General features: G+C 41.3%; 210 protein-coding genes and 1 pseudogene (2 of these 211 only partly in view). 97 read left to right on the top strand and 114 right to left on the bottom strand.

The window, feature by feature from the left end; all coding sequences use genetic code 11:
• From LPTSP_RS18495 to LPTSP_RS18480, 4 genes are all read left to right on the top strand, one after another.
• A protein-coding gene (locus LPTSP_RS18495) for a CPBP family intramembrane glutamic endopeptidase (protein WP_108930213.1) crosses the window boundary here: on the top strand, positions 1-805 show its 3' portion. 11 nt of this gene lie to the left of the window's left edge; the window shows 805 of its 816 coding nt (coding positions 12-816); its start codon lies off the left edge, out of view; the stop codon is at positions 803-805.
• A 196-nt stretch (positions 806-1,001) separates the two neighbouring features.
• Complete coding sequence (locus LPTSP_RS18490) at positions 1,002-1,562, top strand: dihydrofolate reductase family protein (protein WP_108930212.1); 561 nt, start codon at positions 1,002-1,004, stop codon at positions 1,560-1,562.
• Positions 1,563-1,951: 389 nt separating this feature from the next.
• Positions 1,952-2,257 carry an RNA recognition motif domain-containing protein gene (locus tag LPTSP_RS18485; protein ID WP_108930211.1) on the top strand — a complete coding sequence of 102 codons (306 nt, stop codon included), beginning with the start codon at positions 1,952-1,954 and terminating at the stop codon, positions 2,255-2,257.
• A gap of 160 nt (positions 2,258-2,417) precedes the next feature.
• Complete coding sequence (locus LPTSP_RS18480; RefSeq protein WP_108930210.1) at positions 2,418-2,609, top strand: hypothetical protein; 192 nt, start codon at positions 2,418-2,420, stop codon at positions 2,607-2,609.
• 110 nt (positions 2,610-2,719) lie between these two features.
• On the opposite strand, the gene LPTSP_RS18475 is transcribed toward LPTSP_RS18480, so the two are convergent.
• Positions 2,720-3,322, bottom strand: coding sequence for a dihydrofolate reductase family protein (locus LPTSP_RS18475; protein ID WP_108930209.1), 603 nt, complete (start codon positions 3,320-3,322; stop codon positions 2,720-2,722).
• A gap of 183 nt (positions 3,323-3,505) precedes the next feature.
• Between LPTSP_RS18475 and LPTSP_RS18470 the strand changes: the two genes are divergently transcribed.
• The gene (locus LPTSP_RS18470) at positions 3,506-3,886 is read left to right on the top strand and encodes a VOC family protein (protein WP_108930208.1); all 381 of its coding nucleotides are present in this window, start codon (positions 3,506-3,508) and stop codon (positions 3,884-3,886) included.
• 48 nt (positions 3,887-3,934) lie between these two features.
• Here LPTSP_RS18470 and LPTSP_RS18465 read toward each other — a convergent pair whose 3' ends face one another.
• A complete protein-coding gene (locus tag LPTSP_RS18465) occupies positions 3,935-4,351 on the bottom strand; it encodes an SRPBCC family protein (protein WP_108930246.1) in 417 nt (138 codons plus the stop codon).
• Between the two features lie 47 nt (positions 4,352-4,398).
• Here LPTSP_RS18465 and LPTSP_RS18460 point away from each other — a divergent pair, with 47 nt between their 5' ends.
• The 7 genes from LPTSP_RS18460 to LPTSP_RS18430 all read left to right on the top strand — a co-directional run bounded on the left by LPTSP_RS18460 (position 4,399) and on the right by LPTSP_RS18430 (position 7,849).
• Positions 4,399-4,761 (top strand): MmcQ/YjbR family DNA-binding protein, encoded by a 363-nt coding sequence (locus LPTSP_RS18460; RefSeq protein WP_108930207.1) that lies wholly within the window; start codon positions 4,399-4,401, stop codon positions 4,759-4,761.
• Positions 4,762-4,781: 20 nt separating this feature from the next.
• Entirely contained in the window at positions 4,782-5,231 is a 450-nt protein-coding gene (locus tag LPTSP_RS18455; RefSeq protein ID WP_108930206.1) for a GNAT family N-acetyltransferase, read from the top strand.
• On the top strand, positions 5,228-5,617 hold the full coding sequence (locus LPTSP_RS18450) for a DUF1801 domain-containing protein (RefSeq protein WP_108930205.1): 390 nt from the start codon (positions 5,228-5,230) through the stop codon (positions 5,615-5,617). Before LPTSP_RS18455 ends, LPTSP_RS18450 begins: the two co-directional genes overlap by 4 nt.
• Before the next feature lie 70 nt (positions 5,618-5,687).
• Positions 5,688-6,101, top strand: coding sequence for a hypothetical protein (locus tag LPTSP_RS18445; RefSeq protein WP_108930204.1), 414 nt, complete (start codon positions 5,688-5,690; stop codon positions 6,099-6,101).
• A 56-nt stretch (positions 6,102-6,157) separates the two neighbouring features.
• A complete protein-coding gene (locus tag LPTSP_RS18440) occupies positions 6,158-6,544 on the top strand; it encodes an iron chaperone (RefSeq protein ID WP_108930203.1) in 387 nt (128 codons plus the stop codon).
• Between the two features lie 145 nt (positions 6,545-6,689).
• Positions 6,690-7,094 (top strand): DoxX family protein, encoded by a 405-nt coding sequence (locus tag LPTSP_RS18435; protein ID WP_108930202.1) that lies wholly within the window; start codon positions 6,690-6,692, stop codon positions 7,092-7,094.
• A 137-nt stretch (positions 7,095-7,231) separates the two neighbouring features.
• Positions 7,232-7,849 (top strand): hypothetical protein, encoded by a 618-nt coding sequence (locus LPTSP_RS18430; RefSeq protein WP_245915636.1) that lies wholly within the window; start codon positions 7,232-7,234, stop codon positions 7,847-7,849.
• Between the two features lie 4 nt (positions 7,850-7,853).
• Here the strand turns inward: LPTSP_RS18430 and LPTSP_RS18425 are convergent, their stop codons facing one another.
• Positions 7,854-8,084 (bottom strand): helix-turn-helix transcriptional regulator, encoded by a 231-nt coding sequence (locus LPTSP_RS18425; protein WP_108930201.1) that lies wholly within the window; start codon positions 8,082-8,084, stop codon positions 7,854-7,856.
• Positions 8,085-8,281: 197 nt separating this feature from the next.
• On the opposite strand from LPTSP_RS18425, the gene LPTSP_RS18420 reads away from it, so the two are divergent.
• Positions 8,282-9,835: an NAD(P)/FAD-dependent oxidoreductase gene (locus LPTSP_RS18420; RefSeq protein WP_108930200.1), complete on the top strand. Its 1,554-nt coding sequence runs from the start codon at positions 8,282-8,284 to the stop codon at positions 9,833-9,835.
• 6 nt (positions 9,836-9,841) lie between these two features.
• Positions 9,842-10,285 carry a DUF1801 domain-containing protein gene (locus LPTSP_RS18415; RefSeq protein ID WP_108930199.1) on the top strand — a complete coding sequence of 148 codons (444 nt, stop codon included), beginning with the start codon at positions 9,842-9,844 and terminating at the stop codon, positions 10,283-10,285.
• Here the strand turns inward: LPTSP_RS18415 and LPTSP_RS18410 are convergent.
• The 9 genes from LPTSP_RS18410 to LPTSP_RS18370 form a co-directional block, all read right to left on the bottom strand.
• Positions 10,282-10,710, bottom strand: a complete 429-nt coding sequence (locus tag LPTSP_RS18410; RefSeq protein WP_108930198.1) for a thioesterase family protein — start codon at positions 10,708-10,710, stop codon at positions 10,282-10,284. The two genes, LPTSP_RS18415 and LPTSP_RS18410, sit on opposite strands and share 4 nt — an antisense overlap.
• Positions 10,711-10,733: 23 nt before the next feature.
• On the bottom strand, positions 10,734-11,453 hold the full coding sequence (locus LPTSP_RS18405; protein WP_108930197.1) for a hypothetical protein: 720 nt from the start codon (positions 11,451-11,453) through the stop codon (positions 10,734-10,736).
• Between the two features lie 53 nt (positions 11,454-11,506).
• A complete protein-coding gene (locus tag LPTSP_RS18400) occupies positions 11,507-13,075 on the bottom strand; it encodes an FMN-binding glutamate synthase family protein (RefSeq protein WP_108930196.1) in 1,569 nt (522 codons plus the stop codon).
• 94 nt (positions 13,076-13,169) lie between these two features.
• Positions 13,170-13,967, bottom strand: coding sequence for a UDP-2,3-diacylglucosamine diphosphatase (locus LPTSP_RS18395; protein WP_108930195.1), 798 nt, complete (start codon positions 13,965-13,967; stop codon positions 13,170-13,172).
• Between the two features lie 114 nt (positions 13,968-14,081).
• Entirely contained in the window at positions 14,082-14,474 is a 393-nt protein-coding gene (locus LPTSP_RS18390; RefSeq protein ID WP_174704499.1) for a DoxX family protein, read from the bottom strand.
• Positions 14,475-14,532: 58 nt separating this feature from the next.
• A complete protein-coding gene (locus LPTSP_RS18385; RefSeq protein WP_108930193.1) occupies positions 14,533-16,467 on the bottom strand; it encodes an AMP-dependent synthetase/ligase in 1,935 nt (644 codons plus the stop codon).
• Positions 16,468-16,568: 101 nt separating this feature from the next.
• Positions 16,569-18,365 (bottom strand): sensor domain-containing diguanylate cyclase, encoded by a 1,797-nt coding sequence (locus tag LPTSP_RS18380; RefSeq protein WP_108930192.1) that lies wholly within the window; start codon positions 18,363-18,365, stop codon positions 16,569-16,571.
• A gap of 130 nt (positions 18,366-18,495) precedes the next feature.
• Positions 18,496-19,920, bottom strand: coding sequence for a polysaccharide deacetylase family protein (locus LPTSP_RS18375; protein WP_108930245.1), 1,425 nt, complete (start codon positions 19,918-19,920; stop codon positions 18,496-18,498).
• A gap of 181 nt (positions 19,921-20,101) precedes the next feature.
• Positions 20,102-20,614 carry an LB099 family protein gene (locus LPTSP_RS18370; RefSeq protein ID WP_108930191.1) on the bottom strand — a complete coding sequence of 171 codons (513 nt, stop codon included), beginning with the start codon at positions 20,612-20,614 and terminating at the stop codon, positions 20,102-20,104.
• A 533-nt stretch (positions 20,615-21,147) separates the two neighbouring features.
• Between LPTSP_RS18370 and LPTSP_RS18365 the strand changes: the two genes are divergently transcribed.
• The 4 genes from LPTSP_RS18365 to recD all read left to right on the top strand — a co-directional run bounded on the left by LPTSP_RS18365 (position 21,148) and on the right by recD (position 30,739).
• Positions 21,148-21,492: a hypothetical protein gene (locus LPTSP_RS18365; protein WP_245915634.1), complete on the top strand. Its 345-nt coding sequence runs from the start codon at positions 21,148-21,150 to the stop codon at positions 21,490-21,492.
• A gap of 439 nt (positions 21,493-21,931) precedes the next feature.
• Positions 21,932-25,324: an exodeoxyribonuclease V subunit gamma gene (locus LPTSP_RS18360; RefSeq protein ID WP_108930190.1), complete on the top strand. Its 3,393-nt coding sequence runs from the start codon at positions 21,932-21,934 to the stop codon at positions 25,322-25,324.
• On the top strand, positions 25,311-28,967 hold the full coding sequence (locus LPTSP_RS18355) for a UvrD-helicase domain-containing protein (protein ID WP_108930189.1): 3,657 nt from the start codon (positions 25,311-25,313) through the stop codon (positions 28,965-28,967). The genes LPTSP_RS18360 and LPTSP_RS18355 overlap by 14 nt, the downstream gene beginning before the upstream one ends.
• Positions 28,964-30,739, top strand: coding sequence for an exodeoxyribonuclease V subunit alpha (gene recD / locus LPTSP_RS18350; RefSeq protein ID WP_108930188.1), 1,776 nt, complete (start codon positions 28,964-28,966; stop codon positions 30,737-30,739). Before LPTSP_RS18355 ends, recD begins: the two co-directional genes overlap by 4 nt.
• 2 nt (positions 30,740-30,741) lie before the next feature.
• Here recD and LPTSP_RS18345 read toward each other — a convergent pair whose 3' ends face one another.
• On the bottom strand, positions 30,742-33,582 hold the full coding sequence (locus LPTSP_RS18345) for an adenylate/guanylate cyclase domain-containing protein (protein WP_108930187.1): 2,841 nt from the start codon (positions 33,580-33,582) through the stop codon (positions 30,742-30,744).
• A gap of 72 nt (positions 33,583-33,654) precedes the next feature.
• Entirely contained in the window at positions 33,655-34,131 is a 477-nt protein-coding gene (locus tag LPTSP_RS18340) for an STAS domain-containing protein (protein ID WP_108930186.1), read from the bottom strand.
• A gap of 106 nt (positions 34,132-34,237) precedes the next feature.
• Here LPTSP_RS18340 and LPTSP_RS18335 point away from each other — a divergent pair, with 106 nt between their 5' ends.
• The 8 genes from LPTSP_RS18335 to LPTSP_RS18300 all read left to right on the top strand — a co-directional run bounded on the left by LPTSP_RS18335 (position 34,238) and on the right by LPTSP_RS18300 (position 43,472).
• Positions 34,238-36,124 carry a polysaccharide biosynthesis protein gene (locus LPTSP_RS18335; protein ID WP_108930185.1) on the top strand — a complete coding sequence of 629 codons (1,887 nt, stop codon included), beginning with the start codon at positions 34,238-34,240 and terminating at the stop codon, positions 36,122-36,124.
• Positions 36,117-36,596, top strand: coding sequence for a ClpXP protease specificity-enhancing factor SspB (locus LPTSP_RS18330; protein WP_108930184.1), 480 nt, complete (start codon positions 36,117-36,119; stop codon positions 36,594-36,596). The genes LPTSP_RS18335 and LPTSP_RS18330 overlap by 8 nt, the downstream gene beginning before the upstream one ends.
• Positions 36,593-38,200 (top strand): permease, encoded by a 1,608-nt coding sequence (locus LPTSP_RS18325; protein WP_108930183.1) that lies wholly within the window; start codon positions 36,593-36,595, stop codon positions 38,198-38,200. The genes LPTSP_RS18330 and LPTSP_RS18325 overlap by 4 nt, the downstream gene beginning before the upstream one ends.
• Positions 38,201-38,280: 80 nt before the next feature.
• The gene (htpX, locus tag LPTSP_RS18320; RefSeq protein WP_108930182.1) at positions 38,281-39,192 is read left to right on the top strand and encodes a protease HtpX; all 912 of its coding nucleotides are present in this window, start codon (positions 38,281-38,283) and stop codon (positions 39,190-39,192) included.
• 99 nt (positions 39,193-39,291) lie between these two features.
• On the top strand, positions 39,292-39,825 hold the full coding sequence (locus LPTSP_RS18315) for an adenine phosphoribosyltransferase (RefSeq protein ID WP_108930181.1): 534 nt from the start codon (positions 39,292-39,294) through the stop codon (positions 39,823-39,825).
• Positions 39,826-39,832: 7 nt separating this feature from the next.
• A complete protein-coding gene (locus LPTSP_RS18310) occupies positions 39,833-41,293 on the top strand; it encodes a S1C family serine protease (protein WP_108930180.1) in 1,461 nt (486 codons plus the stop codon).
• Between the two features lie 3 nt (positions 41,294-41,296).
• Positions 41,297-42,823 (top strand): S1C family serine protease, encoded by a 1,527-nt coding sequence (locus LPTSP_RS18305; RefSeq protein ID WP_108930179.1) that lies wholly within the window; start codon positions 41,297-41,299, stop codon positions 42,821-42,823.
• 295 nt (positions 42,824-43,118) lie between these two features.
• A complete protein-coding gene (locus tag LPTSP_RS18300; RefSeq protein WP_036089886.1) occupies positions 43,119-43,472 on the top strand; it encodes an LB_289 family protein in 354 nt (117 codons plus the stop codon).
• Positions 43,473-43,875: 403 nt separating this feature from the next.
• Here LPTSP_RS18300 and LPTSP_RS18290 read toward each other — a convergent pair whose 3' ends face one another.
• The 4 genes from LPTSP_RS18290 to LPTSP_RS18275 all read right to left on the bottom strand — a co-directional run bounded on the left by LPTSP_RS18290 (position 43,876) and on the right by LPTSP_RS18275 (position 47,657).
• A complete protein-coding gene (locus LPTSP_RS18290) occupies positions 43,876-44,133 on the bottom strand; it encodes an RNA recognition motif domain-containing protein (RefSeq protein ID WP_100769071.1) in 258 nt (85 codons plus the stop codon).
• A gap of 302 nt (positions 44,134-44,435) precedes the next feature.
• The gene (locus tag LPTSP_RS18285; RefSeq protein WP_108930177.1) at positions 44,436-45,674 is read right to left on the bottom strand and encodes an AZOBR_p60025 family cell surface glycopolymer formation protein; all 1,239 of its coding nucleotides are present in this window, start codon (positions 45,672-45,674) and stop codon (positions 44,436-44,438) included.
• Between the two features lies 1 nt (position 45,675).
• Positions 45,676-47,262 (bottom strand): hypothetical protein, encoded by a 1,587-nt coding sequence (locus LPTSP_RS18280; RefSeq protein ID WP_108930176.1) that lies wholly within the window; start codon positions 47,260-47,262, stop codon positions 45,676-45,678.
• Complete coding sequence (locus LPTSP_RS18275; protein ID WP_108930175.1) at positions 47,259-47,657, bottom strand: Fur family transcriptional regulator; 399 nt, start codon at positions 47,655-47,657, stop codon at positions 47,259-47,261. Before LPTSP_RS18275 ends, LPTSP_RS18280 begins: the two co-directional genes overlap by 4 nt.
• A gap of 166 nt (positions 47,658-47,823) precedes the next feature.
• Here LPTSP_RS18275 and LPTSP_RS18270 point away from each other — a divergent pair, with 166 nt between their 5' ends.
• Positions 47,824-48,528, top strand: coding sequence for a leucine-rich repeat domain-containing protein (locus LPTSP_RS18270; RefSeq protein ID WP_108930174.1), 705 nt, complete (start codon positions 47,824-47,826; stop codon positions 48,526-48,528).
• Here the strand turns inward: LPTSP_RS18270 and LPTSP_RS18265 are convergent, their stop codons facing one another.
• Positions 48,529-49,314 (bottom strand): hypothetical protein, encoded by a 786-nt coding sequence (locus LPTSP_RS18265; protein ID WP_108930173.1) that lies wholly within the window; start codon positions 49,312-49,314, stop codon positions 48,529-48,531.
• Positions 49,315-49,407: 93 nt separating this feature from the next.
• Here LPTSP_RS18265 and LPTSP_RS18260 point away from each other — a divergent pair, with 93 nt between their 5' ends.
• Positions 49,408-51,027 (top strand): peptidase M30, encoded by a 1,620-nt coding sequence (locus tag LPTSP_RS18260; RefSeq protein WP_108930172.1) that lies wholly within the window; start codon positions 49,408-49,410, stop codon positions 51,025-51,027.
• Here the strand turns inward: LPTSP_RS18260 and LPTSP_RS18255 are convergent, their stop codons facing one another.
• The 4 genes from LPTSP_RS18255 to queA form a co-directional block, all read right to left on the bottom strand.
• A complete protein-coding gene (locus LPTSP_RS18255; protein ID WP_108930171.1) occupies positions 51,028-51,336 on the bottom strand; it encodes a YbaB/EbfC family nucleoid-associated protein in 309 nt (102 codons plus the stop codon).
• Between the two features lie 56 nt (positions 51,337-51,392).
• A complete protein-coding gene (locus tag LPTSP_RS18250; RefSeq protein ID WP_108930170.1) occupies positions 51,393-51,647 on the bottom strand; it encodes a hypothetical protein in 255 nt (84 codons plus the stop codon).
• 86 nt (positions 51,648-51,733) lie between these two features.
• Positions 51,734-53,353: an AAA family ATPase gene (locus LPTSP_RS18245; RefSeq protein WP_108930243.1), complete on the bottom strand. Its 1,620-nt coding sequence runs from the start codon at positions 53,351-53,353 to the stop codon at positions 51,734-51,736.
• Positions 53,354-53,404: 51 nt separating this feature from the next.
• A complete protein-coding gene (queA, locus tag LPTSP_RS18240) occupies positions 53,405-54,460 on the bottom strand; it encodes a tRNA preQ1(34) S-adenosylmethionine ribosyltransferase-isomerase QueA (RefSeq protein ID WP_108930169.1) in 1,056 nt (351 codons plus the stop codon).
• A gap of 84 nt (positions 54,461-54,544) precedes the next feature.
• On the opposite strand from queA, the gene LPTSP_RS18235 reads away from it, so the two are divergent.
• The 9 genes from LPTSP_RS18235 to LPTSP_RS18195 all read left to right on the top strand — a co-directional run bounded on the left by LPTSP_RS18235 (position 54,545) and on the right by LPTSP_RS18195 (position 64,543).
• Complete coding sequence (locus tag LPTSP_RS18235; protein ID WP_108930168.1) at positions 54,545-55,855, top strand: glycosyltransferase family 87 protein; 1,311 nt, start codon at positions 54,545-54,547, stop codon at positions 55,853-55,855.
• A gap of 15 nt (positions 55,856-55,870) precedes the next feature.
• Complete coding sequence (locus tag LPTSP_RS18230) at positions 55,871-56,998, top strand: glycosyltransferase family 4 protein (protein WP_108930167.1); 1,128 nt, start codon at positions 55,871-55,873, stop codon at positions 56,996-56,998.
• 11 nt (positions 56,999-57,009) lie between these two features.
• A complete protein-coding gene (locus tag LPTSP_RS18225) occupies positions 57,010-57,615 on the top strand; it encodes an LIC20162 family protein (RefSeq protein WP_108930242.1) in 606 nt (201 codons plus the stop codon).
• A complete protein-coding gene (locus tag LPTSP_RS18220) occupies positions 57,615-59,000 on the top strand; it encodes a hypothetical protein (RefSeq protein ID WP_108930166.1) in 1,386 nt (461 codons plus the stop codon). Before LPTSP_RS18225 ends, LPTSP_RS18220 begins: the two co-directional genes overlap by 1 nt.
• Positions 59,001-59,063: 63 nt before the next feature.
• Positions 59,064-60,572 carry an MBOAT family O-acyltransferase gene (locus LPTSP_RS18215; RefSeq protein WP_108930165.1) on the top strand — a complete coding sequence of 503 codons (1,509 nt, stop codon included), beginning with the start codon at positions 59,064-59,066 and terminating at the stop codon, positions 60,570-60,572.
• 7 nt (positions 60,573-60,579) lie between these two features.
• On the top strand, positions 60,580-61,740 hold the full coding sequence (locus tag LPTSP_RS18210; RefSeq protein ID WP_108930241.1) for a hypothetical protein: 1,161 nt from the start codon (positions 60,580-60,582) through the stop codon (positions 61,738-61,740).
• 2 nt (positions 61,741-61,742) lie between these two features.
• A complete protein-coding gene (locus tag LPTSP_RS18205) occupies positions 61,743-63,140 on the top strand; it encodes an MBOAT family O-acyltransferase (RefSeq protein ID WP_108930164.1) in 1,398 nt (465 codons plus the stop codon).
• A gap of 3 nt (positions 63,141-63,143) precedes the next feature.
• Complete coding sequence (locus tag LPTSP_RS18200) at positions 63,144-64,214, top strand: DUF1574 family protein (protein WP_108930163.1); 1,071 nt, start codon at positions 63,144-63,146, stop codon at positions 64,212-64,214.
• A complete protein-coding gene (locus LPTSP_RS18195; RefSeq protein WP_008588869.1) occupies positions 64,211-64,543 on the top strand; it encodes a nucleotide pyrophosphohydrolase in 333 nt (110 codons plus the stop codon). Before LPTSP_RS18200 ends, LPTSP_RS18195 begins: the two co-directional genes overlap by 4 nt.
• A 2-nt stretch (positions 64,544-64,545) precedes the next feature.
• Here the strand turns inward: LPTSP_RS18195 and LPTSP_RS18190 are convergent, their stop codons facing one another.
• Positions 64,546-64,944 carry an ExbD/TolR family protein gene (locus LPTSP_RS18190; protein ID WP_108930240.1) on the bottom strand — a complete coding sequence of 133 codons (399 nt, stop codon included), beginning with the start codon at positions 64,942-64,944 and terminating at the stop codon, positions 64,546-64,548.
• A gap of 5 nt (positions 64,945-64,949) precedes the next feature.
• Complete coding sequence (locus LPTSP_RS18185; RefSeq protein ID WP_100707512.1) at positions 64,950-65,426, bottom strand: MotA/TolQ/ExbB proton channel family protein; 477 nt, start codon at positions 65,424-65,426, stop codon at positions 64,950-64,952.
• Between the two features lie 111 nt (positions 65,427-65,537).
• On the opposite strand from LPTSP_RS18185, the gene LPTSP_RS18180 reads away from it, so the two are divergent.
• The 3 genes from LPTSP_RS18180 (at position 65,538) to LPTSP_RS18170 (ending at position 69,786) form a co-directional block, all read left to right on the top strand.
• A complete protein-coding gene (locus LPTSP_RS18180) occupies positions 65,538-66,269 on the top strand; it encodes a ubiquinone/menaquinone biosynthesis methyltransferase (protein ID WP_108930162.1) in 732 nt (243 codons plus the stop codon).
• A gap of 59 nt (positions 66,270-66,328) precedes the next feature.
• Positions 66,329-68,281 (top strand): LruC domain-containing protein, encoded by a 1,953-nt coding sequence (locus LPTSP_RS18175; protein WP_108930161.1) that lies wholly within the window; start codon positions 66,329-66,331, stop codon positions 68,279-68,281.
• A 152-nt stretch (positions 68,282-68,433) separates the two neighbouring features.
• Positions 68,434-69,786 carry a PrsW family glutamic-type intramembrane protease gene (locus LPTSP_RS18170; protein WP_108930160.1) on the top strand — a complete coding sequence of 451 codons (1,353 nt, stop codon included), beginning with the start codon at positions 68,434-68,436 and terminating at the stop codon, positions 69,784-69,786.
• Here LPTSP_RS18170 and LPTSP_RS18165 read toward each other — a convergent pair.
• The 7 genes from LPTSP_RS18165 to LPTSP_RS18135 all read right to left on the bottom strand — a co-directional run bounded on the left by LPTSP_RS18165 (position 69,783) and on the right by LPTSP_RS18135 (position 76,323).
• Positions 69,783-71,750, bottom strand: coding sequence for a hypothetical protein (locus tag LPTSP_RS18165; RefSeq protein WP_108930239.1), 1,968 nt, complete (start codon positions 71,748-71,750; stop codon positions 69,783-69,785). The genes LPTSP_RS18170 and LPTSP_RS18165 overlap by 4 nt on opposite strands.
• 154 nt (positions 71,751-71,904) lie before the next feature.
• Positions 71,905-72,357 (bottom strand): TraR/DksA family transcriptional regulator, encoded by a 453-nt coding sequence (locus tag LPTSP_RS18160; protein ID WP_108930159.1) that lies wholly within the window; start codon positions 72,355-72,357, stop codon positions 71,905-71,907.
• 12 nt (positions 72,358-72,369) lie between these two features.
• On the bottom strand, positions 72,370-72,522 hold the full coding sequence (gene rpmG, locus LPTSP_RS18155; RefSeq protein ID WP_010514486.1) for a 50S ribosomal protein L33: 153 nt from the start codon (positions 72,520-72,522) through the stop codon (positions 72,370-72,372).
• 123 nt (positions 72,523-72,645) lie between these two features.
• Positions 72,646-73,611: a bile acid:sodium symporter family protein gene (locus tag LPTSP_RS18150; protein ID WP_108930158.1), complete on the bottom strand. Its 966-nt coding sequence runs from the start codon at positions 73,609-73,611 to the stop codon at positions 72,646-72,648.
• A gap of 3 nt (positions 73,612-73,614) precedes the next feature.
• Positions 73,615-74,760: an aminotransferase class V-fold PLP-dependent enzyme gene (locus LPTSP_RS18145; protein ID WP_108930157.1), complete on the bottom strand. Its 1,146-nt coding sequence runs from the start codon at positions 74,758-74,760 to the stop codon at positions 73,615-73,617.
• Between the two features lie 122 nt (positions 74,761-74,882).
• Positions 74,883-75,626: a ferritin-like domain-containing protein gene (locus LPTSP_RS18140; RefSeq protein WP_108930156.1), complete on the bottom strand. Its 744-nt coding sequence runs from the start codon at positions 75,624-75,626 to the stop codon at positions 74,883-74,885.
• 67 nt (positions 75,627-75,693) lie between these two features.
• On the bottom strand, positions 75,694-76,323 hold the full coding sequence (locus tag LPTSP_RS18135) for a lysoplasmalogenase (protein WP_108930155.1): 630 nt from the start codon (positions 76,321-76,323) through the stop codon (positions 75,694-75,696).
• A gap of 103 nt (positions 76,324-76,426) precedes the next feature.
• Here LPTSP_RS18135 and LPTSP_RS18130 point away from each other — a divergent pair, with 103 nt between their 5' ends.
• The 15 genes from LPTSP_RS18130 to LPTSP_RS18060 all read left to right on the top strand — a co-directional run bounded on the left by LPTSP_RS18130 (position 76,427) and on the right by LPTSP_RS18060 (position 92,442).
• Positions 76,427-77,416, top strand: a complete 990-nt coding sequence (locus LPTSP_RS18130) for a TerC/Alx family metal homeostasis membrane protein (protein ID WP_108930154.1) — start codon at positions 76,427-76,429, stop codon at positions 77,414-77,416.
• Between the two features lie 11 nt (positions 77,417-77,427).
• Complete coding sequence (locus tag LPTSP_RS18125) at positions 77,428-79,305, top strand: methylmalonyl-CoA mutase family protein (protein WP_108930153.1); 1,878 nt, start codon at positions 77,428-77,430, stop codon at positions 79,303-79,305.
• Positions 79,302-81,479 carry a methylmalonyl-CoA mutase gene (gene scpA, locus LPTSP_RS18120; protein WP_108930152.1) on the top strand — a complete coding sequence of 726 codons (2,178 nt, stop codon included), beginning with the start codon at positions 79,302-79,304 and terminating at the stop codon, positions 81,477-81,479. The genes LPTSP_RS18125 and scpA overlap by 4 nt, the downstream gene beginning before the upstream one ends.
• 7 nt (positions 81,480-81,486) lie before the next feature.
• Positions 81,487-82,530, top strand: a complete 1,044-nt coding sequence (gene meaB / locus LPTSP_RS18115; protein ID WP_108930151.1) for a methylmalonyl Co-A mutase-associated GTPase MeaB — start codon at positions 81,487-81,489, stop codon at positions 82,528-82,530.
• A gap of 233 nt (positions 82,531-82,763) precedes the next feature.
• On the top strand, positions 82,764-83,144 hold the full coding sequence (locus tag LPTSP_RS18110; RefSeq protein WP_108930150.1) for an LIC20211 family lipoprotein: 381 nt from the start codon (positions 82,764-82,766) through the stop codon (positions 83,142-83,144).
• Between the two features lie 96 nt (positions 83,145-83,240).
• Positions 83,241-83,564 (top strand): hypothetical protein, encoded by a 324-nt coding sequence (locus tag LPTSP_RS18105; RefSeq protein WP_439957027.1) that lies wholly within the window; start codon positions 83,241-83,243, stop codon positions 83,562-83,564.
• Positions 83,561-83,902 carry a hypothetical protein gene (locus LPTSP_RS18100; protein ID WP_108930148.1) on the top strand — a complete coding sequence of 114 codons (342 nt, stop codon included), beginning with the start codon at positions 83,561-83,563 and terminating at the stop codon, positions 83,900-83,902. Before LPTSP_RS18105 ends, LPTSP_RS18100 begins: the two co-directional genes overlap by 4 nt.
• Positions 83,899-86,436 (top strand): TonB-dependent receptor plug domain-containing protein, encoded by a 2,538-nt coding sequence (locus LPTSP_RS18095; protein WP_108930147.1) that lies wholly within the window; start codon positions 83,899-83,901, stop codon positions 86,434-86,436. The genes LPTSP_RS18100 and LPTSP_RS18095 overlap by 4 nt, the downstream gene beginning before the upstream one ends.
• A 14-nt stretch (positions 86,437-86,450) precedes the next feature.
• Complete coding sequence (locus LPTSP_RS18090; protein WP_245915633.1) at positions 86,451-86,936, top strand: hypothetical protein; 486 nt, start codon at positions 86,451-86,453, stop codon at positions 86,934-86,936.
• A gap of 78 nt (positions 86,937-87,014) precedes the next feature.
• Entirely contained in the window at positions 87,015-87,632 is a 618-nt protein-coding gene (locus LPTSP_RS18085; RefSeq protein ID WP_100710794.1) for a MotA/TolQ/ExbB proton channel family protein, read from the top strand.
• Between the two features lie 27 nt (positions 87,633-87,659).
• On the top strand, positions 87,660-88,064 hold the full coding sequence (locus LPTSP_RS18080) for an ExbD/TolR family protein (RefSeq protein ID WP_108930145.1): 405 nt from the start codon (positions 87,660-87,662) through the stop codon (positions 88,062-88,064).
• A gap of 9 nt (positions 88,065-88,073) precedes the next feature.
• A complete protein-coding gene (locus LPTSP_RS18075) occupies positions 88,074-88,730 on the top strand; it encodes an energy transducer TonB (RefSeq protein WP_108930144.1) in 657 nt (218 codons plus the stop codon).
• Positions 88,731-88,901: 171 nt separating this feature from the next.
• A complete protein-coding gene (locus LPTSP_RS18070; RefSeq protein WP_245915632.1) occupies positions 88,902-89,453 on the top strand; it encodes an SCO family protein in 552 nt (183 codons plus the stop codon).
• Between the two features lie 128 nt (positions 89,454-89,581).
• Positions 89,582-90,034: an LIC_20196 family exoprotein gene (locus tag LPTSP_RS18065; protein ID WP_108930142.1), complete on the top strand. Its 453-nt coding sequence runs from the start codon at positions 89,582-89,584 to the stop codon at positions 90,032-90,034.
• Positions 90,035-90,045: 11 nt separating this feature from the next.
• Complete coding sequence (locus tag LPTSP_RS18060) at positions 90,046-92,442, top strand: C1 family peptidase (protein WP_108930141.1); 2,397 nt, start codon at positions 90,046-90,048, stop codon at positions 92,440-92,442.
• Between the two features lie 183 nt (positions 92,443-92,625).
• On the opposite strand, the gene LPTSP_RS18055 is transcribed toward LPTSP_RS18060, so the two are convergent.
• From LPTSP_RS18055 to LPTSP_RS18030, 6 genes are read right to left on the bottom strand one after another with little or no spacing between them, the layout of a single operon-like run.
• The gene (locus LPTSP_RS18055) at positions 92,626-93,999 is read right to left on the bottom strand and encodes an EAL domain-containing protein (protein ID WP_439957026.1); all 1,374 of its coding nucleotides are present in this window, start codon (positions 93,997-93,999) and stop codon (positions 92,626-92,628) included.
• A gap of 54 nt (positions 94,000-94,053) precedes the next feature.
• Positions 94,054-95,484 carry a UTP--glucose-1-phosphate uridylyltransferase gene (locus LPTSP_RS18050; protein ID WP_108930140.1) on the bottom strand — a complete coding sequence of 477 codons (1,431 nt, stop codon included), beginning with the start codon at positions 95,482-95,484 and terminating at the stop codon, positions 94,054-94,056.
• Positions 95,472-95,879, bottom strand: coding sequence for a hypothetical protein (locus tag LPTSP_RS18045; RefSeq protein WP_108930139.1), 408 nt, complete (start codon positions 95,877-95,879; stop codon positions 95,472-95,474). Before LPTSP_RS18045 ends, LPTSP_RS18050 begins: the two co-directional genes overlap by 13 nt.
• Positions 95,880-95,883: 4 nt before the next feature.
• Complete coding sequence (locus tag LPTSP_RS18040; protein WP_108930138.1) at positions 95,884-96,429, bottom strand: CsgG/HfaB family protein; 546 nt, start codon at positions 96,427-96,429, stop codon at positions 95,884-95,886.
• 13 nt (positions 96,430-96,442) lie between these two features.
• Positions 96,443-98,584: a 7TM diverse intracellular signaling domain-containing protein gene (locus tag LPTSP_RS18035; protein ID WP_108930137.1), complete on the bottom strand. Its 2,142-nt coding sequence runs from the start codon at positions 98,582-98,584 to the stop codon at positions 96,443-96,445.
• A 23-nt stretch (positions 98,585-98,607) separates the two neighbouring features.
• On the bottom strand, positions 98,608-99,804 hold the full coding sequence (locus LPTSP_RS18030) for a TraB/GumN family protein (protein WP_108930136.1): 1,197 nt from the start codon (positions 99,802-99,804) through the stop codon (positions 98,608-98,610).
• 211 nt (positions 99,805-100,015) lie between these two features.
• On the opposite strand from LPTSP_RS18030, the gene LPTSP_RS18025 reads away from it, so the two are divergent.
• From LPTSP_RS18025 to LPTSP_RS18010, 4 genes are all read left to right on the top strand, one after another.
• Positions 100,016-100,522 (top strand): chemotaxis protein CheD, encoded by a 507-nt coding sequence (locus LPTSP_RS18025; RefSeq protein WP_108930135.1) that lies wholly within the window; start codon positions 100,016-100,018, stop codon positions 100,520-100,522.
• A gap of 4 nt (positions 100,523-100,526) precedes the next feature.
• Positions 100,527-101,378, top strand: a complete 852-nt coding sequence (locus tag LPTSP_RS18020; protein ID WP_108930134.1) for an HDOD domain-containing protein — start codon at positions 100,527-100,529, stop codon at positions 101,376-101,378.
• Positions 101,375-101,914, top strand: coding sequence for a shikimate kinase (locus LPTSP_RS18015; protein WP_108930133.1), 540 nt, complete (start codon positions 101,375-101,377; stop codon positions 101,912-101,914). The genes LPTSP_RS18020 and LPTSP_RS18015 overlap by 4 nt, the downstream gene beginning before the upstream one ends.
• Before the next feature lie 176 nt (positions 101,915-102,090).
• Positions 102,091-102,984, top strand: a complete 894-nt coding sequence (locus LPTSP_RS18010; protein WP_108930132.1) for a tyrosine-type recombinase/integrase — start codon at positions 102,091-102,093, stop codon at positions 102,982-102,984.
• Positions 102,985-102,987: 3 nt separating this feature from the next.
• Here the strand turns inward: LPTSP_RS18010 and LPTSP_RS18005 are convergent, their stop codons facing one another.
• From LPTSP_RS18005 to LPTSP_RS17975, 7 genes are all read right to left on the bottom strand, one after another.
• The gene (locus LPTSP_RS18005; protein WP_108930131.1) at positions 102,988-104,400 is read right to left on the bottom strand and encodes an MFS transporter; all 1,413 of its coding nucleotides are present in this window, start codon (positions 104,398-104,400) and stop codon (positions 102,988-102,990) included.
• Positions 104,401-104,432: 32 nt separating this feature from the next.
• Positions 104,433-105,722, bottom strand: coding sequence for an alanine racemase (locus tag LPTSP_RS18000; protein WP_108930130.1), 1,290 nt, complete (start codon positions 105,720-105,722; stop codon positions 104,433-104,435).
• A gap of 46 nt (positions 105,723-105,768) precedes the next feature.
• Positions 105,769-106,389 (bottom strand): trimeric intracellular cation channel family protein, encoded by a 621-nt coding sequence (locus tag LPTSP_RS17995; RefSeq protein ID WP_108930129.1) that lies wholly within the window; start codon positions 106,387-106,389, stop codon positions 105,769-105,771.
• A 1-nt stretch (position 106,390) separates the two neighbouring features.
• On the bottom strand, positions 106,391-107,197 hold the full coding sequence (locus LPTSP_RS17990; RefSeq protein WP_108930128.1) for an SDR family oxidoreductase: 807 nt from the start codon (positions 107,195-107,197) through the stop codon (positions 106,391-106,393).
• Positions 107,198-107,206: 9 nt separating this feature from the next.
• The gene (locus LPTSP_RS17985; protein WP_108930127.1) at positions 107,207-108,313 is read right to left on the bottom strand and encodes an MBL fold metallo-hydrolase; all 1,107 of its coding nucleotides are present in this window, start codon (positions 108,311-108,313) and stop codon (positions 107,207-107,209) included.
• An 84-nt stretch (positions 108,314-108,397) separates the two neighbouring features.
• Positions 108,398-108,766, bottom strand: a complete 369-nt coding sequence (locus LPTSP_RS17980) for a hypothetical protein (RefSeq protein WP_108930126.1) — start codon at positions 108,764-108,766, stop codon at positions 108,398-108,400.
• A 52-nt stretch (positions 108,767-108,818) separates the two neighbouring features.
• Entirely contained in the window at positions 108,819-111,080 is a 2,262-nt protein-coding gene (locus tag LPTSP_RS17975) for an adenylate/guanylate cyclase domain-containing protein (protein ID WP_108930125.1), read from the bottom strand.
• A 128-nt stretch (positions 111,081-111,208) separates the two neighbouring features.
• Here LPTSP_RS17975 and LPTSP_RS17970 point away from each other — a divergent pair, with 128 nt between their 5' ends.
• Together LPTSP_RS17970 and LPTSP_RS17965 are read left to right on the top strand one after the other, a co-directional pair.
• Entirely contained in the window at positions 111,209-111,688 is a 480-nt protein-coding gene (locus LPTSP_RS17970; protein ID WP_108930124.1) for a peroxiredoxin, read from the top strand.
• Between the two features lie 3 nt (positions 111,689-111,691).
• Complete coding sequence (locus tag LPTSP_RS17965) at positions 111,692-113,458, top strand: M61 family metallopeptidase (RefSeq protein ID WP_108930123.1); 1,767 nt, start codon at positions 111,692-111,694, stop codon at positions 113,456-113,458.
• On the opposite strand, the gene LPTSP_RS17960 is transcribed toward LPTSP_RS17965, so the two are convergent.
• A complete protein-coding gene (locus tag LPTSP_RS17960; protein ID WP_108930122.1) occupies positions 113,445-114,158 on the bottom strand; it encodes an SDR family NAD(P)-dependent oxidoreductase in 714 nt (237 codons plus the stop codon). The genes LPTSP_RS17965 and LPTSP_RS17960 overlap by 14 nt on opposite strands.
• 43 nt (positions 114,159-114,201) lie before the next feature.
• On the opposite strand from LPTSP_RS17960, the gene argB reads away from it, so the two are divergent.
• Together argB and LPTSP_RS17950 are read left to right on the top strand one after the other, a co-directional pair.
• Positions 114,202-115,074, top strand: coding sequence for an acetylglutamate kinase (argB, locus tag LPTSP_RS17955; protein ID WP_108930121.1), 873 nt, complete (start codon positions 114,202-114,204; stop codon positions 115,072-115,074).
• A gap of 98 nt (positions 115,075-115,172) precedes the next feature.
• Positions 115,173-116,921 carry a GAF domain-containing SpoIIE family protein phosphatase gene (locus LPTSP_RS17950; RefSeq protein ID WP_108930120.1) on the top strand — a complete coding sequence of 583 codons (1,749 nt, stop codon included), beginning with the start codon at positions 115,173-115,175 and terminating at the stop codon, positions 116,919-116,921.
• Between the two features lie 34 nt (positions 116,922-116,955).
• Here LPTSP_RS17950 and LPTSP_RS17945 read toward each other — a convergent pair whose 3' ends face one another.
• Positions 116,956-118,251, bottom strand: a complete 1,296-nt coding sequence (locus LPTSP_RS17945; protein WP_108930119.1) for an ATP-dependent 6-phosphofructokinase — start codon at positions 118,249-118,251, stop codon at positions 116,956-116,958.
• 120 nt (positions 118,252-118,371) lie between these two features.
• On the opposite strand from LPTSP_RS17945, the gene LPTSP_RS17940 reads away from it, so the two are divergent.
• Together LPTSP_RS17940 and LPTSP_RS17935 are read left to right on the top strand one after the other, a co-directional pair.
• Entirely contained in the window at positions 118,372-119,403 is a 1,032-nt protein-coding gene (locus LPTSP_RS17940) for an LIC_20087 family outer membrane protein (RefSeq protein ID WP_108930118.1), read from the top strand.
• 70 nt (positions 119,404-119,473) lie between these two features.
• On the top strand, positions 119,474-120,097 hold the full coding sequence (locus LPTSP_RS17935) for a hypothetical protein (protein ID WP_108930117.1): 624 nt from the start codon (positions 119,474-119,476) through the stop codon (positions 120,095-120,097).
• Between the two features lie 111 nt (positions 120,098-120,208).
• Here the strand turns inward: LPTSP_RS17935 and LPTSP_RS17930 are convergent, their stop codons facing one another.
• The 11 genes from LPTSP_RS17930 to LPTSP_RS17880 form a co-directional block, all read right to left on the bottom strand.
• The gene (locus LPTSP_RS17930) at positions 120,209-120,523 is read right to left on the bottom strand and encodes a hypothetical protein (protein ID WP_108930116.1); all 315 of its coding nucleotides are present in this window, start codon (positions 120,521-120,523) and stop codon (positions 120,209-120,211) included.
• Positions 120,524-120,529: 6 nt separating this feature from the next.
• Positions 120,530-124,267: a methionine synthase gene (gene metH / locus LPTSP_RS17925; protein ID WP_108930115.1), complete on the bottom strand. Its 3,738-nt coding sequence runs from the start codon at positions 124,265-124,267 to the stop codon at positions 120,530-120,532.
• Positions 124,264-124,563: a DUF362 domain-containing protein gene (locus LPTSP_RS17920; protein ID WP_108930114.1), complete on the bottom strand. Its 300-nt coding sequence runs from the start codon at positions 124,561-124,563 to the stop codon at positions 124,264-124,266. The genes metH and LPTSP_RS17920 overlap by 4 nt, the downstream gene beginning before the upstream one ends.
• Positions 124,564-124,579: 16 nt before the next feature.
• Positions 124,580-125,893, bottom strand: a complete 1,314-nt coding sequence (gene ahcY, locus LPTSP_RS17915; RefSeq protein WP_100769135.1) for an adenosylhomocysteinase — start codon at positions 125,891-125,893, stop codon at positions 124,580-124,582.
• Positions 125,893-126,933, bottom strand: a complete 1,041-nt coding sequence (locus tag LPTSP_RS17910) for an ArsR/SmtB family transcription factor (RefSeq protein WP_108930113.1) — start codon at positions 126,931-126,933, stop codon at positions 125,893-125,895. Before LPTSP_RS17910 ends, ahcY begins: the two co-directional genes overlap by 1 nt.
• A gap of 110 nt (positions 126,934-127,043) precedes the next feature.
• Positions 127,044-127,574 carry a DUF1564 family protein gene (locus LPTSP_RS17905; RefSeq protein WP_108930112.1) on the bottom strand — a complete coding sequence of 177 codons (531 nt, stop codon included), beginning with the start codon at positions 127,572-127,574 and terminating at the stop codon, positions 127,044-127,046.
• 83 nt (positions 127,575-127,657) lie between these two features.
• Positions 127,658-128,392 carry a FecR family protein gene (locus LPTSP_RS17900; protein ID WP_108930111.1) on the bottom strand — a complete coding sequence of 245 codons (735 nt, stop codon included), beginning with the start codon at positions 128,390-128,392 and terminating at the stop codon, positions 127,658-127,660.
• A gap of 85 nt (positions 128,393-128,477) precedes the next feature.
• The gene (locus tag LPTSP_RS17895; RefSeq protein ID WP_108930110.1) at positions 128,478-129,560 is read right to left on the bottom strand and encodes a DNA-methyltransferase; all 1,083 of its coding nucleotides are present in this window, start codon (positions 129,558-129,560) and stop codon (positions 128,478-128,480) included.
• Positions 129,561-129,662: 102 nt separating this feature from the next.
• A complete protein-coding gene (locus tag LPTSP_RS17890) occupies positions 129,663-130,226 on the bottom strand; it encodes a hypothetical protein (RefSeq protein ID WP_108930109.1) in 564 nt (187 codons plus the stop codon).
• 63 nt (positions 130,227-130,289) lie between these two features.
• On the bottom strand, positions 130,290-131,318 hold the full coding sequence (locus tag LPTSP_RS17885) for a FecR domain-containing protein (RefSeq protein WP_174704498.1): 1,029 nt from the start codon (positions 131,316-131,318) through the stop codon (positions 130,290-130,292).
• A gap of 26 nt (positions 131,319-131,344) precedes the next feature.
• Positions 131,345-131,869 (bottom strand): RNA polymerase sigma factor, encoded by a 525-nt coding sequence (locus LPTSP_RS17880; RefSeq protein WP_108930107.1) that lies wholly within the window; start codon positions 131,867-131,869, stop codon positions 131,345-131,347.
• 430 nt (positions 131,870-132,299) lie between these two features.
• On the opposite strand from LPTSP_RS17880, the gene LPTSP_RS17870 reads away from it, so the two are divergent.
• Positions 132,300-132,605, top strand: coding sequence for a hypothetical protein (locus LPTSP_RS17870; protein ID WP_108930105.1), 306 nt, complete (start codon positions 132,300-132,302; stop codon positions 132,603-132,605).
• 45 nt (positions 132,606-132,650) lie between these two features.
• On the opposite strand, the gene LPTSP_RS17865 is transcribed toward LPTSP_RS17870, so the two are convergent.
• From LPTSP_RS17865 to LPTSP_RS17850, 4 genes are all read right to left on the bottom strand, one after another.
• Positions 132,651-132,929 (bottom strand): TIGR04454 family lipoprotein, encoded by a 279-nt coding sequence (locus tag LPTSP_RS17865; RefSeq protein WP_108930104.1) that lies wholly within the window; start codon positions 132,927-132,929, stop codon positions 132,651-132,653.
• A 151-nt stretch (positions 132,930-133,080) separates the two neighbouring features.
• Positions 133,081-134,982 carry a glycoside hydrolase family 5 protein gene (locus LPTSP_RS17860; protein ID WP_108930103.1) on the bottom strand — a complete coding sequence of 634 codons (1,902 nt, stop codon included), beginning with the start codon at positions 134,980-134,982 and terminating at the stop codon, positions 133,081-133,083.
• 6 nt (positions 134,983-134,988) lie between these two features.
• Positions 134,989-135,873 carry a patatin-like phospholipase family protein gene (locus LPTSP_RS17855; protein ID WP_108930102.1) on the bottom strand — a complete coding sequence of 295 codons (885 nt, stop codon included), beginning with the start codon at positions 135,871-135,873 and terminating at the stop codon, positions 134,989-134,991.
• A 537-nt stretch (positions 135,874-136,410) separates the two neighbouring features.
• Positions 136,411-137,631 carry an MFS transporter gene (locus LPTSP_RS17850; protein WP_108930101.1) on the bottom strand — a complete coding sequence of 407 codons (1,221 nt, stop codon included), beginning with the start codon at positions 137,629-137,631 and terminating at the stop codon, positions 136,411-136,413.
• A 308-nt stretch (positions 137,632-137,939) separates the two neighbouring features.
• On the opposite strand from LPTSP_RS17850, the gene LPTSP_RS17845 reads away from it, so the two are divergent.
• A complete protein-coding gene (locus LPTSP_RS17845) occupies positions 137,940-139,055 on the top strand; it encodes a GGDEF domain-containing protein (RefSeq protein WP_108930100.1) in 1,116 nt (371 codons plus the stop codon).
• Here the strand turns inward: LPTSP_RS17845 and LPTSP_RS17840 are convergent.
• From LPTSP_RS17840 to LPTSP_RS17825, 4 genes are all read right to left on the bottom strand, one after another.
• Positions 139,020-140,444, bottom strand: a complete 1,425-nt coding sequence (locus LPTSP_RS17840; RefSeq protein WP_108930099.1) for a high affinity choline transporter 1 — start codon at positions 140,442-140,444, stop codon at positions 139,020-139,022. The two genes, LPTSP_RS17845 and LPTSP_RS17840, sit on opposite strands and share 36 nt — an antisense overlap.
• An 84-nt stretch (positions 140,445-140,528) precedes the next feature.
• Complete coding sequence (locus LPTSP_RS17835; protein ID WP_174704497.1) at positions 140,529-145,796, bottom strand: trifunctional serine/threonine-protein kinase/ATP-binding protein/SpoIIE family protein phosphatase; 5,268 nt, start codon at positions 145,794-145,796, stop codon at positions 140,529-140,531.
• A gap of 69 nt (positions 145,797-145,865) precedes the next feature.
• Complete coding sequence (locus tag LPTSP_RS17830; RefSeq protein ID WP_108930097.1) at positions 145,866-146,546, bottom strand: transmembrane-type terpene cyclase; 681 nt, start codon at positions 146,544-146,546, stop codon at positions 145,866-145,868.
• A gap of 4 nt (positions 146,547-146,550) precedes the next feature.
• Positions 146,551-147,675 carry an oxygenase MpaB family protein gene (locus LPTSP_RS17825; protein ID WP_108930096.1) on the bottom strand — a complete coding sequence of 375 codons (1,125 nt, stop codon included), beginning with the start codon at positions 147,673-147,675 and terminating at the stop codon, positions 146,551-146,553.
• A gap of 99 nt (positions 147,676-147,774) precedes the next feature.
• Between LPTSP_RS17825 and LPTSP_RS17820 the strand changes: the two genes are divergently transcribed.
• Entirely contained in the window at positions 147,775-149,163 is a 1,389-nt protein-coding gene (locus tag LPTSP_RS17820; protein ID WP_108930095.1) for an OmpP1/FadL family transporter, read from the top strand.
• Here LPTSP_RS17820 and LPTSP_RS17815 read toward each other — a convergent pair.
• Complete coding sequence (locus LPTSP_RS17815) at positions 149,160-149,636, bottom strand: hypothetical protein (protein WP_108930094.1); 477 nt, start codon at positions 149,634-149,636, stop codon at positions 149,160-149,162. The genes LPTSP_RS17820 and LPTSP_RS17815 overlap by 4 nt on opposite strands.
• Positions 149,637-149,756: 120 nt before the next feature.
• On the opposite strand from LPTSP_RS17815, the gene LPTSP_RS17810 reads away from it, so the two are divergent.
• Positions 149,757-150,509 carry an enoyl-CoA hydratase/isomerase family protein gene (locus LPTSP_RS17810; protein ID WP_108930093.1) on the top strand — a complete coding sequence of 251 codons (753 nt, stop codon included), beginning with the start codon at positions 149,757-149,759 and terminating at the stop codon, positions 150,507-150,509.
• Here the strand turns inward: LPTSP_RS17810 and LPTSP_RS17805 are convergent, their stop codons facing one another.
• A complete protein-coding gene (locus tag LPTSP_RS17805; protein WP_108930092.1) occupies positions 150,510-151,409 on the bottom strand; it encodes a haloalkane dehalogenase in 900 nt (299 codons plus the stop codon). It abuts the gene before it with no gap.
• A 161-nt stretch (positions 151,410-151,570) separates the two neighbouring features.
• Here LPTSP_RS17805 and LPTSP_RS17800 point away from each other — a divergent pair, with 161 nt between their 5' ends.
• Positions 151,571-152,698 carry an MBL fold metallo-hydrolase gene (locus LPTSP_RS17800; protein WP_108930091.1) on the top strand — a complete coding sequence of 376 codons (1,128 nt, stop codon included), beginning with the start codon at positions 151,571-151,573 and terminating at the stop codon, positions 152,696-152,698.
• A gap of 1 nt (position 152,699) precedes the next feature.
• Here the strand turns inward: LPTSP_RS17800 and LPTSP_RS17795 are convergent, their stop codons facing one another.
• The gene (locus tag LPTSP_RS17795; RefSeq protein WP_108930090.1) at positions 152,700-153,311 is read right to left on the bottom strand and encodes a LuxR C-terminal-related transcriptional regulator; all 612 of its coding nucleotides are present in this window, start codon (positions 153,309-153,311) and stop codon (positions 152,700-152,702) included.
• 3 nt (positions 153,312-153,314) lie between these two features.
• On the bottom strand, positions 153,315-154,508 hold the full coding sequence (locus LPTSP_RS17790) for a sensor histidine kinase (protein WP_108930089.1): 1,194 nt from the start codon (positions 154,506-154,508) through the stop codon (positions 153,315-153,317).
• Positions 154,509-154,815: 307 nt separating this feature from the next.
• Here LPTSP_RS17790 and LPTSP_RS17780 point away from each other — a divergent pair, with 307 nt between their 5' ends.
• On the top strand, positions 154,816-157,608 hold the full coding sequence (locus tag LPTSP_RS17780; protein ID WP_108930087.1) for an FG-GAP repeat protein: 2,793 nt from the start codon (positions 154,816-154,818) through the stop codon (positions 157,606-157,608).
• 5 nt (positions 157,609-157,613) lie between these two features.
• Here LPTSP_RS17780 and LPTSP_RS17775 read toward each other — a convergent pair whose 3' ends face one another.
• Positions 157,614-158,294, bottom strand: coding sequence for a methyltransferase domain-containing protein (locus LPTSP_RS17775; protein ID WP_108930086.1), 681 nt, complete (start codon positions 158,292-158,294; stop codon positions 157,614-157,616).
• Positions 158,291-159,622: a hypothetical protein gene (locus tag LPTSP_RS17770; protein WP_108930085.1), complete on the bottom strand. Its 1,332-nt coding sequence runs from the start codon at positions 159,620-159,622 to the stop codon at positions 158,291-158,293. Before LPTSP_RS17770 ends, LPTSP_RS17775 begins: the two co-directional genes overlap by 4 nt.
• A 107-nt stretch (positions 159,623-159,729) precedes the next feature.
• On the opposite strand from LPTSP_RS17770, the gene LPTSP_RS17765 reads away from it, so the two are divergent.
• Genes LPTSP_RS17765 through LPTSP_RS17750 form a run of 4 tightly spaced genes read left to right on the top strand, consistent with a single transcriptional unit; the run spans position 159,730 to position 165,613 of the window.
• The gene (locus tag LPTSP_RS17765) at positions 159,730-161,745 is read left to right on the top strand and encodes a protein meaA (protein ID WP_108930084.1); all 2,016 of its coding nucleotides are present in this window, start codon (positions 159,730-159,732) and stop codon (positions 161,743-161,745) included.
• Positions 161,746-161,748: 3 nt separating this feature from the next.
• Positions 161,749-162,702 (top strand): P-loop NTPase family protein, encoded by a 954-nt coding sequence (locus tag LPTSP_RS17760; RefSeq protein ID WP_108930083.1) that lies wholly within the window; start codon positions 161,749-161,751, stop codon positions 162,700-162,702.
• A gap of 49 nt (positions 162,703-162,751) precedes the next feature.
• Positions 162,752-164,338 (top strand): LA_3751/LA_3752 family putative glycosyltransferase, encoded by a 1,587-nt coding sequence (locus LPTSP_RS17755; RefSeq protein ID WP_108930082.1) that lies wholly within the window; start codon positions 162,752-162,754, stop codon positions 164,336-164,338.
• Between the two features lie 45 nt (positions 164,339-164,383).
• A complete protein-coding gene (locus tag LPTSP_RS17750; protein WP_108930237.1) occupies positions 164,384-165,613 on the top strand; it encodes an ankyrin repeat domain-containing protein in 1,230 nt (409 codons plus the stop codon).
• A gap of 10 nt (positions 165,614-165,623) precedes the next feature.
• Here the strand turns inward: LPTSP_RS17750 and LPTSP_RS17745 are convergent, their stop codons facing one another.
• Positions 165,624-165,857, bottom strand: coding sequence for a hypothetical protein (locus LPTSP_RS17745; protein ID WP_108930081.1), 234 nt, complete (start codon positions 165,855-165,857; stop codon positions 165,624-165,626).
• A 287-nt stretch (positions 165,858-166,144) separates the two neighbouring features.
• Between LPTSP_RS17745 and LPTSP_RS17735 the strand changes: the two genes are divergently transcribed.
• Complete coding sequence (locus LPTSP_RS17735; protein WP_108930079.1) at positions 166,145-166,951, top strand: acyl-CoA desaturase; 807 nt, start codon at positions 166,145-166,147, stop codon at positions 166,949-166,951.
• A gap of 54 nt (positions 166,952-167,005) precedes the next feature.
• Here the strand turns inward: LPTSP_RS17735 and LPTSP_RS17730 are convergent, their stop codons facing one another.
• Positions 167,006-167,485 carry a hypothetical protein gene (locus LPTSP_RS17730; protein WP_108930078.1) on the bottom strand — a complete coding sequence of 160 codons (480 nt, stop codon included), beginning with the start codon at positions 167,483-167,485 and terminating at the stop codon, positions 167,006-167,008.
• A 222-nt stretch (positions 167,486-167,707) separates the two neighbouring features.
• On the opposite strand from LPTSP_RS17730, the gene LPTSP_RS17725 reads away from it, so the two are divergent.
• From LPTSP_RS17725 to LPTSP_RS17715, 3 genes are read left to right on the top strand one after another with little or no spacing between them, the layout of a single operon-like run.
• Complete coding sequence (locus LPTSP_RS17725) at positions 167,708-170,089, top strand: SpoIIE family protein phosphatase (protein WP_108930236.1); 2,382 nt, start codon at positions 167,708-167,710, stop codon at positions 170,087-170,089.
• Between the two features lie 47 nt (positions 170,090-170,136).
• Positions 170,137-171,039 (top strand): diacylglycerol kinase catalytic domain-containing protein, encoded by a 903-nt coding sequence (locus tag LPTSP_RS17720; RefSeq protein WP_108930077.1) that lies wholly within the window; start codon positions 170,137-170,139, stop codon positions 171,037-171,039.
• Complete coding sequence (locus LPTSP_RS17715; RefSeq protein WP_108930076.1) at positions 171,032-171,379, top strand: STAS domain-containing protein; 348 nt, start codon at positions 171,032-171,034, stop codon at positions 171,377-171,379. Before LPTSP_RS17720 ends, LPTSP_RS17715 begins: the two co-directional genes overlap by 8 nt.
• Here the strand turns inward: LPTSP_RS17715 and LPTSP_RS17710 are convergent.
• Positions 171,376-173,046 (bottom strand): PhoX family protein, encoded by a 1,671-nt coding sequence (locus LPTSP_RS17710; RefSeq protein ID WP_108930075.1) that lies wholly within the window; start codon positions 173,044-173,046, stop codon positions 171,376-171,378. The two genes, LPTSP_RS17715 and LPTSP_RS17710, sit on opposite strands and share 4 nt — an antisense overlap.
• 109 nt (positions 173,047-173,155) lie before the next feature.
• Here LPTSP_RS17710 and LPTSP_RS17705 point away from each other — a divergent pair, with 109 nt between their 5' ends.
• Entirely contained in the window at positions 173,156-173,650 is a 495-nt protein-coding gene (locus LPTSP_RS17705; RefSeq protein ID WP_108930074.1) for a hypothetical protein, read from the top strand.
• Here LPTSP_RS17705 and LPTSP_RS17700 read toward each other — a convergent pair.
• The 18 genes and pseudogenes from LPTSP_RS17700 to LPTSP_RS17620 all read right to left on the bottom strand — a co-directional run bounded on the left by LPTSP_RS17700 (position 173,631) and on the right by LPTSP_RS17620 (position 190,727).
• On the bottom strand, positions 173,631-174,158 hold the full coding sequence (locus tag LPTSP_RS17700; RefSeq protein ID WP_108930073.1) for a hypothetical protein: 528 nt from the start codon (positions 174,156-174,158) through the stop codon (positions 173,631-173,633). The two genes, LPTSP_RS17705 and LPTSP_RS17700, sit on opposite strands and share 20 nt — an antisense overlap.
• Before the next feature lie 57 nt (positions 174,159-174,215).
• Entirely contained in the window at positions 174,216-176,045 is a 1,830-nt protein-coding gene (gene htpG / locus LPTSP_RS17695) for a molecular chaperone HtpG (protein ID WP_108930072.1), read from the bottom strand.
• Positions 176,042-177,637, bottom strand: coding sequence for a BatD family protein (locus LPTSP_RS17690; RefSeq protein WP_108930071.1), 1,596 nt, complete (start codon positions 177,635-177,637; stop codon positions 176,042-176,044). The genes htpG and LPTSP_RS17690 overlap by 4 nt, the downstream gene beginning before the upstream one ends.
• On the bottom strand, positions 177,634-178,359 hold the full coding sequence (gene batC, locus LPTSP_RS19375) for a TPR repeat-containing protein BatC (protein ID WP_369689669.1): 726 nt from the start codon (positions 178,357-178,359) through the stop codon (positions 177,634-177,636). The genes LPTSP_RS17690 and batC overlap by 4 nt, the downstream gene beginning before the upstream one ends.
• Positions 178,345-179,343, bottom strand: a pseudogene (batB, locus tag LPTSP_RS19370) (VWA domain-containing protein BatB); the annotation flags it as partial. The pseudogene batB and the gene batC, both read right to left, overlap by 15 nt.
• On the bottom strand, positions 179,340-180,284 hold the full coding sequence (batA, locus tag LPTSP_RS17680; protein WP_108930069.1) for a VWA domain-containing protein BatA: 945 nt from the start codon (positions 180,282-180,284) through the stop codon (positions 179,340-179,342). The gene batA and the pseudogene batB, both read right to left, overlap by 4 nt.
• A complete protein-coding gene (locus tag LPTSP_RS17675) occupies positions 180,281-181,183 on the bottom strand; it encodes an LB_053 family protein (protein ID WP_108930068.1) in 903 nt (300 codons plus the stop codon). Before LPTSP_RS17675 ends, batA begins: the two co-directional genes overlap by 4 nt.
• Positions 181,180-182,004, bottom strand: a complete 825-nt coding sequence (locus tag LPTSP_RS17670) for a DUF58 domain-containing protein (protein ID WP_108930067.1) — start codon at positions 182,002-182,004, stop codon at positions 181,180-181,182. The genes LPTSP_RS17675 and LPTSP_RS17670 overlap by 4 nt, the downstream gene beginning before the upstream one ends.
• A 14-nt stretch (positions 182,005-182,018) precedes the next feature.
• Positions 182,019-183,029, bottom strand: a complete 1,011-nt coding sequence (locus tag LPTSP_RS17665) for an AAA family ATPase (RefSeq protein ID WP_108930066.1) — start codon at positions 183,027-183,029, stop codon at positions 182,019-182,021.
• 15 nt (positions 183,030-183,044) lie between these two features.
• Positions 183,045-183,659, bottom strand: a complete 615-nt coding sequence (locus tag LPTSP_RS17660; protein WP_174704496.1) for an LIC20036 family protein — start codon at positions 183,657-183,659, stop codon at positions 183,045-183,047.
• 154 nt (positions 183,660-183,813) lie between these two features.
• Entirely contained in the window at positions 183,814-185,100 is a 1,287-nt protein-coding gene (locus LPTSP_RS17655) for an LIC20035 family adhesin (protein ID WP_108930064.1), read from the bottom strand.
• Positions 185,101-185,202: 102 nt separating this feature from the next.
• Complete coding sequence (locus LPTSP_RS17650; protein WP_108930063.1) at positions 185,203-186,291, bottom strand: DUF1574 domain-containing protein; 1,089 nt, start codon at positions 186,289-186,291, stop codon at positions 185,203-185,205.
• 44 nt (positions 186,292-186,335) lie between these two features.
• Positions 186,336-186,701: a PLU-1-like domain protein gene (locus LPTSP_RS17645; protein ID WP_108930062.1), complete on the bottom strand. Its 366-nt coding sequence runs from the start codon at positions 186,699-186,701 to the stop codon at positions 186,336-186,338.
• A gap of 156 nt (positions 186,702-186,857) precedes the next feature.
• Entirely contained in the window at positions 186,858-187,277 is a 420-nt protein-coding gene (locus LPTSP_RS17640; RefSeq protein ID WP_108930061.1) for an SRPBCC family protein, read from the bottom strand.
• 15 nt (positions 187,278-187,292) lie between these two features.
• Positions 187,293-188,105 carry an SDR family oxidoreductase gene (locus tag LPTSP_RS17635; RefSeq protein ID WP_108930060.1) on the bottom strand — a complete coding sequence of 271 codons (813 nt, stop codon included), beginning with the start codon at positions 188,103-188,105 and terminating at the stop codon, positions 187,293-187,295.
• A 50-nt stretch (positions 188,106-188,155) separates the two neighbouring features.
• The gene (locus tag LPTSP_RS17630; protein ID WP_108930059.1) at positions 188,156-189,442 is read right to left on the bottom strand and encodes an NAD(P)/FAD-dependent oxidoreductase; all 1,287 of its coding nucleotides are present in this window, start codon (positions 189,440-189,442) and stop codon (positions 188,156-188,158) included.
• Positions 189,435-189,950: a low molecular weight protein-tyrosine-phosphatase gene (locus LPTSP_RS17625; RefSeq protein WP_108930058.1), complete on the bottom strand. Its 516-nt coding sequence runs from the start codon at positions 189,948-189,950 to the stop codon at positions 189,435-189,437. The genes LPTSP_RS17630 and LPTSP_RS17625 overlap by 8 nt, the downstream gene beginning before the upstream one ends.
• A gap of 12 nt (positions 189,951-189,962) precedes the next feature.
• Positions 189,963-190,727: an SDR family NAD(P)-dependent oxidoreductase gene (locus tag LPTSP_RS17620; protein ID WP_167396471.1), complete on the bottom strand. Its 765-nt coding sequence runs from the start codon at positions 190,725-190,727 to the stop codon at positions 189,963-189,965.
• Positions 190,728-190,862: 135 nt separating this feature from the next.
• Between LPTSP_RS17620 and LPTSP_RS17615 the strand changes: the two genes are divergently transcribed.
• Positions 190,863-191,885, top strand: a complete 1,023-nt coding sequence (locus LPTSP_RS17615; protein ID WP_108930056.1) for a GGDEF domain-containing protein — start codon at positions 190,863-190,865, stop codon at positions 191,883-191,885.
• On the opposite strand, the gene LPTSP_RS17610 is transcribed toward LPTSP_RS17615, so the two are convergent.
• From LPTSP_RS17610 to LPTSP_RS17595, 4 genes are all read right to left on the bottom strand, one after another.
• Entirely contained in the window at positions 191,886-192,284 is a 399-nt protein-coding gene (locus LPTSP_RS17610; RefSeq protein ID WP_108930055.1) for a cyclic nucleotide-binding domain-containing protein, read from the bottom strand. It lies immediately after the preceding gene.
• 220 nt (positions 192,285-192,504) lie between these two features.
• Positions 192,505-193,110: an NADPH-dependent FMN reductase gene (locus LPTSP_RS17605; RefSeq protein WP_108930054.1), complete on the bottom strand. Its 606-nt coding sequence runs from the start codon at positions 193,108-193,110 to the stop codon at positions 192,505-192,507.
• A 108-nt stretch (positions 193,111-193,218) separates the two neighbouring features.
• Complete coding sequence (locus LPTSP_RS17600) at positions 193,219-193,920, bottom strand: ParB/RepB/Spo0J family partition protein (RefSeq protein ID WP_108930053.1); 702 nt, start codon at positions 193,918-193,920, stop codon at positions 193,219-193,221.
• Positions 193,904-194,830, bottom strand: a complete 927-nt coding sequence (locus tag LPTSP_RS17595) for a ParA family protein (protein WP_108930052.1) — start codon at positions 194,828-194,830, stop codon at positions 193,904-193,906. Before LPTSP_RS17595 ends, LPTSP_RS17600 begins: the two co-directional genes overlap by 17 nt.
• 186 nt (positions 194,831-195,016) lie before the next feature.
• On the opposite strand from LPTSP_RS17595, the gene LPTSP_RS17590 reads away from it, so the two are divergent.
• The 5 genes from LPTSP_RS17590 (at position 195,017) to LPTSP_RS17570 (ending at position 199,410) form a co-directional block, all read left to right on the top strand.
• Positions 195,017-196,111, top strand: coding sequence for a putative porin (locus LPTSP_RS17590; RefSeq protein WP_108930051.1), 1,095 nt, complete (start codon positions 195,017-195,019; stop codon positions 196,109-196,111).
• Positions 196,108-197,211 carry a ferrochelatase gene (hemH, locus tag LPTSP_RS17585; RefSeq protein WP_108930050.1) on the top strand — a complete coding sequence of 368 codons (1,104 nt, stop codon included), beginning with the start codon at positions 196,108-196,110 and terminating at the stop codon, positions 197,209-197,211. Before LPTSP_RS17590 ends, hemH begins: the two co-directional genes overlap by 4 nt.
• A 162-nt stretch (positions 197,212-197,373) precedes the next feature.
• Positions 197,374-197,730 (top strand): YciI family protein, encoded by a 357-nt coding sequence (locus LPTSP_RS17580; RefSeq protein ID WP_108930049.1) that lies wholly within the window; start codon positions 197,374-197,376, stop codon positions 197,728-197,730.
• Between the two features lie 25 nt (positions 197,731-197,755).
• Positions 197,756-198,988, top strand: a complete 1,233-nt coding sequence (locus LPTSP_RS17575) for an RNA polymerase sigma factor (protein WP_108930048.1) — start codon at positions 197,756-197,758, stop codon at positions 198,986-198,988.
• Positions 198,989-198,993: 5 nt separating this feature from the next.
• Positions 198,994-199,410 (top strand): SRPBCC family protein, encoded by a 417-nt coding sequence (locus tag LPTSP_RS17570; RefSeq protein ID WP_108930047.1) that lies wholly within the window; start codon positions 198,994-198,996, stop codon positions 199,408-199,410.
• On the opposite strand, the gene hemG is transcribed toward LPTSP_RS17570, so the two are convergent.
• The 10 genes from hemG to LPTSP_RS17520 all read right to left on the bottom strand — a co-directional run bounded on the left by hemG (position 199,411) and on the right by LPTSP_RS17520 (position 210,555).
• Positions 199,411-200,715, bottom strand: a complete 1,305-nt coding sequence (gene hemG / locus LPTSP_RS17565) for a protoporphyrinogen oxidase (RefSeq protein ID WP_108930046.1) — start codon at positions 200,713-200,715, stop codon at positions 199,411-199,413. It lies immediately after the preceding gene.
• A gap of 81 nt (positions 200,716-200,796) precedes the next feature.
• Positions 200,797-201,762: an LA_0442/LA_0875 N-terminal domain-containing protein gene (locus LPTSP_RS17560; protein ID WP_108930045.1), complete on the bottom strand. Its 966-nt coding sequence runs from the start codon at positions 201,760-201,762 to the stop codon at positions 200,797-200,799.
• A 125-nt stretch (positions 201,763-201,887) separates the two neighbouring features.
• Positions 201,888-203,237 (bottom strand): oxygen-independent coproporphyrinogen III oxidase, encoded by a 1,350-nt coding sequence (gene hemN, locus LPTSP_RS17555; protein WP_108930044.1) that lies wholly within the window; start codon positions 203,235-203,237, stop codon positions 201,888-201,890.
• Positions 203,234-204,256, bottom strand: a complete 1,023-nt coding sequence (locus LPTSP_RS17550; RefSeq protein WP_108930043.1) for a uroporphyrinogen decarboxylase family protein — start codon at positions 204,254-204,256, stop codon at positions 203,234-203,236. The genes hemN and LPTSP_RS17550 overlap by 4 nt, the downstream gene beginning before the upstream one ends.
• Positions 204,249-204,941 (bottom strand): response regulator transcription factor, encoded by a 693-nt coding sequence (locus LPTSP_RS17545; protein ID WP_108930042.1) that lies wholly within the window; start codon positions 204,939-204,941, stop codon positions 204,249-204,251. Before LPTSP_RS17545 ends, LPTSP_RS17550 begins: the two co-directional genes overlap by 8 nt.
• Positions 204,938-205,867 carry a sensor histidine kinase gene (locus tag LPTSP_RS17540; protein ID WP_108930041.1) on the bottom strand — a complete coding sequence of 310 codons (930 nt, stop codon included), beginning with the start codon at positions 205,865-205,867 and terminating at the stop codon, positions 204,938-204,940. The genes LPTSP_RS17545 and LPTSP_RS17540 overlap by 4 nt, the downstream gene beginning before the upstream one ends.
• Positions 205,864-207,159, bottom strand: coding sequence for a glutamate-1-semialdehyde 2,1-aminomutase (gene hemL / locus LPTSP_RS17535; RefSeq protein ID WP_108930040.1), 1,296 nt, complete (start codon positions 207,157-207,159; stop codon positions 205,864-205,866). The genes LPTSP_RS17540 and hemL overlap by 4 nt, the downstream gene beginning before the upstream one ends.
• Positions 207,159-208,124 carry a porphobilinogen synthase gene (gene hemB, locus LPTSP_RS17530; RefSeq protein WP_108930039.1) on the bottom strand — a complete coding sequence of 322 codons (966 nt, stop codon included), beginning with the start codon at positions 208,122-208,124 and terminating at the stop codon, positions 207,159-207,161. Before hemB ends, hemL begins: the two co-directional genes overlap by 1 nt.
• Positions 208,121-209,683, bottom strand: coding sequence for a hydroxymethylbilane synthase (locus tag LPTSP_RS17525; protein WP_108930038.1), 1,563 nt, complete (start codon positions 209,681-209,683; stop codon positions 208,121-208,123). The genes hemB and LPTSP_RS17525 overlap by 4 nt, the downstream gene beginning before the upstream one ends.
• The gene (locus LPTSP_RS17520) at positions 209,668-210,555 is read right to left on the bottom strand and encodes a glutamyl-tRNA reductase (RefSeq protein WP_108930037.1); all 888 of its coding nucleotides are present in this window, start codon (positions 210,553-210,555) and stop codon (positions 209,668-209,670) included. Before LPTSP_RS17520 ends, LPTSP_RS17525 begins: the two co-directional genes overlap by 16 nt.
• Before the next feature lie 100 nt (positions 210,556-210,655).
• Here LPTSP_RS17520 and LPTSP_RS17515 point away from each other — a divergent pair, with 100 nt between their 5' ends.
• Positions 210,656-210,883: a hypothetical protein gene (locus LPTSP_RS17515; RefSeq protein WP_245915631.1), complete on the top strand. Its 228-nt coding sequence runs from the start codon at positions 210,656-210,658 to the stop codon at positions 210,881-210,883.
• On the opposite strand, the gene LPTSP_RS17510 is transcribed toward LPTSP_RS17515, so the two are convergent.
• Positions 210,860-211,687: an HAD-IIB family hydrolase gene (locus LPTSP_RS17510; RefSeq protein WP_174704501.1), complete on the bottom strand. Its 828-nt coding sequence runs from the start codon at positions 211,685-211,687 to the stop codon at positions 210,860-210,862. The two genes, LPTSP_RS17515 and LPTSP_RS17510, sit on opposite strands and share 24 nt — an antisense overlap.
• Positions 211,688-211,853: 166 nt before the next feature.
• On the opposite strand from LPTSP_RS17510, the gene LPTSP_RS17505 reads away from it, so the two are divergent.
• Complete coding sequence (locus tag LPTSP_RS17505; protein ID WP_167396470.1) at positions 211,854-212,681, top strand: 1,4-dihydroxy-6-naphtoate synthase; 828 nt, start codon at positions 211,854-211,856, stop codon at positions 212,679-212,681.
• Here the strand turns inward: LPTSP_RS17505 and metF are convergent.
• From metF to LPTSP_RS17470, 5 genes are all read right to left on the bottom strand, one after another.
• Positions 212,678-213,550 (bottom strand): methylenetetrahydrofolate reductase [NAD(P)H], encoded by an 873-nt coding sequence (gene metF, locus LPTSP_RS17500; protein WP_108930035.1) that lies wholly within the window; start codon positions 213,548-213,550, stop codon positions 212,678-212,680. The genes LPTSP_RS17505 and metF overlap by 4 nt on opposite strands.
• 33 nt (positions 213,551-213,583) lie before the next feature.
• Positions 213,584-216,091, bottom strand: coding sequence for a discoidin domain-containing protein (locus LPTSP_RS17495; RefSeq protein WP_108930034.1), 2,508 nt, complete (start codon positions 216,089-216,091; stop codon positions 213,584-213,586).
• Between the two features lie 21 nt (positions 216,092-216,112).
• Positions 216,113-217,006, bottom strand: coding sequence for a helix-turn-helix domain-containing protein (locus LPTSP_RS17490; protein WP_108930033.1), 894 nt, complete (start codon positions 217,004-217,006; stop codon positions 216,113-216,115).
• A gap of 386 nt (positions 217,007-217,392) precedes the next feature.
• Positions 217,393-218,238, bottom strand: coding sequence for a ParB/RepB/Spo0J family partition protein (locus LPTSP_RS17475; RefSeq protein ID WP_108930032.1), 846 nt, complete (start codon positions 218,236-218,238; stop codon positions 217,393-217,395).
• The gene (locus LPTSP_RS17470) at positions 218,222-218,974 is read right to left on the bottom strand and encodes a ParA family protein (RefSeq protein WP_108930031.1); all 753 of its coding nucleotides are present in this window, start codon (positions 218,972-218,974) and stop codon (positions 218,222-218,224) included. Before LPTSP_RS17470 ends, LPTSP_RS17475 begins: the two co-directional genes overlap by 17 nt.
• A gap of 218 nt (positions 218,975-219,192) precedes the next feature.
• On the opposite strand from LPTSP_RS17470, the gene LPTSP_RS17465 reads away from it, so the two are divergent.
• The 6 genes from LPTSP_RS17465 (at position 219,193) to LPTSP_RS17435 (ending at position 225,653) form a co-directional block, all read left to right on the top strand.
• Positions 219,193-220,602, top strand: a complete 1,410-nt coding sequence (locus LPTSP_RS17465; protein ID WP_245915630.1) for a helix-turn-helix domain-containing protein — start codon at positions 219,193-219,195, stop codon at positions 220,600-220,602.
• Between the two features lie 4 nt (positions 220,603-220,606).
• Complete coding sequence (locus LPTSP_RS17460; RefSeq protein WP_108930030.1) at positions 220,607-221,641, top strand: hypothetical protein; 1,035 nt, start codon at positions 220,607-220,609, stop codon at positions 221,639-221,641.
• Positions 221,642-221,826: 185 nt separating this feature from the next.
• Positions 221,827-222,690 (top strand): hypothetical protein, encoded by an 864-nt coding sequence (locus tag LPTSP_RS17455; RefSeq protein WP_245915629.1) that lies wholly within the window; start codon positions 221,827-221,829, stop codon positions 222,688-222,690.
• Positions 222,691-222,695: 5 nt separating this feature from the next.
• Positions 222,696-223,070, top strand: coding sequence for a phosphatidylinositol phospholipase (locus tag LPTSP_RS17450; protein WP_167396469.1), 375 nt, complete (start codon positions 222,696-222,698; stop codon positions 223,068-223,070).
• Positions 223,071-223,890: 820 nt separating this feature from the next.
• Complete coding sequence (locus tag LPTSP_RS17440; RefSeq protein WP_024864036.1) at positions 223,891-224,106, top strand: hypothetical protein; 216 nt, start codon at positions 223,891-223,893, stop codon at positions 224,104-224,106.
• 101 nt (positions 224,107-224,207) lie between these two features.
• On the top strand, positions 224,208-225,653 hold the full coding sequence (locus tag LPTSP_RS17435; RefSeq protein ID WP_108930027.1) for an MBOAT family O-acyltransferase: 1,446 nt from the start codon (positions 224,208-224,210) through the stop codon (positions 225,651-225,653).
• On the opposite strand, the gene LPTSP_RS17430 is transcribed toward LPTSP_RS17435, so the two are convergent.
• The gene (locus LPTSP_RS17430) at positions 225,638-227,116 is read right to left on the bottom strand and encodes a hypothetical protein (RefSeq protein ID WP_167396468.1); all 1,479 of its coding nucleotides are present in this window, start codon (positions 227,114-227,116) and stop codon (positions 225,638-225,640) included. The two genes, LPTSP_RS17435 and LPTSP_RS17430, sit on opposite strands and share 16 nt — an antisense overlap.
• A gap of 91 nt (positions 227,117-227,207) precedes the next feature.
• Between LPTSP_RS17430 and LPTSP_RS17425 the strand changes: the two genes are divergently transcribed.
• The 3 genes from LPTSP_RS17425 to LPTSP_RS17415 all read left to right on the top strand — a co-directional run.
• On the top strand, positions 227,208-228,752 hold the full coding sequence (locus tag LPTSP_RS17425) for a hypothetical protein (protein ID WP_108930026.1): 1,545 nt from the start codon (positions 227,208-227,210) through the stop codon (positions 228,750-228,752).
• Positions 228,753-228,829: 77 nt separating this feature from the next.
• Positions 228,830-229,876 (top strand): aspartate-semialdehyde dehydrogenase, encoded by a 1,047-nt coding sequence (gene asd / locus LPTSP_RS17420; RefSeq protein WP_108930025.1) that lies wholly within the window; start codon positions 228,830-228,832, stop codon positions 229,874-229,876.
• 16 nt (positions 229,877-229,892) lie between these two features.
• A protein-coding gene (locus LPTSP_RS17415) for a hypothetical protein (protein ID WP_108930024.1) crosses the window boundary here: on the top strand, positions 229,893-230,686 show its beginning. It continues 1,177 nt past the right edge of the window; the window shows 794 of its 1,971 coding nt (coding positions 1-794); it begins with the start codon at positions 229,893-229,895; the stop codon falls past the right edge of the window.

Here is a 230,686-nt window from a genome sequence, read left to right as displayed (position 1 = left end):
TATTAAATCATTACTTTTGTTCTTTTTCTTAAGTTACTTTTTCTCATGGATAATCTGGCTTCCTTTATATTTACCAAAATTTGGGATCAGCGTTTTACCTGTTCTTCCATTTCATCATGCACTCGGCGCAATTGGTCCTGTCTCTGCTGCATTTATCGTTAGCAAAATTGATCAGGGAACTTTAGGTGTAAAAAATTTACTTTCAAGAGTGTTTATGTGGAAAGTAAATTTTATTTGGTACATCATTGCCCTTTTTAGCCCATTCATTCTTCTTGCATTCTCTATTCTTACAAAGTATTTCATTTCATCTGAGCTTAAATTGGCGGGCATTGGTATAAGCAGAGAGTTTCCGAATTTTGGTTTTGTTTCCTTCTTTCTTTATAATATTATATCCTTTGGTTTTGGGGAAGAAATAGGCTGGAGAGGTTTTGCTTTGCCGAAATTGCAAAAACATCTGCATGCATTTACTTCTACTGTAATTTTGACTTTAGGTTGGGCTGCATGGCATATCCCTCTTTTTTTCTATCGACCCGGTTATGTTGAAATGGGTTTTTTCGGTACTATTGGATGGATATTGTCTTTATTTACTGGAGCAATTCTATTGACCTGGCTGTTCAACTCCGCACGAGGAAGTATACTCATTGTCGCTATATTTCATGGAACAATGGACATTGTTTTTACTTCCGATTCCGTTGACACAGACATTATGAATATTACTGGTTTCTTTTTGGTTTTCTTTGCGATTGCTGTCCTTCTATTTAATAACCTGAAAGATCTGTCTCAAGTGGATCGGCAAACATTCTAAGTAGTTTCAAACAAGGCTTCTAGTAACTTTCACCTCTGGCGCTGCACTTGCATATGCAAGCACGCGCCAAATACAAAATATCGGAATGCCTAGGTCGTTATGCGCAATTTCACAAATTTATATATAAAGGGAATTAAATGAAAAAAATTGCTATCGGGTTTATATTTTTCAGCGAATACTATATACAGGCAGGCCTATGAGAAAAATTGTTTTTGCAATCAATATTACGGCCGACGGGAATTGCAGTCACACAGACATGATTGCTGACGATGAGGTGCACCAATATTTCACTGATCTTTTACGTAATGGCGGTCTCATGCTATATGGTCGGATCACGTACCAACTCATGGTGCCTTTTTGGCCTGAAGTTGCCCGGGACCAATCTATGTCAGAAGTATCTAATGAATTCGCTCGCGTGTTTACTTCGCTCGACAAGGTCTTATTCTCCACTTCATTGAAACACGTTGAGGACGCAAATACAAGACTCGTACATGCAAACATTGTAGAGGAAGTGCTTAAATTGAAGCAGCAGTCCGGAGGAGATATTCTCGTGGGTAGTATAAGCATAGCGTCCCAGCTTTCGGAACATCATTTGATTGATGAGTATCGTTTTGTAGTTCATCCGGTTGTAGCGGGGAAGGGACCGCGGTTATTCGATACCATGAAATTGGAAGAGAAACTTAGGCTTGATTTTCTTGGTTCAAGAACTTTTCAATCGGGTGCTATCGCTCTTCATTACAAAAAACATACGAGATAGAATGAAATTTTATAGGAGAAAGTATGACTCACAATAAATGCTTTCTTCATCTCATCTTTGTATTCCTATCGCTCCCGGCAAAAAACCTGGCAGCGACCTTCTGAAATGATTACAGAGAGGATTGGCTCGTCCTTCGTTTTCTATGGGAGCCTTCCAAAGCTCCCCGACACAGTGATTAGCAACCTTTCTTATACTGCCACGATCCTTTTTCATCTACGACTTTTCTTCTATACTTAGAAAATGTTCTTGCAATTTATTCTATTCGGGTTTCTAGTGGTGTTTAAGTTCTTTACTCGTTCTGTTTTAATCGCATAGCCCGTAATGATCCGAAATTAATTATCATACGGATTAATATTTATTCAAATCTGTGTGGAACGAGGATAAAATCCATGTCAGCCAAATTATTTGTAGGCGGCCTTAGCTGGTCAACTACTGATCAAACCTTACGCCAAGTATTTGAAGTTCACGGCGCTATTCAAGAAGCGAACGTTGTAGTCGATCGCGAAACCGGTAAATCTAGAGGTTTCGGTTTTGTTACCTTTTCCGATCAGAATTCTGCTAATACTGCAGTTTCTGAACTTAATGGAAAAGATGTAGACGGACGTAATATTGTAGTTTCCGTTGCAGAAGACAGAGCAAGGTCTGATCGCAATAGAGGTGGAAACAACAAAAAATTCGACCGTAATCGCTGGTAATCCGCTTAACACCGCTTTCACCTTTTTATACCACCAAACCCAAAGTTGAATCTAGGGATTGGTGGTCTCTAATTCATAATAACTATCCTCTTCGTACTTTTTACTTCGAACCATTTTGTATCTAGGGCGGTAATAGGTTTTTAATAAATAGGAATATTATATGGCAAAAAAAGGAAATTTATCGTATGTGAAAAGACAGCGAGAAATTAAGAAGAAAGAAATTAGACAGGAAAAAATAGAGAGGCGAAAAATACGAAGCGAAGAGAAAAAGAACGGCGTTCCAGGGGAAGAATCTACTGAATCTACTGAATCTACTGTAGAAATAGAAAATCAAGAACCTCAACAGTTATAATCATTTCACTTTTATACATCTTCTGACAAATTCTAAGTCTTTCCAAATTTAGCTTCTTCTTATCTTTTTTACCTTCGCTAATTCAAGTCCACTTTCTATCTATAGTTCGTCTAACTATCAAAACTTCCGGTTTGAACCTCGCCTGCGCGCTTGTAATTCACGATAATGATTCCGTTAGGGGAGATTTGGCTCTCCGTCACCTTGAACGCTGCCGGGATTGTTCCATCGACAAACAACCGTTTACCGATTCCCAACGTTAGCGGATATATCTTTAACCAGAACTCATCGACTAAATCATGCTTCATAAGTGTTTGAACGAGATTTGCACTTCCATAAACATGCAGATCCGGCCTTTGTTCTTGTTTGAGTTTGCTGATTTTTTCCACGATGTCTCCGCTTAAAAACACGGAGGGTTGCCATTCGCTAGAAGTCAAGGTATTCGATACGATGTACTTGGTCGCAGACATGACACCCGGCCAAAAGTCAGCATGTTTCGGCCAGTATGGTTCCCAAATTTCAAATGTCTTACGTCCTAATAGCAGATCAAACGGTTGGTTCATCTGCTTCTTCATGACAGCCCCAAGGGTATCGTCAGAATAGGGAACTTGCCACCCGCCGTAATTGAAGCCGCCACTAGTATCTTCCTCTGGTCCGCCTCCGGCTTGTATTACTCCATCAAGTGTGAGGAATTCGAGTACAATAATTTTTCTCATGGCAATATTCCTTAGAAAGTAATCCCTACACAATTTTCGGACCAAAAGTTCATAAGAGTCAATTCCAAACCACCATCCGTTTACCTTGTCGCGAATATCTTACTCATCAGAATACAAATTTTGTTATGCGGATATACATAGTATGTGTAGCATCGGCAAAGCTCGGTAATTTGGAGGTCATCTATGAAACGTGTTACAGGTATTGGTGGAGTATTCTTTAGTGCTAAGGATCCTGCCAAATTAGGTGCCTGGTACAAAACTCATCTTGGCATAGATGTACAGGATTGGGGTGGCGCAGCTTTTCGTTGGGTCGATGCAGTTGGTAATCCTACAAACGGCACAACAGCTTGGGCAGTTGGGGACGGCTCCTATTTCGCTCCGAGCAGTTCAACTTTTATGGTTAATTATCGAGTAGAGGATCTTCACGGACTCTTGAAACTCCTTCGTGAAGAGGGTTGTCAAGTATTGGAGAAGGTAGAGCAATCCGAGTATGGGATATTCGGTTGGGTCATGGATCCGGAAGGAAACAAGGTCGAGTTGTGGCAGCCGCCAGAAGGGCAATAGCTCTTCGGTACGGCGCCTGAGTCCTGATAGTTATAAATAGCAAATCTACTAATTAGCCTCTGTATACTTTTTGAAGTTATCAAGTATCGCTTGCCAACCACCTCTCTGCATCTCAATTGGATTTTCTGATTCAGGATCAAAACTGACGACTACAAGAGTTTTGTTATCTTGATTCTCAAAGCTAACAGTTGCTTTTCTACCATCTCCCATCGTATAAGAAAAATTTTTCTGATCGACGACTGTGTCGTAAATTGCCTCAAACTCGAAACCGAAACTTCCGTCCTTAGCTTCCATTCTCGCGCTGTATTTTCCACCTGGTCTCATATCATTTTTTGCCCAAGGGCATTGCCAATCGTCGGTAGCAAAATTCCATTTGATAATATGTTGCGGATTGGTGTAGTAGTCCCAGACTTTCTTAATGTCTGCTGCAATAGTAGATTGAATAGTGATTTGTTTCGGATCCATTTTAGGGAATCTATCAGATTTTATTCTCCATAGGAAAGCATTTTTATATGATATCCTTAGACAAAGTAAGAAAACTTGCATTAGCTCTTCCTGAGGCAAAAGAAGAGCCTCATTTTGAAAAGATCTCATTCAGAGTGAGTAAGAAAATTTTTGCAACGGTGGATCAGGAGAATAAAAAGATCGTTCTTAAATTTGATCAGAACGACCAAGAATTCTTCTCATCAGCTTCTAAGGGTTCCGTTTATCCTATAGAAAATAAATGGGGACAGCAAGGATGGACCTGTGTCGAAATGAAATCTACCGATTTAGCTTTATTCAAAGATATGTTAGTCGTTTCTTATTGTGGTGTTGCTCCCAAAAGGCTTGTAGAAGCGGTCCAACAAAAGCCAAAATCTCTTAAAAAACTATAAACTCAGCTTCTAAGAATTATATGAGTATAGAAGCCATTTCAAATAGAAATCTGGATGAAGTTCTTCCTTTAATCCGCAAATACCAAGAGTTTTACAAAATAGAATCTATCAACGATGACAAGAATAGAATATTTTTCTCTCAGTTTGGAGAAGATAGCGATTTAGGATGTTTGTTCGGGTATAGAAAAGACGGCAATCTAGTAGGCTTTGCTACCGTATATTTTTCTTATGCGTCTAGTATCATAAGTAAAGTGGCAATTATGAATGATCTTTTCACTTTGGATGAATTTAGAAAACGAGGAATTGGCGAATCACTAATTGATCATTGTGCGAAATATGCAAAATCTCAAGGAGCGGCAAGACTCCAATGGGTGACCGCTCCAAACAATTTGACTGCTCAGGCTTTATATAACAAAGTAGGCGCTAAACAAGGTACTTGGGAATTTTTTACCTACAATCTAATCGCATGAACAAAGAAGTCCAAAAATATAATAATTCACAAACCAAAGTTGAAAAAGAGATTTGTGATATTCTTTCCCAAGAAATTAATCTCCATCTTCCTAAGGCGGAAAATAAAATTTGGCATGCTCATCCGGTTTGGTTCTTGGATGGGAATCCGATCGTAGGATATAGCAAACTTAAAAGTTGTATTCGATTGCTCTTTTGGAGCGGACAGTCCTTTGATGAAGAAGGTTTGGAGCCGGAAGGGACTTTTAAAGCAGCTGAAGTTCGTTATACAAGTCCAGATCAAATCAACAAAAAAGACTTAAAACGTTGGGTAAATAAATCTAAGAAAATCCAATGGGATTACAAGAACATAGTAAAACGAAAAGGTGTTTTAGAAAGATTAAAGTAATTTTCCACTTGCATTGTTCTCATAAGTTACTCTAATCATTTATTTTTTGAATGAATTGGGGCATTAGATTATGAATCCGTATGTTAAAAATACCTTATCAGTGATCGCAGGACTTCTCATCGGAAGTATAGTGAATATGGGAATTATTACGATCAGCGGTAATATCATTCCTCCTCCCGAAGGCGCCGATGTGACTACTATGGAAGGATTGAAAGCATCCATTCATTTATTCCAACCAAAACATTTTATCTTTCCTTTTTTAGCTCATGCACTTGGAACATTTGTAGGAGCGTTGGTTGCGGCATTCATTGCAACAAATCATAAACTTAAATTTGCTTTAGTGATCGGAGCCTTTTTTCTGGCGGGCGGGATTGCAAATATCCTAATGCTTTCTTCTCCTGCTTGGTTTACGATCGTGGATTTGATCGGGGCTTATATTCCGACAAGTTACCTTGCGGGAATATTGGTCATTAAAAAACGGTAAATTAGATCTTTCTGAAAGATTGATCTAATTTGGTTTAAGTTCATTCAGGCATATTTATGGATAAAATAAAAAATACATTCCAATCGATTGACGAGTACATTAAAACTTTTCCGAAGGAGGTCCAAAGCATTCTTCAGGAACTCCGAAAAACGATCCAAGAAACCGCTCCAGAAGCAAGTGAAAAGATCAGCTACCAAATCCCCACTTTTTATTTGAACGGGAATCTAGTACATTTTGCCGCATATAAGAATCATATCGGTTTTTATCCGGGAGCAAGCGGTATCGCCAAATTCAAAAAAGAAATTGATAAATATAAAAACGCAAAAGGATCCGTTCAGTTTCCGATCAATCAACCTTTACCTTTCGATCTGGTCCGTAAGATCGTAAAATTTAGAGTGGGGGAATTCATGAAGAAGGTCCCCAAAAAAACGAAAAAGAAATAATTTCCAAGGATCCGCTACTAGTGAGTAGTCGTCTTAGCTACAAACATTCGAATGTTACAAAATCGAATTCAAAATTCTTGTAATAGTTCTTGAACTTTTCCGTCAAAGATCCCAGAATTGCCCTCTCATTTGGAGGAAATATAGAATGGGATCTGAAAACGTTTCGAAAGGCCAGCTCTGGACCGGACGAGTACTCAGCGGATTGGTTACACTTTTTCTGCTTTTTGATGGAGTATTAAAATTTTTCTTAGATAAAATGCCACCGGAAGCTCAGGCAGAAGGAGCTAAACTAGGTTATCCGCCTGAAGTAATGCCTTACTTGGGAACAATCCTAATCGTTAGCACTCTGTTATACGCATTTCCTAGAACTGCAGTTTTAGGAGCGACTTTACTAACCGGATATTTGGGCGGTGCGGTCGCTACCCACGTTCGTGTTTTAAATCCACTGGGATCTCATATTTTATTTCCCACCTATTTGGGGATCATTCTATGGGCGGGACTTTATCTCAGATTTCCTAAATTGAGAGAACTAACACCCTGGCAAAAATAAGTAGGGATGTCGCGACGTGGATGAACACTTTTAAGGAAAATTTGCGTCGTGACCGTTCTTTCGATTTTTAGGATATATTGATTAGTTCTTTTCTTCTTTCTAAATTGTGAAGGAATGATCCAAAAAATCGGGGAAACTTGAAGTATAAATCCTTAATATACTGTTTTCTAATCTTTTGTGTCGGTTGCGGCACTACGATCCAAGTTGTCCAAGATCCTTTTAGAGATATCACGATCGTTAAGATGGATATGGACCATGAAGCGAAGGTGGATAATCCGAACAAAAGTGTTTATTCTTACGGCGGTCAATATGCAAAGGAGATTAAGAATGGAGTGATTTCCCAGATCACTCTGATCATCCGACTCCAAGGTTCGGAAACTCTTGCCGCATTGGGGCCGGAAGCTTATATCAAAATAGATCGTAAATCCACAAAACTTCTTTTATCGGATTCAAACTATTCTGCCAATCAGGTGACTGTTCGCACTCAGGTCCCTGCAAATATGGGACCCGGAATCGGTTTTGGATACGGCTATAGCACTGTTCCCGCGACTACGACTCGAACTTCTACCTTAACTTCTAATATCCTTTCCGGTAAATTGACTTTTACGAAAGAAATGGAAAACGATATTCTTTCTGCGAAATCCCTTCAGTACAGAATATATAGCGCAAATGATGCGATCGATCTATTCGTTTCCGAATCTCAGTTGGAAATGATCCAAAAGTTTATAAAGAATCGGGGAGAAGTTCAAAAATAGATTTTTATTTTTGAGAGAATGCGGAGAAAAAATATTCCGCAGGTTTATCGTACAGTTGATACAACTTTAAGAATATCTCTACTTCTAAAGATATTTTTCCAGACTCTATTTTAGAAATAAAACTTTGACTCGTCCCGATCTTTTGGGCGACTTCCGATTGGCTCAACTCTGCTTCGATCCTTGCCTGTTTCAGGGACTTTAAGAATTTTTTCTTTTGTCGGTCCGTTACTTTCAAGGATCTGCCTGGTTTACCAACTTAGTGATAATTCTAGGATTTTTGCGATTCTAATTTTGATCCTCCCCCGGAATCTTCGTTTTCGGTATTAATATCCTTTCAATTTATTCCCAGCTCTCCTTAAAATTCCTTGCCTCATTCTTCCTTTCTTTTTTAACTCCATTACATACAAATCCTAAAACTTTTGGTCCTGAACTATGACCCAAGAATTAGAACTTAGGCTTTTGCCTGAGATCGCCGAACAATCGGATCGGCTTACAGAATATATTTCCAAATCCAAAAAGATCTCTTTGCCGGATATAACACATATTGAGATCTTAAATCATTCTATTGATGCTAGACAAAAAACGGTCTTTGTTAATCTCAAGGTCCGGGTTTATATCAACGAAGAATTTATCGAACAGCAGATCCATCTCCCTGACTATCCGGATGTTAAAAATTCTAAAGAAGTGATTGTGATCGGTGCGGGGCCTGCAGGTTTATTCTCTGCTTTGGAATTGATTGGATCCGGTTTGAAACCTATCGTTCTGGAAAGAGGAAAGGACGTTAAGTCAAGACCTAAAGATCTTCAAAATATCAATGCTCATCATATTGTGGATGAGGATTCTAATTATTGTTTTGGAGAAGGCGGAGCGGGCACTTATTCGGACGGCAAACTTTATACTAGATCCAAAAAAAGAGGAAATGTACGTCGTATTCTGGAACTACTTGTTGGTTTTGGAGCAAATCCTAATATTCTAATAGAAGCCCACCCTCATATAGGGACAAACAAACTTCCGAGTATTGTTCGCAAAATGAGGGAAACAATCCAAGAAAGAGGCGGAGAAGTCCATTTCAACCAAAGAGTGACAGACCTGATACTGGAAGGTGATTCTATCAAGGGTGTAGTTACTAAGAATGGAGATCGTTTTCTTTCCGACAAGGTAATCCTGGCTACGGGGCATTCTGCCAGAGATATATTCGAATTACTTCATCATAAAGGAATAGAAATCCATTTAAAACCTCTCGCAATAGGGGTCAGGGTAGAACATAAGCAATCTTTAATAGACTCTATCCAGTACAGTTGCGAGGACAGAGGGCCATTCCTTCCCCCTTCTCCTTATAGTATCGTAAAGCAGATCCAGGGTAGAGGGGTGTATTCTTTTTGTATGTGTCCCGGTGGAGTGATTGCCGCCTGTGCAACAAAACCAGGAGAGATTGTGACCAATGGATGGTCCTCTTCTAGACGAGCAAGGCCGACCGCGAATTCAGGGATAGTGGTGGAACTCCGACAAGAGGATTTCCTAACTTTCCAAAAATACGGTCCCTTGGCTGCCATGGAATTCCAAAAGGAGATAGAACAAAAGGCTTGGATTGCTGGAGGCAAAACCCAAACTGCTCCTGCTACCAGACTTGCGGACTTTGTGGAAGGTAAAATTTCTGCGGATCTTCCTAAAACTTCTTATCCTCCTGGAATTACATCTGCTGATCTTTCTTCCGTACTTCCTAAATTTGTAATGAAAGCTTTGCAAAACGGATTTAAGGAATTTAATAAATCTATGAGAGGATATCTGACCAACGAAGCTGTAGTCCACGCTCCTGAAACTAGGACTTCTTCTCCAGTTAGTATTCCCAGGGATCCGGAAACTTTGGAACATATTCGCGTTAAAGGTTTATATCCTTGCGGAGAAGGAGCCGGATACGCAGGTGGGATTGTATCCGCGGCCATGGACGGGATCAGATGTGCGCAAGCCTGTGCGGTAAGTATTTAAAATATCATGGCTCAGAAAAAGAATCATTTCCAAAAATTCACAAACGAGGATGTAGCCGAAACATTCTCAGAGTATTCTCCTTCTTTGCGGGAGAAATTATTCCATTTAAGAGAACTAATATTCGAAACTGCAAAAGAGATACAAGGAGTAGGCAAAATAGAAGAAGTGCTAAAATGGGGGCAACCCAGTTATATCACTCCTGAATCCAAAAGTGGGACTACGATCCGCATAGACGCATTAAAAGGGGAGCCGAAAAAATATGCGATCTTCTTTCATTGCCAAACGGATCTGATATCCAGATTTAGGAAATTATATCCTAAAATATTTCGTTTTGAAGGGAATAGAAGTATTATCTTTTCAGAAGATACCAAGATCCCGGAAAAAGAATTAAAACAATGTATCTCTTCCGCGCTGACGTATCACTCGGATAAAAAGAAAAAGTCAAATTAGAACCAGGACTTAAAAACTTCCGGAATATTACTAACTGTTCGAGTAGAATAATCCATGAACACGAGTCCTGTTTTTGCGTTACATACGATTTTGCCGTTAATAGGTCCGTCTGTATGGATCATTCTATAATATAGATCACAACCTTTCGCGCTGAAATCTCCCGCTCCAATCTCTACTCGGATCTGGTCTCCGAAAAACGCCTCAGCTTTGTATTCTACCACCAGATCGGTAAGAATGATTCCGTGTCCGTTTACGTCTAATTCGGAAAATCCTTTTTCCTTGAATAATCTTGCTCTGGATTCATGCAAAAGAGAAACCACTCTATCATGAGCTAAATGTCCCGCAAAATTTGTATCATAAATCCTAATATTTAAGCTGGTGGCCCAGGCTAATTTTTCGGGAAGATCTAATTGAACTCTTGCCATTATTTATCCTTTCTTAATGTACTTCAGTCGTTATAGCCCTTTTCTTTACGGGCCTCTTCCAATTTTCGGATTACGTCTTCCGCTTCCTGTATTTTCTCTCTTTCCTCTTCCGGCGTCATCGTTTCCGGCTGGCTAGGTAGAGTGAGATTATCCATTTGTGTATCATCTTTTAAAAAAAAGATCCCATAAGAGATCAGTCCGATGATCAAGCCGGAAATAATACTTATCCTTTGCTCTGCTTCTATCCCATAAAATAGAACTAGAATGACTAAGAAGGAAAAGTATATAAAGAATATCAAATATACAATAGACCCTAAAATCCCGGTAAAACCGAAGAAAATTAGAAGTCCCAAGATCAAAAAAGAATTAGAGAGTTTGGAACTTAATTCTAATCCTTTATTGCTCTCGAATGGGTATGAGAAAGTTTTAGAAATTCCCCAAAGTATCCCTGTTCCAGCACCGAGATATATTGCAGTAAAGAGTAGTGCGTAAAGAGTCCCTAAAAATAAATCCGGTAGGATCACTCTAACGAACATATTCAGAATGGATCCGCCTAAAAACACATACTGCAATCCTAAGGCTCTAAAAGAAAGATGTGCGAAAAAATATCCGATCAAGATCGGGATAGAAGTTTTAATAAATAAGATCGGATATCCGGGGAAGGGGTCTTTTTTTTGAAGTTCTTCCTTAGGAGAACGAATAAAGTTCCAGAAATTTTGGAAAAAGGATGAGATCAGTTTCATTCGGGTCCCGCAAATTTTTACAGGGACCCGACCTATTGCAAGCGAATTAAAAACTAACCGAGTGCGGTAATGTTACTCGTATAATCCATCATAGTGGTGAATTTTACAGGAGCTCTTTCATATTCCAAAACTTCGGTCAGGGTCCTGAATCTGTTTTGACCCGCTCCTATCTCTATATCGTTCCCAGTAAATTGAAGAGGATGTTCATATCCGCAGGCATGAGCCACGGATAATAATTCTTTTCTAAACCCTTTGATATAGTTTGCAGCGCGTTTCGCTTTTAACTCCACATCTAAACCTGCTTGTAACCATTTACTTTGTGTGGCCACTCCCGCAGGGCAATGACCTGTATGACATTTTTGGGCCTGAATACAACCGATAGACATCATGGTCTCTCTTGCTACATGGATCAGATCGCAACCCATAGCGAATGCAACTATAGCCCTATCCGGAAAGCCTAATTTTCCACTCCCGATCCAGACCACTCTGTCTGCGATCTCGTATTTTTGAAAAATCTTATATACTCTAGCAAATCCCACCTTAAAAGGGAGAGAAACGTGATCGGTAAACGTTAACGGCGCCGCTCCTGTTCCTCCTTCTCCTCCGTCGATAGTGATGAAGTCCGGGCCCTGGCCTGTTTCTTTCATCAAACTCGCAAGTTCTTCCCAAAACTTAGATTCCCCCACTGCACTTTTGATCCCGACCGGAAGTCCGGAAACGGATGCTAATTTTTCTATAAAATCGATCAGGCTTTTTGCATCGTCAAATTCGGTATGTGCGTTAGGCGAAATACAATCCTGCCCAGCTTTGATGCCTCTGATCTCGGCGATCTCTTTGGTGACTTTCGCTCCCGGCAGGATACCCCCCTTTCCAGGTTTGGCTCCCTGGGAAAGTTTGATTTCGATCGCTCTCACATTAGGATTATCATCTAAACGTTTTACGAAATGATCTAAGGAGAATTTACCCTTTTCGTCTCTGGCACCGAAATACCCTGTACCCAATTGCCACACAACGTCAGCGCCGAAATTATGATAAGGAGAAAGTCCACCTTCTCCAGTATTATGATAACAACGTGCGATCTTTGCTCCTTTGTTCAGCGATGATACCGCTCTTTCTCCTAAAGATCCATAGGACATTGCGGAGATATTTACGACGGATGCAGGTCTATATAATTTTTTTCTTTTCCTGAATTCTCCCATTACTTTGAGAGAAGGGATCATAGAACTGTCACCTTCTATAAACTTAGCTTTGCTATCGGCAAAAGGGAAGGTAGAATGTTTGATGATAGGATAACCTGCATCATACAATAACTCCGTAGTCCCAAAGCCGAAATTATTGTTTTGCATCTTAGCAGTGGCGTAAACCCAGGATCTTTCCGCCCTATTAAAAGGCATCTCCTCTTTATCGTTTGCCACCCAGTACTGTCTGAGTTCCGGTCCTATTTTTTCGAATAGATATCTGATATGACCTACTATTGGAAAGTTATGCTTGATCGTGTGTTTTTTCTGGAATATATCATGGATAAAAACGCAAAATAAAAAAAGAAAAACGACTCCCGACCAGAAAAGCCAAGCGTGTTCATCTATCAAGTTTAGATATTCTATCAATAGTTCTTCGGACATGCGCCGAAGTATAGCCGACAGGCAAGAAATTGCAAATTAGTTTTTAGGGATCCGAATTATTAGATTTGCGTGATACGGCAATATCGGAAAACAATCAAACATGTAAGACGAATTCTTTCTTGAATTCTTTTCTGGCAGTCATCCGAATTCCGGAAAATTTTTTACCGTCCTGGATTACGAAACTATTACTCTTCACCCAATCCCCTGTATTGATAATATTCATTTTAGGGATACATAAAAAGTCGTGGGTATGACCGGAGATTAAAACCTTCCTATCTTGGTGGGTGAGTTTGGAAAGCTTTTGATAATAGTGTAATGTCTCTTCTACGGTGCTTGGATCTTGTCTGTTTAAATGTTTATGGTAGAAGTTTTCGGAAAATTTGAACATCGCCGGAAACGCAGATGCGAATACATGAAGGATCCTTAGGACAAGAATAGAGCCCATCCAGCTAAATTTATTATATTGGCCTTGGTGGCCATGGATGGCGATCAGAGTTTCATTTTCTGCCTTCTCGCAAATAATCCAACCTCTTTCTATCAGATAATGTTCTACCTTGGGGGTCAGCCTCATCAGATAAGAAGTGGTGTCGTGGTTTCCAACAATATAATATTTTTTGCCATTACCGGAAGAAAGTCTATCTAGGCGGTCAAAAAGTTTATTAAATCTTTTTTTACCTTTAACTCTTTGTAACCTTCTATCCGCACTGAAAAACCAGTTTTCAATAATGTCACCGACCAGGTACAGATTATCAAACCTGACTTCCTTTTTGTTCAAATGATCCAGTAACTGGAATAGCTCTTTGTGTTTGTGGGATTTTATCTTCTTATTCAGAAGATAATGGATGTCCGAAATGAAAAACGCGTCGTAAAGTCTTCCTTTTCGAAATTTCATCTAGTAGAACGATACCTTACTTCCATAAGACGAAATCCTGTAGGATTGTCAACGGATTCGAGGCTCGGATCGACCTTCTAAAAATTTTCTGAGATGAAAAAACGATTACATTTTTCAGGTCGGAGGTCTATGGTCCCACTCTAGATTAAGTATAATGATGCAGGAAATAAGGACGCTGACTGCCATCGCAAATAATAATCCTCCATCATCATCTACTACTATTCCTAAAAATAGAAGATGAGATAAAACCGCTCCGATCATGAGTCCGAAACCAACTAAGGCTCCTACAAATCTGGAAGCGGGGAAGATCAAAAGTGCAGCTACAAAAAATTCGACCGAGCCGGTTCCGATCCTTCCCCAGGGTTCGATCCCAAGGGTTGAAAAGATGTGAACTGATTCATCTTGTCCTGTGAATTTAAAAAATAAGGTCTGCAAAAATACAAGAGCCGAAAAAACGGAAAGTATCGTGGACAATCGATTCTTTACTGTTTGAGTCAAAACCGGCATAAAATCTCCTTTATTTTGGATTCGATCTTTTCTCAGATTCGTTACGCCGAACTCAGATTTATCTGAATAAATCATTGATTTGGTTCTTATATTTATCCGAGACCACGTTCCTTTTTACCTTCATAGTCATGGTCAGCTCATCCCCAGGTTCGAATTTTTTAGGAAGAAGGTAAAAATTAGACACTTTTTCGAAATTTTTAAAACCGTTTTTAGAGGAAACTCGCTCTTTGATTTCCTTTTTGAACAATTCTCTGACGTCCGGATCAGAATTCGGATCTGCAATTTCTTGTAATAATCTGGATTTCCAATCGCGTAATTGTTTGTCCAATACCTCCCAATCCGGAACCAAAAGTGCGCTTAACGTTTTTTGGTCGTGACCTACTATCATCGCCTGCAGGATCAACTCGCTTTGAGTAAGAGCGAACTCGATCGGCTCCGGTTCCAAATTTTCTCCGCCCAAAAGTACGATTGTATCCTTGGCTCTTCCTGCGTATTTTAATTCTCCTTGAGAGGTCCAAAGAAGAAGGTCCCCTGAATTCAACCATCCGTCCTTCATGGTCTCAGCAGTTTTTTCCGGATCCAAATAGTATCCCTGCATAATATGACCGCCTTTATGCCAAGCGATCCCTTTCACTCCAGGTTCGTGGATCTCTTCTCCCTTTTCGTCCAGGATTTTTATCTCCACTCCCGGAATACATTTTCCCAGGGTGCCCACTGTGATCCTGTCCAGTCTTCTTCGGGTAGAAGCTCCGCTGGTTTCGGTCATTCCGTAACCTTCTAAGATCGGAATTCCTATAGAGTTAAAAAATCTGTCTATGTACTCCGGCAGTGCTCCCGCTCCTGAGATTGCAAATTTTAGTTTTCCACCCAGGCTTTTCCGTATTTTAGAAAATAGTAATTGAGCAAATATATTTGGTATGAACCAGAAGAATAAGCCGAATAATCCGCTCATTCTATGGAAAAATTCTCCAAAAAAAGATCTAGGTTTTAAAGCAAACTCCAGACCCAAAAGCCTGCTCTTATATTTATAATAAGAATTTGCTACTGATTGGAAACTTTTGAAAATAAATTTAGCAATAGGAGAGGCGTCTTTCAGTTTATCCTGGACCTTATTATAAAAACTTTCCCAAACCCTAGGCACGGAAAGAAGGAACGTAGGTTTGATATCCTGCAGATCCTGCCCCAAACTGGAGATAGAAGTAAATGCTTCCGAAGCTCCTGCTCGAACGCATGCTGTTTCTATCAGTCTCTCTGCAATGTGCCAAGGGGGAAGATAAGCCATTGTCCTATCTTCAGGAGTGATACGCACGTCGTCCAAGGCCAAAGACATATTTACGTTAAATACAATATTCCTATGAGTGAGCATTACTCCCTTAGGACGACCTGTGGTCCCGGAAGTGTAAACAATAGTAGCAAGATCCGATTCTTGGATGGATTCTCCTCTGGAATGAAATTCTAATTCTCCATTTTCTTGGATCCATCTGTCTCCCAAAGATATTAGATCATCTAAATACAAAAGTTTGAACGGATGTCTTTGTTCGGAATGATGAGAAGATTCGAATAGGATCACAGTTTTTAGATGAGGGAATGATGTAAAAGAAGAACTGAGTTTGCGGACCACCTCTGAATTCCCTGCAAAACAAACTTCTGCCTTTGAATGATTTAAGATGTAGATCAGATCTTCGAGTGTGGAATCGGTTCCTCTAGGCACATCCACACTTCCAATATTCGTAATTCCCATACTCGCCCAAATCCAACGATGTCCGGAATCGGCGATCAAACCTACATTCTCTCCTTTTTTCACCCCAATGGATACCAAACCCAAACCGATCCTGGTAACTATATCACCTAACTCTCTAAAAGTTATGGATTTATAAGTTTTACCGTCCGGCTTAAAGAATTGAGCAGGATGCTCCTTAAAAGTATCCATAGAAGACTTTAAGGTCCAATATAATGTTTGAGAATTTAGAAAGGGGAGTTTGAGAGGTTCCATGCGGGGACCGATTTTAATCCCGACTAGGCCAAGGGTCCAGGAAAAATTAAATTTTCATGATTTTCCCGAATGTCTTTCTCGAACGATTGTTTCAGAAAGGATCAATGACGTATATGATTTCTACCAAATGCCTTAGAATCGTATAAGTTTTTATCTGCTAATCCTAATAATTCTTGGTAAGAATGGATATCACGATCCGTATTACTGGAAACACCTATAGAAACAGTGACTCTAGTGAAAGTACTCTCTGAATGAGGTATCCCCATATCTTCCACGGTCTGTAACATGTTCAAGGCAACCACTATGGCGCCTTCGACAGGAGTATCAGGTAGAATGACTGAAAATTCTTCTCCTCCGTATCTTGCGATCATATCGGAAGAACGGTTTAAACATTCTTTTAATGCTTGTGCCACTCGAAAGAGTACTTGGTCTCCTTTTAAATGACCATAGGTATCATTATACGCCTTGAAGAAGTCCACATCTATCATTAAAAGAGAAAGTGGTCTTTCCGTTCGGACAGAACGGTTCCATTCTCTTTCCAATTCCTGATCGAAAAATCTTCTATTTGCCACCCCAGTCAAAGGATCCATTAGAGAAAGTTCAAATAGTTTATCCGCTCTTTCCTTATATTCCTCTTTTTCCTTCTGGAAAGTGTTGATCCTGTCTACTAGTCCCAGGGAAAGAAGAATAACGTTACTCAAAACTCCGATCTTCAGCATTCCGGAAGCGATCTCTTCCGAATCAAAGAGTCCTAGTCTGTTCAGAGAGAATATAAGAACGCCTACTAAACTAAAGATCCATGCACTTAAGAAGATCCTTGCTTTTCTATCCTTTCTTACACTCTGGACTAGAGAGATTATCATTAGTACCAGGATCTCCAAAATAGGAAGGATCGCAGTAAAAGGCATCAGGTATCTTAAGGCTACAAATACGGGCATAATAGCCAGGACAGACCATATAATCGTAAGTCCTCGGATAAATATATGCAGGATCGGATATGTGTCCCTGGTCTGTAGATATTCTTCTGCAAATAAGCCCAAAAATATCATCGCTATACATGTGGCCATGATAAAGGATGAATTCACAAATTTGGGAGAATTCGGGACCAAGAACCAGAAGCCGTATCCTGAACTCATGACTAAAAAGTAGGTTACTGCAAAAATTAGAATTACATAATATATATAGGTTTTTTCCCGGATGCCCAAGAACAGGAAGAAATTATAGAATACCATTACTCCCAGAGCTCCGAAATAGATACCGTCTATGAGCAAAGAGATCCGAGAAGAATGATCCAGATTGGACTTGGTAACTAGATGAAGAGGAAGAGTAAGAGATCCTTCCGTCTTGACTCGGATGAACACTTCGATCTTGCCCTTATCTTCTAAGGTTAAAGGAAATACAAAATATCTCTCTGCGATCGGCCTTTCCTTAAAGGGGAGCATGTCTCCTGTATGAAATTCACCCTCTCTCCCTTTTGAATCTTTCCAATATACATCCACATAATCTATATGAGGATATTCTAAGGTAAGAAAACGTTCCTCTGAAAGAGATTCCTCGGCTTCTACCGAGAATTTAAGCCAATGAGGAGAAGGATCATAACCGAAGTTAGGCATTCTATCTGTATTCTTTTTGAATTCTATTTCGGAATCAGAAGCGGAGATGTCTTCCCAAGTGAGAGTTCCTTCTGTATCTTTGAAATAGGAGATTTCCTCTCTAAGAGGGATCTTTCCTGCAGAATGAGAATCTAAACGAAGCACTGGACCCTGTTCTGAAACAGGATCTGCAAGTAAAGAATAGGGGAGGGCAAGAACAAGCAATCCCGCCCATAAAACAAGTGGAAGGCGATTCCGGATCTTGGATGTTTCGATTCTTTCGAATGTCTCGGAATCTTTTGGCATACCGAAAATATTCTTACCTACCTAGAGATGTCAAAAAACTTTCATAGAAACGATACGATTTTGACGGTTCTTCTAGATAAAATATAACTTTAGAACTTCAAGAAACCCAAAAATTAGCGGAAATAAACCTTTAGTCGGGGTCTTTTTTAAACTCTTTTCTATTTACGAACAAGAATTGAGTTTCACTTCTCTTTCCGGCTAGGGTTTTGCCAATTACAGTCATCGCTGGATAAGTAGTCTTTTTGAATTCAGGAATTCTAATAATATATTCCGTGTTCGTCTTTCTTTGTATAATTCCTTCTTTCCCACTGATCTTGATCGCCACAGACTTAGGATCTAGACCTTCTACGATTACAGGAAAACTATCTCCAGGTTTGACCCAAGAACCATCCGGGACTCCTAGTTGGATCTTAACAGGAGGAGAAGCACTTAAGATAGAATTGAATCTGGACTGAGACATTCCCCAAGTCACCAAGGATCTGTGGATGGTATAAGCGTAAGTGCCCGGAACATTCTTTCCTGGGTTTACTGTGAATGCCATTCTATAACCTGCAGCCTTAGCTTCTTCTATCACTCGTACGTCGAATAATCCGAATGGATAAGCGAGGTCTTGGATCTTTCTACCCGTTTTAGCTTCAAGAGTCGCTTTGGAATCTTTGAGCTGGCTTCTGATCTCTGCTCTAGACATTGCAGGCAATTTAGGATGATACACAGTATGAGAACCTATATCTAGAACCCCACTGTCCAGAGCCTCTTTTAGCCCCGCCCAGCTGAGATAAAATTTGTATCTAGGATTAGAGATCACAGTTGGATAAATAAAAACAGAAGCTCTCATCCCGTATTTTTTCAATAGGGGAACCAACACATCTCTATGTGTCAAAGATCCATCGTCGAATGTTAAAAGAACAGGACGAGCAGGGAAATCAGAACCGGCTTTTCCTTGTTGGTATTGGTAGAATTGGTCCAGACTGATGGTTTGGTAACCTAAAGATTTGAGATACTTGAATTGTTCTTCTAAAAGGCTGGGATCTAGATTGTATCCGCCCATTGGATCTTGGTTCCCAACCAAGTGATGATAACATAGAACAGGGATCCCTTTTCCATGGCCTAATTCCGCGTTCGCGTTTTGGTTATTCGTATCATATTGCGTTTTAGGAGGAAGTTCTGAAACTCCAGGAAGAGAATTTTCGTACTTTTTGGAAGTAGTCTCTTTTTCTTTCTCTTTGATATCCTGCTTTTCCTTTTTAGAAATCTTCGTTTTCCCTTTTTTCCTGCGTTGTACTCGTTTGGATTTTTGGGAGGAGGCTTCCGCAGAAGCCACAGATTCTTCTTTTTTAACTTTCGCTTCTATTTTAGGAGAAGGCGAAGAAGTTTCCTCCGATCTAGGAATTTCTCTTTTTGAAGGGGAGGGTTTGAGACCTTCTTCTTCCTCTTGGTTCGTTTTGGATTTACCGTCGGAACTTAAAAATTCGCGGACAGGTCCGGCAGAAATTACGGAAGAAGTGAAGATTACCAGAAAGAGTAGAATGGAAAAGCGACTGATTTGTTTATACATGGAGTTGATCAGTTCCAAGATTCTCTCTGGCAGATGACGCGCAACTTTTTACCAGAAATGGAAGTATAGTAAAAGACTATAAAATAGGGAAGATATTCGTCTTGAGGAAGGACTTTTAGGAGAATCTCTCCTGAAATTTATTGACAAGGCCCGTCTTTCGGATGATCGACGGGCTAGGACATTATTTTTTTCCTTTTTCCTTGATCAAACGTTTGAGTACTGACTCTGAATGAGCACTGAGTTTGATAACCGCAGCTTTGTTTGGTTTCTTCTTTTCCAGTTCTAATAGAATGGTAGAAAAACGGAACTTTCTACGAATATGGTTCACAGCAGGAATGGATGTTTTGAAAAGTCTCGCCAACTCATGATCCGCATTTCCTTCCTGATTCAGGTCGTAAAACTTGGAAAGTTTGGCATCGTCCCAAACGATCTTCTCGTCCGTCTTATAATAGTTATGGTATTCTAAGCGCCGGCTGTTCCTTTCGTATGAGCCTTTGTTTCTTTTTTCCCTCCAAAATGGATGCCTATTTCTTGCATATTTTATGTCATCTATTGAATAACCGGATTTATTTAACCATTCTGTGGTAATACTGGACTTCTTAGGTCCTTCTAGTTTTGATTTGATGGAAAATTCAATGTACTGCTCTGGCGTTTTCGCAGAGAGGAGTTTCTTTTTTTCCTTTTCGTAATCCATATCCTTGCCTTGCGATTTCTTATGCACCGTCAGGTGTTATTTTATTTTTAAGTCGGTGGATAGTGTTCCTTACCTGGACCAATACCGAAACTCTTTTTCAAATTGCTGTAGGAAAAAACAAAAAGCTTCTTTATCAGGTCCGGGCGATACAAAAGAGATTCGCAAAACCTCCTTTAAAGTATACTAAACAACTTAGAGACTCAAATGCTCTTCCAAAGTTTGTCCCTCTAAGGACTACAGGAAGCAGTTAACATGACCTCAGAAACATCGCGTGTTAGAAAGTTTGTGAACGACTCACTATTATTAATCGAAGTACGGAACATTTACGTTTTTCTGTCTCAGTTCCGACGAATAATAATGTGTCTTCCTTCTTCTTTCAACATCTATTAGACTTCGGTTTTTCGTTTTAGAAGTAATTCTATCTTTCAGAAAAAAAGAAACCGAAAGAAATGGTTTCTGGTCTTATAGCGAGGTTAGTCATCATGTTATCCATAACTTCAAATAAAGGCAGAATTGGAGTAGTTACGGCGTATTTGTGCCTTTTTTCATCATTCAATATTCACGTTGTCGCTCATGAAGAAGGACCGACTCACTCACATACAGACCAATGCCGTGTAGATAAAGAAAAGTACTGTAAGGAAAGTCCTAAGGGAGATGTTCTCTCATGTTTGAAGAAGAATGAGGAAAATCTTTCCGAAGACTGCAGAGAATTGTTACAAGAAGTCAGGGATAAAGCAAGGTTAAGAATGGAAGCCTGCAAAGAAGATAGGGAGAAATATTGCTCCAATCGAGAAACAGCTGTTATCCGTTGCCTCCAAGAGAACAAAAATCTTTTAGGAGAAAAATGTAAGTCCGCCTTATTCTCCGCTTCCAAATGAGGAGGTCCGAAATTCCGACTCACTTCTGAAGACTGTATACAAAAAAGATCTTAAGTATACGAACTTTTTTGAAAGGAAGAAATTTCTGATCGGAGATTCTGAACTTTCGATGTAGCAGGATCTTTGAGGTTTGGAAATTTTTGTCCGAGGGAATTGTAGGCACTTCGACAACTTGAAACAAGAATCCTTCGGTATACTGCGAAATCTATTGTATACAATGGAAAGTTCGGGTGTGGATCTGCATATAGGAGAAAGGTCCGGCAAGGCCATCTAGCCAACTTTCGAACCAACTACCCCAACTTCCGATAATCGACATTATGTCGCATTAAATAAAATCCTCTGGATTGGCGATTTGTAAGCCTACAAGAGCTCCCCTCTCGGACCAAAACTTTGTTTTACCGGTCCGTAATTTCGGAATTTCTGGTAGAACCGATCGAAGATGAGCATACGAGTCCATAGTTCCGACGATCTTTCGGATTTGTCCGAAGAATTATCCAAATCCTTGAGAGAAGAGATCTCGAGGCAGGATGGATTGTATTCTCCCACAGTGATCATCCCGAACAAGAGTATGGAGACCTGGTTGAACCTGGATCTGGTCCAAAGATTCGGAGTGGTATTCAATATTCGATTTTTGTTCTTGGAGAAATTTTTAGAAGAACTACTTCTTGAAAAATTTTCTCCAGAGATAGATCCGAAATCCAGACCATTCCTCCAGGGAGAATCCAGAAAATTCCAGATTTACGAAACCTTGCTAGGAGATCAGGAATTTCTCCAAAAGTATCCCATCCTCAAAAATTATCTTTTACCTTCCGGAAGAAAAACTCCGGACCCGGTTCGTCTCTTGGATCTGTCCGGACGTTTGGCAAAATATTTCAAGGACTATGAACTACATAGACAAGACTGGATCCGAAATTGGTTGGGAGAAAAATATTCACTTCTAAGATTACCTGGAGAAGATATCTGGGAAGAAGTCGCTACTCAGTCGGAAATTTTTTTCTTTCAGAAAGAACTCTATTCTTATCTTACAAACTCATATCCTTCTAAAGAAACTTTGATTCAATATTCAATGCGAAATCTTGGCTCCGAGTCCAAGGCCAAAAAACATTCCGCAAAGAATGTGTATCTATTCGCATTGTCTCAACTTTCGAGTACATATATTTCTATTTTTCAAAACCTTCTACCTGAAATCCATTTAGAAGTCTTTCAATTCGGAGTGCCTGATGGAGAACCGGTTACCGGAACGGAAAGAAGCCAAATCTGTAGAAACTGGGCAAATTCATTTCGCTCCTTAAAAAAATCCTGGGAAATCTCCGGCGCAGAATTTTCAACTTCTTCCAAAAAAGAAAAAGTTGCGAAAACAGTTCTGTCCGAGTTCAAAGAATATCTTGGACGATCGGAATACAAAACTTCTTCTCGTTTCCTTCCGGATGAAAGTTTACAAATCTTAGAAGCGCCGGGAAAAGTCAGAGAAGTAGAAGCAGTATTCCATCATATTCTATCTCTCTTATCCGAATCTAAGGAAACCAAATTAACTGATTTTGGGATATTCTGTTCAGACCTTTCCGAATATAGAGCGGCCTTAGAGTTCGTGTTTGAAGGCGGGATCCAAGCAAAACTTACAGAGAAGTCCGGTAGTTCTATAAAGACCCTACCTTATAGCATAAGAGATGTTCTCGCGTCGGAAACAAGCGCCTATATAGGCGGGATACTCTCCTTATTTCCGTTACTCTCAAAAGAAAGATCCAGAGCGGATATTTTCAAACTGCTTAGGAACCCATGCTTTCAAGCCAAATGGGAATTAGAACCTTCATTTGTAGAAGAATGGGCAAAATTCTCAGAAGATTTGGAATTATACCAAGACGATTCATTAGCAGAAGAACAACCTCTTGCATTCTCTTTTCGAAAAGGGTTCTTACGTTTAGCTGCTGGAAATATATTATCTGCCGAAGAAGAAGATCTCCCTATCTCCCCTTTCGATTCCGGGTCGGGTTCTTCCGTATCTACATGGATCGGAATTTGGAAACGTGTATCCTTTTTATTGGAAGATTTTTCCTCCCTCGTCTCGGATCCGAAGTCCTCTGGAGAAAAAATTTTAGATTCTCTATCGGATCTGCTGAGAGAATTATTTTCTTCTAATTCATCTAATCCGATCGAAGTAGAGCTGGAGCAAAATATTATAGATTCATTATATGAGTTAAAATCCATAAATTGGGACCCTAAAAGTCCCAAGGATAGACTTAAGTTTCTAGAAGCGTTTTTCAAACAGACAGGAGGAGAGATCCAAGTCCGAAAAGGTCAATATCTAACCGGCGGAATCACAATATCGTCTTTGCAACCAATGCGTCCTATTCCTTTCCGGCATGTATACATTTTAGGATTAGGAGAAGGTTTGTTCCCAGGAACAGATGATACTTCCGCATTCAATCTCAGACATATAGCTCCCAGAGAAGGAGATATAAATGTAAGAGGTCTAAACCAATCTTTATTATACGAAACTGTCCTTTCCGCCAAACAAAGCCTGGTACTGTCCTTCGTTGCAGAAGATATTACAAAAGACGAAAGTATTGCTCCTTCCTCCTCCTTACTTTTACTGGAACAAGCGTTAAAGGAAAATGTATTGGCTCCCGAAACTTCCGTTAGGATTAAGATCCCTTTAAACAAACATAGTAAGGAATACTTTACACAAAGAGAAATCCCATCCGTAAAATTTGCGGAGAAGTTCCGTAAAAGTTTCGATCTTTCTTCTTCTCTTCTCTATGGAAAAGAGGAAGATAAGGAATACTATCGCAAACTAGTGTTAGGGAATTTTCAGCCAGTTCCTTCTGCAAAAAAAGAAAATCCCATTCCGGAGACGATAGATTGGAATGATCTGGTCCGGTTTGCCAAATCTCCACTTTCTTATCACTTACAGAAAAGATTCGGATTGTATTCGGAAGAAATTTCGGAATCCGAAAGTGCGATAGAAGAACCATTTAGGATAGCGGATAACTTTAAATTCATGAAAGAGTTATGGTCTTATTCCATGAAAAAGACCGAAAAGGAGATCCAAAATTCTTTAAACGGTTTATTTTCTATTTGGGAGAAAAGAGGTCATATTCCGAGAGGGGTTTATGGAGACGCGGAATTTGTAACTAAGTCGGAGAAAGTGGCAAAAATTTCGGAGGTTGTTTCCGAAATACTCTCGGATGCGGAAATTCTGTCCGGATTTACCTTTGGAGTATCACCTAAAAAAGGGAATTTACTTTCTTTACCTCCTATTGCATTAGAAATTTCGAATGGATCTAAGATCGAGATCACCGGTTTAAAAGAAGACGTTTTCCTGAAAAAAGAAGGCGATGGCGCCCTTGTTCTTGTTTACCCAAATTCTAAGAAGAAATTTAAAAACCTGATCGAACCGTATTTGATCCAATCTCTTCTGGATCTTATTCCTTCCAAAAACACTCCAAGGTCGGTGATTGTAATATTCGGATACGGAGATAAGCCTACCATCTTGAACATGAATAGAGAAGGTGGAGAAGTAGATCGCAAAAAATTTCTATCCGCTCTATTACAAGAATTTTTGGATCAATCCATCTCTTTGATCTCTCCTGGTATCTGGGAAGATTTTCCGGATAGAACTGAAATTGATCTAAGCGATAAAAAAAGTTTAGATCTACTTTCTAGCGAATATAAAACCTGGGCCCAAGAATCCGTTCAGTATGATCCTGAAATTTATCTGGATGAGATTATCCGACTTCTTCCTTATCCTCAAAATTATGTAAGTGAAAGCGATTTTTACCTCTGCCTAAAACTTTATCATCCACTGGAGAAGGTTTTCTATGCAGAAAAGTAAACTGGAAACAGGGACAAATTCTTTTGCAGATCAGATCGACATTACAAAAAACGGTTTTATCGGAGCCTCTGCGGGTACTGGAAAAACGCATACAATCGTATTTTTGGTCCTGAAAATATTAAAAGATTCTTTTAAAGCATCTCTTCATTCCGATAAAACTCCATTCGGAATAGAATCTATATTAGTACTTACTTATACAGATAAAGCGGCTTCGGAACTAAAAGGAAGGATCCGAGCGGAGCTAAAAAATACGATCCTTAGATTGGAAAAGCTTGAATCTCCTAGTGAGGAGGAGTCTAAGGAGCTTGATTATTTTTTAAACCAGGCATCCCGATTAGACCAAGCTTATATTTCTACCATTCATGGATTCGCACGTAAGATCTTAAAAGAATATTCATTAGAATCAGGTAGTTCCGAAAATTCAGAACTAGTGGAAGAATTTTCTGCGGTATCGAAAGCATTATATAGAAGGATGCGTAGCGAGTTTGGAGGAAAATATCCTAAAGAACTTTTACCTTTTGTACTATCTCAAGCGAATCGTTTTTATAATGACGGATTCCAAGGGACCACATGGGAAAATTTTGTGTCCAGTCTTGCGGCCAAGAAGGTCTCTTCTCCTGATTCTATCCAATTTCTCCCCCGCCCTCAGAAATTTCCGGACATCGATTCTATCAGAAATGTATTTTTGGAAATCCAATCCATACTTCCTAAATTTTTAGAAATCCAAGATTCTTTTAAAAAAAAGATCAATGCGAATAAGTACAAGGCTCTTTCCAGCCGGCAGATTGAATTCAAAGATTCTCTGAAAAAGCTTATCGATTCTTCCGATCCTTTTTTACCTTTTCCTTTCACACTTGCTCTCAAAAAGATCCTAGACCTAAAAAGAGGAGAAAGTTTCGGAATAGAATCGATTCTTCTTTCCGACGAAGAACTAAAAACAGCGACTTCCGAATCTGGATACCTTTCTTATACATTAGAAAGAGAAAAAATCAGAAAACTTTCCTTAAATTTAAACTCGTTAGGATCATCTCTTTCTTCTTTCCTGGTTTCTCTTGCCGAAGATATTGCAGAAGATTCTGTAAAGATCAAGGAAGAGGAAAATTCAATTACATACGGAGATATGATCCTCGGCCTTTCCAATTCCTTGGGAAAAAATCCGGAATTAGTTGCAGAATTGAAAAAGCGGTTTCGCTTCGGGATTATAGATGAATTCCAAGATACCGACCCGGATCAATATAATATTTTCAGAATATTATTCTTAGAAACTTCTAGCGTCGAATCGGAAGGAAAACTTTTCCTAATCGGAGATGCAAAACAATCCATTTACGGTTTCAGGGGTGCGGACTTAGGCACTTACTTGGCAGCAAAAAGAGAATTTGATACTGGAGGAAAGTTTGCAAATTCTTCTATCGTTTATCCGGAGCTGGATACAAATCGTAGATCATTGCCAGAACTCATCTCCTCCTATAATTCACTTTTCGGAAGTGAAAAGGGAGAATGGTTCCCGATTAGCGAAACCGGATTTTTGCCAATAGAATACGTGAATGTAAAATCTCCTGAAACTCCAGGAAAGGCGATTTTATATTCCGACAAAAGTAACCGCGCCGCTTTAAATGCATTTTCTCTTTCTAAGGAAAGTAATGCGGATCGATTAAAGGACCAATATTCCAAATTTCTAGCGGATGAAATACTTCATCTGGTTTCCGAAAAGTCGGAGATCTATATTAAAAAAGAAGGAAGTTCTTCTCCCGATAAACTGAGTTGGTCCGATATTTCAGTTTTGGTCCGAGGGGAAAGTGATTCCGAATTTTTAAAAAGGCAGTTCAAGGCAAGAGGGATCCCGTATACTTATCCAAAACAAACTGGGCTATTCGGATCTTCTGAAGCGATCCGAGTCAGAGAAATATTACAATGTTTAAATGAAGAAGGAAGCAGAGACTCATTTTACAAATTATTAATATCGGATCTATTCTGTGTTCGCCCGGAGGATCTGCAAAATTATGAAGAGTATCCCATAGAATCCGGAGAAAAAAGGCTTTTGGAAACCTGGAGAAAATTCTCTCGTAAAAAAGATTTTCCGGGTCTATTCGGGTCCATTCTAACGGAAAGCAGGTTAGCTTCTCCGCTTCCGGACGAATCTAGACAGGATTGGGAAAGAAAGATCACAAACTTCAAACAGATATTTTTCTTCTTAACTGAAAAAGCGTCGAAGTCGGACCAAACTTTAAGAGAACTCATCACTTACTTAGAATCCAAAATGGTATCCAAAGAGGATGAAAAAGATTATTTAGAAAAGGATTCTGAAGAGGACAGAGTCAAAATTTTCACCATCCATTCCTGCAAAGGTTTGGAATTTCCGATCGTATTTTTATTCGGTGGATTTTCCGGTTGGGGAACACAAAGAAAGAAATTTTCGGAGTATAGAGAAGGTGAAAAACGTATTATAGATTTAGAAAATAATAAAGAAGAAACTTCAGTCTTTAATACGATCAACGAAGACAAAAGGTTGTACTATGTGGCCTTAACTCGGGCAATGTACAAATTTTATTTTCCATTACTTGCAGAACCTGATCCGAAACGTCCTTTGGAATTATTTAGAAAATCTTTTCAGGCGGCAGTATCCGAATTTCCAGAAGATTCTTCTGTAGCCAGATTTTGGGAAAACGAAGAAGGAAAATATGAACAGGAATGGATCAGAGATCACAAAACAATCTCAGGGTTAACTACCAATCCAACAAAAGCGGAAGTTCCTGAAATTTTACGTTCTGTCGAAATTTGGCCGGACAAGGCTGAAAAAAGAAGAATCATCTTAGAAAGTTATTCTTCCCTGGATTCGTTTTTTACTTCAGAGGGTATAGGATTTCATATTTCCGAGACAAAATCATTCAAAACGGATGAAACACCAGAGGAATCCAAAGAAGAAGAACTCCCCTCTTCCAATAAAATGGGGAATTTGCTACATCAACTTCTGGAAACCGAAGATTTCAACCTTTATAAAAACGCAAAGTCCGCAAAACAGATCCCGGAGAATATCTTAAAGTCATATAAGAATATTCTAAAGTCTTACGGATATGGAAATAGTTCGGAACAATTGGACACTTTTGCAAATAGGATTTCCGAATTATTTTGGAATACGCTCAAAACTCCTCTATCTCATTCAGAGAAAAAAATCACACTTTCTGAAATTTCCAGTTTGGAAAGAAAACATGAGGTGGATTTCTTTTTGAAAATCCCCGAACAATCCGGGAATTCAGACTTACTGAAAGGAACCTTGGATCTAATATTTCTTTCGGAAGGAAAATATTGGATCTTAGATTGGAAGTCCAACCTTCTCTCTTCAAATTTCGGAGAAGATCCTTATTCGGAAGCACATTTGAAAGAGAAAATACAAGAATCTTACTCTTTGCAGTTGGCCATCTATTCTGTAGTTTTAGACGACTGGCTGAAATTCAAATATGGAAAAGAATACGATCCTAAACTTTTAGGGGGAATGTATTTTGTATTTCTCCGAGGAACAGATCCAGGCCGGGCCGGACGCGGGATTTTTTATCAGGACCTAGATCCGGAATTCGTAAAAATTTCCAAAGAAAAAATAAAAGAGACCTTGGATCTGAAAAATAGAATTTCGGCGGAAAAAGAATGAAAGAAGAATCCCTCGAAACTTTATTAGATCAGGAATATGCAGGATTTCTGACCAAGGAATTTTCAACTTTCGCAAGAGGAATTCCGTACGAGGTTTTATTCTCTTGGAATCTCTCCCTCATACAAGCGGCTAAAACCGGAAACCTAGCGGTCCCATTCTCTGAAAAAGATCCTTTTTCAGATATACTATATAAAAAACGAGATAATCTATTATATTTTTCTAAAATATTTGGCCAGCTAACTGCGGTGGAAGAAGGTTTTAAGAACTTACTTAAAACAGATGCCGCAACAAAACCTGAAAAAGTCCAGGATGTATTAAAAGAACTTATATCTTCCAATCCCCTCTCGATTAAAAGAGGAAATAAAGAATACATACTTTGCGGAGAAGGAGAACAAAAAGAAGCTCTAGAAAAAGCTCTTCAGTATCCATTTTTTGTTCTTACTGGCGGACCGGGCACCGGAAAAACCACAGTAGTAGCGAATGTGATCCGTGGCCTTTTACGTTTCGGCTACGATCGAAAACAGATCGGACTTGCAGCCCCCACAGGAAGAGCCGCTCAAAGATTAAAAGAATCTTTGGAGAACACGATCTCAAATCTGCGTGCAAAGAACAAATTGGATGATTCCATCTCCGAGATCCCTACTTCTACATTGCATAGGCTTTTAGAATATAATCCTAGAAAAAGAAATTATAAATATGGCAAAAATTTTTCACTCCCATATCGAGTGATCATCTTGGACGAAGTATCCATGGTGGATCTGCATATGATGTACAGATTGATGGAGGCCCTACCCTTCGGTTCCGAAAAATTTAGATTCATACTCTTAGGAGACCCGAACCAATTGCCAAGCGTAGAGGCAGGGGCAGTTTTATCCGACTTAGTTAAATCCTTAAAAAAACTAAATTCTGAAAATCTAATAGAATTGAGAACAAGTCATAGACAAGAAGAAGAATTCTCTTCTATCTCCAAAGCAGCCGAACTTTGTGTAAAAAAGAATATCCTGCTGTCTGAATTCCAAGAGATTCTTCCGAAAGCAACGCATTCAGATCTGCCTTTCTCAAATTCCGCAAACGGATTTTATCAAATACGATTGGATTATAAAAAAGAATGGAAAGAATTTTTAAAAAGAACTGCGGAAGAAAAGATTCTGCCTATATTTTCCAAACTTCCCAATCCGAATTCTCCTCAGGAATTAAAAGAATATTTAAACAAGGACTTAAATCGATTTAAGATACTAACTATTCTTCGAAACGGGATTTTCGGAAGCGAGTACATCAATAAAGAATTAACGGAACTCATTCTCCATCATAAAAAAGGAAATTTGGTCCAGATCGGGACCAAAACTTATTTTTCAGGACTGCCAATACTCATCACAAAAAATGATAGAGTGAGAGGAGTTTATAACGGGGATACCGGTCTTGTTTTGGAACTCCAAACTCCGAATGGAGGAAGCGAACTCAGAGCGTTATTCTTTATAGACGGAGAGATCCGAGATTTTGCTTTGGACACTCTACCTCCTCACGAACCTGCATTTGCGATCACAGTGCATAAATCCCAAGGTTCAGAATATGATTCCGTTTTTATTATTTATCCTCCAGATCCGACTGATATAAACGCGGAAGAAGTTTCTCTAGAATTATTTAAAAAAGAGATCTTATATACTGCGATCACTCGAGCAAAAAGATCTGCATTTTTGGTTTCGGAAGAAAAACTTTTAGAATATTCTCTCCGAAACCGTTTTGAAAGATTAACCGGTTTTAAACTAGATTAAGATTACTTATGATCTCGGGTATACACTCCGTCCCAAGAAGCTGGAGGCGGGGTTTTTTTATACTCATTACATCTTTCTACAAGTATTTGAACTGCTTTGTCCTCGGCACCTTTTGCTTTTTCGGATTCTTTGAACTTCTTAACAGCAGCATCCCATTTGCGATCTAAGTATAATGTTAAACCTTCTTCGTATAAACCGATGACTTCTTTTTTGGCGGAGGCGACACCTTTCAATTCGGAGATCGCTTCGTATAAGATTACCGGTTCGTTCTTCCCTTTCACTCGTACTAAATCCAATTTTCTTGTAAAAATAGAATCCTTAATTTCAGAATAGACAGAGTCAGAAACCAAGATAGATACTCCGTAATCTTTACCTGCTGCTTCCAAACGAGCTGCAAGATTTACTGTGTCTCCCATCATTGTATAAGAAGCTAGAGCATCCGTTCCCATAAATCCAACTTTGGCAAGTCCAGTATTCAAACCGATCCGGATCTGCATATCCCTTGCGTCAGGAATATATTTTTGGGCCTTCTTCCACCCAGATCGTAACTCTTCCAGTTTTTCCAACATTTTAATGGAAGCACGAGTCGCTTTTAAACAATGACCTTCTACATCTACCGGCGCGTTGAAGATACCGACAATCGCATCCCCGATGTACTTATCCAAAACCCCGTCATGGTCCTTCAGGATCAATGTCATTGCGGAAAGATATTCATTCAATAATTCGGATAATTCCACAGAACTTAACTTTTCGCTAATATTAGAAAATCCTGCTACATCGGAGAAGAATGCGGTCACCCTTTTTTCGGTACCTCTTTTGAGAGCGGCAAGATCCTTCATTGCCTCTCCAATCACCACAGGATCGATCATACTTCCTAGAATTCCCTTGATCTTCTCCCTTTCTCGAAGACCGGTCACCATTTGGTTGAGTGCGACGGAAAGATTCCCGAATTCGTCACTGCCACCCTGCTCGAATTCTACGTTTAGGTCTCCCCTACCAACTTGTTCCGCGTTGGAGATCAAACGTTTGATCTTTTGGACCACGAAACCCGAGATAAACACAGCTAAGAAAATGGAAAAACCGCAGATCCCAAGAGCCGAGACAACCGCTCTATTCCGATTGCTGCGAATTGATTGTAAACCTTCTGTACGATCCACTATTGTACGGATGATACCAGCAAAATTGGAAGCGAGCACAACAGTCGGAAGATCGTCCGAATTATCGGATAAAAGCGGACTGGCATCCAATTTCCAAAGGATTTGTTCCGCTTCTGTTCTGCTGTTTCCTATGATCCCGTCCGGAAAGAGAGATTTTAATTTTGCAGTAGGAGTTTCACTTTCTCCAGAATAAATCCAATGGCGCAATGCATCCCATCGTTTATGAAACGCTTCCTTACCTTCTTCCGATTGAGTGGATTTAGTATAATCGGAACCGTCCGGTCTGAATCTTAATAATACCTGGTCTTCCAAAGCGGAATCCCGAATGGAACCGATTGCCTCTATATTAGGTTCATCTTCTTCCGAAGGAGGATTGTTTTTTAGATACGTTAAATATAATAGATTTCGTTTTCGGACCAAAGAGGCGTAATTTGTATATTGAGTTTTGAATTCCTTGTCCTTGAAAGGAGGGATAGGAGGTTTTTTCTCTCTTAATTCTTTGAGTCTTTTTTCCAATACAGGAGGAATTTTAGAAAGTTCTTCTAAGATCGCTCTTTCTTCGGTAAGATATCCGTTCCAAGAACCTAATTTCTTCCGTTTTGCCTCTATCAGTTTTGCTCTTTCGGTAGATGCAGGATTTCTAAAATGAGGAGAATATAAAGCCTGTAATTCCAGCCCATCCTGCTGGAAAGAATTCGGAGTTACTTCTCCTAAAATTCCAACACCTTCTAAAAGAGAAGATAAGGCAGCTTTTAAACTTTCTTCTAAATTTTCTTCGGTAGGGATCTTGTTCAGAGGAGATTCCGGATCGAAAATTTGAGTGTCTACATTCGGTTCGGAACCTTCTCCCGGAATGATCCCAGATATTGGAAATGTCTGGATCCTGAATCTTCCGGTATCCAATCCGATCTCAGTGATCTTTCTTTTTCTGGATTCCGCAACATGGTCCACGATATAACTGTCCAACTCGGATCTAAGTTTTCTGGTAAGAAGAGATTTTTTCCGCAGATCTTCTTCTAATCCTGTAATTTCATTCGGATCTTGTTTTTCCTGATTTTCTTTTAATTCAAAAATCCTCTTTCTAACATTCGAGGCTTCTCTATCCGCAAACACGAATTTTTTTGCAATCGATTGCAGCTTGGAAAATTCTTTTTCATTCAAAGAATCTCCCCCGCCTTCCTGCAGTTGGGACTTGATATTTTTTTCCAGGATCTGTATATCATCTTTGGAAAGATAAGCGGAATAATATGTATCCAAGGTCTTTCGGACCTTATCTTTTCCCAGAGCGCCGAACAAACTGGTCTTGATCCCAAAAAAGGAGACCTTCTTTTCCTGGACCAAGGTCTTGGTTGTTTTATATTTTTTTAATGCTTCCGTTTGTTTACTGACCCGGTCCCTGAATTCTTCGATCCGGATCAAACTTTGGGAAATATTATCCAATTCCAGAACGAGAGAAGAGATGTACTTTCTGGAAATAGCTGCTTCTCTGTCATAACTTTCGGTGAGAATTTCGGTCTGTTGTCTCACATAAATGAAAGAGAGGATTAGAATGGTCAGAACGATCAGACTTCCTGTAAACAAGGCTAGTTTTGCCCTGATCCCGGAATAAAAGAGTTTCGGAAGAACTAGAGTAAGATCTAATATTTTTTGTCCGAAACTGTGCTTGTTAGAAGTCTGTGTACCCATATAATAGTAACAGCGCCAGTCTGATTTTTTTCTGGCAAGCCTATAAAATTTGGAAATTTATTTCCGAATGGATTAGAATAATTTCTCGTAACTAGCCGTTCTATAATCTGCGGTCAGGTAGAAGGTATGGCCACAGGAAGGACAACGGTAATTTCCTTTTCCCTGCACTCTTAGGATCTGGAGGCAAGCTGGACAGGCCGTAGTGCTCTCGTTAGGTTCGAAACTCCGATCCAAATTTTGCCCGGAGACTAGATAATATTTAGCTTCTTCTCTGGTTTTGAAGTACGGGATTTTTTCCCGTAGGCCTAGACGATTCCAATCTCCCATCAGACTTTCGGATAATCCGCAGGCAGCGTATTTGGAACTCAAATGAGAGAGAGAAGAATTTTTGAGAGAAAGTAAACCGTTCTCGTCCCAAACTTGGAGGTCTCTGGCATCCAAGAGAATTTTATGGGGCTCACTTCGAAGTAAAGGATCCGTTTTTTCTCGGAAAGTGTTTCCGAGTAAAGAATCCAGTTTGCCTTGTAAATTGACGATCAATTCTTTCACTAGAATAAAAGCCCTTTAAAGTTTCGAATCAGATCGGGTTTTTAAGCAACTCAAAAAACGTTAAAAAGATTGGACTTTTCCTCACTAGCGACATTTTTTTTACTTAATGGGTCAATGGAATCGTCGAAGCCTTCTTTTCCCTTTGGATTTAAGCTTCATGATCCTCTCCTATTTCCTAGCCCACCTGATCCGTTTTGAATCCACTGTATTTTTGCAGGAGCCGAACGACTTTTTTATTCCACTACTCATTGTAGTCTCTTGTCGTTCTCTAGTATTTCTATTTTCGAATATTTACAGATCGATCTGGGCTTACGCTTCCATCCACGACTTGGTCGAGATCATCAAGACCACCATACTTTCCTCGCTGATCTCGAATACCGCGCTCTTATTCTATAACGGATTCGAACATCTTTCCAGAATGATCCCGGTCATAGACACACTTCTTCTGCTAGGATTTTTGTGTATACGTAGCCTTTCCTGGAGATTAGTGAGAGATCAGTACATTCTACGCAAAAAAGAGGGAGAAGGAATTCCAACACTGATCCTAGGCGCTGGGAAAACGGGGGCTACACTGCTCACCGAGTTAAGAAGGCATAACGATCTGAATCTTCTACCCTTAGGTCTTTTGGACGATGACGAATCCAAGATAGGCGCCCATATCCAAGGTGTTCCCGTACTTGGAAAAATTGACCAGGCAGAATTTCTGATCCGTTCTCTTGAAATTAAAAAAGTGCTGATCGCATTCAGTAATCCAGACGGGAAACAGATCGGTAAACTGATCAAAAGTTTTGAATCAGAGAATGTGGATTTTAAGATCCTACCCTCTTTAGGGTCTCTATTTTTCGATCCACCCAAAGTACAACAATTAAGAGAGATCCGGGTAGAGGACGTATTAGGTCGTCCGGTCGTAGACCTGGAAATAGAATCCATCCGTTCTTATATCGCAGGTAAAACAGTGCTAGTCACAGGTGCCGGCGGTTCTATCGGAAGCGAATTATGCAGACAGGTTGCGGTATTCCATCCTGCAAAAATGATCCTGCTCGATTCCGCAGAAACTCCTCTTTATGAAATCGATTACGAACTCAGAAAAGTGTTTAAAGACAGCGGAATACAGTTCAGAGCGGTGATCGCAGATATTAAAAATCCATTGAGGATAGGATCCGTTTTCGAAACGGACCGTCCACAAGTTGTATTTCATTCTGCAGCTTACAAACATGTGCCTATGATGGAGATCAATCCATCCGAAGCGGTATTAAATAATGTACTCGGAACCAAAAACTTAGCGGATATCTCTAGAATTTATGGGACTGAACGTTTTGTTTTAATTTCCACGGACAAGGCAGTCAATCCAGTAAACATAATGGGCGCTTCCAAAAGAGTTGCAGAGTTATATCTGCAAGCGATCTCCCAAGGAACCAAAACCAAATTTATCACAGTAAGATTCGGTAACGTGTTAGGCTCCAGCGGTTCAGTCATTCCTAGATTTAGAGAACAGATCAGTAATGGCGGCCCTGTAACTGTGACCCATCCAGATATTATCCGCTATTTTATGACAATCCCGGAAGCGACACAATTGGTTTTGCAAGCGGCAGCCATGGGAGAGAAGGAAGAAATTTTTCTCCTAGAAATGGGAGAACCGATCCGCATCCTAAATCTTGCAGAAGATATGATCCGACTTTCAGGATTCAGGCCTTATACGGATATTCCGATCGTGTTCACAGGTTTAAGACCCGGAGAAAAACTCTTCGAAGAACTGCTGTTAGATCTAGAAGGGATCAAAAAAACACATCATCCTAAAATCAGGATTGCAGCCCCCTTAGAGGAAGGAGATCCTAGCAGCTTCCAGGCAAGATTTAACGCATTATTAGAAGCGGCAAAATCGGATCGAGAAGAGGAGATTTTCTCCTCTTTTAAGGCGCTCGTGCCTGAGTATAAAATACACAAAGAATATATTAGCGAGGAAACCTCGCGTAAGTTGAAAAACGATGGATAGTCCGAATTTAGAAGACATACAGGCACTTCGAGAATTCAAAAAACAACTCTTTTCAGTGTACTGGGAAAGGTTCGGCACCTTCTATGTACACGTAATGCCTCATCCCGACCTAAAGATCGGTAAAAGAGGATTAGTGGGAGAAGAACCAGAATCAGGTATCATACTAGTTATAGGACCCCGCGCTGCAAGAGATATCAAAATAGAAGCAGAATGGGTGTATGCAGAACTACAGTTCGGCTACACCTGGGAAGAAGTCTTTCTGCCATGGGACGCGATTTTCAGATATTTCGACAAGTCCCAACAGACTGTCACACAAATGAGAATTTATTTGGGCAAACCGGATATCCCTCCTAAAAAAGAGGAAACATCTCCGGCAGAAACCAAGGAAGAAGTTTCTGATATAGGATCCGGATCTTCAAAACGAAAAGATAATGTAATCCAAGTAGACTTCGGGAGTAAAACAAAGAAATGAGCAAATACAAATGGTTCGTTGCCGGGGACCTGGATGGATTCTTCGGCCTGATGATCGATAACCTGATCCAAATTTTGGTCCTGGTAGCATTGTGTATCGGTTTTTGCGGAATGCCTCAGGATTTCGTATTCAGAGTTGTGATCCCAGGAGCTGCAATCTCTCTACTTATAGGAAATCTTTTCTATGCTTGGCAGGCAAGACAACTTGCACTTTCAGAAAACAGAAGTGATGTCACAGCATTGCCTTACGGGATCAATACCGTTTCTTTGTTCGCATTCGTCTTTTTTGTAATGTTCCCGGTTTACCAAAAAACGAATAGTTATAAAGCTGCTTGGTCAATCGGCCTACTAGCAAGTTTTGTATCCGGGCTCATCGAATTTTTCGGAGCATTTATTGCGGAGAAGATCCGCAAGGCAACTCCTAGAGCCGCACTTCTCTCCGCTCTCGCAGGGATCGCGCTTACATTTATCTCCATGGACTTTTTAGTCCGCACATTCTTAAATCCACTCGTTGCATTCGTTCCGTTCGGAATTATACTTCTGCAATATTTTGGAAGAGTAGTATTTCCTTTTAAGATCCCAGGTGGACTTATCTCAGTAATCGTGGGGACCTTACTTGCATGGTATCTTCCCCATTTCACCGGAAAACAAATGATGGATGGGGCTGCGTTACATTCCTCAATCGATTTTGGCTTTAATTTTCCGGTATGGAGCGGCGGAGACTTATTCGAAGCTTGGAGTCATATCGGGATTAGAGAATATTTATCCGTGATCTTACCTATGGGAATTTTTAACGTAATCGGTTCTTTGCAGAATATAGAATCCGCAGAAGCTGCAGGAGATAAATTCAACACCAGAAATTCTCTCATGATGAACGGAGTTGGAACAATTGTAGGTTCCCTATTCGGATCTCCTTTCCCAACTACAATATATATTGGCCATCCAGGTTGGAAGGCATTAGGAGCTAGATCCGGTTACTCCAGCTTGAACGGTATCTTTATGACTCTAATCGCTTTCTTCGGTTTGGTCAGTTTTGTGTGCGCTCTTATCCCTGTAGAAGCGGGAATGGCAATCGTACTTTGGATCGGTATCGTGATCGGAGCCCAAGCATTCGAAGCGACTCCTACTAGACATGCGCCTGCAGTTGTGATCGGACTTCTTCCTGCTCTTGCAGGATGGGGAGTTTTGATGATCCAAAGTGCATTCAATTATGCAGCTCCCATTCTAGCAAAAGCGGTAGAAGGTACACCGGCTGCCTCTACTACCCCGAATATTTGGTTATCCACTGTGCCTTTAGATCAGCCAATTTTTCCGTATTCTCTCGGCGGGCTTTTGAGTCTGTCCCAAGGATTTTTACTTTCTTCCATGGTTTGGGCTGCGATCGCTACATTCGTGATTGATCGAGATTTTAAGAAGGCGATCATTGCAAGTTTGATCGGTGCATTTCTTGCCGGGACAGGATTTATACATTCTTATTCCTTAGCTGGGAACGCAATTTTGAGCTCTTTTCAGCTAAATCTGGGTCCATTTGTTTGGGCATATTTATTACTTGCAGGACTTTTTCTTCTCGCTTCTTTCTTAAAGAAGGAACCTAGAGCGGTCTAATAATTACCGGAATTTAGAAGACCGGCGGGCACGGAATTACCGAGGCCCAAAAAACTTCTAAAAAGGAGAACTGTTCGCCTATGGCGCTTTTTCGTAGATTTGGATTATTCGCGCTTACCAATATCGCGGTAATTTTCACGATCGGATTGATTTTAAGACTTACCGGGCTGGATGTTTATTTAGCTAAGTCCGGAGTACCTTACGCAACTACCCTTCTGTTTGCTGCAATCTGGGGTATGGGAGGAGCATTCATTTCTTTGCTGCTTTCCAAGTTTATGGTAAAGGCCTCCATGGGAGTCCAAGTCATCGATCCTAGAAACGCATCCGGATGGCAAAGAGATCTTTTAACTAGAGTGCAAAGATTGGCCTCGGCTGCGGGACTTCCTATGCCTGAAGTCGGATATTACGAATCTCCCGAGATCAACGCATTCGCTACAGGACCTAGCAGAAACAGCGCTTTAGTCGCCGTATCCACCGGACTTTTGAACGGAATGGATAGCGAAGAATTGGATGGAGTTCTAGGACATGAACTTTCTCACGTTGCCAATGGAGACATGGTGACCATGACTTTGGTACAGGGAGTGATCAACTCGTTCGTGATCTTCTTCTCTTGGATCGTAAGCAAAGTGATCGTTTCTCAATTGAATCGTAACGATGAGAGAGGATCCAGCGGTGGATTCTTCATGGAGTTCATGATCAGACAACTGCTTATGGTAGTTTTCGGACTTTTAGGTTCCATAGTAGTGGCTTATGTTTCCAGAGCCAGAGAGTTCCGCGCCGACGCAGGTGGAGCAAAATTGGCGGGAAGATCTAGCATGATCTCCGCTTTGGAAAGATTGAAAGTTGCTTTCTCAAGGGATCCAATCGATCAAAGAGGAGAAACCATCGCCGCTTTGAAAATTTCCAATAGAGCCGGAGGACTTGCTTCCTTATTTGCGACTCACCCTCCTCTAGAAGAAAGAATTGCCGCTCTTAGAGCAAAAGCATACTAACCTAAACTCGCGGCCTTCTTTTCCGGAGGCCGCTCATCATCCCCACTGAAAAAAGAATTGTTTGTTCCTTTCCGGAAAATGGAATTGGACTTCGAGCCCATGTCCATAGTTAAAAGCAAAATTCGTACGATCCCGGATTATCCCCGCAAAGGAATCCTATTCAGAGACATTACTTCCCTATTATTAGATCCGGAAGGTTTAGCTCTTACCATAGGTACTTTCGTAGACCGGTATACAGGCAAAGGAATCACTAAAGTAGCCGGAATCGAAGCCAGAGGTTTTATCATAGGCGCACCTCTCGCATTCCAACTAGGTGTAGGATTCATTCCGATCCGTAAAAAAGGAAAACTTCCCTCCGAAACTGTTTCCCAAGAATACGATTTGGAATACGGAAAAGATGTAATCGAAATACATAAAGACTCTATAGTTCCCGGAGATAGAATTCTACTCATGGACGACCTGATTGCAACCGGAGGAACCATGATCGCCGCAGTCCAACTATTGCAAAAATTAGGCGCAGAAGTTCCTGAAGTCGGAGTCATCATTGATCTTCCAGATCTAGGCGGAGCTACAAAATTAAATAACGACTTAGGTGTAAACGTATTCTCTATTTGTGAATTCGAAGGACATTAAGCATCTCATGCAGTTCCTGAAATCTGGTCTTATTGTACTAGTATTCTCCCTTCACTTTCCCCTTTTCTCGGAAGAAAGAAGCGATTTCGATCAGGTACGAAAAGCAGTCGTGCAGATCAAAGTATATTCCCAAGCCTTCAGTGCATTCACTCCCTGGGCCACGGACGGGGTTCGTGCAAGTTCAGGAACAGGGTTTCTGATCGGGAACAAGAGAATATTAACAAATGCTCATGTAATCTCAAATGCGAAGTACGTCCAGGTACAGAGATACAACCAGACGGAATGGTACAGGGTCAAAATTTTACATGTGGCCCACGACTGCGACCTAGCGGTCCTAGAAGCGGAAGATCCCGAATTTTATAAGGATTCGACCGATCTAAGTTTGGGAGAAATTCCGGAATTGAATTCTTCTCTAATTGTAGTAGGATATCCGATCGGTGGAAATAAAGTTTCCGTAACCAGAGGGATCGTTTCCAGAAAGGAACAATCTAAATACGAACATTCTTCCGTAGACAGCCACTTGGTTTTGCAAGTGGATGCTGCCATTAATCCAGGGAACTCGGGAGGACCTGCCATCCAGAACAATAATGTGGTTGGAGTTGCCTTCCAAGTCGCTACCAAAGGGGAAAATATCGGTTATCTTATTCCTACCAAGGTAATCCGTCATTTTCTGAAAGATATAGAAGACGGAAGATACGACGGTTATGTAGAGCTCGGAATTGGAACATTCAATTCTTTTAATACTTCTCTCAGAAAAGTTAAAGGTATCCCGGAAGGGTTAGAAGGAGTATTCGTATCCAGAATACTTCCGAACGGTTCTGCGGACGGATATTTGAAAGAAGGGGATTATCTTACAGAGATAGACGGCCTTGCAATCGGAAGGAACGGGACAATCACATTAGACAAAGATGCCCGTGTAGATTTTACGGAAGCAGTAGATGATAAGTATTCCGGAGAGCCTATCCGATTCAAGGTATTCCGTAACGGCAAACTGATCGATGTGGAATTCAAGGCCAAAAGAATGCCTGATTTCGATTTTATGAAAAACAGGTACGACACTCCTTTCGATTATTCCATGATAGGCGGATTATTATTCCAAGAAATGTCCAGAGATCTTCTGGGAGCTTGGAGCAGAAGCGGAAATACTTCCGGTGGAAGCCAGTTCTTATACAGATACGATTATTTTATAGAAGATGGGATCGGCAGGACTAAAAAGGCGGACGTGGTTTTGTACAGGAAATTAGCTCATCCTGTAAATTCTTCCTCCGATTATTTCCTGAATTTAGTTTTGGAATCGGTAAACGGAGAACCTATCAATAGCCTTGCCGACCTGAAAAGGATTACCGCAGAATCCAAGTCCAAATTCTTAAAATTAAAATTTCTGAATATAGATCTCCCATTGATCTTGGATCGAGAGGAAACCCAAAAGGCGGATTCCCAGATCAGAAGCACCTACGGTTTGGAGTAATACGTGAAATCCAAGATCTTTCTAGTCATTATCAGCGTTTGTATTTTTAGTGCAGGACTATCCGCTAAAAAACCGAAATCTTCCGTTAAGAAAGTTCCGAACGGGATCGCGTCTCAAGCAAAGGCGGAAGAAGAGTATAAAAAGAGTATAGTCCAGGTAAAGATCTCTTTCCAAGAACCAGACTATTTTAACCCTTGGAAAAAGAAAAATCCAAAGGTAAGAAGAGGTGTAGGGATCATCGTACCAGGCGAAAAAATCTTATTACCTGCACATCTACTCGCCCACTCTACATTGATAGAAGTTAAAAAATATTCTTCATATGCGGAGACAAAGGCAACCGTTGCAAGACAAGACTTCGAATCCGATCTGGCATTATTAAAAATAGAAGAAGAGAACTTCTTCAAGGACCTAACCCCTTTCGAATTCCAAAAAGAGATAGATTATCCTAGACAGGTTTCCATTTACCAACTGGACAATTCAGGTTCTATACAATCGGCTTCAGGCGCTCTGATCAGCATGGACCTGGACCAATACCCGCAAGGAATGGTAGAACTTCCCGTTTTGGATGTAAACTCTACCGAAACATTAAACGGAAACGGAGAAGTTCTATTAGAAAAAGGGAAAGTAAGCGGAATACTTTTCGATTTTTCCGGAGACAAAAACTCTGGCAGAGCAATTCCTTCCTTCTTGATCAGCAAATTTCTAGGAAATTTTGGTAAGACAGAGATCCCATTTAAAGGTTTCCGCTATAGGCCGATCATGGACAAGGCAACTAAGGATTTTTATTCTCTCAAAACAAAGGACCAGGGGATCTTAGTAGCAGAAATATTACCTGATAGTTCCGCGGATGGAATATTAAAGATCGGTGATGTAATCCTGGAGTTTGGCGGCAAAAAGATAGATTCCAAAGGATATTTTCAACATCCAAAATATGGCAAACAGGTTCTCTCTTATATCGCACATTTAGGAGACGAATTCGGCTATCAAATCGGTAAACAAGTCCCCGTTAAGATCATCCGATCCGGCAAAGAAGAAGAAGTTCAACTCTCTCTAAAACCATTTCCATATTCTTCTATTCGTATCCCTCATAGAAATCTTGGCTCCAAATCAGAATACTATTTTGATGGTGGTTTTCTATTTGTGGAACTTTCCGAAGGTTACTTGCTGGAATGGGGAAAAGATTGGAGATCTAAAGTAGATCGCAAACTTCTATACACATTCGATTATCATAAATTTTCTACCGGGGATAAAAAAGAAGGTAAATTCGTATTACTTTCCCAAGTGATCCCGGACGAATCCAACCAAGGTTATCACGAAATTTCAGGGAGACTAGTGGACCAAGTGAACGGCAAACCTGTCCAATCGATCCTAGATATTTCCAACGAAGTGAAATCATCCAAGTCAAGATACATTACGATTTCCTTAGATGATGGAACAGATATTGTTTTGGATCAGGAAAGTTTAGCTTCTGCAAACCAAAGGATCCAGAAAGAATATAGAATCCCCAAATCCGCTATGGGTTCTCGTTAAAAGAGCATCCCGTTCTTCTTTTTTTCTAAACGGTTGTCCGAAAAAGACCCAAATCCTGGTTCCTTTTCGGAAAGAATTCCTCATTTGTCCCGGTCTAATTCAATAGGAATGAAAGTTTGGGCTGGTTTTACAGAATTCGCCCGTTTTTGAGAGTAAGTTCTTGCAAATCAAACCTGAACTTCCGCCAGATCGGCAGCTTGTATTAGTTTTCCTAATCGATTTTCAAAGGGTTTTTTCTTTGCCCGTGAGCTGGATTCGAAAACATGGCAGGTATAGCCGATAAGAGAGGGTTCTTATGAAACGGACCGAATTGGAGAGACGAGAAAGAGATCTCCGCAAAGCGCAAAAAAAACAAGAAGCCCTAGATAAACGCGGAGGCGGAAACGGAGTCGGCGATTTTATCGATCAACTTTCCGGGTTATTCCGTTACGATGCCACTGAGATCTTTAATACAAAAGACGATATCAATATCCTGGAAGTTTTGGAAGAGATGCAAGTGATCCTTCCCCAGAAAAAATGGGACGATGTTCTCAAAAAGGCGATTAAGAAAACTGGCGTCGTAGAAAAAGAAAGAGCCTACAAAGAGCTTGTAGAACTTCTAAATGTAGAAGAAGAAAACGAGGATGCTGAGGAAGAAGTAGGCGTTTAATCCCCTACTTTGCTTGAATGACGAACCGATTTTCGGTTTGTACTTCACTTCTAAAAGAGCGTCAAATATTTCAGATCCTTTCCGAATTCTCACCTGAATTCGTAGGTTCCATTCCGATCGGAGTGGAACTTCCCAGTCCGACATCCATATAATTTGCGAGTTAAGATATTCTCTCCCGAAAGTTTTAGAATCCTTTTTCTTCTTAGCCTGATTTTCAAATTTCTGAAAAAGGCGATATCTTTAGGCTGTCTGTATCGGAGAAAAAGAAGGTTGGAAGAAGTACCGAAGAGGTTTGCGGAACTTTTTGGTTTGGAAGGAGATCCATACTCTTCTCTTTTAGAATATGGAGAAAAGCAAAATGGATAGGAAAACTCGGGGAAGTTTCCTCCCCCGAGGATAGATCTTAATGTCTTCTTGGTTTGTTGAAAGTTTGAGGTTTTGCGATATCGATATTCAAAGTTCTACCTTTGAACTCGGTTCCGTTTAGACTGTTCTTCGCGTTTTCAGCTTGCTCCTCGCTAGCCATTTCCACGAATCCAAATCCTTTACCTTCAATTACTTTCGCATAAGCTACTTCTCCGTAGTTGGAGAATAGTTCGCTGATTTCCTGTTGGCGAACTGAGTAATTAAGATTTCCTACAAAAAGTTTGCGATTCTGCATGCTTTCCTCGAACAAAAAATTTAGGCAGCTTCCGACTCGCAAACGGGAGACCAACTCGCCTTCCCATAGACATACTTTAAGAACAGCGGATTGATTTGAATGACGGTAAAATCGCGGATAGCAGGGTTTCTAAGAGAAGCAAAGCTCGGATTTCACCGATCTGATTACAATGACACGTGCGGATTTCTGAACAGCGGACCTACAATAAGACCATTCTAATTCTTTTATAAGAAGAATCAAGTCTAAGAAAATTTTTGTAGATATCCGTTTGCAAAAAAACAAAGATACGGAGCGGGGCCGGATCACCAGACCAAGTGACGTAAAGGTTTGGAAACGAATGCCAATTTTATTAAAAACGAAATTAGAATAATGCCGGTTAGGGCCCAGTATGTTCCGCTCGGAAGGGACTCATCTTCCTTTTCCCATAAAATTAATAATGGAAGGCTGAATGTAAACATTCTGGAAACATTTTCATAGGTGGCCCAATAGAGAATATACCCTCCAGCATACGCAGTTAATAAAAGAATTCCAAAACCTAGCCTAAATCCCAGGCCCTTTTTCCAATCCCCTCTGAATAACAAATAGGTTCCGGACAAAAGAAGAAGTACCAAAGGAAATCTTGAGAATTTTTTGATCAGAAGGATAAGATTCTTATCACCCGAAACTAAAGCTTGTTGGAGTTCCCCGAAATATCCGGAAAGTCCTCCAAATGGGTCAAAGAAATGACCCAAACTACCAGGGGTCCATTCCGGGAATTGGGTCCTTAGATATAAACTCCAGGCGACAGGCAGGATTAAAGAAGAAGCCACCCAGATACTTTTTCTGAATTCCTTTTGGAATAAGGTAGTTAGTCCCAAAGGAAAGAACAAAAAGACTGCCTGTTCTTTTGTGAGGATGGCAAGACCCGCTAGAAAGGAGAAGGTTATAAATCTTTTTCTGATAAAGGCCCAATACGCTAGGACGCTTAGGCCCATCATCACAGTATCTGATACAAGTAAGATATAACTTCCCAATGCAAAGGGAGAAAGTAGATAGAATGCGCTTAAATACTTTTTAGGATCCGGCAATAAGTCTCTGATTGCAAGATAAGAAAGGTAGAAGATCCCCAGATTCAAAAAATACATCCCGAAGATTGTCCCGTACATTCCCAACCAACCGAATGGGGAGACTAAAAGTGGATAACCTATCCTAGGAGCCCTAAAACTTGTCTCGAAACCGTGCGGCCAATCCAAACTAAAACCGGATAACATCCTAGAATAATAGTAAAAGATCTGTCCGTCGTAACCGGCTCCCAGATTCCCCTCCTCTCCTAAGAACACGATCGCACCTGGAGGAGTTTGTTCTTTATTTTGGTCCGCAAATTCTTTTCCAAAATTTATCTGGGAACTCGGGCTCCAAGAGTATTTCTTCCATACACAAAAAGAGGAGAAGGTATATAGAATGAGAAAAATCGCCGTAAATAGTTTAGGATTTCCTAATACACTAACCCATTCAGCTTTAAGTTTCTCATTCGGTAAAAATTTGGATAAGAATCGGAACATCTCATTTTTCCGTTAATGTTTCTAGGATCCAGTCTGCAAATAGATCTGAGGATTTTTCGGAGGCCTGGTAAGTCAAATGGTGAGGATCTAAGAAGGATTTTTTATCTTTGAAATCGGACACTGCATTTTTGAACGTATATTTATCTTTTCCCAAGTTTTCCAAATAAGAAATATATCCTTTGTACCAAGGACTTGTTTCATATACTTCTCTTTCAAAAGGATTTTCGGGAGAGTTCACGAGAACCACTTGGATTCCTTGTGATTCCAGATACTCAACTGCTTTTTTTAAATATTCCAATTCGGACCAAACAAAAAATTTCGGAGAAGATGCTAATTTGATCTTTGCCATTCTGAGAGTGACCAGTCTGGACATTTTAGAACTTTCTCCCTTGTAGCCGTAGATCCTTTCCGTATAATCCTTAGAATAAGTAACATCGTCCATATTAGAAATCCTGGAATCGTCTAAACCTGGAATTCGAATATAAGAGATATGTTTTCGGATCTCATTTCTGCAGAAGTTTTGGGAAAGTCTGATCCCATAAATTTCCTCAGTTCCGAAAATCCTGGAATCCACTTGTAAGGAAGAGATCTTTTTATCGGAAGCAATTCTGAGTTTGGTTTTATCCGATTTTTCCGGAACGTTAAATTTGATCGTATGCCAACCGGACTTTGGAAAAGTTTTATCGAATAGGATCGGCTTACCTTCTCCCCAAATCCTGAGAGTGGTTCCTTTTTCTTGAAAGAATACACTCTCTTCGAAGACTCCGTTCTTCAATTCACAATCAATCGAGAATTCGGGTTTGGCCCATCCTCTTAGATAGATACCTTCCTCAGGAATAATACCAGTATAATAATGGTAAGACCTCCCACTTCTTAGATGGTTTTCAATCCACGCATCCATCGGATCATACAAGAAACTTCTATAGCGAACCACTAAGAACAAGGATCTAGAAAGAATGGATAAAAAGGCGGATTTGCCGGTTTTCAGAATACTTTCATACTTCTCCCTTAGATATTGGGCAGGATAGATCATCCTGTTTTGATGCCTTGTTTTTGCGGAAACATCGTCCAAAACTTTTTCGGAATATTCTAAATTCTGAAAGTCGATGATGGACTTTTCCTGATAAAGCAGATTTTGTTTGTATTGGGCTAATCTGTCTTCACTTTCTTTCTCTGTGATCAGAAAGTCCAATTGCAGATCCGCAGGATTCAAAACAAAAAATACAAGCTTGGGTTGTTTAGAAGCTATATCTTCCTTATAAAAATAGAAATCGGAAGGTGTTAATGCCGGATGCGAATAGAATTCCGTGCGAATGGATGCACCTTTCAGTCTCTCATTCATTCTTTCCGGAAGAGAAGAATAAAGAGCAACACTACTTCCTACGATCAGCGTACCTTTTTCATTTTCCGAGAATTGGATCCTTCTTCTTTTTTCCAAGAAGTTGAACCAAGGAGAAGTATCCCACTCTAGTTCATTCGGGAATCCGAAAAGCAGATTGTCCAATACGACCCGATCTATAAGGGAGAATAATGCGATAAATAGAATGCTTAAATAGATAATTTTAAATTTTAGTTTTTTTTGATTCATTTTGAAGAGGTGTTACATTCGGAACAAACGCCGTATAAGATAATTTCATGAGAATCTAATGTAAATCCCTTAGGAAGATTTTCCATTGGGAAAGGACATATCTCCACATCAAAAACTCGATCGCAAATTTTACAATGGAAATGATGGTGATGATCCAGATGGCTGATCTCGAAACGGGAAGATTCTCCGGGCAATTGGATCTCATGGATCGAACCGGATTCCAGAAGATGGTTCACAGACCGATATACGGTAGCGATCCCTATATTCTGTATGGATTTTTTAGAGATATCGTGGATTTCCTTTACCGAAAGAGGACCTTTTGCATCCCGGATGACTCTCAGGATCTCGCCCTTTTGTTTGGTGTTTCGAGAGGCGGATTTTTTATCTTCTTCCATTCGGACCGGCTTCGAATCTTATCTTGCTCTAAAAAGGAGACTGATGTCAACTCGATTCCCGTTGGAATTCCAACCCGTAAATCAGGGAGGAATAATCGTTTTTAAAATAGCTTGTACGAACTATTTTTGGTTTTCTTCCATATAGAATCTAAATAGATTCGATCTTATGAGGAAAACTTTTCTCATCCTCTATTTCTTATTCGCCTGTTCTCAATCTAGTCATTTGATCTCCGTTCGGAACGGTGAAGGTGAGATCCTAGGCAAGTATCCTAAAGAGATCAGATGGTTAGGATTCGAAGACAACCCTAGTTGGAGCGACCTATCTGCATTCTCCGGATTAGAAGTCCTAGAACTAAATTCTAAAGAAGTAAGATCATTGGAAGGTTTGCCTGATCTTCCAAAACTCAGATATATTCATCTTTCCGGATCGTCCGTAAAGGATCTTTCACCTCTAAATCGTGTTGCAAAACTGGATAGTCTAGTGCTGAACCAAACGGAAATAGGCGATCAAGATCTGAAAAATTATCTGCATTGGAATAGGCTCACAAGAATTGAACTGACCGATTCTAAAATTTCCAATCTAGGATTTTTAGGGCCTGGATGTAGTGTGAAACATTTGCAGTTAAAACACACTAAGATTACTGATCTAAGACCTTTGGAACATTGTACAAGACTAATGGAATTGTATCTGGGTGGGACCCAAGTAAAGGATTTAAGTCCGTTATACGGTCTAACAAACCTGATCCATCTACAACTGGATGGTTCGGATGTTTCCGCAAAAGAAATTTCGGACTTTAGAAAGATCCAACCCTATGTTAAGATCATACCTGGCCTACGTAGGATCTTAAGTTCTGAGAACGGATTGGACTGATTACAGTGCGAGAGGCCTTGCTTCTCCGGGATTTGTGTATAAGATCATATCTCCAGGTTCTGCATGATTTGATTTTTCGGTCTTGATCTCTCCGGTAGTCTCTACCGTTTTCAAAGTATTCAATTCCGTTTTTCTTCCATCCTGTTTTTCTAATATAGCCTTTGCACCTTTTCTGACCCTCGAAAGACGTATTCCCCAAATACTTGTGATATCTGAATCCGCTTTTAAGATGATTGCAGAAATCTGGGAAATATCGGAAGATCTAGATTTTTTGAGAAGGATCCCTTCTTCTTCTCCTTCCGGGCCTGGACTTAAGCGAATATCTTCCGGACCTGATTTCCATATTAGAAATTCGAAATGATCGCATTCATAAGCTCTGGTTAAAGTCCAGCGATCTCCCGGATTTTTACTTGTGAACATCCTACAAAGTTTGGGACGAAATCTGAAAAATTTTCCGGACTCGTCTAAATTTAGTTTCCCCTCAAACCTTGTTTCTTCCCAATTTTTGGATCCGCTCACTGTTAGTTGGCTGATCAACATTTCTTTTTTGTTGGAATGGTTTAGATAAACCTGTCGGATGTAAAACCCGGTTGGGATTTTTTTGATCTCGGAAAAATATTCTCCGCTATTCGGAATAGAATCGAATGCAGGAATCTGTGGACCTTGGATCGGATCTTTTTGTAAGGGAGAAGGACGAAATCCGCAATTGTATCCTAACGAAAAAATTACGATATATTGAAATTTTTTGGAAAAAAATTTCCAAATCTTTGGAACCTTTTTAGCCAATGATCCTTGCTCCCATTCGACCCTGAATAATTATTGACCTTAAGAAAAAGGATCAAGGCGTAAAGCTAGTTTCCTTTTTCGGCGGGAAAGATCATGAAGGTTTCGACCGGAGACGGTTTTTGGAAGTCCCTTTATATGCCAATAGGCAGATCTTTTTATACGTTTGTACTTTCGATTTGTTTGATATTCTTACTTTCAGACTGTGTGGTCAGCAAAGACGCACTCGGCACCCAGGACAAATCAGAACCTAGTATCGACGATCTACTTTCTTTAGCCAAAGTATCTAGTTCCTGTGGTGGCAATAATACATTCTGGATCCGTAATCTTATAAAGAATAGTTCTAGCTGTGCGCAAACGACTAAAGTGGCCTCAGGCGCTCACGTAAATATCTATGCAACGAGCGGCTTAGAATCCGCTTTAGATTACCAATACATCTCTCAAGAATTCGATTCTAAAATTTATCCTAGATTAGGCGAGGCCTTTGGCTTTTCGGATGATCTAGACGGAGATGGAAAAGTTGCTGTCATCGTTTCAGATATACATGACGGAGGCCAACCAGGCTCTTCTTTTGTGGCCGGATTTTTCGATCCGGTAGATTATTTCCCAGATAATTCCGGTTATTCAGTCCGCTCTAATTATGCAAATATAGTGTATATGGATGGGGTCGAACTGGTTACAGTCCGAAACTCAGACCTTGCCCAGGGAAAACCGGATACATTCTTAGCTACTCTCGCCCATGAATACCAACATTTGATCCGATTCCAGTACGAGGCCAGGATCATGAGCCAAGGTGGAGGAAGAGACGAGGCTTGGATCAACGAGGGAACTAGCGAAGTAGCAGCAGATATAGCAGGTTATTCTCCTCAGATCAATCGGATCAATTGTTATAGAGGTAGGAATTCAAACTCCTGTTCTAGAGGTGCAAACGGAAATAGTATATTCGGAAGTTCCAAATTTAATTCCTTAGTAGACTATGCATTCGCTTATTCCTTTATGAAATACTTATATATGATTTCTGGAAGCGATACCGATTCCAGAAATTCATTCTTTAGAACTGGAGTCCAGGGTCCTAAAGGTTATAGAGCATCCGACGCAAACGGATTATTCCATCTGTTCAAAACAAGTGCAGATAGTTATCTAACTTCTCCCCAAGAAATTAAAAACGCAGTCGGAATAGATGGTTCAGAGATCTTTATGAAAATTTATCCTGCGTTCTTATGGCAATCTTTAGGAGATATTTCTCCAGAGTTTGCACAATCAGGAACAGATACTGGCAACACCGCTGAATTTTTACAAGATATCACTAAGACGATCCAATATTTCCCGTTCCCCGCGGCAGGAACAGATGGAGATGTATTGAGAAAATTATACGATCCGCTCAGAATACCTGAAATTACTCCATTAGGACAATTAAATCCCGGACAAATCCAATTCGTAAAAGCGGATCGTTCTAATTCCAGCTCGATCGAAAGATTAGTATTATTAAAAAAGAATATAGATGGAAATTTATATTCTCTGCAGATCAATACTGAAATGAAAAGATCCGGAGATATCTCGGTATCTTTAGGAATTACTGAAAATGACGACGAAGGAGAAGAAGCGATCGTTCTTCCGGAGTCAACTGACACTCGTCCGATCTGCCCTCATGAGTTCTTTAAACTCTCTCGGAACCGGACGAAACAGAAAATTTTTAACGAATATAAAAGCCTTTAATTAAGGCATTCCGGACAGAAGAGATTTGAATTCTCCCATTCTTTCTTCTGCTACTTTCTGAGCGGCTTCCATAGATTGATTCACAGCTTGCTTTATACTTTTTTGAAGTAATTTTTTATCATTCTTAGCAAGTAAAGAATCTTCGATACGGATCTCTTGAACGGTTTGTTTGCCGTCGGTAATACAAATCACCAATTCGTTCTTGGATTTTCCCTCGAAGGACAGCGCCTCCAGTTCCTTCTCCAACTTTTTCATACGAACCCGCATTTGGTTCATCTGTTTTAGATTATCTAAACTTTTGCCGAACATCGAGCACTCCCGGTCTTTCTTGATAGGATTTTCAGACCGGGAAGCGGAGCAAGAAATTAAACCAGGCTAGGTCCGGTTTCTCCTACTCTCTCTGGCAGATCTCGGATTTGTTCCGAGCTTGGTTCCCAAGTAAATTGGTCGGGGATGAGTTCTCTTAAGACCGGTTCATCGGTTAAAAAACCTCCGGTCCTGACTGGGGCGATTCCCAAACTAAATAAGAATCCCATGCTCGCAACCAAGGTTACCAGAAGGGAGGACTCAATATTGATGTTTGCCCCGCGTTTCATGACTCTATACAGAGTATCGGTCATTTTGGGGCAGACTGATTAGAGGAATTCTGAGAAAAAATCAGGCTCGGGCCGTCATTTTATGGGAAAGTTGGGTCGCACCCGCGGGTTTAGGTCTCTTCCCCGTCCCTTTTACGATCTATTCTTTCTTCTATGATCCTGAAGAGAGAACCGTCTGGATATTTGCCCGATTTGGAGATCCTACCGGCTGGGACCCCGAAAATATCCGGGATAAGATCCTCCACATGGGAACAGGAGAATATCTGGAAATTCCCCTTTTTCATACTCTCCCGGATCTCTCTCGGAAGATTCAGATCTCTCATATTGTCTTTCGGGATATAAATTTTGTATTTATCTCTAGAAGAACCCGTTAGTCGGATTACATCGAACCATGCCTGGATCTTGGTATTCACGGAACCCACCGGTAAAATATCTCCGTATTGGGAAAGAGCACCTGTCACTGCAATATTACAAGGGATCTCCAGTCCGGAAAGCGCGGAAAGAAGCGCCAGAAGTTCAGCACAACTTGCAGAATCTCCGTCAATAGGAGAACTATTTTGCTCGAATAAAATAGAAGCATCTAAGCCAAAGGATTGAGTATGAGAAAACATTCCTTTGATATAAGATTGTAGGATAAAAACTCCCTTATCGTGAAGGCTTCCTGAAAGATTTACTTCCCTTTCAATATTGATCAGATTTCCGGAACCCAAGGAAACCCTGGCAGAAACTTGATTCACCTGTCCAAAATCCAAAAGAGAAGACTGCAAAAGGATCACTGAAAGTCCATTGATCCTTCCTGTCTTCTTCCCTTTGAGAGGGACGGAGATAAGGCCTTCTTTGATATTCTCCACATATTTTCTTTTGTGGATTGCAGTCCTTTTTTGGATCAGAGCCGGACCTGCCTCTATCTCTGCCCTGCCGACCGCCTTCTTTCCTTTATTATTAAATGCTAATACTTCTCTCACGAAAGAACGAAGTTCCGAAAGATGTAAAGAAAGTCTAGTCTGGCTATCATTCCATCTGAGCGCAAGTTCCAGTAAAGAGTCCAAGGCGGCTTGGTCCAAAGGAGGATAACCTGGCTTCTCCCAAGACTTGACTAGTCCCGAAAAAACTGGGAGCCAGGATTTTTCCAAACTGATCTCATATGGCATATGAATTTTAAAGTCAAAACTTCCGTAAAAGTCAGCGTCGATCTGAGAGATAGAATCCACTTCCGTTTCTTCTCCCACTAGAATGAGTCTGAACCTGGAATCTATACTTGGATGAAATCGATTGATATTGGTAGAATCGGATCCTTCCGGAAGAGATAAAAAATCTATCTTACCGGTAAGAAGTACACCTTTCAGAAAATAATATAAATCCGGATCTTCTACAAATGGTTTGATAGGAAGAAGTAAAAGTCCTCCGTTCGCTTCTGAAATTTTTCCAGGTCTGTACTTGTTCTCAAATGGAAAACCTGCCAAGGACAATAAGGTAGGATTCGGTTCTGCAACTACAGGTTGGTCTTTTACGATCTCTTCCAGATACTGTCCGAATTGTAAAAGGTTCGCTTCTATTTCGGGACCGGTGATTAAAATATGTCGGAAGAGTCCTGGGTTTCCCAGGGCCTGCCGGAATGTTCTAACTTCTTCCTTATGAAATACTAAAAAATCAGGCAGTCCGTTCCGTTTGGCCGGCTTTGCCGCTTTAAATCTAATTTCAGTTTGAGAAGGAAGAACCTTGCGTAACACCTTTCCCATTTTCCGGTTTGGCGGAGAATTCCTCAATTAAATAAGTTGGGCTCAGACTTTTTCAGGATCCAAAATCAGCATGGAATCTCCGTAGGAAAAGAAACGAAACTTTTGTTCTATGGCGAATTTGTAGGCCTTCAGTATTTTTTCTTTTTCCGCAAATGCACTTACTAGCAGGAGCAAGCTACTCTGGGGAAGGTGAAAATTCGTGATCAAACCTTCGCAACTTAGGATAGAATCTTCCGGCTGCAGGAATAGCCTCGTTTTTCCTTCTCCCGCTCTGAAGGTTTTAGTGTTTGGATCGTAAGCGGATTCCAAGGCCCTAAGTGTAGTAGTGCCTACAGAAATAATCCTTTTGCCGTTCTTCTTGGCAAAATCCAAAACGTTTTTGGTTTCGGAAGGAAGATCGAATTCTTCTTCATGGAGTTTTTTGTTCGCGAAATGATCTTCGTTCAAGGATTGGAATGTGCCGTAACCTACTTTCAATTCTAGTTTTAGAAATTCTATCTTTCGGTTTTTGAGTTCTTCTAAGAGTTCCGGAGTAAAATGTAAACCGGCTGTAGGAGCGGCTACTGAACCCAGATTTTTAGAATACACAGTTTGATAACGAACATCATCTTCTGAAGTACTTTCTCTTTTAAAGTAAGGAGGAATGGGAGTGCGGCCTATGAGCTCAAATGAGTTTTCATCAAGCGGGGTTTCGGATCTAAAGATGGTAAATTCTTCTTCCTTTCCTCCAACTGAAAACTGGAATTTTCCGCTTATCTCGTCAGAGACTATATCTCCTAACTTCAATTTTTTAGAATTCCGAGTAAGCGTTTTCCATACCCCTGGTTCTGTTTCCGAAAGGAACATTGCCTCATGTCTTCTTCCTGTTTTAGTGATAAGGAATACTCTTCGTTTGGAAACACGAGTCGCATTTGCGACAAGCACATCTCCTTCTCGGAGATAGCCTATTATCTTTGAAAATTCGGTTTCTTCTTTTAAGAAATCCTGGGTCCTTCCCAAGACGAGTAGCCTACTCTTATCTCTTTTAGCCGCAGGAAATTTTGCGATCTGGTCTTCGGGAAGTTCGAAATCAAAATCGGACAGATCTTGGAATTCCATTCTTCCAATGAATTCGATCCGAAGAATTCGGGAACCGATTTTTAATTTCTTGGCTTTTTGGGGCGGACAGAAAAGAGTACCTGAATGCGGATCGACCTGAAAAAGTCCGGCCCTGTTTTAGCATTCTTTCTATTCTTAGCTTTTCTTTATGCAAACGGGTTCAGCCGCACGGACCAATCCTCGGATTTTTCGGACTATTACGAAGCCTCCCGCAATTTCAAACAAGGCAAGGACCTTTATAGCCTGGACGCGTTGTCCGAAGTGGTCCAAGAATTCGAAAGCGGCAAATTAAATATAAACCAGATATTCGATCCGGAAGTATTTTTTAGGATCAAAGCAAAAGTGGAAAATGTCGGCTCTTATATTTATCCGCCAACTTTTGCGTTCTTGCTCATCCCGATTTCAGGCCTTCCATTCGAAGTTGCCTCCAAGATCTTTTTTACGATCAATTTTATAGCTTTGATCTTAAGTCTTCTCTTGATAGGAAAACTTTTAGGAAGAGAGAAGTCCTTTTTATTCTTATCTGCGGTTTTACTTTTATCCTTACGATTTGTAGAGAATCACCAAAACAATAACCAAGTTGGATTCTTGTTACTATTACTGATCTTGGTTTCCGTTTCCGTACAAAAGGATTGGCTGTCCGGACTAGTTTTATCTCTTGCAATTGTGATCAAGATCACTCCTGCTGCGTTCTTATTTTATTTCTTATACAAAAAAAGACCGATGGTAATCGTCTATACCGTCATCTTTGCTTTGGGTTGGATCGCGCTACCTGCATTGTATAATCCCGAGTTCACTTGGAAAATGAACCAGACCTGGTATGATTTGGTTTTAGATAAATATCTCAAATCACCTGCCTTAAGAGCTTGGAAGAATAACCAAAGTTTGAATTCTACTCTATCAAAATACTTTCTATCATATTCGGATCTACTAAACCAGGGAAGATTCGGGATGCCGTTTGCTGCTTTAACAATAAATCAGGTAAAGGTCATCTCCGGACTTTTAAGTTTGGGGATCGCAGGTCCTTATTTATATAAAGTATATAAAGGCGCCTCGGAAGGTTTTGTTCTATCCGGACTATTCTTCTTTTCCATAATTTTTAGCGGGATTTCTTGGATCCATGCATTCGTATTCTTATTATTTCCTACTGCTTTTGCTCTCTCCAAACTTTGGCCAGAACAAGGAGAGCAGTTTCTGATCTGGGAAAAATGGAAAGCAAAACTTGTAGAATACAGATCCGCTACGATCTTTATCTCAATTTCCATAATGGTTCTACTCTTAAACAGAAGTTTTATAGGAAATGTTGCAGAAGAAGCTATACTCATGTTTTCCTTTTTATTATACACTTCTTTAATACAGTACGCATGTATTTTCTATTCGGATCCTATCGATTAATCTTTTCATAATACGATGCTAAAAAAGGAAAATTTAAAATACAAACCAAGAGTCGCAGTGGATGCGAGGCCCTTGTCTTACGGGATCACAGGAAATTCCAGATATCTTGCAGAAGTTCTGCAAAGGCTTTTGCGTCCCGATTCTCCTTTAGAATATTATCTTTATTCAAATAAGCCGATCCATCCTATTTTTAATCACCTGATAGGACTTACTCCTACTTTTATTCCAAGTAAACTCCCGGGAGTCTTATGGTTGAACTTTACCATACCCTCCTTAGTGAAAAAGCATAGAATAGATCTGTTTTGGGGAACCTTACAATTACTTCCTGCATTCGGCCTAAAAGTTCCTACATTGGTAAACTATCATGATCTAAATTTCAAATCCGCCCCGGAGACAATGACCACTGCGAATTATTGGCAACATAAGATCTTATCTCCGATCACTTTAAAAAAAGCGGATAAGGTTCTCTGTCTTTCTCAAAATACGAAAAATGATATTCTAAACTTTTTACCCGAATTAGAACCTAAACTAGAAGTTGTTTATCCGGGAGTCCAAGGGTTCGGATCATTATCCGCTCCCGAAAAAACTCTGCCTAAAAATTTCCTTTTTTCTGTGGGAACGTTGGAACCTAGAAAGAATTTAAGCACTCTTGTAGAGGCTTACCTTTCCCTAAAAAAAGAAGAACCGAACTTCCCTTATCCTTTGGTTCTTGCAGGGAGACTAGGCTGGAAGTCTGAGGGACTTACCTCTCTTTTAAAAGAAGGCGGTTTGGAGAAGGACGGGATCTATTTTATAGAAAACCCTGACGATTCTAAGCTCGGTTGGCTTTATAAAAATTGCTCTTACTTTATCTTCCCGTCTTTGCATGAAGGTTTTGGCCTTCCTTTACTTGAGGCAATCCGGGAAAACAAACCTTGTATCGTTTCGGATATTCCAGTGTTTCACGAGGTTTTAGATGAGCTTACCGATTCTTTCGTTTCTCCTAAGAATTTGGAGGCTTGGAAAAACGCACTTTCCTTAGCCGGTAAAAAAGGGATCTATGACAGAAAGCCGAGTAGAAACGATTGGTCTTGGGATTCCACCGCAAAACTAGTCGAAAATTCACTCGTAGAACTTTGGAAATCAAGAAAGAAAAACCCCTAGGCCCTCAAAGTATGAACAAATCCAGCAAATCCAAATCCGTATGGTGGAATTGGGAGAGCTCCGAACCAGAGCTCAGATCTTCTAAGGTCAAAAAAAGTACATTAAGGATCAATTATATACCTCCTTTTTTTGGGATCTTAGTTTACGGAGTATTTTTATTCTATTTATTCCCCGTTAGGACCTTAGTTTCAACCTGGATCTTTAAATTTGTGGAGTTACTCCAGATCACCAAGGTATTAAAACTTTCTCTTTTAACGGATAAAAGATTATACGACTATACCGCACTTTTTGTGATCTCTTATATCGCATTCGCATTCTTCTTAGATTTAGTCCGATTCTTGAGGAAAAACCTATTTCAAGTTTTTGTTACGGAAGAAAATAGGCTCGCAGTTACCAAGTGGGGACTTTTAGGAAAAGAGACCATTCGCTGGAATCCGGACCAAACAGGTTTACAGATCCATCATAAATCAGGTTGGTTCCGTTCTCTCTTAGGTTTGGAAAAATTATCTTTTAGGATCCATCTTTCCGAGACTGAAAATTCAGTATTGGCAGAATCTCCTTATTTCTTCTCCAAAAGTAATCGGGAATTTTTATCTTCCGTTTTCAGATCCGTTTAATGTTCAAACGTTCCCTGGAAAGTCTAGAGTTCCTTAAAAAAGCAGAGAATATATTTCGCTCTCCTTCTATCTGGGCAGGCTTTCTATTCCTGGTTTGTTTTACCGGGATCTTATTCTTATTCGATCTAAGATTTTTATCCAGACATTACGATTGGGACTCCATCGTATACACTCATAATATAGTTACCAACAAATACTGGAAGGTCTTCTTCAATCCTCATCATATCGGATTTGAAAGTACAGGATTATTTTACTTAAAATTTTGGTATTGGCTTCACGGAACGGACTCGGCAATGTTCGGACTCAGGCTAAGAGTTTTAGCAGTCGCCTCCTTCTTCATTTTTATACTTATGCTATCTTACTGGAGATTGTATAAGGACATGGTTGGCGCTGTTCTTTTAGGACTTGCAGTTCATTATTCCCAAGGTTTTTGGTTTTACGCTCAACATAACGATACTCCTCTGATCCATTCCTGTTTTACGGCGGCCTTATTTTTACTCTGCGTTTGGAATTCTAAGAACGGTTGGTCTCCAGGAAAATTGTATATTGCAGGTTTTTTGCAGGTTTGGAATGTTTATTACCACCAATCGGATACAATTTTTCTGACATTCGTACCGGTTTCGGTTCTTCTTGCTGATAAATGGAGAGGAAGAAGTTTCGAATATTCTTATAAACTAAAACTGATCTTTGTATATTTATTCTCCGTAGTACTGATCCTGACACTTTCTTATCTGTATGTCGGATTTATACTTTTAGAAAGGAATTTAACCGCTCCTACCGAAAGTGAAAAGAATTTTGCAAACTGGCTATTCTTATATGCTTCTCAAGAAAGATGGGGAGCCGCACCCGGACCCAAAAATTATATCATAAATTTTTATAGAGGAATTGGAGACGCTTTCCTGAATTTCGAAGGAGTTAGGAACGGTCTTAGGGTCAATGCAAACGATCTTACATCTCTCAAAAGTTTTCCCTATAATTTAAATCTCGGGTTTTGGATTGGGATCTTATTTTTAGCGTTCGTAAATTGGATACGTCTTTGGAAGTCCTTCAAAACAGAACTCATTCTTTTATTCTTTTGGCTGATCCCTTCTTTCGTTTTTTATACTTGGTGGGAAGGTTATTTTTTCGAGTTCTGGGTCTCTTCCGTAATAGGCCTTCTGATCTTTGCCGCTTTGGTATTCCGTTCTTTGGAATTCGAGAACTTCAGATTTGGAATACGATCAATCTCTCATATTATTTTTTTCTCTTACGTGAGCTTACTTTTTCTAGTGAATTTCACTTATTCTACTCTTCCTAGATCCGAAAGATCCAATAAAAGTTTTATAGAAGGGATTGAAGATAAGTATGAGTATATCACTCCGGAACCGGTGTATCGAAACGAGTAAATAAGTGCTTGTGAGTTTCCCTCAGTCCAAAAAACTGCACAGGAGTCGAGGACAAACGAACGAATGCTGTTCAATTCAGCCCATTTTCTCGTATTTTTGCCGATCGTTTTGATCCTAGCAAAGATCCTAAAAGGTACATACCAAAGGGTTTTCCTACTTCTTGCCAGTCTCTACTTCTATAACGCTTGGCACCCTGCTTCCATAGTTTGTGACGATATCAGGACCTCTACCTGGTACGAGAACTGGATCGATCTATCCTTCTGTAATCTTAATATTAACTTATACATCATCATCTTGATCGTCTCCATGATCGTGGACTACGTTGCAGGAAGACTGATGAGTAAAGAAGGAGTCTCTGAAAAATTCAGAAGACTCTGTTTGATCGCATCTCTCATCACAAATCTTGGGATCTTAGCATATTTCAAATACACAAACTTCCTTCTAGAAGTTTTTGCGGACATATTCAATCAGATCTCCTCCGGCGAACCGCTTAAGATAGAACATCTGAAGATCATTCTGCCTGTCGGTATTTCCTTTTATACATTCCAGTCCATGAGTTATACAATAGATGTATTTCGCAGGAACCTGGAAGCTCGTAAGTCCTTCTTGGATTTTGCGTTGTACGTTTCCTTCTTCCCTCAATTGGTGGCGGGACCTATCGTTCGTGCTCACACTTTCTTTAGGGATTTGGACGATACTCCTAAGGTCACCGCAGAGGATGTGCAGATCGCCTTTGCTCAGATCCTGATGGGATTCACTAGAAAGATCGTATTCGCGGATAACCTGGCAAAGGTAGTAGACTTTACATTCACTAATTATAAAATTCTAAACCCCGCGGAGATATGGGTCGGAGCAATGGCTTTCGGCTGGCAGATATATTTCGACTTTGCGGGTTATACAGATATTGCGATCGGAACAGCGAGACTTTTCGGCTACAAATTCGACCCGAACTTTAACTTTCCGATGGTGGCAAGAAATATCGCAGACCATTGGTCTCGTTGGCATATCTCCTTTTCCACTTGGATCAGGGATTATATCTATATCCCTCTCGGCGGTTCTAGAGTAGGAGTTTTAAAAGGATATAGAAACCTTTTTATCACTTGGTTATTCGCCGGTATCTGGCACGGAGCGGCTTACCACTTCGTCGGATGGGGACTCTGGCAAGGGATCATGCTCGGAATTCATAGAGAATATTCCAAAACCAAACTTGCTATCTGGCTGAACGAAAGAGGAGGTTTAAGCTACGATATCGGCGCAAGAATCTTCACAATGTTCTGTCTGTCCTTCGGGTTTATCATGTTCCGTGCAAAAACGATGAAAGCTGCCTGGGCAATGATGAAATCCCTGGTATTTGCAGTACCCGGTGGGATCTACTCTGTTAAAACATTCGTAAATTACGATTACGGAATATTGCTCGTGATCTGTTTCATTCTTTCCTATTATTTCTCCCGAAACACGATAGAAACGATCGTAGAAAATAAGAAAAAGTTCGGGGTATTCGTTACAGCGAATCTATTTATCATTCTGTTCTTCGGAGCAGGAGGCCAAAACTTCCTGTATTTCGATTTCTGAGGTGAAAGTGAATCCGTATATCAGTTTGATCCGTCAGAGAAGTTTTTGGATACCGATTTTAGTATTGGCTCTATTCGATCTATGCCTACAAACAGGGGTTTATAGACCTTATCTTAAAAAAGGGTCCTTCGCAGCGAACGTTATCCGAAACACGGATTACGTTTTAGAGAAGAAAGCGGAATTCGAACCTACGATACTTCTTCTTGGGACTTCGGTTGCTCACCAGGGACTTTCTCTCAAAACTTTAAACGAAACCTTGGAACCTTATGGGGAAAAGATCCAATCCATCGCGATGGAAGGGACCGAGCTTGTAGTACAAGACGCACTTGTACGTAACCTTCTTCCTAAATTCCCTAAAGTACATACTGTCCTGCACATACTCGAGATCTCTACTCCTTGGGTCGACCAAGAAGATCTGCAAATCCATACACTTGCGATGCTCGGAGAGCTGGATAGAAGGCTGGCATTTCCTTTAATTTACGAATTCAATTATAATGTGCGTTATGATGATCTTGGATTTTTGGCGTTCAAGAGTATTGCATACAGAAGAGATATCAGAGACTTTATTTTAGATCCTTCCAAACGTTTGAAAGATATCGGCAGAAGAAAAAAAGAGCCTAAACTCACTCCTTGGCCTCATGAGAATACAAATCTTCCGAGTATCAGCATGTTCCCTGAAGTGAAGGATATTAAATCCTGTCTAAAGATCACAAATCCCGGAAATGGGACACCTGCTCCTGCAGGTTCGGACCAATTTCATAAGAAAGCGATCTGGGACACCTGTGGCTTAGGAGAAAAAACTCCCGTGAAAGTAGAAAGAACCAAACAGGTGAACAATTACTTCCATAGATTAAAAATTTTGCATAATGATATTCGCCAAGTCGGTTTGGAAAACGGACAAAAGATCAAGATCATCGGAGTGATCGCGCCTTATAGTGAGATCATTAAAAATTGGAGAAGCCCGGACAGAAACCGAATCTGGGAAGAAGAGATCGGAAAAATTGATCCGACAACTCCTCTACTCGATTACCAGGCTAGTTTAGATGGCGAGAATAATGGGGATTATTATTACGATCTAATCCATTTGAATAAGACAGGGATGGAAAAATTTTCTGCAATATTCTCCGCTGACCTACCTTCTATCCTAGGGCTTGTCCGGAAAAAATAAAGATGATCTTTACCTCCACTTTATTCTTCGTATTCTTCCTGATCGTTTATGTTCTGTACTGGTCTTGGGAAAGTCGTAAGTACAGAGAATGGATCCTTCTCATAGCCTCTTTGGTATTTTACGCTTCCTGGAATCCTCCCTTTCTTTTGCATCTTATGGGGATCGTATTCGTAAATTATCTTTTTCTAAAGCCGATCGCTAAGACAAAAAGTAAAAAGCTTCTTACAATTATTGTTCTGATAGATCTGATCAATTTAGGGATATTCAAATATTTCTATTTCGTTTCTGACAATCTTTTCTATGTAACAAATTTGTCTCTATTCGATACGAGCACATTTTCGTTCAGGATCATTCTTCCTTTAGCGATCAGCTTTTACACATTTCAGGTAATGGCATTCGTAATAGATGTATATCGCGGAAAAGTAGAAGAACTTCCGAACTTCTTTCATTTCACTTTGTTCTTACTATTCTTTCCTCAATTGGTCGCGGGGCCAATCATGAGGGCAAAAGACTTTTTCCCAAGATTAGAACAATTACGTATTCATAAAACTGCGATCTATACCGGACTATTTTTAATCGGGTTAGGAGCTTGTAAAAAGATCCTAATCGCCGATAACTTAGGAACTTTGATCGATCCGGTGTTTTTAAGACCGAAAGAATACGGAAGTGGGTCCTTACTCTTAGCAACCATCGGATTTACCTGGCAAGTGTATTCGGACTTTTCAGGATATACAGACGTAGCCAGGGGTTGTGCTTTTTTATTCGGGTTTAATATTCCAAGAAACTTTAACGCTCCATTCTTCAGTAAGAATATCCATGAACTTTGGAGGAAATGGCATATCACCTTGGGCACCTGGCTCAAGGATTATATCTATATTCCTTTAGGTGGAAGTAGGATCTCCGAATTCAGGACAAATATTAACCAAACGATCACATTCGCTCTTGGCGGTTTATGGCATGGAGCCAACTGGACTTTCTTAGCCTGGGGACTTTCTCACGGATTATTTTTGTTCGTGGAAAGATACCTGGAAAGAAAAGGTATAAGAATTTTACCTGAAGCAGGAAAATTTTTCCGAGGGGTTCGGATCTTCTGGACCTATCTCTTATTTACTCTTGCAGCAGTATTCTTCCGTTCTTTCAATATAGGAGATTCTTTTTTCTTTTTTGAAAGTTGGTTCTATCATTTCCGTCCAGAACAAGCCAATACTCTTTCTTTCAATTTAGCGATTCCTTATATTATCGGTGGGATCATTTTTCATGCTGCAGAAGCCCCATCCCATTATCCTCTTTGGTTCCAAAGAAATAGGACCAAACTTTTACTTGCCTTTCTTTTGATCGGAGCTTTGATCTTCGGTAACTACGCAGGCAAGGGACAAGACTTCATCTACTTTGCATTTTAAATTATGAAAAGAATTCCTTTGTTATATCGCAAAATTCTTTGGATCCCTCTCGGGATCGCTGCTCTATTGATTGTATGGGATAGGATCCTTTCTTCCGAAAAAGTTAGACCTTATACTGAAACAGGTGCAGAATATTATTTTTATAATATGAAAGATAAGGTTCTTTCCACTATGAAGAAAGAAACCGATTCCAAAAAAGAAGACCAAAAGGTGCTCACATTCTTCGGCACTTCTCATATGGGAGAATTTTCCTTAGTAGAATTTGAAAAAGAAAGTCCTGGTCTGATCGTATACAATCTTTCCGGGCCTTCTGCTCCTTATTCTTTTCATAACTTCACTTTAGAAAAACTTCTGAAAAGAAAGATCCCCTTGGACTATGCAATCCTGGAATATTATCCGGATTCGGGAACTGATTTCGCAAATAGATATCCATTACGTTATTCTTATGATTTTCCTTTTTTCTTGAGATACTGGGATATATTCTCCACAAACGAATGGGATAGCTTTCTAAAAGCGAGAGTATTCCGGACTTCCGTATTTCCTCCTAGATTCAAAGAAGCATTTTCTAGGATCAAAAATCCGGGAGAAGTCCAACAACTTGTATTCATTCGCGATATTCTGATCAACGAATCGGACAAGTTTAAGGGAGGTATCCCGAACGGACTTTTGGCGAATACTCCCGAAGATAAATTGGGCTCTGAATCCGAAAGGATCTTTAACGAGTCTTATAAGAATTTCAGAAGTTCTAAGGTCCAAGAATACTTCCTAAGGAATTTTTTGAAAACCGCGAGAGAGAATCATATTAAAGTAGTTTTATGGACTCCTTTATTATACTCCACATTCTCCGAAAAAGTCAGATCCGCCGCATTCTTCCGAGAATGGATAGATCTAAGAAATAAATTGATCCAAGAATATCCGGAAACTTTGGTATTGGATATGGAAGAATATCGTTCCAGAATGAAATGCCAAAAATTCATAGATCCTCATCATCTCAGTGGCGGATGTTATGCGGAGCCCACTAGATTTCTGGTGGAATTTTTGCAGGAAAAAGGAAATCTTCCTAAAAAGAAATGAACTTCGACGAAGCCCAAAAGACGGTAGATGATTGGATCAAAACCATTGGGGTTAAATATTTTTCGGAACTAACAAACCTAGCCATTCTCATGGAAGAAGTGGGAGAATTCTCCCGACTCGTTGCAAGAAAATACGGGGACCAATCTTTCAAAAAGGGAGAAGATCCGGAAGGCCTGTCTAAAGAGTTAGGGGATATACTTTTTGTTCTAACTTGTCTTGCCAACCAAATGGGAATTTCCATGGAAGAAGCTTTTAAGGCTACCCTGGAAAAGAATACGACCCGAGACAAGGATCGCCACAAGAATAATCCTAAGTTAAAGGATCTTTAATATCACTTCTGGCCTTGGACAGCCAATTCTAGGGAAGAAGCTCCACCCCTACTTAATAAATCCAATAATTTTACGATCTCTTCGTAGTTCGCAGTTTTATCCGCAAAAAATCTGACTTCTTTTTCTCTGACCAGTCCTTGCCTTAGTTTTTCTTCCAAGACTGCTTTCTGGATTTTTTCCTCTCCTATTCTATAAGTACCGTCAGGTAAAAGTGCAAATTCTACTCTTTCTCCTTTCGGATCCTCTCCCTGCCCTACTTTAGGAAGTTCTAATGGAATGGATCGGATCTCCTTTCTGAAGCTGACTGCCAACATCACAAAAACTAGAAGTATAAATACTACGTCTATAAAACTGGTCAGGTCTATTCCTGGATCTTCTTCCTTTAGGATCGACTTTCTCATCAATTTCACCTAGGTGGGATCTTTAGCCAGGACAATGCTTCTCTTTCCAAATCCAATAATCTATGTTTTAAAAATTGGAAACCGAATAAGGAAGGGATTGCGACGAACAAACCCAGGATAGTGGTTACGAGCGCGAGTTTGATCCCGCCGGCAAACGCATCCAAGCTAACTGTTCCCGCTGCCTGCAACGAGGAGAATGCTTCGGAAATCCCGAGTACAGTTCCTAAAAGTCCAAGCATTGTCGAGATCCCTGCCAGGTGTTTCATCCAGGAAAGTTTGGTTTCTATCGGGAATAATACTTCTGAAAGTTTTTCTTCCCAAATGGAAGGATTGTTTTCAGTTAAAAAGTTCTGTTTTAAGGATTCTTTTCTTTTAGGAAGAATGCTCCACACATGGATAAACGTTCCAAGATTCCAAACGGAAAGAAGAATGATTAGGCTTGAAACCCAATCCAATCCTTGCAGAAAGCCTAGGTCTTTCATCGTTTTTCCAAAATACGGACACTTCTACTTTCTGTCATCCGAACAAAAATCCAAATCCCTCTTGCGCCTTATAGATCCGTCAAAATCCTGAGGGAAATGGCCTCTTTTCAAATGCCTTCTTCAGATACGAAGGCCGATTTCGTTCGAGTAAATTTCAATAAGATCGCTTCCAAATACGATCGTTTCAACGATTGTAGTAGCTTCTTCTTGCATAGATCTTGGAAGAATAAACTGGTAGAAGAGATCGAAACTGAAACCAAGGGGTCCATCCGAGTTTTAGATCTCTGTTGCGGGACAGGAGATATTTCCGTCCGCCTGGAAAGATCTCTAAGAGTGGAATCTTTACTAAGTTTGGACTTCTCTGAAAACATGTTAGAAGTCGCAAAAACAAGACTCGAAAAACCGATCAACCAAGGTAGAGTCAAGATAGAATGGGGAGATGCAACCAATCTCTCCCAGGTCAAAAGTGAAAGCCTGGACGCAGTCAGCATCGGTTTTGGTCTAAGGAATGTGAACGACCTAGACAAAGCATTGTCAGAAATTTATAGAGTGCTCAAACCCGGAGGGGTATTCGCCAACCTGGACGTGGGAAAGGTCAAAAATCCTTTTATAAAAGCATTCGCCGATTTTTATTTTTTCAGAATTGTTCCTCTTTTCGGTTATGTACTCTGGGGAGGCAAAAACGAGATGTTCGATTATTTGCCGGTTTCTTCTCTTTATTATCCGGACCAAGAAGGTTTAAAATCCAAATTGGAACAAATAGGTTTCGAGAAGGTCAGATATACCAATTTTGTATTTGGGAATAGCGTACTTCATATAGGAAAAAAACCTTTTCGACCGTAGTACCAATCCTTTTCACCCCGTCTCCTTAAGGTAAAGAGATTAGAGTGGGGAGACCCTTCATGAAAAAGTTCCTAGCCTTGGCAATAATTGCCGGGTTCGTTTACAACTGCGGCCATAAGAAGAATGGCCTTTTATTACCGTTTTTTTTCCTAGGAAGCCAACATACCGCAACCGGAGGGGTTCCGGGAAATAGCGGTAGTCCTGGAGTAGTATTTGTTCCAGGAGATGGTTCCGGAAATCCTGTGACCCCACCTGCGGATAGTACGAATAATAGTGGAGGTTCTACCACTACCCCGTCCAATTCTAATTCAGGAAGTGGCAGTTCTAACAGCGGATCGTCCGGTTCTTCTGACCAAACTTCTTCCAATTCGAATACTTCAGATTCTTCTAATACGTCTGGATCTCCTTCCGACACTGCAAGTAATAATAGCGGATCCTCCAATGGAGGAAGTAGCAGTTCTGGATCTTCTGATTCAAACTCCAGCTCTAACTCGGGCTCTTCTTCTGATTCGGGAAACAATACTGCGTCCAGTGGTAATTCTGGCTCTAACGATTCTTCTTCCAGCGGTTCTTCGAATTCTTCCTCTTCTTCCGGAGATTCCAGTGCATCGAATGGGTCTTCTAATAGCGGAAACTCAGGATCTTCTGATAACTCAAACACGGGTTCTAATTCCGATACAGGAAGCGGTTCCAATAATGGATCAGGATCGGGAGATTCTTCTGGAACACCTACTGTAGCTGTAGTCGTGGTAGAAGATCCAAAAGGAGAACCTAGTTTTAACTACAATACTACGATCAATATTCCTTTAAACCTTACCGTTTTGGATAAGAAGTCTAATGTGGTTTCGGGAGCTACTGTCCTAGTATATGATGAAAACAATAATATACTATTCCAAGGTGTTTCCGATTCTTCCGGAAAAGTAACCGGGACCTTAACTGTTCCGACTTCCGTAGGAAATATTACTATAGATATTTCGATCGGCGGAGAATCCATTTCTCAGTACGTAAGTTTGGACTCAGTTCTTGGGATCAACAGAACTATCAGATATGAAGTCAATCTTCCTGCTACCCAAATTGCGGATACTGACAGCGACGGAGTTCCAGACGATACTGATATTTATCCGAACGATGCGACCCGTTCTACCGAAGTAACTTATCCTGCAGAAGGAGTTTTCACCGTTGCATTTGAAGACTCGTATCCTTCCGCAGGTGATGCAGACTTAAACGATTATGTGATCCAATTTAAGAATAAAGAAGATCTAAACTCTTCTGGAAAGATCGTAAGACTGAAAGGAACTTACCAACACGTAGCTAAAGGCGCAGGTTATAGACACCAATTGTTTATCAAGTTGCCTGTGGATGTAGGAGCTTCTATCACTTATAAACTGACCCAAGCGGACGGAAAAGTTGAAGTTGCAACGAACACTGTAAGTGTTACTGCCGCGAACTTGAAATCAGGTTACCAGATCTTCGATGATTCTAACAAAACGATCAGAGGTCAAAACGTTCACCCTGGGGATGTGTTCAAACCTGGATTTGTCGCAACTGTAGAGATCGTATTCAATGCTCCTGTAGAAAGAGCGAAACTTGGATCCTTCCCTTACGATCTGTATGCCTATGTTCTCAATACAAAACAAGAGATCCATTTCCCTGGATTGTATAAGAACAATAACGGAACGGATAAGTATCTGGATAACACAGGATTCCCTTGGGCAATCTTGGTTCCAGGCGCTTGGAAATATCCGTATGAAAAATACGATATTAGAAAGGATTCCGAATCAGGATATTCAGAGTTCAATCTTTGGGTGTCTTCCGGTGGAAAAGAATACAAAACTTGGTACTATGATGTGACCAACGAGTCCAAAGTATTCCCTGTTCCAAGTGATAGTAGCCTACTCGGTTATCTGTTTCTTTCAGTGAAAAAATTTGCGATCTTCTATGCGATGGGATTAGTCATCGCAGGTGGAATTGCGGTTTATTTCCTGAGAAAAAAACAAAGTTTAGTCGCGTAGAGATAACGAACTCCGCTTACAAAAGTTGCGGATTGAAAGGCGTCGCTTAAAATTGTCGAGCGACGCCTTTTTTATTAGGGCCTTCTAGGCTCTTGAAGCCCGGAACTCGGTATCGACCTGTTACCTAAGTTTTTGGGCCGGACTATAAGCGAATGGAAAACTGGATCTTATTAGGCAAACCGATCTCTGCAATTCTCGCCGCATGGTTTTATTGGGACTTTTACCGTAAGACCTACTACTCCGGGCAAGGAAGCACATTCACAAAACTTGCATTCTTTTATGGGATGATCGCAACTGGTATCGCTCTTGCTTGGGAAGTGGGAGTATTCGACTTATTCCAAAATTATCCCGCTTTCTCCAAGGCAATGCTCATAGGAGCTATTCCGGAAGAAACTTCCAAAGCAATCCTGATCTTTTTATTCTTAAAACAGATGAAAAATTCCTCCAACCTTGCGGACGGATTGTATTTCGGTCTTACTTTAGGTGCTTCCTTCGGTTGTATAGAGAATGTATTCTATTCTTTTAAACTGGATTTTTGGCAGGGACTACTTAGATCAGGGACTTCTTTGCCTTTACATACTTTTTCCGGAGGTATATTAGGATTTTTCATTTTAAAATTCCTGCAATCTAGAAAAGGAAATTTTTCCGGATTAGATCTCATCTCCGCATTTTCTTTTTTGGTAATACTTCATGGATTGTATAACTTTCTGCTAATACAAGGGGGCCTCGGGACCGTATACATCCCTTTAATCCTAGGGCTTTCCTTTTTGACCTTAGAATTACTGGTTGTCCAGGCAGAAGTGACGCTCCCATTCGAATTATTACAGGCAGAAAATCTGTATGTGGATGATTATTCAATGATCCGCAAATTTTCCAGATACGATTCTTGGTTGAGAGCGGCACAATCCAAAGAGAATATAAAAGAAATTCCTTTATTAAGAGATCTTTCTACGATTAGATCATTTATCTCCGTAATCCTATTTGGAGTTCCTATCTTCTGTTTGAACTTCTATCTATTCGTTCCGGAATGGATCCCATATTATCTGGCAAATATCACCTCTTTAGAATTTATCACTTTATTCATGGAATATCCTGCCTGGCTCGGGTTTTTGTTCCTGCTAAGAGGTATGATCAATCCGTCATTCTTCCGAGAAAGGATTTTGAAAATCCCATTATTCCTTTCCGTAAACTTAGGCCCAGAAGGAGATGAAGAACCCAGTCTTGCCTATTCACTTTCTAGAAAAGGTTTTTATTCTCCGGTGATCCGAGAGCCGGAACTAAATATAGAAACGACCGTTTCCTTTTATATAGCTGGAAGAAATTTTGAGAAGATACCTGTAGTTCCAGTTTGGAAAAATTTCAGACCGGAAGATCCAAACCATGAAAGCGGTGCTCTGTACAGATTCCCCCGGATCCCTTGGGGACTTTTGGCATGGAGATGGTTTATACGGATCAAACAGCAGTTTAGAAATACATTAGATGCTTTTTCCGGGATAAAAGCTTAACGGATCCGGTTCAGACCGTCAAAATCATCCGTTCCAATATAGAACTCGGATGGTCCTGCTTGGTACCAGGAAATCCTCATCACCTTTGCAGTTAATGTTTTAGCTCCTGCAGGAACCCCTAAACCTACTTGGTTCACTGTAGCATTCAGAGGAGTGCTTCTGGATTGTAATTCTACACCATTCTGATCCGAGAAGATCCAACGAATATAAACCGGTTTTCCTGCTTTAGGTGCTTCTTCCAAAGCAATACGGATGCTGATATTTCCTTTATCACCCAAGACCCAAGACGTTCCTGAACGAAAAGTGTGATATCTTCCCCCAGCCTTCTCTTGGAATTTTGCCTTTGCGGAAAGCTGGTAAGTCTTTCTTTCTTCGTATCTGAATTCCGGTCCTTGCAATTGAGAAGATTGCCGGATAAACGCTTTTGCTGTAAGTCCCAAACCGAATAGCAGGCAAACCAGATTGAAAGCAGGAACCATCCACCATTTTGGCAAGGTTCGGGTAGAAGGTCCGGAAGCGCTCAAAAACCATAGTAACAGAAAACCTAATATTCCAGCTCCGCTGGTCCAAGGTTCGAAGAATGTAACAGGAAAGAATAGAAGTGGTAAAAACCAATAAGAAGTCCTGGTAAATGACTCCAAACCCACCCAAACAAAGAACAGAAGGAAGAATAAGATCCCACCTTCCGAAAGTAGAAACACCCAAGAAGTTAATGCAAAGTCCTGAGTCCCGTTTGGAGGATATGCACCTCTTGGTCCGGACTCGATCCAATGCAGAGCAAATCCGCCGAATCCTTGTCCGAATATCGGAGCTTCTTTGAACCAATTCCAGGCCGAAAGGGTTTGTACCCAACCGTCCTTCCAGAAGATCTCCAGCATTTTGGAGAAGGTTTTGCCCTTGGTCCATGCGTTAGACGCATCTTCTCGGATCAACTGCCAAGGAGTGAAGGACCAATCCATTCCTCCGATAAAATAGACTCCTACCAAAACGGAGATAGTCCCAAGAACTACGAATGGAATAAAAGAATATTTCCAGATCGGATTTCTGAATCCCCTTTGGTAAGTAAGTCCTACCACCAAAGCAGTTTGGAAAATGATCAGAAGCCAATAACCCGAGCTTTGGTATCTTCCCGCTAGGCCGAGCGAAATAAATACTGCAATACTTAATAGAACTCTAGAAGAGATCCTCCAGTTCCTACTATGGATCTGGTAAAAGAAAAATCCGAATAATATAGGCATTCCAATTCCGAAAGAAGAAGCATCCGGAAAGAATGCTGAGACTCCAAATGTTTCCGCATTCCCTGCCGTAAAAGGAAAATCGGTAGAAGGAGCAAGTCCTTGGATCGCGCCTAAAATTAAATTCGCAGTGAATCCTGCAGTGATCCCGGTTCTCCAATGTTTTCCAGGAGGGTCCGTATCATGAGAACTTGTTTCTTCTGCAAAGAAGTATAAGAATGCCGATAACCAAGAACCTATACTGTCCAAGCTCAATGCAAACGCATACTTAGAAGAGATCCCGGAAGAATACTCAGTATCCTGCAAGATCCAAGAAGTCAGAGGATCTGTTCCGAAATAGGCAAGCAGTCGATCTAAAAGCAAAAATACTGCTAAGATTAAAAACGCAGTTCTAGGATTTTTAGTGAACTCCAAAGAATTCTTATAAGGACGGTTTATATAAAAATATCTTAATACAGGATCGTCGTCGTTCGCGGGATGACCGTAAAAAGTGGAGATATATTGTCTTAGGAATATCCCGAAAATCGCTCCTGCAAATAGAGCAGATAGGTATAAATATCCACCCTCTCCATAAAGCAATAACCCAGGAGAAAGTAGCGCGAATGCAGCAGTGAACATTCTACCGGACTTTCTATGATGGAGATTGGGAAGTAATCCAGCTAGGAACTGGATCCATACAATTCCCAGGTTCCCATCCGGATCTCTTACTACAAGTGTCCAACGCAGCAATAGGTAGGACAAGATCACTGTTAAAATCAGTGTAAGAAAGGTAGGAGTTTTAAGAGGCCTCAATCGGGCGAAAAGATTTGGCACGAATTGGAAATGCTCGCCGAAAACGAGTAGATTTCAATCCAAAAAAATAGGCTGGATCGGGTGCGGAGAATTAATCGTCCAGAGAATCTGGATCGGACGGAATTTTATAGGTCCCAGTCAGGGTAGTGGAAAGTGGACCTTTTTTGCCGGAAGCCTTGTGTTTGGAAACAGCCTCGGCGTATTCTACAGTATAACGAGTCCAAGGGATTGCCTTCAGTCTGGCTAAAGGAATTTTTTTGCCGGTCCCCTCGCAAATGCCATAGGAACCGTCCTCGATCTTCTCGAGAGCCACGTCGATTTCTCGGATGGTCTCGATCTCCGACTCGGTTAAAACGGAACTCAACATCTCTTCGTTGATTTCCGACGCGATATCTGCGATATCTCCCATTTCTTTCAGGCCGGAAGGTTTGCTATTATCTTCCCACTTCGCATACTTCTCCAATAGAGAGTTTTTTCTCTCCATTAGAAGGTCCGATATTTCGCTCAGGACCTTTTTATCGTATGCAGCTTTTTTAGTCACCATCTGGATTTGGAATTATACCTTGGATTCCTTATGTTCGACGTGGGCACGGCAAAATTTACAAAATTTTTTCGTTACCAACTTCTCGGATTTCGCCTTTTTGTTCTTTGTCTGGAAGTAAGAATTTTTCTTACAAACCTGGCAAGAAAGCTTAATGATCTCTCTCATGACGGATGATACTCTTAGCTAAGATTGGCCCAAATAGGAATCCACCGATTAGACCAGAATTTTGGCCGCTCAGTTTACCCTATTCGGACTGATTATGCTATAAAAAAAAAGGATAGCCAAAAATCAAGGAAGATCGGCTGAAATTAGCGATTTTTCCCTTTCTTCCTGGGGAACGGACCTTCTCCAGATCCCTGCGAGAACACTTCCGATCAAAGAATGCACAAAACTGGAAATTGCGGCGGGAATTGCCACCAAAGGGTCCGAAAAATTGTTCCGGGAGAGAACTGCACCCAATCCGCTGTTTTGCATCCCCACTTCTATAGAAACTGTACGAGCTACTACAAAAGATTTGGTCCCAAAGTAAGCTGCCCAATATCCGAAAAAATACCCTGAAATATGAAGCAAAAATACAGAAGAGATCAAATGAAATCCGGAACGGATCACTGCTTCTTTTCCGGAACCTATGATGGAGGCAACGATCAGAGTGATTAGGATCACTGCAATCAAAGGAGAAACGATTTTCACCTTCTCCGCAAATTTAGGAGTATAACGATTTAATAAAATTCCTAAGATCACCGGCAGGATCACTACCTGGACTGTATCGAAAAACAGACCGGAGGCGTTTGCACCTACACTATTCCCTACCAAAAACAAGGTGAGAAGCGGGGTCATGAGAACAGATAAAACTGTGGAGATCGCAGTCATTGTAACTGAAAGTGCAAGGTCCCCTCTTGCTAAAAAGGAAACTACATTAGAAGCAACTCCCCCGGGACAACAGGAAACTACTATAATACCTACCGCCAAAGGAGCGGGAAGTTGGAAGAAGTTCCCCAAAAACCAACCTGTCAAAGGCATGATCGTATATTGGCCGATCACACCGATCAGGATCGGTTTAGGAGCCTTAAATACTCTTGTAAAATCTTCCGTTCTTAGGCTGATCCCCATCCCGAGCATAGTCAGTCCTAAACTGTAAGTGATCCAAGGTCCCTTAAATCCATGAAGGACTGAAGGAAAAAACCAACTGAGTGTCACACCGCAAACCACCCAGAGTGGAAATAATAGGGCCGCCTTTTCGAAAATGGACGCCACAGATTATCTCGAGAGAAGGTCCACTACCCTGTCCAATTGTTCCTTGGCCAGATAAATATGAGGAGAAAAACGTATCCTTCCCAATCGAAGCGCGCACATTACTCCGTTCTTCTTGAGATCGGATACCATGTTTTCCATGGACTCTCCTTCTTTTTCTGCGACTACAATCCCGGTTTTAAAATCGGGAAAATGGTCCGAAGCAAGTTTCCAACCTGCATCTCTGAGTTTGTCGGAAAGATAATCTGCGAGTTCGTAAATTCTTTCCATAGAATTATGAAAACCCACTTTATGAAGCATTTCTAATGTGGACTGGAAATAGACCCAATCTATAAAATTCACCGTAGAAATTTCATAACGATCTGTACCTTTTAACTCTTCTCTATAAGGTAGATACACTTCGTCGTTTACTACGGAACCGGTACCTTTAAATGGGAAATTTAGGCCTTCTAACTTTTCCTTAGCAATGTACAAAACCCCAAGTCCTAAAGGCCCGAGTAACCATTTCCAAGCAGGGAATGCCATATAAGAAATCCCCATTTCTCTAGGACGTACAGGAAGAAGTCCCACTCCTTGGGCCCCATCTAAAACGAACTCTATCCCTTTTTCGGCCAAATAACTTCCGATCTCTTCCAATGGGAAAGGCATTCCAGTGCACCAATGCACTGCAGAAAGGCTCACTACTTTTACATCCGGAGTGATAGAAGATTTTAAGTTTTCTAAAAATCCATCCGGAGTTTCCGACATAGGTACGAAAGAAATGGAGACCCCTTTTTCTTTCCAATGTTCCCAAGGATAAATATTAGAAGGATATTCGTTTTCCAAAAGAAGGATACGATCCCCTGCTTTAAGTTTCAAACCTAGGGAAATAAATCCGATCCCTTCGTTTGTATGATGGATCAGAGAAAGTTCTTCTGCATCCACGCCTAATAATTCAGCAAGAATGGTACGGATCACTTTTTTAACAGTTGGGTATCTGCGTACATCGGTTTGGCCACCTCTTGTAGCATAACCTTGCAGGTATTCGTTTACCGCATGGATCGTGTCCGTGTTTACGGGGGTGGTCCCGCAATTGTTTAACCAGATCATTTCCCGGTTTATCGGGTATAAATGTTGTAGTTTGGTCCAATCCGGACTAGGATTCGTTTTCATCTCGGGGCTAGATTGGATCTGTCCTTAGCAGGGAAAACTTCTTTTTTAAGAACTTCTTCCAAAAGGTTTAAACTCCGAGCCAAAGGCGAAACCGGGAAACAAAGTTCCCGGTTTTCTAGTTCTTACTTTTTCTTTTTGGAAGCGGCCTTTTTCTTGGGAGCAGCTTTTTTAGGGGCAGGCTTTTTCTTAGCCGCGACCTTAGCTTTTTTAGGAGCAGCCTTCTTTACTACTTTTTTAGCCGCAGCTTTTTTGACAGGTTTAGAAGGTTTCAGCCCTTTAGAAACCTTATTGTTAGGCTTAGAATTCCCTACAGCTTTTGCTACCTCTTCCGCTTGTTCGTCCCAGAAGTAAGCTCCGCCTGCGGAACTAGTCTGGTCGAATGTATTCAACTCAGCTTCGAGCAAGGATTGGTAATTATGGCTGTAGTCCATGAGCTTAGAAAACAATAGTCTAATATTCGAATCTTCGAATTTAGTGGTGAGCTTTTCGTAGAATGCTACCGAGTTCTCCGCTTCTCTGATCGCGAGTTCGAGAGCCTCGTGAGCGTCCTTGGATCCGGAACCACTGATAATAGTACGTTCCACCTTATTCATGATCTTTTGGATGGTGGTTTGGTGGAATTTATGAATTGCAGCCAATTGTTTTAAGTTCGGAAGTTCGGCGCCTTCTGCTACCTGATAGATCTCTTGGATGAATTTGATATGTTCATCCACTTCCTCTGCGAGCTTTTCGAATAATTCCCTAGTTCTTCCCGGAGGGAGTTTTTCGTACGTATCCATATAAAATTCGAAGTAGTCCTTCTCATGCTGGATCGCAGCCGCCACGGCTTCTAAAAATGTAGTTTCTTTTAAAGGTTTAATACTCATTCTGCATACTCCGGTCGCGACAATTCTAGGGGATTTTCAAGTCGGTTCAATAATAATTTTTTCTATTTTATTCCTCTTCTTCTTGGGAAAGATAGATCAAAAATTGAGCTATATAGTAAGTCGACATCACCCAAACTCCGTGGAAAGGAAGTTTGTTCGGAGTGAATTGTCCGAGCGCGATGATAGAATCGGAAATAATAAAACTGATCGCTCCCAAAATTCCCAACCATCTGTCTCTCGAAGAAACTTCTCTAGCCGCGGATCTCCAACCCATTACGCAGATTGCTGACACGTAAACCGCAACTGGAATGGTTAACGCAGGTGCAATCCCAGGAAGAAGCCAATAAAAATAAGAAACACCGAAAAGAACATAAGGGATTAATCTTAAGAAATGTACTGGATTTCCCCAAGAAAAGCTAACGGAATATGCTACCTGAGCGATTAAGAAACTGCCCAAACCGAAAACAAAATATTTGTCGGGGAAAGCTAAGATCGTATCTCCTCCGAGTGAAAATACCAAACCGATACCGAGCCAAATCCCTACTCTGGTTTTCCATCTTCCTTCTCCCACACTTAACGCGATTAAATATAGAATAGGAACAATTTTGGAAATCAAACGAAGTAGAAATATGTCTGAACCTAAAAATAGAACTCCTAAATGAACCAGGGCCAAAATTGGGAATATAATATAAATCATTAAGAGCTCCTAATCTCCAAACACCCGGCGATTTGGGATTGTCTTCCAGATCAAACCGAGGAACCTGTCTTTCAAAGGCCCAAATTGGGCCCCGGAAGCAGCGATGATCTCGTTTAGCCAAAAAGATTCTACACTTTTTCTTATTTTTTCTGTCGTGGTAGGCCTTTTGATTTATTTGGACCTATTCGTAATGAATAAAAGAGCCCATAAGCTCTCTCTCAGAGAGTCGGGTTACTGGACTCTGTTCTGGGTCACTCTTGCTTTCAGTTTTTCTCTTTTAGTTTATATCTTCCACGAAGACCCGAGTAACCCCGGACTTGCAAAACAAAAGACCCTGGAATTCTTAGCGGGATATCTTCTGGAATATTCACTTTCTGTGGATAATCTTTTCGTGTTCATCATGATCTTTGCAAAGTTCAGGATACAGTCCCAATACCAACCCATGATCTTAAAATGGGGGATTATAGGCGCATTGATCTTCCGAGCAGCAATGATCTTTTCCGGCGCTGAATTAGTTTCTAGATTTGAATGGATCCTATACCTTTTCGGAATCTTACTTCTCTACTCCGCATGGAAGATGTACTTCCATGACGAAGAAGAAGATTTCGATCCGGAAGAAATGAAACTTCTGAAGTACGCTCGCAAAGTTCTTCCTATCTCCAAAACATTCCATCCGGAAAAGTTTTTGGTAAAAGAACATGGAAAAACTCTTTTTACTTCTACTTTCCTGATATTGATCGTTGTGGAATTCAGCGATATTCTTTTCGCGATCGATTCTATTCCTGCGATCTTCTCCATTACCCAAGATAGTTTTATCATCTATACATCTAACGTATTCGCGATCCTAGGACTCAGATCTTTGTTCTTCCTTTTGGGAGGAGTAATGGAACTGTTCGTGTATCTAAAAAAAGGAGTTTCACTTCTACTTGCGTTTGTGGGAGTAAAACTTCTTCTTCCTGCGTTTTCCGGATATGTTTTCGGAAGAGTGATCCATGTATCTATTGAGATCTCTTTGGTGGTGATCGTAGGAACTCTATTATTTTCCATACTCGCTTCCATACCTCATTATCTTAAAACGAAAAAAGGAGCCTGACGGCAAATAGAATGGCATCAGAAAAACTTTTCTCCGAATTTCCACCGGTTTCTACCGAAGAGTGGACGAACCTAATCCAAAAGGATCTTAAAGGTGCGGATTTCGAAAAAAAACTGGTTTGGGAAACCCAAGAAGGATTTAAGATCCAGCCGTTTTATAGAAAAGAAAATCTAAAAGGAAAGGAATGGCTCCTTTCCAATCTGCCCGGAAAATTTCCTTATCTTAGATCTACTCGTAAACTTACAAACGATTGGAGTATCAGGCAAGATATCGATACTCCAGATCTCAAAACCGCAAAAGAATTAGCAATAGAAGCCGTCTCCAACGGGGTTTCCGCATTGGGCCTTGTGCTTGCAGATGTGGGTTCCGGAAGAAAAGGGATCCAAATTAAGAATGAAAAGGATCTCGCTTTCTTACTCGCTGACCTACCTCTTAACGAGATCACTCTTCATTTCGTAGCGGAAGAAAGATCGCCCGAACTTTATTCCTGGCTTCCTAAAAACAAAACTCTTGTGGGCGGACTAGGTTACGATCCGTATAGAATTCTCGCAAGACAAAGTCATTCAGGCGGACATGGTCCGGAAACTCTGAAACCTATCCTGACAGAACTTGCTGGAAAATGGAAAAATTTCCGCGCATTGACTATCCATTCCTCTACATTTAGGGACAGCGGCTCCACGATTGTTCAAGAGCTTGCTTATACTCTTGCTTTAGGCTCCGAGTATTTGTATCGATTGGGAGAATTAGGAGTCTCTCCGGAAATAGTAAACTCCCAGACTATCTTCCAATTTACAATCGGTCCGGATTATTTCTTAGAGATCGCTAAGTTCAGAGCGGCAAGAACTCTTTGGGCGGAAATTTTTTCTTCTTATTCTTCCGATAAGGGAGAAGCTTCTCTTCCGTTTATCGAGGCAGAAACCGCAAGATACAATTACGGGATCTATGATCTTCATAATAATATTTTAAGAGGTACCACGGAGGCAATCTCTGCTGCCATCGGTGGAGCAGAGATCATCAATGTTCTTCCGTTCGATCATTTATTGCAGCCAGCTGATTCTTTCTCTCTTCGGATCGCAAGAAATGTGCAGTTACTCTTAAAACATGAATCTTATTTGGATAAGGTTGCGGATCCTTCTTCCGGTTCTTATTACATAGAAACAATCACAGACCAGATCACTGAACAAGCTTGGAAACTTTTCACAGAAGTGGAGAAGGACGGCGGATTCTTAGAATCTTTGAAGTCCGGAAAGATCCAAAATTCCATTTTAGAATCCAGAAAGAAGAAAGAAGAAAATTACTCTACTCGTAAAGAGATCTTCCTTGGGACCACCCAATATCCAAATCCTAAGGATAAGATCCAGAACAAAGACTTAAATAAAAATATCAAGTCTGTGGAAATCCCTTCTACTTCTAACGAACTTAAAGTGCTTAAAATCCCTGAGTTTTTTGCAGGAGATGCAATCGAAGAGATCCGGATGAAAACGGAAAGATACGAAGCCCAGAACAAAACTTCTGTAAAAGTACTTCTTCTTCCTTTGGGTGACCTGAAAATGAAGAAGGCAAGAGCGATCTTCTCTCTCAACTTTTTAGGATGTGCAGGATTTAATGTAATCGATCCGGGAAGTTACGAAACCTCCGAAGAAGCGATTGCAGGCATCCAAAAAGAAAACCCACAGATGATAGTATTCTGTAGTTCCGACGAAGAAGTAACTTCTTATGTGAAGGAAGTCCTTCCCAAATTAAATCAAAAGCCTATCTCACTCGTGGCCGGTTATCCAAAAGAAATTCTTTCCGAACTGGAATCTGCAGGTGTAAACGGATTTATCCATGTTCGATCCAATCTACTAGAAACACTTTCCGATCTTCAAAAGAGGCTGGGAATCCAATGAAAAGACCTACATTTTCCCCCAACAGAACTCCAGTAAATAGCGATACTAAATTCGAATCCTGGTCCAAAGAAGCCTTGGACGAATTAGGACTTTCTAAATTAGAAGATACGATTTGGAATACTCCTGAAAAAGTTCCAGTCAAGCCAGTATACGTTCCTAAAGATGTGGAATCCTTGGAACACTTGGACTATGCCGCTGGAATTCCTCCATTCCTAAGAGGACCCTACTCTACTATGTATGTCCAACAACCTTGGACCATTCGTCAGTACGCGGGCTTTTCCACTGCAGAAGAATCCAACGCATTCTATCGTAGAAACTTAGCAGCAGGACAAAAAGGTCTTTCTGTTGCATTCGACTTGGCAACTCACAGAGGATACGACTCCGATCACGAAAGAGTTTTAGGTGATGTAGGAAAAGCGGGAGTGGCGATCGATTCGGTTCTGGATATGAAGATACTCTTCGACCAGATCCCCTTAGATCAAATGTCGGTTTCCATGACAATGAACGGTGCTGTCATACCAACACTCGCTTTTTATATTGTAGCTGCGGAAGAACAAGGAGTAAAACCGGAACAACTTTCAGGTACTATCCAGAACGATATCTTAAAAGAGTTCATGGTAAGAAATACTTATATCTATCCTCCTGAACCTTCTATGAGGATTATTGCGGATATTTTCAAATATACCACTGACTTCATGCCTAAGTTCAATTCGATCTCAATCTCCGGCTATCATATGCAAGAAGCTGGAGCAACTGCAGATATTGAACTCGCTTATACTCTGGCGGATGGGTTGGAATACCTACGCACCGGTATCAAAGCGGGAATGGATGTGGATAGTTTTGCGCCTCGTCTTTCTTTCTTCTGGGCGATCGGTATGAACCATTTTATGGAAATCGCCAAGATGAGAGCAGGAAGACTTCTTTGGGCAAAACTTGTGAAAACTTTTAATCCTAAAAACAACAAGTCTCTTGCACTTAGAACTCATTGCCAAACTTCCGGTTGGAGTTTAACTGAACAAGATCCTTTCAATAACGTAGGAAGAACTTGTATAGAAGCTCTTGCTGCAGCGCTTGGACATACTCAGTCTTTGCATACGAACGCGTTAGACGAAGCGATCGCACTTCCTACCGACTTCTCCGCAAGGATCGCAAGAAACACTCAGATCTATTTACAGGAAGAAACCAATATCCATAGAGTCGTAGATCCTTGGGGCGGTTCCTTTTATGTGGAATCTTTGACTGCGCAACTAGCGGAAAGGGCTTGGGAACTCATCCAAGAAGTGGAACAACTGGGCGGTATCGCGAAAGCGATCGAGACCGGAATTCCTAAGATGAGGATAGAAGAAGCCGCTGCCCGTAAACAGGCAAGGATCGATTCCGGTAAAGATGTGATCGTAGGGATCAACCGTTATCGTCCTTCCAAAGAAAATCCTTTGGAAATCCTGGACATTGATAATACTGCAGTAAGAGAATCTCAGATCCGCAAACTAAATGAACTTAAGAAAAATCGAGATAACGCAGCAGTTACTGCAGCATTAGATGCGATCACTGAATGTGCTAAAACAGGGAACGGAAACCTGCTTGCACTTGCTGTACATGCAGCTAGAAAAAGAGCAACCCTTGGCGAGATCTCTTTCGCTATGGAGAAAATATTCGGTAGATATAAATCCGTCACTCATATGATCAAAGGGGTGTACTCGGAGGAAATCATGGATGATCCGGATTTCAAAAAGGCAAAAGAACTCTCGGCAAAATTCGCAAAATTGGAAGGAAGACAGCCTAGGATCATGGTCGCTAAGATGGGACAGGACGGACATGATAGAGGTGCAAAAGTAATCTCCACAAGCTTTGCGGATATGGGATTCGACGTCGATATAGGCCCTCTATTCCAAACTCCTGGAGAAGCGGCAAAACAAGCCATAGAAAACGACGTGCATGTACTCGGAGTTTCGAGCCTCGCTGCAGGTCATAAAACCCTAGTTCCTCAGGTGATCCAAGAACTCAAAAAACTAGGAAGAGAAGATATCCTTGTAATCGCAGGTGGAGTTATTCCTCAGCAAGATTATGATTTCTTGTATAAAGCAGGAGTGAACGGGATCTTCGGACCTGGAACCAAGATCTCCAAAGCAGGCGCAGAGATCCTAGAACTTCTGATCAAGAGTGTAGAAGGATAATCTACTCATGCCCGAAACCGAGGGAAAAGAAGATACCCATATCCGAGGCTCCGTCAAAAAGAAGAGCCTTCCGGATGCGGAAACTTTTTCCCGAGGAATTCTCTCCGGAGATATCGTTTTATTAAGCAGAGCAATCACACTTGTGGAGAGTACCTTACATTCTCACCAAGAACTTGCAGAAGCTATATTAGAAAAATGTTTACCTCATTCCGGCAAAAGTATCCGAGTGGGCATCACAGGTATTCCAGGAGTCGGCAAAAGCACTTTTATAGAAGCGTTCGGAAATCATCTGATAGATCAAGGTAGAAAGGTCGCCGTACTTACGATAGATCCTACCTCGCAATTATCCAGAGGTTCTATTTTGGGAGATAAGACCAGAATGGAAACTCTCTCCCGTAGAAAGGAAGTATTCATTCGCCCTTCTCCTTCCGGAGATTCCTTAGGTGGAGTCGCACGTAAAACTAGAGAGACCATCTTTCTATGCGAAGCTGCTGGATTCGATACAGTACTTGTGGAAACAGTAGGTGTAGGGCAGTCTGAAACTGCAGTCAACTCTATGGTGGATATCTTCCTTCTTCTTTTAATAGCAGGAGCGGGAGACGAATTACAGGGAATCAAACGTGGGATCATGGAGATGGCGGATATGATCGCTATTACCAAAGCGGATGGAGAAAATCTGGGCAGAGCCAATCGGGCAAAAGCGGAGACAATTTCTGCAGTTCATTTTCTTCCCACTCATGAATCAGGCATAAGAACAGAGGTTAGAACATGCTCAGCGGTTACTGGAGAAGGTATCTCCGAGATCTGGACTGAAATTCTGAACTTCATACAAGCCATCAAAGACAATGGCTATCTTGATAAAAAAAGAAAAGAACAGGCCAAACATTGGTTACACGAATCGGTTCAATCCATGTTGCTGGATGATTTCTTTTCTAAGCTAGGAAATGATTTCCATAAAGCAGAAGAACTTGTAACCCAAGGACTGGCAGGTTCTTATCAAACCGCTCGCAGACTTGTGAAGTATTATAAGAACGAAGATAATCAAATTTAAATATTCGACGAAACCAAACAATCATGGTTTTGTAATATATTCTCCCTCATAAACGATGTTTGTCCCGACCACATCATAGTGATTCTGGTTCCGGGTGGAATTTTTTTTCTTGGAAAATATGTCTTTTGGGAGATTGATGGTGGATACTAAAGATTGAACCTCAATCGCGAAAAGTCTCTGTTCTAACAAGAAATTTAGTTAGACCTGAGTCGGTTCCCAGGAAAGGAAAAAACATGAAACCTCGTATTTACGGGCTAGTCTTATCCATCGTACTTACAGCATTGCTGGCATCTTGTGCTACTTCTAGCGCGGGACTTGCCACTAGCACTGTCCCGGTAGCAGACAAAAAATATAAAGTGGTCTCTCCGGTGGAAGGTACGAAGCACTGGTTCACTTTTGATATAGCTATAATTGGAATTCCTTTAGGAGAACCTCCGATCGACCAACTATTGGAGGAACTAAAAAAGGAAAAGGAAGCGGATGCTTTGATCAATGTCAGATATTGGACAGATAAAACCATCCTACTCTTCTTCACTATCAATCGACTTCATATCTCGGCAGAAGCGATCAAATTCGAAGAAGAACCTACGGACCCGAGAAAGAAAGGCCGTTAATTCGGGCTTCCTATGATTCGGATCCAAATCTATATTTTGCTCTCGTTTATTTTTTTAACGGTCGAAGCATGCTCCGGTACTTTTAGCCGAACCGATGTGGGAGGCAGAGTAACAAGTACCCAACTCATAGATTCCGCTACAATCATTCGTTCCAAAGATTATATGGAATTAGGAGTTTCTAGCGGAGAAAGTTCCGTTTTCTTTTTGTTCGGACTTATCCCGGTCACCAATCCATTAAATATGGATTATGCACTTAGTGAAGCTGTTCAAAAGATCCCGGGAGGGAAAAGTTTGATCAAGGTAAAATACTGGCAGGAGACTCACCTATTTTTTCCGGTCGGCACAATAAGTGTTCTGAAAGTGAAAGGTACAGTGATCGGTTCTCCTTCTGTAAGTCCGAACGAGGCGGGTAAAAAATGAAAACCCGACTATTCGTATTCAGCTTCTTTTGTATTTTATTCATAGATTGTGTTCAGGAAGATACGGTTCCTCAAGGGGACGCAAACAGCCAGATCTATGCTGCGGCAGAATATCTTTCCAAAAAATGTGGGGACCCGATCCCACCAAATTTCCCAGTAGCGATAGGAGATGTACAAAGAAGAAATTTAGATCTTTGCAGTATCGCGATCACTAAGGCAGAATGCCCTTTCAACTCTTATCCTGTGGTTTGTCTTTGGATCTACTATGATAAACCTGCGGGAGAGATCCCTTGGTATTTGAATTTTAAAGATGTGTTTGTGGATCCTAAATTGCCATGAAGTTAAAAAAAGTCCTGATCAAAATCGCTTTTCTCGCGGCAATCGCTCCCTTGGATTTGTTTGCAGAAGTAACCTTTAAAGCTAGGTTATTCTCTAGACAAAAAAATCAAGGAGAAGCTAAGACCCAGGTTTTACTTTTTGAAACCAAAAAGATCTATAGAACAGACGCGGAAGGTTATTTCGACGCTGTTGTACCTTCTCCAGGCATTTATACTTTCCGCATCTTAAAAATTGAAGATATGCAGGATATCAAAGGTAACGTCGAAGCCTCAGGCCAAACAGTTACTCTTTATACGGATGCAGGTTCGGATTCTTCTGTAGGCTCTCCTAAAACAAAGGAGCCTAAGGGTACAATCACAGTTTCCGCAGAAAGAGATAAGCCAATACTTTCCAGAACCACAATCAAATACGAAGAGATCAAAAGGATGCCCGGTACTTTCGGCGAGCCTTTACGTGCATTGGAAACTATTCCGGGCGTGGTGCCTTCTGCCGCATTCGGTGGTGGTGCAAACAATTACGTGATCCGGGGTTCCGATCCGAACTCGAACTTATATTTAGTGGACGACCTTCCTATTCTTTATCCATTTCACTTCGATGGATTGAGTGCGGTGGTAAACGCCAACCTGATTAAATCCATTGACGTTTACACAGGTGTGTTCCCAGCAAATTTCAATAACGCATTGGGTGGGGTCATTCATATAGATACAGTGGATAAGGTAGACAAGTCCCAGAAAAACCTGATCATCTCCGCTTGGTCTAGTAGTATCAGTTATATGAGCCCTACTTTCGGTGGAAAAGGTTATCTGATCGCTTCTGCTCGTGTGGGATACTTGGACAGATTTGTACAAGGTTTGACTTCCGCCCTAGGAGCAGACTTTCCAGAGGGACTCAGACTTCCTAGATTCGTGGACTCTCAGGTAAAGTTTGTTCATAATTTTAACGAACATCATCAGGTCTCTTTCCATTCCTTCTATTCAAAAGATGACTTTGCGGCAAATCTCCCTGCCAAATACCAGAACGACCCGGCGAATGATTCCACAGCCGCATTTGCAGGTGCGAGTATTTCCTCGGGACAAGGATTCAGGACCCAAGCAGTACGTTATACTTGGAAGCCGATCGACACTTTTTCCAATCGTGTCACTTTGATCAGCTACGATCCCTTTACTGATTTTAACGTTGCATTCGGTTCTATCCAAGGAAAGAACAGGGCCAGCGGTGCGTATAACGGTGTACGTCAGGATGCTTTCTGGGATCCAAACAAATATTTCAGTGCTGAGTTTGGAACCGAATACAGAGTGCTGAATTACTATTCTACCGGTTCCAGTATTATCCAATCAGATCCGAATAATTTAAGTCCGAATCCCTATGATACTCAGAGTCCTGACTTCACTACTATCCCGACAGATATCAAAGCAAGAGGATCATATTATAACGGTTATCTAACTACTAAGATTAAACTCGGCGGTTTACAAATTGAACCGGGAATGAGATACGATTATATTCCTTACGTGAATAATAGCGCATTCGGTCCAAGAGCCCAGGCTTCCTATAAGTTCGGACAAGGAACCACCATCTTTGGGGGTGGAGGTAATTTCTTCCGCTTCCCTCTGGACACAAGATTTAATAAGGATAGTGGGAACCCTCATCTAGATTTCGAAAAGGTATTCAAGTATGGTGGTGGTATCGAACAACTTCTGGCAGGAGATTATCAGATCAAAGGAGAGCTCTTCAAACAAGAATACTCCGACCTGATCGTGGATGATCCTTATATCACAGATGCAATCGGAACAAATCCGGACCCATACGGCAGAATCGCTCAACCTTTTATCGTAAACAAAAAGTTAAACTACTCCAATAGTGGAACCGGTTGGTCCAGAGGTTACGAATTAGTGCTTCGTAAAAACTCCCGTCCAGGAACCAGGAACTGGTTCGGTTGGATTACCTACACTTGGTCCCAAACATTCAGAAATAATAATATATTCACCCCTGATCCGGGTTCGGCTCCTTTGAGCTCTCAAGAGACCCAGATTGCAGCAGAGTTTTATAAGAATTCTAAAGAGACATTATACGACTATGACAGGACCCATGTGATCAATATGGTCTTCGGCTGGAGATGGAGCCAAGAATGGCAGTTCGGTGCCAGATGGTCCTACTTGACCAGCAGGCCGTTTACGCCTATCGTAGGGGATGACGGAGGAAGGTTCAGTAACCCTGCAAACGGCCAAACCTACTGGGTGCCTCAATACGCCAATAACCCTGCCCTGGGAGAATATATCAATAGTCGTAGATTAAAGCCTTATCATCGACTTGACATCCGTTTCGATAGATTTTTCAATTATGAATGGGGGTATGTGAATACCTTCCTGGAGATAGTAAACGTATACCTAAGAGAGAACGTGGGCGGAGAAGATTTCGATAATACGAAACCTTATTCCAAAACGAACCCAAGTCCTAGTCCGACATTCGGAACAATTCCTTTGCCGGGTGGTGTGATCATTCCGTTCTTTAATATAGGTATCGAGGTTAAGTTCTAATGCAGGTCCGGAGTTTGGGAAAAGTATCTACACACTGGTTCGGATTATTCTCCGCTCTAGTTATATTCTCATACTGTTCTCAGTATTCTCCGGAAGCGTCTAGCGAAAGCACTTTAGTCTTACAATCTCTCTTAAATTATTCCGCAAATCCATCTTCTGCATGTAAGTCTTCTATGCAAGAAGCGGAAGATTGTTTAAAAACTTCTCAGGATTTAAGCGGAAGCGGAGAACTAGAAATTTCCGGATTATTCTCCGGAGGCTCCGCTAAAAATTATGAATCTTATTGCAGCCAAGTATTGGCCCAAGACCAAATGTCCGGCCTAAATTCTAAAACCCAAGAATGTATTTTTAATTGTAACGAGGCATATTGGTCCAAGGTCGGATCGGAAAACGACTGTAGCGAAGAAGGTTCCGACCTTCTGATTTCTAATTCCGGAGTAGAGACCCTCGGCTGTGTGAGAAATTGCAAAGAACTTTATTCGCCAGAACCAGAACTTTAAGTCCGAAATTTCGGAACAAAAACAGAATGACTGGGATCGTATCAGACAAAAAAACAGAAATTAAGAAGGATCTATAAAATGAGTTTTGAAAATGCTATTGGGTACATGGAAACGGCGATCTTCGTGATCATGGCGATCGCGAGCGTTCTTGCAGTAGCCGTTGTAGTAGAAAGAGCGATCATATTTGTTAAAAACACGAAAGACTCCTCCTTCGTATTACCTGAAATCATCCAAACCGCAAGAAAGGGAGATCTTTCCGGAGCTCCTAAATTTTCAGAAAATTATCCGGAGAATGTTTACGCAAGATTCGCGGACTTCTCCTCCGAACATTCCAAAGGTGGAAAAGAAAGTTTGGGCGAATTGATGGAAGGAAAGATGATCGGAGAAAGAGTCGGCTTCGAGACCAGACTTTCCATTCTGAACACTTTAGGGAACAACGCTCCATTCATCGGGCTCTTAGGAACAGTATTCGGGGTTATTAGCGCATTCTATAAATTAGGAACTTTGGGGAATGCAGCGGGAGAAGTGGTGATGAGAACCATTTCACAAGCTCTACTCGCGACTGCGGTTGGTCTTGCTGTCGCAATTCCGGTTGTAATGGCGAACAACTACTTCACCAGAAAATTGAAAATCATCCAATCCAATCTGGAAATTCTTTCCAAAGAATTTTTAGCAAGCCTGTCTCGGAAAGGTTAAACCGAGGACTTCTAGAAAGGAGAATATATGGCAGGTCAAAGTTCTTCCGGCGACGGAGAAGAAATCGGCAGTATTAATATTACTCCGATGGTAGACGTAATTTTGGTTCTTTTGGTGATCTTTATGGTTACCGCAAACTTCCTAAAAAAAGAATCAATCAATATCAATCTTCCTAAAGCGGATGCGGTGGATGCGAATCTATCCAAAACCGTTCAGGTGGCATTATCTAAAGACGGAAAAATCTTCTTAGAAGGGAATGAAATTGATTTTCCTAGACTAGAGGCCCAATTACTAAGAGAGACTAAGATCCGTCCTAATATGAGGATCACGTTATCCGCTGATTCTTCCCTTCCTTATGGAAAAATAGCAGAGACTATGGGAAAGATCAAAAAGGCCGGCGTGCACCAAATCGCATTATCTGTTAAAAGGTGATCCGGAGAAATGAATCCTACTCTGGAAAAAGTAAAGACTGACGTAATTCAAAAGCTCAAGGAACTTTCTCTTTGGGAGATTTGTGTTTACGGATCCCTTGCTTTTCACCTGTTTCTGTTCTTAACTTACTACTATATCACTCACAAAGAAAAGGAATTCGTAGATTCCGAACAATTGGAGATGAACGTAGAAGTAGATATCCAAGATATTCCTCCCGAACTGCTTGGAGGAGAAACTTCTCCTACTCATAAAGATCCAAACGAATGGGTAGAAGGTTCCAACGAAGAAGGAAAAGATCCCGATCCGAACGAGATTAAAGAGAATGAGATCAGCGGAGAAGGTACTGACAAAGACGGATTCTTATTCGCTTTTTACGGAGATAAGGCCCCTACTCCTATCATCGATTTTTCTTTGAGAGATTATTTCCCTGAGAATGCCCGTGCACAAGGTATCTCCGATGCGATGATCTATCTAGAAGTCCAAGTAGACGAGAAAGGAAATCTGATCAACGCGAAAGTTATCAAGTCCTCCATTCGCGGATACGGTTTCGAAGAAGCGGCAGTCAAAGTGATCCGATTGGCTCGTTGGAGTCCTGGATATGCCAAAGGAAGACCCACTCGTATGAATCATAGGGTCCCAGTCCATTTCGAGCTAGACGATAACTAATTCCGACGTTCTAAACCGCCTAAATATTTCCATATTTTACACACAGGAAATATTTTTCTGAATAAGATTCCTTATATATTCAAAGGTATTTCTTAAGAATAAAGCTGCGGTTTTCTCCCTAGTTTTCGTCCATTGTAATTAGAGATGGAATCCGGGGCTTGGAAATTCTTTTTGACCGGCGTAGCAGCTAGTCTGATTATCGTGTTCTTCTTTTCTCATTCCGATCCAGGAATGATCCAAGCGGAGAAGGATATCCCAGTAGAAACTTTAATTCTCGCAGAAACCCAAGAGAATGTTTCCTTAAAGTCTGTCTTCTCAGGAAAACAAAGCTTTTTATATTTCGGATTTTTGGACTCTTCCAAAAACGATCTAGAGGAATTGGAGAAGTTCCTACACTGGTTCGATAAATCAGCCCCCAACGACTCTCAATTTGTTTTTATTAGTTTAACTCCTGAAAAGGACGCTCACAAAGATCTAAAAGATAGATTCGGTAAACTAAGTGAGAAGATACTCTTACTCAAACCTGCCAACTCAACTGCTGCATTAGAACTTGCAAGGGCATTCGGTATACAAGCGTATGTCCAACCGGAAAGTGGAGAAATAAAATATAAGACTGCACTCATCTGGGTAGACGATTCTCCTAAGATCAGAGGGATCTTTCCAAAAATTCCGGAAAAACCGGATTCAATCGATCTACCTTCCCTACTCGTCCGAGCAAAATAAGTTCCCTAAAACCGTTTAAAATTCCATTTCCTATAAATTATTTTCCAAAGGAAAATCCTTGAAAAAGGTTCCCGATCGCCAGTAGAGTGGAAAGCCGCGTTAACAAATTGTTTCCGGAGTCATTCCAAATGCAAAAACGTTTCGTATCGGTCCTATTCGTACTGATCCTATTATTCATCTCACCTATTTCCGCATTAACACCGCCGCCTAGTCTGGAATCTCAGGTGAATTCTTCCAACTTTATCGCTTTGGCAAAACTTTCCAACGTGAAAGAAAGTAAGATCTCCTCCAATTCCATCTCCGTTACTGCAAATGTGGAAATTTTGAGATCCATAAAAGGCGGGAAAGAACTCCCGCAAAAGTTCGATATCGCTTTTTTGATCTTTCCAGAACTATTCGGAAAATGGCTAAAAGCAGCCCCTCAAGAAGGAGAATATATACTTTTTCTAATTAAGAAAAAGGTAAAAGATAGCAAGGGTGCGGAATCCGAAGTTATCGGACTTTACGAGCCTCATCCTTACGCATTCCGAGAATACAACAAACAACTAGAAGAAAATATTTTATCATTAATTAAGAACTAAAGGAAGAATAGATGAAACCGAATTTACGTTTATTATCCGCTTTATTACTTTTACTCTCCACAACCGGCTTATTCTCCCAGACACCTCCGGCCCTGGGAATGAAACAAGAACCTGCGGAACTTTTAGCTTCTCTTAAAGAAGCGAATCCGAATCGGATCTCTCATAGAGGACTTTCTTCTTCCGTAGATCTGTCCCAGTATATGCCTCCCGTGGGAGATCAGGGTCAGCAAAGTTCCTGCGTGGCTTGGTCTACTGCTTATGCTACCAAGTCTTTCCAAGAATATATGGAAAGAAAGGACAAAGGTTGGAAATTAAGCGACTCTTCTGGAAGTCCGAACTATTCCAATATTTTCTCACCTGCATTCATCTATAACCAGATCAACGGAGGAAGAGATAACGGCTCTTTGATCTCGGATGCAATGCGTATAGTCGTGGAAAAAGGAGCAGCTCCTTGGTCTTCTATGCCATATAACGAAAGAGATTATCTGGCTCGACCTCCTCAAGATGCTCTTAATGCAGCTTCTTCTTATAAAGCAAAAGAATTCCTAAGGATCAGACAAACAGATCCGACCGAACTCAAAAACCAGCTTTCCTTGGGAAGACCTGTGGTGGCCGGAATAATAGTTTACGAAAACTTTATGAATTTAAAAGGAAAAGAAATTTATAAAGAAGGAGTCGGAAAGACTTATGGAGGACACGCGATTGCAATCGTAGGTTACGACGATTCCAAGGGAGCATTCAAGTTTATCAACTCATGGTCTACCCAATGGGGGGACAATGGTTACGGCTACATTGATTACAGATGGTTCACTAAGGTTTGCCAATCTGCTTTTGTTCTTGTGGACGATGTGGCACCTACAACTACCACCAACACAACAACTACACCTGCAACTGACGTAAAACCTGTACCTCCTGAAAAAGTAAAACCTACCGCTCCAAAAGAGATCTCGGCTACTCAAGGTTCTTTTTCGGATAAAGTAATGCTGACCTGGGCATCCATCCCACTTGCGGTCGGATACGAGATCCATAGAAAGGGTCCGGGAGATTCTTCTTTTTCTAAAATTGGACTTTCTCAGACCAATGGATTTACGGACGACGGGGTCCAGAAGGATATCGCTTACTCTTATAAAGTTGCAACCTTGACAGACAATGATTCTTCCGATCTATCCGACGGAGAAGCTATCGGATATGCAAAAACAGAAGAAGCAAAAGCTCCTCCTAAAGTTGTAGGAGTCAAGGCAAGCCAAGGGCAGTATCCGAACAAAATTGATCTCACTTGGGAATCGATCAGCGACGTTTCAGATTATTACGTGTATAAGTGGAACTCCATCCAGAAAAAGTATCTCTCAGTCGGAAGAGCGAAGAATGGGAGCTATACGGACAATGCAGCCGCTAAGAACGGAGTAACTGAATTCTATGTAGTCGCTGCGATCAATAACGGTAAAACCGGAGATACTTCCGATGCGGTTTCCGGATTTACGATGAAGGCAGAAGCAAAACCTCCTAAACCTTTCGGGCTCACCGCTACAAAAGGATTATACAATAGTAAGATAGAAGTACAATGGCAGAAGGTTTCCGGCGCTTCCAAATATCTAGTCTATCGTTATGATGTGAGCGGACTATTCGGAGGAGGAGCATGGTCCAAGGTTGGAGAAGAAGCAAAAGAGGCTTTCATCGACGAAAAACTCAATGGCCAGTATGCATTCTACGCAGTGGCAGCCGTGAATAAGGATGGGCAATCCGGGCCATTCTCCGATTATGCTTATGGATACATAGATCCAAACAAACATAGAGCGGCAAAACTTCCTAGCCCTACAAATCTAAAGGGAGCACTTGATACCAAAACAGGAAAAATTTCCTTGAAATGGGACTCCGTAAAAGGAGCCAACGAATACTATGTGTATCGTAAAAAAAGAGGAGCTTCTTCTTGGGATTTCGTTTCTGGAACCAATGAAAAGACTACAAACTTTAGTGCGGATGTACCTGAAAAAGAAATTTTATATCTCTACTCAGTAACTTCTAAAACCGATTTAGGAGGAGAAAGTGATAAGGCTACTCCGGTCTCTGCTGTCCTTTCCCAAGCAAAACCAGCAAAGGTGATGCGTTCCTTCGGTGGCGATTCTAGTTTAGAAAAATTTAAAGGACCTTGGACTGCTATGTCTTGGGACGGCTCCAAAGGTGTGAACCAAGTTCTTCTGGAGATTGAAAGCCAAGACAATGTGAACTATGTTGTGAAGTTCAATAAGCAGAAAATTTTCGAAGGAAGATATGTGGAGAATAGCCCGATCATCGACAAGGAAGGTAAGTTCCGAATCGAAATCGAAAATGCGGGGGATGCTTTGCAAGTGACTCTGAAAGATAATGGCATCATCAACCAGAAGGCTACGCTAAATTTTTTGAAAGAATAACAGCAGCCGGTACAAAGGGCGTGTATGTAGGAGCTCCTACATGAAAAGTCTATAAAGATCTGCTTGATCTTTTGTGGATTCGTGATACGGGAGTTTTATCGAAAGCCTTTCGAGGTACCACCGACCGGCCCCCACCCAGAACAAGGGTGGGGCAAGCCCACCCCCCGTTGGAGTTCCAACAAATTAAAACAGATCTACTTCTTTAGCTAGAACGAAAATATTGCCGACTTCTTTTAATCTTTGAGTCAGTTCAGGAGAACTTAGGACCTTAGTGACCGCTGTTTCCGGAAGTTTTTGCATTTCTTTAAAACGTTCCTGGTAGTCTTGGATCCAGATCTTTTTACAGAATAGATTGGCTTGGAAATAATACACTTGGTGGGTGATCAGGAAGTTCAAGGAATCAATATCTTCCAAGGCTTCCGCAGTGATGATCGCTTCCCTATTGTCTGAAAGTCTTCTACAATAATCTATGAATGCAAGGTTATCTAAGAACTTGGTCAAGTCCTGGTCCGCTTTAAATTTAAAACTGATCGGATCTAGTTTGAATTCTTTGATCATCTCTCCCAGATCCAAGACCACCTGGTGACTTTGGCTTTTCACTCCGAAGTCGTCCGCTGCAAAGCTGATCCCAAAATTCCAGAACCTTCTACATACAGACTTGAGAGTTGCCTCTCCTTCTTCGTAAGGTTTTTCGATCAATTCCATTCGAACATTTTGAGGATTCAGGTTTTGTTTCAGAAGTAGTTCATGGAAACGAGTAACCTTCTCATCCGTATCGAATGTATCTATAAGAGTCTGAGGAGAAATATTAAATTTCAAAAGTCCGGGAGAACCGTTACAGGACATGATCAACTTCTCTAAGATCAGGAGTTCTATCCTGTTTAGATCCTGGTCATGAGGAATGTCTCGGATCAGATCCGCATAACCTGCGTATGCTTCTCCACCTACGAAAACTTCTCCACCTTTCATGGAGAATGTATGGTCCCTATGATTATAATGAATGATTGGCTGGATGACTGCGTCTGCACGTTCACTAGCGAAATAATCGTTTACACGATTCAGATAAGTCCAGCTCCAACGAACCAAATTATCTTTCAGATTTTTTAAAGAAGAAGATTCGAGCTCTCTGAAAATCTCTTCTACATAAGAAATAAAATTACACTGAGTCCTTCCGATCCCAAAATCAAAATTAAGGGTTCCATTCCGGATTGCATGATCATGGAATCTGCCCATGGCTGCATCAAAATTCGCAAGACTGATCGGCCCGGAATTATCAAGAGGAGCTACACCTATCAGTAAATTCTTTTTATCACCGTAGGCATAATAACGAAATAATTCACGATGAGAAGGTTCTATGTCCGCGATCCTCTGAGGGATCAATTGTATGAATTCTACTAGAGAAACTGTGGAAATATTTTGAAATCTGAGGAGGAAGATTGGCTTTCCTCGATTTTCATTGATGAATACTGTCTTAAACTGTTCCAGATCCCCCATGTCGAAGGATCTTAGTTTTAAGTTATAAGCATCGGTCATTTCGTTTGCGACATTAATCGGCATAGGGTGAGCTTACTACTCGCAAGCCCGTGGACTGGATTTTAAACGACTGTTGTTTTATGTAAAGCGGAAACGTAAACTATCGTTCGAGATTCGGTCCACACCTAATTCGGACAATTTTCTTTGTCCTGGTCCGGGGTTTACTAAAGTAACATCTCCTTCTAGAATTACTTTCTTATCAAACAAAATATCTCCTTCCACTTTCAAGGAGGTGCAGCGCACTAAAGAAGGAATAGCTTGTATTCGATCGGTAAAATCTCTTACTTTCTTATAATAAGTTTCATCTAAGGAGATCACTAACTCTCCAAGACCAGCCTTCTTTCTTTCTTCCGACATAGTCACTGAGAAATCCGGATTTAGAGAATACGCGTCGGAACGTCTGACTAGATAGTCCTCACATTTTTTTACGGGAGCAAAACGATCCCTTGGAATGATGAGACCTTTTGTATTGGAGAAGTTTTGGATGGCAGATCCCATTGCAGTCTCTAACTGTAGGACCTCTTTCCCTTCTACTTTTTTAGGATTCACGATCAACGATAGTTTGAAATGGCCAGCGAGTAATTTTTCTTTTAATACATCCAATCGTATCCATAAATTATTAGTGGAGAATGTTCTAAATTTGCCCAAGCCCTCGAACTCGTGCATATGATCAGAAGGCACTTGAGCGGTTTCCAATAATTGCAAGTTCTTCTTTTCACCGCCGACGATTCTTCTGAAAATCGCTCCACCTTTTTTGTCAGCGAGCGTCTTAGGAGTCATCTCCATGCAGAAGTCCAAGTTTTCTTTCAGAATATATTCTAATATTCCAGGATGAACAGTCGCACCTAAATTGTCTCCGTTAGAAACGAATGCTACTTTATAACCGTTTTTCAGAAGTCGATCTAATAGTCCAGTTTCCAGAAGTGTGAACCAAATGTCTCCGTGACCTGGAGGACACCACTCTTCCGAATTATCCTTGGAAATTTCCAGAGGCTTTAGTTCCGGAAGAACAAGTCTTGGCACCTTATGTTGTAAGAAACTTGTAGGATAGTTTTGGGAGAATTTGATCTTTTTAAGTTCTTCTTGGCTTTCTTTCTGGGTGCTGAAACTATCCATCAAGATCAAAGGAACTTCGAGATTGTATTTTTGTCGGATGTATTCTATCTGTCTGCAGACAACTTCTAAGAAGCTCATTCCATCCTTGATCTCTATCAAGGATTTTGGTCCGGAAAGCCCCATGCTAGTCCCGAGACCACCATTCAATTTGATGACCACTAATTCTTTTAAGAATTTAGGATCTCCCGGATATTCTGATTCGATTTTTTCTAAGGAAATCTCATCCTGGTTTGGGTTCAGATCCCCTACTTCTTCCCATTTTACGATCCCGGTTTCTCCATTTCGGACTTCTTGGATCTTGGAAATAAAATCGGAGACGAACTCTTGGGAGAGTCCTTCTGCTAACATTTTTTCACTAACTAATTTTTCAGATCCTGCAATCATCGAATCCATCTTATAATTCCTTTCGCATCGTATATTTCGTCAAACTCACCCAATTCGATCGTATATTTTTCTTCTTTGGAAGAAGGATCGTAGATCAGTTTTAATTTCACGTCTCTTCCGCTATCGTCTTTTTTCACAGGTTTCTCGTTCTGTTCCGCATATAGAGGAAGGAACACAGAATAAGAATATATATATACAGATTTTTTGGAGCTTTTTCTATAATACAAAACCCCTTTTTCGGCAAGATCTCGCTTTAGGATCTTTGTATAGGGTACTGGGAAAGTTTTATTCCAAACAGCAAGAAGTGTCTTGTCCATTTCGGAATGTTTAGGTACCTCCGAATACAAATTCGTTACGGAAAAAAGAAAAATGCCTAATACCAGGAAACGAAAGGTAGCTTTCATAAACTTATTTAACGGATTCCTTATATTTGGAATAAGTCTCGTTATCCGAATCAAAAACTATATCCGCTGTAGCGCAGATCACTCCGCCAAGCGAAACGATCCGGATATTCAGTAAAAATTCCTGATCTTGGAATACAAGCTGCCCTAGGGCTAGGTATTCTGCTCCTGAAAGTTTTCCAATGGATACAATCTGATCGTTCAGCACAAGTCCGCTTGCTTGGAAATCCTGCTCTCCAATGACACGATTCAATCTATCTCTTTCCAATAATTGAAAAGTTTTAGGATCGAATAATTCTTTTCCGAGCCTATCTGTAACAAGTCTTCCTAGTTGGGAATTGGTTCCATCTTCGTTTACTACATTTAAAATAGCGAGTCTTGCGGGGAGTTTGCCTCCTTGCGCTTTCAAAGAAGCTAAAAATTGATATCTGAGTTCGGAGGCGATACTTGCCACTCCTGACTTCGGATCCTTTGCTTTCTTTTTGGCCTCGCCGGACGAAGCACAGGAACCTAGTAAGAGTATAGATACCAATAGGAAGATTCGAATATTCATTTTCCCGCCTATATTAAAAATATTTAACTAATGTGACTTGATTTCCGGTGCTATTAAATTTCACCAGATCGAATGTTGCCAAAGTAAGTGTAAGCCCTCGTCCATGAGCGATCCCTTCCGAATTCAGTTTTTCCATACTGCTTTTTTGGAGCCTAGCATGGTTAAAACCCTTTCCTTCATCGGTGATCCTGACCCCTATTCTATCTCTGGAAAGTGAATATTCAACTTTTACTTTTTTGGATTTATAGTAAGGGTCCTTCTGTCTTTCCTGGACGAATCTGAAATAATTCCCGTCTGACATTGCCCTGGTTTTTTCCTCAAAACTAATATTCAAATTCCCATGCTCGATCGCATTGATAATCATTTCTCTGAGGCAATTTCTCATCGCAGTGATCGTGCTCGGATCCACGAATCTGTACAAGTTCGCAGTCATTCTTTGGCTTAAGAGTTCCGCATTTTGTAGATAATTATTTGCGGAGTAAACTGTCTTCTCATCGTCTACGTATCTAGACATTAAGTCCTGGTCAGGTTCGTAAGCCCTTCCTAAAATTTCTCTTTGGCCCTCGTATTCCAAGATCTGGAATTGCACCTGTAATTCCTTAGGTTCTCTCAAATATTTTTGTAGGAATTCCCCCAAGAATCGGACTGGCTTTCCTTCTGAAGCGAGTTCTTCCAGTTTTTCTAATACGTATAATTTCTTATAGGCGTCTTGCAATTCTCCCGCCTTGTAGATCAGCTCCATAAAGTTTTTGCCGATCACTTCCCCAGGTTTGAAACCTATATGTTTGGACACGGATCTGTTTGCTGCTAGAATATTCCAGTTTTGGTCTAAGGAGAATAAAAAGTCCTCTTCCACTTCGAACAAACTTCTGTATTTTGCTTCGGATTCTTCCGCATCGCTCCGGATCTTTCCTAATTCTTCCACTCTTTGTTTAAGTTGGTCCGATAATCCCTTGATCCTATCCGCCAGTCCCAAGGATAGAAGGCTTACTTCCATCACGGAACCTACTTGTATCCCCCAAAGAGTGAAAAAGTTATTTGGAAGTATGCCAAAAGATTTTAACCCGAATAGAAAACTAAAGAATAAGAAAGAAGACCAAGCGAATAGAAAATATTTTGCCTCTCTTCTTCCTGCTAACAAACATTGCACCCCGTTAGAGATCAAAAATCCTAATGTAAAGAACATCAAGACCAAGCTACTCATGATAGCGGTTCTATATTCCCATACGAATAATGTGGAAACCATTCCTCCAAAACTAAGAGCAAAAAGTAGATAGTACAATTTGGAAGTTTTAGGAGTATATTCGGGAGCATTCAAAAAAGATCTGCTGAACGCGCAGGCCGCCAAAAGTACGGTAAAAATTGAGAACGGTAGACTATAATTTGCCCATAGAACGGAACTTCTCCACAAATATTGGAAAGAAAGTCCGTTTAATGTGAACTGGAATAGTATATAAGTTAATATATAAATAACATAATATAGATAACTTTTGTCCTTGGTGGAAAATAATAGAAATAGATTGTACACCACCATGATCAGCATGGAGCCGTAATACAATCCAAGTGCAAGTTGCTCGGTGAATGTATGCTCTATAAATTCGTTTTTGGAAAACGCCAGAAAAGGTAATAGAATAGAACTGGAACTCGCAATCCTGAAATAGATCTCTCCTTTAGAACCTGGCTGTTCTGAAAAAGGATAAGCAAAATTCCTATGTTCGATCGGACGAGTGCCGAATTCCCTTAGATCTCCGGAATGATTGATCGCGGAATCCGAACTTCTTCCTGAATAAAGATCTACAAAATCCAAAAGAGCATAATCTATCTCTAAGATCCAATCTACAACTTTGTCAGTTTGGTTTTCTGTCCTAAGACGTACCCAAATCGCCGATTTAGAATATCCTAAACTGTTTTGGGTGATCTTTTCAGATCCTCCCTGGTCGAAAATTTTTAATACTTCTTTAAAAGATTTTTTACCGGTCGCGTCCTGATAAACTGAAAGATAAGGAAGAAGAGAAGTGCCGTCCATCTTCTCTTCCAAGAAGAAGCGGTCTTTTTTTTCGTAGACCTGACCTTCTCCCCATACTGGAAAAGAGAAGAAGATCATCAAAAGAAAACTAGATAGGACTAAAGATCGATTCCTGATTTCCTTTCGCATGGGCTACAAATCGTCCGAAAGATCTAGAAAAAAGCGCCCACAAATTTTAGTATTTTATCAAAAATCTGTTTAGACACTATAAAAGTCCCGATGCTACTTCCGATCTGAGGAAGCATAAACACTAAGAAGATACGAGTTACCTTATTCTTCCAATATCCGCTGAAAGTTTCAGTGTCTTCTCCCAATTTTTCGAAATCTTCTACCAATGGTTTTCTAAACCAGGATTCGGACAATGCCGCTACCCAGCCCGGCTTGATGATTGGATTGAAGTTCCCAATAGGAGCTGCGATAAATGCAAGAAGAATGGAGACCGGATGTGCAAGTGCGATGATAGCGCCGATTGCGGCAAGTGTTCCCTTGACTAGGATCCATCTTACTAAAAATTCCTGGCCTTCTTCTTTTCCTCCGAACCAATAGAGTGCGGTGAATGCAGAGATGATAATTGCAGGGAATAATAAAGGACGAATTCTATCCCAGAAACCTTTTGTCGGTTGGATATCCAAATGATCGATATCCTTATCTTCTACGATATGTTTTACGATACCTTCTAAATGGCCCGCACCAACCACTGCAAAAATTTTCTTACCTACTGCGGCTTGTTGTCTGATCCTTTGCGCCAGGTATGCGTCTCTTTCGTCTATAATTACATTTTTGACTGACTGGTATCTGGAAGGAAGTTGAGAGAATAGGTCCTTGAGAACGTCGTCGGATTTCATCTCTTCTATTTTTTCCGGAGAGATCTCTTCTTTAACGATAAGAGAGCTCACTAAGGTGGAGAATAACATCATTCTACTCCAGAATCCCACGTTCCACCAGGCTCTTTTGAGCGTGATGGAAATCTCTCTGTCTACAGGTACGATCTTAGCATGGATCTTATTTCCTTCGTCGATCGCTTTTCTCATTTCGTCTCCGGGACGAATGTTTCCGTAGCCTAGTTTTTTCTGGAAAGAAGAAAGGATCAGGCTAGAAAGAAGAAGCCACATCTTTCTTTCCTTGAATACTTTGAAAATATCCAATTTTTTCCAATGATCCGGATCCTGAACGGATCTTATTCTGGAAGCACAAAGTTCCACACAGACCGTGTCCGGTTTTTCTTCTTGGATGATCCTGGAAACTTCATCTATACTTTTTTGGCTGATATGAGCCGTTCCCAGAATAGTGATCTGGGAACCGTTTAATTCCAAGGTGCGGATCGGTTCTGAGGAGGCGATTGTTTGCAAGAGGGTCGATTTCCTTTCTTTACATACAGTTTCCTTTTCGCTGGAGGAGATGAAACTCTATTTTTCCAAAAAGAGTGGGAATTCCCGCGGGATTTTTAGAAGGTTAAATCGTCACATAATTCGATCCTGGCCCGATCAAATTTATTGTAAAAATGATTTGAAGGAACTTGGATGATCCTAAAATACTACCCGGTTATTACTGACAGAAAGTATGCTCAATAAGGACGTAAAAATTATTAACGTCGGGATCGCGGATATCCAAGGAGGCCAGTCGCCTTCGGTGATCCGCACCACATTAGGTTCCTGTATCGGAGTCGTTTTTTATTCTCCGGAGAAAAAGGTAGGAGCTATGGCCCATATCATGTTGGCCAAAGACCCTTCCGGAAAAGATTCCTCCAAAAATCCCCACAAGTACGCTGAGACTGCTCTTCCGGAATTAGTAAAAAGAATGACGGAGTTAGGCTGTAGTAAGGGAGAATATTTCGCTCGTCTATTCGGAGGAGCTTCTATGTTCAAGGGAATGAACTCTAGTTTCCTGCAGAACATTGGCGACCTGAACGTAAACGTCGCAAAAGAATTTTTAGATAAAGAAAAAATAACGTTACTAGTAGAAGATGTCGGAGGCCATGAAGGCAGAACGATTAGTCTCTATTTGGATGATGGCAGGATCCTTTTAAAAAAGGGCGGATTCGAAAAGTACCTTTATAAGGTCAGGTAGCGGAATGAAAGAAAAGATAGATCAACTTTTTGAAAACGAGGCCCAGCTCCCTAAAATCTCCTCCGTAGTAAGTAAAGTAATGGAGATGGTGGGCAAACCGGATGTTGTGATCGCAGACCTAGCCAAGGAAATTTCCAAAGACCCTGGACTCACAGCAGCAGTGATCAAACTTTCCAACTCTGCGTACTTCCGACCTGCTAAACCTGTAAAAACTGTCCAAGAATCATTGATGACTCTTGGGATCAAAACGGTAAAAGAAATTATTCTTCTGAACGAAACCAAAGGTATTCTGAAAAAAGAACTGAAAGGTTATCAGGTAGATGGAGAAGCTAACTGGATGCATTCCTTGATCGTAGCAGAACTCGCTAAAAGGATAGCGGTCCAGAAAAAACTGAAAGTGGATAAGGACGTGGTATTTACTGCGGGACTTCTTCATAATATTGGAAAAGTTATACTCGCTGATTTTTTCCCTACGGTGCTTATGCAATTCAGGACCGAATTACAGAGCTACCAAGGACCTTATACGGATCTGGAAGCTAAGTTTTTCGGCTACACTCACCAAGAGACAGGCGCGAAACTTTTGGAAAAATGGAATTTCCCTCAAGAATTGGTAGAGGTAGCCAGATATTATTCGGAACCTGAAAAGGCCACACAGTTCCCTGAACTAGTTTCCATCATACATATCGCCAATTGTATCGTACTCCTAGGTGGAATGGGAATTGACATAGGCGGTTTGAAAATTCCACTCTCCCCTAAAGCCTTACAGAACATAGGTGTGACAGAGGGAGATCTGCAAATGTACTACACTCTTTTACCTGAAATGGTTAAACATATCGAAGAGTTGATCTCGGTTTGAAAAACATTGCCCTGATCGGCCCTAGAGGTGTCGGAAAATCCAAAATCTCCCGTAAACTTTCCAAACTCACAGGCAAACCTGTAATCTCTACAGACATGATAGCTGTCTACCTGACAGGCGGCATCTCCATTCCGGATTTCGTAAAATCAGATTCTGGAAATTGGAAACCTTTCCGTGACCTAGAATTCCAGATCCTAAAACAAATCTCAGGTTCTAAAAATCTGATCTTGGATTGTGGAGGAGGCATCTTATTCGACCAAGACGATTCCGGTAAAGAGATCGTAAGCGAAAGAAAGACCAAGATCCTGAAAGAGACCGCATTTGTGATCTCTCTATCCAGAAAATCCGAATACTTGGTAGAGAAAATCCAGAACGATCCGACCCGTCCTCCTCTAAGTTCCGTTCTATCGTATAAAACGATTTTGGAATCCAGGCTACCTCAGTACAGGGCTCATTCGGATATCCAGATTGCCTTAGATGACCGCAGTGTGGAAGAAGTTTGCGAGGAAATCCTACGCAGATCCGGCTGGGCCTAATACAAAAAGGGCGTTCTGCCCTTTCCTTAAACGTCCAAATTTATAAGATATTCTCAAAATCATAAATATCTTTACGACTTTCTAATGGAATTAGAATCTTCGTTATAACCGGATAAGAAAAAAACGTCCGGATACACAAAATATAAAAATGATACAGTTAGTACTAGAGGTCCGAGATGATAGAAACGGAGGTCCCGAAGAAGAATAAATCTTCCTTCGAGAAACTAGTAAAGGTAATTCGGCAAAGAAATTATAAAAAGGCAACCGAATACACTTACCTAAGATATAATTTGGACTTTCTTTTGTTCGCGGACAAACCCGCGGAAAAAGTAGTTACAAAAGATATCGAAAAGTACATAGAATATTTAAGGAAGAAGAAGGTTTCCTCTTCCACGATCCAGATCAACATCAGTTCTTTAAAAATGTTTTTTGAAGAAGTTCTGGATATGAACGTATTCGAAGACTTTAGAAGACCTGCAAGGGAATACAAAACCCCTAAGGTTTTAAACCAAAAAGAGATTACAATTCTTTTAGAGACGGCATCCGAGTCTCCTAGATCCCATCTTCTCTGCGCATTGGCCTATTATGCGGGCCTAAGGGTGGGTGAGATCATTCGTTTGAAATGGGGACAATTCGATCTTTCTAAAAAAACGATCAAAGTGGATTCCCCTATCCCCACTCAAAACAGAACCGTTTTGATGGACGTAGAATTACAAAAGATCTTGAAGAAGTTCGAAAAGGAAGTCGGAACCGAAAAAAGCTCTTATTTGTTCCCTGGAAAATACCAAGGCACTCATTTAACTTCCAGGAATGTGGAACGTTTAGTCGGGGATCTTGCAAAGGAATCCGGGATCAAAACCCAAGTGACCTTATTCACTCTCAGACATAGCCGCGCGATCCACCAATTGGCGGAAGGAAAAAGTCTGGAAGATATCAGAGAGTTTTTAGGCCATAAAAGTCTTGCGACCACGGAAAGTTATCTTCCGATCCGTAAGAACCTAAGACCTCAGGTCAGACAAAAACATATCCAAGACGCTTTAAAAGAAATCAAGAAGAAGTACAGGTATTGAGATCTATCCGGCGGAAACGCCGGAACTTCTTCTTTTTTGAATATTCTTTTTTCTTGATAGAAGTTCCCGGATCTTTGAGTGAACTTCACCAGTCAGTTCCATTCTAGTAAAGATCAAAGCAGCCAGAACGAACAGACCTCCTACCACCGGCCCGAATAGAATTGTAAGCCTCCAACCTAATTCGGGGTTTTGAGTTTGTGCTCCGGTTTGGTATCCTATCGCTTCCAATAGAAACCCTAGAAATGCAAAGCCTATCGCTCGGATAATCTTCGTTGCCATCTTCCAAAATCCGAAATAAGCACCTTCCCTCTTTTCTCCCGTCAGAAGTTCGTCATAGTCCACAACATCCGCCACCAAAGAATCGAAAAGAAGAATGGACCCTGCGAATATTCCACCTAAAAACGCGGCAATCAAAGGAGCCTCGTAAGATCCTTGGGGTAAGATTGGATACAAAACGATTGTCATAACGCCGAGTAAAAAACTTCCCCAGAATGCAGGTTGCTTTTTACCGAATTTTTTTGCTAGATACACCCAAAATGGAATTGAGATGGTAAGAAAAAATACGAAAGGAAGAAGGATACGTATCACTACTTGAGAATCTTCCAAAAGTAGTCTTTCCTTATAATATAGAAGCCCTAAGGAAGCATTCAAAGTTCTCGCAGCGGTCGCCACTATAAACGCTAAAAGTAGAGGAAGAAAATAACGATTTCTTAATATAAAAACCGAAGACCGAAAGAAAGATAAAATATTCTCTCCAATAGAAACCGGTTCGGTTTCGGTTCTACGATAAGGAGAATCTTTTCCTTTAGTGAAAAAATAAGAAAAATAAGACACAAAACATAATAAAACCCAAACACTCGCAGAGGAATAACTCCTGGATGTGAACCCGTCTTTTCCCAAAGAAACCCAAATCGCAGGGAGTAACAATCCCGACAAAAGCCCAAGATTTGCAAAAAACAATCTCCAACCGAAAATTCTATTTCTTTCTCCAGATGTGAAACCGATCTCACCTCCCAGACTGATATGAGGGACTGCAATCATTGTCATAAACGTATTCGTTAGAAAGTACGCTAGTACCAAGTATAAAAACTTAGAAGTTTGGGTCTCTAAATCAGGAGGAGTGAAAAGAAAAAAAGCACCTAACCCAAGCAAGAATCCTCCTACCAAAATATAAGGTCGTCGTCTTCCTTTTGCAAAACTAGTATGATCCGAGATATATCCCATAATTGGATCGCTGATCGCATCCCATAAGATCGCAATCAGCATTGCCAAACCGAATAGAGAAGGTTTTAATCCTACTGTGGAAACGTAAAAATCCAGAAGATAGATCTGGGCCATGGTTTCCACAGCAGTGATCCCCACTTCTGCGGAAGCATAACCTGCCATACTTCTATTCGTAAGAGTTTGTTCTTTCATGGGATCGGGAATACTCTAAGAGCTGCTTTATCCTAATTGATAAAAGTCTTCCATATGCCGATCAATTTTCCGGAACGGACCAGGTGGATCTCTCCCATCTCCGCCATTACCTTCTCACTCTGGGTAGGACGAAAAAACACATGATCGTCAGGTTCTAAAGAAGTCGCCTTGGATCCGTTTAAAATACTTTGGTTGGTGCTTGTTCCGAATAGAGAATTGTCTTCGAGTCCTTTAGGAGATTCTTTTTTGGCGGAGAATGCTCCTCCATAAATAAAGTAAGTAACTTCTTGGTTTGGATTCCAGATAGGAAATAGAAAAGATAAAGATTCCAAGAAAGGGATTTTGGTTCCTTCTATTTTTTTTAAAACCGGGGTGGCGATATACACGGCAGGACTATGTTCTTCTAAACTTTCCACATCAAAATCTGTAGGTTTCACCAAGGCGGATCCCAAGGACACATCGTTGACCAAGCCTGGATTTTTTTGGTAGAAGCTATATGTTTTACTTCCTCCCCCATTGAACGTTAGCTCTTTATGGAATAAGGCAGGGAACTTCTCCCTTCCTAACTTTATAAAATCAGAATATTTATCTAAGGACTTTTGGAGAGACTTTTCCATAGCGGAGACCTTATTCCCAAAGATGACAGGAACAGAAGCAACATGAGGTTCGTATCCCATATATCCGGAGAGTTCTAGATTTTTAGGATTAGCGCCTAAGAGTTCCAACACAGCTAAAGAATCTTCCGGTTTAGAAAATCCTCCTCTATGCAATCCGATATCGATCTCTAAACTCAGTTTTAATTTTATATCCTTCTTCTTTGCAAAATCTAAGTATTGCTTTGCCCGGTTGGAAGTATCCACCAACCATTGCACATCCTGGAAGTTCTCTTTTTTGGTTTTGGAATATATATTTTCCAAAGCAGCGATCGGCATTGGTTTTCCCAAAAGAATATCAAATTTTTGGAATTCTGGATCATTCAATAACATGACGATATCTCCAGAATGGAATACCATCAGCCTTTTAGAACCCGTCGCATTTACGATATACTTAAGTAGGTCTATAGAAGGAAGAGATTTTACAACAACTCTATAGGATAGAGGCGGTTTGATCTTTTCTTTTAGAAGTTTTAAATTAGAATCCAAACGATCCAAATCGAGTAATACGATAGGTTTTCCGGGACCGTTTTGTTTCAGTTCTGTATTTAGATCCTTAAAATAAGAAGTGTAAGCCGCTCCGTTATCTTTCGGTTTTATAAAAACGATCAGCAAAAGTGCGACTGCAAAAATCCAGAGTAATCCCTGATTAGACCCTTTTCTATACATCCTAGATTCTCCTTCGAAAAACCAATTCGGATTTTAAAAAGTTAGACTATTCAGGCAAACGGAATTTTGGAAGAGATAGATTAAATCGCACTGCGATCATTCTAACTAGTATTACAAGCAAGGCGGAAACTGCAGTATTTAAACTTCCGTTCACTTCATATCTATCTAATACGATATATAGAATGGCTCCTGCCAAACATGCAGTAGCATAAATTTCTTTTCGGAAGATCATAGGAACTTCGTTGATGAGAGTATCTCGGATCACTCCTCCGAATACTGCAGACACCATTCCTAGGATCGCAGCTGCAAATGGATTTACTCCGCTGAGTAAGGAGATCCTAGTTCCGATCACGGTATAGATCCCAATCCCTACCGTGTCGAAAAAGAAAATCCCGGTTTTCATTCGGATCAAGAATCTAGGAAACACGAATGTGATCGCAAAACCTGCGAATATCCCCCAAAGAACATTTGAATCGGATACCCAAGAAACTGGATAATTCCCTAATGTAATATCTCTTAGAGTTCCGCCGCCTATCGCAGTGATAAATCCTGTGAAAAATACGCTGAATGCGTCCGCATGGTAGGTCTTTTTTTCCGCAGCGGCCAAGGCTCCGGACACCGCAAATACGGTGACCCCGGCCAAATTGAAAAAATAAGAAAGGTCCACCTTAATTCTTTTTGTAAATCTTCTGCTTCTTCTTTCCCTTACCCATGAGAGAAGGACTGAGTAACGCATTCAGCCCGGGCAGAAAACTTCCTATCTTTGCTAAAAATCCTCTGGAACCTGGGATCAGAACTTCCATAGGTTTATTAGGAATAACTTTATAAAATATAATATCAGTCACTTCTTCCGTTTTGAGATATCTGTTTCCGGAGAATGTCATGGAAGCTTCTTCATAATCTTTTTGCAAATCAAGCATTGGTGTTTGGATCGCATCGGGACATACAACGCTTACGAATACTTTTTTAGGCCTCAATTCTTGAGCCACTGCCAAGGAAAATCCTCTTACTGCAAACTTAGAAGTAGAGTAAAGAGAAATGCCGGGGATAGGAGCTACACCGGCCAAAGATGCAATATTTATAATATGTCCTCCGCCCTGCGCTATCATCCGGATAGAGGCTTCTCTTGTTCCATACATCAAACCCTTAGCGTTGATATCTATATGTTTGTCTATATCCTTAGGACTTACATTTTCTATGTAACCGGGAAGAAGATACCCTGCCACATTCATTAAGATGTCCAGTTTCCCCCATTTTTTATAAGTGAGGTCCATGACCTTCTTCCAATCGGAGGGAGAAGTCACATCCAATTTCGCCGTTAAAACCCTGTTCTTGTCGAACTTCTGCTTAGTAACGAAATCCTTCAGAGCTTTTTCGTTAAGATTGGTGAGAAAAATATTATGACCTAAAGAATAGGCCTTCTCAGCTAGATTTTTGCCTAAACCGCCGCTTGCACCGGTGATGAGTATATTCATGTATATTTCCTAATGGGTAACTATATTACCAAATTCTAACTGTCCGAAAGAGAAAGTAGGACTGGTTCCAGGAAAAAGCCAGAACCCGCTCATTTCAGAAGAAGGCATAACGTTATAAAATTCCGGATTTCGTAAAGAAGGACCGGCAATCTCTTTTTCCAAAACCATGGAAATGTATTGGTCAAGACCTATCTCCAAAGTATTTCCGTTTAAGATCACTTCCATTCCGGTGTTTTTAGCATATTTACGCACACCTGGGATCCTGGATTTGAGCGGATTATAATTGTCCGCACTCACTCCATTCTCGCTAGTTACAAAAATCCCTTCCGGAGTATTAGCTACCAAACTATGGTTTCCATAAGTATGTCCTGGAGTTCGGATGAGAGCCACTCCCCCACCTAGCTCTGTATCAGTATCTAATAGAACTACTCGGTCCATAGAGATCCCACCGGATCCGTTCGGACAGTACCAATCGGACTGAGGGGGAAGAAGTCCTTGGATAGAATCCCATTCTTCTTTCATCACCAAAAGTTTCGCATTTGGGAAATATCCTGGCTGACCGTTTGCTCCTAACCATTTGCGAAGATCCTGAGTATGCAAATGATCGAAAGAAATATAATCCACCTTCTCCGGAGGAAGTCCTACTTTTTTAAGACATTCTTCTACAGTATTCAAGGTAGGAGCCATGATCTTTCTTCCAATATTCTGGAAAGGTCCGAAACTTTCGGAAAGTCTTTTGAAAAACGGGGTTTCTGCGTTTGCATTCACATCTGACGGAGAAAATAAGAGAGTTTTAATCCCTTCCGACGTTTTATATTGGATGATAAACAATCGATTGATGATATGCAGAAAGGGTGTAGGCAAACTGAAAGCGTTCAGCAATGCGTACTTTGTAGGATAAGGCACACGCACTAAATCAAAGGATTTATAATATACTACTTGTGGTCCCGATAAAAATCTATCTCTGAACCTTCTTGCTCTTTTTCGAACGTCTTCCAGACGATCAACGGGAGCAGGAAGACTGCGAGAACCTATAAAATCTTTGATAGGCTTGAGATTAGTATCTTTTTTAGAAGACGGTTTTTTGGCTGACTTGGAAACGTTTACCTTTGCCATAAGTTCATCCCTTCACATTTATTTTTATAGTCCCATTTTCAAAAATGAAAATGGGAACATCTGATAAAACTTTTTTATAAAAACTTAAAACGGTTTGTACAAGGCTAAATAAGCGGAGAATGTACCAAGCACTGGAAGTCCGAACCAAAGTATTTTTGCAAACTCGGGTTTTTTATAATAAGCAGTCAATAGTCCGCCGAAGATCAACCAGATCGCAACTTTAGCGATTACCCAACCAGGAAAGCTAGTCAGAAGTCCAATCCTTGCAAGCATTCCGAAACCGCCAAGCAATACTAAGGTCATGCCAATTCCATGAGCGGAAGCGATCAGTTTTCTAGGAGCATTTTCTTTTGTGCCTCCTCCTAATACGTGAAGCGCCAGACCACCGTACGCGGAGAATAAGAATAAAATACCAAGGATATGAATAAGTTTGTACACCGGATAAGAAATCATAGGTGTCTATTCTCAAGATCCGAGGATCTTATGGAAAGCGAAAAACGAACTTCTACTTTTCCAGAAGATGTTGTACTCCGACCCAATTTCCAACCGGTGGAGACTCTATATATTCTTGGCAACGTTTTCTGTATAAGATCGCCACTATATCTTCAGGATAAACTTTCAGAGCTTGTTCGAAATTTTGAAGGGCTTCCTTAAAATTTCCCACCTTATACAAAATAATCCCTCTGGAGATCAAGGCCAACGTCGCATCTTTTAGTTTGCGGATATGAGGATCGTCCGATTCATAAATTTCATAAATGATGATAGGTTGGCTTTTCCCTTTAACTACGACAGAATCCACCTCTCGGATCGCAAGTTCGTCGGCGATCGTGAGACTAGACAAAGTATTTTGAGTAACTAGTATATCGGCCTTATACAAATTCGTGAGACTTTCCAAACGAGATGCAACGTTTACTGTGTCTCCGATCACAGTTGTATCCAGTCTATGAGAAGATCCTACAGTCCCAAGCATCAGATTTCCTGTGTTAATGCCTATACCGATTCGCACTCCCTTTACGTGTCCGTGGGCGCTTTTTACTTCTTCTTCTAATTCCCGGACCCTTCTTCTCATATCGATGGCTGCAAGAACTGCTCTATCTGCTGCAGACTTGCCTTCCCAATTATTCTCTGAATGGACTACCCTTTCTGCGGAGAATAATGCCAAGATCGCATCTCCCATAAACTTATCCACGAAACCTTCGTACTTTTGGATAAGCGGTTCCATCTTAGCAAGATATCCGTTGATAAATCTGAAATTTTCCTCAGGGGTCATCTTCTCGGAGATGGTGGTGAAAGAACGAATATCAGTGAATAGGACGCTCATTTCTCTTAATGCAGAATCACCCAGATTCACATCCACTGCGGAATCTTTTCCAAGCACGCTTAAGAATTGCATCGGAACGAAACGGAAGAATGCATTCTTCTGTCTAGCCAACTCTAACTTTTGGTGACTGAGTTCTATATTCAATTCTTCCGATTGTTTGTACAGATCGATGAATCGATTTGCGAGTATGGTTGTTAAGGAGATCACAAATAGAAGATATGCAAACTGAGTGAATCGGATCCCCGATTGAAAGAACATAGAATCCAGCACATCGTAGCCTGAAATGAATACGATGATGAACATGCTGATCGCCATAAGAGAGGCGTCTTTTTTCCGGAGATAAACCGCTTTTCCCATAAAATACAATAGGTAAATAAGAGAAGGTAAAATGGAAATCTGCCATGCTCTCAAACTGATCATCAAATATTGGAATGGAGCAAAGAACGAAAAGAAGAAGATAGCAAAACTCCATCCAGTGATGCCAAGTATTACCTTATTCGGTAAAGTAGATCCGTAAAAATAATCATGGAGAAAAAGTAAGAAAAAGGGAGCAAGCAAAGATACGGAAGCATATTCAATTCTTGTAATCCAAGTACTATCTTGTATAAAATCGAAAATGATCGTGGATCTACTCAAAGAGTATACCGCCATGGAAATGGAGAATACCCCGAAATACAGATTGTATTTGTCCGTTCTTCTTTTGGAAAAAATGAGAAGATGATACAGTCCGAAAAATATATAGATCGTATTTAAACTTAAGTTAAGTAATATTCCGATCTTCTTGGAAAAATCGTATTCAACACCTAAAGTATAATCTCCATCCAAATAAAATCCAAGATCCACATTCGTAGGGGTGAATATGGGAGAAAGGATCGGATATTCTTCTTCCGAAAGATGTACAGCCGGTGCATCTCCTAATAAACGAAAGACGATCCTATTTTCTCCGGCTTGTAAAATACTGGAGTCCACTGGTATTTCTATATCTCTCAGAGTTTTTCGGATCTCCATTTTTCCGTTGGAGTCCAAATGGATCTCTTTTTGGAGAAGGTGTCCGTTCAGATAAATTTCCCAGTTCTCTCCTATAAAATTTAAATAAAGTCGGATCGGGCTCAAAAACACCTGCGCCTTAGGATCGAAGTTTAAATTAAATTTCGTTTGAATAGTGAATTCCTGGATCTTGTCGGACACAGGAGTTTTATAGAGTTGGTTCAGAACGATAGGGAATTTTTCTATCTTTAGATACCCGGGCTCCGTTGATCCGAAGCCGGATTTGAATTCAGGTTTAAATCCTTTTACGGATTCCCATTCCAATCTTTTAAGATCCAGGTCTTTCCAACCCGGGACGGGTTCTTCTTGAGAACCCAGAGAGTAAAAAGAGATTAAGAAAAAAGAAATAAAGAGTAGAGATCTGAAAGTAAAAGCGGGACTTTTTTGATTTTGCACCATGCGTTATTCGACAGTAGTAATTGGATGAGAAAAACTGCGAGATTTCAAGTTTTTTAAAGGATTTTTTCCTTTTCCCGAAAATGTTTTCGGTAGAAACTATCCGGAAGGGAAAATAGGAGGAAAACTTTATGTCCGACTCGTGGGAAGGAAAAAAATTACCGGAAGTAAGTTTAACTAGCTCCGCAGGAAACACCGTAAATCTACCAAAAGACTCAAGCGGTTCTTGGACCTTGTTGTATTTTTATCCAAAAGACGATACCCCAGGTTGCACAAAACAAGCCTGCTCTTATCGAGACAACTTGGAAAAATTCACCCAAGCTGGAGCAAAGGTGTATGGGATCAGTTCCGACTCTTTGGATAGCCATAAACAATTTATTGACAAATTCAATTTAAGTTTTCCTCTTCTATCCGATCCGAAACAAACCTTAAGCGGTCCTTTGGGAGTTTATGGAGACCAAGAATGGCAAGGCAGAGTGTTCAAGGGACTTTCTAGAGACAGCTTTTTGGTAGGACCTGACGGAACCATCCGCAAAGTCTGGAGAAAAGTAGATCCAACTAAAACTGTTGCAGAAACTTTAGAGGCGATCCTAAAAGAGGCCGGTGCCTAAGGCGTGATCGTAAAATACACTCTAGATACATACCAACCGCATAGACATTTATTAAAGGTGGAAATGGAAGTCCACCCTGACAAACAGGAAACATTTCTTTGTATTCCGAATTGGTCCCCGGGTTCCTACAAGATCCGGGATTATTCCAAATCCATCCACCAAGTCCAATTTACACAGTCCAAACCGGGATGGAATATCGAACAAACTGATCTTGACACTTGGAAGGTTTCCTCCAAAGGAGAAACATTCAAAATTTCTTATCTAGTGTACGGATTCGAGCACACTGTTCGGACCAATTATTTTACTAGCGATTTTATTTTAGTCCATCCTCCTGCAACATTCTTATACCCGAAAGATCGGATCGATCTGGAACCTGAGCTGAGTTGGAAGAATCTTTCTCCTTTTCGTTTTTGTTATACAGGACTAAAAAAGAAAGAAGGTTCCAAACAAACTTGGAAAGCAAAGAACTTCGACGAATTTTTCGACTGCCCTATTCTTCTTACAAACGAAAAACAGATCTCTTTTCAAGTAGAAGGCTGTGAGTTCGATCTAGTCATTCTAGGAGATATTGGAACAAAAGATAAGAAGAAGATCTCCAAGGATCTGGCAACCGTTGTGGAGACCCAGATTAAACTTATGGGCGGAACAGAGAATCAATATTATCTATTCGTTCTGGATATGAGCGATAATCTGTATGGCGGACTGGAGCATCTCAATTGCAGCATCAACCAATTCGATCCAAACGGATGGTCTAATCCCGATAACTATAGGACTCTTTTAGAACTTTTATCCCATGAATATTTCCATCATTGGAATGTGAAACGAATTCGTCCGATCGCACTTGGACCTTTCGATTACCAAAAACCGAACTTAACGAAAGAATTATGGATCGCGGAAGGGATCACTAGTTTCTTCGATGCGTATTTTCTTCTTCTTTGTGGGTCTTATTCTCCCCAACAGTACTTAAACAAACTTTGGAAGGATATGCAAGAATTGGAAGAGTCTCTGGGTGAATCCTGGATGAGTTTAGAAGATTCCAGTTTTACCGCTTGGACTAAATATTATAATCGTCCGTTCGATCCAAATTTTTCGAATACTGGTATCTCATATTATACAAAAGGTGCCATTCTATCCTTAAGCATGCATCTTTATATCCTGAAGAAAACCAAGGGAAAAAAATCCTTAGTGGATATCATGATTGCTTTGAATAAACAATATCATCAGGAGAAAAAAAGAGGTTTTACCAAGGCTGAATTTTTCCAAACGGCGAAGAAGGTCACAGGCCTAGACCTAAAACTGGAATTCGATGCCTATATTGTGGAGCCAAAACGTATCCCTATCGAAACGTATTTACATTTGATCGGTGTGGAAAGAACAGCCTCCAAACCGAAGATAGAGCCGGGCTTTAGGGTGAAAGAAGAAAGAGGAAGAATGGTTGTAAGTAAAATCCTTCTCTCCAAATCCGTAAAAGAAACTGATATCAACCTAGGCGACGAATGGATTGCCTTGGACGATAAAAGAATTCTTCCGGGAAACTTTAAAGAATTATTAAATCAGTACCAGCCTGGGAAAAAAGCGGACCTTCTTATTTCCAGAAGAGGAAAAATTTTAAAAAGAAAGATCAAATTCGATTCTTCTCCGTCTGCAAACGAACTTTGGATCGATGAAAAAGCGGAAGGTCCAACCAAGGAATTGAGAGAAGTATTTTTAAACCTGGGAAAAGATCCTGCGAGTTCGAAACCTTCTTCCAAAAAGACTAAATCGAAGTAATTCCTCCGTCCACAGTCCAGTTCGCGCCGTTAATATAACCTGACTCGGAAGAAATTAAAAAAGATACCACTCTTGCGATCTCATCCGGAGAAGCGATCTTCTTAACGGGTGTCATCTCTATTATCTTTTTGCGATGGTCATCCACCTGGTCTTCTTGGATTCCCATCTTAGTTTCCATATAACCTGGACTTACCGCGTTAGATGTGATCCCTTTCTCTCCCCATTCGGCGGCGATCGATTTCATAAAACCTATGATCCCATGTTTGGAAGAAGAATATGCTACGGACAAAGCACTTCCTTGTACTGATAAAGAAGAAGCTATATAAACAAATCTTCCGAATCCTTGATTGCTAAAAATTGGAAGTAACGATTTTGTAATTTGAAAAGCGGAGCGAAGGTTTATGGAAAAAATTTTGTCCCATTCTTCCAAATCGACTTCGGTAATTTTATGATAAGGACCCCCATAGCCTGCGCAATGTACAAATCCACGAATAGAAGAATTCTCAGAGTTCAGATTTTTACAGGCATTTTCCAATTCGCCGGAAGATGTAAGATCTATTTTTTGGAATGTTTCGTTTGGATGAAGTTTATCTGGAGAAACCAGATCCCAATTTAGGATCTTATATCCGGAATTTCCTAATTCGGAAACAAGAGCGCGGCCAAGGCCTCCGCTTCCTCCAGTGATTAAAATTGTAAACATTTCCGAATCGACGTACAAGTGGGGAACGATTTCTCTGTTTGGTATGGAACATTCCTTTGAGAGGGTCAACAATATTCTGGAGGCCCTTCCCTATATTACAAAATACTCCGGGAAAACCGTGGTCATCAAATATGGCGGAGCCGCAATGGCAAAGGCCGACTTAAAGGAATCTTTTGCAAAAGATATCGTTCTTCTAAAATATGTAGGCATCCATCCGGTTATCGTGCACGGAGGCGGACCGGAGATCAATAGACTCTTAGAAAGTTTGAATATTCCAACCGAGTTCGTTCACGGACATAGGGTCACAAACGAAGAGACCATGGACGTGGTGGAGATGGTTCTCACTGGAAAAGTAAATAAACAGATCGTTTCCATGATCAACAAAGAAGGCGGGAATGCGGTAGGACTTTCCGGAAAAGACGGAAATCTTGCAACCGCCTCCAAGACCAAGATTGAAATAGATGTAGAAGGTAAAAAATCGGAACTAGTAGATGTGGGTCTTGTGGGTAAGATCGACAAAATCGATCCAACAGTCATTCTATCTCTCCAAGAAAAAGGTTTTATCCCAGTCATTTCTCCTGTAGCCGAATCGGCATCGGGAGAATCCTTAAATATAAACGCGGATACTTTTGCGGGCGAATTGGCGGGGGCTTTAAAAGCAGAAAAGCTGATCCTACTTACAGACACTAGCGGGATCCTGATAGACGGAAAACTTGTTACAGGTTTGAACCGTGCCTTAGTAAAAGATTATATTCGAAAAGGAGATATCACTGGAGGAATGATCCCTAAAGTAGAATGTTGTCTTTCCGCGATCGACCAAGGAGTGAGAAGGACCCATATTATTGACGGAAGAGTCCCTCATTCTATCCTGATCGAAATCTTTACCGATCAGGGAATCGGTTCCTTGATCGAATAAGAGGAAAGTTTCGAATCTCCTTGACAGGAGTAGGAATTGGGCTGGAATAAGCCCTCCAATCTGAAAATCTCACAAAAAAAGAAGTATTCCCGGACCAAATGAGTTTCAAACAGCTCTCCTTAGCTCTTATTTCAGACATTACTGCCAGGATCAACTCCACGGATGATCTGGAAGAACTTTTGGGAATTATTATAGAAACCACAAAAGACGTACTCAATACGGAAGGATGTTCCCTTCTACTCTATGATCCGGAAGAAGATTGTCTAGTATTCCAAGTAGCTAAAGGTGATAAGGGCGAATCTCTCACAGAATTAAAAGTTCCGAGAGGAAAAGGGATCGCAGGAATGGTGCTAGAAAGTCTAGAACCAGTCATCGTCAACGATGCCGCAAACGATCCTAGAATTTATAGAAACATAGACGACGCGGTTGGATTCACCACAAAGAACCTGATCTGCGTTCCAATGAAGGCACAAGGAGAGATCCAAGGAGTTTTAGAAGCAGTAAACTCTTTGGAAAGGCCCGAATTCACGAATAAAGATATTAAAATATTAGAATATCTTTCCGATCTTGCAGCGATCGCCATCAGGAACAGAAGGTTGATCCGCGATTTAAAAGATCGGGCTAGAGAATTAGATTGCCTCTATCAGATCAGCCAGGCGATTTCTAATATCAGCGAGTTGGACCAATTCTTAAATCTGACAGTAAACTCAATCTCTGACGTTTTGGGTGCGGAAAGAGTTTCATTGATCTTCCAAAATCCTAGAACAAAATCATTCGAACTTTCTAAATCCATCGGTTTCAGTTTAGAAGAAGAATCCCATTTGGTGGACGAGTCCCGCGGGATCTTGAACGAAATTTTGTCCCAAGGAAAAGCCCTTTTAGTACAGGGACAAACGGATATCAATCCGGACCTTCTTACACCAAATCGTTATAAGACCAGATCTTTTGTTTCTGTTCCGATCCGTCAGGATGGGACCATCATCGGGGTTTTGAATGCAGCGGATAAGATCAGCGGGGATAGTTTTTCTCATCAGGATCTTTCCATTTTAAGTACGATCTCCAACCAAATTGCAGAAGCGTACAATAGTCTTTTGGCAAAGAACCAAAAGGAGAAGTTAACATCTATCCGAAGAGATATGCAGATCGCTTCTCAGATCCAGCTGAACTCTCTTCCGAATATTCCCAAGAAGATGCATCTTTTGGAGATCGAAACTTCTTATACCGCATCTAAAGAGATCGGCGGGGATTTCTATGATCTAATTTATCATAACCCTGACGAAGTGAGCATTCTGATCGCAGACGTTTCCGGAAAAGGAATATCGGCCGCATTGTTCATGGAATTTTCCAAAACGATTATCGCAGGTGAAGTAGCGCGTAACTCTTCCACGAGTATCAGTCTTATGGGAGCGAATCGGATCATCCAAGAGAAGTCCGGTTATTTTATGTTCGTGACGGTGATGCTCACTCGCATCAATATGCTCAAAAAAAGAATACGTTATTCGAGTGCCGGTCATAACGAGCAGTTATTATATAAAGCTAAAGAGAAGAAGGTACTACTTCTCTCCGGAAAAGGAATGCCTCTCGGGATCAAAGAATCGGAGGTAGAAGAACATGAAGTGGAATACCAACCTGGGGACCTTCTAGTTCTATACACTGACGGGGTTAGCGAGACCACGAACGAAGCCGGAGAAATGTATTCTCTGGAAAATCTCGCAAAACTAATAGAAAGAAACGGGGACATGCCCGTGGAAAATCTAAAGGAACTGATCTTAGATACTACCGACGCATTCAGAGGGGACGCTGATCCTCATGACGATTACACTTTGGTAATGGTCCGACTCAATTAGGATTTTCTAGTCCGCCCCAACCTTAGTCCTTATACTATTCTGCCACCATATGAGCAGGTTGTCCTGTAGAGGCTAACAATGTTCTCCACAAAGTACTCTTAGTAGGCTGAAGCACCTTTCTTTCCTGGATAGCAATATCGATCGGAAGATGTGTGAATACATTATTCCAAATTCCGATCACTAGATCCGTTTTACCGGCCATGGCAGCGTGCACCGCATTCTGCGCCAAAAATCCACAGAAAATAGAATCCTCAGGGTTTGCAGGAATGGAACGGATGATATAGCTCGGGTCTATATATTTTACATTCACCTCTATCTTCTCCGCTTTGAAGAATTCTTGGATGGAATTTTTGAGATACACTCCAATATCGCCCAACTTGAGATTTCCGGAGGCGTCTCTTTCTTCTGTTTTGCCGAAAAACTTTTGACCAGCGCCTTCTGCCACTATGATCACGGCATGTTCTCTGGTTTGGATCCTTTTTTTCAAAACATCTAAGAAGGAACCTTTTCCTTTCAGATCGAAATCCACTTCAGGGATCAAACAATAGTTCACATTTTGAGAAGCCAAGGCTGCATTCACTGCGATAAAACCGGAATGTCTTCCCATCAACTTTACTACACCGATTCCGTTCGGCGCACCTTTTGCTTCCACATGCGCACATTCTACCGCTTCCATCGCTTTGGAGAATGCTGTAGAAAATCCGAAAGTTTTTTGCACATAGTTGATATCGTTATCTATCGTTTTAGGAACTCCGATGACTGAAATCTCTTCTCCTCTTCTGTCTATCTCCCTAACGATCTCTTTGGCCCCTCTTAAGGTACCGTCCCCTCCGATACAAAATAACATCTTGACCCCATACAAAGAGAGTCGGTCCACCATGTCGGAAGCGTTCTGGTTCCCTCTGGAAGAAGCGAGAATAGTACCTCCGTCCCTTCCTATATGAGCCACGTTTTCTGGATTCAGTTCTATAGGCTTATGATCAAATTTTTTGACAAGCCCCTGGTAGCCGTAAGGAAATCCAAGGATACGTTTGACCCCGTATCTATAATTTAATTCCATTACGATACCTCGGATCACGTCATTGATCCCTGGACAGAGCCCCCCGCAGGTCACGATACCTGCGGTCACTTCTTTCGGGTCAAAATAGATCTTCTTTCTAGGACCTGCTTGTTCGAAAAATTCGGCTCCTTCTCCTATATATTCCTTCCAGCCCTCTTCCGTTTCGAATACTGTCTTGAAAACCACCTTGGATTCGTCGCCGGTGTAATATTCATAAGCCGCTGGACTCTCAATTTTGCAAGTTCCGAAATTTCTGATCTTTGTGTTCATTTTTACCGATTCCAGGTGAATTATAAGAAGGTCTATTTTTTGGTAAATATGACGGAATTTTCATTGGCAAAGTAGAATATTCCGTCATATATCAATAAATATAGGATGAGAACAGAGAAGATGACATATGATTCCAAATCTCTTCCTAAACGTAAGCGCTCGTTATTTAGAAAGACCTTCCCTTCCATCTTACAGGTGATTATTCCTTTTGTTGCGAGCCTGTCCGTACTCTACGGAGAGAACAGTTCTACTTTTTTCTGGGATTCTTTCGACAACTTTTCCAAAAATAAGGCCCTATTTTCCCAAAAGGAAACTTCTGATCAAACAGAAGTGAAGGAAGAGCATAAGGTCCAATTTTTCTCCTCTCTTACATTCAAATATCCTTATGAAATGAAAGTGTTTCGGGAGTATATTCCGACCAACTCTACATCTTTTGATTCCATTCCGGGATTGCCAAATAAATTACCGAACCAACCTAAGATACTTTTACAAAAGAGAGAATTTTTCGCTCTATATCCTGCTCTCGGAAGAGAAGAAGTTTTTGTAATGGCAATGAGTATGGGCCAGAACAAGGAAAATAAATCCGAGGCCTATGTAGGAGCTAATACGGAAAGAAGAGCATTTGACCCTCTGACAGATGTGAGAGTCACTTCTTCCGTTATGCCCGGCTTAGGCTCTAACCTTTCTAGAGGTTTGGATACCCAAGCAGGGAGCTTACTCTTTGGATATTTACTCGGAAGAGCCGGGATCCAAATGGACTTGGGCTGGAGAATGGCCGGGAACAACGTAGGTTTGGCGATCCCTGAGTCCGCAAAATCCTCTATTGGGATCAGTTACTCTTTGATCTCGAATTCCAGTAGCCTAAATAAGATGGACTTCTTTTTACAAGTTTCCGGGATCAAAAGATTTAACGATAAAAGTTTTTTACCGATCGATACACCTCAAGCTTTCAAAGGATGGCAACAAGGTTACGAATATTACGTAAACCCTGGATTTTCCATCTCCACAAAAAACTTAAGCTTCGAGGGTTTGGTACGTTTGCCTCTTCATCAACCATTCCCGAATACAGACGGATTGCTCACTCCGGAGATCCAAGGTATGCTCGGGGTGAAATATAAATTTTCCGATAGTTCTCCGAATTTGCAAAAATAAAAATCAAGTTTTTCTAATATAACCCTACCAGAACAACACACAAGTATCCAAAAAACCAGGAGAAAGCCCCGTGAAAAAAATCAAGTTTCTAATCTTATTCTGTGCTGTCTCCGGAATATTTGCCGACGAAGTGGTTTATACAAAAACGGGAAAGAAGGTAGTGCTAAAGGAGAATTTTACCTGGCAGTACGCACCTGAACCAAAAGTAGATCCGTCCAAAAAATCGAATACAAACAGATCTATTTTGAAGGGAACCGACCAAACAAGCTTAATCAAGAGTACATCCGGAGTATATTCCGTTTTTTACAATTCCACTCAATGGACAAGTGTGACCGAAAACCACGAATTCGCAGAGTTTCACTTCGTGAACCAGGCAAGAACAGGGAACGCAATGGTAATCTACGAAGGTTTGGAAATCCCCTTAGAGTCATTTCCTGAATTAGTTCTATTGAACGTAGTTAAAACTGACCCGGACGCCAGGATTATAAATATCGAAGACTGTTCCGTAAACGGAGTCCCAGGAAAGATCGTCACCTACACTGCGCAGATCAAAGGTCTTAGATTCATTTTCTATTCCTTTCTATCTAGCGGTAATTTCGGTTCCATTCAGTTCTCTACTTTTACATTGGAAAGTCAGTTCGAGAAAGAGAAGGCGAATTTTGAAAAGGTGATTTCTGGATTTGTGTTGAATTGAGGGGTTTGTAGTATCTTCGACGGAAATCGCAGCTTAGAGTGTAACTTGCGACTGGGGAGTCTACTCTCGGATCGCGGAATTTGAATTCACATAGGAATTCGGTCGAAGTGACTACATAATTCGCATTTTCTGAAAGGAAAGTTGCAGATCCAGCTTATTGATTTGCTCTTTCTTTCTGCCAAATCTGAGAAAAGAAGTAGTTTTGCCGGATGTAGTATCTACGACCTCGATCCTAGTTTCCATTACCGGGCAAGCAGGCTCCTCGCAACTGATCTCACTCAGCTTCAAGCGCAGATCTTCCCTACCCAATTTCTCCCTAATCTTAGATGCCAACCAAGGATGGAATGGAAACTCCGTTCCAGGCTCCGATTCATTCTGGTATTCAGAATGAATCGGATTTGTAGTAACTTCGACAAATCGTTTCATTACAGATTAGACTCTCGAAACCGCCTCAAGGGGGTCATAAGCCAAATTTGGAGAAAGCCATTTTTCCACTTCCGAAACGGTCATTCCCTTCCGGTTGGCATAATCCTGGACCTGGTCCTTATTGATCTTCGCCACCGCGAAATACTTAGAGTCCGGATGAGCAAAATACAAACCGCTCACGGAACTTGCAGGCATCATCGCAAAATGTTCCGTAAGAGTGATCCCCGTATTTTTCTCCACTTCCAATAGATCGAATAAGGTTCTCTTTTCAGTATGGTCCGGACTTGCAGGATAACCTGCTGCGGGACGAATTCCCTGGTAACGTTCGCGGATCAACTCTTCGGTGGAGAGATTTTCATCGGCCACATAACCCCAGATCTCCTTTCGGATCTTCAAGTGCATGTATTCTGCAAAGGCCTCCGCAAAACGATCACCTAAAGCTTTTGCCATGATGGAATTATAATCATCCAAACGAGAATCGAATATGGAAGCAAACGCTTCTACTCCGTGTCCTGCAGTAACAGCAAAACCTCCGATATAATCCGCAATTCCACTTTCTTTAGGAGCTATATAGTCCGCCAAACAATAGTTAGGCTCGTCCTTTTCTTCTTTGCTTATCTGTTGGCGAAGGGTATGGAAAACAGTCTTAACTTTTGCTCTGGTCTCGTCTTCGTAAACTTCTATATCGTCGCCCACACTATTCGCAGGGAAGACACCGATCACTCCTCGGGTTGTATATCTTTTATTGGAAACGATATCTTCTAATAATTTCTGGGCATCTTTGAATAATTCTTTGGCTTGTTTACCATATGTTTCACTTTCCAGAATGGAAGGATAACGTCCTTTCAACTCCCAAGCTTGGAAGAAGGGAGACCAATCGATGTACGGAACCAACTCCTCCAACGTGATCTCATTATTAAAAGCCCGGACTCCTACAAAATTCGGTTTTACTACCTTAGTCACATTCCAATCGGTAATGTATCTATTCTCTCTAGCATCCTCAATAGAAACAAGTTTACGTTCGCTTCTAGTATTGAAATAAATTTCCCTTTGGATCTTCTGATCTTCTTTAATCTGTTTTATATAATCTGGTTTTAGAGAAGGGTTCAAAAGTTTTCCGACAACGTTTACTACTCTAGACGCATCCAAAACATGGACCACAGGTTGATCGTACTTTTCCGAAATTTTTACGGCAGTATGGGCAGAACTTGTAGTTGCTCCTCCGATCAATAGAGGAATATCGAAACCTGTCCTTTTCATTTCAGAAGCAACGTGAACCATTTCATCGAGAGAAGGAGTAATGAGTCCGGACAAACCGATGATGTCTACGTTCTGCTTTTTTGCTTCTTCCAAGATCCTCTCGCAAGGAACCATGACTCCCAGGTCTATCACTTCGTAGTTATTACATGCGAGTACAACCGCCACGATGTTCTTACCGATATCGTGAACATCTCCTTTCACTGTAGCAATCAGGAACTTTTGTTTTGCAGAAGACTGAGCTTGCTTGCGATTCTCTTCTTCCATATAAGGTAGAAGGTAGGCTACGGATTTTTTCATCACCCTAGCGCTTTTTACAACCTGAGGAAGGAACATTTTTCCAGATCCAAACAGATCGCCCACGACTCTCATTCCATCCATCAGAGGGCCTTCGATGACGTGCAACGGTTGGTCGTATTTAAGCCTTGCTTCTTCCGTATCTTGGTCGATGTATTCTACGATCCCTTTTACTAAAGAATATTCTAATCGTTGCTCTACCGTTCCTTCTCTCCAGGCTTCTTCTTTTTTTTCGGCCTTCTCGCCTGACTTAAAGGATTCTGCAAATTCGATCAATCTTTCGGTCGAGTCGGATCTTCTATTTAAGAGAACATCTTCTACTCTTTCCAAAAGGTCCTTAGGAATTTCTTCATAAACCGCAAGCATTCCTGCATTTACGATCGCCATATCCATGCCGGCTTTGATTGCATGAAATAAGAATGCGGAGTGCATCGCCTCTCTTACTGGGTTATTTCCACGGAAAGAGAAGGAAATATTACTTAAACCTCCACTGATCTTTGCTCCTGGGCAAATAGCTTTAATCTCTTTGATCGCTTCTATAAAGTCGACAGCATAGTTATTATGTTCATCTATTCCTGTTCCGACTGTTAGGATGTTCGGATCGAAGATGATATCGAAAGGAGATAAGCCTGCCTTCTCCACTAATAGATCATAAGCTCTTTTACAAATGCGAACCTTCTCATCCTTAGTAGCCGCCTGGCCTTGTTCATCAAAAGCCATTACGATTACGGAAGCACCGTACATCTTGATCGTTTTTGCCTGTTGCAAAAACTTCTCTTCTCCTTCTTTTAAGGAGATGGAGTTTACGATCGGTTTTCCTTGGATACATTTTAATCCAGTTTCCAGAACAGACCATTTAGAACTGTCGACCATGAAAGGAACCTTTGCAATATCTGGCTCCACTGCGATCAAGTTTAAGAATTCTTTCATGGAGGCCTCTCCATCCAAAAGAGCTTCGTCAAAATTGATATCGATGATATTAGCGCCTGCTTCTACCTGTTGTAAAGCAACCGACACTGCTTCTTCAAAGTTTCCTTCTAAGATCAGCTTTTTGAATTTAGGAGAACCGGTTACGTTCGTTCTTTCCCCTATTAAGACAAAACCTGTATTTTCATCTATATTCAAAGGTTCTAATCCGGATAATCTGGTCTTTCCTTCTATCTCCGGTATAAGTCTAGGCTTTTTGCCTTGGACTGCCTTGGCCCCTTCTTTAATATGAGCAGGAGTCGTTCCACAACATCCTCCCGCAATATTCAACCAACCTTGGCTGGAAAAATCATCCAAAAATGCTCCGAATTCTTCCGGAGTTTGGTCATATCCACCAAACGCGTTAGGCAACCCTGCATTCGGATAACAACTGATATAACAGCCTGAGATCCTGGATAATTCCTCTATATAGGGCCTCATTTCTCCTGCGCCCAAAGCACAGTTGATCCCAACAGAAAGAGGATTTGCATGATAGATGGAATTGTAGAATGCCTCAATCGTCTGCCCTGACAATGTCCTTCCGGACGCGTCAGTGATTGTAACGGAAAGGGATACTGGAATTCGTACATTCAAATCTTTGAATACGTTCTCGATAGCGACAATGATCGCCTTTAAATTCAAAGTATCGATATTTGTTTCAGAAAGAAGAATATCAACTCCTTCTTCCACCAATGCTCTTACCTGTTCGTAAAACGTTTCTACTAATTCGTCGAAGGTCACTGCACGGAAGGCAGGATTATTTACATCCGGAGAAAGAGAAGCAGTCCTAGTCGTAGGCCCAATGGATCCGGCAAGGAACAACGGTTGATCAGGATGAGTTTTGGAGAACTTCTCCATTGCAGCACGAGCGACCTTAACAGCTTTTCGATTCAGTTCGTCTACATAAGCTTCCGCATTATAATCCGCTTGGGAAATTCGATTGGAGCTGAATGTATTTGTTTCTAAGATGTTCGCTCCGGCTTCCAAAAATTTATAATGTATTTCTTCGATCACTTCTGGCTTAGTTATCACGAGAAGGTCGTTATTTCCCTTTAATGCGGAAGGATGATCCTTAAGTCGTTCATCTCGGAAGTCTTCTTCTCCCAGACCGTATCTTTGGATCATGGTCCCCATTGCCCCGTCAAGAACCAGGATCCTTTCTTCTAATAATTTTAAGAGTTCTTGTGCTTTGGGGTTTGTGTATGTGGGAAATTTATGTTTCATAATTCTTTAATATTGCAATTTTTATCTAAAAGAGGTTTTTTAAGATCGTTGATCATCGGCAGTTTTTTCGATTCTTTTGCATTCAGAACAATCCAATCTTTCCATATCACCGGCACCTCATCCTCCGGAAAAATGGCGTTCACCGGACACTCTCTCAAACAATCGTTACAATTGATGCAAATGTCCGGATCTATGACTAAATAATCCTTTCCTTCTCGGAAGGCTTCTACAGGACAGGCTGCAGCACAGTAAGTAATTTTGCACCCTACGCAGGGCTCAGTTACTACGTATGCCACAACCTCTCCTTATCGATCAATAACGGTAGTGTTCCGGCTTGAACGGACCTTCTACCGGTACTCCGATATACTCTGCTTGTTTAGCGTTTAACGTGGTTAGGCGAACTCCTAATTGCTCCAAATGTAACGCTGCAACTTTCTCATCCAATTTTTTAGGTAATCTATAGACACCGATCTCATACTTATTGTTCCAAAGTTCGATCTGAGCCAAGACTTGGTTTGTGAAAGAGCAAGACATTACGAAAGATGGGTGACCAGTCGCACAACCCAAGTTCACCAAACGACCTTCTGCGAGAACGATAATAGATTTACCGTTCTCGAAGGTATATTTGTCTACCTGAGGTTTGATTTCCTTCTTCACCACGCCCTTCTCTGCGTTCAATCTGGACATTTGGATCTCAGTGTCGAAGTGTCCGATATTACAAAGAATTGCTCCGTCTTTCATTGCTTTCATGTGTTCAAGAGAAATAATGTCGTCGTTTCCGGTCGCAGTTACTACAATATCAGTGAATTCGATCGCATCTTCAACTCTTAGAACCTGGTATCCTTCCATTACTGCCTGAAGAGCGCAGATCGGGTCGATCTCCGTAACGATCACTCTAGCTCCGAAATTGCGTAAAGAAGCAGCAGAACCCTTTCCAACATCTCCATAACCGCAAACAAGTGCTACTTTTCCAGCAAGCATGACGTCGGTAGCACGTTTGATACCGTCGGCCAGGGATTCTCTACAACCATATAAGTTGTCGAATTTGGACTTGGTAACGGAATCGTTCACATTGATCGCAGGAAGTTTTAACTCGCCTTTTTTGAGGAGTTTTTCGAGACCTTTTACCCCTGTAGTAGTTTCTTCAGAAACTCCTTTGATCTCAGCGAGAAGTTGAGGATATTTCTCATGAACGTACATGGTCAGGTCACCACCGTCGTCCAGGATCATGTTCGGGCCTTTTCCGTCTTCGAAGAAGATAGTCTGTTCCACACACCACCAGTATTCTTCTTCCGTTTCACCTTTCCAAGCGAACACAGGAACTCCGGTCTTTGCGATTGCAGCTGCTGCATGATCTTGAGTGGAGAAGATATTACAAGAAGACCAACGAACTTCTGCTCCAAGCTCAGTCAGAGTTTCGATCAGAACCGCAGTTTGGATAGTCATGTGAAGGGAACCAGCGATACGCGCTCCTTTCAGAGGTTGTTTCCCTTTATATTCTTTGCGTAAGGACATCAGACCCGGCATTTCTTTTTCTGCCAGAATGATTTCTTCGCGACCCCAGTCCGCGAGTGAAATGTCTTTAACCTTATATTTTAAACCTTTTTCTTGTATTGTAGCGGACATTAAAGTCCTCCTCTTTTCTTAGCTTTAATTATTAATACTTTGAAGTATTTCTGAGATTCTACTTCTTCGATAGATTCGAGGCTGAAACCGGTATGGTTCAGCCAATCCGCGAGAAGTTCCGACTCGAATCCGAGCCATAAGTCGGCGAAGTTATCGCGCATGATTTCCTGGTTATGCTTTTTTAGATCTACTATGATGAAAACGCCGTCGTCCTTTAAAACTCTATGTATTTCTTTCATGGCCTGAGGAGGATTGGAGAGATGGTGTAAGACCATCGAAGCTACGACAGAATCTGCGGATTGAATTAGATCCTCAGGCAGGGTTTCAATTTCGGATGTGAGAAAATGAACTTGGGAATTATTCAAAAAGGAACCTTTCGCCTCTTTGATCATTTTTTCAGAAGAATCGATCCCAATAACTTCCTGGCTCTTCATCAATAAATAAGGAATTAAACCGCCAGGACCACATCCGAGGTCTAAGATCCGACGAGAATGTTCCGGAAGTAGATCCAAGATCTTGTTCCGATATAAAACCGGGTCCAGAACATCACTTTGAATACTTTCCCAATTCTGAGCAACATCATCGAAATATTTCGATCTTTTCAGATCTCTTTGTCTGAGAATATCTTTAGTCTTAGCTAAATCTTGCTCCGAATAAGGAAGACTCTTTTCAAAATCCAGAAGAAGCGTATGAAACCTTGTAGAAAAATCCCGTGAATCGTCATTTGAAACCGTAGGGCTATAATATACCCAAGAACCTTCACGTTGAAATGTCAAAAATCCCGCATCCGCCAGGATCTTTAAATGCCGAGAAATCCTAGATTGGCCCATGTCCAGAACTTCTGTTATTTCCTGAACATTGAGAGGGGCGATAGAAAGTATCCGAAGAACCCGAATGCGGGTTTCATCTGACAATGCCTTTATCGCGAGCAGAATATCTCGGTCCTGAGAAACCCCTTTCGCGGAAGAAGGCGTAACGACAATCGAATCTGAGTAAGTTTCGACAGTTTCTCTTTCTAAAGACATATCCTTCAGTGACATTTCAAGCCCTTCCCACAAGATATCAAGATATCTTGATTTCTTCAAGCAAAAAATGCTACATTCTTCTGGATAATATTATGTCTTATTAACTTTCCGCCAGGATGTGAAGGTTAGCCCCAATTAGGAGACCCTCTTTCGAGAACGAACTTCCGAGGCCATCCCACTAAAATAATCTGAATCTCTCGGGTTTCTAAATTCAAAATACGACGAATATCTATAATCCTTGAAGTTGGTGGTTTTCGATTTCGCCAAAAGTGAGAAAGAATTCTTTCATCCACTTGAAGAGATTCCCAATGAATCATTAACGCAATTATATAATTTATAGAAACACCATGTGCAAGAGCCATATTTCGCAGCTCTTGATAATTTTCTTCTTTTGGGCGATAACTATGGCGAACTAAATTTTGACCTTTCGCCTGAAAGGAAGTCCTGAGAGGATTTCTTCCCATGTATCTCTGGGATTGAAGTAGCAAGCCATACTTCTCTTGCATGCGCTTCAAATACCGAGGAAAGTTTCGTTTGCAATCAACAGGAACTTTTCTCCAAAGTCTTTCCGGAATCAATGCCGTGGATGGATAGGGGTTCTTAACAATCTTTGCTTTTCGTTTGAGTTTCTCATTTTGGAAAACGGTAGATTTCATACCCTTCTCGTTTCCCAAATTTGAGTTAGTGCGCGAGGATTTTCGTTTTTTCTTATTATGTCGAAGTTACTACAGCAGGAGAATTATATATCTTGCTTAGTTTGATTTAATAATTCTTGGTTCTGAAGTTTTTGATCTCGAAGAATCTTATAGTTCTCTTCCATGATCTTCTTGAAGCCATCTAAAATTTTCATTTTCTCGCGCATAAACTCTTCTAAAGGTTGTTTCAGAAGACCTTGAGGAGATACTACAGCTTCTTCATCTTGTTTTAGCGGAAAATTCTTTCCATTTTCTGTAGTAACTCCGACTTCCCCTTCTTTCACAAAAATTCCATTTGGCACATCGGAATCTTCGTTATCAGGGTTTTCTTTGCGTTGAGCTTCATTTTCTTCACAAACTACAAATTGCGTCCCTCGAACACCGGCATTGTAAGAAGGTGCTGTAATTGTAAAATCCTCTTTCTTAGAACCTTTGTCTACCCGGGCGAATACTTTGCCGGAAACTAGTTCTAATTTTGATTTATTGGCCTTTTTGTCAGAACTCAGTTCTGCAATCTTGATTTTTGTAAAAGCTGAGATACGAACGACGACTGAAGGGCCAATTTGGAGATCGACTTTTCCGTCTTTCGTTTCAAGCTCATCCTGTTTTTTCAAAATCGAATTCTTCTTAAGGCTCACCTTTTTTCCATCTTGGGTTCCAGAAACGTCACCTACAATGAACAGTACGATCGCAATTTCTTCTTCTGCGAATAGTGAAGAGGGTAAAATAGCTAAAGTAAAAAAAATGGCAAAGACAGATACAAGTGTTCGGTTTTTCATGCGGGGCTTTCCTATAACACTAATTTATTCAACGAAAACTGTAGTAGGATCTACTAGATCCATTAGAATAGCAACAATTTGAAACTTACTTTTTGGAAGAATTTTGCAGATTAAACCGAGAATAACTAGCTTTCAAGAAGAAATGTTCGCGTTCAAGTGAAGAATCTACAGATTCGAAGGTCAATTCTGTCTCCTGAGAAGTGACTACTGGAAATCCATAGTGCTTATTCTTATGTGCAATCTCTTTCTTTTGCTTTTTCCGATCCGAAACGAAATCAATGTGACTTTGCAATCTATTTTGTAGTATCTTCGACGAAACATTCACTGCACCTAGAAGCTTGTTCCTGGCAATTTCAAGAATTCCCTGATCTACATCGTACCCAATACTATTTCTAGAGGAAAGAAGAGCTGCTAACGATGTAGTCCCCGTTCCTAAAAATGGATCTAAGACAGTATCCCCTTTTATGGAAAACATATTCACTAATCGATAGGCGAAATCCAATGGGAATGCAGCAGTCCTTTCTCGCGAAGCTCCTACATCCTTAAAAATCTGCCTTTCTCCCTTTAGGTCCCAAACATCCGAGAACCAGACGTTTCTTTCTTCCCAGAAAAAAGCGCTATTTCGTCGAATCTCTGTCTCAGATTTAGAATACTTCCTGAGTCCACCTTTCCGAAGGATCAGAATATACTCATGCTCATAAGTAACATAGGCACCCACTGGAAACATTCCTGAACCCATAAACTTGGTCGGGGAATTAGTCTGTTTTCTCCATAAAATATCAGGTAGAGAAGTAAAGCCGAAGTTACGACAAGCCTGTAAAATTCTCGAGTGATTCGAAAATAAACTGAATTCGCCTCCGATACTTCGAGTTGCGTCACCTATGTTTACGAGCAGGATCCCCCCCTCTTTTAGAACACGGAAGCACTCTTTCCAGACCTTATCCAGTTGCAAATGCATTGCCTCGAACGCCTCATTGCCCAGGTTTTTGGTTAGAGCGTTCTTTGTATTTTTGTCCCAATTTTTGAAGAGATCATCCCACATTTCTACCATGGGATAAGGAGGTGAAGTTAATACGAGGTCGATGCTTTCGTCCGAAAGCCTATCCATTTTTCTCGAATCGGAATTATATAATATATGCGAAGTTTCCGGAACGAGTATATCCTTCATACACGTTCCGCATGTTTCAAGAGCACCCTAAATTGGCTATTCAAATTTAGAAAACTGCTATAAGAAGAAGGGCAAGTCGAAGATCCGACAAATTTCGAGTCCTTAATTCTTTTTGCCGTGGATCTTTTTGTCGATCAACTCATTCAGAAGATCGGCGAGATCCTGGAACTCATCTCCACTTCGGATCCGGATTTTATCTACGTCTTTACCTTCCAATAGCAACTTTAGATTCTTCTTAATATTATAGATCGGCCCGGCCATCTTGTGGGAGTAAATCAAGACGAATATCGCAGAAAGCAGAAGATACAACATCGAGAATAATAGAATTCCCTTAAATTGGATCGTAAATAGATCCAAACCATGATCGTAATCCGGAAGAGCGAGCTCCTTCTCAACGAACTTGTCCTTCTCTTCTCCATTAACGATCTCAAATCCCTTTTGATAGACTTTAACAGTGTCTTGGCGGAGTCTGAAAACGACTCCTTTGTCGTATTTAGTAGAATGAATCCAGAATAAAAATCCGAGAGTAAGCAGTAACCCGAAGATGAATAATAAGGAAAAATTTAAGAAGAATCTTAATTGAAAGTCTTTGTCGATCAGATAATTGGCAAGATGTCTTTTGTATCGAGGGATCTTTGCGGAGGGGTTTGCTGTTTCTTCAGACATGGGAATTAGCCTTCTTTGGTAGAATTTCTTTAAAATTCCCCACATGTCAAAAATAATTCGCTTTTAACGAAGTTGAATCACCTCCATTACCGAATCTCTTTGGATTTTTATTTCCTTTTCGAGAGTTTGTAAATACATAAAATTTTCGTCCATATCGACGATCACACCTTCTAAGGTTTCTCCATTGGAAAGAATGACTCTCTCTAACCTTTGGTATTCGTTAAATAGATCGTCTTTATTGGAAAAAGATTTTTCGGAATTTCTAGGAATCTCATCTACGTGAAGTTCTGAAAATTTAAAGCCAAGATCCTTTTGCTCAGTAGAAGATAGGAAAGTACGTTGGAATCCTTTTACACCTAAGCGGATCTTTTGGCCAGGTTCCAAAACTTGCTCTCCACGGTTAGGCTCACTGCTGCTTTTTGCGGCTACCCTCCCCTCTAAAACGGAGACAATCGTTCCTTCTTTAGGACTTTCTCTGACTTCGAATTTTGTTCCTCTAACTTCAACCAAACCTGTTTCAGTTATGATCCTAAATTCGTCTTTCTTTAAGTTTTTATGCAAATGAACTAAGATACTGCCATTGCGAAGCCGGAAAAATTGTTTTCCTTCTTTCATGATCTCGAGTTCTGTAGATCCCTCTAAGACCATACCTTCTCCCTTAGCAATATTTAAGAAAAGCTTAGATCCAGGCTCTGTTTTAAGGATCTGTCCGGAACCTACAGACTCACCTTCATTTAAGGCTAATAGTTTTTCGGAATCAGGGGAGAATAAGTATCCTTTTCCGATAATCTTTGTTACTGAGACGCCGAGTTCGTTCTTTACCGGATCAACTTTAGGATTTTGTAAAATAAGAAAACCGAATGCTCCGATCATTATCGCAGCAGCAGAAGCAAGAGTATATAATAACGGTTTTTTGAAGCTAATAATTTTAGAAGCTTGGGCCTTTTCGTAAATTTCATCGAAAGAAATATGTGAAGGAACGGGTGCCCAGGATTTGGAAAGCATATCCGACAATTTTTCGATAGAAGAACTGTATTCGTTCTTCTCACCTTCGATCGCCTTCTTTATTTTATGTTCGAAATTTTCGTCCATTCTTCCCTTCAACAGTCTTCTTCGTATTATTCCATCGGCAGAATTTGTTTGTTTTTTGCGATCTCTACGAGTTTTCCAGTCGCCTTGACGACCAATCTGGATGCAGTCGCAATCGAGATTCCCATAATATCTGCAATATCAGCCAACGTGTATTTTTCTATATTCTTTAATACTAAAGCGTATCTTTCTCCTTCTTCTAAGTCGTCCAAACAATCCATCAATCTGGATTCCAAGTCGGAAAGTTCTGTCTTTCTTACGAAACTTTGCCCCTCTTCCCGATAACTCCCCATATCGTCCGATCCGGATTCTTTCACCGTAGAGAACTTCTTGGCATAGTTTATCGATCGATTTCTTGCGATCGTATATAACAGCTTTAGGGCCTGTTCTTTGTTTAAGTCGGAATTGGAATACTTCTTAAAAAAATTAAGAAAAGTATCCTGCATTAGGTCAGAGGCGGTTTCCGGATTTCCGGTATATTTATACAAGAAATCAAAAATTCTCCCGTTGGATTCCCGATACAGGGTTTCCATAAAATCTTTTCGGGATGCCATTACACAAAGATCCCAACTTGAAACGCTAATTCAAGTAATTTCCGACGGCTGTTCTAAACTATGCCCTTTTCTCCTCTTCGCGAATGGGCTTTGATAGAAATAACATGTCTGATTGGTTTTTTTTACAGGATGGAGAAAAATTTCTAGGATCGTTTCCTTTTTTTCTCAATGAGGAATTAGAAGAAGGTTCACTCTGAATATTGATCTGCCCGAGTTTGGGGAGAATGAGTTCCTGCAAGTTGGAATTGGATGGGAGTTTTGTAGTAACTTCGACGAAAGAGAAGCCAATCTTCATCCTTGGTCGAAGATACTACATTATCCCGAATACACCAATTCAATATGAGACATAATTTTCAGTCCCCCAAATGCTCCAGATCCTTCAGAATTGAACCGATAGGATTCGTATCCACCGATTTTGAGAACCAGTTAAATGAGTCGATACCTCCAAATCATAGCCTCTTTTGTAGTAACTTCGACCATCTTATACTCCCCCCTTCATTCATCTCCAGAAGTCTCCTTCCCGAACGAAACTCCTGAATCAAAACCCCTCTTAAGAGTTCTTCCCGCGTTCAGAAAGGAGGAATGTGACTGGGCAATTCGCTGGGATGTTTGCCTCAGATGCGTTTCGAGTCGATATCGATACGCACAAAGGATCCACTTCTATCCTTCCGGATTGTATAGAGAACATGGATGTTATTCTGAGGAGAAAGGGTTCTTTTTGATAAAAGAAGATTAAGCAGGAGAGAAAGAGCCGGAGACTTCCGGCTCTTGTTGTTAAAAATTACTTCTTACAAGTAGCGAGAGCTGCGAGTGTTTTAGAAGATTTTAAACAAGTAAGATCGTATTTACCAGTCATACACTCTTTGAGTAGATGAGCGGAAATTTGACCTTGCATAGCTTTCAATTTTTCTGTCTGCTCAGGAGTTTGGCCAACAGCAAGATTGGAAATCAATTCATTTACAACTGGATCACATTCTGCTTGGCTCACTTTCGCTCCGCCGCAAGAAATAAGACCTGCAAAAATTAGAATCGTAAGGATTGAAAAAAACGTGTTTTTCATGCAAAGACCTCTGCGAATTTTTAATTCTATGTCGCTATTATTAGCCCGAGTCGAATCTCTCACTATATAAGATCGAAATTTCCAAAACCTTGGAAAATTCCGACAGTTTAACGACGAAGGCCATTCTAACGATTCCCATTCATTAGAAAAGTTATTTTTTAGTCGGGAAAATAGTTATGCCGTAATAGGACACGGACTTTTCTCCCTTGAAGGTCAGTATTCTTTTTTTGGAGTCAAACTTCCAACTTCCTGCATTTACTAGTACCTCGAAACCTTTTCCATAATGTATTTCGGGTAGAAAGATCTCTGCTGCTGGAATTTCATCTCCTTCTTTTCGGAAGGAATATTTGAACATGGATTTTTCCATATCAAAACTGATCGCTTCCGGATCTCCTTTTGTGCGGATCGGATACGGCCTGGAGAATGCTCTGACCGCTCTTCCTCCATCCTCATCTATACTTTTAGGAGTGTCCAAAGAATAAAGTGAAAGATCTTCTTCATTCCATCTATCTCCTAAACTATGGGTATTATCAGGAGTGTAATTCCAAAGAGTATAATGTACGAAATTTTTCTCGATAGAAGTTATGATACGATCTAGAGAAGCTTCCAAGTGAGAATAATTTTTTGTTCTAAACGCTAAACGACCGTTCATGTCCATCGGGATGCCTGTTTCTCCGATCACAGTGGGACAGTTATTCATCTTTTTTATAGAAACTTCTTTGATCATTCGGATCGTATCTTCGTAGGCCTTCTCTACATTCTTCTTCCCGAATATTGGAATCTGCTTAAAAATATGAACTCCAAACCAAGGAATAAAACGTTTGAACATCAAAACGGAAACATCATACCAATGAGTCGCATTGATTACAGTTCCTTCTCCTTTTTTTGGTTTTTCATTCCAGTCCAATTCTAGGCTTCCTGGATCCGATTCTATGAAGATGGAGAATTTTTTCTGAACGGATTGTATTCTAGTTTTGAATCTTTTAATAAATGGAAGCATAAACTCAGGGTAGAATTCTATCTTTCTTCCTCTGTATTTATTAAAATAATCCGGACGAAGTAACATGGGAGCTCCGTTCGGATCGTAATCCCAAACTCCGTGTTGTCTCCAAATACAATGTTTTCCTTCCTGCCATAAAGGAACAGATTTGGGATTCAACATGGTCTTTCCTAAATTAAATCCTGCAAAACCAAGCATATACGCGTTATTTGCTCTTACTGTCCTTCCTTCGGACAAAAACATTTCTTGGAAAGGAGAAGTAGTCAGAATTTTTCCAAAGCCGAGTCCGGAGAATTCTCCGATATTTTTTTTGCCGATCCATCCCGGAGAAGGTTCGTTTAAGGAATCGAATCCTAAGACATTTTTGTATCTCGAAACCTTTTTCGCTATACGACACATCGCTTCTATATAATGATCTTGTAAAAAGGTTTCTACATTCTTTCCGTGAATAGAAAGTTTAGGTGCGAATGTTTTTCCTCCGAAGAATAGAGTAAACATTGTTGCACAGGCATACTTCTGATAGTTTAGAGGCCAGGACATTCTTCTGTAATTCCTGCCCTGAAAGTGATGAACGATTGCAGTATCGGAATCTTTAATATTCTCTATATTCATCCCGACTTCTTCCAAAGTCCAACCTGGGGCACCGTCCCCTCCCGTGAATCTGGACCAAACGTCTTGGTGAGGATCTATGAATACGTAGAATCCTTTTTTATCGGCAAGAGCCACCATTCTTTCAATGTAATCTAGATATGATTGATCGTACTTGCCGGGACCTAAATGTTCCACAGCTTCCCAAGTCACGAGGAAGCGAAGAAAATTGAATCCCCACTTCTTTAAACGATCCAAATGTTCGGCTGCTTCCTTCTCTTCCAAAGGTCTTCCAACGAAAGAAACTTTTCTGTGATCATGAAAGGTTAAGGACTGATCGAAATGTGTGGTCCCGTCCGGTTTAAATGGAAGTTTGGAACTTCCCGAAAGATTTACTCCTCTCAACTGGAGAATATACCCTTCCGAATCTATAAAATTCCCGTCTTCTACCTTGATTTCCAGCATTGGATCTTAATCTTCCCCGAATTGAATCTTAGCGTCTTCGTATCCGCGGCTGATCAGATAGTCCGCTTGCACTTGAGAGAAATTTAATATACTTCCAAAACCGAGAGAAGTCCTCGGCCCGATCACTCTGATCTTATAATCCGTTTTTTCAGGTTCGGAGAAGGATAATAAGGATTTAGTAAATCCCTTCTTCTTATTATCTTTTTGTTTTTTTTGGTATTGCAAGTTTGCCATGATGGTCTGGAAAGATCCGATCAAAGAAAGTTCGAACACTCTTTCGAGTCCGTCCCTTCTACTCCGTGGAAGTCCCATATTCACTCCTCCCACAGGAGACAACAACACGACTACGATCTCTTTTGCGCCTCTTTCAACCGCAGGGAGGATCGGAACGTTCGCCATCACTCCTCCGTCCCAATGGGGTTTCCCGTCCACATATTGCCAAGGAAAGATCAATGGTATGGCAGAAGAAGCCATCACATGTTCTATATCTATGTCTTTGTTCCCGAAAAAGACCAACTCAGCAGTAAGTATATTCACCGCCGTGATGATGATCTCCATCGGACTCTTCCTCATATTACGAAAATCTAATTGAGAATAGAGTAAGTATTTTAAAGGGGTTGTGTCCGCAAGTGGAGAAAATCTACGAAAGATCAGATCCAAAAAATCGTTCCAGATGGAATATTTCATTACCTTCTGAATTTCGATGGATTTCCAAAGTTGTATGATCCTGGCTGCATCCATTCCACAGCCTAATGCGGAAGCCGTGATCGCTCCCACGGAAGTTCCGCAGACTATATCAGGTTTGAATCCGATTTCTTCTAAATATTTGAGGACCCCGGCATGATATGCTCCTCGAGCGCCTCCACCGGATAATACCAAAGCCCGCTTCATTCCAAATAAAATCCTGCCGGAGTCAGTCTTAGGTTTCGCAGGTAAATTTCAAGACGGAATATTGATTTGGAATTTTGTAGTATCTTCGACGATTTCTGCGCGAGTTCGCTTTAGCGTGGATAGTAGCCGCTAATATGAATTTAGGATTTAGAAGAATGGACGGAATCTTGGAATTAGTGTCGAAGTTACTACAGATCTCGCTCTGGAGAATTTCTCCAAGACCTGCAATAACTAAAAAGGAAGGAATTAAAACCTTCTGAGTGTCTGCGTCTAGCTATGCTAAATGCCCGAAAGTGACCAATTCTCGGAACTCAGAAAGGCCAGTGGTCTGATGGTATTGCAATAGGTCCAAGAGGTCCTTTTGCAGGGGCCTGGGCTATTGCTCAGCCACCTCACAGGTCATTTTCTTGCTGCAACTGTCGCTACTCAACTAAACCACCTCCTTTAACGTGTGGCCAGACAGTATTCTGTCGCATTAAAAAGTCAAGAAATGTCCGTATTTTTTTAGGATTTCAAAAGCGGACTCAGAGTAGAAGTTTAGGAAACTATTTTCACCTTTCTGGAAAGATAGAGAGCAAGAAGATTGAAACCCACCGCGAAATAACCTACTACATCAAATCTTTCGAAAGTTCCATTCGGCAATTGGATCAGGACCGCTCCCGCAAGAAGCGCTCCAATACCTGTGGCCACACTTTGTAAGCTAGAATTCACAGACATGAAACTTCCCCTCACCTCGGGACGAATGGCAGAAGTCAGCATCGCCATCGAAGGGATGACCCGACCGGATACTAGGACCATAAAAACTGTCGTAACTCCGAGGGCCATGTACACTGGTAGATCCTTTGGCAAATGAGTGATCGCAAGGATGGGAAGTAACGCGAGAAGAACTAGGACCAGAAAAACCTTATGTTTTCCAAACTTATCCGACAAGAAGCCGATGATCCAGGAAGAAACGAAAGTGCAGATCCCGCCGATCTCGTAAATATGGCTGACCTGGGTCTTGGAGAAACCCATATTCCTCTCCATAAAAACAGCTATCGAAGTTACGACAGTAAATCCACCCAAGATCACGCTCATAAAAAACGCCAGGGCCACTAAATGATCTCTCTTAGAAAGAACATTGATTAGTTGGCTAAAATCCGCCATCTTCTGCTTTTCCATTTTAGAAGGAAGACTAGGCAAATATAGAATCGCAAGAACCAGGATCGGAAGACCCAAAAGTACGATAAATGCAAAGGTATAATTCCAACCAGAACTCATCGCAATCCGAATGCCGGAAGGAACTCCCAAAACCGAGGCGGCAGAGAATGCACCCATCACCCCTCCCATCGCCTTCCCTCTCTTTTCGATCGGAAAGACGTCGCCTATGATAGAAAGGATGACTCCGCTGACCATTCCCCCGAAAATCCCTGCAGTGATTCTTGCAAAGAGAAGAAAAGAATACGTATTCGCAACCGCACAAAGCGCAGTTCCTACCAAAAAGCCAACATAAAGAAAGATAGCGGCAGACTTACGATTAAAACGATCGATAAAGTTAGCTCCGATCAAAGCAGCAATCGCAGCGGCAAAAGAATAAGAAGAAAGAACCAAGGAAAACATTGCTGTATCGATCTGGAACTGCTTCAAAAAATAATCCTGAAGCGGGAACATGATCATAAAATCCATGATATTGGTAAACTGAATGCTCGCAAGAAGCAGGATCAGAAACAATTCATGGCGAACTATTTTTGTCCGAGGAAGTGAAGCTACGGATTCCATATACTTACCAGATTTTTTTACGTAAGTTATAAAGAGATAAATTTTTAGAAGTTCCGCATTTTACTCTTATAATTTGTTCTTACAAAGTTTGGAGACTAAATAGATCCGAACCGTCGTCTAGAACTTAGTTCAGGAAATTTCAAAATTATAGTAAGGCGCTTTAAAGGAAGATTTGGATGACGAATCGGCACCCGAGTTTCTTTCCTAGCTAATTAAATATTTTTCCAAATTTTGTTATTCGGATTTTTCACTTCCTTGCTCGGAACCGTATAAACCTAAATCTTCATTCGTCTATCTGAATATCTGCTATGAAACTCAGAAGATATCTTTCAGAAGACTTTTCTTATTCGAGATCAGGAGAGATCCGTAGACTTCGGACCCTAGACAATGACAAGTCTATCAGGATCCTAAGCATTTTCGCCTTCATAGTTTCCAGCATTCTTTTCGCACAAAATATACTTTCACCCGGAACTCCTAGCGGCGGGCATCTTCAATTCCTATACGGTCTGAGTTTCGGAAGTTCAGCCTTATTCTCCAGTTTGATGCTGGCCGTTCTGGCACTAAAAGATGGGAAAGGTAGAAAACTTTCATACCTAGCTATGATCGGTTATGTGGGACTTCTAACATTAACTACCACCTTTGCTACCTTGGTGGATCAGTACCATACCGCAGATTATTCTGCTTTCTGCTTTGGGTTACTCCTTCTTCCACTTTTTCTCCGGGCAAGTTTCGTGACCTATCTGACCATTGTATCTATCAACCTGCTCTTTTTCTCATTGGGTTATTCTTTTATGATAGAAAGAGAACTAACTCCCTCAGTCGTAACTCCTATCATTGCATTCTCCATTGCAAGCGTGGGAACAGCGATCAATGTAGAAGGCACCCGTTTGAAAAGTAACCTTCTACAATTACAACTAGAAGAATCCAATAAAAACCTAAAAGAATTATCACATAAGGATTCCCTAACAGGACTTTTCAACAGAAGACATTTAATGGAATCTTTAAGTACTCTTTTGGCTGCTTCTAAAAGATATGATTTTCCTCTATCGGTCCTTCTACTCGATTTGGACCATTTCAAAAAGGCAAACGATTCCCTAGGACACCAAGTGGGAGACAAACTACTTGCAACAATCGGGAGATTATTGTCCGGATTAGTGAGAGATTGTGATGTTGCTGCCCGCTATGGCGGAGAAGAATTCTGCGTAGTACTTTCCAATACGAATATAGAAGGAGCAAAATTCGTAGCAGAAAGGATCCGCGACAGAATAGAAACCGAAACCTTCGAAGAGATCCCTTGGACAATTACCGTAAGTATAGGTGTCGCATCCAGAGAAAGTGATGAAACTCCGGAAGATTTCCTAAAAGCCGCGGATAAGAAGTTATACGAATCAAAGGCTGCCGGAAGGAATAGAGTCTCCGCTTAATTCCGGTTCCGATTCGAATAAAGAAATTTTAATATATCTTCCTAAAAATTGTCCCAAAAAACTGACTCCCAAAGCAGGGATCGTTGGCGGCAACCATTCCGGCCCGAAATATTTCAGGCCAAGCCAAACGATCATCCCGGAGAACATAGCATAAACTGCCCCAGTCGCATTCGCTTCTTTCCAGAAAATAGCTGCGACCAAAGGAACAAAAAGAGAAACCAAACTAATGGAAGAAGAATCAGCAACCAACTGATAAATATTCGTCTCGCTCAGCGCCATTCCGGTAGAAACGATTGTCACGATCAATACGGAAAAACGCATTACTCTCAGTAGCAGTCTTTCGGAAGGATTTTTTAGAGTAGGACGGATCAAATTCTCCCCTAAAACCGAAGCAGGAGCCAAAATCGCCCCGGAAGCGGTACTTAAGATCGCAGAAAGTAATGCCCCGAAAAATAGTATCTGTATAAATAAAGTAGAATGTACTAATACTACATGAGGAAGGATCATCTGATTATCGCCAGCTGCGATCTCAGGATAAACTCTTCTTGCAAAATATCCCGCTAACAACGGTAGGAACGCGACGGTTAAATACATTCCCCCACCCAAAAAAGAAGAATATACTGCGACCTTTTCCGACTTAGAAGACATCACTCTTTGGAAAATATCCTGTTGAGGAATTGAGCCGAGCCCGATCGTCATCCAAGCTGCAATGTAAGCAAGAACTGCTTCCGTTTTTAATGGAGGGAAGAAGGAAAAAAATCCGGGCTTTGCAGTCGCAATGACTGTTTGAAATCCACCCGCCTTCCCTTGTAGATCCCAAACCAAAACCAAAAGCCCTACTATGATCAATATAGTCTGTAAGAAATCTGTAATGGAAATCGCCCACATCCCTCCTATATAAGTATAGACCAACACTACAACGGATGCCAAAAGTATTCCTACATACATATCGAATCCGAATAAGGAATGAATGACGATCCCCATCGCGACTAACTGAGCTGCGATCCAACCGAAATAAGAAGGGATCATAAATAATGCGGAAAGGAATTCCACCTTTCGGCCAAAACGATTTTTGTATAAGTCCCCGAAGGTGAGAATATTCATCCTATACAATGGCCTAGCGAAGAATATCCCTACTAAAAAAAGGCAAAGCGCTGCTCCGAAAGGATCTTCGATCACGGCTAAGATCCCTCCGTCCACAAATTTTGAGGAGGCGCCCATTAAAGTTTCCGACCCGAACCAAGTGGCAAATAGAGCGGAAGATGCTAACACAAGTGGAAGTCTTCTTCCAGCTAACACATAGTCTTGAGAACTATTAACGTATCTAGAGGCAAATGCCCCAATTAGAATGGTAACAACGATATATAGAATAACAAAAAGGCCGAGCAATTCAGAATATCCTAAGGAGAAAACTTCGTAATTGCGATCCTGAAACTCAGAGAATCTAAACGCAAGCGTTAATAAGAAGGGCGATCAATCTATATCTAAGATCAAAAGAGTGATATCATCCTGGATGGAGGTTTTAGAAATAAAATTTTGGAGGTCTGAAAGTATCCTTTCCGCTTGGATCTGAGGTTCAAATTGAGAATTTGACCGGATAGATTGTAAAAATCTTTCCTCTCCATATTCGGACTTATCCTCGTCGAACTGCTCGTAGATCCCGTCTGAAAAAAGAAAGATCCTATCTCCGGATTCTATTTTATATTCTTCGGTTCTATAAGGATAATCTTTTACGAATCCTAGAATAGCGCCTGTTTTAGGCATCTCTTCCATCTGATAAGAACGTACTAAAAATTGGGAGATATGACCTGCAGACGCAAAATACACTTTTTTCTCAGACAGATCCACATCGCAGATCGCTCCGGTAAAATAGAGTGTTTTATATTTATTTAAAATAGAGTTATTTAACTCGGAAAGTATCTCTCCCGGTTTTTGCAAAGATGATTTCAGGCTTTCGTATTCTCCCTTGATCGCCATGGTTACCAATGCAGCTTGGACTCCATGGCCTGTAGCATCCGCCAAGAAAAATCTATACCTTCCATTACTTAATACGCATATATCGTAAAAGTCGCCTCCTACTTCGTCCATCGGCAGATAATTGACGGAATATCTCAGACCTGGGATATTTTTCAGTTCTGGAAGGATACTTCTCTGGATCTTTTGAGAATACAACATATCCTTTCTAATAATAGAAAGAGATCTGGCTAATTCTTCCGTTCTTTCGTTTACCTTTCTTTCCAGTTCGGAATTCATTCGAGTGATGTCCTCGTACAATTTCGCATTTTCTAATGAAATCGCGGCCTGAGCGGAAAGTATTTCCAAAATTTCTAATCTATGTTCGTCGAAAATTCCTGCGGTAAGTCGATTTTCTAAATAAAGAACACATAATGTTCTTCCTTGTTTTGTGATCGGCATACACAACAAGGACTTAGGCTTACTTCTTTTGACATAAGGATTTACAGAATAGAAAGAATCCTTTGCAGCATCCGAGATCAGGACCTTCTGTCCGGAACGAAAACAGAAATACACTACTTCCAAAGGAAGCAGATGTCCCGCCTCGTCTAGAGAAATAGGCTTAGGCAAAAATCCGGGTTCTTCTATATCCGAACCCGCCATCAAGAACAGTTCTTTGTTTTGAGGAAGGATCAAAAAACCTCTGGTTGCCGCAGCATTCTCCATGATGGTGCGAATGAGTTGCCTGAGCAATTCACCTAGCTCGATCACTCCTGAGATACTTTGAGAAGCCTTAAGAACAGTTCTCAAATCCAAACTGAAAGATGTAGAGAGAATGGAGTCCGCTAGGATTTTTTCCGCGGAACGTTTCGGAGTACCTTGAGGGCGGAGCAATTCTCCATATTCGTCCCTGAGTAAATTTACGATAGATTTGGCTCCCCATGATCCATAGAGCCTTACCGCATTTTGCATTAGGAATTTTCCGTAGGAAGTCCTACCCTGTATTATATTCCATTCTGCCACATGTTGGTAAACCACTGCCTTTCTGAAATCATTCGGTTCCGATTCAACCTGTTGCATCGCCATATCGAAATATTCGGACGCATTTTCTTTTCTTCCCGCGTAATCCTCGTAAAGTCCCGCCAAAACAAAATAGAATAATTGAAAACTAGGCGGATAGATCCTTGACCAAAGTTTAAATAAATATAATGAATACCTAAAAAAGAATTTTTCGGTCAGCTTTAATTTTTTCTTACGTAACTTTAAAAGACCTAAGGATCTATAAAATCTGTATTCGGAATAGATGAACATGATCCTGGATTTTTCCAGATCCGAATGGTAATTTTTGAATATTCTCTCCGCTTCTAAATAATAACCCGATAAATATGCAAGGGATCCGAATAGTGTCGCATACCAGGAATTAGCGGTTCCATTCCCCGCAGAGCCCAAAATTTTGGACTCGAATTCTCGATCGGTGTACAAATTCTCCCTATACCGGACGGTTTCGGTAGATTTCCCCTCTAAACGATCCAAATAAGAATCGGAAGAATGTAAAAGGATCATTAGAATATCATAATTTAGCTTAGAGCCTCTTTCTAGATTTTCTTTGATCTTTTCTCTATAAGAAACAGAGTTCTCCGCAGAGTATAACTGGTTTGTATTTTGGGAAAAAAGTGCAAATGCAGCCCAAAGATAATCCCCATACTGCATACATTTATGAAAAGCTTCTTCCGTATAATCCACTATGGAACGAAAAGGATACATGAAATAATCCAGAAGAATGGTCCGACCGAACACGAATCTTCCGTAGAGTTCATCTGATTTAAACTTCTTTAATATCTTTTCAGCCAAGGTCCAATATCGCATGGATTGCTGGAAATTTCCGTTGATGGAAAGTAATATGGATCCGAATCCTGCGTATCCAAAAAAACTGAAAGGAGCATTCCCTTCTTTTAAGGTAAGGTTGATTAGCTTTAAATAAATATAAGCCATCACCTTCATATCCATATGTTTTCCATAATTCAGAAGGTTGACTAGTATGTTCAAAGCTTCTGTTTTATATGGATCTTTGCTGTCTTTTGCCTGTACTAATTTTTCGGGAGATCTTCCTCTACTGTAGAAGATCATCTTCAAAACTTCGCCGAATACAGCTAAAAATCCCGGCTTTTCCTTGAAACCTATCCCGAGCGATTGTAATGCTTTGATCCCTATCTTAGATGCGGAATCCAAATCGTTATAAACGTTCATCACCTCTAATTGCATTAGGTAAATGTCTGCTTTCTCGGAAGGACTGTGTAGTTTGGATAGTAAGTCGGATACTATCTTATCCGCTTCTTCTCTTCTGGATAAGTAATATGCGGATTCCGCTAAAGACTTTATGATGTGGATCGCATTCTTTCTATCTTTCTGCCAATATGAGTCTTTGAGTTGAGAAGCTAGTAAGCTAAAAAAAGAATAAGAAGATTCGTAAGCAGCACCGGCTCTTGCAGAATTTCCGGCAAGTATCGTATAATGGAAGAAGTCTTCATTCTCCTGTCCGTTCGTATATAACTCTCTGGAACGTAAAAGATGATTTGCAATATCTAAGATCTGTTCAGATCCACCCGAAGTTTTCTCACGTTCTATCAGTAATTTTGCAAGTGTGTTATGGATCCTAGCTTTTTCTGGGGAGTTTGTGGCGTCCAAAATACTTTGGATCATTCTATCGTGAGAAAAATGGAATTGGATATCCGATAAAGAAGAATACATTCCGGACTCTTCTATCTTTTTTTGGGAAATATATTGTAAGGCTGGAAATAACATATTTCCAGATTCTCTGTAAAATACGATCCCTTCTCGAATCGCCTCTCTTATCCCTCTAGACAAAACCCCAGGCCTGGTCTTGAAAAAATCGTACATATCTTTCAGATCGAATTTAGCTCCGATACAGGCCCCTACCCTCAAGACTTCCAGAGTTTCGTCCGGAAGTTTTCCCACCTTATCCAAAAATAGATCTAGAACGTTATCCGTAACCGCTCTTTGTAAAAGTCTATCCCAGTCCACTCTATGATAAGCGGTTTTGGGATCAAAGCTCAGGCACCCTTCTTCGTATAAGGATCTTAAGAATTGGTGCAGAAATAGAGGATTTCCTCCCGTTTTGGAAACTAGAACTTCTGCAAGTCGGTTTGCATCCTCTGCAGATACATGGATACTATCGGACACATATTTAAAAACGCTATGTTCGTTTAGAGGAGAAAGTCGTATTTCCCTCAGATCCAGACCTGGAGAGCCTTGTTTTACGTTGATATTTGGAAAAAAATCCGCATCTTCGGAACGACTAGTTAAAACGAAAAGTAATCCTTCCCAATCTTCGCTATTCAAAATAAATTCTAGTAATGAGAGAGAGGCAGAATCCGCCCATTGAAGATCATCTACCAAAATGATGGCGGGATTTTTTCGATCAAAACAAAGAGTCAAAAACTTAAGAGCGACTGCAAAGAGTATCTTTTCGTCCTTCTGCCTCTTATTCATTTTTGCAGGTATTTCAATTCCCAATGTTTTTCCAAGCTCCGGCAAAAATTGGGTCAGGATCTCTATATTATCCCCTAGAGTTTCCCTCATAAAATTCTTAAGTAGAATGATCTCTTCTTCTTTTTTCTGCAGGATCCTTCTTAAAAGATCGTCCATGATCTGTCGAAATGCGTAATACGGGATCTCTTTTTTATCTTCTTCGAATTTTCCTCGTAAGAGAACTACGGAATAAATATCCAGGTATGTGATCGCATCTTCTACTAGAGCTGTTTTTCCGGTACCTGATTTTCCCCCTATAAAGATAGCGGACCTTCTTCCGTTAGTTACATTCACTATACCAGATTCGATCTCTTTTCTTTCACGATCTCTATCATAGATCCGAGGAGAATCTCTAAAGCCTACCTTTCTTTCATAAACTCCTGGAACGAACTCCGACAGCTTACGCTTGGACTTTAAAGAATCTTTAATACTCTTTAAGTCATGGATAAGATTTTCCAAAGAGAAGTATCTCTCTTCAGGCATCTTGGAGAGCAATTTGTCCACTATGGTTGAGATTGCTGCAGGGAAATCTTCTCTCTTCTTCGCTAAAGAAACAGGAGATCTAGCAATATGATAATGCACCATCTCCAAAGGATCTTCCGTTTCAAATGGAGGGGCGCCGGAAATCATCTTATAGAACAAGGCACCTAAAGAATATGCATCCGATCTGAAATCAACCGGACGATTTAGTCTTCCCGTATTCTCAGGAGAACAATAAGGTAAAATATCGGAAGTATACCTTAGAGGCGCATAACTTCCTTTTTCCGAAAGAAGGAAGGAAGCTCCTCCCAACCACGCCAATTTAGTTTCTCCGGTATCCGGATTATAGAAAAATGCTCTTGGAGAAATTTGGTTATGAACGATCCCGAAAGAGTGTAGCTTCGCTAAATTCTCCGTGATCGCCAGGGCCATATCTAAAAAAGTTTCTAGAGAAATAGACTCAGCTAAACTTTGGTGCAGAAGTTTAGAAGGAATGTTTTCATACACCAGACAGATACCGTCCGAATTTTCGAACATATCTTCAGGCTTTAGAATACCAGGATCGCTGACTAGTTTTCCTAATTCGAATTCATTCAGAAAATACACCGAAGAGGTTTCCTTCCCCTCCGGTCTCTGTATCCGAATGATCTTTGGCTCTCTAGCCCTACCGAATTTCCCCCTATAGGTTTGGGAAAAACTGTCCTCGTACAACAATTCCCCCAATTCATAAGGAACTCTGTCTGTGGACAAATCCTGCATAGTTTCCAATTTTATATTTTTCGAAACCGAAAGCCGATCCCGAATCCCACCCGAACTGAATTTTAAAGTTCACACTTTAGCGGGCGAATACTTTTGGCGTGTAAAGATCCAAACATAATATATGTCTGCTATTGTTCCGAGTCCGCTCAATGTTTGAACAAAGTACTGCTCCGGAAAATATTGAAAGATGAAGATCGTAAAGAACCCATTGCCTAAAAACTTTGCCCAAGAAATCGGATATGAGAACATGTTCGGATTTCCGGTTTTTAGATACAGGATAGGATACATCACCGAAATGATCAGACTTAAGATATAAGCCGAATTAGATCCGGTAAATAGATCGTAACCTCCTTTGTAGTAGGTATAGATCAATAATCCCCAAGACACCACCAAAATGCCCAAGAGGAATTTATATCCCTTGTCCGACAATGGCAAGGAAATTTGTTTTTTACCGAATCGGATCACCTGATAGAAAATCACTATATCCAATACAAATCCAAGTCTATAGCCCCAGAGTAATATTGCACCCATGGGTTCTTTAAAGAAGAAACCCCATAATAATTCCCAAATGATGTTCCCGCAGGCGATAAAAACGGGCATCTCGACGAATTTTTTCTTAAAAGGTTCTATTAGAAGAACTGCATACATATAGGCCCAGAAAACTACACCTAAAAGCAGGCAAATATTCTCAAACAGAGTATAACGTCCGAAGTACTCCGGATCCGTTGCTAAGGTCTGCCAAAAACTCATCCTTTTATAGTCTCCAATTCTCTCTTAATGAAGGTGGGATCCAAAACCTAGCTTTTTTCCCGCCGTAATAAAAATGATCCATAGAAAAAAGGAGTTTGGAAGCAAAATAAGCGACTAACTTTCCGAACCCCTCATCGCCGTCTACATGAGCATCGACATCCTGAAAGATCCTTTCCATAAAAAATCCCAAAGGATTTTTAGGCGGCCATCCAATACCTAACACTTCACTTGTTTTTTGTCCCATATATGTTTGCAGAAAAAATAATGGAAGATTATCGAATAAATTACCAGGAAGCATGTATTCCATAAAGTCCAACAAAGATTTTGCAAGTACCTTACCCGCATCCGAAGGTTTTTGTTGGTCGTTAAATATGGACTCACCTAAAGAATGTGCAGCATCGTATCCCTCGGGACAAAGTTCAGGTTTTACTCCTATAAAATGGCCCACCACTCTCCATAAATGAATGTATGCGTCTTTTTCTTCCTGAGTTAGTTTTAAAGAAGACTGCGCCAAACCTTCGAGCACCAAACTGGAGAATGATTGTAGAGTACCCGCCATATCTTCCTGGTTGATCGGTTGTCCCCAAGCAGGATCCCAATCTTTTCCCTTCCCAAGAAAATAACGTATAGATGCGTGCATCAATCTTACTTTCTGGGCGGTGCGGATCCCTTTTCCTTGAGGCGCCAGTCCATTCTCCTGCGCAACTGAGATCACAAACTGAGTGGTTTCCATGAGTCTACGATTGACCCCATCTATCACTCCATTCTGTTCTATTAATCTTCCGGTTTTGTAAAGTACTTGTGCCCCATCTCCGCAAGAATACGCCATTGGAAGAGACTTTACACAAAGCATCATCAGGATCTGAGGACCATAAGTGGAGAATAACTGTTCTCCTTTTGCGATCTTGTTCTTGTCTGCCCAAGAAGGAAGATCTTCCGTCTCATAAAAATATTTTTCTAGATAGTCAGGCAAACCGGGAGGGATTGGATCCGAGTTCTTGGAAAGCGCATCAAAAAAGAGCATCGTTTTCTGTCTGTCAAAAGCTGATTCAGTAAAATATTTCGTGACAATCTCGTCTGCCAATGGATCAGTTTCTTTTCGTAATGCGCGTAACTCGCTCGAATTCATTCTAAAACTAAAGCCTCTTATCAGGAATGCGCCAGTTTTATATTTTGATTTTTAAAAAGAAAGCACTTGTAAAAAAAACCGTAACGAATTCCTTGAAGCATGCTTTTTGGATCTAGAGTTCACAAAAAATTTTCCCTATTCTTCTTAGCTATAATTTCTTTCCTGGCTCCTAAGTTAGAAGCCGTAGGACTTTTCCAACCTTCTCATAACGCGAGATACGGCGGTATGGGGGGAGTGAATTTAGCCATTGGGGGATCCCCCATGGACATAGGGACTAATCCGGCTAACTTAAGTCTCAAAAATCGAAAAGAGTTGGAGTTCGGAATTTCTTTACCGTACATCCGTACAGTATACAAAGACAGGTTCTTAGATCCGGACCCAAATCTTTCCTACGAAAACTCGGAATCCTATAACGTGCTCGCCCCGCTTCCCTATTTCGCGATCCGAATTCCACTCGGCGAAAAATGGACTTACGGCGGAGGGATCTATATACCGGGCGGAGGAAATGGAGAAGTTTCCGGACTTACAAGGATCACGCCTAACGGCCAAAGTTTGAACAATTGGTCGGGAATGACTCTCCCAAGTCCGATAGGAGATTCGAAAAGAATACAAGAAAGTTATTCTTCTACTTTTTATCTAGTCAAATCCACTCATGCACTCTCTTATAAGATCGGCGGACTTTCTATAGCATTCGGAGTTGAAGGAATTTATTCCAGACAGATCGCTTACCAAAAGTTTTATGATATTACGGGAAATATTGAAGTGCCCGGCCAAGGTTTTGATTATAGAAGTAAAAGTGCATACGCACTCGGCGGGATCTTCGGGACTACTTACCAGATCACCGAAACTTTAAAGATCGCTTATTCTTACCAGACTTCCGCAAAAGTTCCTTTGGATGGAAGTATGCAAGTTGGTCCTTATCCAAGTAGAACAGGAGTTTCTGCGACATTTGCAGTTCCAGAAAGACATGGTTTAGGTTTTTCTTATGGAACAGATACCTTTAAGATCGGAATAGACGCATTATATTATAATTATTCTTCTTATACTTCTACCTATAAACAAACATTAGCCGCTCCTGTTTTTCCGACTGCGTTTGGACAAACGAACGTGATCCCTCAGAATTTAAGTTATCACGATTCTTGGGCTTTGGGAATAGGAGGAGAATGGATCGTAAACGATTGGACTTATAGACTAGGTGCAAGGCATAACTCAGGAGTCTTAAGATCGGAAGGAACGAATGCGCTACAAGCAGGGATTATGGTCCAGGATCTGGTCTCAGGTGGTTTCGGATATTCTACCGGAAAATGGAAATTCGATTTTACTCTTTTATATTATCTTCCTGCAAGAGTTTATAACGGAGGTTCTGCAGATTGGAACTTCAATCATGCTGTATTCTCAAATGACGATATCCGAGTGGCGGAATTCAAACATTCTTTAAGATCGGATATCCCTGCGATATTATTGGGAGCCAGTTATTCTTTTGATTAAGATTTTTGAATGGAGCCTTCTTTTATTAGAAGAACGGAACTCGCCAGAAGACAAAACGCGATAAAATCGAAACTGAACGCTCCCACTTGTCCAAATTGCCAAGCGTATCTTATGCTATTCCAATGTTCTGGGATAGTATGAGTAACGGGCCATTCCTTAATTTGAGAAGCGGCCGGTGCCACAAATAAAAACCAAACTCCTAAAGAAAAAATAAAAGAGAAGCCGCTCAAGACAGTATAACGAAAGGACCTTGTTCCCCTGGAAAGGTAGGCGATTGTAAAAATAAGAAGAATGGAACCTATCTGCACGATAGGACCTATGATCGCAAAATATTTATACAAGCTTGTCTGCACTTGAAAATACAGATCAGCTTCCCAATGCAATTTAGGCCCAGCCTCCATTACATGTGCAAATCTCATTCCTAAAGTTAATGCGGCTAAAATAAGGGCGACAAATCGGATCTTAGATAACATATCAGGCTCCTTTCCATTTTCTTTAATTTCTGCTTCGAACCAAAAAGGTTACCGAATTTCCATAAAAAAAGAATCCATTTTCATTTGAATTTTTAGAAATAAACCTTATCACAGCTCACTATGGATTATAAACATCTGAGTTTGGAAAACAGGGACGGATTGTTGATTGTGCTATTAAACCGTCCAGAATCCAATAATGCGTTAAATATAAGGATACGAGACGAATTAGAATCGGTTTTTTCGGAATCCAAAAAAGATCCTAAGGTCAGAGGGGTCCTTTTAGGAGCGAACGGCAAAAACTTCTGCAGCGGGTACGATCTGGAAGAAGTAATCGAAACAAAACTGGATTCTTTCCGCCACCGTATTTTAGAATATCATTATGAACTTTACTCTTTTCCTAAACCTCTGGTGTGCGTATTAAAAGGTTTTTGTTCTGCAGGAGGTTTTGATCTCGCACTTTCCGGAGATTATATTCTAGCCGAAAAGAAAACATTCTTATTCCGACCTGAAATTCGTTTCGGAGGTCCTCCTTTGATCATCACTCTCGCAAGAAAAGTAGGTCCGACAAAAGCATTATCCCTAACATTATTAGGAGATCCAATCCGATCACAATATGCGCTGGAGTTAGGAATTATAGACGAAGTCGTTACGGAAGGTGACTCAATCGCAAAAGGTCTAAAAGTATTGGAGAAGCTCTCCCAATGGGATTCAAATCTTATCCGGGCAGAAAAAGAGATCTCGAATAATTTTTTCCAAGGAAATCTTCACGAAAATCTAAAAAAGGAATTCGATCTATTCAAAGAGTTTTTGGAAAATCCAAACTTTCTGAAAATTGTCTCCGAATATGCAAAATCTATTAAGCAGAAAGTCTGACTACGGATTGTTTTGGATAAATTCCGAAAGAAGTTCCGCAAGTAGTTCACCTTTTTCTTCCTGTAGAAAGTGTCCTGCTCCTTGGATTACCGTATGTTTTTGCCCTTTTGCACCTGGGATAGTTCTTCTAAAGAAAATATCTCCACCCTTGGTAATCGGATCCGAATCGCTGAACATAGTTATAAAAGGTTTTGTCCAATTTTTATAAAACATCCAGGCTTGGCGGTTCCTTTCCGTTTCTGGATTATCAGGAGAGATCGGAACTAAAGTAGGAAATTTTCTAGCTCCCGCTTTATAAGACTCATCCGGATAAGGAGAATCGTACGCATGAACAATATCGGGACTTAATTTACTCACACATCCGTTTTGGATGATCTTTCCTACCGGAAGTTTACTGACCTCTTGGGAGAAACGAAGCCATTTCAAAAAATCTTCCTTAGGAGGAATATCTCCCGTAGGCAAAAAAGTATTCGCAGCGCATACTCTAACAAATCGAGAATCCAACTCCGCCACAGCTCTTAAGCCCAAAAGCCCTCCCCAATCTTGACAGAAGAGTGTGATATTATGCAAATCCAAACCTACAATAAAGTTTTTCAGCCATTCCACATGATTTTTATACGTATAAGTTCCTAGATCCGTGGGTTTATCCGATTTTCCAAAACCGATCAGGTCAGGTGCGATCACTCTATAACCTTTTTCTGATAAAGGAGGTATCATCTTTCTGTAAAGATAAGACCAACTAGGTTCTCCATGTAATAATAAAACCGTCTCTTTTGCACCCTTAGGACCCTCGTTCACATAATGCATTTTGAATTCTCCTACTGAAATAAAATGAGGAGAGAAAGGATAATCCTTTAAGTTGGAAAAACATTCGGAGGGAGTTTCTAAATAAGTTTGCATACCAAATCTACCAGAACGGATGTACTTTATACAAGGGCTCAGATCATAGATCCTAGGGGAATCTTGTCAAACTTCTTCCCAAAAAAGTCGAGTAACTCAGATTTTCTGATTTTAAAAACCTGGAAGTAAGATCTTGTAGGACCTCCAACAAAGAGAGTTTTATGTTCGGAAAAAAAGCACAGAAAGTTACGATTTACACTTCATTTGTTCTATTCGGTTTGTTCTTATTGGTTTTATGCCAAACAGCCTGTTTGAGCTCCTTCGGAGGAAGCCCGAGCGGGACTAGACTGGACAAAATGAAAACTTCCAAGATGTTCCATGATGGTAAGTTCGAAAACGATCCGTTTGTTCCGATGCTTAGCTCCGGAGATTATATAGGCGTTATGAAAAGGCAACTTTTCGGCTCGGAAGTGAGGATTCCCCCCTCTCCTATTCCTGTCCAAAAACCGGACTTAAAAACTTTTTCAGATCCTGTAACACCAGGACTCAGGGCAATTTGGTTCGGACATTCTTCCGTGCTGGTCGAGATAGACGGGATACGTATTTTCACCGATCCTGTTTTTTCCGGGAAAGTTTCTCCGTTTGAAAGTATCGGCCCCGGGAGACTTTTCCCTTTACCGTTAGAACTATCAGAACTTCCTAATATAGATGCGGTCGTGATCTCGCACGATCATTACGATCATCTGGATATGACTGTTGCTCAATTTTTAGCAAAGAAGGGTACAAAATATTTCGTTCCCTTGGGTATAGGTGCTCATTTGGAATCCTGGGGAGTACCGGAAAACCAGATCATAGAACTGGATTGGTGGGAGAAAGGGAATATTAAGAATATTGAAATTATCTGCACTCCTGCAGTTCATTATTCAGGAAGAGGCCTATTCAGCGGGAAATCCACTCTCTGGTCTTCCTGGAGCCTGATTGGACCTAAACATAAATTTTTCCATAGCGGGGATACCGGTTACTCTTCTCATTTTACTGAGATAGGTAAAAAGTTAGGACCATTCGATCTAACTTCAATCAAAGTTGGAGCTTATGATTGGACCTGGGAAGGAATTCATATGAGTCCTGAAAGCGCTGTCCAGGCCCATTTAGATCTCAAAGGTAAAACTATGCTTCCGGTGCATTGGGCGACTTTCAATCTTGCTATTCATTCTTGGGATGAACCAATTTTGAGAACAAAACAAGGAGCCGATCAAAACGGTGTCCGCCTAGCCACTCCTAAACCGGGAGAATGGTTGGACCTACAAAAGGATCCGGTTTCTGAATCTTGGTGGGAGAAAGTAAAATAGTTTAGGAAAACTTTCTTACCAATTCCAATCTGGAATTTACATGAAGTTTTCTGAATATACTTTTGATCTGCACTCTGACTGTCCCTTCTTTAGTTCCTAGAGAAGTGGCAATCTCTTTGGTTCTTTTGCCGTCCACGATCATATCCAATACTTTCTTTTCGCGATTAGACAACACCTCTACTTCCTTATGGGAAGTTTTACGAAAAGAATGGATGACTCTGGCGGCAAGCCCGGGAGAAAGTATCCCTCCTCCTTCCAAAAGTATCTCCGCTTTTTCCTGGATATCTCCTACATCTTTTTTTAATATATATCCTATCGCTCCTGCTTTTAATGCCTTGAATAAAGCTTCTTCGGATTCGAATGCGGATAAGATCGCATAATTTGTTTTAGACTCCGTATAATATCTTTCTAAAAGAAAATCCAATCCGCTCTTGCCGGGAAGATCTATATCCACGAATACCAAGTCGTAGGGAACATCCTTGTCCTTGGGGAATTCTTCGGCGGAGTTATAAACTTCTACCTTAGTAACTCTATTCAATTTTTTTAATCTTTCTTTGCACTGGCTCGCAAATACTGGATCGTCTTCTAGGATCGCTATTTTATATAATTTCACGAATCAAATTCTCCGTAATTGACGGATCGGGATCTCTAAAAAACCTTTGAAGTCTCGATTTTCTAGGTTTTCTTTCCATTCCCCGTTGATCGCCGAGGTCCTATATTGGATAGTTTTGTTCCCTTTGGAGCCTATTCTCATCTCTTGAAAATTCGTGCGGGTTCGGATAGATATTTCTATAGAATCTTTTTTGGGAGAAAAGGTCCAATGAGAAGTCCCAGAACCGTATTTTAGATCGTTGGAACAGATCTCCGTTACAATCCCCAAGATTTGTTCTGCCTTTTCAGTATCTATATGAAAATCTTCTTCTCCTTCTCTTGTGAATCTAACTTTTCTTTCCGCGTTACCGTACCTTCTCAATAATAATACACGTATGCCGCTCCAGACATCTTCCGAGATCAACTTCACATCTACCATACTTGCGGTGATCTCTCTAATTCCTTTAAAAATATCTTCGGATAATTTTTCCAATCTCAGAAGTGCATCCGTATCTCCGCTCTTATATACTTGGATGGAACGCACCAATAGATTTAGATCGGTCACTTTTGCTCCTAGATAATCGTGAAGATCTCTAGTGATCGCTTCCCTTTCGTTATATAATCTATCCTGCAATTTTTTGGTCTTTTTAAGATGTTCTATTCTGTATCCATACCACCATGTATTGCATAAACAGATAAACAATTGGAGTGCACTCATATTACTTATCTGCACCCATAAGGTCCTGTCCGAAAAATATCCGCTTCCTTCCGGGAAGATCCTAAGAATATAAAAGGCAACTACTGAAAAAGAATAGATCGTATAAAAGATGGGCCTTCCGTTAAAGAATAAACTCACTAAAAAAAGAATCACTTGGTTGGTGATCCACATATTATTATCGTAAAAATAATACTCGTTGTCGTGGAATTGTGTCTCTACTTCTAAGACTAATAAAATAAATAGTGCACCGAATACGATCAGGTTCTTTTTGAAATAATTTTTGGAGTAAAATCGGATCACTCCCAGGCTGAACAGACAAATAAATGCGGAGATCAAATCCAAATAAAGCAAAAGATGATTGGACCGAACGTATTCTAAGATCGCTCCCCAGATGGTGATCGCACATACGATCCCGAAAAAATAAGAGGCAATTCTATAATTTTGGGAATAGAACTCCTCGCTTGCAAATCTATCTCTGTCCTTTTCTTTTACTATTTCCATATTCGCTTCTGTTATATGTGTAGATCATCGTTTGGCACATGCTATCTATCTGAGATTAAAACTCTATTCGAATATTTGCCCTCATTAAGATTTTAGCGACATAGAATCCAATTTTTGTTTTCTCCCAAACCAATCTGATTTTTTCCTTCTCCCCTACCTCAAGGGGGGTATTGCCCATTTGGGTCTTAGCACTTAAGTTATACGGCAATACTTTTTCCCTTTCGGACCGCCAAAGGGAAAAGCCCACTTCTCTAATGTGAGAAGTATATAATCGAAACTTAATATTCAAAAAGATTAGGAAACTAAAATGAAAACCAAACTGACTATGATCTTATTGATCTGTTTGAACTCCTTTTGTTCCGGAACAAACTCCGGACTTTCTGCCCTGGCCGCATTCTTCGGTCTTCCCCAAACTCCTTCTTACGGAAATGTTCAATTTGCCGTGAATGTTTCTAGCTCTTTAGCAAAAGTAACCGTCACTGTAACAGGCACAGGGATCTCCACTCCTATCGTACAGGATTTGGTAAAGGTAGGAAATACTTGGCAAGGAATCATCGGACAGATCCCAGCAGGTACAGACAGAACATTTTCGGGAGAAGGTTATAATGCCTCGAATGTTTTGATACAACAGGGCCAGGTCACTGGAGTTACGATCATTGCGAATTCGATTACGAATATTGTTCTAGTTCTATCCGAAACAGATCCTTCTCCCCCCTTTTCGAATGCAGCTCCTATCATAGATTCTTTGGTGGCATCTACAAATCGGGTGGCCCCTTCTTCTTCCATAAATTTGAATTCTACGGCGCATGATCCGAATCCTTCTGACACCTTGACCTATCTCTGGTCTTCTACTGGGGGAAGTTTCAATAATTCGAATATTCTAAATCCAGTATGGACTTCTCCTTCTACGCCCGGACAATATACGATCACATTGACCGTAAGCGATCCATTAGGTGCAAGCGCCAGTCTTAGTTTTACAGCAGATGTACAACTCGGATATGGGACAGGTTATGGAAGTATAAATGTAGGTTCTAATTCTTCTCCCTTTGTAACGAACATTATATCGGACCCTTCTAGTATTGCTCCGGGTGCTTCTACAAACATCTCCCTGACTGCGTTTGATCCGGATGGAAACACGATTTCCTATTCTTGGAGCTCTAGTTGTGCAGGAAGTTTCGACGATGCGAATGCACAAAATCCTGTATTCACTGCATCTTCTTCAGCAAGTCTAGGGCCTTGCACATTAAGTGTTTCATTGTCCGATGGAAATGGCGGATCTAATCTGGGATATTTCACGATCCAGATCTCACAAACCCAAACTGTGAATCTTGCTCCTCAGATCTTGTCTAGCTTTCAAACCGGTTTGGCTTTAGATCCTTCCGGCACCATGGTGTTTAGGGTAACTGCTACTGATCCTGAGAATACTCCAGTTTCTTTCGCTTGGAACTCTAGCTCAGGTACTGTAGGAACTCCAACAAACACGATCAATGGAAATCTAACAACTAGTGAGATCGTTTGGACGGCTCCAACCTGCGGATCTAATCTTCAAGTTTCCGTCACCGTTACGGATGGAGATGGAAATTCGGTGAATCTAAATTATCTTCCGGTAAATATCAACGGTGCTCCGAATTGTGCATTCACTGCTTGGGCCCAACAAGCCTTCTTGAAAGCTTCCAACACGAATGCAGGCGACAATTTCGGAAGAGCCTGGGCCTTGTCCGGAGACACCATTGTGATCGGAGCTCCTTTAGAGGACAGTAACCAAAACACGATTACGAACGGATCCACGTCTAGTTCGGACAATAGCACCTCTGGTTCGGGAGCGGTTTACGTTTTCAAAAGAAGCGGGAACACTTGGGAACAACAAGCCTACATAAAGGCGCCTAACGCGGAAGAAGGCGACCTGTTCGGATTTTCAGTTAGCATTTCCGGAGATACGATCGCGGTAGGCGCCATCCAAGAAGGTAGTAACCAATCTACGATCACAAATGGAACCTCCGCTTCCTCGGATAATAGTCTGACGTTTGCGGGAGCTGTTTATGTATTCGCAAGGAATGGAAACATTTGGAGCCAGCAGGCATATATCAAACCTTCTAACCCATCTGCATACGACGCTTTCGGATATTCTCTTGCTATCCAAGGAGATACATTAGTCGTAGGTTCAAAGAACGAAAGTGGTTCTCAAAATATAATTTCCAACGGCCAACCTGCTCCGAACGACGATACTCTTTTCCAAAGTGGTGCTGCTTACGTATTCAAAAGGACCGGAACAAATTGGGTAGAGGAAGCCTACATCAAACCTTCCAATCCAGATGCAAACGACTCCTTCGGCTATAGCGTTGCAATCAGCGGAGACAAGATCGCTGTAAGTTCTTATTACGAGAGCAGCAATCAAAACTATATTACGAACGGAAGCGGTGCGAGTTCCGACAATAGCTTAACTAGAGCCGGAGCAGTCTACATTTTCAGTAGAAGCGTAAATATCTGGACCCAAGAAGCATATATCAAACCTTCCAATCCGGACGAAGACGACCAATTCGGGGTAAGTGTTTCTCTTTATGGAGATACTTTAGCAGTCGGTGCTAGCGGAGAAGATAGTAACCAAAATAATATTTCTTCCGGCACAACTGCTTCTTCGGATAACTCCTCCCAGAGTTCAGGAGCAGTTTATGTGTTTGTCAGAAGCGGAAGCGGTTGGTCACAGCAGGCGTATCTGAAAGCATCGAATTCCGACCCCTCCGATTATTTCGGGGCAGCCATTAGTCTCTATGGAGATACGATTGCAGTAGGAGCATTGGACTCGAGTGCTCAGACCTTTATCTCTTACGGAAACACTGCAAGCTCCGACAATAGCGCACAGTATGCAGGTGCGGTATATATTTTCGAAAGAAACGGCGCAAGCTGGTCTCAGACTGCTTATATCAAAGCTCCTAACGCGAATGCTTATGACTTCTTCGGAGGAGTATGCTTAGACGGAAATAATCTTTTAGTCAGCGCATACCTAGAAAGCAGTTCCGACAATACGGTTACGAACGGGACTTACGGAAGTTCGGATAATAGCATGCAGTCCGCAGGAGCCGCTTACATATTCGTAAGGTAAGCAAGCTACTCGTCCACGAACAGCTCGTCGCAAAACGGGCTGTCTTTCGTGATCCTGCTTTCCAGAAGATTGAACGCAACCCTTCTGAAATAAGGACGAATTAGTTTTTCGTAATACTTCTTAGATCTTTGGTGAGCATAAGGATCCGTAAAGTAGATCTCCTTCTTCATTCTTATGTAATCGTTCTTGGTAGGGACCGTAAAATAGAGATAATTCGTAATCTTATGTAGTTTTTCAAAAACCTTAGGGAGATGTTTATCTTCTATATACTGAACTACCGAGTTACAAATACCAAGAGTGAAAGGAGGGAGGTGAATATGTTTCAGCTCCAGATCTTGGATGGTAGAATGTAAAAAAGAAAGATTATAAGAACGGATCCATTTCTGTTTTGCGATCGCATCTATCATTTCTTCCGAAGGATCGACTGCGAATACACGATTTGGTTGGAATATTTTTACAAATTCTTTTAAGAGCAAAGCCTTACCGAAACCGAAGTCCGCGATACTTCTCGGATGGACCTGCATCAGATCCAAAACAGACTTTATATATTTTGCATGTTCTTTCGCGTTAAAAGAAGCATCCACATCCTTTCCGCTTCCGTAAATCTCATCCCAGTAGGAAGTTTCGAATGGCAGACCGTTGGCTCCGTAAGCGATATAATCGGAGTCTTGCGGCTTTTTACTCATACATCAGGTGCCTTGGTAGAAGCAAGCCAGGAAATGAGGAAAGCTTTCAGATCATCGTAACCTTTTTGGTCGGAAAGAGCGGATTTGGCTTCGATGGATCTGGTTTTCAAGGTTTTCAAACTAGGATCAGTTTGTATCCTTTTCCATAAGAATCCATTGATCAGTATCCTTTCTCCGGATAAAAACAGGTAAGGAGTATTCTTCGCTTTTACTTCTCTCTGCAGAAGTTTTCTGTCTACCGCCCAGACTTCAGATAAAAGAATATAATCTTTTTCTCTTATTTCAGGATGAGAAGTGAAATGAGTCTTTTGTTTGGAAATAAAATACAGATAAGCGGAAAGTTCAGGAGAAACGTAGATCCTTTCGTCCGGATTGATGATCAACCTTCCCCTTAAAGATGCGACGTCCTTTGCAAGAGAACTTAACTTTGCCTTATCCACGCCTAAAATAGGGTGGATCGTAAAATATCCCGAGACCGCAATCAAAGCAAAGATCCCGATGGAAGCAGGAAGAGAGTTTAATTCCCTTTCAGAACGAAGTAAAAAATTACCCACAAATAGAATTAAAATAAAAGAACCGAAACCTAAAAGGTATTTCCATACGGATCCACCCATGAATGAAAAAGAATGAGCCCCGTAAAAATTAAGATTTCCTAATAGAACTATCCCCAGAACAAAAACGGAAAGATAACCGAATAAGAAAAGTTTAGGCAAATTCCTTCTTTTGAAAAATACCGACTGCTGTTTCTTCTTTTCTCTTATTCCCACTGTCCCGGCTTTGATCACAAAGATAGTAAACCCGATTAAGAAAAAAGTAAAATGGGAGAAAAATCCAAGCACAGTACAGGAAACTAAGACCAAAAGGTCCACTACCGTTTCCATTCGGAAGGAAAGAAATAAAACGAGCAGAAAAGAAAAGCTGACTAATTCTCCCAACATATTCAGAGGAATTAAGTAAGAGAATGGATTGATCGCCGCAAGATAACAGAACAGATAATGATTCAGTTTCCAGCTCTCTCTTTCCATAATATAAGCGCAAAGATGGATCCCTAAACTCAGGAAAAACGCTCCGAAAGAGAGATAAGCGGGTATATAATTCAAACCGAAGATCGATTTCCAAAAGGATAAAAGCAAAAATGGAAGAGGTTCCTGGAAGGAGAAAAATTTTCCGTCTTCGGATAGAGAACGTAATTCTGCCAATGTCCGGAAACTTTCTCCATTGGACGGATCTCCGTGCCAGGAATAGAGAAGAGTCAAAAGACCGGTGAGAAACAGTGTCGAGAGTGAAATGAGCGCGGGGTTTGCTTTTCTGTTTCTTTCCAAGTCCATGCGGCAGAATTCTCTCCAACGGATTTCGGAGCTACGTTAAAAATTTAGGTGAAATTATACCAACACATTTTGAACTAAACTAAGAGGCATATTCCGAGGGCAAGAAGATGGAAAAAAAAGACCATATCCTTTACGATAAGACCGGAAATCCTAGCAAAGAGCCGGCTTGGATTTTTAGAACTTACGCGGGTCATACAAACGCGAAGGAGTCCAACGAACTCTTTAGAAAAAACCTGGCAAAGGGTCAAACAGGCCTTTCCATCGCCTTTGATCTTCCCACACAATGCGGTTATAGCTCCGATCACGCGATCGCAAAGCCGGAAATCGGCAAAGTAGGAGTTCCAATCAACACTTTAGAGGATTTCCGCATCCTATTCGATCAGATCCCGATCGAAGAAATGAACACCTCCATGACCATTAATGGAACTTCGATGTGGCTACTTTCTCTCTATGTGGCTTTGGCGGAGGAAAGAGGAGAAGACGTTTCAAAACTCCAAGGAACTACTCAAAACGACATAATCAAAGAATATCTGGCTCGCGGGACTTACATTTTCCCTCCGGAACATTCCATCCGGATCATCGTGGACATGTACGAATATTGTTTGAAAAGAATTCCGAAATGGAACCCATCCAATATTTGTTCCTACCATTTACAAGAAGCGGGAGCAACTCCAGTGCAAGAGTTGGCATTCGCACTCGCAACAGGGATGGCCATCCTGGATGCGGTCAAAGAAAGAAACTGTTTCACTCACGAAGAATTCGAGCAGTGCGTTGGTAGGATCTCCTTCTTCGTAAACGCTGGTATCCGATTCATCGAAGAAATGTGCAAAATGCGGGCCTTCTCCGACATGTGGGAAGAGATCACCAAAGGAATTTATCAGGTAAAAAGCGAGAAATACCGCCGTTTCCGTTACGGAGTTCAGGTAAACTCACTCGGATTAACGGAAGAACAACCTGAAAACAACGCGTGGAGAATTTTGATCGAAGCTTTAGGAGTTACCTTAAGCAGAGACGCAAGATGTAGAGCGCTTCAACTCCCTGCTTGGAACGAGGCACTTTCACTTCCTCGTCCTTGGGACCAACAATGGTCACTTCGTTTGCAGCAAGTACTCGCTTACGAAACAGACCTATTGGAATATCCGGACCTATTCGAAGGCTCCAGAGTTATAGAAAGTAAAGTAAAAGATCTGATTGAGAACGCGAACAAAGAGATCCAAAAGATCAAAGAAATGGGCGGAGCGATCAAGGCGATCGAGAACGGATACATGAAAGCCCAACTCGTAAAATCCCAAGCGGAAAGACTCGCTAAGATCAATAACGACGAACTTATCATCGTAGGAAAAAACAAATGGAAAGAAGGGATCCCCTCCCCTCTTACAAACGATCCTGACGGAGGGATTTTCAAAGTAGATCCTAAATCCGCAGAACAAACCTTAAAAGTATTATCCGAAGTAAAATCAAGAAGGGATGCGAAGAAGGTCGCGGAAACTCTAGCAAGATTAGAAGAAGATGCTAAAAACGGAAAGAACCTGATGTTCGCTTCCGTAGAATGTGCTAAGGCTCTTGTGACTACAGGAGAATGGGCAGACACACTCAGAAAAATATTCGGAGAATATCGTCCATCCACCGGAGTAGAAGGACAAAAACTCAATCTGGAATCGGACAAAGTAGTAAACGTCAGGACCAAAGTGGAAAAATTCCAAAAAGCGACAGGCGCAAGACCTAAGATCGTGGTCGGCAAACCTGGGTTAGACGGTCATTCCAACGGAGCAGAGATGATCGCAGTTTCCGCAAAACATGCAGGATTCGACGTAATCTACTCCGGGATCAGACTCACTCCAGAAGAGATCGTACAATCCGCTGTGGAAGAAAACGCAAATGTGATCGGAGTATCTATACTTTCCGGATCCCATGTGGAACTTGCAGAGCAGATATTCGCAGAATTAAAACATTATAAAGCAGATATCCCTGTGGTCTTCGGTGGAATTATCCCTCAGCCTGATTTCGAAAAATTACATTCTATCGGAGTGAAGGCGATCTTTACTCCTAAAGATTATGATCTGATGGATGTAATGGATCGTATCATAGACATCGTATCCGAAAAGGTCCCAGCTTCCGTTTAAGGCATGACCGTACGGTTTGCAGAAAAGGAACTAAAAGAACTGATCCAAGAAGCTTCTCAAGGGGAAAAATATCCTCTTGCGAGGCTGATCAGCGAACTGGAAAAACCGGATTCATTCGAATTTCGTAAAGTTCTATTCAAAGAGCTGGAAAGCTCAGGCTTTAGCGGAGAAGGATCCGTCACCCTTGGATTTACAGGAACTCCCGGAGCGGGAAAGTCCTCTCTCTTAGGAGAGATCTCCACCAAATTTTTACAAACAGTTCCCGACAAAAAAATGGCGGTAGTTGCCATAGATCCTTCTAGCCATATAAGTGGGGGTTCTTTACTAGGAGACAGGACCAGGCTTTCTCTACCAGTGCGAGAGAAGAGGATCTTTTTCAGATCCCAACCCAGTCAATTGGAACTGGGAGGTTTAAATCCTTATACCTATCATGTGATCCGACTACTTCGTTGTTTTTTCGATTTCATATTCGTAGAAACAGTAGGGATCGGCCAGAATGAGATAGAAGTCTCTAAATTGGCAGATCTTTCCTTTTTAGTCATGGTTCCTTTAGGCGGAGACCAGATCCAATTCATGAAAAGTGGGATCATGGAAGTCCCAGACGCATTCATATTAAACAAATGTGATGAAGAATCCTTAGCCAGAGCAAGCTATCATACTCTTTCCACTACTCTTGAGTTTTTGAGAGATATTGTCCCTGGAGGAAGTATCCCTCCTATTTTCCTAACCAGTGTAAAAACTAAAAAGGGAATCCAAGAACTTTTAGATTTTGTTTTGAAAAGTAAACCTCATCCTAAAAGATCTTCGGAAACCAAGGTCCAGATCGAAAAATGGATTAAAACTGAGTATGGGAATTTTGGGCTTTCCTTCTCCGAAAAGTTAGGAAATATTTCCCCCAAAAATTATGAAGAATGGGAAAGTTTGTTTAATTCCGAAATTCGCAAAAGATTATCATAAATTCTAGATACTTAGACCTTACTTAAGTATTTTCAAAGAGGCGAAATAGATGAGATCAATATTCAAAAAAAGAAATCTTCTAGGATTTTTATCCTTACTTCTTATCTGCATCGTCCTAATTAAATCATCAAAACCTGATGTATCTCTCACTTATGATTCCAGAACTAAATCTCTCCAAACCCACTCATTAGTTCATTCAAGTTTCAAATCGGAAGAACTCCCCTATCCTGCAAAGTCCATCGATCCAAAAGAAGAATTTCTTCCGATGCCTGCCAATAATTATACAAAATTAGGAGAATCGACTATCTCGGTTTTTCCGGTCTTGCTTGCGGCTCTCGCCACTCCTTTTTACTATTTTGCCGGAAACCAAGGATTACCTTATTTCAATTTACTCGGAGTATTTATATACTTTTGGATCTTGAGAAGGTCCTGGAAAGCATCCAATTCCTTCATAACTATTGCATTCTTCGGATCTTATTTGCCCATCTTGATGATGGAATTTGCAGAACATACATTGTTTGTTGCGATCCTACTCGCAAGTCTTACCTTTCTATATAAAAAGAATGGAATTTATGCAGGGGTCTTTGCCGGAGCTTCTATTTGGTTTAGACATGAAGGGATCGTATTTGCCGGTTGCATCCTATTTGCATCTTGGATCTCAGAAGGATTTCCTCCATTTAACAAAAAGATAAAATGGGATAAGTCCCAGACATTTCGTTTCGGTCTTGGATTCGCACTCATATTCCTAGTTTTCATCCTATTCAATTATCTTAGATATTCTTCCCTTTTGGGGCCGAGATTCCACGCAAATTATGGGGAATCTGGAGTGAACTTTGTACATAAGATCCATTGGGCACTCGGTTTCTTATTCTTGAATACGATCGACGAAACAGTTCGGATCGGATTTTTCATCTACATGCCGTTTGCATTGATCGGATTAGGCATTCTTCTTTATAATATCCGTAAAATTTCCGTGAGAAGAAAAACAATCGTTCTTGGAACGGTGTTCTTTCTTTTTACGATCCCGTTTCTTGCTCCAAACTATGGATTCTGGGAATGGGGACCTAGGTATTTGAGTGCAGGGATCCCCCCTGTGACTTTGGTTCTACTTTGGTTTTGGAATGATCTATCTAGAAAGAAAAATCGACTCTTTCAAAAGTTTGGCTTTGGAACTCTGATCGCGATTCCTCTTATTATGACATTTATCGGTTTAAGTTTTTTAAACCAGTCCAGAAAACAACTCTTGAAAACTTATACTTTATTCCATGAGTTACAAGCGGACACATTCGTATTTCATGACTTTTCTGTAATGTACTTCATGGGAAATGATTATTTATCCAAGAAAGTCCTTTGCGCTCCTAAAGAAGATTCTCTTCCTGGGTTATTAGGAATAATCTCTCAAAAGGAAAAAGGAAAAAGGATCGCTCTCATCCAAATCAAAGAAGAATTGATCACTCCTGAAAAATTAGAAAAGACCAGAAAAAGCCCTGTTTTTGATATCATGCTCAAAACGGAACCTTGGAAGAGTAAAAATATCTCCTCCAAAGTTTCGGTGTTCTATCCGAATGTGCAAAGAATAGATTCTCCCTTTTTCGATATTTGGATTGCGGACTCCCAGACCCCTTCAAAATTTTAATAAATTATTGATTGATTAAAAAATTTTTTTTTGTCCAATCATTGGATGAATTTTTCACTCGGCTTATTCTTCTCAACCTTCTTACTCTTGTTTTCTTTCGGTTCCGCATTCTCGGAAGAAATCAAATTTGCTCATCCGGCAAATGCAGTCGGTGGCACATTCTCCGGTATTAAAAAAAGAGCGGAACTCCCCTCTCCTACCGTCTCCGGCGCTGGCCTAAAAGCGGTTGCAATCGTGGGTGAAGTGGACGGTAACGAAGGTCCCAAAACTAGAGAATATGTGAATAATATCAAAGGCCTAGTAAAAGTCCTAAAAGACAGAGGAGTTTCCGTTAGCGAATTTTATCCTCCGAATAATCCTTGGTCTGGGATAAAAGAAGCATCACAAAATTCGAATATAGTTCTTTATGCAGGACACGGGGTTGGAACCAATTTAGATCAATCTCCTTATGATCAAAAATCCGTAGGCGGATTTTATTTAGGAAAAGAATTCGTTTCTAATGAGCAAATTTCTTCAGGCCTCAAACCAGCGCCTGGAGCAATCGTCCTATTTTTAGGAGCTTGTTTTACTGCGGGAAATATGGCCTACGATATGGGAGTGATCCGAGATGAAGAGACCAAAAAAAGGATCTCAATGTATTCTTCTCCTTTTTTAGAAACTGGATTTAAAGGTTATTTTGCTACCTGGGCACCTTGGACGGCTCAGACAATACTCGCATTATTATTTACAAATAAAAAGTATGGGGATGTTTACTTCAGCCAAACAAATCCTCAGGAAGTGACTAAAATTTCTCACCCTCGTTCTTCCGGATCTTCTTTGTATTATCATACGAAACCTCCTGCTTCTAGACCTGTTTATGATTATGCGTTTGCAGGAGATCCTTCTAATGTTTTGAGATCGGAGAATTCTAACACGGAGACTGAAGTCAAAATTTCGGAAGAAGAAAAACTGAAACAAAATCGAATCCTGATCGCAAGTCTTTACGATAAGAACGAGAGCAGATCTTTGGAGTCCTTGGAGAAAGGCGCAGATCCGAATGCGGATTATATGGGCTGGAAACCTATCCATCTTGCGATCGTATTCGATCTTCCGAATGTAGTAAAAGAATTAGTTCGTAAAAAGGCCTCCATCAACGCTCAAGCAGAAGGTTATACTCCTTTGTCTATGGCGCTTGCTTATGAGCGTAAAGAGATCGCGGATTTTCTGGAAAAAGAAGGTGGAACCAGAAGCAGGGCCGCATTTAAAAAACCGAAGTTTCCGAATTTGAAAAAATAGAGAATAGACCCTAAAACCTCAATAATCTATAAACCAAATTCCGGAGAAAGCTCCAAAGATAGCCGAGTAACATTTGTTTTCCTACTTGGGCATACATTTGTCCTTGGCTTGGTATTCCGGCGGATCCCGAATTGGATCCTGAAGGTACGTTTGCATACGCGTCCAAGTATTGTTGTTTCTGTTCCGGAGTGAGTAATTTCCAAGATTCGGGAGGAAAACCGGGTGGGATTTTTTCTTCTTCCATAGGCGAGAGAAGATAAGCCTACTCCGCGAGTTGGTCAAGAAATTCTTTCCAATTTTTTAATATAGGGTTTGGAACTAAAAACCCGTTTAATTCGGGAAAATCCAGAATTGAAATCCATCTAAACTTACGGCCCTTAAGGCATATGGGGGTCCAAATACTAGTGGAATACCTGCCAAACTGGGGGTATTTCCAAGAGTTAGGGTGGATTTCGGCCGATTCTAGGAATATTTTTTGCAACCTACCCTCCCAAAAATGCTCATATATTTTAGAAAAAAAGGGAGCCCTCCATGGCAATCATTCTAAGTTTTTTTGCGGCACACTGGATTTTAGCCGCTTTCGTTCAATCGTTCTATTTACATCGTTATTCTGCTCACCAGATGTTCAAACTGAACCGTTTCTGGGAAAAGTTCTTCTATTTCTTTACATTTCTTGTGCAAGGATCTTCCTTCCTCAATCCAAGAGCATATGCAATTCTTCACAGAAGACATCATGCTTACAGCGACACCGAAAAAGATCCTCATTCTCCTGTAGCTTCTAAAGGGTTTTTAGATATGATGTGGACCACCGCAGTCGTATACGAAAACATTTTAGATCGCAAAGAAGTAGTGGAGAAGGAATTCAAAGGAAATTATCCTGAGATCCCTTGGTTCGATCGTTTTGCAGATTCTTGGTATATTCGTTTATTCTTCGGAACTTCTTATACTCTTTTCTATATGGCATTCGTTCCTGCAGACGCAGTTTGGCTGTATGCTCTATTACCGATCCATTATCTAATGGGACCAACTCATGGTGCAATCGTGAACTGGTGTGGACATATGTATGGTTACCGCAACCACGCAAAAAATCCGGACAACTCCAAGAACACATTACCTGTGGATTTTTTGATCATGGGAGAATTGTACCAAAACAACCACCATGCTCACCCGAACTCTCCGAACTTCGCGTTCCGTTGGTTCGAGCTGGATCCTACTTACCAAGTGATGAAGATCCTACATTTTATGGGAATCATCACGATCCAGAGAGCAGTGTGGACCGAGAAAGGAAGAAAAGAACTTTCTGGCACGGCTCCTTCTCCTTTAGCTGATGTAGCTTAAAGTTTTATTAAATTAGTGAGTTTTTACAAGCCGCTTGGAAACGAGCGGCTTTTTTTATTCTTCTCGCATCCTATCCAAGTCCCCTCTCATCTCTTTGTCATATTCTTCCATTAAGAGAGGATAAAAGTCGGAGTTTAATTCAATTTTCCCGTTCAATACCAATTGGAATAATGTGCGAACCAATTCTTCTTTATCGAAACCTGTACAAATCCACTCCAAAAGTTCTAATGCAAGATCTAGTCTACCTTCTACAGAGATCGTTTTGCGAAAGATCTCCAAGACTTCCTTTTCTTTTCCTGCTTCGAGGAAACTTCTGAGTTCCACAGGCATACTTTGTAATAAGATCTGTTTTTTTGCGTTCGGAGTAAAAAGGAATTCCGGCTGTCCTTCGGGTAGATGAGAGAGAATTGCCTTTTGAATTTCTTCTTTAGAATGTCCTAATTTAATTAGGGTCCTTCCCAAGACCTCTCCTAATACGAAGTCCTCTAAAGGGTGAAACGGAAATCCCTGCTTTTTAGATTCCTGATCTTCCATCTTGTTAGAGTTCCTACCGACCGTATTCCGGTCAAGCAGAGAGAATAACCGACTAACTAACTATTAGGCGGAATATTATTGTAACCTGAATTTCACGAAACCTTAGTACGAATGGGATTTTCCCAGTGTAATGTTTGGGTCTCTTTTTCAAAAGAAAAGAAAAGGCTAAAAATACAAAGTGCGCCTTCCCGATCTAGGGAGATTCCATTTCCGGAACATTATATGAGCTTTAGACAAAAAATTTTTCTCATTCTGGGAGCTAGTCAGCTTCTTTTAGTACTTATTCTTGCGATCACATTTATCCAAATGATCGACCGAGTAAAAAACGAACCCCAGGATAAAAGGGCATTAGACCGCTCTCTGGAGTTCAGGAAGGAACTCAAACATAAGGAAGAAGTCATCCGACTTCTTCTGAAAGAAATAGAAAGAAACCAAAAGACTCTTTCTATTTTAGAAAACGGTTTGGGGAACCGAGGTATCCTACAAGGCAACCTGGAATATATCAAAGGGATCATGACTCAGTACGGTCTTTCGATCTTCGAGATCCATGATAAGACAGGGCATGTTTATTTTAGATTCCATAGACCTACCGACTACGGAGACGATAAGTCAGGGCAAAAGATAGTGCAAGAAGCTCTTCAAGGCAGGATCGCTTCTACTCTAGAGATAGGACATAGCGGTCTTGGTCTTAGGGTCACTGCCCCTCTTAAGAACGGCGGGATCATGATGGTGGGTCAGGTGGTAGACGATAAGTTTATCCAGGCAATCACGGGTTCGGAAGACGTTCACCTTGCTATCTACGAAAAAGAAAAACTGATCTCCTTTTCGGATAGCACCATCTCCAAATATTTAGGGGATAGAAAACCGAAGGACCTTACGGGAATTTCCAGATTCACTTTGGAAGGAAGGCATTATTATCTGACTCAAGTCCCTTACGAAAACCAAGGATTAAGTAATCTTAAATTAGATTTCGTTCTTTTGATAGATGAGACCGAGTTATATGAATCCACTCGAAACCTTTGGTTATATTGTGGATTGATCGCTCTTGCGGTTTTCGGCGGCATTTTATTCGCATCTTATAGATTCTCGAGAGATATCATAGACGCTGTGAAGGCTCTGAACTTCGCAATGCAGAACCCAAATGAGGACGAATCCAAAATTGTGGACTTAAATCGTTCCGACGAACTGGGAGAAATGGCAGAAGTATTCATAGAAATGAAGAAGGACCTTTTGGACCACCAAATGTTCCTAGAAAAGAAAGTCGAAGAGAAGACTAAAGAATTACAGGAAACACTGGACGATCTCCGCGCCTTGAAGGAAAAACAGGACGGGGATTATTATCTAACTTCCCTACTTCTCCGTCCTCTTGCTACCACTAAGTATGAAAGTCCAAATACTAAGATCAGCGGTATATTAAGACAAAAGAAAACTTTCGTTTTCAGAAAGAAGGAATCGGATATCGGCGGGGACCTAGTTTCTATCAGCGAAATCACATTGTACGGTAAAAAATACCTAAGCATCATGAACTCGGACGCAATGGGTAAATCTATCCAAGGCGCGGGGGGTGCACTCGTAATGGGAACGGTATTCAAGGCAATTGTAACAAGGACCCAACTTTCCAGGAGCAACCAAAAGAAAACTCCTGAAAAATGGCTCAAGGATTGTTACACTGAATTACAAAACGTATTTGTTACCTTCGACGGTACGATGTTAGTTTCAGCGTTACTCTGTCTGATGGACGAAGAAACAGGAGCGTTATATTCTATTAATGCAGAACATCCTAATATGGTATTGTACAGGGATGCAAAAGCTGGCTTCTTGGATTCAGACTTCCCTATTCGTAAACTTGGCTTCTCCGAAAACACGACAGAACCATTAGTGAGAGTGGATAAACTGGAAGCAGGAGACAAGATCTTCTTAGGATCCGATGGAAGAGACGATATTCTTCTTTATGATCCTAATTCTTCAGAGACTGTGATGAACGAGGACGAAAATTTATTCTTAAGATTCGTAGAGCTTTCCGGAGGGAATCTTGAAGATCTAGAAAGATTGATCAGCGCTGCCGGAGAAATTTCCGACGACTTAAGTCTTTTAAGTATAAGTTATAAAGAAACAGAAGTCCCTTCTTCCCGTACAAAATCGATTTCGGAAGAATATAACAGACTCCTACAGATCGGGATCAAAGAATACAAAAAAGGAAATACAGAAAAGACTAAGGAAGTTTTTGCACAAGCCTTGGAGATAGACGATTCGGATCCTGCTCTTTATAAACAAATGGCAAGGATCTGCATCAATGCGAAAGAATTCGTAGAAGGCGCAAAATATTCGGAAGCATATCTTTCCAAGATCCCATTCGACAACGAGTATATCTTCTATCTTTCCTATTGCCTCAGAAAGACCAAGGATTACTGGAAGTCTTTAGAATTCGCGGAAAAGCTCAGATCGAGAGAGCCTGAAAATATTAGAAATCTAAAACATTTAGTGGCTTTATACAGACTTACCGGAAATCGAATGAAGTTCAGGGCTACTATGTCCGTTCTGAAATTGATCCTGGCGGACTCGGATCCTAAGGCAAATAATTCTTCGGAACCCGCATTGGTTTGATTTTTTTCGTTTTCTGGGAGACCTAGATCCGTCCAAATTGGTAATCCATGTCGGCGGAAATGCGAAAAAAGATCCAATCTGTTCTGGTAGTCATCAAAAGAACAAAGTACGAATTAGATCTGGAGAGTTACGGCTCTTTGGATGAATTCAAAAGAGTTGCGCAGATCCAAAACCATTCATTCGAAAGGATCTACCAATCCCATCTTAGACAGCTTCATAGTAGAGAAGAATTAAAACACACTTTCCCAAATGGAAAGTTTATCTTCCGAGAAGAATTAGAAAATATAGATATTTCTGGCTACGATCTGGTGATCGCACTAGGCGGGGACAATCATTTTACTTACGTTGCCCATCATGCCTTAGACAATTTAGTTTTGGGATGCAACTCGGATCCTGAAACTTCAGTTGGCGCCCTTCTATCCTTTCATACCTCCGATATTTCGAATGCAGTTTCTCAAAATTGGGAAAATACAAAAATAGAAGAATGGCCCAGGATCAATGTTAGGATCGAATACCCTGACGGCAAATCGATTGAGACATTCCATGGGATCAGTGAAATTTCTATCCGGAACAATAGTCCTGATTTGACTAGCCGCTTTTTAATTTCTCATGAACAAGTCACCGAAGAACAGAAATGTTCCGGCCTTCTGGTATATACCGGAGCGGGTTCTACCGGTTGGGTTATGTCTTGCGAAAATAAAGACGTAAGCTTTGACAAGCAGGAGCCCTATTTCAAAGTGTACTGTAGAGAGTTGCGTAAGAAGGAAAGTTTCCAGTACAAGCTGGATCACTTCACAGTTCGCAATTCTTTCCGTCTAATATCAGAAATGCGCGGGGGGATCTCTATCGATTCCTTGGCGGAACGTATTTACGATTTCCCTCCCGGGGCCAAAGCGGACTTTTCCGTTTCTCCGGAAAGATTGCGGGTGGTGGTGCAAAAACATGGATAGTTTGAAAATTCTGGAACAGGAAGCAGGCAAAGAGATCAAAGTATATTTGGTTTCCGGCCGACTAGACGAATCCACCTTTCCTCTATTTAAGGAAAAAGTATTGGATGTGAATCACGCAAACAATATTGTCCTGAACTTATCCGATCTTAAATATGTTTCCAGTTCCGGTATTCGTGCAATCTTCGAATTAAAGAACAGACTTACCGGAGAAGGGAAAAAACTTCTACTCACAGAAGCAGGAGAGAAGGTCATTCAGATCTTCAATCTATTAGGTCTTTGGAAACCTTTTGCACATTTTGAAAAAGAAGAAGACGCAATCGCTGCCTGTCTTAAAAACTAAGCTCTCCTGATCGCTACCACTCCAGGCCTAGGCATATCTCCCTTTGTTTTAGCGGGCCAACGGCTTGTAGGTATATCATAATCTTTCGTATCTTCTCCAGGATGCTGCACGGATAAAAATAAAAACTCTTCGTCGGGTGTAAACCAAGGGCCTGTGAGTTCCGCACCGATCGGAGCAGAAGCGAATTGGAATGCCTTACCTGCATCTTCTCCGCTTGTAGGAATAAAGAATAGTCCGTTATTGCCGAATTTTTTGAATATGGATTTTCCTAATAAACGAGTAGTCATGTCGGTCACCATCCAAAGATTTCCGGAAGAATCAAAAGCCAAATTATCCGGAGATGAAAATCCGCTCTTCCCTCCTCCTGCAACAAATACTTCGAATTCGAAACGAACCGATTCTGCATCAGAATTCTCTTCTTTGATCCTTACAATCTGTCCGTAAAAATTTCCATGAGAATCGTTATTTGTAAAGGAAACAAAAACAGATTTATCTAATGGATGAACTTCCAGATCTTCCGGCCGATCCATTGGAGTCCCGCCTGCAGTTTTTGCGGCGTCTCTGCATGATACTAAAACATCCGCTTGTGTTTTAAATTTAAGATTTCCTTCCTTATTCTTTGCATTCTTTAAATTCGGATTTTTTTCCAGATCCAATGGCACCCAAACACATTTTTCAAAATTACCTACGTATAATGTTCCTTCGTCCAAAAGTTCTGAGTTTAATTTTCCTTTTTTAGGATCGTAGTTTTTTTCGGAGACGAACTTATACACGCATTGGTCCTTGGAATCATCTCCCATATACACAACTAACTTTCCGGAGTTAGAAATAGTTAATGCGGCGTTTTCATGAGAAAATCTTCCAAGTGCGGTATGTTTTACCGGAATGGAAGAAGGATCAAAAGGATCCACTTCTATGATCCAACCGTACTCTTTAGGATCTTCCAGTTTACAATCTTCTACCACCATTTCGAAGTTTTCTTCACAGGAGAGAACAGTTTCCCATAACGTTTTACCTCCGGAACAATTTGCGAATGTGCCATACACTTTCGTTTTTCCGGAAATTGCATCGGAGCCTGCCACAGGGCCTTTGAGTTGGAATTCCGACCTCCCGTGTATCCTTCTTCCATATTTAGATTCCGGATCTAAGACCCATATACCATTGGATTTACGGAGCCCGATCACGGATCCGCCTAATGAGTATAGATATTTTTCGATCTGTTCTGGAGTTCTATTATTTGGACCCTTTTGGTTGTAATCATATCCTGTTACATAATATTCTAATTCGTTCAAATATTCGTGATTGGTCCAAAGAAGTGCAGAATGGTTATCATTCGGAAATGGAAAAAAACAATTAAAGTCAGCAGCGTAACCGAAAGTGTCTCCCTTAGAGTTTATCTTATCCCCATATGCTGCAATCAAATCATACTTAAAACCGGCTGCCAAGATCAGATCGTCTTGAACGCTCGGGCGTATCGGCTTAAAATTACTTCCGGGAATTTTGGAAGAGATCTCCCTTTTTGTTTTAGGAGAAGAGGAATGTGGAGAATGTACTTTTTTAGAAGGATCTTTTGTAGGTTCGGAAAATAGATCCAAGGTCCTGGCCGCAGTCAGAGCAAGCATTCCCTTTCCCATATATTTTAAAAAGTCGGATCTAGATACCTTCATATCCTAAGAATAATGCACCTGACTCTCTGGACCATTCGTTTTTTCTTCCTACAGAAAAAGGAAACTTGGTTGTAATAATCCCTATCAAAAAAGATGATAAAGACTAAGAATGAAACCGAACTCTACCCCATTCTATAAGATCCTTTTCATCATGGGATGGGTTTCTCTTGCATTTTTTCTTCCTCTTTCCGTCGCTGTTTATTGGGAAAACAAAAGTTTAGAATCGATCTACAAAAACCTATCTCTTCCGGGAAACAAAGAGTTCGGGGTCCTGGTGGAGAATACGAAACTCCACAAGTTAGGCAAAACAGTAAATGTTTACACCTACTTGGTACCAGATGAACAAGGCAAAAAGCACGAGGTCACTGAGGAAGTAGACCAAACCACGAATCGAAGAATGAGAGTGGGAGATACGGTCCAAGTCCGCACTTTAGTTTGGAATAGTTTTGGAAAAACAAAGATACTTGGCAGGATCGTGGGAAACACCGCCCCACCACCTGGTTTCGGCTTTATGCAGGACTTTTTGTTATTCGGGATCTTATTCTCTTTTGGACTGGTATTAGTCAGTCTCTACTTTAGAACCTTTAAGGCTGAGGTAGAGTAGTAGAATTAAATGCGCTGTCTTTTTTAAAGATCAGCTGCACCTGATAAGGTTCTTGAATATATCTCGCGGGATTCATCTCGTAGGAAATAAAACAGTAATACTTTTCATAAACAATCACGAACATAAATTCTTTAAATTTTATGTACTGCATTTGTTTTCTGATCCCGCGCACCCAAATGGAATCTTCAAACACACGCTCGTATCTTACAGAGTTCGCGTTTATCTTTTTTAGTTCTTCCGGATTCATCTTTTCCGGATCCCTTTTTCTCAACTCAAGCTTCAAGGAATGGATCAGGTTGTATTCCAACTTCTCCTTTTCTAGAACATCTAGATTGGGAAGGGTTTTAAAATAATATTCGTAGTATTCCTTATCTAATGACCTGCTGTCCTTATGCACTTCGCCTTCCTCCTCAGAGGACGGTTTGCCCTTGCTCGGCTCTTGAGAATAGATACCGGCAGTGGTAAGTAAAGTAAGTGCTATTAAAATCGGGAAAATCGGTGTCCGCATACCGGTACCAATAAAGATATCGGTACGATCCCCGATTTCCCCCTTTTTTTTTCGGAATTAATCCGAGGAAAGATCTTCCAACAGGTCCCTTTGGCGGCGGATCAGATCGCTCAATTCGTCTTCTCCGATCAGCTTGGCGCCTAATAGAGCCAGATCGTACACGGAACGGGCCAATTTTTCCGCCTTCTCCGGATGAATCCCCTTGGAAAGACCAAGGATATTTTTGACCAATTTAGATTTACGATTCAGTAGAAGAGTATGATTTTTCAAGAAATCCCCAGGCTTTTGTCCATACATCTGGCCCATCTCCGCCAAACGTCTTAGATGTTCCGGTAACAAGATCACGGAAGGAATATCTTCGGACTTCAATGCCTCTATTTTGATCTCCACACCTTCTTTTGCAATCGCCTTAGCAAAAATTTCCTTCAGTCTATCTTCTGTAGTTTTGTTATCTTGGTCGGCAAGATCAGGACTTGCATCCTTATCCAAAACTTGGTCCGCAAGTTCTGAATCCACTCTTTGGAATTTCCAATCAGGGTTTTTGCCTTCTAAAAATTGAAGGAAATGATTGTCGATGCGAGAATCCACAAGCAAAGCTTCCAATCCTTGGGACTTGAGAAGGTCCATATATACGGAAGAAAGTTCAGCTTCTCCCGCATAATACACTTTCCCGGAATTCTTTTCTTTATTTCTTTCTACGTACTCTTCGAGTTTCGTTAAATCACCGTTAGATGTTCGGAAGAAAATAAGATCTTTTGCCGATTCATAAAATTTTTCGTCAGTCATCATCCCGTACTTAACGAAAAGAGAGATCTCGTCCCAGTTCTTGCGGAATTCTTCCGGATTTTTGGTCCATTCTTCCTGTAGTTTGTCGGAAACCTTTTTAACTATATGAGAAGAGATCTTTTTTACCAAAGGATCGTTTTGCAGATACGATCTGGAAACGTTCAGAGGAAGATCCGGAATATCCAAGGTTCCTTGTAGAACGGTCAAAAACTGAGGCACCAATTCCTTTGCTTCATCGGATACAAACACATGATTACAATAGAGTTTGATCCCCATTCGGTTGGCGTCTAACTCATGTTTGAGTCTTGGAAAATACAAGATCCCTTGCAGCCTAAAAGGGTAATCCACATTCAAGTGAACGTGAAATAAAGGCTCACCAGCAAAAGGGAACAGATACTGATAGAATTCATCGTACTGCTCTTTTTTTACCGAAGAAGGTTGTTCGCTCCATAATGGGGTCTGCTTATTCGCCTTCTCCCCTTTTACGTAGATCGGAACAGGAAGAAAATCGCAGTATTTGCGGACCAATTCTTTTAATTTCCATTGGTCCAAATATTCTCCGGAATCACCGTCCAGATACAAACTGATCTTTGTTCCTCTTTCCGATCTATCACCTGGTCTTAGAGAAAACTCTGTACCTGACTCGCTTTCCCAAACAACGGGTGCGCTCCCATTTTTATAAGATTTGGTTTCTATTTTTACCTTAGAAGAAACCATAAAGCTGGAATAAAATCCTAAACCGAAATGACCTATGATCTCAGGTTTATCTCCTTCGGATTGGTATTTTTTTACGAATTCTTCTGCGCCTGAAAATGCGATCTGGTTGATGTAACGGTTTACTTCCTCGTCGGTCATCCCGATACCGTTGTCTTGGACGGTTAAGATCCTGGTTTCTTGGTCAAAGTCCAGATCGATCCTATAATCCGTCCCTCCTTCAAATTCTTCATTAAGGGAGATTTTTTTGAGTTTAGCGATGGCGTCACAAGCATTGGAAACCAACTCTCTCAAAAATATATCTTTTTCAGAATATAACCATTTTTTAATGATAGGGAAAATATTCTCCGTCTCTACAGAGATCCTGCCTTTTACTTCTTCGCTCATTCGGATTCCTCCTCTTTTAATTTTTCAGACAACCAACGAGAGATCCTAATAAGATTTTCTCTGGAAGAAGGTCCAAGACTCCTGTAGGTTTCGGTCAATGGAACCGTTTCGGACTTCCACCCTGCAAGAAGACTCGCCTCTTCCTCCGGCAATCCCTTGGTCATCACTGAATGTTTCAAAACAAAACCTCTTTTGGAACCTATCCAGAGGTCAAGTCGTTTCAATATTGCCTCTGCTTGGTATTTTTTACGCAATGTTAAAACCGCAAATGTACCGGCTCCTATAAATACGAAAGAAAGAAGAATGGAAACTAATAGAAAAGATCCGCCTTTGCCTCCAATATCCTCAGTTACAATCTCCTGTTTCGGTCTAGGAGGCCCAATCTCCAGGCCGGGGAAACGAAGAGAAACGGATTCATACCTTCCGGAACCAGGGTTGAAAAAAGTGAATTTCAGATCGTCCGGTTTCCAAGCTCCCTCCTTTTTAGGAAGTACCGAATAATGATAAGAATGATTTAGATAAAATCCGAACTCTCCGGGACCAAGCTCCCTAAAATCCCTTTGTTGTCTTGCTTGTAAAAAAGTGATCTCAGGATAACAAGGAGTGTTGCAGACACTCAATAAAGGATCCTTAATGGAGGAAAGGTTTCCGTTTCCGGAAATAGTGATCTTAAACTGAAAAGGTTCTCCTAAAAAACCTGCCTTAGGGTATTCTTCTAAACCTATCTTAAAATTACCTACCGCACCTTTAAACTCAATAGGAGCAGGAGAAGGTAAATCCTTTACGAAAATTTTGCTCGGGATCGTCTTGATACTTCTCATATGAAAAAAGGACTGCTGCCTTCCTTCCAAATGAAATACCGTAGAACCTAAAGAATATTCTCCTTTTCTCAAAGGAGTTAGAATAAAAGTTTCCTTATTATAAACTGCAGTTTCGAATTCTATCCCTTCGTAGATCACCTGTTCCGGGATCAAAAGATTGATGCCTGAAAGCGCCTCACTTCTGAAATAAGGAAACTCGATGGAGCTAGAAAAATCCCGATCAATATAAGGACGTATCGCATTTCTATAATATAATGTAAAAAATCCTAGAATAGGCTCCCCCACCCAAACCTGATCCTTATTCGTTCTAAATAACACCTTTAAATCCCCATCTTCGGGCCCTTCTGTTTCTTCGCTGAAGAAGTAACGATTGGAAAAAAATCCTGAGGATTTATTTGTAGTGGAAGTTCTGGGAGAAATTTCCAAGGCCATCATCCCTGATTCTACTTTTTGCCCGTCCACTTCTACTTCAATTTCCGGAACGGAAAAACGTCCAGGTGCAGAGACAGTGAGTCTATATTTAATTAGTTTTTTACGATATACTTTAAAGTTTACTATGGTGGTGTTCTCTTCCGTACCCCAATAGACAGCTTTGATCCCTTGTCCATTAAATTCTTTTTCTATTAAACGTACCTGAGCGCTTCCTTCGGTTTCTAAAATGATAAATACTGCATCTCCCAGATCCGCTCTAGTTTGACTGAGATAAAATTTGGGGGCCTGTGCGAGTAAAGGAAAAGCTACCAATAACAAAAGAAGAAGGAAACGTTTCACCAGAACACCTCTTTGTTCCGTGAACCTGGACTTCTTCTTTTTACCGAATCCAAATCCATGGACTCCATGATCCGATCCAATTCGTCTTCCATCTTGGATCTGTTTTTATCTTTCTGTTCTTTTGCGGCTCCGGACTTGGATTGTTTCTCCGCCTTCTCCTTTCCTTTGGAGCCTTGTTTAGATGCAGATGATTTTTCTTCCTTTTCTTGGGAAGTACTCTCTTTGTTTTCGGAACCCTCTTTACCTTCCGGAGGAGGAAGTTTACGCAACCATTCAAGGTTCTTTTTAGCGGATTCTAAATTAGGATTTTCTTTTAGAGAGCGAAGATAATGTTCCGCCGCTTTCTTACGATCTCCTAACTTTAAATAAGAATTTCCTAAATTAAAATGAGATTGCGCCCTTAGTTCCGAGTCCTTTGAATCTGCTGATTTTTCGAAATGACGGATCGCCTTGTCCATATTTCCCGATCTGTATTCGCAGTCTCCCCTATTGAATTCCAATCTAGGATCTTCAGGAAAATATGGATCTGCCTCCTTATATCTTTCCAAGGAACTCTTATAATCTCCTTGCTCGTAGGAATTCCTACCTTCTTTGATCCGATTTCCTCCGGGATCCAGCTCGAAGGAATAGATATCGTTCCCCCAAAAAGAGAAAAGAAACAAGAGAACAGGAGCTACTTTTTTGGAAAGTCCCGCTAAGTATTTTCCCCAGAACTCTAACACAAAAAAATCAAACAACAAAAGTAGAAGCGCAGGTATCAGGAATTTTTTGGCGCCTTCTGCCCTTCTTAAATTACGAATTCTTTGTCCCGTGTTTTTTTCCATGGAACCGATCCAGGATTTTATATCTCCTATTCCAGGACTTTCTGAATCTAAAGATAAAAATCTACCTTCGTTTGCATAAGCCAGCTCTTTTAAAAATCCAGGATTGGATTTGGAAATGATAACACCTGGAGAATTTTCATAAGGGGCCAAGGATCCGTCTTTAGTTAAAAATCCGTAAACTCTTGATCCATCCTCAGAATATCCGATAGGCCCTCCTGTTGGAGTTCCTACAGACCAAACCCAAACCTCTGCAGGAAACTTTACGATACTTGGAGAATCCATATCTTCTCCGTCAGAGATCAGAACCAAAATACGATTTCGTAATACCTGATTGGAGTTCAAAACTTCTTCCGCCTTTTTAAACGCAGACTTTAGATCTGTTCCTCTGTCACCCACTATGTCCACATCCAAACCCCTGACATATTCTGAAAATGCGCGAGCATCCGAAGTCATAGGGCAATACACGAACGGAGAAGCGGCAAAAACGATCATACCAAACCTATTCCCATTTAACTGAGGAAGAAGTCGCAAAATTGTTTCTTTCGCTCTAGTAATCCTAGATGGACGAGTATCCACGGATTGCATAGAAAGACTTACATCCACCAAGAATAGAAAGTCCACGCCTCTAGAGACTTCCTCTTCCTTAGACTTGGTCGATTCGGTCCTTTGGTATGCAAAATAAGAAAGATAAAATACGGAAGCAAGCACCAAGATCCTTGCGAGCACTATATAAAAAGGTGGAACCTTGGATTCTCTAGGCAGGCCGGGATAAGTTTTTTTCCAACGGTTCCAATAAAAATAAAATACAAGCTTAAACAAAGAATAGGCAAAAAAGATCAGCCCAAGCGAGATCCAAAAAGATTCTAAAAAAGTTTCGCTCATACGTAATACCGAAACACCCAAGATCTCAATAGCAGATCCAGACCCAATAACGCCAGCGCATAGGTCAGAAAAATTAAGGACTCTGATTCTCTCACTTCTTCCGGAGGTAAGATCAGAAGATCTTTTTCCAAAGAGTCGATGGAAGCCAAAACTTCTCTCAACTCGCTAATATCTTCCGCCCTATAAAATACTCCTCCCGTTCTTTTAGAAAGTATATCTAAAATTTCGAAATTCACCTCGTAAGATTGGTCCTCTTTTCCGATGCCTATGGAATATATTTTGACCCCTACACCTTTTGCGATCTCAGTTGCTGTCACTGGATCTATACGACCTGTATTCGAAGCTCCATCCGTTATGAGCACAATCACTTTAGATTTTGCAGGCGACCTGCGTAATCTATAACAGGAAAGAATCAGCGCGTCTCCAATGGCTGTTCCTTGCTCTGGGACCGTTTCTTCTTCCGCCTGGCTTAATATTTCTTCTAATACTTCTCTGTCGCTTGTCAATGGTGATTGCAGATAGGCTCCCCCCGCAAATACCACCAAGCCCAAACGATCATTTTCTCTTTTTCTAATGAACTCTTTGAGTAATTTTTTGGAGACGCCTAGACGAGTCTCAGGCAAGAAGTCCCTGCTTTTGGACATGGAACCGGAGACGTCCAATGCAAGAATGATATCTACCCCCTTAGTCTCATCCGGAAGGAATCTATATCTTTTTCCGGGACCTGCCACTGCAATCACGAATAATGTCAATGCGACAGGCCGAATCAAAGGCGCCACAGAAGATAAAAAACGTTTTAACTGAAATGTTTCGGATTGGACCCTTCCAGGAATCCTAAGCTCTATACCCAAGGCCGGCTCGTTTTTCCAATAAGAATAGAACGTCCAGATCCAGATCGGAATAATTAGAAAAAGATAATATGGAGCTTCCCATTCCGTCATTTGGAAAGTGCCTCCTTCCAATAATCCCAGGCTCTTAACGCTTCGGCCGAAGAGATCTCCACTTCTTCTCCCGAATATTGTGCCTTACGGAAAGTATTCTCCCAAGTCTTAACTTCCTCTTCTTCCAATCCGAATGAATCATAAATACGCTGGAATAATTCCGCTTCGGTCAGGTGTGCAAACGGAGCATTCATCTTTTTGGACATATTCTCTCTGATATAACCGGAGAGAACCCTATAAAAGGTCCTGGCAAATACGGGAGGAGCATTGATAATCTCGTCCAATTTACTTTCGTATATTAGAATTTTCTGAACCCACGGATCCGCTTCTACAAGTGCGTCCATAGTCCTTTTAGATGCGGTCTGATTTAGATACCAAGCATAAAAGATCCCTAACCCTAATGCGGCAAGACCTGCAAGAATAGCCGCCAGTTTCCAGCCATACTTTCCCGAAAATTCCAGGGGCGGCAGAATTTCCTCGGGAGACTTGTCCTTTTCTCCTAAGGAAGAACGGACTATCAATACGGCTTCCGAACGGAATTCTTTTCCGTCCTGATCTTTCCAAATGATAGGAAGAGCGAATTTTCCAGAAGTGTAATAAACAACACTTAACTTGACCTTTGTGTCCGAAACTTCGGAAGAGATCACTTCGAATAGCGGAAGATCCGGAGACTCCGGATCAGGAACAATCCCTTTAGAAGGGATCTCAGGATTTTGGACTTCTCCTTGTTGGAATTCCAACAAGTATTCCGCACGGTCACCTATTCCAACTTCCTTAGGATCCCAATCTTCTTTCCAAGCGAAAGTGGGAACCGCAAAAAGCAGCAGGGACAAATAGAAAATATAGTATAAAAATTGAATACGATCCAAGGATCTGAGACGGAAAATTCCCGCCTTCATGACATACTTCTCCAATACTCCAGGAGTTTGTTGGGGTCGGTATCTTTTCCTTCCAGCTCCAGACATCTGGACTTAAACAAAAACTCCAAATTTTTGCGAACGCTCCCACCTACAGGAGAAGGAATAGCACCAGTTTCAGGATCTTTTAATAAGAAGAATTGGAAAAAACCCATGGGGGCACTCTCTTCCAAACGGTCCTTAAACCGGATCGCATGTAGAGTATGGAATTTTCTGAGGCCTGTGAGTTTTTTCAAAGAAGGAAGTCCGTGAAAATCTGAAAGTATATAAGAATCAGTGTATCTTCTGATCCTATTTTTCAAAAGTACGAATGGGAGTTTAGGATCCGTTTTTAGTTTCTTATGCGGATAAGAACGGACCTTCTCCAAAGCTGAAAGTGCTTCTTCCGTATTTCGGATATAACCTGTTTCCCATTCCAATCGATCGGAATATAATAATATCTTGGCGAGATTTCCTTTTCGTACATAAAGTAAAACTAATAGAGCCAAAACCTGAAAAGCATTTTCTGCTTTGGTCCATTCCGAACTGCTCCAATCCATGGATTCGGAAACATCCAGAAAAAAAACTCCAAGCCTTTCCTTCTCCTCATAGAATTCTCTTACATGTAATTCTCCGAATCTAGAAGTAACATTCCAATCGATAAGCCTTGTGTCGTCACCTACAGCATAAGGACGGACATCTTTGAAGTCCACTCCCCTGCCCTTTCTGGAACTTGTAGCCGTGCCTTGCCTATTTCGAAGAGAAAATCCTCTCTCCTTAAAATCCAGAAGTTGGATCAGGCTTTGGTATTCTTTGCGGAACATTTTAGTAGATTAGATTAGAGCACCTGAGTGGCGTCCGAAACGATCCTGACCACAGACTCGATCCCTACGTCTTCAGAGATTGCTTCGAACGTAAGTAAAATCCTATGCCGAAGGATTTCTGGAAGAACGGCCTTCACATCCTCCGGAGCCACATAGTCCCTCCCTTCCCATAAAGCTTTTGCCTTAGATGCTTTTAATAGGCTCAAACTTGCCCTAGGAGATGCTCCATGTTTCACATAAGGAAGAAGATCTGGAACTGTCTTTTCTTCAGGACGAGTATTTCTCACCAAGCGAACTATATAACTTTTTAATTTAGGTTCCACATGGACCCTATCCACCAAGGAAGAGATCTTTAGAACGTCTTTAGCAGTTGCAGTTTTTTTAATACGTTTTGGACCGGCTGCCAACCTACCATGTTGTTCTAAGATCCCGAGTTCTTCGTCCATATCAGGATAATCCACTAGGACCTTCATAAAAAAGCGGTCCATCTGCGCTTCCGGCAATGGATAGGTCCCGTCTTGGTCGATCGGATTTTCGGTAGCCAAAACTAGGAAAGGCCTCTCCAAAGGAAAAGTGTTATCCCCTATAGTAACCGTTCTTTCTTCCATACATTCCAAAAGAGCGGATTGTACTTTTGCCGGCGCCCTATTGATCTCGTCCGCAAGTAAAACCCCGGTAAAGATAGGGCCTTTGCGCGTAGTGAATTCTCCATTCTTAGGATTAAATACGACCGTTCCAATCAAGTCCGCAGGAAGAAGGTCAGGTGTAAACTGTACTCGTTTAAAATCCAAATCTAATGCGGAAGACAAAGATTTTGCCAGAAGCGTTTTGGCGAGTCCAGGCATACCTTCTAAAAGAACATGGCCCTGGCAGGCAAGAGAGATGAGTAGATTCTTAACTACCGCTTCTTGCCCAGTGATCTCTCCAGTCAGTTCCTGGCGGATCCGATCTAATGTATCTTTTGCAAAATGAATATCAGATTCAGATAAAGGAATATTTTCACTATCTTTGGCGATGGATTCCATAATATTTCTTTCCTATTAACGCTCTGCAAGCCAACGGCCTGAACTATTCGTGCCTTGGTAAGCGCCTTGGATTTTTTTACCGTCCAGATCTCCGGTATAAGTTTGGGTGAAAGGAACATTGCTACCTATCTCGGAACATCTTGCTCCGGCGCAGGATCTTACAAAACGAATAGACTTGCCCGTCACTCTGATCCCGGTCAAGATCTCGTTTGATCCTTTTCCCCAATTCGTAAAACGTAAAGTAGCTCCTATTCCTCCTGTTTTGCGAGGAAAGATACTCAGTATTCCTTTGTGGATCCCAATCTGTACCTTGTAAGTCCCTACGAATGATTTTTCAGCATCGCTCAAAGGAACTTGGTTCGGGTTTAAACTTTGCGCGTCTTCTAAAAATTCTATCTTCTCCACAGTTTCCAGAGGAATAGAAAAATCAGGGTCCTGCAATATAACATTTTTAGAATTTAATGAAACCAGGGTCCCTTCCGTAAAGGAACCGCTATACGTTACTTTTGCCTGTCTATTTACGGAGCTACATCCTCGGACAAAATATCCAAGTAAGAAGAATAACGGAGCAGCTACCAGTATCCCTAGGCTGATTTTTTTGAGATCGTTATTGGTGATAATTTTTTCCAAGGCAAGGATTCCCTTTTTCTATCTGTATCCATGTTGGAATTCCAACACCAATCAGAGAAGAATTTTATAGATTGAGAAAAGCCTTTCTAAAAGTTGGAAGCCCGGAGACAACTCCGAGCTTTTTGCACTTAAGAAATTTACATAAGGCTAAAGATCACTTACAGCCTTGCAACTCTCCCATTTTAGGATTTTCTCTACCGTTCACGTAATATTTTTTACCCTGAGGCGTGGTCCAACAATCGTTTTTTTGGTTGGTTCCAGGCATAATCGGCCCTTGTCCAATCTTGGCTCCGGACTCGTCATACTCGACCGCAGTTCCGTTCGCGGCAATTTCAAAGGACTTCTTGCCGTTTTTATAATATGCAAACGGGAAATCCGGCTTGTATTTGGCCTTCAGTTCGTCCGTTTTTTCGTCCATGAGCAGAAGGTCGAAAAGAAGTTTTCCTTTTCCTACAATCGTCCCGTCCTTATCGTATACTTCTGCGGAACTCATCATCATTTCATTCATCATGGTTCCTTTATACGCAGGATTTCCGTTGCTCCAATAGAAGGTCCAATCTCCCTTACGAGTATGATCCCTCTGGCCTTCCGCGAAAAGTTTTCCGTTTTTATAATATTCTTTCCATGCGCCTATTCTGAGAGATTTTTTATCCGCACCCGCGCCTTTCGGAGCGTAGTTACCTTCGGATTGAGTAGATCCGTTCTCGTAATAGTTTTTCCAATAACCAGTTTTTAGATCGTCCGAATTGTTTCCTTCGGAAGAGACAGTGTTCCCGTCTTTATGATAATTCGTTTCTTTACCGCTTTTTTTACCGTCTTTGAATTCGATTACGGATTTTTTGGCTCCGTCTTCGTTATAATAATCTTTCCAGGTCCCTACTTTTTTATCATCTGCGTAAGTGCCTTCGTCGCTCAAGATACCTTTGTCCGTTTTGGACCAGTATGGACCATTCTTCTTGTCGGCTTTGTAGATCGTGCTTTCAAGTTGGGTCCCGTCTTTTGCGAGTTTTTTATCTTCACCTTCTTTCACTCCGGCAACATAAGGAGTCTCTCTTAAAGTTTCTCCTGTTTCGTATAATGTTTTCCAGATACCTTCTCTTTTATCGTCCTTATAATTACCTACGCGGACCAGAACGGAGAATTTATTTTTTTGAAGATCTTCCTTCTCCACATATTCTTTCCAAGAACCGTTACGTTTTAGTTTTTTGATCTGGTCGGGAGTTAATGCGCTGGCTTGGTCCGGCGTACAAGGTTTACCGGCGCAGTCCAAGTTAACCGGACCTTCTGCCTTTAAATTGAATGTTTCTTTGAATTTTTCTACTCTGATATTCGGCTCTAAAATTTGGAACTCTGCAGCCTTGCCCTTGTTCTCAACGACGCTCGTAGAAGAACATCCGATCAAAAGAGAAATTGAAACCGCTGTGGATATAATTTTTTTCATGGGTTCGCCTTTTGGGGAAAATCTAACGAAGCAAAATTAAGGCAGACAATTCTTCTCGTCAACCTCCTTTCCCCGGCGAAAAGTATAGAAAGGAAAGCCGGCTTACTCTCCCGGATATCTCATTCTTAAAAAGCGTAAGAATGGACGGTAACAATCCACGGCCATATGCCCGCTGTCCGCAAAAGTATTACACTCGTAGTCGGATGCTTCCGCCATATCAATGATGGGGATCCCGAACTTTTGGTTGATCGGGCGGATTCTTTCCCACCAAGGAGCCGGGATATTCATTTCTTTCAGAAGATTTTCTAACGGTAAAGAAACTTCGGGACGGACCACCAAGGTAGGAACTCCCTCTTCTTTCACTCTATCCAGGATCTTTTCGTAAAAGGAAAATTGCATTTCGGAGGGAGAGTATTTAGGATAGATCCAGCCGATCGTACGGATAGAACTTGCTTCCAGTTTGCCGTAATCCTTCTCCATAAAACCGCCAGCAGGAGAGATCGCATTCCCCTTGTCTCTATGCAGAGAGTCTATCGTCAGTTTTTTGATCAGGTCTGCTTGCTCGAATTTCTTATTGGTAAGATGAGAATACACATTTGCCAGATACGGCTTGTTCTTACTTACTCCGAAGAAATAGTTAGCCAAATAATAGTTCACATTCTCCTTACCTAGATCCCAGGCATTGGAAAGTACAAATCTAAGATCGAAACTATTCGCTAAATTCGATTTTTTGAATGTAGTGCTGTTTGCATTGAATTGAAAAGGATCCGCTTCTAAAACCAAAAAGTCGGGTTTTACGCCTGCTTCGAATAATCTTTCCAAAAAGTATAAATAGTATGCAGGAGTAGTTACAGCAGAAGAAAGATTATATACTTCCCAGTCCGGATAGAAGTCCAGGATCTCTTCGTTCTTGAAGTATAACATCCTGGAAGAACCCATCAAAAGTACCAATTTTTTGTCGGACTTTTTCTCCGCGTTCTTACCGAACTTAGAGATCATCTCCTTTAAGAGATCCTGCTTAACGTCGTAATAGATATAGGTTAATTCTACTTTTACGTAGTCTCTGACCTTATCCAAAAAGAAAATTTTATCTAGAGCGAATATGAATATAAAAAGAAGTACGGGATAGAATAGAAAAGGATGGGTGAAAAAATTAATTTTTTCGTTCTGTTTGAGTTCGTTCTCGGACACGAACTCAAGACTCCCCGGCTGACCGGGGATGTCAATAGATTATATCAAGCAGTTGCGAGAGTTTCGGTAGCTCTGCGGCGCTTTTGAAGATCTGCCAACCATTCTTCGGCTGCTTTGCAGTATCCTACCAAACGTTTTACGTGCATACGACGTTCAGGATGTAGGATCTCCCTCGCTTCGCGGACGATCTCTTCTACTATTTTGATATGAAAGGAAAAGTGGCTGGTGAATAAGTTAAAGTATTCTTTGTCTGTATTGAGCCAATCTTTGGATTGGATATCATTTAAGAAGTCTTCCATCTTAGTGATATCTGAATCGAATTCGGAATCGTACGGAGAGTTTAAAATCGAAATCGTATCCGTGATATCCGTAAGACTTTGAAAGTAAGCGTCTAGTTCTGGAAAGTTCACTGTATACCGCCTTGAAAAGCAGCTCGCGGGCTTTGGTCTCCGGAGGGAGAAAAGAACCGCGAACACCCTATAATCGGGGCTCTAATGTCATCTTTTTTTAGGGACCCGAGAGTTCAAGCGGAAAATAAAAACACAATCCGACACTAAAGAGATATCTTAGTTCTTCCTGAGGTATTCTAGCAAATGCATACTTTCTTCGTCCCAGCCTTCGGAAGCAGCCTCGATCCAATGGTCGAATTTTTCTCCTGTAGGATATCCTGAGTTGGTGAGCTTAAGAAGAGTAGCATCTCCGTCTTTTTCAAACTCAAGCTTGAGTTCTATATCTCCTGCGGGATGGTTCTGCCATTGAAGTATCAACTCTTGAAAAGGAACGATCTTTTTATAAATACCAGTTGAAGTAAGTTCTCCTTCGGGGCCCAGATTCCAAGTCCAGGAGAAAGTGCCGCCTAGTTTAGGACGTCCGGTTACTTTATCCGCCAACCAATGGATCAACTCCTCGTTGACAGTCACCGCACTCCAAACTTTTTCCAAAGGAAAATCATATTTGAATTCTTTAATAATGCTTCTTGTTTCCATACAAATTTAAGTCCTTTAATGAAAGTCCTTATAAAGTTTTTTATATAATACTTTTTCCAAAAACGATGGAGAAATATTTCTCATCCATTGGACGAATAATCCGCTCTTGTCCATTACTACGAGTCTTGAGTTAGGATCTTCTATAGAACGGATCATCTTTTCTGCAACTTCTTGCGGAGTTTTACTTTTGCCGGAATAATGAGGTTCTTCCAATTTCTGGCCGTCCCCGTCTATACCGTTAGATCTTAGATTCGTTTTGGTATAAGGGGGACAGAATATGATAAAACGAAGACCTTCTTCCGAAAGTTCTATACGAGCGGATTCCATAACGGCATGTAACGCAGATTTAGAAGAAGAATATGCACTTCTCGCAGGGATCCCATAGAGTCCGCTGACTGTAGAAGTTACCATGACCGCTCCCTTATTCTTTTTCAAAAAAGGAAGAAGTCTCATAGTAAGAAATACAGGACCGAAAAAATTCACGTCAAACGCCCTTCGGAATGCCTCTATCTGCGTTTGGTCGAATCTAGAATGAGCAGTTATGCCTGCGTTATTGAAAAGAACATCAATACCGTCCGTCAATTTTGCAAGCTTAGCAACTGCTTTGTTGATCTCTTTCTCAGAAGAAAGATCCGCCTGAATATGAAAAATTTCCGCAGGTCGTTTTTCCTTCTTCTTGGAAATTTTACGAACGAGTTCCGGCTCTGATCTGGAAAGATTGATCAGCTTGCAAGGGACCTGGGACAAACTTTCTAATAAAGCCTCTCCTATCCCGGAAGAGCCTCCGGTAATTACGATTGTCTTGCCTTTCCAAAGATCAGTTTGCATCAGGCTTATTCTTTTATTATGTACGACCTATTCAAGGATTATTTTCGGCTTTAATTTGGCGGAGAAGACCCGACGGAATTGGATTCAACCTCATCCTGGATCAATCTAGCTTCTGCACGAAATGTCATATAAGACCAAACCCAAGTGATAAAGATGGAGATCTTATTCTTAAATCCTACCTGATAGAAAATATGAATGAATAACCAAACGACCCATCCGAAAAATCCTCTCAATCTGAAATTCCCGACCTGAGCAACAGCGTCTTGTCTTCCGATAGTCGCCATACTTCCCTTGTCTCTATAATGGAAAGGTTTTCTTTTTTTAGATTTCAGATCTCCTCTAATGAGAGCGGCAACATATCTTCCTTGCTGCATTGCAACCGGAGAAACTCCAGGCAAAGGTCTTTCTAAACCTTTCGAATAATTCGCAATATCGCCTATCACAAAAACTTCAGGATGACCTTCTACATTGCAGAACTCATCCACCATCACTCTTCCCATTCTGTCGGTAGGAACTCCTAAAGAAGCTCCGATAGAATTTGCCTGCACTCCTGCAGCCCAGATCACGGTAGAAGAAGCGATGGTTCTGCCTTCTATCTTGACTCCGTTCTCGTCTATTTCGAGGACCTTTGTTCCTGTTAGGACTTCCACTCCTCTTTTTTCCAAACGGATCTTTGCAAATTCGCTTAACTTAGGAGCGAATGCTGCCAACAGCCTAGGTGAAGCCTCGATCAAAGTGATCTTTGCTAAAGCAGGATCGATCGTGTGGAATTCGTTTCGAACGATCTCATGAGATAATTCTGCGATGGAACCTGCAAGCTCCACACCTGTAGGACCTCCACCAATAATTACATAATTCAGATGTTTTTTGGCAATTTCAGGATCTCCCGCAAGTTCCGCATGCTCGAAAGAAGTTAGAATTTTAGTTCGGATAGCAAGTGCATCCTTTAAGGATTTTAATCCTATGGAATATTTTTTCCAATGATCATTCCCGAAATAGCCGGATTTAGCGCCTGCGGCCAATATTAGATAATCATAATCTTCTGAATGTCCTTGGAAATAGACCTTTTTGGCCTGGACATCTATTTTCTCCACTTCTCCCAAATAAACTGTTACGTTTTTCTTGTCCCCGATAAGAGATCTGGTAGGGATTGCGATGTCTGCAGGACTTAACACTGCAGTGGCTACTTGGTATAATAAAGGTTGGAATAAATGGTGATTTTTTTTATCGATAGCGATAATCTCCAAATCTTCTTCTTTGGATAGTTTTTTGATCGCTTGCAATCCCCCGAAACCTACTCCGATTACTACTACTTTCTTTTTTTCACCCTTAGGCATTCTTTACTCCATTTTTACTCAAGACGTAATCCAGAAATCCTTCCGAAGCCTCGGAAACTATCTGGTGGACTTCTTCGAAATCCTTTAAAGTTCCGTAATATGGATCGGGAACCTCGGAATCTTTTCCTTGGCCCTTCTGGAACTTTCTGAACAAATGAATTTTTTTTCTTTCTTCTTCATTCGAAGCGAGAGCTCCTAGATCCTTATGGTTGGATCTATCCATCGCCAGAATAAAATCGTAATATTCAAAATCGGATCTTTTAAATTGTCTCGCCTTATGAGTGAGCTCTATTCCCTTCTTACGGGCGGTTTGCCTGGTCCTAGGGTCGGCCAATTCTCCGATATGGTAGCGAGAAGTGCCGCAGGAATCCACTTCAAAGAGAGAAGAAAATCCCTTCTTCTCTAGTAAATCGACGAAAGCGCCCTCTGCCGCAGGAGATCTGCAGATATTCCCCAAACATACGAAGAGAACTTTGTAGATATTCGAAGAGTCTGGAGTTCCTACCATATGCAAAAACCTTTATTTAGGTCCGATCTTCTCCCATAAAAATTCAGGGACCGATCTCATCAGAACTCCGACCATTGCCCAAGGAAACCAAGGAACAGTAGCGGATCGAACTCCCGATTCTATCCTATCGTAAATTTTTTTAGCGCCCTTTTCTGCGGAAACAAGAAAAGGTCGGGATTTCAACTTTTGATTGATCGGAGTATCGATAAAACCCGGATGAATGACTGTGACCTTCACTCCGAACGGTCGAACTTCTCCCCTAAGCGCTTCTAAATAAGTAGAAACTGCTGCCTTAGAAGTAGAATAACTTGCCGAACCAGGAAGACCTCTAAACGAAGCAACGGAAGAAATTCCTACGATCTGTCCTTTTTTCTGTTCTCTAAAGATCGGTTGCAAAGCGGAGATACCGGCCATGAGTCCTATCAAATTTGTATCGATTACTGCCTTATCTGCTTCGAAACTTTTTTGACCGAAAGAAGAGTTGGTAGAAATTCCTGCGTTCGCAATGAATAGATCTACTCCGCCAAGTTCCTTAGCAAGTTTAGGAAGAACTTTAAAATTATCTCCGGACTCGGAAACATCCAAGGAAGCCAAGATCACCTTGCCTCCCTTTTTGAAGGAGCGGATCTCTTTTGCAATATCCTCTAAAACTTTCTTACGTCTAGAAGTGATTGCCAGATCGTGGCCTTCCTTTCCGTATAAAAGAGCAAGCTCTCTACCGATACCGGAGCTAGCTCCTGTGATAATAATTTTTTTCTTATTAGGACCTTTAGACATAGATGAAACCGCCAAGTAATTCATTAAATTGGTTTACCCCTAGGTGGGAAAAGAATTATTTTACCAGTATTCCATAACAAACCGGAAAGCTAGGAGTTCCTACTCGGAGCCTCGAGCCCATAACCCCGAACCAAAATGCGAAATCTACAAGAAGAACTAAAAGAAAAAGAAGAGGAAATCCAAAAACTCAAGGAACTGTTGGAGCTCTACGAAAGAGTTTCCAAGCTGGGAGAAGTAGAATTACTCGCAGCGGAACAGACCCTTAACGCCCACGAAACCACAGCGAATCTCGCTAGAAACGAACTCATAGAAATGAGAGACCGGTTCAAGGGCTTGGGTCAGGTCAATTCCGAAAGAAAAACCGCAATCTTAGAGATCGTAAACGATAAGGAAGCGCCACTTCCTAGCCTCGCGAATAAATTCGAAGAGATGGGAAAGAAGGACGATTATTTTTACTCCGACTTTTTCAGAATAATTGCAAATCTGGATCTGCCCGAATCCGAAGCAAGATCCCTCTGGAAAGAGATCTATTCCCATGCAGAAGGTTTAAGCAAACAACTGGGTAGAAGTATGAACTTCGTAGTCGCACTTCTAGATTATATTTATTTAAAGAATCGATTGATAGAAAACCCGAAGATCGTGGATATCTACTCATTCGAAGAGATCATCCTAAACGCAGTCATAGACGAAGGAACAGGGATCTACAATAGAAGGTACTTCAACCTTGTCCTAAACAAAGAGGTCACCAGAAGTAAAAGGTATAAAAGAAATTTCTGCTTATTCCTATTCGATCTGGACAATTTTAAGAAGATCAACGATACCAAAGGACATTCTTTCGGGGACGATATCTTAAAACTGGTGGCCGGAACACTGATGTATGCATTCAGGACGGAGGACATCAGTTGTAGAGTGGGTGGAGAAGAATTTGCGGTTATTCTTCCCGAAACCACCAAAGAAAACGCAAAAGTAGCGATCGAAAGATTCAGGACTTATTTAAGAAATTCCTCCAAGAACGATTTCGGGATAGAGGTTACAGTATCCGGCGGGGTCGCAGAATACCCTGGAGACGCAGATGAAAGCAACAGATTGTACTCGTTCTCGGACGCAAAACTATATGAGGCAAAAGCCGCGGGAAAAGACCGCATTACGTATGTCTGATCATGGCTCGCCTATCTGATATTCGATTTCTTTTGTAGTAATTTCGTTCAGCTTGGAGATCAAAAGTTCGTTTGTATTCGCCAAACGGTCTGCCAAAATTCTCACCATCTTAGCGGCAAATTCCGGATTAGCGAGTAGATATCTTTCTAATTGTTGTTTGGATTCTACCGCAACCATTTCGGTATCCATCACCGCTCTTGCAGTTGCAGTTCTTGGCTTAGCTCTGAACAAAGCCATCTCACCGAAAAAATCGCCCTTCTTCATCAAAGCCAAACGAGTGGCCGAGTTTTTATGAGTAAAAAATATTTCAACTGTCCCGGAGATTATGATATACATCGAGTTGTTCAACTCGCCTTCTCTGAAAATAATTTGGCCGGCCTGGATATTAATTTTATTCATGAATTCCTAACTTTTCGATTTAGACCGAGACATCTGAAAATCCGGTCCGTCTTATCTGACTTCGAAATTTTCCATTTCCTAACTGGAGATCCCAAGTTCCGACATCCCCTAGGATATATCATCGGGTTAAAAAAGACAATCTTTGAGCCAATTCCGGAGTGAAGGAACTCCCCTCCCCTATCATCCTGTTGATATCAGACGTTCGTAAAATTATGTCTCATCAGGACATTCCGTTCTTAAATCTAGGGTCCTGGACCACACCGGACTCACGGATCTCAGATAAAGAATTCGCATAAGCAACCAGGATCTTCAAAGCGAATACACTTCTTTCTCTGATAAAACTATCTTCCGGAGATACAGGTTCTCCTCCATTGATCAGATGTTCCACGTCCCTAAAGATCAAATGTTCCGGGATATAACAGATCTTTGTATTTTTATAACTGCTCGCCCTCATCTCGTTGATCGGAAAGGCCCCACCTCGACCCGAAGAAACAGAAGCAAGAAGCCCAGGCTTATGACCCAGCTGAACAAGACCGGCATGAAGGAAGAAATTTTTAATAGCGGGACTCGCCATACCTCCGTACTCGGGAGTGATGAAAACAAAACCTTCCGAACTCTTTAAATTTTCGTCGATAGGTTTCCAAAGGCCTGTCCAGACCTTATCGTCGCCTGTCTGAGTAGAATCGTAAATGGGAAGAGGATTTTTTCCCAGGTCTAATGTCCAAGTATCCACGGACATTTCTTTTAATTTAGAATTTAAAAATTCGCCTACTTTAGAGGATTGAGATTCTTTTTGTTGGGAGCCAACGATGATTCCGATTTTCATTCTATTCCTTTATTAGAAACCCGAGCGCGGATATAAAAATCCGCCCGAACGGTCTTATGGGAACAAGATCAAGAGCCTAGAGTTTTCTCCAACGAGAAAAAAATCGTATTAGCTCAATCCGTATTTTTTCTTCAGGTTAGAAAGTTCCCTTAAGAAAGATTCTCTATTCTTAACGCTCAAATGTTTAAGATCCAGGGTAACCCTTTCTCCTGGCTTGCGGGGTGAAATCGTTTCACCCCCCCGTCCTTCTTTCTTTTTCAGAAGGGTTTCCAGATTTTTGACAGAAAGGTCGCTCCCACTTTTTAACAACTCAGAAACGGATTTTTGATCCAGTCTTGCTATAGAGCTTAACTGTTTCACATATCTTTCGGTATAACCTAGGATCTTACCTACTTCTTCAGCGGTTTTTTTTCTTTCCTTTCTTAAGAATTGGATAGCACGACCTACTTCCCAAGGATTTAGACTTTTACGTTTTTCATTCTCCGCTAAAGCCATCTCATAACATCTGTCCTCGGAAGCTTCCGTTTCCACCACCGGAATGGATTTCCACCCTATGACCTTAGCAGCTTGGAATCTTCTTTCCCCTGCAACTATTTGAAACTTCTTACCTAACTTGCGGACAACAATAGGTTCTATCAGTCCCAAACGTTTCATGGATTCCACAAGATCGCTTACGTCTTCTTTTCCAAAAACCCTAGGCTGCTCGGGATTAGTAATAATATCCGAAAGAAGAATTTCTTTTTTGAGGGACTCATCCCCGCCGAAAGCTGTTAATAAATCCAGCCCTGCAAAATCAGCTCTTTTTGCCATTCGCTCTCCTCATCACTTCTTCCGCTAGGGTAGAAAACATCTGCATTGCCTTAGGATCATATTCGGATAAAAGTTTACGTTTTGCTTGGGACTGAGGAATCGCCTCTCTTCTATACACCACGGAATCAAACACCGGGAAATATTTCCGAACAGTTTCCGCAAGACCAGAGAGCGCCCTAGAATCTTCGTACTGATTTAGTACCGCACCCAAAAGCCCAAGACCTGGATTAGCTTTTTTACGTATCTTCTCAATTGTACCATGAAGATCTTTCAGACCCTGCACACTAAATGCACGAGTCTGGATCGGAACCAGAACAAGATCCGCGGCGATCAAAGCGTTCTCCAAGATCAAACCAAGAGAAGGAGGACAATCTATAATAATATATTCGTAAGAAGAACGAATTGGCAATAAAGCTTCTTTCAAAAGATCGAAATCATCTCTCTCATACGGGGTTGTAAAATTCGCCAAATGAATAGAAGAAGGAACCAGATCCAAACCGGGAGCAAGATTTACGATAATTTCGGAAATATCTACCTTAGATTCTTCCTTATAACCCAAACTATGAAAGACCGATTTATCGGTCTGGCCAACATACAACTGAGTGATATTCGCCTGAGCGTCCCAATCTAATAGCAGAACTTTTTTACCGGACTTCGCTAATGCCTCTGCCAGACAGATGGAAACCGTGGTTTTACCTTCTCCACCTTTTTGATTGGAAACCGCAATGATCACGGATTCGTAGGAGTGTTTTACTTTTTTGGAGAAGTACTTATCCAAAACTTCGGTCTTGTACTTGCCCTTATTGTCTTTGGGCAAGGACCATTTTTCCGCCTTCTCCAGAAACTCATCTTCCGAACTTAATACGTATTCGGAGAGGACTTCTTCCACACTTAAAACTTTGGCTTTCACTTCAGACCTTGACCCTGATAATAGATCAGCGTCCAGACCGGATTTGTCAAGAAAACCTATGTCTCATTTAGGTTTAAGAGCGAAAAAACCGAATTGAAACGATAGGGGAGGGGAAAATGCTTAGGTCGCTTCTCGGAAAAGGAATTCACTGGGGATGAAATCATTTCACCCCTATTCTAGGATGAAATGAAAATTCAAATTCGAATTATAACCGCACTATTCTGCCTATTTGCCACTGCCGGGTTAGCTGCACAGGAGCCAGAATCTCCCAAAGAGATAAGATCTGAAACAAAACTCCCAGGAAACGCGACTTCCCAAACTAAATTCCAAGCCATTCTATCCGAATTAATGAGCAGAAGTTCCATCACGGGGATCTTTGGAGAGAATGGAGGCCAACATATTTTCGAATCAGGCACAAAGTTTCCGAATCTTTCCGGACTAAAAGCAGGATCCAGGATCACCTATAATAGGGAATTCGAATACGGAGGGATCGGTTTAAAACATTGGTGGGAAACCTGGGAGATCAATCTGGAGTACAGGACCACTTTCAAGAACCAAAGAACCGGAGAGGGCAGGGACGAAGACTTTTTTTTAGGAACTGTGAGCAGGGAAAAGGGAACCAAGATCGATTTTGCGAACGCAAGTTTTTACGATACACCTTATACGTTCACTGGGACCCAAAACTTTGCAGACGGCAGAGGAAAACTTAAAATGAAAGACGATAGGATCGGATTCCTTGCAAGAAAATATTTCGGAAGCGCAAATCCTGATCCAAGAAAACCTGGCTCCAGTCTCTACCTCACCGGCGGCGCTTATTATACATATTATAAATATTACCTATACGATGTGATGCAATGGATCGCAACATCGCCTGTGACCTACGGTCCGATCGGGATTGGGCTAAGTTATTCTATCTCAACTTGGGAGATCCCTTTCGGATTCGGTTATAGATATTCCAACGGAACTTTGATGTTAGAGGCAGGTCTTTCCGGAAACGTTTGGTATTCTCATTTTAGAGATTACCATTACCAGAGAAATTTAAATTTTATAGGAGATTCCTCCGGCTTCGGACTGGAAACGAATTTAGGCGCAGGTTACATTCTTCCCTCTTGGTTATTTTTCTTAAAATTAACGGAGCATAGATTATACGGAGAAGGAAGTTTTCAAACCCAAGGAGGCCTGAGTAATGAGGACATTATTTCCAATTATTCAGGAAGTTACAGGAATTATCTAAGCACAAAACAGTACTCAGTCGAATTACAGGTTAGCCACTTTTTATGAAAAACAAACTTCTTTTGATCAACTTGGGCGGGCCCAGAAACTCAGGAGAAATCCCGAAATTTCTGAAAGACCTATTTGAAGATCCATTAGTTTTCGATCTTCCGCTCCCTGAATTTCTAAGGATCAGACTCGCTCGGAAAATCGCAGAGACAAGAGCCAAAAAAGTAGAAGAAACTTACGCATCCATGGGATTCGGAGGAGGCTCCCCTCTCGTCTCCGAAACTGAAAAACAAGCAGAAGGATTAAAAAAACTTTTAGAAGAGTCCGGAGAAAAATGGGAAGTCAAGACAGCAATGTGCTGCGGCTATCCGGATATCAGAGAACTTCCTTCAGAATGGACAGATCCTAAAGAAGGAGTGGTGCTTCTGCCCTTATTCCCTCATTTTTCCAGATCAACAGTTCTTTCCACAGCAATGCTCGTGGAAAAACAATTAGGATACTGCCCAGCCTCTAATCCACTTTGGGTTAGGCCATTCTCCGACAGAAGAGAATATTTGGAATCCATCCGAGATTTGATCCTAGATTTTTTCCAAGGTAATCTTTCCGAAAAAGATTTTTTACATATAAAACAAGAAAAGATCCAAGACTGGCAAAACCTAGATATAGTATTCAGCGCACATGGAATCCCGCTTCGCCTAATAAAAAAAGGTGACGTGTATACAAGAGAGATCGAAGAGAATGTTAAAGCTCTCACTTCTCTTTTAAGAGAAAAAGGTTACCAAGGACAAATACATCTATCCTACCAGAGTAGGGTAGGGCCGAGCAAGTGGACCACTCCCAATACTTTAGATAAGATCCAAGAGTTAGGAGAAAAACGGACCAAAAGGATCGCAGTTTACCCGATCAGCTTTATCAGCGACCACCTGGAAACATTAGAAGAGATAGGAGTCCAGATCAGGGACCACGCTCACCAAAACGGAATTTTAGAGTATTATAGAATTCCAGCTCCAGGTACTTATCCAGCATTCTTGGAAGCGTTGGCAAAATTCGTATTCGAGGCTAAACATTTAGCGCGAAAAGGCGGACACTTGAGCTGTATTTGCAAGGTTTCAGGCGGATGGGATCCTAAGAAGGAAAAGATAACTTGCGATTGTGTGTAATATGGATCCATCGGTCAGTCGGTCAATTCAGGATTTGATATTACCGGCCTGTAGTAGTTCCAACATAACTGTAGTAAAGGATCTAAATTTTTCACTGCTATGTCCAATTTTTCAAAACTCAATTGATCTAGAGATGAAAACTTAGTTCCATAGGAGAGAAATATGGACGAATACTTAATCTTAATGCGACTGGATCTGATCACTAAAGAGGCTCAACCTTCTCCGGAACAAATGCAAATATATATGAAAATGTACCAGGACTGGGTGGGTGGCATTGCCGCTCAAAACAAATTTGTAGGCGGCACAGGATTATCCACGGAAGGAAAGGTCATCAAATCCGGACAAATTATCACAGACGGACCCTTCGCAGAAACAAAAGAATCCATAGCAGGTTTTATCACGATCAAGGCTAAAAATTTTGAAGAGGCCGCCACTATCGCAAAAGAATGTCCCATCTTAAGAGGGGAGGGGAATAGCGTAGAAGTGAGAAAAATCGTAGGCACGGACAATACACGTTAGCCGACACACTAAACGACCAAGTTTTATGCAAAGTTCGGAGATATTGCCTCACCTATTCAGGAATGAATACACTAAAATTGTCTCCGTTCTTTGCAAGCATATAGGTTTCGAAAGACTTGAGATTGCAGAAGAGATCGCAAGTGAGACATTCTTAACTGCAACGGAAACCTGGGGGATCAAAGGAAATCCACAAAATCCCACCGCCTGGCTTTATTCTGTGGCAAAGAATAAAGCCAAAAATTATCTGCAAAGGAATTCGATCTTTCAAAACAAGATCCTTCCCGAATTGACTAAAGCACAATCGGAGCCTTTAGAGTCAGAGATAGATCTTTCTCCGGAAAATATATACGATAGCCAACTTAGGATGATGTTCGCAGTCTGCCATCCTTCTATTTCTTCAGAAGCGCAAGTTGGACTTTCTCTTAGGATATTATGCGGATTCGGGATTGAGGAGATCGCGGATGCATTCTTAACTAATAAAGAAACAATCAACAAGCGGCTATTTAGGGCGAAAGAAAAATTAAGAGAAGAAAAGACCCTAATCCAACTCCCTGAGCCGGAAGAAATAGAAGATCGATTGGATTCAGTACTTTCTACGATCTATCTATTATTTAACGAAGGGTATTATTCTATCAGCCAAAATAAAACCTTACGCAAGGATCTTTGTTTAGAAGCAATCCGTCTGTGCAGCATGCTTGTAGAAAATAAGATCACCGATAAACCTCAAGTATATGCACTTCTTTCGTTGATGTGTTTTCATACGTCCAGATTCGAAGCAAGACAAGATGATAATGGAGAACAGATCCTATACCAAGACCAGGATAAGAATCTTTGGAATTACGATCTGATCGCCAAGGGAGAAATTTTTCTAAACAAAGCAGCTAATGGGACCAAGCTCACAAAATATCATTTGGAAGCAGGAATTGCTTATTGGCATACGCAAAAGGAAGATACGAAAGAAAAATGGGAAAATATTTTGCAGTTATACAATCGTCTACTGCAGTTACAATATTCTCCTATTGCGGCTCTGAATCGAACATACGCTCTTTCTAAAGCAAATGGAAAAGAAGAGGCAATCTTAGAAGCTGAAAAATTAGACCTGAAGGAGAATCATTTTTATTTTGCTCTTTTAGGAGAATTGTATTCTGATATAGATAATACAAAGTCGTTAGAAAATTTTCGTAAAGCTCTCTCACTTGCAAAAACATCTCACGATAAGACAAGTATCCAGAAAAAGATCGATCAATATCCTAAGTAAACACCATGCTTAATACCAAGAATACGAAACATATTAGCGTTACTATCCCAGTTGCCCAAAAGACAGCGTATGAATATCTTTCCGAACCTAAAAATTTTCCGGAATGGGCCTCCGGTTTATGCAAATCCATTTCTCCTTTAGGAAACGGAGAATGGTCCATAGATTCTCCTATGGGCAAACTTACAGCAAAATTTACGGACAAAAACCCATACGGGATCCTGGATCATTACGTGATCTTTAGCCCTGAAAATATTTCCTATAATCCTCTTAGGATCATAGAGAACGGGGAGGGGAGTGAACTCATCTTTACACTTTTCCAAACGGAAGGAATGACTCCCGAAAAATTCGAAGAGGATTCCAACTGGATCAAAAAAGATCTAGAGGAACTTAAAGGAATTTTAATAAATAAATTCGCCCGCTAATCAGACCGAAAGGTCAGGATAATAAAGGGAGAAAGCCCGCCCTAAAATGGATTTTAAACCTATTCCACTCCTAAAATTCCCTTCTACTCTGATCTCGGGAGGAAGGACTCTGTCTAAGTCACGATTGAAAGCATAAAGTTGGGGCCCATAAACCGGAAGAGCATCTTTCCAAACAGTCACATAGTGATTCAATGGAATCCCGCTTTCAGAGAATAATTTTTTGCGATCTGCTTCCACCACAGAGATGATCTCCTCTTCCGTTCTGGAGGAAATTTCTCTATCGCCTGCACCACCCATGATAAAAGTTTCCGAATGGATCCCGTCGGAGGTCCTACCGGGAAATATAAAATCGTTAAATAAGATCCCTCTGGATCTGATCCCCAATTCGGAAGAAAAACTTTTATGATCTTTAGGGAATAATATCCCAAACCCTCTTTTTCCATTTAGGATGGAATCTTTCCCGAAACGGGTAACACTCACGATCGGTAACGTGTCCAACATTCCTTGGTAGGATTTGAATTCTTTATATTCGGATTTTAAAAGTTTCAAGGCAGTCGCTAAATTTGTCGCGATCGTGATCTTGGATTTAGGATAAGTCGCTCTCAATTCTTTTAAGCTAGTAATATCCTGATTGTATTTGATTTTTCCTTGAGAAGATACTCTTGCTTCCAGGGCCCCAAGTAAAGTACCGAGGCCTCCTCTAAAACTTACGGTCCCTCTTCTGCCCGGGAGAAGTTTCGGCTTTCCTTTTCTGGAATTTCGAAGATGTAGAATGTTTTTCCAAAGAGGAGCCTGTTCCGGAAGAAATTTTCCGAGCACAAGTTCAGCAGACATTGCATCCAGATCACCGGCATATATGCCGCCTAACGCAGGCTCTAATACTTTACTAAGCGCCTTTTCCCCTAATACTCTTTTGCCCCATTGGTAAATGGATTCACCCGGGAGAGGTTGGGCAGGAACGGTCAATATAGAGAATGCGAGAGATATTATTTCGAAAACAGAAAGAGGCATTCTTTTCATCTTTCCGTCGGAAAATATATAACGTTTTTTAGATGCAGTACTGGAGAGTAAAATGTCCAATCCCAAACGGGAAGCCAGGCTTTCCAGTTCCCAACAATTCAGGATTCCATTGGCCGCAGTCTCTACGATTCCGTATTCCGTTCGGACAGAACGGATCAATCCCCCCGAACTTTCCTTTTTTTCAAGTACTAATACGGACTCACCTTTCTCTAAGGAAAGGAATGCATGCAGAAGGCCGGTAAACCCTGCACCGATTACTATATGATCAGGAACCCATTTCGCCACGGATACAAAGTAATGGGATGGAAACTATTGGCAATAAAATCCTAGATTTTCCTTCAAAAGGAAGAAAAGTTTTTATCAAGATCAGAACTCGAATCGGTAACCCATAGTATATTTGGTTTCCATTCCGGAGAAGGTCCCATTGCTGGAAAATCCACTTCCCGCACCAACGCTGGAAGGCAATGCGGATAATACCATTCCCTTGCTTTGGCCGTCTGAAAACTGGACTACTGATTTGATAGAATTTGCGAATACATAGGAATCGATAAGGTTTAGGATGTAAATCCCGCCTAACACGTACAAGGCGCCCTGGTATTCTCTAAAATTTTTGTCGGCTTCTTCTCTCTTTAGCTGAACTTGACTGGATTGATTCGCTAAATACGCATCTAGCGGTGATAAAGACGGGGTAACCGCCGCTTGGGCCTGACCAAGTGCAGCAAGCGTTAGACTTTCTCTAGTGTATGGATTTCCCAGGTCTCCGTATTCTCTTACCGAAGTTCTATAGACCCTGAACTTATCGTAGGCCACAAATGCGGCCGCGGCAAATAGGGTAGGGTAAAGAAGGGACTGAAACTTTCTGTCCGTATAATATTGTCCCCAGCCAGGTACGACTGCGGATCTCATGAGTGCGTTTAGAGGACGTTTTGCTTCTTGTTTACGAAGTTCTTCCTGGCGGCGAGCTTCTTCGTCGGCTGCTGCTTGTTTTTTTAAGTCTTCTTCTTTTTGTTTTTCTTCTTCTAAATGTCTTTGGGCAGCTTCTTTATCTTCTTGTTCTTTTTTGTCCGAGGCGAGTTTGTCTTCTTCCTCTTTACGGATCTTCTCCTCTTCGTCGTCGTTCACATCTTGGAAAAGTATTTTCAGGATCAGGTCTTTATCTACTTTACGTTTTCCTGATTCTGTTTGAAGAAGGACTGAATGTTGATTTTGGGTGATGATATCACCTTTTACTTTTCCACCTTCCCTCAATAGAACGGTGACAGGGAAGATCCCCATAGGAGCAAAAACGATCAATAAGATCGGGATAATTTTTCTTAAATGTATAAATGACATTTCAAAAACGAAAAAGTGTTAAGCCACTAAAGTCCCCAAAGTATTGGACGAAAAGAAATTAATTTCCAATGAGTCCTTTCTAAGGGAAGAAACAGCTATTGGACCCGGATATTTCAGAAAGAGAGTCAAATAGACTGGGAAAATACCTTGGTTTCAGGACTTTTTCTTCTCAAACGCATGTCCAAACCTGTGCACGCATTCCTTAAGAAAGGCTTTCCCAGGTCCGTCAAAACAAGGGTTTTTCCTTTCCACTCTATTAAATTATCGTCTTCCATACTGGTCAAATAGAGGCGAACCTCTTCAAAAATCGGATCCGGAACTTCTACTTTTCCCAAAGTAGAAAGTTTTAGAATGAGTTCTCTTTGAGCCAGATCTTCTGAATTTAATTTATGTCCCCTGAGTATTGCCTGCCCGTTTTCCGAAATCCTTCTTTGGTATTTTTTCAGGATCTTTTCGTTCTGATAGAAACAATCCCAACTATCTGAAATTGCAGACACACCTAAACCCAAAAGTAGGTCGGTGGATTTGGTAGTATAACCCATAAAATTTCGATGAAGATTCCCGTTCTGATAAGCGGCGTAGAGTGAATCAGACTCTAAAGCAAAATGGTCCATTCCAATTTCTTTATATCCCGCGCTTAAAAAGAGTTCTCTTCCGATCTCATAGAGTTCTCTTTTTTCTTCTCCCTTAGGAAGATCATCCTCTGTGAACAATCTTTGCGCTGCCTTGATCCAAGGAACGTGAGCGTAACTGTAGAATGCGATACGATCCGGTCTAAGCTCGAGTGTTTTTCGGATCGTCTCCTTCATACTTTCCTTAGTTTGTTTAGGAAGCCCATAGATGAGATCAAAATTTACGGAATGATAACCTAACTTGCGGGCGCCTTGTGTAATTGTTTCAGTTAGTTCATAAGGCTGGATGCGATTTACCAATCTTTGCACTTCCGGATCGAAATCCTGAACTCCCAAGCTAATCCTTCTGAATCCGTATTTTGCTAAAACTTCAAGTTGAGAAAGCCTGGTCCTTCTTGGATCTACTTCCAATGAGAATTCTGGAGAATCGGATACATTCCAAGAATCTAAAATTGGCTTTAATAAACTTTCCAGATTGGATTCGGAAAGATAAGTAGGAGATCCTCCTCCCAAATGTAATTCTCTCAACTCACGTTTGGTCAGTTCAGGAAGTTCTTCTTGATATTTTCTAAATTCCTGCAGGACAGTTTCTATATAAGGATCTTCTACGGAATGATTTTTAGTGATAGAAGTATTACATCCACAAAAGGAACAGAGTGTTTCGCAAAATGGAATATGCAGATACAAAGCCACGGAAGAATCATCAGGAACCAACCTTCTGCGAAGCGCATCTATCCATTCTTCTCTGGTAGGATTATCCTCCCAATAAGGAACAGTAGGATAACTAGTGTATCTAGGCGCCGGAACATCATATTTTCGGATCAGATCGGATTTGGAATTCATACAAAGGCCTCACGGATTGTATTTACGAAAGTTCTAATATTCGCTTCCGGGGTTTTTGGCAGGACCCCGTGTCCCAAACCGCAGACCCATCCCGCTCTTTTTTCCGGAGCGAGATCTAAAAACGGCCTGATCCAACGGTTTAAATATTTCTTAAATTCTCCCGGCTCCATAAATAACAATGCCTGGTCAAAATTCCCCTGCACAAAATGAGAGCCGTTCCCTAAAAATTCGACTATATCGGTTCGATGATCCATTCCGAATCCTGTAAGACCGGAGACGTCCCTAAGAGATTGTAAAGAACCAGGAGCCAAATTTTTTGCATAATAGCCGATCTTGCCAGGAAACGCCTCCACCAAACCTTTGATAGAAGGCAAGATCGCCTCATGGAAGAATGCTGGAGAAGCATCTCCAGCTGCAGTGTCAAAAATCATTACGATCTCGGCCCCACCTTCCAATTGTAGACGTATATTTTCTTTTAATAATGCCAGGATCTTCTCGTAAAAGCCTTCTCTCAACTCCGTAGAAACTTTAGGAAGTATTAGATTTCCATCATGTTTTCCCTGGGTGGCATAACAGAATAAGGTCCAAGGCCCTCCAATAAATCCGATCAAGGATTTATCTTTTGGGATCCTTTTTCTGGTACGGATTACTGCTTCTTTTTGGAATCCCATAAATTCCACCGCTTCTTTCAGGGGATAGAATTTATTCAGATCTTCTAATGTAGAAAGATGCCAACCTAGTTTAGGACCTTCGTCTCCGAAACGTAAACCCATTCCGAAAGCCTCTAAAGGAAAAAGAATATCGGAAAATAAAATTGCAGTATCGAAATCAAAATCGTCCACCGGACCGAAAGCAACCTCCGCCGCAAGCTCAGGGACCTTGCATAGCTCCTCGAAAGAATGTTTTTTTCTTAAATTTTGGTAATGCCAATGATATCGGCCGGCCTGGCGCATCATCCAGATCGGAGGAGTTACTTGTGGCTCCAGTTTAAGCGCAGCTTGGAATCTAGTATTAGACATTTTTTAAGTCTCCGATCCATTGGTAGCCGACCCCTCTCACGGAACGGATCGCATCTTCGCCCCTATCTCCGAAGGCTTGGCGTAATCTAACAATGGAATTATCTATAGTTCTATTTGTAGGGAATTTTTCCTCTCCCCAAAGGCGGTCCAGTATCTCATCTCGGCTGACCGTTCTTCCTCTTTCTTCCACTAAGAAGTTCAAAAGAGCACAATCTCTTTTCGAGAGATGGATCTCTTCTTTGGAAGGTGTAAGAATACAATATCCGTAAAAATCCAAAAGATAACCTTCGTACGAATATTTAGCCTGCTTAATGGAATGTTTATGAGATTCTAATACGTGTTTGACCCGAATCAGCAATTCTTTCAGGTGGAATGGCTTCGGTATAAATTCTTCTGCGCCTAATTCGAATCCCCTCAAACGTTCCGGAGCTCCTGAATGTGCAGTCAAAAATAAAAATGGAGGGCAGTCCTTTCTGGACTTCAATTCTTCCGCTAATTCAAATCCGTCTCCGTCAGGTAAACGAACATCTAAAAGTATAAGATCAGGCTTGGAGTCTACGGCCAAAACTTTTGCGGACTGAGCGGAAACTGTCCAGACCATTTCATACCCTTCTTTTTCCAAACGTTCCTTTAAAGTTTCACCTAAGGAGCGATCGTCTTCGACTAATAATAATTTCGCTTTCATACGTCGCTTCTCCCTTTAGAAGAATAAGAGGGAAGAACGAGCTCCGCCAAAAATCCTCCCGATCCAGAATTCCGAACGGAGAAATTTCCTCCCATTCTTCCGGCCAACTTTTCGGCGAGATACAATCCCACTCCAGTCCCACTAGTGCTAGTATGTCTTAAGAATAATCTTCCTAATAATTTAAAATCGCCTGAGAACCCTTTTCCATTGTCTTCGAACTTGAACCTGATCTTATTCCCGGAAACAGGTTCTGAAATTATTTTTACCTTTGTGGCTCCTCCGTGTTGCACTGAGTTTTCCAGAAGATTTCTAAAAATACTTTCTAAGGCTCTCCTATCCGCTAACACTTTGGTTTCTCTCCATTCTGTTTGGATGTCCAACTCGGACCATTCTTCTCTTAGACTTTCTTCCCAGTGTCGGAGGTCCAACTCCTCTAAATATAACCCTTCGGATCTCATGAGACTGGCCAGATACAGTGCCTTATTCATCTGGGATTCTATCCGATCTGAGTCTTTTAATAATCTATGAAGAAGTTTATCTTTGCCCGCATCCACACCTTCTTCCAATAAGCTCTCGGCTTGCAATCTGAGACTTGCCAAAGGAGTTTTCATTTCATGCGTGACTGTAGAGAAAAAGTCGTGAATGAGTTTATTTCTTTTTTCTTCTCGGAAGGTAAGCCAAACCAAGGTAACCCCGCCGCTTACTAGCAAAAACAAGAAGAAGGCGCCTTCCATTTTGATCATGGAACTTTGTCTTTCTAGTTTATCCAAGAAATCATCTTCAATTCTATATCCCGGGCGAGATGCAAGCTCGGTAGCCATTCTATTCTGCCTTAACCCCAAAAAAAGCCACCAGACGCCGAGAGAGACCGTGGTCACAACCCAGATAACCGGCAAAACAATCTTTTTGGAATCGAAGACCTTCATACTTTCAATTTTTTTAATGCGGAATCCGCTTTCTCTAATGTTTCGGAAAGTATTTTGTCAGAATGAGCGTAGCTTAAAAAGCCGACCTCGTAACCTGAAGGAGCCAGGTAAATTCCTTCCGAAAGAAGCGCATGAAAAACTTTTGCAAAACCTTCCTTATGACCTGCAGGGATCTTATCCACAGTACGGATAGGGGAGGGCGATTTTTTATGGAACCAAAACAAAGAAGAATGTATACTCGAATCCCAATCTCCCTCCGGATCTCTCTCTCTTAAAATAGAGACCATTCCGGACACAAAAGACTTGGTTCGATTTTCCAAAATATTATACACATTCTCTTTTTCACATTTTTCTAATGTGGCAAGACCTGCTCTCATTCCAAAAGGGCTAGCGCTCAAAGTCCCCGCTTGGTACACAGGTCCCTGAGGAGCGACCAGATCTAGTAATTCTGCCTTTCCTGCGTAAGCTCCGACTGGAAATCCTCCGCCGATGATCTTTCCGTAAGTCACAAGATCAGGTGCAATTCCCAATTCTCCGCTCATTCCCGTTAGAGCAACTCTGAAACCGCTGATCACCTCGTCGAAAAGCACAAGACTTCCGTGCTTTCTTGCAATCTCAACGATTTTGGATAAGAATTCTTTTCTTTGTATTAATAAACCGTAATTTGCCGGCAAAGGCTCAATCACTAACGCGGCAATATTCTTGCCTTCCTTTGCAAAAAGTTCCTCTACAGATTTTTCGTCGTCCAAAGGAAGTACCAAAGTATTTTTGATCAACTCGGAACCTATCCCGGCGCTATCTGAAGAAGATTCTCCTGCAAGCCCGGAGCCAGCCTTTACGAGCAGTGCATCCAAATGCCCATGATAACATCCGTCAAATTTGAGGATTTTATCTCTACCGGTTGCCGCCCGAGCCACACGTAATGCGCTCATTACCGCTTCCGTTCCACTGTTCACGAACCGGATCTTTTCTACCCAAGGAATTCTGGACACGATCCATTCCGCAAGTTCCAAAGAATAAGGCTCTGCAGCTCCGAAACTCCAAGCAAGTTCCGCGGTTTCGGAAACGATCTTTTGGACGTCTTCGTCCCTATGGCCCAAGATCAAAGGCCCAAAACTCAAACAATAATCGATATATTCTTTTCCGGAAACGTCCGTAAGTCTTGCGCCTTTTCCAGACTCGAAGAATACAGGATCTCCCCCTACGGAACGAAAGGATCTAACGGGAGAATGTACTCCACCCGGTGCTACTTTTTTTGCTCTTTCAAAAAGTTCCTTAGAACTTGGAAACATCAGCTTAAAATCTCCTTTCCTCTTCTCGCCGCATAAGTGATCAAATAAGATGCACCTGCTCTGGAAAACACCTGCCAGGTTTCCTTAAGAGCATCTTCAAATTTACAAAATCCATTTTCTGCAAGCATTGCAATAGATGCATATTCACCGCTCACTTGGTAAGCTCCCACAGGCAGCCCAGTTTGCTCTTTGATCGGCAAGATCAAATCTATGGAAGTTATTCCAGGCTTAACCATTAAAAGATCTGCGCCTTCTTCCGTGTCTCTCAAAGATGAAAGAATGGAATCTTCTCTGTTTCTCACATCTATCTGGTAAGAAGATCGGTCCCCATGTCCGGGAGCGGACTCGGCGGCTTCTCTGAACGGACCGTAAAAATTACTCTTGAATTTCGTAGAATAACTCATGATCGGAACATGCTGAAATCCGTTAGAGTCCAGAATATTTCTGTGACTTCGTATCCTTCCATCCATCATGTCGGAAGGAGAGATTCCGTCAGCGCCGGATTCTGCATAACAAAGCGCAAGTTCTGAAAGTCTTTTGACAGAACTGATATTATCTATTCTACCTTTCGGATCCAGAAGTCCGCAATGCCCATGGGTGGTCAAAGAACAAAGACATGTATCCACCCAAAGGAAAATTTCAGGGAATTTAGATTTAATATTTCCTATTACATTTTTATAAAACGATTTAGGGATAGAATCATTCGATTTTTTCTCAGGGACCAGGAATAGAAGGAAATGTTCCACCCCATTTTTTACATCCGATTCAATCTGAGAAAGAATGGATTCGCTAGTATCGCGGAATACTCCGGGCAAAGAGGACATTTTTTCGGGAGATTTCAGGCTTTCCGCCACGAATATGGGCTGGACCAGTTTTTTAGGATTTAAACTCTCCGAAGACACCAAATTTCTGAGCGGGGCGTTGAGGCGGTTTCTTCTCAGGCCCAACAAACTCTCGGAACTCATACAGCACCTCTTTTTGTAAGGAAATCCGGGACTTCTCCCTTGCAGGTTCTTTCCCAGGATTCAAAGTTCGGGAATGCGAAAATTTTCGCATCTTCACCTAATGTTTTTCTAATATATTTATACGTGGCTCCGGTCCCGCAAGAATGGATCCTGGAACCGATTTCCGGATTTTTTTTATAAGCTCGATCAAATTGAGAAGCGCTCATCCAGAAAAAATGAGAATACCCGGAAAGATCCGGTTGCTCCGAATCGAAATCCACTTTATAAGTTACAAATCTTTTCCAAACACCTTCTATGATATCGCTTTCTTCATGAGTGAGTTTGATAAAGTCAGGATTAGATTCGTAAAAACTAACGATATCTTTTGCATCTTCTTCACCTAAGCCGTCCGTGGAGCCGTTTATCCATACGTCCCTAGATGCCAACTTCTCCCAGGTTTTTGCACCTGCCACGATAAAGATTGTATCTACACCGGGCAATTCCCAATCCTTCGGCAAAGAATCCGCCCTGGACACAAACCAAAACTTTTCTTTCGGAAGAGAAGTTTGGATAGGAGAACGTTTCATTCTAAAGCCCTGTCTCGGTTTCGGAAATACAAGATCCAGGGAAGAAGGCAAAGGTAATTCCTTTCCTCTCCACCTGTCAAAAGCGTCTAACTCGGAACCCGAATCCGTTTTTCCTCTAACAAACAGAAAATCGGAAGGCCCGCCTAAGATCACGGAAACTCCGATCTTTTGGTGGCAACCTCCGCCAAAATAAGAGAGAATTTTTCTCTCTTCTAAGACCGCTTCTCCTTCCTTTGGATTAGAAAGCGGAAGTAAAAGTTTTTTAGTCTTTTCGTCTCCCTTTCTGATCTCAGCCGCAAGCGCCCCTTGCGCAGGTGCATTCGGATTTTTTGATAAAGGAAGAACCATAAAAAGTTCATTTGAGATCGAAGTTCTGATCTCTTTTCTGAGTTCGGAATATTCTTCCGTAGAAGAGAAGGAGAAGTTCTCGGATAAAAGTCGATCCAATGCTGCCTTAGCAACTACAAGCCCGGAAACCTCAGCATCCGCCTTCCATTTGCGAAGCCTGGTCTGGACATTACCTCTTACAGGATGAAAACTGATCGGTAAATTTTGGAGACGAGAGGGGAGTGCAGTAGGAAGAAATGCAGAAAGATTATATTCTCTCCTTGGGCTAGAAGAATGGATCTTAATTTCTTTGGGAGGATTCTCGTAAGAAGATCTTTTAAAAAGCAGAACGTCTCTTTGGTCTGCACGAGGCAGCACCATTAAAATTTCCGTGCCTTCGTGTCCTTCCAGATCCAAGTCTTTATAGGAATGAACGACTACATCCACATTGCCTTGGACTAGTTCCTTAGTTAAATCCTGGGTAAAAACACCCCTGCTTCCCATTTTCCAGAGAGGAGTGCTTAGGTCTTGGTCCCCGCTTGCTTCCTTGAAAAAAAGTTGGAGCTCCAACTCAGGATACAATTCGCGCAATCGATCTTGTACGAGGCAGGTCTGTAATTTTGCGAGGGAACTTTTTCGGGAACCGATTCTTAAAAAGTCGGACAAGGTAGGTCATCCCAACCGAATACAATTTGATGAGCTTCCAGTTCTCTTTCTTCTAAAAGCTCGTCTAAGACGGATTTTAATTCTTCCTTCACTTTTCTGGTCCTTTCTTCCGTTTCTTTTAAAGAAGAAAGCATCTCTGCAAAGGGAATATATACGATATCTGATGGCCAAGATTCTTCCAAAGGTTCTTCTCTAAAGTCTAAGACCAGATTTCCCGGAGCCAATTTATCCATCCAGGCGGAAAAATCCATCGGTGCGGCGATCACCCAAGCTTCTCCGTTAGGAGACCAGTCTTCCATTAAATGAGAAGCAGAACCAGATACGGAAGATAAAAATTCCAAACGATTTGGGTTACGTCCGACAATCTTAGTCTTTCTGTTCGAATGAGAAAGCCAAGGAAGGATTTTTTCCGCAAGCTGCCCTGTCCCAAAAAGTATAATTTCCTTAGGAGGATTTGTCGCTTCGGATAAATACTTATCCGCCAAACCACCGTAAGATTGTTCTCCTAAATTTTGCAAATAACCGGAGCGAAGAGTTCTGCAATCTTCAATCAGATTATCTCTGAGTTTTGCGAGATACTCTCCAAAAGCGAGATCAGGCAATTCTTGAAATCTTTGTTTGAACTGAGAGAGAACTTCTGTCTCTCCAAACAATTTGGATTTTAAACCTGAGATAATTTCGAGTAGAAGTCTGTATGCTTCGTAACCGGATTTACTTTCCCAATGAGAAGGAAGATCTACCGGATACGGATGAATCCTGGAATCGGAAACGAGAACAGTACGCATACAAGTCTTCCAAGAAAACGTATCGGGAAGAGAGAGCAAATCCCTATCGGAAGATTCAGAGTGAAAAACTTGTAATGTGGACCACATCTATCTTCGATCATACCTAATTCGGGGCCTTATTTGTCAAAATACTGTCAGAGAGATTCGAAAAATATTCCTCTTGCAAGTGTTGAGAACGAATTGCAAAATGACCTTTATGGTTTGGGACATAGGATTCCAAGATAAAATTGTTTATCTAGTAGTTAGCTCTGCAGCGGTGTATCTGGGCTTTCCGCTCGTTTCTTCGCTTAAAGGTTTATTCAGTAAAACCCAAACTCAAGAGACAAGTTTCGGATGTTACGAGGCTGCCTGCTCTGCTTGCGAAGTAAAGATTGATAAAAATCAAAAAGTCTCACCTAAACGAAAGCACGGATAATTCTAAAAGAGTCATCGCGATCCCATCTTCGTTATTCGAATATCTGGTAATATAAGAAGCACCTTCTATCAAACTGGGCACCGCATTCTTCATCGCAAATCCGTATCCGGAAGAAAAAAGCATTTCTCTATCATTCAACTCATCTCCAAAAGAGATCACGCCTGCCTCGTCCAAACCGGAAATTTTTAAGTAAGATTGGATTGCCGTCCACTTGGAAACTCCCTTCTCCAAAACTTCCAAACAATAAGACACTCCGGGAATTTTAGTAATCACGGTCCTATACTCGGAAGATTCAGGCAAGGAGAGAAGTTCCTTTTCTAATTCGATCAATTCTTCCTTTATTAAAGAAAGATAACATACGACAAGTGCGCGATCGGAAGAATGCTCCAGAAGATCACCAACCACCTTTGTCCTCGCGATATTCCCACCTGAATAATGATGATATTTTTCATCGGTGATAGGAGACTCGATCAGGATATCTATTCCCTCCTCGAACCTGTCTACATGGAGGAGGGGAGAATAGCCCTTCTTCTTTGCCAAAGATAAAACTGCAAATGTCGCCTTTTCGGAGATATACGTTTCCGAAATCCTTTCTGCATTCGGAGAACCTCTGAGCACCTGCCCATTATTTGCCACCACGGTCACATTTCCTCGGAATTCCTGAGCGTATGGAAGAGCAGAAGAGAACCTTCTACCCGTAGCGATAATCAGTCCGACTCCCTGATCCAATGCAGACTGTAGAACGTAATGATTCAAACTGGAAATGGAAGCCCGAGAATCCAGAAGTGTCCCATCCAGATCCATTGCGATCGTATGAAAGGGGAGAGGCCTGTCCAATTTTGGGAATTTGTGATAATTCGAAAGAGTATCCAAAGCGACCTGCGATTCTTTTCCAATAGACCCGGGGGCAGGAGTTCCTTCCACCCCCTTTTTTCGTTTTCAAAAGAATCAAAACTGATTGCCTGGAAGAATGGAACTCAGTCTGGCATATTCTCCCTGTCCGAACGACACATTCATCTTCTATCATCTAATTTCCGGAAAGACCAAGTCCCCATTTTCCATCAAAGAAGAACTCTACGATGTGGAACAACTGAACCAATTCGCAGATAAAGGAAAATTCCAGGCCACGAAAATTTCCTTCGCAGCTTTATTCCATGTAGCGGACAAATATTCTCTTTTAGACAGTGGCTCGGCACTTGGTAGGAACTGCGGCCCAATTATCGTAAAAAAAGCTGGTTCCTCTGTAGGAACTCCAAACGGAAAAAAAATTTTGGTCCCTGGGCTCTGGACCACTGCCAACCTACTTACACATTTATATTTAAAAGGGGATTTCACACCAGTTCCCACACGCTACGATCTCATCTTGGACAAAGTAAAAAATGGAGAAGCTGACTTCGGAATAGTCATTCACGAAGAAAGATTCACTTACGAAGCAAGAGGACTCGCCAAGGTAGAAGATTTAGGAGAATGGTGGGAAGGAAGCACCGGAGCACATATTCCGCTCGGATGCATCGCGATCCGCAGAGATCTGTCTTCCCAAATAAAACATGACCTGGACTCGGCAATTAAGGAAAGTCTTTCCTTAGCTTACCAAAACAGAGAAAGTATGTACGATTATATCTTAAAACATTCTCAAACCACAACAAGAGAAGTAGCGGATGCGCATATAGATCTGTATGTGAACGAGTTTTCTAAAAGTTTAGGAAAAGAAGGAGAAAGGGCAATCCGCTTATTACAGCAAAAAGCCCTTGAGACAGGATTACTTCCTCCAGAAAAAGAGAAGGAACTATTTCTTTAATTTTTCAGTTCTCTCACAATATCCAAACTCGCAGGAGATTGGTTTAGAGTGTAAAGATGGATCCCAGGAGCTCCCATTTTGACCAATTCACGGCATTGGTTTACGGAGAAACTGATACTTCTTTTATAAAATTCTTCCTGGTTATCCTTTACTTCTTCCAGATCGGAAACTAGTTTTTCAGGAAATTCACAGGCAGCCATCGACTTAAATCTTTCTATCTGAGTAAAAGATGTGATGGGCATAATTCCCGGAATTACAGGGACATTGATCCCTTTTTTGCGGATCAGATCTAAGAAAGATTCGAAATTGGAATTTTTAAAAAACAATTGAGAGACCAGGTAAGAAGCACCCGAATCCACCTTGCGTTTTAAATTATCCACATCGGATTCCAGACTCGCAGCCTCCGGATGTTTTTCCGGATAACAGGCAGCCCCCATACAAAAATCGAAACCTTCTTGCTTAATAAAGGAAATGAGTTCGCTCGCGTAGCCGAAACCGCCCTCTACTTTTTTAAAAGCCTCTTCTCCCTTAGGAGGATCTCCCCGGAGAGCCATTAGGTTTTCGATCCCGGACTCTCGGATCTGTTTTAAAATAACTCGGATCTCGTCTTTATTGCCGCCCACACAGGTAAAATGAGCCGCCGCAGGAAGTGAAAATTTCTTAGCCAATTCGGAAGTGATACGTATGGTCTTATCGCGAGTAGAACCTCCCGCTCCATAGGTCACAGTGATATAACCCGGGTCCACCTTGGACAATTCTTCCACAGCTTCGAATAATTTCGTTTCTCCCTCCGGAGTTTTAGGAGGAAAAAACTCGAAAGAGTACACCGGCGCTTTTGCCGTTTTATAAATTTCTAATATCTTTTTCATTCTAACCTTTCCCCATAAAGGACGGGGAATTTTTCAACTACAGCAGAGAAGAACCTGAATAGGTCCCCTGCCGTTTCTTTGTAAGCCGAGAGATTTTGCTACAAGTGCCCCAGGCTTTAAATTTTCAGGAGCAACTCGGACAGCATGGCCTCCGGTAAGACCAGAACATAATAGATCTCCGGGCTGTACAGGATAAGACTGTGCTTCTACATTGGCAAGGACCACGCCTGCGATTGCGACGAGCCATTGACCTTCTGTTTGGGGTTTGTCTCCCAATACCAAGGCAGCAGATTTTACCGCTACACCTACGATATTCGTAGCGTTCGGCTGTCTGGATTTATGAAGTTTACCGTCTTCTCCCATGGCAAGAAGATCCCCTTCCGCTATCACGTCAGTTGACTGCACAGGAAAAAATTTAGCGATACAATCCGTACCTTTTCCCGTTTGGAGATATACTGTTCCTAGGAAATCGGAATCACCTTCTGCCAAGATCGCTTTGCCTGAACCGGTTTCGTTCAAGCTTGGGATGCCTTTTCCGCTCGCATATACTGCATGGCCTGATCTAGAATGGAACCAGCCACCGAATCCTCTTTTGGCCAGACCTAAAATACCAGCGGATTCTTTTTCTCCGGATGCGCTATCACCTCTGACTCCGAATTTTTCTCCGAAGCCTAAGATACCGGAGAATCTACCGGAACCTACGATACCAGCTCCTTTTTCACTCTCATTCCTTGCATACGCAAGTCCTGCATTTTCAGGAGGAGGGGAGATATTTGCATAAGGTGCCTCTATAGAACCTTTCAATCTCAGATATCCAGTATGGGAACTAAAATCGTGCTCCTTAGGAGCGTAGTCATGAGCATGAGGAAGAGGCTGTCTTGCATCCGACAATCTAGGATCGTCGGAAGAAACCACATGACCTGGGATGGACTTTCCTTTAGGGGCGACCGTCACAATACCAGGATACTCGGTACTAGCGTTACGCAACCTTTCATCGTCTCCTTGGACTACAGCACCTTCTTTTGCCTCGCCGGACCGAGCCAATTTCACAATCCCATAAGACTGAGGAGTGGAAATTTTTAATCTCTTATCATTTCCTTGGACAGCCGCATCTGCAGACTCTTCTCCATTGGAAGCGAATCGGACAAGACCAGGACTTTCCGTGCTGGCATGCCTAAGTCTTGGATCATCAGAAGTGACCACTTTCCCAGGACTTGCATCTCCCGGAGGAGCTAATTGTACTAAACCGAACTTTTGGTTGGTTGCATGTTTCAGACGATCATCATTTCCCTGAACAACGGTGCCTTCTTTAGTCTCACCGTTCTCCGCAAGCTCAACGATACCAAAACTTTGGGTGCTAGAAGGTTTCAAACGATCATCATTTCCTTGCACGACTCTATCTGCCCGATTTTCGCCGTTAGATGCAAGGCGCACTAGGCCATAAGAGGCTTCAGTAGAATGTTTTAACCTTCTATCATTTCCCTGAACAACAACTCCCTCCTTGTCTTCTCCATCGGAAGCGAGTTCTACGATACCTTTGTATTCGGTAGAACCGTCTCTCAACCTTCTATCATTTGCCTGAACTGCGGCGCCTTCGGAAGTTTCTCCATCGATCGCAAGTCTCACAAGCCCCGATCTCAAAACAGTAGCGTAGGGGAGAGGCTCTGCAGTAGGCTTATGAGTCAGCTCGCTTAAGTACGGAGCTGCATATAATTCTACCTCTACAATGCTTGCGGAATACTTTTCTTTGTTCTGGATCTTACGAGGACGAGAGACGAATTTCAAAAAGCGAATATTCGTAGGTAAAAATCTCCACTGGTACCAAGTTCCCAATTCAGACAAGAATTGGTTCTCTTCTAAAAGCTGGTTCCAAGTTAGATCGTCTTCGCTATAATATACCGTAAAAGTTTCCGGAAAATGTAAATGACCGTCTTTGGGCGAAAGAACTCTCAGTTCGTTCACTCTGCTGATAGAACCTAGATCCATCAGGAAAAATTCTTCCTTAGGCTGATTGGATTCTAAAGAAGACCAACCGTAATCCGGCCTTTCATCGATCAGATTTTCTTTTACCCAAAATCTGTCTTTTTCGGAACTCACTTCTAACTTAGTGACTCCTGAGATCCCGACTTCCAAAGCCCCGATAGAAACTTTGAATTTGGATCCTTCTTTCTCCGAAACCTTACTGACTAATTTGAGAAAGTTAGCGCGGACCAAGGAGAAGTTCCATTGCCCCACTTTTTTATTTAATCTTCTGAAGCCTGTCTCTTGCAGGATCGGTTCCCAAACTTTTCCATCCAAAGAAATTTCGAATTTAAAAGAATCAGGGAAGAATGTGCCGGATTGTTCCGACTGGTGCAATTTGATCTGATTAAAACTAGAGCCTGGATTTAAAACTAAGATTAAGACGCCGACACCAGGATGGTCCAACTGCTCAGAATAAGAACGAAGTCCTCCTTCCTTGAATTCGAACGTACCTTTGGTCTTAATTTCATTTACTTTAACTTGTCGAGGATGGCTGATCCGGATGGATTCTTCATTCATAAGAGCTTTGCGTGGTCCTTTTTATACATGTATCCGGTTTTCTTCGGCTTTTGCAGAAAATATAACCAGTATCGAGGGGTGGATTTTGTCTGTGAAGTACTTTGTAATGATCATTCTAAGAGTCTCTGGAAGCGCATCCTTTACCAAAAGAGTCTTGCCGTCTGGCTCTACCTGAACTTTCTCCAATACTTCTACGCTACTTCTAGAAAGATTCCCCTTGCACCATTCTATAAACCCCATCCAAGAAGCTTCTTTTCCTGGAGAATGTCCCGAGCCTTGGGACTGGGTAGGGGAGGCCTGCTCAAAATTCGGCTGCCTGGTCCCGGACAGATTTTTGCAAATGCCGCGGATATAATGTAAATTCTCACCGAGCCCTTGCGCCTTTGCAATCTCCATTGCCTCGGACAGAATGGTTTCCCCATAGCGGTCCTTTAAAGAATCTAAACTCAAATCTTTTTTCTCAGGACTAGGTTTTTGGTTTTGGGTATTATGGATGGTTATATTTATATTGTTTGGGTTTCCATTTAGACCCCCCTCCCGGCTACCCGACACCACCCCTGAGGGCGCCCCAAATCCCCCTCCGGGGTTTCCAAAAATAACCCCCTGGGGTGGAATTTTGGACCCGGGGTAGTTGAAGCAAAAATAGTAAGTGGAATTCTTATGACCGGTCCCAGGAACAAATTGCAGGAGGCCTGCTCTTACTAGGTCTTTCTTTCCTTCATTGATAGATTTTTTAGTCTTTAATCCAGTGAGCCGGATCAGGCTTTCGTTGCTAGGCCAGACTGGCTTAAAGGTCTGGTCACTAAATTTAAGCAGGACGAGATAAAGAGTCTTTGCCGCTGGGGACAAAGTGGCCCAAACCCCGGAATCTATGATGTCCGAGAGGAATTTTATATATGGAAAATGCTCGCCCATACCTTGGATCCTCTTTTGCCCTGGAGGCAAAAAAATTAATTTTAAGCAAAAAATCCGAAGGTAGTTGACATTTATCCGACATAAGGTTACTTATGTCTCATCCAACAACATTCCTTCGGGAAGGTCCGGCCCCTGGGCAAACCAGGGGAGTTTTTTTGTATCAGACCCAACGGCAATGTTTCTTCCTTCTCTCTTCCAGGATGGGAGAAAGTACTACATTTCCGTTTAGAATATTATGTCACATATTGGGGTTTTTTTCCGCTCCGTCAACTCATTCCCGATTTTTTCAGCCCAAGCCTAATAAAATCTTTTGCTAAGTACATGTTTGTACTGTTATAATTCGTTTAACAATAGATGTTATTCGATATTGGATTTGAGTTTAGGATTTATTTTCCGAATTTTTTGGAAATTTCTTTCTTAACGAATTTATGAAGTTCGGAAAGAAAATCTTCGTCTTCGGTGGAGATGATTACGCTTCCGCCTTTTTTTACGATCTTATAAGGGTAGGGAGAGACCGCCGAGTTTTCGGATCCGGTACTGGTTCTGATCTGTGCGGGGGAGAATAATCCGCCTTCTTCCGCTCTGTTAAAAGTTTTTGCGTCTTTTACGGTTTTCAATTCTCCGGAATTGAATTTTTCTAGGAAATCTTTCAAAGTACCTTTTTTAGCTGCGGAAGCAGCTTGCACTAAAAGGTTTTTAGATTCTATTCCTGCTTCTTTACAAACCTTTAGATCTTCTTTGGAAAGAGAAGAAATTCCCAAAAGCTCGGTCATATAACTTCTACTTTTCCCGAACATGTTTCCTAGTTCCAGGTCGGTATAAGAAAAAGAAGTTTTGAGATGGGTCATCGCTTCTATCTCTTCATAAGGAGATAAATTTTCTCTTTGTAGGTTTTCTATGATTGCGAGTCGGAAAGTTTCCTTTGTGTCTTTGTCTAAAATTTTACATTCTACTTCCGGCCATTTGAGAAGGCTAGCCGCATGGTATCTTCTCTCCCCGGCGATGATCGTGTAAAATTCATCGTCCGCTTGCTTGGTGACTAGGATAGGTTGAAGAAGCCCGTCCTTATCCAAGCTCTGGGCAAGTTCTTCTACGCCTTTTTTTCTCTCTTGTCTGGGCTGACTTTCAGAAGGACGGATCTTATCCAGACGGATCTTTCGGATGGTGCCTTCTAATTTTTCGGCCTGGAATACATCCGCAAGAGAGCCTAATCTTTTACTTTTGGAGCTCATTCAAAAATTCCTCAATGAAGCCTTCATATTCCTGGGCCTGACGGCTGGACTTATTATATTCATAAACGGATTTTCTTGCCAGGTGAGATTCTCCCACTGCCACCCCGTCTGAAATACTATTATCAAAAATCCTGAAATATTTGGTAAGAACAGGAATAATCGTTTTGGTAAGAAGCGTCTGAGGTTTGAGTTGGGTGACCAGGGCTCCCATAATTTCCAAACTCGGATTGATCCTTTTTTTAATACTAGTGATCGTTTGTTGTAGTCCCAAAATTCCATCCACGGAAAACTTTTCCGCCTGGAGAGGGATAATCACATAGTTGGAAGCAACAAGAGCATTGATGGTAAAAATAGAAAGGCTAGGTGGGCAATCGATCACACAAAAATCCATTTCTTTTTCCAGGTCCGCAAGAGCGTCTCTCAAAATATAGGGTGCGTCTACGATTGCTGCGATTGTCTCCGCTTCTGCAAGGGTCAGCCGAGAAGGAGCAATGTTTAAATTCTCAACCTCGGTCTTGACCATGACTTCTCTAATCTTCGCCTTGGATTGGAAAATATTATGCATGGATTTTTCTAGCCCTTCCGGATTCAGGAAAATCCCTGTGGAATTTGCCTGAGGATCGATATCGATCAGCAGAGTTTTTTTACCTCTTCTGGCGAGACCCCAGGCTAAATTCAGGGAGGTAGTGGTTTTACCTTCTCCTCCCTTTTGGTTTGCGATGGATACTACAATCATTCTGTTCCCTTGTATCTCAATTGTCGGATGTCCGACACCCCGTCCTTACTTCTCCCGTCCGAAATCGAAAGAATAAAGAGAGGAATTTAATCAAAAATAAAAATTAAAAAGTCAACTTCGGGACCGAAGCCAACACTATATTTCCATATAAGAAGAAGGGGGAGAGCATTCAAACTAATTCTTAAATTTTCAAAAATTTGCAGAAAAATCAGATCCAAATGTCGGACGTCCGACATTCCAAAGAAAGTCCAGGTACATGGTTGACACCATGCTTAATTTTAAACATTTTCCCTTCTATGCTATCCGCTCCGGAAGAATTTATATGGGGGAATCCAAATCCTAAAGAACTTAGGATATTGCTACCTCTTGCATTTCCGGAATGTTTAAGATTAATCGAAGGCCTGGCCGGACTAGCCGCTCTGGTCTCGGAATCGGATCCTTCTTCCTTGGAGGAGGCGGGTTCCTGGGGGTATGGAGAAGATGGATTCTTCTATCCTTTTCTGACCAAGGGCTCCCAGATCCGGAGCCGTTTGGAAGGAAGCAAATCCCCATTCTTCTTACCCAGATCAGGAGAAGTGGAACTGTTTCGAGAAGATTCCCTGGGATGTTTATTGTCCCCGGTTTTGCTAGATGGCAAAATGTTCGGATTCTTCCTGATAGAACTTCCGAACGAAGCGGAAGAAAGTCAAATTTTGCTCTTACATTTACTCTGCCAAAAGGTGGCGGGACTTTTAAAAAAAGGATCGGAACCTTCTGCCGTATATAGAACTTTCGAGGATATAGGGCCGGATCCTTTGGGGGAGTTGGTTTTCAGATTGGGGAATGGAAAAAATTCCCAACTCGAAAAATTCAAAGAATCCAGAAGTATCTGCATTTCCGGTCCGGCTTCTTCCGGAAAAAAAACCTTAGCAAAATGGATCCAAAAAAGGGAGTTCCCCGGCAGGCCGATTTTGACGGTTTCGATTCTCCCAGAGCAGGCGTCTAAGTTAGAAAAGGCGCTGATCGATTGGGAAAAAATGGCCGAGTCCGGAACATTAATTTTAGAAAATTCTGAAAACTATTCTTTGGCCCAACAAAGAATCTTATTCGAATATTCTCAGAGAAAGTCCGGAAAATCCCGTCTCATTTTCTTAGAGAACTCGGGCAAAAAACCCGCGGAAGAGTTTTTATATTTTCGTTCTCTTTTGGCCGAAAATAGGTTAGAATTACCGGCCTGGAAAGACTGGGCAAAATCGGATAAAATAGCGGCGGTTCAGCCGATTTTTCAAGAGGTCTGTGAATTGCATGGCCGTCCTGATTTGGCGCTTTCCGGGGACGCGATCGAGTCTTTGGTTGAGAATGCTTCCTGCCAAAATTTAGAGGATCTCCGGAACGCGATCGAAGAGGCAGTTTTAAATTCCGGTTCTGGAGAGATCCGAAATTCCGATCTTAAAAAAGAAGGTTCAAAAGGGATTTCGCTTCCAGATCCGGAAGACCTGGATTTGCGAAAAGCTGTGGAAGCCGTGGAGCGTCAAAAAATTCTTTTGGCGGATAAATTGTTCGGCGGCAACCAAATACGAATGGCAAAGGCCCTTGGAATTTCCCGAGGATCTCTGCAATACAAATTAAAAAACCTAGGTTTGGGCTAAAATTTTGGAATTAGATTCCTTATACGAAGAAAGAAAAACTCCGGCCGGATTTTTGGTAAAAGTCCGCCTAGGAAAAATGACGTACGTAGTTTTTACCTCCAAGGGACCGGAGGTTCCGAAAGGGGCCAGAAATCAGTCCATCGTAGTTCCGGTTCCTAGAATCGCATTTTTAGGGGAGGATTTTGACCTCTCCCATTTTAGGTTAGGGGAGCTGAGTTTTGTTAACGTAAAACAGGGAAAACTTGTTATCCCGTACCAACATTCTAGTTCCGGAAACGAGGTTCGGACCATCTTCCTAAATAGCGGTAGTGAATGCGATATTTTACCCGTAATTATCTACCACTACGAGCGGGTGGACAGCCTAACCAAAGCTAGAGAAGAAGGTGTGGAAATGCACCACCTAGTTTTGGACGAGGAGTTCCCACGCCAGGAATTGGTAGCCCTGAAAATCAGGTTTCCTTCCTTGAATATGCTCATCATCAAAAGAAAGGTGGCCCAAAAAATCGGGGCAGTGGGGGAAAAGCCGTCGCCTGGAAAAGAGGAGCTGGAGAAAAGTTTAAGAGAAGAGTCCAGCATTGTAGATTTCAATAAGGTACGAGCTACGGATTTATTGGAGAAGGGAAACCTGAACATGCACTCCAAAAATCCGGTCTTCCTCGCTAGGATCCATCTCCGAAAAATGGAGCTGGAAAAAGTAAAACAGTTACTTTTGGAATTCACATTGAAGTCGGAAGAAGTCGCATTCATCCGCACCTTCTTGGATGTGATGATCAGAAACGATGACAATAAGGAAGAGCTGAAAGGCTGGGCGCCAAAATTAAAAAATTTGGACGAAGGATTCCGGCTCGCCGGCTTAATTTTGGAGACCAAGGAAAAAGAATTCGAAGCGGAACTAGACAAAGGTTTCTCTAAAGATATCGCGAGTATGGTCTACGCACTTTTGGAAAAAGAACAGGACAGAGCAGAGAACAAAGAGCAGGAAATTGTGCTCTGGGAATGGAAGCTCCGGGCCAAGAGACTATTCCGAAAGACCGCCTAAAATCCTAGAAATACTGTAAAAAAAGCTTCCATTTCCCTCAAAAATGGTTAAAAATGGGCTATACTGTCATGTTTTTTCGAATGAGACATAATTTTTTGGCACAGTTCTTGCTTATTGCCTCCTTGGCTTTGGGCTCGAGTTCTGCCTTTGCAAAAGAGAGTTCTAGTTCAGAATTTTCTTCTCAAATGATTGTCGAATCGGAAGAATCGATTTCGGAAGAACTAAAATCCATCTACCAAGAAGAAGTGGCTCAAGTGCTCGCCGAAGGAATTTCTTATTCTGAAGAAGAAAGATTGTCCGACTTTCCTGATCTAGATTCTCTTCTTGCGGATGAAGTAGTTCCTACCAGAGTCGAAAAAATTTCGAAAGACCAAAAAGTGGAGAAGTGGAAATCTTCTAACTCCAAACTTGGAATTCAGAATCGAAATATGGCTTCCGAAATTCTTTCGGAGTCTTTGATCCTTTCTCAAAATTGTGTGCTTGGTCTAAATGTTTTATTACCTGATTTGAAACCGGGGCAGGTTGGTCTGGAGTTCCTACCAAGGTCCCAAGCCCAAGGTAGAACCGGCGGGGATGAGACAACTTCAGTCGAAGGAGATTCTTATACCAATTTTCTGTCTGGATGTCCTCGAGTATTCTCTCTATATTTAAGTGGGAAAGGTCCTGCTACTGAGTCGGCATGTTTCATGGAAAATCAAGGAAATCTGCACTTATGGTCTGGAGTTCCTACCACCGAAGGTCGCTATTTCGGGAAAACTGGGGAGAAAGCATTGGGATCTGGATTCGGTCCGGAAGTTCACCAAATACGGGGCATTGCCAGGGCTTCTGAGAAATCCTACAAATACTGGACCTTCTCCGGTGCCAGCGAAAAGCCAGGGTTGGCTCGCTCCAGACACAAAACGGTAGTTACAGAATTCTCTGCAGAGAAAGTTGCTGCCCTGATCCCAGGCCAAGAACTGCAATCATCACTCAAAAAGGTACCCTCTAAGGTCGGACAAGACTCACACAAATTTTCTTCTGGTCGTCCGACCCCAGAAATTCTAACTTAACAAATATGGCCGTGAAGATCAAACGAACCTCTTTTCAGAGGCTTCTGAATGCGATGAAGAAAGTCACTAGCGAGGTGAACGATCACGAAATTCTTCGCAGACTAGAAACGCTCATGGTCACCAGCAAAGAAGATTTGAACCAAGCAGTGGTTCGGTCTCTTTTAGAAAATCCTTTGGACTTCGATCCTAAATCTGTGCCTGAGCCCTACGCTCAGTACGTTAGACATTTCGTATATATGGTGAAACGAAATAAGAAAATGGGATTGGATGTGAACTTCGACTCAAGCGCGATCGATTCAAAAAAGGATAAAAAGAAGTTAACTGCTCCTAAAAAATCCGTCCCAGCCAAAAAACAAACCCCCGCTCGCAAAAGAGCGTAAATCTCAAAAACTTCCCTGTGCCGCGCACAGGGGCAAAATCCAATTTCCATAGAACGGCAGTAATTGCTATTAAGCGCCCGCATATGGGCGGATGTTTGCATAAAAGGGCAGTTTCTGCTCAAAATCCGACTCTTGACGCCTGATCCGCGGCGCATACATAAGTGCCTAATCATAGGCAAAAAAACAGGGTATCCGCCAAGGCTGAATAGGGCGGAATTTAGGGCGGCCCGCATGGGCAAAATGACGAAAAAAGAAGGTTTTCAGAAGAGAGAAGGGGACCGGTCCCATTTTGCATTCCAGAATCCTGTGTCGATAGGTATACTCAAAAAGTCGGTGCATTGACGCCGGTTCGGATATCCAGCAACGGCTTGGCATTGCCCAAAAACGAGCATTTATAAGGGCCGAAGGGGGTGCTGTTCCGTTTGAAAAATAGGCTCTGGATCGAAAAGGATTGTTCTTGGGGAGGCTTTTAGAGGGCTTTGCGAATAGGCTTTTCTGTAGATTGGAGTTCAAATATAGCGCCTCAGCGCTCCTTCTGCAAGGGATCTTCTTCTTTGCGGGACACCGTTACTGCCTATTCTACCCAAAACTGCCCTCTTCCGGGCGGGCATTCAAGGAGCTCCTGCCACCTTCAGCCTAGCGAGGAATGCCGGAAGGGATGGCTCAAAACCGGCCTCTTTTTGCCTTCACTAAAGTCGTAGTAGCGGGTGTATTCCTGCCATAAGGTCATGTGTATCAAATTAACACCCCCATGAGGTTTTGGCAGGCCTAATATAGCTTTCTTCTTGCGAAAGGAAGGCGTTTGGTAGATCCTCTTCCAATGGCCGAAGTAATCAAATTGAGGGTAAAATGCCATGCCTGCTCAAATTTAATCGAAGGTTCCGCTAAGTATGGTGGCGGACACTATGTCCCAGAGGGCGTAAACTTTGAATTTGTGGCCATCGGGAAGGTGGAAACTCCTAAAGGCCGCCGTGTTAAGGCAGAAATCACGGCAGACTGTCCCAATTGTGGAGTACGGTGTAAGTGGACTATTTAAAATGGATTTATATCGGGCTAGTATATGATTAAAAACAATCTATTTTATGCCCAGTATCATGCGAATTTGTTCTATTTAGGATATTGCTTAAAATTAGGTTAATGAATTTCGCTACTCCTCTATTCTTAATCTTTTTCTTGCTTATATTTGGGCTAAGATGGGTCCTTCCTAAGTTTAAGTTTCTTCCCGAATGGATACCAAAACCTTTTTTATTGGCTGCTAGCTATTTCTTCTATATGTCCTGGAATCCCAAGTTTGGACTTCTTCTTTTCGGGACTACGATCTTGGATTATTGGATCGGAAGAACAATGGATAAAAGTGAAGGAAGGGCTCGGGCAATTCTACTTTCTGTATCTTTGGTTTTGAATCTAGGGGTTTTGGGATTTTTTAAATATTTCATTTTCTTTATGCAGTCCGGAAATGCCGTATTATCGGCATTTGGCCTAAATTCAAGTCTTCCTGTATGGCGCATTGTGTTACCCGTTGGGATCTCTTTTTACACTTTTCAGTCCCTGAGTTACACAATTGATGTATTTCGAAGAGAAATTTTGCCTGAAAGGAGTTTTTGGAACTACGCACTCTTTCTCTCCTTCTTTCCTCAATTGGTTGCGGGGCCTATCGTTCCAGCTCGGACTTTTTTGCCTCAGCTCAGGTCTTGGGTGGTTTGGAAGGAACTCCCGCTCAGAGAAGGACTCGTCTTAGTTTTGATTGGTGTTTGGAAGAAGGTTGTGATAGCAGATCAGCTTTCGATCTTACCGGATTCTTTCTATCGATCTCCATTGGAGTTTTCGAGTGCCTATGCCTGGGCGGCTGTTTTTGCATATTCTCTTCAGATCTATTGCGATTTTAGCGGATACACAGATATTGCTTTGGGATGTGCTCTTCTTTTGGGTTTTAGGCTGACTGAAAATTTTAGGATGCCTTATCTAGCTTCCGGGTTTTCCGATTTTTGGAGAAGATGGCATATCTCTCTTTCTTCTTGGCTTCGGAATTATTTGTACATTCCTTTGGGTGGGAATCGTAAGTCTGATCTTCGGACTTATGTGAATCTGTTTTTAACAATGCTTTTGGGCGGTCTTTGGCATGGGGCCAGTTGGAATTTTGTGGTCTGGGGAGGGTTTCACGGGTTATTTTTAGGCTTGGAAAGAATGGGGAAAAAATTTTGGCCCGGTTTCTTTTCCGCCGAAAACGGCCCTGGAATTTTAGGAAAATTTTCCTATAGGATTTTTGTGCTCTTGGCTGTAGTTCTTTGTTGGGTATTTTTCAGATCTCCTAACTGGAAGACCACAGGGATCGTTTTCGAAAAACTTTTCGGTTTTTCGGCTGGAGCGGATCCGGCACTTTCTTATTTGCGTATTTTGTTTATTGGGTTCTTCTTATTTTTTGCGGCTACCTGGATTGGGAATCGAGATGAGAAAGATGGAAGCTTTCGTAAATTTTATGAAGGTTTACATCCGGCATTGTTCGGAATTCTGGTCGGGATTGGGCTTTTGTTTGCAGTTGTATTCTCTTCCGAGTCACAACCGTTTATTTATTTTGTTTTTTGAACCGGTCTTTGCAGATAATCTCTGATCTTTGCGTTATCTTCATAGATCCAAATTTTTCCGTTCCCCGACTCACAATCTAAGACACGACTAGGTTCTCCGTAAAACGATTTGATCCTGGATTCTCCGAGACCTTCTGGTAATACTGCGATTGGACCTTCCGGTGGAAATAGAAACCATTCTTTATTGGAAACTGAATAAGATCCTTCTAATGTGCTGAAATCTATCGGGTAAGCCAGGATTCTTTTTTCGGAATATGTTAGTATTCTTCTGGCTTTTCGCGGCTCTGAAAGTACGAAAACGAATGAATCTTTTTCTTTCCATTCATCCACGCAAACTGTTTCAGGCGGTCGGATGGATTCTCTCGGATCTCTGAATAGTGCCCCTTCTTCTCCAAATGCCGCGAATACACCGAGTCCGAAAATCAGTCCTAAAAATGCGAAATTTCTGGAATGGCTCAGATAGTTTTGATTTTTGATAGAAGGTAAAATCCCGAAAAGTACTGGAACCATTACGATTGCAGGAAGGCTGTATTTGAGCGAATTTTGGCCGGAATAGAGCCCAAGTAAGGGTGGTAAAAAGCAAAGACTAAGCTGGAAATATCCTAAAAATCCGTAACTATGCCCGGATTCTTTTCCTTTTCTTAGACATAGGATCCCGCCCAGGATTGCAAATGCGAGAAAGATCCCTGAAAGTTTTAAACTCAGGATTGCGGCGAAAAGATCACCCCACCAATGTGAGATCGACTCGAGAGTGGATAATTTGTTGGGTGAGTTGATCGTTAAAAATATTTTCATCAACGAATGAAGTCCGAGTCCGATCAACCCTGTGGCGAAAAATCGAATGGAGATCAACGGGAAAGAAGTTCCCCAACGACCGTACCTTCTCGCCCAAGATAGCATGGTGGGCAGATACAATTCTAAAATTAAGATCCTGTCCGAAACTGTAAGTAAGGCAAGTAAGGGAAAGACGGAATATTTTGGGACCTTCTCCCTTTTTAAATAAGGCCAGATCCAGAGTGTTGTGAGAAACGCGCTGATATGTACGGATGGGAAATATAAAAAATACAATAATGGAAATTTTTCAGCGATCAAGAATAGAGAAGAAAGTGTGAGTAAGCTGAATACATAACTTTGGGGCCTGGGCATTTTTGGCTCCATCGCCCGGATAAATTTTCCTAATAGGTATGCGAGTAGAGAGGTTTGGAAGATGGCGTAGAGTGTTAATGTCCTGAAGACATTCTCCGTTATATAGCCGAATATAAAAACTATAGGTAGGTCCGGAAAAAAATAAGGTGTGGGAGCAAAGGACCAGGTCCTTAATGAGCCTCCATCCCTAAGCACGTCGATCAACACGGAAGGAAGATACAGAGCTTCTATGTTCCAGAAAATTTCTTTAGGTGCAGTAAATAGGGAGAATATAAGTGAGGCTAGGAAAATAATTATCGAAGTCCAGAGCCAAACCACTTGGGAATCCTGGCCAATGCCTCATCCTAGGTAAAGTAGAAAATGCAACAATTTCTGGACAAAGAGGCAATTACTTTCAGTTTATGCAGCTGTGTCCCGTTCCAAGTTAACGATTATATTTTCGGTTGCGATCTCCGTAATTTTTTTGGACTTCTTCTTGTTCCGATATGCGTTTTGGCTCTTGCCTAACGAATCTTCCTGGGGCGCGGATTACTTTTATAATTTTTTACACGAGTTTAAAACTTTCGAAAAAATTTCGAAGCAGAAATTCCGCGTTTTAGTAATAGGTTCCAGCGTTACAGGCTATTCTATTAATCCTAAAGACCTAGAGGAAGAACTTCGTAAGGTCACAGGGAAAGATCTGGATATAATCTTTCTATCTTATGCAGGTATGCCGCCTATGGATGCGTACTTAATGAGGGAACAATTCCTAAGTTTATCTCCGGATCTTGTGGTGTATCCAGTGAACTTTGTGGATTGGAGATTGTATAGGGCCTATGTTCTGGATCCTAAGAATGGCAAGAACGAAACCGCAGAAGAATCCAAGCTGATCCTGGACGCTTTGGACTTCCGTGACGCCCCCCAATCTAAGATCATTTTTCCTTGGGAAAGTCTTTTGGAGTTTTGGGATTTGATCGGATTAGAGAAAAGTGCGGAATATCTGGCTGCTTCTATCTTTGGTTCTTATCGTTATAAGGAAATTTATTGGAAAATTTCTTCTTCTCTTTATGAGCATCGTTTCGGTAGGAACACCAGCTTTAGAGAATACAATGGTGTCGACATTCCGGAAAAAGTGACCTTTAGAGGTTGGACAGGGAAAGTTTTTTCTTTTCAGCCAAAACCGTATATGACCCACAAAGGTTTTTATATCCAGGTGGTAGAAGAAGTCCTGAAGGATGGGAAGCTGATCCTGAATTTAGAAAATTCTTCCCATTCCGTTCAACAGACCATGGAGTTTACGAGTCCCGGTTGGAAAAAAATTCTTCTGGATCCTAGGTTTTTGGAACAAGAGGAGAAGGATAACTGGATCCGGGTGGAGCTTTCCAATACTTGGATCCCTTATTTTGCGGGACCGGAACATAAGGACTGGGCTCGGGATGTTCTGGGCGTAAGGCTACAGCAGATCTTTGGGAAGGAAGATGATCTTTCACTTTTGGATCGAAGACCGGTGCGAGAAGAAAGGTTGGAAGACCTACGTTATCTAGGGATGTCCGACAAGGAATATGAAGAATACTTTTACTTTCGCCTTTTGACAGACCTAAAAAAAAGACCGGGATTACAGTACATTCAGGTGTTAGCGGACTCTAAGAAGAAGATCGCAAAGGAAAAGTTCAGGCCCATTCTTCATTTTCGTTACATGAAGAAGCTCATTTCTTTTTTCAAAGAGAAGGATCTGCCATTTCTCTTAATAAACAATCCTGAAAACCCGGTCAGTCTTTCCTGGTATGGGGATTCGGAATGGTATAGAGAGCATTTGTCTTATCTGGGTGAGATCAGCGGCGGCGGGGACAATTTTGTGGATCTAGGTCGGGCACTGCCTTCGACTGATTTTTGGGACTTCCATCATCTTACGTATGCAGGAACTCAAAAGATGAATTCTAAGTATGCAGCGCTCATATCAAAATTTGTCGAATGACAGTCCATGGTCTCGGAAAAAAATAGAAAAAAACAATGAAATGCGGACTTTAAGTTCGCGAGCGGTCAATAAGTTCTATGAGCAAAATTAACGTAGCTGTTTTGGGAGCAACAGGCTCCGTCGGGCAAAGGTTCATCCAACTTTTGGAAAACCATCCTTATTTTCAGGTAACCCATCTATGCGCATCCGAGAATAGCGCAGGCAAAACGTATGCTGATGTTATGAAGAAGCGTTGGAAGATCTCCGGCGATATCCCTAAATACGCTCGTGACATAATTATCACACTACCGGACCCTAAGATCACCCAAGGTGTTAAATTGGCTTTTTCCGGTTTGGACGCTTCTATTGCGGGAGAAGTGGAAACTTCTTTTGCCGAGGCAGGTATCAATATTATTTCCAATTCTAAAAATCATAGAATGGTGGAGAACGTTCCTCTTCTTTCTGCGGAAGTGAACGCTAACCATTTGGATGTGATCTCCGGCCAAAAAACTCCAGGAAAGATCGTGACTAACTCCAATTGTACGATCATGGGAGTGACCATCTCTCTCAAACCTCTATACGAAAAATTCGGTATAGAGTCCGTTATGTTATTTTCTATGCAGGCAATCTCCGGAGCAGGTTATCCAGGAGTTCCTACCATGGATATTTTGGGCAACGTGGTCCCTTTTATCGGCGGAGAAGAAGATAAGGCGGAGATTGAACCTCTGAAATGTCTGGGAAGAACTGAAGGCGGCAAGATCATAAACGCGGATTTTAAAATTTCCGCTCATTGCAATCGGGTCCCGGTTTTTGACGGGCATACAGTTTGTGTTTCCGTAAAATTCAAGAAGAAGCCTACCGAATCCGAAATTTTAGAAGCCTGGTCTTCATTTAAAGGCGAGCCTCAAGAATTAAAGTTGCCTCTCGCTCCGGATTTTCCGATTCTTTATCGTCAAGAAGAAGACAGACCCCAGCCTCGTCTAGACCTGGAAACAGGGAGAGGTATGACTACCGTAGTGGGAAGGCTTAGACCAGATCCGATTTTAGATTGGAAATATGTTGTCCTAAGTCATAATACGGTCCGTGGGGCTGCCGGTGCCGCGATTTTAAACGCGGAATTGATGTATCGGAAAAACCTACTCTAGTCGAAGAGGATGACTCATGCTGGATCCCCAATCTCCGGAACTCAAGGTAGCGGATTATAACTCGGCCTTACAGTTAACCCAAGCCTTAGAGGCAAGAGGGGATTTCCAGTACAAGGGAATTCATAAACTAGTACTGATCATTGGCGACTGGACTGAAAAGTTCGTAGCGAATAAAATTCTTCCCAGCGCGGAGCAGCTTGCAAGAGAGCTAACCTTGGATAAGGAAAGGGTAAACGCTTATCTAAAAGAGATGAGCGCTCGCCAGAATCCTCCTATCATAAAAAAGATCTGCATGGTGGATTATAATCCTACCGGAGATTCTTCTGATGGAAGGATCGCTTCTTTTTTAAGATTGATCACTGTTTTTGCCAGGCCTTCACAAACGGATGCGGGTTCTAGTCACAGATATGTAGACGGAGTGAACCAGACTTCTTTCAGTTCCATCCAAAGATGGGTGAAAGAGAAGAGACAATTTCCGGGGAAAGAAAGTTTCCAGAAATGGATCTATGATTGTATAGATAATAATAAATTAAGCGAGACCTATGCTTCTTCCGAGATTGGGAATTTGTTCCAGGACAATTTTGACGTTACTCCTGTTCTTAAGCAAACCACGATCAATATCCATTTAAAGCCGGTGCTCAAAAAACTGGTGGATTCCCGAATTCTGTATTTTTATAGAAATGAGAATGCGTTGAGTCCCGGCAACCGCTCCGTTTTTTACTATAATGTTCAGGATGAGATCATTGCAAGACTGGATGCATATAAAAAATATCTGAACGAAAGGATTATCCCGGAATTGCAGAGGATCGG

It is taken from the genome of Leptospira johnsonii (assembly GCF_003112675.1).
Taxonomy (GTDB): Bacteria; Spirochaetota; Leptospiria; order Leptospirales; family Leptospiraceae; genus Leptospira_B; species Leptospira_B johnsonii.
The sequence above is the reverse complement of the archived record's forward strand: the minus strand, read 5'-3'. Positions and strand labels throughout refer to the sequence as shown.

Coding starts and splice junctions, on each gene's coding strand:
- LPTSP_RS17800 (WP_108930091.1), top strand. CDS start 151,571: ATGTTCGGAAAAAAAGCACAGAAAGTTACGATTTACACTTCATTTGTT.
- LPTSP_RS18080 (WP_108930145.1), top strand. CDS start 87,660: ATGGCAGGTCAAAGTTCTTCCGGCGACGGAGAAGAAATCGGCAGTATT.
- LPTSP_RS18385 (WP_108930193.1), bottom strand. CDS start 16,467: ATGGAACCTCTCAAACTCCCCTTTCTAAATTCTCAAACATTATATTGG.
- LPTSP_RS18200 (WP_108930163.1), top strand. CDS start 63,144: ATGAAAAGAATTCCTTTGTTATATCGCAAAATTCTTTGGATCCCTCTC.
- LPTSP_RS18415 (WP_108930199.1), top strand. CDS start 9,842: ATGGCTCAGAAAAAGAATCATTTCCAAAAATTCACAAACGAGGATGTA.
- LPTSP_RS17545 (WP_108930042.1), bottom strand. CDS start 204,941: ATGAAAGCGAAATTATTATTAGTCGAAGACGATCGCTCCTTAGGTGAA.
- LPTSP_RS17725 (WP_108930236.1), top strand. CDS start 167,708: ATGAGCTTTAGACAAAAAATTTTTCTCATTCTGGGAGCTAGTCAGCTT.
- LPTSP_RS18040 (WP_108930138.1), bottom strand. CDS start 96,429: ATGAATATTCGAATCTTCCTATTGGTATCTATACTCTTACTAGGTTCC.
- LPTSP_RS17895 (WP_108930110.1), bottom strand. CDS start 129,560: ATGAAGGATATACTCGTTCCGGAAACTTCGCATATATTATATAATTCC.
- LPTSP_RS18300 (WP_036089886.1), top strand. CDS start 43,119: ATGAAACGGACCGAATTGGAGAGACGAGAAAGAGATCTCCGCAAAGCG.
- LPTSP_RS18195 (WP_008588869.1), top strand. CDS start 64,211: ATGAACTTCGACGAAGCCCAAAAGACGGTAGATGATTGGATCAAAACC.
- LPTSP_RS18055 (WP_439957026.1), bottom strand. CDS start 93,999: ATGCCGATTAATGTCGCAAACGAAATGACCGATGCTTATAACTTAAAA.
- LPTSP_RS17720 (WP_108930077.1), top strand. CDS start 170,137: ATGTCGGCGGAAATGCGAAAAAAGATCCAATCTGTTCTGGTAGTCATC.
- LPTSP_RS18325 (WP_108930183.1), top strand. CDS start 36,593: ATGAGCAAATACAAATGGTTCGTTGCCGGGGACCTGGATGGATTCTTC.
- metH (WP_108930115.1), bottom strand. CDS start 124,267: ATGAAACATAAATTTCCCACATACACAAACCCCAAAGCACAAGAACTC.
- LPTSP_RS18370 (WP_108930191.1), bottom strand. CDS start 20,614: ATGGATTACGAAAAGGAAAAAAAGAAACTCCTCTCTGCGAAAACGCCA.
- LPTSP_RS17765 (WP_108930084.1), top strand. CDS start 159,730: ATGGAAAAAAAAGACCATATCCTTTACGATAAGACCGGAAATCCTAGC.
- LPTSP_RS18185 (WP_100707512.1), bottom strand. CDS start 65,426: ATGAAAGACCTAGGCTTTCTGCAAGGATTGGATTGGGTTTCAAGCCTA.
- LPTSP_RS18450 (WP_108930205.1), top strand. CDS start 5,228: ATGAACAAAGAAGTCCAAAAATATAATAATTCACAAACCAAAGTTGAA.
- LPTSP_RS17950 (WP_108930120.1), top strand. CDS start 115,173: ATGAGTTTCAAACAGCTCTCCTTAGCTCTTATTTCAGACATTACTGCC.
- LPTSP_RS18020 (WP_108930134.1), top strand. CDS start 100,527: ATGAAAGAAAAGATAGATCAACTTTTTGAAAACGAGGCCCAGCTCCCT.
- LPTSP_RS18230 (WP_108930167.1), top strand. CDS start 55,871: ATGCTAAAAAAGGAAAATTTAAAATACAAACCAAGAGTCGCAGTGGAT.
- LPTSP_RS17970 (WP_108930124.1), top strand. CDS start 111,209: ATGTCCGACTCGTGGGAAGGAAAAAAATTACCGGAAGTAAGTTTAACT.
- LPTSP_RS18465 (WP_108930246.1), bottom strand. CDS start 4,351: ATGGATCCGAAACAAATCACTATTCAATCTACTATTGCAGCAGACATT.
- LPTSP_RS18435 (WP_108930202.1), top strand. CDS start 6,690: ATGGGATCTGAAAACGTTTCGAAAGGCCAGCTCTGGACCGGACGAGTA.
- scpA (WP_108930152.1), top strand. CDS start 79,302: ATGAAAAGACCTACATTTTCCCCCAACAGAACTCCAGTAAATAGCGAT.
- LPTSP_RS17615 (WP_108930056.1), top strand. CDS start 190,863: ATGCGAAATCTACAAGAAGAACTAAAAGAAAAAGAAGAGGAAATCCAA.
- batA (WP_108930069.1), bottom strand. CDS start 180,284: ATGACGGAATGGGAAGCTCCATATTATCTTTTTCTAATTATTCCGATC.
- LPTSP_RS18460 (WP_108930207.1), top strand. CDS start 4,399: ATGATATCCTTAGACAAAGTAAGAAAACTTGCATTAGCTCTTCCTGAG.
- LPTSP_RS17495 (WP_108930034.1), bottom strand. CDS start 216,091: ATGAATGAAGAATCCATCCGGATCAGCCATCCTCGACAAGTTAAAGTA.
- LPTSP_RS17755 (WP_108930082.1), top strand. CDS start 162,752: ATGAGATCAATATTCAAAAAAAGAAATCTTCTAGGATTTTTATCCTTA.
- LPTSP_RS17715 (WP_108930076.1), top strand. CDS start 171,032: ATGGATAGTTTGAAAATTCTGGAACAGGAAGCAGGCAAAGAGATCAAA.
- LPTSP_RS18035 (WP_108930137.1), bottom strand. CDS start 98,584: ATGCGAAAGGAAATCAGGAATCGATCTTTAGTCCTATCTAGTTTTCTT.
- LPTSP_RS18125 (WP_108930153.1), top strand. CDS start 77,428: ATGGCATCAGAAAAACTTTTCTCCGAATTTCCACCGGTTTCTACCGAA.
- LPTSP_RS18220 (WP_108930166.1), top strand. CDS start 57,615: ATGTTCAAACGTTCCCTGGAAAGTCTAGAGTTCCTTAAAAAAGCAGAG.
- LPTSP_RS18330 (WP_108930184.1), top strand. CDS start 36,117: ATGGATAGTCCGAATTTAGAAGACATACAGGCACTTCGAGAATTCAAA.
- LPTSP_RS17620 (WP_167396471.1), bottom strand. CDS start 190,727: ATGTCTAAAGGTCCTAATAAGAAAAAAATTATTATCACAGGAGCTAGC.
- LPTSP_RS17440 (WP_024864036.1), top strand. CDS start 223,891: ATGGCCGAAGTAATCAAATTGAGGGTAAAATGCCATGCCTGCTCAAAT.
- LPTSP_RS17745 (WP_108930081.1), bottom strand. CDS start 165,857: ATGGAAGAAGAAAAAATCCCACCCGGTTTTCCTCCCGAATCTTGGAAA.
- LPTSP_RS17625 (WP_108930058.1), bottom strand. CDS start 189,950: ATGGTAGGAACTCCAGACTCTTCGAATATCTACAAAGTTCTCTTCGTA.
- LPTSP_RS18455 (WP_108930206.1), top strand. CDS start 4,782: ATGAGTATAGAAGCCATTTCAAATAGAAATCTGGATGAAGTTCTTCCT.
- LPTSP_RS18405 (WP_108930197.1), bottom strand. CDS start 11,453: ATGAAACTGATCTCATCCTTTTTCCAAAATTTCTGGAACTTTATTCGT.
- LPTSP_RS17505 (WP_167396470.1), top strand. CDS start 211,854: ATGGAACTCAGTCTGGCATATTCTCCCTGTCCGAACGACACATTCATC.
- argB (WP_108930121.1), top strand. CDS start 114,202: ATGGAACATTCCTTTGAGAGGGTCAACAATATTCTGGAGGCCCTTCCC.
- LPTSP_RS18290 (WP_100769071.1), bottom strand. CDS start 44,133: ATGCAGAATCGCAAACTTTTTGTAGGAAATCTTAATTACTCAGTTCGC.
- LPTSP_RS17940 (WP_108930118.1), top strand. CDS start 118,372: ATGACATATGATTCCAAATCTCTTCCTAAACGTAAGCGCTCGTTATTT.
- LPTSP_RS18180 (WP_108930162.1), top strand. CDS start 65,538: ATGCCTTCTTCAGATACGAAGGCCGATTTCGTTCGAGTAAATTTCAAT.
- LPTSP_RS18045 (WP_108930139.1), bottom strand. CDS start 95,879: ATGAAAGCTACCTTTCGTTTCCTGGTATTAGGCATTTTTCTTTTTTCC.
- LPTSP_RS18315 (WP_108930181.1), top strand. CDS start 39,292: ATGTCCATAGTTAAAAGCAAAATTCGTACGATCCCGGATTATCCCCGC.
- LPTSP_RS17870 (WP_108930105.1), top strand. CDS start 132,300: ATGAGTCGATACCTCCAAATCATAGCCTCTTTTGTAGTAACTTCGACC.
- LPTSP_RS17900 (WP_108930111.1), bottom strand. CDS start 128,392: ATGAAAAACCGAACACTTGTATCTGTCTTTGCCATTTTTTTTACTTTA.
- LPTSP_RS17490 (WP_108930033.1), bottom strand. CDS start 217,006: ATGGGCGAGCATTTTCCATATATAAAATTCCTCTCGGACATCATAGAT.
- LPTSP_RS17630 (WP_108930059.1), bottom strand. CDS start 189,442: ATGCCTAAGGGTGAAAAAAAGAAAGTAGTAGTAATCGGAGTAGGTTTC.
- LPTSP_RS17670 (WP_108930067.1), bottom strand. CDS start 182,004: ATGTTCCGCAAAGAATACCAAAGCCTGATCCAACTTCTGGATTTTAAG.
- LPTSP_RS18010 (WP_108930132.1), top strand. CDS start 102,091: ATGATAGAAACGGAGGTCCCGAAGAAGAATAAATCTTCCTTCGAGAAA.
- LPTSP_RS17905 (WP_108930112.1), bottom strand. CDS start 127,574: ATGAAATCTACCGTTTTCCAAAATGAGAAACTCAAACGAAAAGCAAAG.
- LPTSP_RS18480 (WP_108930210.1), top strand. CDS start 2,418: ATGGCAAAAAAAGGAAATTTATCGTATGTGAAAAGACAGCGAGAAATT.
- LPTSP_RS17815 (WP_108930094.1), bottom strand. CDS start 149,636: ATGTTATCTAAGATCCGATTTGTCGCCCTTATTTTAGCCGCATTAACT.
- LPTSP_RS18280 (WP_108930176.1), bottom strand. CDS start 47,262: ATGAATCAAAAAAAACTAAAATTTAAAATTATCTATTTAAGCATTCTA.
- LPTSP_RS17790 (WP_108930089.1), bottom strand. CDS start 154,508: ATGGAAATAGTAAAAGAAAAGGACAGAGATAGATTTGCAAGCGAGGAG.
- LPTSP_RS18355 (WP_108930189.1), top strand. CDS start 25,311: ATGCAGAAAAGTAAACTGGAAACAGGGACAAATTCTTTTGCAGATCAG.
- LPTSP_RS18175 (WP_108930161.1), top strand. CDS start 66,329: ATGAAAAAGTTCCTAGCCTTGGCAATAATTGCCGGGTTCGTTTACAAC.
- LPTSP_RS17805 (WP_108930092.1), bottom strand. CDS start 151,409: ATGCAAACTTATTTAGAAACTCCCTCCGAATGTTTTTCCAACTTAAAG.
- LPTSP_RS17550 (WP_108930043.1), bottom strand. CDS start 204,256: ATGTCTAATACTAGATTCCAAGCTGCGCTTAAACTGGAGCCACAAGTA.
- LPTSP_RS17655 (WP_108930064.1), bottom strand. CDS start 185,100: ATGAAAAAAATTATATCCACAGCGGTTTCAATTTCTCTTTTGATCGGA.
- LPTSP_RS17820 (WP_108930095.1), top strand. CDS start 147,775: ATGCTTTTTGGATCTAGAGTTCACAAAAAATTTTCCCTATTCTTCTTA.
- LPTSP_RS18135 (WP_108930155.1), bottom strand. CDS start 76,323: ATGATTTATATTATATTCCCAATTTTGGCCCTGGTTCATTTAGGAGTT.
- LPTSP_RS17810 (WP_108930093.1), top strand. CDS start 149,757: ATGGATTATAAACATCTGAGTTTGGAAAACAGGGACGGATTGTTGATT.
- LPTSP_RS18310 (WP_108930180.1), top strand. CDS start 39,833: ATGCAGTTCCTGAAATCTGGTCTTATTGTACTAGTATTCTCCCTTCAC.
- LPTSP_RS18005 (WP_108930131.1), bottom strand. CDS start 104,400: ATGAAAGAACAAACTCTTACGAATAGAAGTATGGCAGGTTATGCTTCC.
- LPTSP_RS18225 (WP_108930242.1), top strand. CDS start 57,010: ATGAACAAATCCAGCAAATCCAAATCCGTATGGTGGAATTGGGAGAGC.
- LPTSP_RS17605 (WP_108930054.1), bottom strand. CDS start 193,110: ATGAAAATCGGAATCATCGTTGGCTCCCAACAAAAAGAATCTCAATCC.
- LPTSP_RS18050 (WP_108930140.1), bottom strand. CDS start 95,484: ATGGATTCGATGATTGCAGGATCTGAAAAATTAGTTAGTGAAAAAATG.
- LPTSP_RS17575 (WP_108930048.1), top strand. CDS start 197,756: ATGCAAAGTTCGGAGATATTGCCTCACCTATTCAGGAATGAATACACT.
- LPTSP_RS18490 (WP_108930212.1), top strand. CDS start 1,002: ATGAGAAAAATTGTTTTTGCAATCAATATTACGGCCGACGGGAATTGC.
- LPTSP_RS17580 (WP_108930049.1), top strand. CDS start 197,374: ATGGACGAATACTTAATCTTAATGCGACTGGATCTGATCACTAAAGAG.
- LPTSP_RS18475 (WP_108930209.1), bottom strand. CDS start 3,322: ATGAGAAAAATTATTGTACTCGAATTCCTCACACTTGATGGAGTAATA.
- LPTSP_RS17590 (WP_108930051.1), top strand. CDS start 195,017: ATGAAAATTCAAATTCGAATTATAACCGCACTATTCTGCCTATTTGCC.
- LPTSP_RS17675 (WP_108930068.1), bottom strand. CDS start 181,183: ATGAAGGCGGGAATTTTCCGTCTCAGATCCTTGGATCGTATTCAATTT.
- recD (WP_108930188.1), top strand. CDS start 28,964: ATGAAAGAAGAATCCCTCGAAACTTTATTAGATCAGGAATATGCAGGA.
- rpmG (WP_010514486.1), bottom strand. CDS start 72,522: ATGAGAGAGATCATTAAGCTTTCTTGCCAGGTTTGTAAGAAAAATTCT.
- LPTSP_RS18095 (WP_108930147.1), top strand. CDS start 83,899: ATGAAGTTAAAAAAAGTCCTGATCAAAATCGCTTTTCTCGCGGCAATC.
- LPTSP_RS18260 (WP_108930172.1), top strand. CDS start 49,408: ATGAAGGTTTCGACCGGAGACGGTTTTTGGAAGTCCCTTTATATGCCA.
- LPTSP_RS18065 (WP_108930142.1), top strand. CDS start 89,582: ATGCAAAAACGTTTCGTATCGGTCCTATTCGTACTGATCCTATTATTC.
- LPTSP_RS17855 (WP_108930102.1), bottom strand. CDS start 135,873: ATGAAGCGGGCTTTGGTATTATCCGGTGGAGGCGCTCGAGGAGCATAT.
- LPTSP_RS17610 (WP_108930055.1), bottom strand. CDS start 192,284: ATGAATAAAATTAATATCCAGGCCGGCCAAATTATTTTCAGAGAAGGC.
- LPTSP_RS17435 (WP_108930027.1), top strand. CDS start 224,208: ATGAATTTCGCTACTCCTCTATTCTTAATCTTTTTCTTGCTTATATTT.
- LPTSP_RS17510 (WP_174704501.1), bottom strand. CDS start 211,687: ATGGATCTGGATGGGACACTTCTGGATTCTCGGGCTTCCATTTCCAGT.
- LPTSP_RS17600 (WP_108930053.1), bottom strand. CDS start 193,920: ATGGCAAAAAGAGCTGATTTTGCAGGGCTGGATTTATTAACAGCTTTC.
- LPTSP_RS17700 (WP_108930073.1), bottom strand. CDS start 174,158: ATGCGGACACCGATTTTCCCGATTTTAATAGCACTTACTTTACTTACC.
- LPTSP_RS18130 (WP_108930154.1), top strand. CDS start 76,427: ATGATCTCGTTTAGCCAAAAAGATTCTACACTTTTTCTTATTTTTTCT.
- LPTSP_RS18410 (WP_108930198.1), bottom strand. CDS start 10,710: ATGGCAAGAGTTCAATTAGATCTTCCCGAAAAATTAGCCTGGGCCACC.
- metF (WP_108930035.1), bottom strand. CDS start 213,550: ATGAAAAAGATATTAGAAATTTATAAAACGGCAAAAGCGCCGGTGTAC.
- LPTSP_RS17910 (WP_108930113.1), bottom strand. CDS start 126,933: ATGTCACTGAAGGATATGTCTTTAGAAAGAGAAACTGTCGAAACTTAC.
- LPTSP_RS17465 (WP_245915630.1), top strand. CDS start 219,193: ATGTCGGACGTCCGACATTCCAAAGAAAGTCCAGGTACATGGTTGACA.
- LPTSP_RS18420 (WP_108930200.1), top strand. CDS start 8,282: ATGACCCAAGAATTAGAACTTAGGCTTTTGCCTGAGATCGCCGAACAA.
- LPTSP_RS18140 (WP_108930156.1), bottom strand. CDS start 75,626: ATGAGTATTAAACCTTTAAAAGAAACTACATTTTTAGAAGCCGTGGCG.
- LPTSP_RS18345 (WP_108930187.1), bottom strand. CDS start 33,582: ATGGGTACACAGACTTCTAACAAGCACAGTTTCGGACAAAAAATATTA.
- LPTSP_RS18270 (WP_108930174.1), top strand. CDS start 47,824: ATGAGGAAAACTTTTCTCATCCTCTATTTCTTATTCGCCTGTTCTCAA.
- LPTSP_RS17890 (WP_108930109.1), bottom strand. CDS start 130,226: ATGTCTGAAGAAACAGCAAACCCCTCCGCAAAGATCCCTCGATACAAA.
- htpX (WP_108930182.1), top strand. CDS start 38,281: ATGGCGCTTTTTCGTAGATTTGGATTATTCGCGCTTACCAATATCGCG.
- LPTSP_RS17880 (WP_108930107.1), bottom strand. CDS start 131,869: ATGGCATCCCGAAAAGATTTTATGGAAACCCTGTATCGGGAATCCAAC.
- LPTSP_RS17835 (WP_174704497.1), bottom strand. CDS start 145,796: ATGCAGGATTTGTCCACAGACAGAGTTCCTTATGAATTGGGGGAATTG.
- LPTSP_RS17980 (WP_108930126.1), bottom strand. CDS start 108,766: ATGATTTCTTATCCGGTGTACAAACTTATTCATATCCTTGGTATTTTA.
- hemB (WP_108930039.1), bottom strand. CDS start 208,124: ATGAGTTCCGAGAGTTTGTTGGGCCTGAGAAGAAACCGCCTCAACGCC.
- LPTSP_RS17515 (WP_245915631.1), top strand. CDS start 210,656: ATGACCTTTATGGTTTGGGACATAGGATTCCAAGATAAAATTGTTTAT.
- hemL (WP_108930040.1), bottom strand. CDS start 207,159: ATGTTTCCAAGTTCTAAGGAACTTTTTGAAAGAGCAAAAAAAGTAGCA.
- LPTSP_RS17710 (WP_108930075.1), bottom strand. CDS start 173,046: ATGAAGGTATCTAGATCCGACTTTTTAAAATATATGGGAAAGGGAATG.
- LPTSP_RS17865 (WP_108930104.1), bottom strand. CDS start 132,929: ATGAAAAACACGTTTTTTTCAATCCTTACGATTCTAATTTTTGCAGGT.
- LPTSP_RS18145 (WP_108930157.1), bottom strand. CDS start 74,760: ATGAAAACGAATCCTAGTCCGGATTGGACCAAACTACAACATTTATAC.
- LPTSP_RS18375 (WP_108930245.1), bottom strand. CDS start 19,920: ATGTATAAACAAATCAGTCGCTTTTCCATTCTACTCTTTCTGGTAATC.
- LPTSP_RS18170 (WP_108930160.1), top strand. CDS start 68,434: ATGGAAAACTGGATCTTATTAGGCAAACCGATCTCTGCAATTCTCGCC.
- LPTSP_RS18215 (WP_108930165.1), top strand. CDS start 59,064: ATGCTGTTCAATTCAGCCCATTTTCTCGTATTTTTGCCGATCGTTTTG.
- ahcY (WP_100769135.1), bottom strand. CDS start 125,893: ATGTCCGCTACAATACAAGAAAAAGGTTTAAAATATAAGGTTAAAGAC.
- LPTSP_RS18380 (WP_108930192.1), bottom strand. CDS start 18,365: ATGCCAAAAGATTCCGAGACATTCGAAAGAATCGAAACATCCAAGATC.
- LPTSP_RS17560 (WP_108930045.1), bottom strand. CDS start 201,762: ATGTCATTTATACATTTAAGAAAAATTATCCCGATCTTATTGATCGTT.
- LPTSP_RS18470 (WP_108930208.1), top strand. CDS start 3,506: ATGAAACGTGTTACAGGTATTGGTGGAGTATTCTTTAGTGCTAAGGAT.
- LPTSP_RS18205 (WP_108930164.1), top strand. CDS start 61,743: ATGATCTTTACCTCCACTTTATTCTTCGTATTCTTCCTGATCGTTTAT.
- LPTSP_RS17985 (WP_108930127.1), bottom strand. CDS start 108,313: ATGGCAAAGGTAAACGTTTCCAAGTCAGCCAAAAAACCGTCTTCTAAA.
- LPTSP_RS17770 (WP_108930085.1), bottom strand. CDS start 159,622: ATGGACTTGGAAAGAAACAGAAAAGCAAACCCCGCGCTCATTTCACTC.
- LPTSP_RS18360 (WP_108930190.1), top strand. CDS start 21,932: ATGAGCATACGAGTCCATAGTTCCGACGATCTTTCGGATTTGTCCGAA.
- asd (WP_108930025.1), top strand. CDS start 228,830: ATGAGCAAAATTAACGTAGCTGTTTTGGGAGCAACAGGCTCCGTCGGG.
- LPTSP_RS18395 (WP_108930195.1), bottom strand. CDS start 13,967: ATGAAATTTCGAAAAGGAAGACTTTACGACGCGTTTTTCATTTCGGAC.
- hemH (WP_108930050.1), top strand. CDS start 196,108: ATGAAAAACAAACTTCTTTTGATCAACTTGGGCGGGCCCAGAAACTCA.
- LPTSP_RS18275 (WP_108930175.1), bottom strand. CDS start 47,657: ATGGAAGAAGATAAAAAATCCGCCTCTCGAAACACCAAACAAAAGGGC.
- LPTSP_RS17705 (WP_108930074.1), top strand. CDS start 173,156: ATGAAACCGAACTCTACCCCATTCTATAAGATCCTTTTCATCATGGGA.
- LPTSP_RS17930 (WP_108930116.1), bottom strand. CDS start 120,523: ATGAAACGATTTGTCGAAGTTACTACAAATCCGATTCATTCTGAATAC.
- LPTSP_RS18025 (WP_108930135.1), top strand. CDS start 100,016: ATGCTCAATAAGGACGTAAAAATTATTAACGTCGGGATCGCGGATATC.
- LPTSP_RS17885 (WP_174704498.1), bottom strand. CDS start 131,318: ATGGACGAAAATTTCGAACATAAAATAAAGAAGGCGATCGAAGGTGAG.
- LPTSP_RS17845 (WP_108930100.1), top strand. CDS start 137,940: ATGAAACTCAGAAGATATCTTTCAGAAGACTTTTCTTATTCGAGATCA.
- LPTSP_RS17730 (WP_108930078.1), bottom strand. CDS start 167,485: ATGGAAGATCAGGAATCTAAAAAGCAGGGATTTCCGTTTCACCCTTTA.
- queA (WP_108930169.1), bottom strand. CDS start 54,460: ATGGAATTCCAAGATCTGTCCGATTTTGATTTCGAACTTCCCGAAGAC.
- LPTSP_RS17850 (WP_108930101.1), bottom strand. CDS start 137,631: ATGGAATCCGTAGCTTCACTTCCTCGGACAAAAATAGTTCGCCATGAA.
- LPTSP_RS17750 (WP_108930237.1), top strand. CDS start 164,384: ATGAATTTTTCACTCGGCTTATTCTTCTCAACCTTCTTACTCTTGTTT.
- hemN (WP_108930044.1), bottom strand. CDS start 203,237: ATGAATTCCAAATCCGATCTGATCCGAAAATATGATGTTCCGGCGCCT.
- LPTSP_RS18190 (WP_108930240.1), bottom strand. CDS start 64,944: ATGAGAAAGTCGATCCTAAAGGAAGAAGATCCAGGAATAGACCTGACC.
- LPTSP_RS18390 (WP_174704499.1), bottom strand. CDS start 14,474: ATGCCGGTTTTGACTCAAACAGTAAAGAATCGATTGTCCACGATACTT.
- LPTSP_RS18250 (WP_108930170.1), bottom strand. CDS start 51,647: ATGACCGATACTCTGTATAGAGTCATGAAACGCGGGGCAAACATCAAT.
- LPTSP_RS17570 (WP_108930047.1), top strand. CDS start 198,994: ATGCTTAATACCAAGAATACGAAACATATTAGCGTTACTATCCCAGTT.
- LPTSP_RS18100 (WP_108930148.1), top strand. CDS start 83,561: ATGAAAACCCGACTATTCGTATTCAGCTTCTTTTGTATTTTATTCATA.
- LPTSP_RS18075 (WP_108930144.1), top strand. CDS start 88,074: ATGAATCCTACTCTGGAAAAAGTAAAGACTGACGTAATTCAAAAGCTC.
- LPTSP_RS17665 (WP_108930066.1), bottom strand. CDS start 183,029: ATGGAATCCATCGCCAAAGATAGTGAAAATATTCCTTTATCTGAATCT.
- LPTSP_RS17475 (WP_108930032.1), bottom strand. CDS start 218,238: ATGAGCTCCAAAAGTAAAAGATTAGGCTCTCTTGCGGATGTATTCCAG.
- LPTSP_RS18485 (WP_108930211.1), top strand. CDS start 1,952: ATGTCAGCCAAATTATTTGTAGGCGGCCTTAGCTGGTCAACTACTGAT.
- LPTSP_RS17945 (WP_108930119.1), bottom strand. CDS start 118,251: ATGAACACAAAGATCAGAAATTTCGGAACTTGCAAAATTGAGAGTCCA.
- LPTSP_RS18255 (WP_108930171.1), bottom strand. CDS start 51,336: ATGTTCGGCAAAAGTTTAGATAATCTAAAACAGATGAACCAAATGCGG.
- LPTSP_RS17520 (WP_108930037.1), bottom strand. CDS start 210,555: ATGTGGTCCACATTACAAGTTTTTCACTCTGAATCTTCCGATAGGGAT.
- LPTSP_RS18000 (WP_108930130.1), bottom strand. CDS start 105,722: ATGTATAGAAAAGGGTCTAATCAGGGATTACTCTGGATTTTTGCAGTC.
- LPTSP_RS17450 (WP_167396469.1), top strand. CDS start 222,696: ATGGCCGTGAAGATCAAACGAACCTCTTTTCAGAGGCTTCTGAATGCG.
- LPTSP_RS17455 (WP_245915629.1), top strand. CDS start 221,827: ATGATTGTCGAATCGGAAGAATCGATTTCGGAAGAACTAAAATCCATC.
- LPTSP_RS18400 (WP_108930196.1), bottom strand. CDS start 13,075: ATGTCCGAAGAACTATTGATAGAATATCTAAACTTGATAGATGAACAC.
- LPTSP_RS18440 (WP_108930203.1), top strand. CDS start 6,158: ATGGATAAAATAAAAAATACATTCCAATCGATTGACGAGTACATTAAA.
- LPTSP_RS17635 (WP_108930060.1), bottom strand. CDS start 188,105: ATGCAAACTGATCTTTGGAAAGGCAAGACAATCGTAATTACCGGAGGC.
- LPTSP_RS18285 (WP_108930177.1), bottom strand. CDS start 45,674: ATGTTCCGATTCTTATCCAAATTTTTACCGAATGAGAAACTTAAAGCT.
- htpG (WP_108930072.1), bottom strand. CDS start 176,045: ATGAGCGAAGAAGTAAAAGGCAGGATCTCTGTAGAGACGGAGAATATT.
- LPTSP_RS17780 (WP_108930087.1), top strand. CDS start 154,816: ATGAAAACCAAACTGACTATGATCTTATTGATCTGTTTGAACTCCTTT.
- LPTSP_RS18160 (WP_108930159.1), bottom strand. CDS start 72,357: ATGGTGACTAAAAAAGCTGCATACGATAAAAAGGTCCTGAGCGAAATA.
- LPTSP_RS18060 (WP_108930141.1), top strand. CDS start 90,046: ATGAAACCGAATTTACGTTTATTATCCGCTTTATTACTTTTACTCTCC.
- LPTSP_RS18235 (WP_108930168.1), top strand. CDS start 54,545: ATGCGGATCGACCTGAAAAAGTCCGGCCCTGTTTTAGCATTCTTTCTA.
- LPTSP_RS17830 (WP_108930097.1), bottom strand. CDS start 146,546: ATGAGTTTTTGGCAGACCTTAGCAACGGATCCGGAGTACTTCGGACGT.
- LPTSP_RS17540 (WP_108930041.1), bottom strand. CDS start 205,867: ATGAAGGTCTTCGATTCCAAAAAGATTGTTTTGCCGGTTATCTGGGTT.
- LPTSP_RS18085 (WP_100710794.1), top strand. CDS start 87,015: ATGAGTTTTGAAAATGCTATTGGGTACATGGAAACGGCGATCTTCGTG.
- LPTSP_RS18335 (WP_108930185.1), top strand. CDS start 34,238: ATGGGTCAATGGAATCGTCGAAGCCTTCTTTTCCCTTTGGATTTAAGC.
- LPTSP_RS17760 (WP_108930083.1), top strand. CDS start 161,749: ATGACCGTACGGTTTGCAGAAAAGGAACTAAAAGAACTGATCCAAGAA.
- LPTSP_RS18110 (WP_108930150.1), top strand. CDS start 82,764: ATGAAACCTCGTATTTACGGGCTAGTCTTATCCATCGTACTTACAGCA.
- LPTSP_RS17990 (WP_108930128.1), bottom strand. CDS start 107,197: ATGAATATACTCATCACCGGTGCAAGCGGCGGTTTAGGCAAAAATCTA.
- LPTSP_RS17470 (WP_108930031.1), bottom strand. CDS start 218,974: ATGATTGTAGTATCCATCGCAAACCAAAAGGGAGGAGAAGGTAAAACC.
- LPTSP_RS17860 (WP_108930103.1), bottom strand. CDS start 134,982: ATGCTGGAAATCAAGGTAGAAGACGGGAATTTTATAGATTCGGAAGGG.
- LPTSP_RS17735 (WP_108930079.1), top strand. CDS start 166,145: ATGGCAATCATTCTAAGTTTTTTTGCGGCACACTGGATTTTAGCCGCT.
- LPTSP_RS17775 (WP_108930086.1), bottom strand. CDS start 158,294: ATGAGTAAAAAGCCGCAAGACTCCGATTATATCGCTTACGGAGCCAAC.
- meaB (WP_108930151.1), top strand. CDS start 81,487: ATGCCCGAAACCGAGGGAAAAGAAGATACCCATATCCGAGGCTCCGTC.
- LPTSP_RS18445 (WP_108930204.1), top strand. CDS start 5,688: ATGAATCCGTATGTTAAAAATACCTTATCAGTGATCGCAGGACTTCTC.
- LPTSP_RS17825 (WP_108930096.1), bottom strand. CDS start 147,675: ATGAATTCGAGCGAGTTACGCGCATTACGAAAAGAAACTGATCCATTG.
- LPTSP_RS17640 (WP_108930061.1), bottom strand. CDS start 187,277: ATGGAAACAAGAAGCATTATTAAAGAATTCAAATATGATTTTCCTTTG.
- LPTSP_RS17960 (WP_108930122.1), bottom strand. CDS start 114,158: ATGTTTACAATTTTAATCACTGGAGGAAGCGGAGGCCTTGGCCGCGCT.
- LPTSP_RS17975 (WP_108930125.1), bottom strand. CDS start 111,080: ATGGTGCAAAATCAAAAAAGTCCCGCTTTTACTTTCAGATCTCTACTC.